Raw genomic sequence first — 221,624 nt, forward strand, 5'->3', positions numbered from 1 at the left:
GCTGGCGCCGCCGCTCAGTGCCTGGCGCAGGACAAAGAAGCCGTTGCGCGCCGCCTCGCTCAGCTCGGCATGGGTCCGGCTGCTGACGTCGCGCGAGAACATCAGCTTGAAGACGGCCGGGCGGCGCAACGCGAAGCGGATATAGGCCAGTGCCCGGGACCGCATCATCTCGCCGGGCGGGGCGTTGCCGGCCGCCTCCTGGCCATCGGCGGTGAGCTCGCGAAAGCCCTCGGCGGCCAGCGCCGCCAGGAGCGCGTCGCGATTTTCGAAGTGCTTGTAGGGCGCGTTATGCGACACGCCCAGGGCGCGCGCCAGTTCGCGCAGGCTGAGCGCCTCCGGACCCGACGTCGCCAGCACCCGGCCCGCCTCGCGCAACAGCGCGGCGCGCAGGTCGCCGTGATGATAGCGATCGGCAGTTTTCGGGCGGCCGCGCGAAGTTGGCATTGACAACATCTCGAAGTGGTTTATGTTGGCAATGACAACTTAACGGTTCGGCGCCGCGACGGCAACCGTGCGTGCCGGTCCGGGGAGAGCGCGATGACACTCGAGCCTGTCGCCGCCGCGCCGCTGGCGATCCAGGTCCATCTGGTCACGGTGCTCGCCGCCGCGGGGCTGGGTCTGTGGCTGTTGGCGCAACCCAAGGGCACGCCGGTTCACCGCATCACCGGCCGCGTTTGGATGGCGCTCATGGTGGTGGCTGCGCTGAGTTCGTTTCTCATTCCGGCGACACTGCTGCGTGTCGTCGGGCCGTTCGGCGCCATTCATGGCCTGTCGGTGCTGGTCCTGGTGATGGTGACGCTGGCGATCCGGGCGGCGCGCGCCGGCCGCATCCGTGCGCATCGCGGCTTTGTCATCGGCCTCTACGTCGGTGCGATCCTCGGCGCCGGAGGTGGCGCGCTGGTGCCCGGCCGCATGATCTCGCGCATCCTGGGCTACGCCTGATGGAAGGGGCAACGCCCAGCCGCACCGCCCTCGGCGCCGCCATGCTGCGCGCCCAGCACCAGGTGCTCGAGGGCGGCCGCATCTTCCGCGACCCTCTGGCGTTGCGCATCATCGGCGCCGACGCCGAATCACTGCGCGGCGAGGCAGACTCCGTCACGTCGGGCCTGCGCCGCTTCATCGCCGCGCGCTCGCGTTTCGCCAAGGACGCGCTGGCCGACGCGCGCACCCGTGGCACGACGCAGCTCGTGGTGCTGGGCGCCGGCCTCGACACCTGCGCCTATCGCACCGACGCGGCCGACCTGCGCATGTTTGAGGTCGATCATCCTGCGACGCAGGCCTGGAAGCGCAAGTTGCTCGCCGACGCCGGCATCGGGATTCCCGAGGCACTGACGTTCGTGCCCATCGATTTCGAGCGCGACTCGCTGGCGCGCAAGCTCCATGTCCGGCCGAGTTGAATCAACCCTGTCATCCCGAGCGCAGCGAGGAATCCAGGCAGCTTCCCTAGATCCCTCGCTGCGCTCGGGATGACAGGGTTGATACCGCATTCCTAGGCAGCGACACGAACCAGCAGGTTGGCGAGCGGGCTCGGCGCGGTGACCATCGCGTCGTGGCCGGTGGCCAGCTCCTCGACCTGCCAGCCCAGCCGCGAACGCGCCATCTGCAGGTATCGGCCGACCGATGCCATGGCCGGCCGCGTGCAGGCGACGTAGATGCAGCGCAGCCCGTTGCCCAGCGGGTTGGCCAGCCGCAGCGGCGTGGCGAAGGTGTTGGCGGGATGCGGCGTCAGGTTGCTCTCGACCCAGGCGCGCTCGCTGGCGTCGATCACGCCGAAGGCCGAGGCGGGCATCGGCGGCAGGGCTGCGGCGCGACCGGATTGCCTGGTCCCGCCCAGAGACTGGCCGTTCTCGACGATGACGGCGTCGAGGAAGACCAGTCGGCGCAGGCGATGCGGCACGCGGTCGGCGACGCCGCTGATCACCACCCCGGCGTAGCTGTGGCCGACCAGCACCGCGTTCTGCACGCGCCGGCGGTCGAGCAGGTCGACGACCTCGTCGATATGGGTGTCGAGCGTGATGTCGGCGCTGAGCTCGCCGGCGCGTTCGCCCATGCCGGCCAGGGTCGGCGCGATCACCTCGTGGCCGCGCGCTTCCAGGAGTGGCGTCAGCAGCTGCCAGCACCACGCGCCGTGCCAGGCGCCGTGGATCAGCACGAAGGTAACGGGTGCGTCCTGCGCGCGGGCCGGCATGGCGAGCGTTCCCGCCATCATCGCCGCCGTCCCCAGGAATGCTCGCCGTCGCATCGCCGATCTCCTCACGTTGTCCGCGCCCCGGTAGCGCGCCCCTGTGGCGGATCGATGTCACGAGTCGGTGACAGGACCGGGCATCCCGCATGGCGGACGGCCCGTAACGCCATGGGAACGACAAAGTTCCAGCAAGGCGAGGCGCGCGGTAGAACCGGCCGATCGAAAGGGAGACCGCCATGGGCTACGGCAAGCTGATCGAATACGCCGATGCATCACCGGAAGCGCGGGCGGTGATGGACGACATCAAGCGCGCCCGCAACGTGCCCGACGTCAACAACGCCTGGAAGGCGATGGCGCGCCACCCCGCGGTGATGAAGCGCTTCTGGCAGCGCGCGCAAACGACCATGGCGCCGGGCGCACTCGACGCATTGACCAAGGAGCTGATCTACCTCGCGGTCAGCGTCGCCAATGGCTGCCACTATTGCAGCGCCTCGCACAGCGCGCTGGCCAAGAAGAAGGGCGCCAGCGAGGAGCAGCTCGCCGAGCTGGTCGAGATCGTCGGCCTGGCGCTCGAGGGCAACAGCTACGCGACCTTCTACGGCCAGGAGGTCGATGAGGCGCTGAAGGAGTAGGGCTCAGCCGCTCAGCCGCGCGATGAAGGCGCGAATGCGCCGCGCGTTGACGCCGAGGTCGCTCAGCCCGTGGCGCGACTTCGAGCGGATGTCGACGCGACTGCCCGACGGGGCCGGCTTCACGCGGATGACGATGTCGTCCTGGAAGCCGAACCAGGGGGTCACCGCGATCGCCTCGATGCGTCCCTCGCGGGGTTCGACCGCGACGATGTTCCAGCCAAGATCGCGCGCGACCTGCTCGGCGCGCGCAAGCGCCTCGGCTGGCGACCGGGCCAGCAGCTGCGGGGCGATGTCCGGGTAGCCTGTCTTCTGCAGGCGTGCGACCTGATCGCCGCCGTGATCCGCCGCCGTGGTCGCACCGCTCCGCCGCGCCAGCAGGGCGACCAGGCGCGGCGGATCGCGCGTGTCGGTCGTCACGTCGTTGATCGGCGGCAGGCTCTGCGCCGCCAGCCGCCACGACAGCGGTACATAGGCGGCGGCGAGTCCCAGCCCGACGCCGAGCAGGGCGGACAGCACGCCAGGCTTGCCGCTGCCGCGCGGCGCGGCGAGCGAGGCCAGGACGCCGAGCACGATCGCCGCGACGGCGGCGATGGCGGCTATGACGATGACGCTGGCTGGCTCGACATGGGCGACGATGTCGGGTGCGAAGGCCTGGCCGGCGGTGGCGAGGCCCAGACCGATCAGACCCAGCAGCGCGCTCGCAGCCGCCAGTCGATGGCCGAAGTCGAAGATGGTGGCGACGATGCCGCGCCGCGGCCCGGCGGTGGGCAGCAGCAACGACACCGACAGGCCCAGCACAACGGCGCCGACGGCGACATAGGCGCCGATCGTCAGCACGCGCAGCACCATCACCAGGTCGATGTGGCCGTGGCGATAGGCCGGACCGACCAGCAGGATCGCCAGCGCCGAAAGCCAGCCCAGACCGAACGCCACGCGGGCGAGAAACAGCTTGCCCGGACTGGGGGCGCGGCGCAGCGGCATGGGCGAAGCCTAGCATATCGGCTGGAAGCCGCGCGCCGCTCTCTGTAGGGTCGCGCGCCATGACGAGCCCATCGCCGGCGCGCGGCCGCGCCACGCTCAGCGGCCTGGCGGCGATCCTGCTGTGGGCGGCGCTGGCGCTGCTCACCGTCTCGACCGGCACCATTCCGCCATTCCAGCTCGTCGCCATGACGTTTGCCGTCGGCGGCCTGGCCGGCCTCGCCTGGATCGCGCTGTCGGGACGCTCGCCGCTCGCCGCCTTCCGCTGGCCGCCACGCGTCTGGCTGCTCGGCGTCGCCGGTCTGTTCGGCTATCACCTGCTCTACTTCATCGCCCTGCGCCTGGCGCCGGCGGCCGAGGCCAACCTGATCAACTATCTCTGGCCGCTGCTGATCGTGCTGCTGGCCGCACCGGTGGCTGGCGAGCGCTTGCGCTGGTGGCACCTCGCCGGCGCGGCGCTGGGGCTGGCCGGCATCGTCGTGCTGGCGCTGGGTCGCGGCGATCTCGGCTTCGCTGGCGACCACTGGAAAGGCTATCTCGCGGCGCTGGGCTGTGCCTTCGCCTGGTCGCTCTATTCGACCATCAGCCGGCGCTTTGGCGACGTGCCGACCGATGCGGTTGCCGGCTTCTGCGTCGTCACCGCGCTGCTGGCACTGCCACTGCATCTGCTCTTCGAGACCACGGTGCCGCCATACGGCACGACGACATGGCTGGCGTTGGCCGCGCTGGGCCTCGGCCCGGTGGGCGCCGCCTTCTATCTCTGGGACATCGCGGTGAAGCGCGGCGACATCCGCGCGCTGGGCGCGCTCAGCTACCTCACGCCGATCCTCTCGACCCTGGCGCTGATCGTCGCCGGCCGCGCCCAGGCGAGCCCAACGCTGCTGCTGGCGGCAGCGCTCGTCGTCGCCGGCGCCGTAATGGCCGCGCGCGATCTTTGGAGCAGGAAGAGCTAGGCAGGCGGCTCCCAACCCGGTGGCGCGAGCTCGAAGCCGCTGAACTCGAAGGCGGGCGACACCGTGCAGCCGACCAGCGTCCAGTCGCCCAGCGTTTGCGCCGCCTGCCATGCGTGCGCCGGCACGATGCCCTGCGGCGACTGGCCGGCGGCGAAATCGGTGCCCAGCGTGATCGTGCGGCGCGGCGCATTCGGGTCGGCGATCGCCAGCGCAAGCGGTGCGCCGGCGTACCAATGCCAGATCTCGACGGCGTCGACGCGGTGCCAGTGCGAGCGTTCGCCCCGGCGCAGCAGGAAGAAGATCGCCGTCGTCGCGCCACGCGCCTCGCCGGGAGCGGGCGCCGCGCGGAAGGTCTCGCGGTAGTGGCCGCCCTCGGGATGCGGCTGCAGGCCCAGCGCGGCGATCAGCGTGTCGGCATCCACCGGGGTCAGCCCGGCGGCATCGTCGTCTTCATTGATGGACGCTGCGCGAACTTTGCGTACCAGGCCGCCAGCTTCCTGCGCCTGTCGCGCCAGCCGAGATCGGCGAAGCGAAAATCGAGATAGCCCAGCGCGCAGCCGAAGCTGATGTGGCCGATGGTCAACGCGCCCTTGAGCGAGCCGGCCTCCTTCTCCATCGCATCGAGCGCGCCGTTGATCTTGGCCATCTGTCCGGCCGACCACTCCGGCCAGCGCTTGTCCGCTGGGCGCAGGAAGTCCTCATAGCGTGCCAGCAGCGCGGCATCGAGCAGCCCGTCGCCCAGCGCCTGCTGGCGCAGCGCCGTCCAGCGCGCCTTGCCCTTGGCGGGGAACAGCTTCCTCTTGCGATGCTTGCTGTCCAGATACTCGCAGATTACGGGCGAATCATAGAGCGTCATCGCCCCATCGGTCAGCGCCGGGATCTTGGCCACCGGGTTGCGTGCCGAGACCTCGCTCGCCGGTGCGATCGGCGTCGTGGTAACCGTTACCGTCTCGATCTTGCCGTCGAGGCCGGTTTCCTTCGCCAGCACCAGCGCCTTGCGCACATAGGGTGACGACGGCGAATGCAGCAGCTTCATCTTGGCCACGATCGATCCTTTCCCCGGGGATGCGAACTGGTAGTCCGATACCATAGGGCCCGGCACCGGCACCGTCGCGATTTTCTCATCGGGGCGTGAGGGCCGGAGACGGCGACACGCCCGCGAGACGCCGGCGGTCGCAGGCGCTATACTGGCGGCATGTTCAACGACATTGTTGATCTGCGCGATTTCTACGGCGAGAGCCTGGGCCAGGTGACCCAGCGCCTGTTGCGCACGCGCCTGCGCGGGCTGTGGCCCGACGTGCGCGGCATGCGCGTCGCCGGGCTGGGCTACGCCGTGCCGTTCCTGCGCCCGTTCATCGACGAGGCCGAGCGCGTCTTCGCGCTGATGCCGGCGGCGCAGGGCGTGCTGCGCTGGCCGCGCGAGGGCGGCAACCTTGCCGCCCTGGTCGACGAGACCGACCTGCCGCTGGCCGACCGCTCGATCGACCGCATGGTGCTGGTGCACGCGCTGGAATGCGCCGAGCAGGTGCGCCCGTTCCTGCGCGAGGTCTGGCGCGTGATGGCCGATGGCGGCCGCCTGCTGGTGGTGGCGCCCAACCGCACCGGCCTGTGGTCGCAGCTCGAGCGCTCGCCCTTCTCCTTCGGCGAGCCGTACTCGGGCCGCCAGCTGGCCGCCCTGCTGCGCGCCAACATGTTCACGCCGATGCGCGAGTCGCGCGCGCTCTATCTGCCGCCGGTGCGCTCGCGCCTGCTGCTGCGCGCGGCGCCGACCATCGAGCGGTTGGGCGAGCGCCTGCTGGGCCGCTTCGCCGGTGTCACCATCGTCGAGGCCGGCAAGCAGATCTATGCCGCGACCGGCGCGCGCGAGCATCGCCCGGTGCTGGTCGCGCGTCCGCCGCTGAAGGTCGCCTATTCGCGCGACAGGCGCGATGCGACGCGCGATGGCGAGCCGACACCGTCCAGCACGTAATTCGGCGTTCCCGACCCCATGGCTCTCGACCCGCTGACCATAGCGTTGATCGGCTTTGGCGAGGCCGGCACTGCCATAGGGCGCGGCCTGGCCGAGAATTGGCGCGGGCTGCCGCGCCCCGGCGACAACCGCCCGCGCCGGCTGATCGCGATCGATACCGCGCTCGACGTGGATGAACGCGGCCGCAAGCTGGGCCACGAGGCGCGGCGCCTCGATATCGCGATCGAGCGGGCCTACACGGCGGCGCTGGGCGAGGCGGACTTGATCATCAGCGCGGTGCCGGGCGAGTTCGCGCTCGACGTCGCACGCTCGGCCGCGCCGCTGCTGAAGAAGGGCGCCTTCTACCTCGACCTCTGCACCGTCACCGGCGCCATGGCCGAGAGCGATCGCGCTGTCATCGAAGGTGCCGGCGCGCGCTATGTCGACATCGCCGTGATGGGCTCGTTCTTCGGCCGCGGCCAGAAGGCGCCGATGCTGCTCGCCGGTCCCGACGCGCCGCTCGCCGCCGGCTGGATGAACGCCAACGGCTTCGACGTGAAGGTGCTGAGCCCCAAGCCGGGCAGCGCTTCGGCGGTGAAGGTACTGCGCAGCGTGCTGATCAAGGGCGTCGAGGCGCTGGCTGTCGAGAGCTTCGTCGCGGCCCGGCGGCAGGGCCTGCTCGACGAGGTGATGGGCTGCCTGGGCGACGTCGATCACGAGGGCTTCGGCCAGTTCCTCGCACGCATGGTGGAGACCCACCTCGTTCACGCCGGACGACGCAGCGACGAGATGGTGCTGGTGGCGCAGATGCTGCGCGAGACCGGCGTGCCACCGCTGATGAGCGAGACGACCTACAGGGCGCTGCACCGAACCGTCGAGGCGGGCGCCGTCCCGGCCGACGGCAAGGTGCGCTCGCTGGAGGAGACGCTGGCGGTACTCTCCGACAAGGTCTTCGGCTGACCGTCATGACCGCGCCATGGTCGTTCCGTGCCGCCAGGCAGGCGGATTTCGAGCCGCTGCTCGGCTTGCGCCTGCGCGTGATGCGCCCGGCGCTCGAACGCATCGGCCGCTTCGACCCCGATCGCGCGCGACGGTATTTCGGCGAAGGCTTCGACCTGAACTGGATGCGCGCGATCCTCGTCGAAGGCGCGATAGCCGGCTGCGTCTGCTTCCGCCGCGAGGACGAGCACTGGGTGCTCGAATACTTCTATCTCGAGCCGCGCTACCACCGCACCGGCCTCGGCGGCTCCATCCTGCGCGCGCTGCTGGCCGAGGCTGACCGGTCAGGCCGAGTCGTGAAGCTCGAAGTCGTGAAAGGCAGCGAGTCGGCGCATCTGTACGAGCGCCACGGCTTCGCACGGTATGGCGAGGGCGAGTGGGATTTCTATTACGAACGCCCGCTGCCGCCGCCATTCGAGCGTGTGTGCGCGTTGCTTGACGCCGCCGGCGCGCGATACCGCCTGATCGAGCATGAGCCGGAAGGACGCTCCGAACTCATCAGCATCATTCGCGGCAACCGGCCGGAGCAGGCAGCCAAGGCGATGGTGCTCGACGTGCGTGGCGGTGGTGGCGGCAGGCGCCATGTGCTGGCGATCCTGCCCGGCAACCGCAAGCTCGATTTCGCCGCCGTGGCTGCACAATACGGCGCACGCAAATGCGGCTTCGCCTCGCCCGAGACGGCGCAGGCGATCACCGGCTGCATCATGGGCGCGGTGCCGCCCTTCGCGCTGCACGATTCGCTCAGCGTCGTGGTCGACCAGGCGCTGCTGTCGAACCAGACCCTGTTCTTCAACGCCGGTCGTCTTGATCGATCTATGGAACTCGAAACCGCCGAGTGGCTGCGTGTCGTCGCACCGAAAATTGCCGAGATCACTTCCTGACCGCTCCGCCCGCAATTCGCCCCTTCAGCAACGCCGCGCTCTTTCTCGACGTCTGCCCGCAGGGAGTTCTTCAACGCACGGCTGTGGGCGGCAGGGACAGCAGCTGCTCCTTTGGCGCCGCGAGCACCTCACTTGTCCTGAAGACGGCAGAGCCTTTCGCTGGCGACTCACCTTCGTCGGTCAAAGCGACGAAGGCCTGCAGCCACAGATGGCGTGTTGTGGCCAGCCGCTGTGAGCCGCGATACACACCGCGCGACATCGAGTTGAGCGACGCACGGATCTCGAACTGAGCCGCCTGGCGCTGCTGGGCTTGGCGCGCGGCGTAGCGCAGCACGCGATCGACCGTCGCGCGTATCGCGGCAGCGTCTTGGTCCGGAATCATGCCACCGCGATGGACGAGGGCCGCGACCTCGAAGCTCTTCGCTGAGTTGTCGACGTGGCCGACGGAATCGCCTGGCCATCCGTTCCACAAAGCCTCGTCCAGCGCGGCGTTGCCGGTGCGTTCACCGCAGGCAGCCAGAAATGCCATCAGCACGACGATGGCGATGGTGCGGAACTGCATTTTCCCCCAAGAACAACCCTGCTTGTTACCGTCTTCTTAGCAGGAACAGTCCCTGGCCGCCGAGCAAGTTTGCCAGCGGCAGCGGCAGGTTGGGCAGCGGCCGGCCGTGACGGCTGAGCGTCAGCGCCTTCTCGATGGTGACGCCCATGTCGGCGCACAGCGCGCGGAAATCGTCGATGCTGCAGAGGTGGATGTTGGGTGTGTCGTACCACTTGTACGGCAGGGCGTCGGTCTCCGGCATGCGGCCGCCGAAGACGAGGCGGGCGCGCACCTGCCAGTGGGCGAAGTTGGGAAACGACACGATGGCGTGCTTGCCGACGCGCAGCATCTGCTCGAGCACGCGGCGCGGCTCATGCGTCGCCTGCAGCGTCTGGCTGAGCACGACATAGTCGAAGGCGTTGTCAGGGTAGTGGGCGAGGTCGGTGTCGGCATCGCCCTGGATCACCGAAAGCCCGTTGGCGACGGCGGCGTTCACGCCGGCCTGGCTCAGCTCCATGCCGCGGCCGTCGACCTGCTTCTCGCGCTGCAGCCAGTCGAGCAGCGCGCCATCGCCGCAACCGACATCGAGCACCCGGGTGCCGGGTTCGATCATGTCGGCGATCAGCTGCAGATCGAGGCGGATCTTGCCGCGCTCCGCTGGGCTCATTTCAAACCACGCGCGTTGGCGGCGCCGCGCAGGAAGCCGTCGAGAGTGCGGAACATCTCGGGCTCGTCGAGCAGGAAGGCGTCGTGGCCCTTGTCGGTCTCGACCTCGACGAAGGAGACGTTGGCGGCCACGGCGTTGAGCGCCTTCACCACCTCGCGGTTCTCGTGCGTGGGAAACAGCCAGTCGCTGGTGAACGACATCACGCAGAAGCGCGTCCTGCTGCCGCGGAACGCCGTCGCCAGCGTGCCGCCGTACTCCGCCGCGAGATCGAAATAGTCCATCGCCCGGGTGATGTAGAGATAGGCGTTGGCGTCGAAGCGCTCGACGAACGACTTCCCTTGGTAGTGCAAATAGCTCTCGACCTGGAAGTCGGCGTCGAAGCTGTAGCCGAGCGAGGCGCGGTCCTGCAGGTTGCGGCCGAACTTGCGCTGCAGCGCCGACTCGCTGAGATAGGTGATGTGCGCGGTCATGCGCGCCACGGCCAGCCCGCGCGCCGGCACGGTGCCGTGCGCGCCGTAGTCGCCGCCATGCCAGCCCGGATCGGCCATGATCGCCTGGCGGCCGACCTCGTGGAAGGCGATGTTCTGCGCCGAATGCCGCGCCGCGGTGGCGATCGGCAGGGCGGCGAAGACGCGGTCCGGATAGGACGCGGCCCATTGCAGCACCTGCATGCCGCCCATCGAGCCGCCGACGACGCAGAACAGGCTCTCGATGCCGAGATGGTCGAGCAGCTGGGCCTGCGCGTTCACCATGTCGCGGATGGTGACCATCGGGAACGACAGGTTGTAGCGGCCGCCGGTCTTCGGGTTGATGTCGAGCGGGCCGGTGCTGCCCATGCAGCCGCCCAGCACGTTTGCGCAGATCACGAAATACTTCGCCGGATCGAGCGGCCGGCCCGGCCCGACCAGGCTCAGCCACCAGCCTTCCTTGCCGGTCACCGGGTTCGAATCGGCGACGAACTGGTCCATGGTCAGCGCATGGCAGATCAGCGCGGCGTTGCTGCGCTCGGCGTTGAGCGTGCCGTAGGTGCGGTAGGCGACGCGATGGCGCGTCAGCTCGACCCCGCAATCGAGCTTCAGCGGCCCCAGCCAGACGCTGTGCGAGGCGTCGAGCGCACGCCGCGCCGCCGGCGTCAGACCAGCAAGCGGGTCGCCGGACGCCTTATCGTTGGGATGGTGAACCGCGGTGTCCATCGGCAGAAGCTCGGGCGCCCATGGTGGCGCGACGAACGGCCACGGGCGCGGGGTGCCGTAGCTAGGGGAGGCCGATTTGGCCTGTCAATGTTTACTTTGCCTTTGGCCCATCGCCCGACTAAACCTAACGCCCTTCCGCCACGCCAACCACGCCATGGACGCTCCCAGCCTCGACGATTTGCGCGCCCAGATCGACGGCATCGATGAAGCCCTCCACGATCTGCTGATGCGCCGTGCCGAGCTGGTCGGCCGCATCGCCGCCGCCAAGGGCGGCAATGGCGGGCTTGCGCTGCGGCCGGGCCGCGAGGCCCAGGTTCTGCGCCGCCTGCTGGCGCGCCACGAGGGCCAGTTCCCGCGGCCCGCCCTGGTGCGTCTTTGGCGCGAGATCATGGGCGCCTTCACCTTCCTGCAGGGACCGGTGCGCGTTGCGGTCTGCCGGCCGGCCGACCAGGCCGGATTCTGGGATCTCGCGCGCGATCATTTCGGCGCCCAGATCCCGTTCCAGGCGCACGAGACCGCCGCCCAGGTGATCGCCGCCATGCGGCTCGACCCCAACGTCATCGGCGTCGTGCCGGCGCCAGTGCAGGACGAGCCGGCGCCGTGGTGGATCCGCCTGACCAGCGGCGAGGCGACCACCCCCAACATCGTGCAGCGCCTGCCCTTCGTCGCCATGCCCAACAGCCGCGGCCGCGACCTTGATTCCTTTGTGCTGGCGCGCATCGATGCCGAGGCCAGCGGCGAGGACCACGCGCTGCTCGCCATCGAATCGCCGGTCGAGATCAGCCGCAGCCGCCTGATCGGCGCGGTGACCAAGGCGGGCTTCCACGCCCCGACCTCGGTGATCGACGTCGAGCAGAGCGGCACGTGGTGGGATCTAGTCGAGGTGCCGACCTTCGTCTCCGACCACGATCCGCGACTGCCGGCGCTCAGCGCCGCGCTGGGTGGCGAGCCGGCGCGGGTCGTGGCGCTCGGCGCCTGGGCCGTGCCGCCCAAGATCTGAAACAGGCCCGAGATCCGAAGCAGGAAAGACCGATGACCATCCCGCAGCCGCGTCCCGGCATCATGGACATCGCGCCCTATGTCGGCGGCAAGGACACCGTCGAGGGCGTGGCCAAGGTCAGCAAGCTGTCGTCCAACGAGGGCGCGCTGGGCCCCAGCCCCAGGGCCATGGCGGCCTACGCCCGCGTCGCCGCCGAGCTGCATCGTTATCCCGACGGCGGCTCAGACAAGCTGCGGACCGCTATCGGCAAGCGCTACGGTCTGGATCCGGCGCGCATCGTCTGCGGCGCCGGGTCGGACGAGCTGCTGAACCTGCTGGTGCGCGCCTATTGCGGGCCGGGCGACGAGCTGATCCACAGCCGGCACGGCTTCCTGATGTACGCCATCAACGCACTGGGCGTCGGCGCCACGCCGGTCGCTGCCCCGGAGAAGGACTACCGCACCGACGTCGACGCCATGCTGGCGAAGGTGACGGACAGGACGCGCATCGTGGCGCTGGCCAATCCCAACAACCCGACCGGCAGCTACATCACCCGCGACGAGGTCAAGAAGCTGCATGCCGGCCTGCCGAAGACGACGCTGCTGATCATCGACGCGGCCTATGCCGAGTATGTCTCGCGCAACGACTACGACGCTGGCGTCGAGCTGGTCGATCGCAGCGAGAACGTGGTGATGACCCGCACCTTCTCGAAGATCTACGGGCTGGGCGGGTTGCGGCTGGGCTGGATGTACGGCCCGCCGCACCTGATCGACGTGATGGCCCGCCTGCGCCAGCCGTTCAACGTCAACCTCGCGGCGCAGGCCGCGGGCGTGGCGGCGCTGGAGGATGCCGAGCACACCGAGGCCAGCCGGCTGCACAACGACAAGTGGCTGCCGTGGCTGTCGAGCGAGCTCAACGGGCTCGGCCTGAAGGTGCTGCCCAGCGTCGGCAACTTCATCCTCGTGGGCTTCGGCTCGCCCGAGCGCGCGGCGGCCGCCAACGAGGCGATGATGAAGGACGGCCTGATCCCGCGCATGGTCGCGGGCTACGGCCTGCCCGAGTGCCTGCGCATCACCGTCGGCAACGAGGACGAGGTCAAGGCGGTGCGGGAGACGCTGGCGAAGTTCGTCGCGGCCAAGCGATGAGCGACGCGCCCAAGCCGCCACCCTTGTTCGACAAGCTGGCGCTGATCGGCATCGGCCTGATCGGTTCGTCGATCGCGTTGAGGGCGAAGCGCGACGGCCTGGTGCGCAGCGTCGTCGCCGCCACGCGCAGCCAGAAGACGGCCGACACCGCCAACCGCATCGGCGTGGTCGATCATTGCGGCACCGATCTCGCCGCGGCGGTCAAGGACGCCGATCTGGTCATCATCTGCACGCCGGTGGGCGCCTGCGGCGAGGCGATGAAGACCATCGCGCCGGCGATGACAAAAGGCGCCATCGTTTCCGAGGTCGGCTCGGTCAAGCAGGCGGTGATCCGCGACATGCGCCCGCATGTCCCCGCCGGCGTGCATTTCGTGCCGGCGCATCCCATCGCCGGTACCGAGCATTCCGGCCCCGAGGCCGGCTTCCCGACCCTGTTCGATGGACGCTGGTGCATCCTCACCCCGCTCGAGGGCGCTGACCAGGCCGCGGTCGACCGCTTGGCGGCGTTCTGGACTGCCTGCGGCAGCATGGTCGAGTTCATGGCGCCGGACTGGCACGACATGGTGCTGGGCATCGTCTCGCATCTGCCGCACCTGATCGCCTACACCATTGTCGGCACCGCCGACGACATGGCCGGCGAGCGCCGCTCGGAGGTCATCAAGTTCGCCGCCGGGGGCTTCCGCGACTTCACGCGCATTGCGGCTTCCGATCCGACGATGTGGCGCGACGTGTTCCTCAACAACCGCGAGGCGGTGCTGGAGATCCTCGGGCGCTTCCAGGAGGATCTCTTCTCCCTGCAGCGCGCCATCCGCTGGGGCGAGGGCGACAAGCTGTTCGAGCTCTTCACCCGCACCCGCGACATCCGCCGCGCGCTGATCGACATGAAGCAGGCCTGAGGGCCCGGGCCATGCCCGCGCTCGCCGCGCCGGCGATCTTCGTTCTGATCTGGAGCACCGGCTTTATCGTCGCGCGCGGTGCGCTGCCCTACGCCGAGACCGCGACCCTGCTGGCGATCCGCTATGCCGTGGCGGTCGTGCTGCTGGCGGCGCTGTCGGTGGCCATGCGCGCGTCCTGGCCGCGCGGCACGACGACCTGGCTGCACCTGATGGTCGTCGGTGTTCTGATCAATGTCGGCTACATCGGCGGCGTCTTCATGAGCATTGAGCGGCAGATGCCGGCCGGCGTCTCGGCGCTGCTGGTTTCGCTGCAGCCGCTGCTGACCGCGATCCTCGCCGGCCCGCTGCTGGGCGAAGCGGTGTCGCGCCGGCAATGGATCGGCCTGCTGTTGGGGCTCATCGGCGCGGCGCTGGTGATCTGGGAAAAGGCGCGCATCGGCGAAGCCACGGCGCTGTCGGTCGCACTGTCGGCAGCGGCGCTGTTCGGCATCACGCTGGGCACGCTCTATCAGAAACGCTTCCTGGCGACGATGGATCTGCGCACCGGCATGGTCGTGCAATATGGCTATGCTGCGATCGTCTTCGCCATCAGCGCGGTGCTGTTCGAGTCGATGACCGTGCGCTGGACGGCGGAGTTCCTGGGCGCCATGGTCTGGGCCGTGCTCGCGCTCAGCATCGGCGCCAACATGCTGCTGTTCTGGCTGATCCGCCGCGGCGCGGCCTCGAAGGTTGCGGCCCTGTTCTATCTCGTGCCGCCCTGCACGGCGCTGATCGCCCTGCCGCTGTTTGGCGAGACCTTCGGATTGGTGGCGCTGCTCGGCATGGGCATCACGGTGGCCGGCGTGGCGCTGGCGAGTCGGAGCTGACGATGGCGAGGTCGCGCTATCCGCACTCCAGCGTGGCGTCGATCGCGGCGCGGCCGGCCTGGGTCTTCGCCTACGGTTCGCTGATGTGGGATCCCGGCTTCGTGCCGCAGGAGACTCGCCCGGCGCGCCTGGCCGGCTGGCACCGTGCATTCTGCATCAAGTCCGAGCACTACCGCGGCACGCCCAAGGTGCCCGGCCTGATCCTCGGCCTGCTGCCCGGCGGCGCCTGCCGCGGCCTGGCGCATCGCCTGCCCGAGCGCGACTACGACGCTACCCGCCGCTATCTCTGGGATCGCGAGATCCTCAACGATGGCGTCTACTTCGAAACCATGCGGCCGCTGACGCTCGACGACGGCAGCATGGTCGAGGCGCTGCTCTACCTGGCCAACCGCGAGCACCCCAGCTATCTCGGCAAGCTGCCGCTCGCGCAGGCCGTGACCCTGGTGCGCCAGGGCGAGGGCGTCCGCGGCCGCTGCCTCGACTACGTCGCCAACACCGTCATGCATCTCGATCAGCTGGGCCTGCGCGAAAGCCATCTGCACGAGCTGCTGGAGGCGGCGCGGCAATGAGCGGACCGTGGTCGGTCGTGCGCGTCGACATGGCGCACTACCAGACACCGGAAAGTGAACGCGAGGTCGGCCGCTACGGCTCGCCCTGGACGGCGCGCGAGGCTGCGCGCGAGATCCTGCGCCGCTCGCTGATCGACCTGCGCGGCCAGTGCCAGTCCGATGCCGATCTGAGCCGGCTGTGGTGGATCTATGGCGAAGACGCGTTCGTGCATGGGCCGGACGGCACGTCGTGGCGCGCCAGCAACGAGCTCGACTCGATCATCGCCGCGCTGCCCAAGCGGTGGTGATCTCAGCGCAGGTCGAAGCCCCATTTCAGGCGATCGTCGTCCTCGAAGCGGAAGATGCTCTCGCCGGTGTAGTGCGCTTCGCCGGCGACCTCGACGATCACCGCCCGATGGCGGCCGGCACGGGTCTCCGACAGTGCCTTGGCGGTGAAGCGCGCGCCGGTGACGCTCTCGTAGGCACAGACGTCGCCGATCTTGCTCTGGCGCCGCGCCACCTGCACAGCGATGCGTGCGCTCACACCGCTGCCGGTGGGGCTGCGATCGACCTGGCGGCCGGCGAAGACGCAGATGTTGCGGCTGGCGCCCGGCCAGTCGCCGTCGTTCACCGCGCCGATGCCGCCGTCGGTGAGGATGGTGCCGTAGATGTAGGCGAGATCGGGGTCGTCGGGATGCTCCAGACGCAGCGTCTTCTTCGCCGCGTCGGCAATGGCTTCTCCCGCATCGACGATGTGGCGCAAGGCCGAGCCACGCACGTCCAGCCCGATCGTCGTGGCGTCAAGGATGGCGTAGAACGCGCCGCCATAGCCGATGTCGACATGCACCGGTCCCCAGGTCTGGGTCAGTACGATGGCATCGAGCTGGAAGGCGAAGGAGGGCACGCTGTCGAAGCGCACGCGGCCGGCCTTGCCGTTCCTGACCTCGACATGCGCCACGACCAGCCCGCACGGGCACTGCAGCCGTACCACAGTCTCCGGCTCGACTCGCGCGACGCGGCCAGTGTCGACGGCCCAGCGCGCCAGCGCGATCGTGGCGTGGCCGCACATGGTGCTGTAGCCCTCGCCGTGCAGGAACAGCACCGCGAGATCGGCCTCGGGATGATCCGGCTTCACCAGCAGCGCGCCGTACATGTCGGCATGCCCGCGCGGCTCGTGCATCAGCGCGCGCCGCAGATGATCGTGCTGCTCACGCGCCTCGCGCCGCTTGCCCAGCAGCGTGGGCGCGCTGAACTCCGGCCAGCCCTCCACGACGATGCGCGTCGGCTCACCGCCGGTGTGCATCTCGATGGTGCGAAGGATTCGCTCGTTCATGGACGGGGTTCGCGGCGCAGCTGCATGACCGAACTCTATCATCCGTGCTATCGGCAGATTGAATGCAATCGACAGGATGGTCTCGGGCGGGCTCGATTGCGAATCCGCGCGGCGGTTGCTATCTTTATCCACTTTTCTACCGATGAGGACAGACCGTGGGGGAGATGCTGCGGGGAGTTCTCTGCGCGGTTATGGTCGGTGGGTCCGCGGCCTTGGGACCCCCGGTTGCATCGGCACAGAGCTGCGAGGCCCGATGCCCTTCGGATCCTGGGCTCGAGCGCGACGCCTGCCTGACGCGGTGCCGCGTTCTCGGGCCGACGCTGAGCACTTCACCCAAACCGGGCCCCGTCACTCCGCCGGCGAGGATCGTCGAGCCGAAGCCGCTCGATCCGAACCGGCCTTGGCGGCCGCCGGCGGCGATCAGGTCACGGGACTAAGGCCATGACCGGCCGGAGATGGGCATGAGCGCGGTCTTCGACAGGATCCTTCTGTTTCTTTCCGTGACGTTGCAGGTCATGGCGCCGGCGCTCGTGCTCGCCGGCCTCATCGTCGCCGTGCTCGTGCTGCTCGCCATGGCCGCGCAGCGTCGCATTCGGCCGGCCCTGCCCGCCTTCGTGGTGTCATCGACCTTCACCGTGGCGCTGCTTGGTTTCGCCATCGGCTATGTGACCGGCAACAGCCGCGTCAGCGTCGTGGGCGAGTTCCTGCCCGCGTTCCTCACTCTCATCGGCGGAATTTTCGTCTATGTCTTGTCCAAGGACCAGCGGACCCCGGCCGGATTGGCGACCTCGATCGTCTTCGCGCTGGCCGTGTCGGTCCTGGTCTCAATCTACTGGGGTGCCGTGGAACGCGATGCGTCGGAGGCTGCGGCGGAGCTCGCCAAGCGGCAACGCGCCATCTCCGACGAGGAAGTGCGCTATCAATACGAGCTTGAGCGGGTTCGTCGAACCAAGGAGCTCATGGGCATCAGGGAGGCGTCTGCTCCATCGGAGAAGACGGCATGCCCTCAGAACTGCGAGCCAAAGAAGTGACCGGCAATCAGACCGGTACAGCTGAACCATACCGATCGATCAGCACACGGCCCAGCCGCTCGTTCTGGATCTCGGTGGTGCCGTCGGTGTAGCTGGCGATCTTCGCGCCGCTCATGTGGCGTGCCAGCGGGTAGTCGGCGCGGAGCCCATTGGCGCCCATCGCCTGGATGCAGTTGGCGATGTGCTGGATGGTCTTGTCGCCGGCGAACTTCTTGGCGTGCGCCGCGGCTTCCTGCGCGTCGCCTTTCGCATCGATGATGCGCGCGGCGCGGTAGGTCAGCGCGCGCATCGCCTCCAGATCGTTGGCGGCGTCGACCAGCTTCCAGCGCACGCCCTGCAGGTCCATGACATTGCCGCCGAACAGCGTGCGTTCGCTGCCGTACCTGGTGGCCACCGCGACCGACGATTCGAGCATGCCGCAGCACATGGCGGCGACGTAGGTGCGCGCGCCGTTGATGCCGGCGAGCGCCATCTTGAACGCCTCGCCCGGCCTGGCGGTCAGCGCTTCGTCGGGCGCGAGGTACTTCTCCAGCCGGAAGCCGGCGGCGCCGATGGCGTGGCCGCCATGCAGCTCGAACGGGGCCTCGCGATGGAAGCCCGGCTTGTCGGCCTCGACCATGAAGCCGGCGATGCCGCGCCAGCCCTTCGACGCATCGGTCTGGGCGTAGACCAGGGCCAGGCCACAGATCGCGGAGTTGGTGATCCAGGCCTTTGCGCCGTTGAGCTCCCAGCCGCCCTCGACCTTGGTCGCCGTGGTGCGGATGGCGGCGAAGTCGCTGCCGGCCCAGGGCTCGGTCAGGCCGGGCGAGCCGATCACCTCGCCCTTGAGCATGCGCGGCAGCAGGCGCTCGACCATCGACGGATGGGCATCCCGGGCGAACCGCGCCATCGAGTTGTGCACGTTGACCAGCGAGAAGGCGAAGGCGAAGTCGTGGCGCGCCACCTCCTCGCAGACCCGCATCTTGCAGGAAAATGAGAGCGCCTCGCCGCCGAAGCGCTTCTCCAGCTCGATCAGGTGCAGGCCCTCGGCGCAGGCCTGGCGGATCGCATCGGTGGGATGCCGGCGCTCGTACTCCCAGTCCTTTGCGTTGGGCGCCACCACGCGCTCGGCGAAGGACCGCGCTTTGGCGATCATCGCGCGCTCGGCGTCGGTCAGCCCCGCGTCGAACTCTTCGGTCAGTGTCATGCGGCTGACGCTAGCAGCGGCGTGCGCGGCGGGGCAAGGTAGGGGCGCGGCCACAGGGGAGGCTCTCGATGCGCGGAACGGTGTGGGCGCTGCTGGCGATGATGGCGCTGGCGAGCGGCGCCTCGGCGCAGGGGCTTGGTCCGCAGGGCGGCGAGATCGGCGCCCATCGCGAGCAGATCTGGCGGATACTCAGCGCTGATCCCGACCGGCCGATGCTGACCACCGTCTTTCGTCCGCCGGGCGAGCAGCGCCGGCCGCTGGCGGTCATCAACCACGGCTCGCCGGTCAGCGGCCGCAGCCAGATGCAGCGTCAGCGCTTCGCCGTTGCCTCGTCGTGGTTGGTGCGGCAGGGGTATGTCGTCGTGCTGCCCTTGCGTCGCGGCTACGGCGAGACGGGCGGGCGCTGGAACGAGAGCTATGGCTCGTGCGAGGTCGGCGCCTACTACGGCGCCGGCGTCGAGGCGGCGAAGGACGTCGACGCCGCCGTGCAATACATGCGCACGCAGCCCTTCGTGCTGCCGGATCGCACGTTGATCGTCGGCCAGTCGGCAGGTGGCTGGGCCACGGTCGCGTACTCGGCGCGCAACCCGGCCGGCGTGCCCGTCATGGTGAACTTCGCCGGCGGCCGAGGCGGGCGGCACCAGAACATCGCCAACAACAACTGCGCGCCGCGCAACCTGGTCGACGCCGCCGGCAGATTCGGTCGCACGGCGCGCGTGCCCACGCTGTGGATCTACACCCAGAACGACAGCTTCTTCGATCCGGAGCTCAGCCGGCGCATGGCCGACGCCTACAAGGCGGGTGGCGGCAATGCCGACTACCGCCTGTTGCCGGCCTTCGGCCGCGACGGCCACAGCCTGTTCGGCTCGACCGACGGCGTCGCCGTGTGGTCGCCCCTGGTGCAGAACTTCATCGCGCCACACCGCTGATCTGCATGATTTGAGGGCATGGTGCTGAATATGACGCCAGAGACGCGCCTGCAACGAGGGGACGGTGGCGTGGAAGTGCGCTTTGCGCGCCGCGCCGATGGTGCCCTTGCGTTGGCACACCTGTGGCAGTCCGACCCCTGTCGCGTGCTGTTTCCGCAGCCCGAGGCCGCTGAGCCGCCGCAGGCGGTGATCGTCACGACCTCGGGCGGCCTTACCGACGGCGATCGCGTGCGGCTCAAGGTCGAGGTCGAGGGCGGCATGGCGACCGCGACGACCCAGGCGGCGGAAAAGATCTATCGCGCGGCGCGGGCCGCCGAGCATCCGGCGCGGATCGAGAGCGCATTGCATGTCGGCTCCGGCGCGACGCTGGAGTGGCTGCCGCAGGAAACCATCGTGTTCGATGGCGCGCGTCTGCGCCGTCGGGTCGAGGCCGATCTCGCCGGAGATGCACGGCTGCTGGCTTGCGAAATGGTCGTGCTGGGCCGCGGCGCCAGCGGCGAGCGCTTCACACGCGGTGCGGTCTATGACGGCTGGCGACTGCGGCGCGGTGGAAAGCTGGTCTGGGCCGATGCTCTGGCGCTCGGTGGCGCGCCGCCCGACGTCGCGGGGTTCGGGGGGGTGACGGCGCTGGCGACCGGCATCTTCGCGGGACCGGATGCGGCGCGCTGGCTCGAGGCGTCGCGCGAGGTCGTGGAGAGCGGGGCTGCGCGAGCCGGCGCCACCGTCGTCAACGGCGTGCTGCTGGCGCGCTTTCTGGGCGAGCCGCTGGCGGTGCGGCGCGGGCTGATGGATTGGCTGGCGTTCATGCGGCAGGACGCGCTGGGCGGCCCTCGGCGGTTGCCTCGCGTATGGCATGTGTGATGCATTTGGGGCGGCGATGACGCAGGGGGAAACGCCGTGAACCTGACACCGCGCGAGAAGGACAAGCTGCTCGTGGCGATGGCCGCGATCGTCGCCCGCCGCCGCCTCGAACGCGGTATCAAGCTCAACCATCCCGAGGCCGTGGCGCTGATCACCGACTACGTCGTCGAGGGCGCGCGCGACGGGCGCAGCGTGGCCGAACTGATGCGCGACGGCGGCACCGTCATCACGCGCGATCAGGTCATGGACGGCATCGCCGACATGATCCACGAGATCCAGGTCGAGGCGACCTTCCCCGACGGCACCAAGCTGGTGACCGTGCACAACCCGATCCGCTGAAGGGCACCGCCATGAAACCGGGTGAGATCATCACGGCTGCCGGCGAGCACGTCCTCAACGAAGGTCGCGAAACCTTGACGCTGAGCGTGTCCAACGGCGGCGACCGGCCGGTGCAGGTCGGCAGCCACTATCATTTCTACGAGACCAACGAGGCGCTGAAGTTCGACCGCGAGAAGACGAAGGGCTTCCGGCTGAACATCGCTGCCGGTACGGCGGTGCGCTTCGAGCCCGGCCAGACACGCGAGGTCACGCTGGTCGCCCTCGGCGGTGACCGCGTGGTCTACGGCTTCAACGCCAGGGTCTCGGGTGCGCTGGCGCCGGCTTCGGCGTCGAGCGCTAGTGGCGGCAACTCGCCGGCACGGATCTCGCGCCAGGGCTACGCGCAGATGTTCGGCCCCACCGTGGGCGACAAGGTGCGGTTGGCCGACACCGACCTGATCATCGAGGTCGAGAAGGACCACACCATCCGCGGCGAGGAGGTGAAGTTCGGCGGCGGCAAGGTGATCCGCGACGGCATGGGCCAGAGCCAGCGCACCCGTACGGAGGGCGCCGTCGACACCGTGATCACCAACGCGCTGATCCTCGACCACTGGGGCGTCGTGAAGGCCGATATTGGCATCCGCGACGGCCGCATCGTCGGCATCGGCAAGGCGGGCAATCCCGACATCCAGCCCGGAATCGACATCGTCATCGGCCCGGGCACCGAGGCGATCGCCGGCGAGGGCCGCATCCTTACCGCCGGCGGCATCGACTGCCACATTCACTTCATCGCCCCGCAGCAGATCGAGGAGGCGCTGGCCAGCGGCGTCACCACCATGCTGGGCGGCGGCACCGGCCCGGCGCATGGCACGCTGGCGACGACGGTGACGCCGGGGCCGTGGCATCTCGGGCGCATGATGCAGGCGGCCGAGGGCTTCTCGATGAACCTCGGCTTCTTCGGCAAGGGCAATACCAGCCTGCCGGCGGGACTCGAAGAGCAGATCAGGGGCGGCGCCTGCGGCCTGAAGCTGCACGAGGATTGGGGCACGACGCCCGCGGCGATCGACAATTGCCTCGCCGTCGCCGACCGCTACGACGTGCAGGTCGCGATCCACACCGATACGCTCAACGAATCGGGCTTCGTCGAGACGACGCGCGCCGCCTTCAAGGGCCGCACCATCGCCACCTTCCATACCGAAGGCGCCGGCGGCGGCCATGCCCCTGATATCATCCGGCTGTGCGGCGAGGGCAACGTGCTGCCCTCGTCGACCAACCCGACCATGCCCTACACAGTCAATACCGTGGACGAGCATCTCGACATGCTGATGGTCTGCCACCATCTCGATCCGCGGATCCCCGAGGACGTCGCCTTCGCCGACAGCCGCATAAGGCGCGAGACCATCGCGGCCGAGGACATCCTGCACGACATGGGTGCCTTCAGCATGATGTCGTCGGACAGCCAGGCGATGGGCCGCGTCGGCGAGGTGGTGATCCGCACTTGGCAGACCGCCGACAAGATGTGCAAGCAACGGGGTCGGCTGGCAGAAGAGGCCGGCGACAACGACAATGCGCGCGCCAAGCGCTATGTCGCGAAGTACACGATCAATCCCGCCATCACGCACGGCATCAGCCGGCATGTCGGCTCGGTGGAGGTCGGCAAGCTCGCTGACCTTGTGCTGTGGTCGCCGGCCTTCTTCGGCGTGAAGCCGGACTTCGTGCTCAAGAGCGGCTCGATCGCCATGGCGCCGATGGGCGATCCCAACGCCTCGATCCCGACGCCGCAGCCGGTGCACTACCGGCCGATGTTCGCCGGCTTCGGCCGCAACCTCGTGGCCAGCTCGGTGATCTTCACCAGCGCGGCCGGCATCGCCGCCGATGTCGCCAGGCAATGGGGCCTGACGCGGCCGATGCTGGCGGTCGACAACACGCGCGGCGGCATCGGCAAGCGCTCGATGATCCACAATTCGGCGACACCCAGGATCGAGGTCGATCCCGAGACCTATGAGGTGCGCGCCGACGGCGAGCTGCTGACCTGCGAGCCGGCCACCGTGCTGGCTATGGCGCAGCGCTATTTCCTGTTCTGAGGCCGGCGATGTCGCTCGATCGCCGCATGATCCTGGCTGGCGGCGCGGCCGCGATGATGGGTGCAGGTCAGGCATCCGCCCAGGCGACCGCTGTCGAGCCGAGCGACGCAGAACGCGCGGCGATGAATGGCGTCGCCGAGGCAGCGATGCGCCAGTTCGCCATCCCCGGCCTGTCGATCGCAATCGCCGCCGGCGGCAAGCAGGTCTTCGCGCAGGGCTATGGCGATGCCGACAGAGAGGCCGGCGAGAAGGTGACGCCTGACAGCCTGTTCCGCATTGCCAGCGTCTCGAAGCCGATCACCGCGGTGGCGATCTTCACCCTGATCGAGCGCGGCAAGCTCAGCCTGACCGAGCGGGTCTTCGGGCGCGGCGCGGTGCTCGACGTCGTCTACGGCGACAGCTACCCGCGCCACGTCAACCAGATCACGGTCGAGCATCTGCTGACCCACACCTCCGGCGGCTGGCCCAACGACATCACCGACCCGATGTTCAGCCAGAAGGGCAAGGACCACAGGCAGCTGATCGCCTGGGTCCTTGCCAACCAGCCGCCGAAGCTGCCGCCGGGCAATTCCTACGCCTACTCGAATTTCGGCTACTGCGTGCTTGGCCGCATCGTCGAGAAGACCTCGGGTGAGAGCTACCAGGGCTTCGTGCGCAACCATGTGCTGAAGCGCTGCGGCATCAGCGGCATGCGCATCGCCGGCAACACGAAGGCCGATCGCGCACCCAACGAGGTCGCGTATCACGACGATCGCGACAGGCCCTACGAGATCGACGTTGCCCGCATGGACTCACACGGCGGCTGGATCGCAACGGCGAGCGACCTGGTGCGTTTCCTCACGCATGTCGACGGCTTTCCCACCGTGCCCGATATCCTGCGGCCCGCCACGATACGTCTGATGACCAGCACATCGTCCGTTCGCGCCGACTACGCGATGGGCTGGAGGGTCAACCGCAACAACAACTGGTGGCACACCGGCAGCCTCGCGGGCACCACGACGCTGATGGTACGCACCGCGCGCGGCCTGTGCTGGGCGGCGTTGACCAATGGCCGCAGCCGCGGCGCCGGCGACTACACCGAGGCGATCGATCGCATGATGTGGGACATCGTGCGCAAGGTCCCGGCGTGGAAGGCATAGGCATGCGCCGTGCCGCTAAGGTGATCCCGCGGGGCGCCTGGCCGCAGACCGAGCGCACCGATTGCGTCACGCTGATCTACGACGACCGCTATCGCCGGCGCCTGCGATTGCTGGGCGACGGCGGCACAGATTTCCTGCTCGACCTGCCGGAGCCGATGGTGCTGCGCGACGGCGACGGCCTGGCGCTCGACGACGGAGGCTTTGTGATGGTCAAGGCCGCCGACGAAGCCCTGATCGAGGTCCGGGCGAAGGATCCGGCGTTGTTCGTGCGCCTGGCCTGGCACCTGGGCAACCGCCACCTGCCGGCGCAGATCGAGGCCGACCGCATCCTGATCCGCGACGACCACGTGATTGTCGACATGCTCAAGGGACTGGGGGCCGAAGTGCGCGCGGTATCAGCGCCGTTCAATCCCGAAGGCGGCGCCTACGGCCAGCACAATCACGACCACCGCCACCCGCACGCCCACGGCGCGGGCGGACGCCACGGCCATGACTGAAGGCGCCGCGCTCTATCGCCTGCTGTCCTGGCTGTCGCCGGCTTATCCGATCGGCGCGTTCAGCTACAGCCATGGGCTGGAGTACGCAATCGAGGAGGGACTCGTGCGTGACCGCGAGTCGCTGCGCGACTGGATCGCCGGCGTCCTCGCGAACGGCGCGGGTCGCGTCGACGGCGCGCTGTTCGCGGCGGCGTGGCGCGCGGCGAGCGTCGGTGACGAGCCGGAGCTGGACTCGGTGGCCGAGCTGGCGGCGGCGTGGCGTGGGACATCGGAGATGGCGCTGGAGTCGCGTCAGCAGGGCGCATCCTTCGCCACCATCACGAGGATGGCCTGGCCGGATGCGCGGCTGGACGCGTTGCTGGCACGCCAGGGCGGCGAGATCGCGCTGCCGGTCGCCGTCGCGGTCGCCGCGGCGTGGCATGGCATCGCGCTTTCGGCGGCGTTGACCGGGTACCTGCATGCCTTTGCCGCCAACCTCGTCTCGGCGGCGGTGCGGGCTATTCCGCTGGGCCAGACCGACGGGCAATGCGCGTTGGCGGGTCTGGAGGCTGACGTTGCCGCAGCCTGTGCGCGCGCCATCGCCCAGCATCCGCTTGACGAGGTGGGCGGTGCGGCGCCTCTTGTCGACTGGTGCTCGATGCGCCATGAGACGCAGTACACGAGGTTGTTCAGGTCATGATCGGCAACGGACCCTTGCGCGTGGGCATCGGCGGCCCGGTGGGGTCGGGCAAGACGGCGCTGGTCGAGCGCCTGTGCAAGCGCATGCGCTCCGCCTACGATATCGCCGTGGTGACCAACGACATCTACACCAAGGAAGACGCGCAATTCCTGACCCGCGCCGGCGCGCTGCCGGCGGAGCGCATCGTCGGCGTCGAGACCGGCGGCTGCCCGCACACGGCGATCCGCGAGGATGCCTCGATCAACCTCGCCGCGGTCGCCGACATGGTCCGGCTGTTCCCGCGCATGGAGGTGATGTTCGTCGAGTCAGGCGGCGACAATCTCGCGGCGACCTTCTCGCCCGAGCTCGCCGACCTGACGATCTACGTCATCGACGTCTCGGCCGGCGACAAGATTCCGCGCAAGGGCGGGCCGGGCATCACGCGTTCCGACCTGCTGGTGATCAACAAGATCGACCTCGCGCCGCTGGTCGGTGCCAGCCTTGAGGTGATGGACCGCGACGCGCGCAAGATGCGCGGCGCGCGGCCCTTCGTGTTCTCGAATCTCAAGGAAGATCGCGGCGTCGCCGAGATCGCCGATTTCATCGTGCGCCAGGGTGGATTGCCCGTCCGACCCATGGGCACCTCTCAAGCAGCCTGAAGGATCCGACATGCGCTTCATCGCCCTCGCCGCCGCCTTGCTCGCCGTGACGGCATCCGCTGCCCACGCCCATACCGGCCATCCGCTGGACAGCGCCGGAGCGGGCGTGCTGCATCCGCTGACCGGTCTCGACCACCTGCTGGCGATGCTGGGCGTCGGAATCTGGGCCGCGCATATCGGCGCGACGGGTGAGCGCCGCGCCACGTGGCTGGTGCCTGCGCCCTTCGTCGTCGTCATGGTGCTGGGCGCGATCGTCGGGATGTCCGGTGCCAGCCTGCCGCTGGCCGAAGCCGGCATCATCGGCTCGGTGGTACTGCTCGGCCTGCTGATCGCCGCGACGCCGAGGATGCCGCTATGGGCGCCGATGGCCGTCATTGCCCTGTTCGCCTTCTGCCATGGCTTCGCGCATGGGGCGGAGATGCCGGCCTCGTCGTCAGCGCTCACATATGGCGCGGGCTTCGTCGCCGCGACAATCGGCCTGCACCTGGCAGGCATTGGTATCGGCCGGCTGGCGCGCCGCCTGTCGGGGGCGCTGGGCATGCGCGTGGTGGGCGGCGCGATGGCGCTGGCCGGGGTCGCGCTAGCCGCGACCTGAATCTTCGGCCGGCTGGAGACTGCGAATCATCCGCACGCGCTGGTGTACGCGGATCAGCCAGCCGATGCCCAGGCCGAGGGTGAAGCCCGAGAAGGCGAACGAGGCGGCGACCCACAGCGGATCGGCGCGCAGGCCGGGGACCAGGGCGTTCAGCACGCCCTGGGCGTATTGAACGGCAAAGATCGACAGGCCCAGCCCCAGCGAGAACCACGAGCCGGCGACACGGATCTCGCCGTCGGCCGGGCTCATGGACCGGCGGCTGGCACGGCCGACGCCCACGGCGCCGCCGACTGCGGCGACGAACGCCCAGGCGGCGATGGCGGGCAGGGGTGGGCCGTAGCGGATCAGGCCGAGCAGCGACAGAAAGAGCGAGACCAGCGGCAGGGCCGACATGCCGACCGGCGAGAGCCGGCGCGGACGCAGGTCGCGCAGGCCCAGCGTCGTCACGACGATGAGGATCAGCCAGACCCACCAGGGTGTATTCACGAGAATGCCGACAATGTAGCTCATGGGCGTCAACATGGCCGGCGGCAGCAACGGGCGCGACGACGGCTGCGCCGGTGATCTGGCTTTTTCGCCAGCGGACGGGAACAATCGTTTCGCGATGCGTCAACCGCACTATGTCCGCAGCCAGCGTGAAGACCTGCCGTGGATGCTGGGTATCAGCCTGGTGCTCGCCGTGATCGGCCCGTTCGGCACATTTGAGTCCATGTCGTTCGCACAGCGCCTGCCGTACTTCCTGGTTACGGGCGTCAGCATGTGGCTGCTGGTCGTCGGGCGGATCCGGCTGCTGCTGAGCCTGGAGGCGTTCGACCGCTGGCACACGGTGGCGCGCATGGCGCTGGCCGGCGCGCTGGCGGCAGTGCCGGGGGCGCTGATCGTCTATGCGCTTGAGGCCGCCCTGCGTGCGACACCGCCGCTGCGCGCCCTGCTCTGGCTGATCCCGAACCATGCGGTGCTGACGGTCTCGATCTCGGTCGTGATGGGACTGTTCATCCATCAGCGACTGCATCAGCAGGCTGACGTCGAACGCGCGAAGGTCGCCGGTCTGACGATTCCTGCGTCAGCGCCAGCGGTCGAGCTGCCGCCTGCCCATTTCTTCCGTCGCATCCCGCTGGTGCTGGGCCGCGATCTGCTGGCGCTGGAGATGGAGGACCACTAGCTGCGCATCCACACCGCCATCGGCAGCGACCTGATCCTGCTGCGCCTGCGCGACGCCGTCGCCGAGCTGCAGGTGCATCGCTCCTGGTGGGTGGCGCATGGCGCCGTGCAGGCGGCGAATCGCGATGGCCAGAAGCTCACCCTGATCCTGCGCAACGGACTGGAAGTGCCTGTCAGCAAGAGCCGGCGGGAGGTGGTCGGGGCTGCAGGCTGGCATTCCTAGGGGTAGAAATGGACTGGAGCGGGCCATGCGTCATGATGCGAGGACGTCACCCACTGTGGGGCCACGTTGCCGCGTCGACCATTGCAAACCATAGAAACCACAGCGAAACCGCTGGCCGCCGCCGCACGGCGACGGCGCCCATCGTTCATCGGGGTGTCACGCATCGGCGCCATGGCATGTCGGCGTTTGCCCAAGCCGGGCCGACGCGCTACCACGGGATCAATCTATGGAGGGTGCGATGACGGATCGCCATGGGGTCAACTGGACGAGACGCACGATTCTGGCCGCCGCCGCGGCGATGGCCTTGGCCGCGCCGGCGCAGGCGCAGGCGCAGCTTGAGGACAGGCTGGTGATTATCACGTCCTTTCCCAAGGACGTCACCGAGCCTTTCGCCAAGGCCTTCATGGCCGCCAATCCGGGGGTCAAGGTCGAGATCCTCAACCGCAACACGACGGCGGGCGTCGCCTATGTGCGTGAGACGCGGTCGAACCCGCCCGACGTCTTCTGGGCCTCGGCGCCGGATGCCTTCGAGGTGCTGAAGAAGGGCAAGCTGCTCGACGCCTACAAGCCGGCGGCGCCGGGCATCGCCGAGAAGGTCGGCACCTTCCCCATCAACGACCCCGAGGGCTTCTTCTTCGGCTTCGCCGCCTCGGGCTACGGCATCATGTACAACACGCGCTACGTGAAGGCGAACGAGCTGCCGCTGCCCAAGGAATGGGCCGACCTCAAGAAGCCGGTCTATTTCGGCCATGTCGGCATTTCCGCACCGTCGCGCTCGGGCACGACGCATCTCACCGTCGAGAACATCCTGCAGGCGCAGGGCTGGGAGACGGGCTGGGCGACGCTGCTGGAGATCGGCGGGAACCTGGTACAGGTTTCCGACCGCAGCTTCGGCGTGCCCGATGCGGTGAACTCCGGCCAGTACGGCCTGGGCATCGTCATCGACTTCTTCGGGCTCTCGGCCAAGGCCAGCGGCTTCCCGGTCGAGTTCGTCTATCCCGGCGAGACCGCGATCGTGCCGGCCAATGTCGGCATCATCGCCGGCGCCAAGAATCCCAAGGCCGCGCGCGCCTGGGTCGAGTTCCTGCTGTCCGACGCCGGGCAGAAGATCCTGCTCGAGCCGAAGATCAGCCGCCTGCCGGTGAAACCCGCGCTCTACGCCAGCGCGCCGGCCGGCTATCCGAACCCGTTCAAGGACGCCTCGCTGGGCTCGAAGGTCAGCTTCGACTCGCTGCTCTCGGAGGGCCGCTACGAGCTGGTGAACTCGCTCTACGACCGTCTGATCACCTTCCGGCTGAAGGAGCTGAACGCGGCGTGGAAGGCGATCCACACCGCCGAGGCGGCGCTGGCGAAGAAGGCCAATGCCGAGGGCTCGAAGCTGGTGACGGAGGCGCGCAAGCTGGCCTCGGCCGTGCCGATCAACGAGGCCGACGCAAACAACAAGGACATCGCCGGCGCCTTCCAGCGGGTGTCGAAGGACAAGAAGCCCGGCCAGCGCCAGGCCGAGTTCGAGGAGAAGTGGGACGCCCACGCCAAGACGAGCTATGCCGAGGCCAAGGCGCTCGCCGACAAGGCTGCGGCGCTCGCCAAGTAGGATCGCAGCATGGCAGCAGCACCGCCTTCCCCCGCTGACGGGGGAAGGTGCCCGAAGGGTGGATGGGGGTGGCCGTATGGCGGTCAGATGCGGCCGTTGAAGCTGTCGCACGAACTACCCCCATCCGGCGGGGAAGGTAGAGAACACCCCTCATGGTAGCGATCGGGGCGTCGCTGCCGGCACGTCGGGTGGGGTTGCTGAGACGCTGGAGCGTGTCGCCGGCGCAGCTTGCGTTGGCGGCATTGATCGCGGCGTTCCTCGTCGCATTCCTGATCGTGCCGGTATCGCGCGTCATGGTGGCGGCGTTCGAGGGGCCGACGGGCTTCACACTGGCGCATTTCGGCGACTTCTTCCGTACCAGCCTGTTCCTCGAATCGTTCCTCAACTCGCTCTATGTCGCGGTCGGCGCGGTGGTCCTGGCCTCGCTGCTGTCGGTGCCGTGCGCGTACTTCCTGGCGCGCTTCGACTTCCGCGGCGCCGGGCTGATCCAGGCGCTGGGCGTGGTGCCGCTGGTCATGCCGCCTTTCGTCGGCGCCGTGGCGATGCAGCTCATCTTCGGCCGCAACGGCACGGTGAACCTGCTGCTCAACGACTGGTTCGGCTTGCGCATCCCGTTCATGGAGGGGCTGAACGGGGTGATCTTCGTCGAGGCGCTGCACTACTTCCCATTCATCCTGCTGAACCTCTCGGCCTCGCTCGCCAACATCGATTCCTCGATGGAGGAATCGGCGCAGAACCTCGGCGCGCGCGGCTGGACCCTGTTCCGCCGCATCGTCTTTCCACTCGCCATGCCGGGCTATGTCGCCGGCGCGGCGCTGGTGTTCGTCAAGGTGTTCGACGATCTGGGCACACCGTTGCTGCTCAGCCAGACCAACCTGCTGGCGCCGCAGGCCTATCTGCGCATCACCTCGGTCGGGCTCAACGATCCGATGGGCTACGTGATATCGGCCATCCTCGTCGCGTTCTCGCTCATCGCGATGGCGGCGTCGGGGCTGGTGACCCGCGGGCGCGATTACGCCACGCAGCAGCGCGGCGGCGGCGGGCTGGCGCGGCGGCCACTCGCCGGCTGGCGCAAGACGGCGGCGTGGAGCTTCATCCTCCTGGTGGTCGTGCTGTCGCTGTCGCCGCATATCGGCATCCTGCTGCTGTCCTTCGCCACGGTGTGGTCGTTCAGCCCGCTGCCCGACGCCTTCACGATCAAGCACTACGTCACCGTGTTCGCCGACTCCGCGCACATGATGAGCAACACCCTGCTCTACTGCGGCCTGGCGGCCGGCATCGATGTCGTGCTCGGCGTCTCGATAGCCTATCTCGTGGCGCGCACGAAGCTGCCGGGGCGCCGGCTGCTCGACATGGTGGTCATGTCCTCGCTCGCGGTGCCCGGCCTGGTGATCGGCATCGGCTATCTGCGCACCTACTACGGCGTCGAGCTGCCGGGCGGCGTGCCGCTGGCGACATTCTGGGGAATGCTGGTGATCGGCTACGCGATCCGCCGCCTGCCGTATGCGCTGCGCGCCTGCGATGCGGCGCTGAAGCAGGTGCACGAATCGCTCGAGGAAGCGGCCGAGAATCTCGGCGCCGGCAAGCTCACCGCATTGCGGCGCATCGTCGTGCCGCTGATCACCGGCGGCGTGCTGGCGGGCTTCGTCACCAGCTTTGCGACGGCGGCTGTCGAGCTCAGCGAGACGCTGCTGCTGGTGACGCGCGACGTCGACGCGCCGATTTCCTACGGCATCTATGTCTACATGCAGTCGGCGGCGGGCCGCGGGCCGGGTGCGGCGCTGGGCGTGATCGCCGTGGTCGTGGTCGCGCTGGGCGCCTGGGCCTCGCACCGCATGGCCGAGCGCGAGCGCAGCAGGCGCGGTCGGGGAGGCGCCACATGAGCGGCACGTCAGGCGTCAGCGTCGAACACGTGACGTTCGGCTACGGCGGCACGCCGGTGCTCGACGACGTCTCGCTGGAGATCGAAGCCGGCGAGTTCTTCGCTTTCCTCGGTCCCTCGGGCTCCGGAAAGACGACCCTGCTGCGCCTGGTCGCCGGCTTCGGCACGCCGGGCGCGGGACGCATCCGCGTCGGCGCACGCGACATCACCGACCTGCCGCCGTGGTCGCGCAACGTCGGCATGGTGTTCCAGAACTACGCGCTGTGGCCGCACATGACGGTGGCCGAGAACGTCGCCTTCGGCCTGGAGATGCGCAAGGTCGGCCGCGCCGAGCGGGACAAACGCGTTGCCGAGGCGCTGGCGATGGTAGGGCTCGACAGGCTCGCCGCGCGCCGCCCGGCCCAGCTCTCGGGCGGCCAGCAGCAGCGCGTGGCGCTTGCGCGCACGCTGGTGATCCAGCCTGAGGTGCTGCTGCTCGACGAGCCGCTGAGCAATCTCGACGCCAAGCTGCGCGTGGAGATGCGCGCCGAGCTGGTGTCGTTGCAGCGCAAGACCGGGCTCACAACGATCTACGTCACGCACGACCAGGAGGAGGCGAACGCCACCGCCCATCGCATGGCGGTTCTCGATGGCGGCCGCATCCAGCAGATTGGCGCCCCGCTGGAGCTCTACGACCGGCCGGCCAACCGCTTCGTCGCCGGCTTCCTCGGCGCCGCCAACCTGCTGGAGGGCGAGGTCGCGGGCTCTAGCTTCCGCCATGCCAGCGGCCTGGTTTTCGATCTGGCCGATCGACTGCCGCAGGCGCGGCCGGTCCTGATGGTGCGGCCGCAGAACCTGACGCTCGCCGCCGCCCCCTCCGGAACCGGCGTCGTACGCCATCGCGAGCACCTGGGCGCCGTGCTGCGCTACGATGTCGAGGCCGCCGGCACACGGCTGGTGGCGGAGTGCCCTTATCGTGCCGGCGAGCCGGTCTTCGCCGAGGGCGATCGTGTCGCACTCGGCGTGCGGCCGGGGGGTGGCGTGCTGCTGCCGCCCTGATTCACAATATCCGCTATGCCCCGCCCGCAATCCCGCCCGAATCGTCGGCCAAACACGTGCCATCTCCGCGCGGCAGCCGGTTCCGGCCGCCCTGACCACCGATGACCGACGCCGATTTTCCTTCCGCGCTGCGTGCCGGGCACCGGCTGAACGAGTACCGGATCGACCGTGTGCTCGGGCAGGGCGGATTCGGCATCACCTATCTCGCCACCGATACCGTCCTGCACCGGGTGGTGGCGCTGAAGGAGTACCTGCCGAGCGAGTTCGCGGTGCGCACCCAGGGCGCCACCGTCTCGCCGCGCTCGCGCGGCCAGGCGGAATCCTATCGCTGGGGCCTGGACCGCTTTCTCGACGAGGCGCGCACCCTGGCGCGCTTCCGTCACCGCAGCATCGTGCCCGTGCTGCGATTCTTCGAGGCCAACGGCACCGGCTACATGGTGATGGAGCACGAGGCTGGGCGGCCCTTCGCCGAGCTGATCGCCGGCCCAGGACGACTGGAACCGGCGCGGGTGGTGACGGTGCTGTCCGGCCTGCTCGATGGGCTGGAGCTGGTACATGCCGCGGGCTTCCTGCATCGCGACATCAAGCCGGCCAACATCATCGTGCGCACCGATGGCTCGCCGGTGCTGATCGACTTCGGCGCCGCGCGCCAGGCCCTGCGCAGCAGCGATCGCACGCTGACCAGCATCGTCACGCCGCGCTACGCGCCGATCGAGCAATACGCCAGCGATGGCAAGCAGGGCCCCGCCACCGACATCTATGCATTGGCGGCGGTGATGCATCACGCGATTTCAGGTGCCGCGCCGCCTGAGGCGACGGCGCGCGTGCGCGACGATCCCTACAAGCCGCTGGTGCCCGATGGCCGCTACTCCCGGCGCTTCATCGCCGCGATCAACGCCGCGCTTTCGGTGTTTGCCGACAGCCGCCCGCGCACGATCCAGGCCTGGCGCGAGCTGCTGGAGCTCGAGGATGCGGTGCGCGTATCTGCGGTCGTGGCCGACGCCAGCGATCCGGAAGCGGCCCCCACGCGCGTGCTGGAGGAGTCGTCGCGTCGCGTCCCGGTTCGCCTGGCGGCGGTGCAGGCGGACGATCGGATCCGCCCGCCTGAGCCGGCGGTCACGCGTAGGCAGATTTTCTCGTGGCGTGGCCTGACGGGTGCGCTGGGCCTGATCGCGGCCGTTGTCGTCAGTGGCGTGTACGTCTGGCCGGCGCTGCGCGACGAGGGTCCGACGCAGGTCGCCACCGCGCCGCCGCCGACGACGGCCCCGATGCCGCCTCCACCGCCAGCGGCGGTGCCGCAGCCCGTGACGCCCCCGAAGGTCGAGCCAAAGTCCGCGCCGGCGCCTGCCGCGCGCGATTCGATCGACAAGGTTCTGCCGCCGGTCACGCAGGCGCCTGCCGGGCCCGCGCCGGTCGCACCCAGGGGCGTGACCCGCCAGAGCACGATTGATCTCTCCAGCGCCACGGCGACGCGGGCGAACGCCGCGGCGGAGCGCGCGGCGTTGGCTGGCCAGCGCGCGCGCGAGCGCGCGGGCGAGGCACGCATCCGCGCCGCCGAAGCGGCCAAGGCCGATCTGCCGGGCGCCGAGCGCGTCGAATTCCCCGATCGCTCGAAGTATGCCGGCACTGTCCGCGACGGTCGCCGCGAAGGGCTGGGCGTGGTCGTGCTGGCGGACGGCGAACGCCAGGCCGGCGAGTGGAAGGCCGATCGCCTCGACGGGCTGGCGACGGTGCGTTCAACCGACGGACGTGGCTACGAGGGCGAATGGTCGGCCGGCGCGCCGTCGGGCTTCGGGGTGTTCATCCTCAAGCCGGGAGAACGGCACGCCGGCGATGTTTCCGGCGGCAAGCCCGAGGGCTTCGGCGTGCGCAGCTATGAGCGCGGCGGCGTGCCGGTGACGCAATCCGGCGAATGGCGCGACGGCGCGCTGGTCGGCGTCGGCGTGGAGACTCTCGGTTCGGGCGAGCGCTACGAGGGCGAGTTCGCCGCCGGCCGGCGCCAGGGCATGGGCCTGCTGAGCCTGCCCGACGGCACGCGCTTTCATGGCCGGTTTGTCGGGGGTGAGCGCGACGGCTACGGTGTCGAGGTCGCGCCCAACGGTACCGTGACCGCGGGCCTGTGGCGCAAGGGCGTGCTGGAGCGAAAGGAAGACTGATCCGCCGATAGACGGAAACGGCGGACAGGCGTGCAAAGCGTATGGCGGAACTGATCGGTGCAATCCTGGCAATCGCCGCGGCGCTGGCGCTGGCGAGCCTGCTGCTGCCGGTCGCCGAGCGTTTCCGCGTGCCCCATACCGTCCTCCTGGCGGTCCTGGGCATCGCGCTGGGGATACTGGTGGATCGCTACGGGGGCCAGGCGCGCGCCTACGGCATTGTCGGCGAACTGGTCAACGGGCTGAGCAGCGTCACGGGCAGGGCCGAAGCGTTCCTCTACATCTTCCTGCCGCCGCTGCTGTTCACCGCCGGCCTGACCATCGATGTGCGCCGCCTGATCGACGATATCTGGGCGGTGATGCTGCTGGCGATCGTCGCGGTGTTCCTGTGCATCGTCGCCGTCGGCGGCCTGCTGCACCTCGCTACCGGGCTCGACATATTCCTGTGCCTGCTTCTGGGAGCGGTGGTTTCGACCACCGACCCGGCCGCGGTGATCGGCGTGCTGCGCGATGTCGGCGCACCGAGGCGGCTGTCGATCCTCGCCGAGGGCGAATCACTGTTCAACGACGCCGCTGCGATCACGGTCTTCGGCGTCCTGATCGCCATCCTGATCAATCGAGCGCTGCCCGACGCGTCCACGCCCGGCCTGGGCTTTCTGCGCGAGTTTCTGGGCGGCATCGCGCTGGGCTACGCGCTGGCGCGGTTGGCGATCCTGCTGCTGCTGCGGCTTGGGCATTCCAGCCTCGGCGTGACCTCGATCACCGTCGGCCTGGCCTACCTCGCCTATGTTCTGGGCGACCGGTACATCCACGTTTCCGGCGTCATCGCCGTGGTGGCGGCGGCATTGACCATGGCGGCACTGGGCCCGACGCGCCTGCAGCCGCGCACCTGGGAGTCGCTGCGCGAGACCTGGCACCAGCTCGAGTTCTGGGCCAACTCGCTGATCTTCCTGCTCGCCGCCACCGTGGCGGCGCAGGTACTCGACGATCTGCAGTGGCGCCATGTGCTGGCAGTGGCCGTGGTCTATGTCGCGGCCTTCGCCTCGCGCGCCTTCACGCTGTTCGGCCTGCTGCCGATGCTGGAGGCCACGGGGCGTTCGCAGCCTGTCAACAAGGGCTATCGCACCATCCTGTTCTGGGGCGGCTTGCGCGGCGCGGTGACGCTGGCGCTGGCGCTGGTGGCCTATGGCAACGGTCGGCTGCCGGCGGAGGTGCGCGAGTTCGTCGCCACTGTCGCCACCCTATTCGTGCTGCTGACGCTGTTCGTCAACGCACCGAGCCTGCGGCCGATGATGCGCTACTTCCGGCTCAACGAGCTGGACGAGACCGACAAGGCGCTGCGCGATCGCGTCCTCAAGGTCTCGCGCGAGAAGGTTGGCCGCGAGGTCGACGAGATCGCCGAGGCCTATGGCGCCGCGCCGCAGGCAGCGGCCGAACCGCAGGCCGAGACACCCTCCGCCACCTACGGGCCATGGTTGCCGGCCGACGTACGCGAGGCCTATGGGCTGCGCGTGCTGTGCGCGCGCGAACGCGAGCATTACCTGGCGCATTTCGAGCACCGCACGATCTCGCGCACCATCGCCACGCAGCTGATCACCAGCGTCGATCGACTGATCGACCGGGTGCGCACCGATGGCGTCCCGGGCTACGATCTCGCCCTGCAGCAGATCAACGCCGTCGGCTGGCGCTTCCGCGTGGCGCTGTCGATATACCAGCGCATCGGCTGGGAACGGCCCTTCGCCGAGCAGCTCGCTGATCGCTTCGAGACGCTGATGGCGACACGCGTCGTGCTTGGCGAGATGTGCGAGGATGATCGCGGCGATTTTGCCGCCCTGCTGGGCGAGGATGTCGCCTCGACCCTGATCGCCCGCGCCGAGCGGCGGGTCGAGGCGGTCGACCGCGCCTTGCGCGCCTTGTCGCTGCAGTACGGCGGCTATGCCGAGGTAGTGCGCGCCCAGCATATCGAACGCATCGCCATTCGCCTGGAAGGCCTGGAGTACGAACGGCACTGGGCGAACATGACCATCGGCCGCGAGGTCTACGACGATCTGCAGCGTGAGCTTGAGGAGCGCCGCACCAGCGCCATGCGCCGTGCGCCGCTGCGGATCAGCCGGGAGCTGGCGCAGATGATCTCGCGCGTGCCGATCTTCGCGCGGCTCAACGACGCCGCGGTACGAGAGGTCGGCAGCCGGCTGCGTCCGCGCGTCGCCCTGCCGGGCGAGAAAGTGGTCGAGAAGGGCCAGCAGGGCGATGCCATGTATTTCATCACCGCTGGCCATGCGGTCGTGAAGCTGGCGGTCGGCGACGTGGTGCTGCGCGACGGCGACTTCTTCGGCGAGATGGCCCTGCTGCAGAATCAGCCGCGCAACGCCGATGTCGTCGCCGATGGTTCGTGCCATTTGATGGAACTGTCGGCCACTGATTTTCGCCGCCTGCTCGATGCCAATCCCGATATCCGAAGCGAGATCGAAGGTGTCGCCGAGCGGCGGCGCAGCTCGAACGCGGCGCGTTCGTGACCAGACCAAGGCGTTGATTCTTTTGACAAATGAGACCTGGATAAACCTGTCGCCCCAGATTTCGAGGGTTGTTTCCGATTATTTCGGATGGTAGTGAGGAGTGTGTTGCATTCGTGCAACATCCCTCGAACGGCCGGCGGACCCCCTCATGCGAATGGCACGACTGGGCTTACTTGTGGCAATTGTGGCGCTCGCAGCGCCCGCAACCCTTCAAGCCCAGACGGCCAAAGAGCCTTCTGCCAAGGCAGCCGACAGACCGGCGTCCAAGGTCGCCGTCAAGCCACCCGGCAAGGCCGCCGCCGCCAAGCCGCCCGCCGCCGCGACCAAGCCCGCCGTCAAGCCGGCGGCGCAGACCGCCAAGGTCAACGTCGTGCGCGGACCCCAGCGGGTAACGGCCGCCAAGGCGCCAGCCAAGGTGAAGCCGCAGGGTGTTCCCGTCACCGCCAAAGCCTGGCGCCCGACCAGGACGACGACGCCGGCCAACGCCCAGCGCGCCGGTCGCTATGGCGCGGCCGTGCCGGCAGCGGCCGCCATGTCGCCCTATGCGCCGCCGATGGAAAAGCTGGCGCCGCCGCCGGACGATGGCGGCGCACGCACGCTGAGCCTGTTCAACATGAACACGCGGGAATCGATCACCTCGACCTATCGTCAGGGCGGCCGGTACATCCCGTCCGAGCTGCAGAAGCTCAGCACCTTCCTGGTCGACCACAAGAGCGGCGACGTGATCGCCATGGATCCCGAGCTCTTCGACATCCTCTGGCACCTGCAGCGCAGGCTGGGCGCCTCGAGCTTCGAGGTGCTGTCGGCCTATCGCTCGCCGCAGACCAACGCCGTGCTGGCACGCATGAGCCGCGGCGTGGCGCGCAACAGCCTGCACACCCAGGGACAGGCGATCGATGTCAAGGTTCCGGGCTTCTCGCCCTACCAGGTGCGTCAGGCGGCGCGCGAGCTGGGGCTGGGCGGCGTCGGCTACTACCCGCGCACCGGCTTCGTGCATGTCGACACCGGGTCGGTGCGCTACTGGTAGAGCCCAAGGCTCCCGAGACCAAACGGGCCGCATCAGCGGCCCGTTTGCATTTCAAGGAGAGCATCCGGGCTCAGCCGACGTGCGAGCGCAGCATCCAGGCCGCCTTGGCCATCTCTTCCTTGCGGTCGTTCATGAGGTCGCCAGTCTCCGTGTCGCCGGCTTCGTCGGCGAGGTCGCCGAGCTTGCGGCAGGCCTTCACCAGCGAATCGTTGTCGGCTGCCAGCTGCGCGCACATCTCCTGCCAGCTCTCACCGCCCCTGGCCTCTCTGAGCGAGGCCATCTTGGCGTAGATCGCGAAGCCGCCCGGCGCCGGGTAGCCCAGGGTGCGGATGCGCTCGGCGAGCTCGTCGACCGCCGCGTGCAGCGCCTCGTACTGGGTGCCGAAGAGCGTATGCAGGCCCTGGAAGTTCGGCCCGGTGACATTCCAGTGGAAGTTCTGGGTCTTCAGCGCCAGCAGGTAGTGGTCGGCCAGCACCTCGGCCAGATCGTCGGCGACCTTCCTGCGCACATTGGCGCCAAGGCCGAGGTCGACTTTGTCCGCCATTCCCGAACTCCTTTGTGTGACTATGGATCCAACTTGGCGTCATGTCCGATCGCCGTAGAGGAGGTAGGCATGCCGGGCTGGAAGGAGCACATCGAAATTTTCGAAGCCGACATCGTCACGCTCGATGTCGATGCCATCGTCAATGCCGCCAACTCCTCGTTGCTCGGCGGTGGCGGCGTCGATGGCGCGATCCATCGCGCCGCCGGGCCGGAGCTGGTGATGGAGTGCCGGATGCTCAACGGCTGCCGGACCGGCGAGGCCAAGATCACCAGGGGCTACCGCCTGAAGGCGCGTCACGTGATCCACACCGTCGGTCCGGTATGGAACGGCGGCAGTCATGGCGAGCCTGAGCTTCTGGCCGCCTGCTATCGCAACTCGCTGGCATTGGCCGAAAGCCACAGCCTGCGGTCGATTGCCTTCCCGGCGATCAGCACCGGCATCTATCGCTATCCTGCCGAGGAGGCGACGCGCATCGCCATCGAGGCTGTGCGCAACGGGCCCGAGATCGAGCGCGTGATCTTCTGCTGCTTCGGCCGGCCGATGTACGACCTCTATGTCAGGACACTGGAGGAGAGCGATTGATCACTGGCCGTAGCGCTGGTGATCGCCCGCCAGGTAGGCGGCTTCATCAGGGGTGTCGACGCGGCCCAGGGCGGCATTGCGATGCGGAAAGCGGCCGAAGCGCGTGACGGTGTCGCGATGGGCCACGGCCCAGATCAGCACCAGCGGCGGCCGTGGCCGCGCGAAAAGGCCGATCGAGCGGTGCTGGTCGCCCAGGGATTCGCTGTGCTCGAAGGGCAGGTAGAAGAACTTCCTGACATGGACGGGAAAGTGCCGGTCGTGGCGGCGCGCCAGCGCCCTGTGGGCGACGTGCCGTGCGTGCCTGTCGCCGGCGAAGGCGGCGCCGGAGCCGCGGCCGGTGTTGCGGGTGAACTGGTCGAGCAGCAGCACCAGCGCCAGGGCGCCGTCGGGCGTCTCGATCCAGTGGTCGAGGCGCCGTGCCTTGGCCTGCTCGATCTCGCGGCCGAAGCGGCGGCGGATCTCGGCGTCGAACTCGGGGCCGGAGACGAACCAGACGTCGCGGCTCCTGCCGTAGCGGGGATGGTTCCGGGGCATGCACCAGAAATTCAGGATGGCGGCGATACGCGGGTCGAGCATGTTGGCCTAGGATAGACGCGAGCAGCGTGTGGGGGAGCCCGATGGGCAAGGTCAGGAACGTCCTGTTTATCATGTGCGATCAGCTGCGCGCCGACCATCTGTCGTGTACCGGGCACCCGCATCTCGCCACGCCACATATCGACTCGCTGGCCGGGCGCGGCGTGCTGTTTGCGCGCGCCTATGTGCAGTCCGCCGTCTGCGGACCCTCGCGCATGTCGTTCTATACCGGCCGCTACGTGCAGAGCCACGGCGCCACCTGGAACCGCGTGCCGCTGTCGATCCGCGAGCGCACCATCGGCGACTATCTGCGGCCCGCCGGGCTGCGCGTGGCGCTCGCCGGCAAGACCCACGTCCTGCCCGACGTCGAGGGGCTGGAGCGCTACGGCATCGAGGGCGGCTCGGCGCTGGCGGCCCTGATGCGCACCGGCGGCTTCGAAGAGCTCGACCGCTACGACGGTCATTCCCCACCGGGGACGGAGAGCGGCTATCCCGCCTTCCTGCGCGCCCACGGCTACGTCGCCGACGATCCCTGGAACGAGTTCGTCATCGCCGCCGACGGACCAAGCGGCGAGAAGCTGTCGGGCTGGAACATGCGCAACGTGCGCCTGCCGGCGCGGGTCAGGGAGGAGCACTCCGAGACCGCCTACATGACCGACCAGGCGATCCGCTTTGTCGAGCGGCAAGGCGAGCAGCCCTGGTTCCTGCATCTCAGCTACGTCAAGCCGCACTGGCCCTACATGGCGCCGGCGCCCTACCACGCGCTCTATGGCCCGCAGCACTGCCTGCCGCCCAACCGAAGAGAGGCGGAGCTGGTCGACCAGCACCCCGTGCTCGCCGCCTATCGCCAGCACGAGGAATCGATCTCGTTCTCGCGTCCCGAGGCGGCGAGCACGGTGCGGCCGGCCTATATGGGCCTGATCAAGCAGATCGACGATCACCTCGGCCGGCTGTTCGCGGCGATGCGCAAGGCCGGGCGGATGGACGACACGCTGATCGTGTTCACCGCCGACCACGGCGACTTCCTCGGCGATCACTGGCTGGGCGAGAAGGAGATATTCTACGAGGAGGTGGTGCGGGTGCCGTTCATCGTCGTCGACCCTGACGCCGCCGCCGATGGCACGCGCGGCACGGTCGACAGGCGCTTCGTCGAGGCGGTCGACGTCGTGCCGACCTGTCTCGATGCGCTGGGCCTGCCGCCGCAGCGCCACCTGATCGAGGGCCGCTCGCTCCTGCCGCTGACCCGGGGAACGCCGGTGCCCGACGACCTGGCGTCAAGCAAGGCCCAGTCGCGCGACGATCGCACCGGCTGGCGCGACGCGGTGTTCTCCGAGCTCGACTATTCCTTCCGCGAGGCGCGGCGCATCCTGGGCCGCCACGTGCGCGACTGCCGCGCCTTCATGGTGCGGACGGACCGATGGAAATACGTGTGGTGGCTCGATTTCCCGCCGCAGCTCTTCGACCTCGAGACCGATCCGCGCGAGTTCGTCGATCTCGGCCGTGATCCGGGCCACGCCTCGGTGCGCGACGAGATGCAGGTCCGCCTGTTCGACTGGATGCGCGCGCGCAAGAGCCGCGTCACCGTCGACGATGGCTTTGTCGAGGCGCGGACTGCGGCACATAAGGCACACGGAATATTTTTCGGCGTGTGGTGATCAAACTTTGGTCGTGATTCGATGGCACGTGTGAGGGGAGCGGAGTAAGGTCCGCCCATTAACCTCCTGCCTGCCGGAGAGTCGCGTGTTGCGGCGTCGTCCGTTCATCCTCGTTGCCGGTGCCAGCCTTCTGGCCGCGGCGACAGGTGCGCGGGCGCAGGCCCCGGTCACCCGCAACCTGATGATCGGCGCCGGCCCGGTGGGCGGCACCTACTTTCCCGTCGCCAGCCTGATCGCCACCGCCATCAGCAATCCGCCCGGAGGACGGCCCTGCGACGCCGGCGGCAATTGCGGCGTGCCCGGCCTGATCGCCGAGGCCATCGCCACCCAGGGCTCGGTCGAGAACATCAAGCGCATGGCCGAGGGCACGCTCGATGCCGCCCTGGCCCAGGCCGACATCGCCGCCGCGGCGCTGGCCGGCGACGAGATGTTCGGCGGCAGGCCGGTCCCGGGGCTGCGCGCCGCCGCCAACCTGTTTCCCGAGACGGTGCATGTCGTGGTCCGCCGCGACCGCGATCTCGCCAGCATCGCCGATTTGCGCGGGCGCACGGTATCCCTGGGCGAGCCGGGATCCGGAACCCTGCCGCTGGCCCGCGCGCTGCTGAGCGCCTACGGGCTGGGCCGACGCGACATTGTCGCCGACTACGTCTCGCCCCAGGCCGCGAGCCATCGGCTGCGCGAGGGCACGATCGACGCCTTTGTCATGGTGGCCGGCCAGCCGGCGCCGCTGCTGGTCGGCCTGGCGCGGCAAGTCGAGATCGGCCTGCTTCCGGTCTCCTCGAGCGTCGCCCAGCGCCTGCGCCGCGAACGGCCCGGCCTGGTGACCCTGACCGTCCCGGCCGGCATGTACCAGGGCGTCGAGGCCTGCGACTCGGTTGCCGTGGGTTCGCAGCTGATGGTCTCCAACAGCCTCGACGAGGAGATCGTCTATGGCAGCCTGCGGGCGCTGTTCCACCCCTCGACGCGCAGCAGGCTCGACCGCGGCCATCCCGCCGCGGCGCTGATCACGCTGGAAACGGCGCTCGAGGGGCTGGCGGTGCCGCTGCACGCCGGCGCCGCGCGCTTCTACAAGGAGCGAGGCCTGCTGAAGGACTGACGGATCAGGTCGCAGCGGAGCCGCTCAGCGGAACTCGTATTGCTCGACCAGCCACGGCTCGTGCTTGGCCGCGTCGACCCATTCGGCCATCGCCGGGTGCTTCATCACATTGTCGCAATAGGTCTTCGCCTCGTCGTCGAGCGACACGGCGTAGGTGCGAAAGCGCGTCACGACGGGCGCGAACATCGCATCGGCAGCGGTGAACGGGCCGAACAGGAATCCGTCGTCGCGCGAAGCCGAGCCGGCGAAGCGCTTCCGGCAGTCGAGCCAGATCGCGACGATGCGTTGCACCTGCGTCATCACTTCGGGCGTGCGGCCGTGGCCGGGAAACGAGCCGCGGATGTTCATTGGCATCTCGCGGCGCAGATCGGGATAGCCCGAATGCATTTCCGCAGACACCGAGCGCGCGACCGCGCGCGCGGCCTGTGCTTCGGGCCACAGCCCGGCTGCGGGACTGAGTTCGTGCAGATACTCCGCGATCGACAGCGAATCCCAGATCGTCAGACCCTTGTGGATCAGTGCCGGCAACAGGCCCGAGGAGGAATAGCGTGCGATCTCAGCCTTGGTCTCCGGCGCGTAGAGACGAATCAACGTCTCGTCGAACTCGATGCCGGCGATCTTGCAGATCAGCCAGCCGCGCAGCGACCAAGAGGAGTAGTTTCTGTTGCCGAAGACGAGATTGAACTCGGCCATGTTGTCCTCATCCATCGTCGTCATACACGCACATCGGCGTTGCAAGCCACACCGATTCGCGACCATGCTGCGCGCTTCGCGCCGAGACTATAGCAGAAGCCGGGGGATCGGGTCGTGACGCTTCCGTTCATCGATCGCGCACCGGCGGCGGTTCCCGTGGCCGTCGTCGCACCGTCCGAATGGGCGGCATGGTTCAAGCGTCAGCCGGCCAAGGCGCGCACGTGGCTGCAGGCGTCGTCGATCGCCGGCAAGGCCGGCGAGTTCGCCATGGTGCCCGATGGCGACGGCAAGCCGTCGATGGCCGTCGTGGTGCGCTCGGCGAAGCCGACGATGTGGGACTATGGTGCGCTGGCCACGCGCCTGCCTCCGGGCGATTACGCGCTGGTCGGCGACAGCATGCCGATCTCGGTGACCGACTCGGCGATCGCCTTCGCGCTGGGCTCGTGGCGCTTCTCGCGCTATCGCAAGTCGACCAAGACGGGCCCGCGCCTGGTATGGCCGTCGAAATGCGATCGCGCCGAGGTCGAACGGGTCGCCGAGTCGATGTTCATGGCGCGCGACCTGATCACCACGCCGGCCAACGACATGGGCCCGGCGGAACTCGCATTGGCTGCGCGCGCATTGGCACGCAAGCACCGCGCGCGCTTTACCGTGACCGTGGGCAACGAGTTGCAACGGCGCAACTATCCGGTGATCCACGCCGTCGGCCGCGCCTCGACCCGCGCGCCGCGGCTCATCGACATCGTCTGGGGCCGGCCCAGCGCGCCCAAGGTGACCTTGATCGGCAAGGGCGTGTGCTTCGATTCCGGCGGCCTCGACCTGAAGCCCGCCGCCGGCATGCTCAACATGAAGAAGGACATGGGCGGCGCGGCGACAGTGCTGGCCGTGGCCTCGATGGTGATGGCCGCCAGGCTCAATGTGCGGCTGCGCGTGCTGATCCCGGCGGTCGAGAACAGCGTCTCGGGCAACGCCTTCCGGCCGATGGACATCATCACCTCGCGCAAGGGCACGACGGTGGAGATAGGCAACACCGACGCCGAGGGTCGCCTGGTGATGTGCGACGCGCTGACCGAGGCGGTGCGCGAGGAGCCGGCGCTGGTGGTCGACGTCGCCACGCTGACCGGCGCCGCGCGCGTGGCGCTGGGCCCCGAGCTGCCGGCGCTGTTCTGCAACGACGATGCCGTCGCCGAGGCGCTGCTGAAAAGCGGTCGCGAGCGCGAGGACCAGCTTTGGCGCATGCCGCTGTGGCGCGGCTATCGCCGCTTCCTCGACAGCAAGATCGCCGACATCAACAACGCCGGCCAGACGCCGTTCGGCGGCGCCATCACCGCGGCGCTGTTCCTGCAGGAATTCGTGCCCGACAACGTGCCGTGGATGCACATCGATACCATGGCCTGGAACCAGGGCCAGCCCGGCCGCCCCGAAGGCGGCGAGGCGATGGGCGCACGGGCGCTGTTCGCGATGCTGAAGGAGCGCTACCCGAAGCGGTGACTCTGCGTCGTCCTGAGCGCAGCGAAGGACCTCGCGGTGGTGCCCTTGCGCGCCATGCACGCATGTGACCGCGATACCGCAGGATCCTTCGCTGAGCTCAGGATGACGGCATTGCACGCCACGGCGCCGCGCGGCGCTCGGCGACTCGATCATTGCGCGTGCGCCACCACGTGGCGATCGCCGCCAGCTCGCCGGCCACGACTTCACGGAAGCCCAGCCACATCTGCCGTCGGCCGCGCAACGAGTGCGTGATGGCGGCGAGCAGGCCGGGCTGGGTGCGGGCGCCCCATAGGGTGTGGTTGAGCAGGATCGCCAAGGTGCGCGGCAACGGCAGGTATTCGAGATAGCCCAAGGTCGCGTTGTGCATCATGTCGCGCAGCGCGAGTCGGTCGATCTGGCCGCGGTCGTCGGAGTCGTGGCGTTGTGCGGGGAAGTGGTCGACGCCGATGGCGGGATCATAGATCAAGGTCCAGCCGGCGCGGCGGATGGCGCCGCCGAACAGGTATTCGTTGGCGACCTGCGCGCCCTGGCCGCGCAGGCGGCGGTCGAAGCGCAGGGAGCCGATGGCGGCACGGCGGAAGGCCATGCACACGCCCTTCAGCGACTCGACCTCGCGCGCCGGGCCGAAGCCGGCATTGTGGTTGCCGTAGGTGCGGCCGTACCAGGTGCTGATGCCGACGCGCGCTTGCGGCGGCCAGTCGTCGCGGCGCTCGCCCATGAAGATGTGGTCGCGCCCGCCGACGCCGCCGACGCGGGCATTGACGGTGAAATGGCCGACGATGCGTTCGAGCCAGTCGGGACGCGGCGCGGCGTCGTCGTCGGTCATCGCCACGATGTCGCCGGTCGCGGCCTCGAGACCGTCGTTCAGCGCGGCCACCACGCCGGGCAGGGCCACGACGCGCATGACCATCGGCAGCGTACCGGGGTCGTAGGCGGCGAGCATCGCCTCGGTGGTGCTGTCGATATCGCGGCGCACCACAACCACGCGCACCGGTGGCAGGGTCTGCCGCGTCAGGGCGTCGAGGCAGCGCCGCAGGTCATCCGGCCGCTTGTAGGTCGGCACGATGACCGTGGCGTCCATCTCAATAGCCGGCGGTCCGGTCGATGAGGTTGATCAAAGGCTGCCCGGCGCGCAGGCGGCGCACGTTGTCGGCGACGCTGGCGGCCGCGGTGCGCGGGTTGGTCGGCCCGGCGACGTGCGGCGTGACGCGCACCTTGGGGTGCGTCCAATAGGGATGGTCGGTCGGCAGCGGCTCGATATGGAAGACGTCGAGCGTCGCACCGGCAAGATGGCCGCTGTCGAGCGCCGCCAGCAGGTCGGCGTCCACGACATGGCCGCCGCGCGCCATGTTGATGAAGTAGGCGCCCCTGGGCATGCGCGCGAAGGCGCGCGCGTCGAGCATGTTGGCGGTCTGCGGCGTCATCGGCAGCACGTCGATCAGGATGTCGCTGCGCGCCAGCAGCGCGGGCAGGCCGTCCGCGCCATGCAGGCACTCGACGCCCTCGATCTTGCGTGGCGTGCGGCTCCAGCCGGCTGTGGGGAAGCCCAGCATGGCGAATTTGCGCGCGGTGTCGGCGCCGATCTCGCCCAGGCCGAGGATGCCGACGCGGCGCAGCGCGGTGTCGGTGTAGGGGATCTCCTCCCAGACCTTGCGGCGTTGCAGCTCCATGTAGGCGTCGATGTCGCGGTGATGGCGCAGCGCCCAATAGATCGCATACTCGCTCATCTGCCCGACCAGGCCGGAATCGATGATGCGCACGATCGGCACGTTCCTCGGCAGGGCGGGGTCGATCAGCAGGTGATCGACGCCCATGCCGAGCGAGACGATCAGCTTCAGCCTGGGCAGCGCCGCGAGCGCGCCGGGCGGTGGCTTCCAGGCGAGCGCGATCTCGATGTCGCCGGGATCGCCGTGCTGCCCCCAGGGCCGCATGTCGATGGTCTCACCCAGCGCCTCGCCCAGCCGCGTGCGCCAGCCTTGCCAGTCGCCCCCGCCCTGCGCGGCGACCACGTAACAGAACGCATTGCTCATGTGGCGACAGCACCCTCGGCGGCGCCGATCGGTTCGAGGTTGAAGGCGGCTTCCATCAGGGCTTTGGTGTAGGGCGTCCGAGGGTCCTCGAAAATCTGCCGTGCCGAACCGCGCTCAACGACCAGGCCGTTACGCATGACGATCACCTCGTCGGCCAGTGCCCGTACCACCTTCAGGTCGTGACTGATGAACATGTAGGCCAGCTTGTGGCGCGCCTGCAGAAAGCGCAGGAGGTCGACGATCTGCGCCTGCACGCTCATGTCGAGCGCCGAGGTCGGCTCGTCGAGGACGACGAACTTTGGCTTCAGCACCATGGCGCGGGCGATGGCGATGCGCTGGCGCTGGCCGCCGGAGAATTCGTGCGGGTAGCGGTCGCGCATTCCGGGGTCGAGGCCGACCTCGCTCAGCACCGAGTCGACCAGATCGCGCCGCTCCTGGGCGTCGCGGGCGATGCCGTGCACGTCCAGGCCTTCGCCGACGATCTGCTCGACCGACATGCGCGGGCTGAGCGAGCCGTAGGGGTCCTGGAAGACGATCTGCATCTCCCTGCGCAGCGGCCGCAAGTCGCGCGCCGGCAGGTCGCGCAGGTCTCGGCCGTCGAAGCGGATCGCACCCTGGCTCTGCTCCAGCCGCAGCAAGGCGAGGCCGAGCGTCGTCTTGCCCGAGCCGCTCTCGCCGACGATGCCCACGGTGTGGCCGCTGCGCAGCTCCAGCGAAACGCCGTCGACCGCCTTGATGTGGCCGACGGTGCGGCGAAACACGCCGCGCTTGATCGGAAAATGCACCTTCACGTCGTCGGCAGCCATCACCACGGGCGCGGAGGGATCGCGCTCGCCCGGCTTGCCCTTGGGTTCGGCCGACAGCAGGTGCTTGGTGTAGGTGTGCGAGGGCGTGTCGAAGACCTCCTCGACCGGACCATGCTCAACGATCCGGCCGTCGTTCATCACGCAGACCCGGTCGGCCATCTTGCGCACGATGCCGAGGTCATGGGTGATGAACAGCAGCGCCATGCCGTAGCGCTTCTGCAGCGTCTTCAGCAGCGTCAGGATCTGCGCCTGGATGGTGACGTCGAGCGCCGTGGTCGGCTCGTCGGCGATCAGCAGGTCGGGCTCGTTGGCGAGCGCCATGGCGATCATCACGCGCTGGCGCTGGCCGCCGGAGAGCTGGTGCGGGAACGCATCCAGGCGACGCGCCGCCTCGGGGATGCCAACCTGGTGCAGCAGCTCCAGGGTGCGCTTGCGCGCGGCGGACTTGGTCAGGCCCTTGTGCAGCAGCAACGACTCGCTCACCTGCCGCTCGATGGTGTGCAGCGGGTTGAGCGAGGTCATCGGCTCCTGGAAGATCATGGCGATGCGATCGCCGCGCACGCGGCGCAAGGTCTCGCCCGTGGTGCCGATCATCTCCTCGCCGGCGAAGCGGATGCTGCCCGAGGGATGGCGCGCCGGCGGGTAGGGCAGCAGCTGCAGGATCGACAGTGCCGTCACCGATTTGCCCGAGCCCGATTCGCCCACCAGGGCCACGGTCTCGCCGCGGGAGATGCTGAAGGAGACGTTGCGCACCGCGTGCACGGCGCCCGGCCCCTGGCCGAAATCGACCGACAGGTCGTCGATCACCAGCAGGGGGGCGGCGGACGGGGAGGGAGGCGGCGTGGACATCAGGAGGGCAGCTTACGCGGATCGAAGGCGTCGCGCACCGCCTCGCCGATGAAGACCAGCAGGCTGAGCGCGACGGCGATGATCATGAAGCCGATGAAGGCCAGTCGGGGGGTGTTCAGGTTGTTCTTGCCCTGCAGCAGCAGCTCGCCGAGCGAGGCCGAGCCGGGCGGCAGGCCGAAGCCCAAGAAATCCAGCGCGGTCAGCGTCGTCACCGAGCCGGCCAGCATGAAGGGCAGGAAGGTCAGGGAGGAGACCATGGCGTTGGGCAGGATATGGCGGAACATCAGCCTGGTGTTGGACACGCCCAGCGCCCGGGCGGCGCGGACATAGTCGAAGTTGCGGCCGCGCAGGAACTCGGCGCGCACCAGCCCGACCAATCCCATCCAGCCGAACAGCAGCATGATGCCCAGCAGGTTCCAGAAGCCGGGCTGGATGAAGCTCGCCAGGATGATCAGCAGGTAGAGCGTGGGCATGCTCGACCAGATCTCGAGGAAGCGCTGGAAGAAGAGGTCGGTGAGCCCACCGAAATAGCCCTGCACCGCGCCGGCGGCGATGCCGATGGTCGAGCCCAGGATGGTCAGCAGAAAGCCGAACAGGACCGAGATGCGAAAGCCATAGATCAGCCGGGCGACCATGTCGCGCGCCTGGTCGTCGGTGCCCAGCGGGTTCTGCCAGGTCGGCGGCGAAGGCGCCGGTACGGCGAGGTTGGTGACCAGCGTGTCGTAGCTGAAGCGCACCGGCGGCCACAGCATCCAGCCTTTCTCCTCGATCAGCGGGCCGACGCCGTTGGCGTCGTACTTGGCGTCGACCGGCAGGTCGCCGCCGAAGGTCGCTTCGGGATAGTTCTTGAACACCGGGAAGTAGAAGCCGCCGTCATAGTGGACCAGGATCGGCCGGTCGTTGGCGATGAACTCGGCGAACAGGCTCAGCACGAAGGCGATGCCGAAGATCACCAGCGACCAGTAGCCGCGCCTGTTGGCACGGAAGTTCGCCAGCCGACGGCGCATCAAAGGCGTGATCTTCATCAAGCCCCGCGCGTGTCGAAATCGATGCGCGGATCGACGACGACGTACATCAGGTCACCGATCAGCCCCATGATCAGGCCGAGCAGGCCGAAGACCCAGAGCGTGCCGAACATCACCGGGTAGTCGCGGTTGAGCGCGGCGTTGAAGCCGAGATAGCCCAGCCCGTCGAGCGAGAAGATGACCTCGACCAGCAGCGAGCCTGTGAAGAGCACGGACAGGAAGGCCGAAGGGAACCCCGCCACCACGATCAGCATGGCGTTGCGGAAGACGTGGCCGTAGAGCACGCGCCGCTCGCTCAAGCCCTTGGCGCGCGCGGTCTGGACGTACTGCTTGCCGATCTCCTCGATGAAGGAGTTCTTGGTCAGCATCGAGAGCGTGGCGAAGCTGCCGATGACCATCGCCAGGATGGGTAGCGTCACGTGCCAGAAATAGTCGACGATCTTGGCCGGCCACGACAGCTCGTCCCAGTTGTCCGAGACCAGGCCGCGCAGCGGGAAGATCTGCCAGAAGCTGCCGCCGGCGAACAGCACGACCAGCAGCAGGGCGAAGAGGAAGCTGGGAACGGCGTAGCCGACGACCACGACGGCCGAGCTCGCCACGTCGAAGCGCGAGCCGTCGCGCACCGCCTTGGCGATGCCGAGCGGAATCGAGATCAAGTAGACCAGCAGGGTGGTCCACAGGCCGAGCGTGACCGACACCGGCATCTTGGAGATCACCAGGTCGGCGACGCGGGTGTTGCTCTGGAAGCTCTCGCCGAGATCGAAGACGATGTAGTCGCGCAGCATCAGCACGAAGCGCTCGAGGATCGGCTTGTCGAAGCCGTACTGCTTCTTGATGCGCTCCAGCAGCTCCGGCGGGATGCCGCGCGCGCCGCGCGAGCCGCCGGGTTCGGTGGCGCTCTGGCCCGTGTCGCGCGTCTCGCCGCCGCTGCCGGTGAAGCGCGTGGTGGCGTCGACGTCGCGGCCCTGGATCTTGGCGATCGCCTGGTCGACTGGACCGCCCGGCGCCGCCTGGATGATGAAGAAGTTGATGGTGATGATGCCGAGCAGCGTCGGCACCATCAGCAGCAGGCGGCGCAGGATATAGGCGGTCACGGGTGGGTTGCCCGGAAGCTGTCATCCCGAGCGCAGCGAGGGATCTTTCCAAGACGCAAAGATCCCTCGCTGCGCCCGGGATGACAGGAGATCGAACCTGCTCGCATGTCGTCTATGTCTTGCGCTCGGGCGCGCGCTGCGAGAGCGTGCGTTCCTTCTCGGCGTCGATCCACCAGGTCGTCCAGCCGCGCGGATAGTATTTCGCCAGCTTCTCCGGCCGGCCGAACTTGTCCCAGTAGGCCACCCACCAGGTGGTCGAGTAGTACTGAGGCACGAAGAACTGGTTCCACAGCAGCACGCGATCGAGCGCGCGACTGCGGATGACCAGGCTCTTGCGGTCGGGCGCCGAGACGACCAGCTCGATCAGCTTGTCGACCGCCGGATCCTTGATGCCCAGCGTGTTGCGGCTGCCCACCGTGTCGGCCGCCTTGCTGCCCCAGTACTCGCGCTGCTCGTTGCCCGGCGACAGGGAGTTGGCGAACAGCTCGATGGTGGCCTCGAAGTCGAACGACTCCATGCGCTTCTGGTATTGCACCGGATCGACCGTGCGCAGCCGCACCTCGACGCCCACGCGCTCGCACCATTGCTTGAAGGGCAGCGCAAATCGCTCCAGGCGAGGCTCGCCCAGCAGCAGCTCGAAGCTCAGTGGCTGGCCGCTCTTGAGGTTGGTCATCTTGCCGTTGCGGATCTCCCAACCGGCTTCCTTCAGGAGCGCAATGGCGCGGCGGGCGCCCTCGCGATTGTTGCCGGAGCCGTCCGTGACCGGCAGCTTGTACTCCTTGGTGAAAACCTCCGGCGGGATCTGGCCGCGCAGCGGCTCGAGAATCTCCAGCTCCTCCTTGGAGGGCAGGCCGGTCGCCGCCAGCTCGGAGTTGAAGAAGTAGCTGTTGATGCGGGTCAGCAGGCCGTAGCTCAGCGTCTTGTTGAACCACTCGAAGTCGATCAGATGGATGAACGCCTCGCGGAAGCGGCGGTCGCGGAACTGCTCCCTGCGCAGGTTGAAGATCACGCCCTGCATCGGCAGCGTGTTCGAATGCGGCATGGTGACCATCTTCACCGCGCCATTCTTGACCGCCGGGAAGTCGTAGGCCGTGGCCCACAGCCGCGAGGTGTGCTCGTCGCGATAGTCGATCTGGCCGGCCTTGAAGGCCTCGAACGCCACCTGCTCGTCGCGATAGTAGTCGTAGCGCACGACGTCGAAGTTGTGCCGCCCCTTGTTGAGCCACAGCTCGCGACCCCAGTAGTCCTCGACACGGCGCGCGCTGATGAAGCGGCCGGCCTCCAGCGACTCGATGCGATAGGGGCCGCTGCCCAGCGGGATCTCGAGGCTGGTCCTGTCGAATTCGCGGGTCGCCCACCAGTGGCTGGGCAGCACCGGCAGCTGGCCGATGATATTGGGCAGCTCGTGGTTGTCACCACCGCCGAAGGTGAACTTCACGCGCTGCTCGTCGAGCTTCTCGGCTTTCTTCACGTCCTGCCAGTAGACGGCATATTGCGGCGCGCCCTTCTCCTTGAGGATGTTGAAGGAGAAGACGACGTCGTCCGGCGTCACCGGCTTGCCGTCGTGCCAGCGCGCCTGCGCGCGCAGCTTGAAGACTGCCCAGGCACGGTCGGCTGGCACCTCGATGGTCTCGGCCAGCAGGCCGTAGCCGGTCGAGGCCTCGTCGTTGTTGGAGCCCAGCAGGGTCTCGTAGATCAGCCCGACCGCGGCACCCGCGGTGCCCTTGAGGATGAACGGATTGAGCGAATCGAAGGTGCCGCGGCCGGCCAGCCTGATGGTGCCGCCCTTGGGCGCGTCGGGATTGACATAGGCGAGGTGCTTGGCGTCCGGCGGCGTCTCCGGCTGGCCGTGGATGGCGATACCGTGCGCGATGACGGTCTTGCCTTCGCCCTGTGCCCGGGCGATCGAGGGTCCCATGAGATGGGGCAGGGCGGCCGTGGTCGCCAACCCAAGCACCACCGATCGTCGTTCGACGCCGCGCCTGATCATGCCGTTGGCCTCCGTCTGACCCGATGCCGAAGCTAGGACGTCCTTCGTGGCAAACCAAGGGCCACGGTGCTCACGATGCGGTTAAGGTCGCGGCAGTCAGCCGGCCAGGGATTCCAGGGCCAGGGCGTGCACGCGCGCGTCGCCGGCGGCGACGATGGTGCCGTCCGAATCGAGGTCGAGCGGCCTGCCGGCCCAGTCGGTGCAGACCCCGCCGGCGCCCTCGATCACCGGGCCGAGCGCGGCGTAGTCGTACTGTTTGAGCGAGGCCTCGACGACCAGGTCGACATGGCCCGCGGCGCACAGCCCGTAGGCGTAGCAATCGCCGCCCCAGCGCAGGTTCTTGACCTTCTGTGCCAGCCTGAGGTGCCGCGGCGCCAGCAAGTCGGTAAACATCGCCGGCGCGGTCGAATAGAGATAGGCGCTTTCCAGGCTGGCGCAGGGCCGCGTGGCGATGGGCTGGCCGTTGAGCGTGCTGCGGGCGCCGGCATGGCCCAGCCAGCGCTCGCGCAGGATCGGCTGGTCGATGATACCCAGCACCGGCCGGCCGCGACGGCACAGCCCGATCAGGGTGCCGAAGATCGGCAGGCCGGTGATGAAGGCGCGGGTGCCGTCGACGGGGTCGAGCACCCAGACCCACTCGGCGTCGGCGCGCACCGTGCCGTACTCCTCGCCCAGGATGCCGTGGCCCGGCACCTCGGCCTCGAGGATGGCGCGCATGCGCTCCTCGGCCTGGCGGTCGGCGATGGTCACCGGCGAGGCGTCTTCCTTGTCGTCGATGTCGACGCGGGTGCGGAAATGGCGCGCGATCACCGGCCCCGCCGCGTCGGCCAGCCGCTCGGCGAGCGCGACGTAAGAGGCGGGAACGGACGAAACCATAGGATGGCGGGTGTCTGTCCTACTTCAGCGACTTCAGGTACGCGATGACGTCGGCGCGTTCCTTGTCGTTGCTCAGGCCGGCGAAGGCCATCTTGGTCTGCCTGATATAGGTCGCCGGCTTCCACAGGAACTCGTTGAGGGTCGCGTCGTCCCACTCGCCGCCCTTGGCCTGCATGTTGGCCGAATAGGCGAAGCCGGCGAGATGGGCCTTCTTGCCGCCGTGGATGCCGAACAGGTTGGGGCCGACCTTGTTGGCGCCGCCCTTGTCCGGGGTGTGGCAGGTCAGGCACTTGCGGTCGAAGGCGATCTTGCCGGCCGCGGCGTCGCCGTTCGGCGGCAGCGCCGGCACCGGGACGGGCGCCGCGCCGGGCTTGGCCTCGACGGCTGCTTCCTGCACGGCGATATGCGGCTTCTCGGGAAAGCTCGGATGGACCAGCGCGCCGGCGACCTTGCCGATGACCATGGCGCCCAGGCTGGCGGCCAGTACCGCGCCGGCGATCTTGTTGAACTCAAGCGACATCGCGCGTGCCCAATCCGTGCTCTTCAGTGGCAATTCGTGCCCCGCAGGGCATCTACCACACCCCCGGTGACGGCTGTAGTATCGAATCGCTGCGGCCGCGCCCGACGCGGCCTAAGGTCGCAACATCCTCATTTCGCTCGGCAAATGACGTTCAGCCGCAACCCCATCGTCGTGGTACCGGCGCGGCTCGGCGCCGGTCGCCTGCCCGGCAAGCCGCTGCTCGATATCGCGGGCGAGCCGCTGATCGTCCATGTCTGGCGCCGCGCCACGGAGGCCGGCATCGGCCCGGTCGTGGTTGCGGCCGCGGAAGCCGAAATCGTCGCCATCATCGAGGAAGCGGGTGGACTGGCAGTGTCGACGCACCCCGACCTGCCGACCGGCTCCGACCGCGTCGCAGCGGCGCTCGCCGCCATTGACCCGGGCCGGCGGCACGATGTCGTGGTGAACCTGCAGGGTGACCTGCCGACGATCGCGCCGGCAACCGTCGCGGCCGCGCTGGAGCCGCTGGCCGATTCCGGTGTGGACATGGCGACGGTGGGTGGGCCGATGCCGCCCGCCGCGCTCGACGACCCGCACATTGTCAAGGTGACGCTCGACCGGGCGGGCCGGGCGCTCGATTTCAGCCGGCGGCGCCCCGCCGGTCCAGCGCTGCGCCACATCGGGATCTATGCCTTCCAGCGCGCCGCGCTCGAACGCTTCGCCGCGCTGCCGCGCGGCATGCGCGAGCTGGACGAGAGCCTGGAGCAGCTGCGGGCGATGGAGCACGGCATGCGCATTGGCGTGCGCATTGTCGACGACGTGGCGCCGGCGGTGGATACGGCGGAAGGCCTCGCGGCCGTCCGCCGGTTGTTGCTCAGCCGGCGTACTTCCGGCAGCTCTCGAGGGCCGGCATCTGGCCGCTGACGCGCAGTGTGACGATGATGCTCTTCGTTCGGTCCTTGCCGCCGCACTGCTCCCAGATGATCTCCATCGCCTGCTGGGAGTAGGTCAGCTTGCCGCCCTCGAGGAATCCCGGTCCGATGCAGCCCTCGAAATGCGACGGCATCGAGCCCTTGTGGATCAGGATGTTGCGCTGCTGGGGGTCGGCCTGGGCGGTCTTGCCCAGCCACGGGTTGACGACGAGGCCGTGCGTGCCGTTGGTGTGGGCTTCGTCGTACATCGAGGACATCGGGTAGTCGCCCGGCTTCATGTGGACGTAGCCATGCATCCGCTCGATGGTGTCGAAGGCATAGCCGCCGACCCACAGCGTGCCGACCAGCCCGTACGCGGTCTTGCTGGTCCTGATCTCCTTGCCGGTCCTCTTGTCCTTGGTGATCGCGGTGTAGAGGTTCTCGACATACTCATCGCCGCGCTCGTAACGGATGACAGTCGCTGCACACATGCCCCATCTCCCCTGATGAAGATGCGGGCAATGGTGCGGCGGCGGGCGATCTAGCGCTGTTCCCTGCGCAACAGGCCTGCTAATTCAGCTTCGCCCATCTGTCTCGACCGGATTGCCATCATGGCCGCGCGCCGCAAGACCTCCGCCCGTTCCGACGCTCCCACCAACACCATCGCCTTCCAGGGCGAGTTCGGCGCCAATTCCGACATGGCCTGCCGTGCGGCGTTTCCCTACATGGGCACGCTGCCCTGCCGCACCTTCGAGGACGCGGTCCAGGCGGTGCATGCGCGCAAGGCCGACCTGGCGATGATCCCGATCGAGAACTCGATCGCCGGCCGTGTCGCGGACCTGCACAGCCTGCTGCCCAATGCCGGCCTGTGGATCGTCGGCGAGCATTTCCAGCGCGTCGAGCACTGCCTGGTGGCGGTCAAGGGCGCGACGCTCAAGACGGTCAAGGTGGCGCGCAGCCACGTGCAGGCGCTGGCGCAATGCCGCGGCTTCCTGAAGCGCCAGCGCATCGCGCCGGAAGTCCATGCCGACACCGCCGGCGCCGCCAAGGACATCGCCAGGCTCGGCGACCCCAAGGTCGCGGCGATCGCTTCCTCTCTGGCGGCGAGGATATACGGCCTGCAGGTGCTCAAGCGCAGCATCGAGGACGCCAATCACAACACCACGCGCATGCTGATCTTCTCGCGCGAGGCCAACGACACCGACTGGCGCGTCGGCGGGCCCTATCTCACCGCCTTCGTCTTCGAGGTGAGGAGCCGGCCGGCGGCGCTCTACAAGGCGCTGGGCGGTTTCGCCACCAACGGTGTCAACATCACCAAGCTGGAGAGCTACCTCTCGGGCGCGGCATTCGAGCAGGCGCAGTTCTACGCCGAGATCGAGGGCCACAAGGACCATCCCTCGGTGCAGTTGGCCCTGGAGGAGCTGGGGTTTTTCTCCGAGATGCGACTGCTCGGCACGTTTCCGGCACATCCCTTCCGCCGCAAGGGATGGGAGGCGCCGACCCGCACCGGGACATGAAGGAAAATCGTGCCCGCATCGCCATGGCGAGGCGGTCCTGCCTATTTCAATCGCGATTGTCCTCCCCCATATAGGCGCAAAGTCGCCAGTCCATGGCGATCCTCCCCGGGGGCTTCGTCTTGATCCCGATCGTTCGTACGGCGCTGCTTGTGCCGATTGTTTCGGCACTGATCACTGGTGCGATGGCGCAGCAGGCACCGCCGGCGCCGCCCGTCACCGTGGCGAAACCCGTGGTGAAGGACATCGTCGAGTGGGACGAGTTCACCGGCCGCTTCGACGCGGTCGGCGCCGTCGAGGTGCGCGCGCGGGTCGGCGGCTACCTCGAGTCGGTGCACTTCAAGGACGGCGCGCTGGTCAAGGAAGGCGACGTGCTGTTCGTCATCGACCGCCGCGGCTTCAAGGCGGCCCTCGACCAGGCCGAGGCGACGCTGGTCGCCACGCAGACGCGCTTCGATCTCGCCCGGCTCGAGCTGGAGCGCGCCGAGCGGCTGGTGAAAAGCGGCGCCGGCACCGAGCAGGCGCTCGACCAGCGCCGCCAGCAGTTCCTCGCCGCGCAGGCCGACCTCGCCGGCGCCAAGGCCGCGCTGGAGCAGGCGCGGCTGAACTACGAGTACTCGGAGATCCGCGCGCCGATCAGCGGGCGCATCTCGCGCAAGCTGGTGAGCGAAGGCAACCTGGTGAACGCCAACACCACGATGCTGACCAGCATCGTGACGGTCGATCCGATCGACTTCTATTTCGATGTCGATGAGCGCTCGTTCCTCGCCTATTCGCGCATGGCCAAGCGCGGTGCCACCGGCGAGAGCATGGGCGCCGAGGTGTTCCTCGCCACCAGCGACGAGAAGGAGCTGAAGCGCAAGGGCACGATCGACTTCCTCGACAACCGCCTCGATCCCGCCAGCGGCACGATGCGGCTGCGCGCCAAGGTGCCGAATCCCGACGGCTTCCTCACGCCCGGCATGTTCGGGCGCATCGCCATCCAGGGCTCGCCCTCCTACCAGGGCATCCTGCTGCCCGACGAGGCGATCGCCAGCGACCAGACGCGGCGCATCGTCTACGCCGTCGACAAGGACGGCAATGTCACGCCCAAGGTGGTGCGGCCAGGGCCGCGCATCGACGGCTATCGCGTGATCCGCGAGGGACTGACCGGCGAGGAGATGATCGTCGTCGACGGGCTGATGCGCGTGCGTCCGGGCGTGAAGGTCACGCCCAAGCCGACGACCCTGCTGCCCACGCGCGCCGCGCCCTAGACGGACAGAGTTGTCATGCGTTTCGCCCGCTTCTTCGTCGACCGGCCGATCTTCGCGACCGTGCTGTCGGTGCTGATCACGCTGGTCGGCGCCATCGCCTATCTCAACCTGCCGGTGGCGCAGTATCCCGAGATCGCCCCGCCGACCATCGTGGTGCGCGCCACCTATCCCGGCGCCGACGCCGAGACGGTGGCCGCCACCGTGGCGGCGCCGCTCGAGGAGCAGATCAACGGCGTCGAGGGCATGCTCTACATGTCCTCGTACTCCAGCGCCGACGGGGCGATGTCGCTCACCATCACCTTCCGGCTGGGCACCGACCTGAACGCCGCGCAGGTGCTGGTGCAGAACCGGGTCAGCACGGCGATGCCGCGCCTGCCGACGCCCGTCGTGCAGCTCGGCGTGACGACCAACAAGTCGTCGCCTGACTTCATGATGGTGGTGCATCTGGTGTCGCCGGACGACAGCTACGACCAGCTCTATGTCTCCAACTACGCCCGCAACCGGGTGCGCGACCAGCTGCTGCGCCTCGACGGCGTCGGCGACATCATCATCTTCGGCGAGCGTCTCTACAGCCTGCGCATCTGGCTCGACCCCGACAAGCTCGCCGCCTACGGCCTGACGCCCAGCGACGTGGTCGCCGCGGTGCGCGAGCAGAACGTGCAGGTCTCGGGCGGCTCCTTGGGCGCGCAGCCCGCGCCCAAGGACAACGCCTTCCAGCTCACGGTGACGACGCAGGGTCGCTTCGAGGATCCGCGCGAGTTCCGCCAGATCATCGTGCGCTCGCGCGAGGGCCGCATCGTGCGCCTGCAGGACGTGGCGCGCGTCGAGCTGGGCGCCCAGGACTACGCGACGGGCTCCTACCTGAACGGCAAGCCTGCCGTCGCCATCGCGGTGTTCCAGCGGCCGAACACGAATGCGCTCGCCGGCGCGCGCAACGTCATCGACCAGATGGAGCGGTTGAAGCGCGATTTCCCGAAGGGCATCGAGTACCGCATCGTCTACAACCCGACCGACTACATCCAGGCCTCGGTCGACGCCGTCTATCGCACGCTGGTCGAGGCGACCATCCTCGTGATGCTGGTGGTCATCGTCTTCCTGCAGTCCTGGCGCACCGCGATCATTCCCATCCTCGCCATACCGATCTCGCTGATCGGCACCTGCGCGGTGATGGCGGCGCTGGGCTATTCGCTCAACAATCTCACCCTGTTCGGCCTGGTGCTGGCGATCGGCATCGTCGTCGACGACGCCATCGTCGTGGTCGAGAACATCGAGCGCAACATCGCGGGCGGCATGTCGCCGCGCGAGGCGGCGCACCGCACCATGGACGAGGTCGGCACGGCGGTGATCTCCATCGCCCTGGTGCTGTCGGCGGTGTTCATCCCGACGGCGTTCATCCCCGGCATCACGGGTGCCTTCTACCGCCAGTTCGCGCTTACCATCGCCGTGTCGACGGTGATCTCGGCCTTCGTCTCGCTGACCTTGTCGCCGGCGCTGGCGGCGCTGCTGCTGAAGCCGCACGAGCCGCATCACCGCATCCGCAACCCGCTCACCCGCGCCCTGCGCTGGGCGGCCGACCGCTTCAACGGCGGCTTCGACCGGATGGCGCGCGGCTATGCCGGCGCGGTGGGCTTCGTGGCGCGGCGCAAGCTGATCTCGCTGGCGGTCTACGGCGCGCTGATCGGCGTGACCTGGTGGGTGTTCGGCCGCGTGCCCACCGGCTTCATCCCGCCGCAGGACCAGGGCTACATCATCGTGGTGATCCAGCTGCCCGACGGCGCTTCGCTGTCGCGCACACAGGTTGCCACTCAGAAGGTCTCCGACATCGTGCGCGCCGTTCCCGGCGTCGCCAACACGGTGGAGATCACCGGGCTGAACGGCGCCACCTTCTCCAGCGCCTCCAACAGCGGCGTGGTCTTCGCCACCCTCAAGCCGTTCTCGGAACGCCAGGGCGCGGCGCTGTCGTCCGGCGCCATCATCGGCCAGGTGATGCAGCGCATCGGCGGCGTCGAGGAGGCGTTCATCATCGCCGTGCCGCCGCCGCCGGTGCGCGGCCTGGGCAGCCAGGGCGGCTTCAAGATCCAGCTGCAGGATCGCGACGGCGCCGACATCCGCCGCGTGCTGGCCTCGGCCTATGCCATGATGGGCGCGGCGCAGCAGGCGCCCGGGCTGATGGGCGTGTTCACCACCTTCTCGGCCAACACGCCGCAGGTCTATCTCGAGATCGACCGCACCAAGGCGCAGATGCTCAACGTGCCGATCGGCGCGATCTTCGAGGCCCTGCAGAACAATCTCGGCTCGGCCTACGTCAACGACTTCAACGCCTTCGGCCGCGTCTACCAGGTGCGCGTCTCGGCCGACGAGCGCTTCCGCGTCGAGCGCGACCGCATCTCCCGCCTGCGCGTGCGCTCGGCCGACGGCGCGCTGGTGCCGCTGGGCACGCTGGTCGAGATCAAGGACGTGGCCGGCCCGTCGCTTGTGCAGCGCTACAACATGTACACTTCGGTGCCGCTGCAGGGCAGCGCCGCGCCCGGTGTCGCGACCGGCACGGCGCTCGACACCATGGAAGGCCTGTCCCGGAGCATGCTGCCGCCGGGCATCGGCTTCGAATGGACCGAGCTCGCCTACCAGGAGCGCACCACCGGCAACACGGCGATCTTCATCTTCGCGCTGTCGGTGGTCTTCGTCTTCCTCGTGCTGGCTGCGCAGTACGAGAGCTGGGCGCTGCCGCTGGCGATCGTGCTGATCGTGCCGATGAGCGTGATGTCGGCCCTGCTGGGCGTCATGGCGCGCGGCATGGACAACAACGTGCTGACCCAGATCGGCCTCGTCGTGCTGATCGGCCTGGCGGCCAAGAACGCCATCCTGATCGTCGAGTTCGCCCGCCAGGCGGAGGAGAACGACGGGCTCGACCCGGTCGCCGCCGTCGTACACGCCTGCCGCCTGCGCCTGCGGCCGATCCTGATGACCGCCTTCGCCTTCATCCTGGGCGTCGTGCCGCTGGCCTTCGCCACCGGCGCCGGCTCGGAGATGCGCCAGGCGCTGGGCACAGCCGTGATGTTCGGCATGCTCGGCGTGACGTTCTTCGGCCTGTTCCTGACGCCGGTGTTCTACGTCTCGCTGCGCTGGCTGGTGCTGAAGCTGCGGCCCAGGCCGACGCGGCCGCCGGCCGAGTCGCTGCCGCCGGCTTGAAACTAGGCCGGGGCGCGCCCCTCCAGTGGCGCGTCTTGTCGATCGTCCTCCGCGCCACTGGAGTGGCGCGCCGCCAGCCCTACTCCGCCGCCTTGGCCACCGGCTGGGGCTTGAAGGGCAGGATGCTGGCGGCGCGGTGGTAGGGCATCGGCAGCGGCGGCGGCTCGGCGCCCAGCGCCCTGGCCGCGTTCCAGCCCCAGCGCGGATCGACCAGAAACGCGCGCGCATGGGCGGTGCAGTCGGCGGCGCCCGAGGCGACGATCTGCTCGGCCTGTTCCGGTTCGGTGATCACGCCCACCGCCCAGGTGGCGATGCCGGCCTCCCTGCGGATGCGCGCCGAGAACGGCACGTGATAGCCCGGCGTCACCGTGATCTTCGCATTGGGGATCGTGCCGCCCGAGCTGACGTCGATGAAGTCGCAGCCCAGTGCCTTCAGCTCGCGCGCGGTCTGGATCGTGTCCTCGATGGTCATGCCGCCTTCGACCCAGTCGATCGCCGACAGCCGCACGCCCAGTGCGCGCTCGCGTGGCCACGCCCGGCGCACCGCCTCGAAGACCTCGAGCGGGAAGCGCCGGCGCTTGTCCATGGAGCCACCGTATTCGTCGTCGCGGTGATTGGTGAGCGGCGAGAGGAACTGGTGCAGGAAATAGCCGTGCGCGCCGTGCAGTTCGAGCACCTCGAAGCCCAGCCGCGCCGCGCGCTCGGTGGCGGCGACGAACTCGGCCTTCACGCGCTCCATGCCGACGCGGTCCAGCGCCACCGGCGTGTGCCATTTCGCCGTCGGCAGCTGCGAGGGCACGCCGCCCTGGAAGCCGACACCTGGCCCCGTGGCGTCGAAGGCGATCGCCGAGGCCGAGACCGTGCTCCACGGTGTATCCGGCGCATCGGCGGCGGTCAGCGGGCCACCGCCTTTCCATGGCCGCTGCGCCGAGGCCTTGCGGCCGGCATGGGCGATCTGGATCGCGAGCTTCGTCGTCGGCATCCACGCCCGGCACCAGTCGACGACGCGCTTCAACGCCGCCTCATTGGCGTCGCTGTAGAGGCCGAGGCAGCCATGGGTGATGCGGCCGTGCGCCGAGACATGCGTCGCCTCCACGCACATCAGGCCGGCGCCGCTGCTGGCCAGCGCGCCGTAATGCGCGAGGTGCCAGTCGATCGCCGAGCCCTCGACGGCGGAGTACTGGCACATCGGCGACACGACGATGCGGTTGGGCAGCTCGACATCGCCGCCCAGGCGGAAGGGCGTGAACAATTGGGCCATGTCCGCAATCTCCCGGGAGTGTGATCCCTCTGTCATCCCGAGCGAAGCGAGGGATCTAGGCTATCCGAGATCCCTCGCTGCGCTCGGGATGACAGTCATTAGCCGTTGGGGCCGGGCCCGGCCTCGTGGCCGAGCCAGTTCTCGATCAGCCGGCGGGCGATGGAATCGCGCCGCGGCATGAAGAAGGAGCCGTCCTTGGGCAGGTTCTCCTCGCGCAGCTCCTCGCGGTGGAACCAGCGCGCGGTGTCGAGCTCCTCCTTGTTGACCTCGAACTCCATGCTCGGGGCCTCGGCGTGGAAGCCGATCATCACCGAGGCCGGGAAGGGCCAGGGCTGCGAGGAGTGGTAGGTCACGGCGCTTACCTTGACCTTCACTTCCTCGTAGATCTCGCGTGCCACGGCGTCCTCGAAGCTTTCGCCCGGCTCGACGAAGCCGGCGAGCGTCGAATGCATGCCCTTCGGGAAATGCCGGCTGCGGCCGAGCATGCAGTGATCGCCGTGATGCACCAGCATGATCACGGCTGGATCAGTCCGGGGAAAATGCTGCGCCTTGCACGACTCCGCCGTGCAGACGCGCTCGTGGCCGGCCTTGGCCACCCGCGTGGGCGCGCCGCAGACGCCGCAGAACTTGTGCCGCCGGTGCCAGTAGGTCATGCCGCGGGCATAGGCCAGCAGCGAGCCCTCGCGGGCGAACAGCAACGGACCGACCTGGCGCAGGTCCATGAACTCGCCCAGCCCGTCGACCGGCATGTCGAAGCCGGTGACGTCGAGCGCGAAATAGGCCTCGCCCTCGACCAGGCCGAGGAAGATCGGATGCGAGCCGCCGCGGATGATGGCGCGCGCCATCATGCCCTGGATGAACACGGCCGCCGGCTGGCCGCGCTTGTCGACCAGGTTGCGCTCGTTGTCGACGGGGATGAACTTGGTCTTCGACGCGACCAGCAGATCCTCGATGTCGTCGTCGATCTCTCGGCGATGCGAGGCGCGGTCGATCTCGGCGCTCGAATAGGGATTGCGGCGCATCGGCCCCTTTTCCGCTGTCCTGGTCTCGGTTCGGGCCGGACAATGGCACCCCGTACGGCGCGCTTCAACCAGCGCCGCCATGCTAGGATGGCGGACGCCCATTGCAGGAGAGGCTTGGTGGCAAGGATCCGTGCCCTCGCGTGGCTGAGCCTGGCTTGGCTGCTACTGGCCGGCGTCGCGTTGGCGCAGACCCATCCGACGCTCAAGGACGCCAGGCTGCCGCCGCTGCTGCCGCTGGCGCTGGTCGCCGGCACCGACGGCGATGCGCGCACCAACTTCCAGGTGTCGCCCGATGGCAGGTGGCTGGCGTGGTCGCAGCGCCTGGGCGGGCGTCCGCAGATCCACGTGCGGCCCATGGCCGGCGGCGATCCCATCGTGCTGCGCACGCCGAGCGGCTCCGCGAATTTCCGCTGGCTGCCCGACAGCCGCCGGCTGCGCTACGCCCTTGATGCCGGCGGCAACGAGAACAGCCAGATCTGGGTCGTCGACCTGCAGAATCCCGGCGCCCCGCCGAAGAACGTCACGCCCTGGATCGGCACGGCTAATTTCGTCTCGGCCACCCGCCTCGACGGCGACGAGGTGCTGCTGTTCAGCAACCGCCGCGATCGGAGCGTCTTCGATGCCTATCGCCTGCCGCTGAACGGCGACCTGACGCCGGTGCTGCACGAGCGCAATCCGGGCAACGTCGATCGCGCCTATTTCGACCGCAAGGCGCGGCTGGTGGCGCGCAGCCTGCGCCCGGGCGCCGACGGCAAGCGCGCCTTCGAGTTCTGCCCCGGTGCCGCCACGACCTGCGCGCGCGTCTTCGACATGGAGTGGGACGAGCAGATCTTCGTGCCCGACATCGCCGCCGGCGAGGAGGAGGTCTGGGCGCTGTCCAACCGTGGCCGCGACCGCCGGGCGGTGGTGCGGCTGAACCTCAGGACCGGGGCGGAGACGGTGATGCACGCCGACCCCAAGGTCGATGTCGACAGCTTCTGGTTCAATACCGAGACGCGCGAGCCGGCGCTGGCCATCCACTGGCCGGACCGCCAGCGACTGCATGGCTTCGGCGCCGGCCTCGGCCCCGATCTCGCGGCGATCGGCGGTGAGGGCGGCGCCGATGTGGTCACGATCCACAGTTTCGACAACGCCATGCGCTGGTTCGCGCTCGGCGTGCAGAGCCGGGGCAGCGCCACGCGCACGCTGCTGTACGACGCGCAGAACAAGGAGCGAATCCTGCTCGCTGCGGGGCAGTGGGACGCGTACCGAGAGTCGCTGTCACCTGTGACGCCGGTCGAGTTCAAGGCCCGCGACGGGCTCAGCATCAACGGCTACCTCACCCTGCCGGCCGGCGCGCCCGGCAGGAACCTGCCGGCTGTGGTGCTGGTGCATGGCGGGCCGTGGCTGCGCGACTACGGCACGCTCGGCACCATGCCGCAGTTCCTCGCCAATCGCGGCTACGCCGTGCTGCAGCTGAACTACCGCGGCTCGAGCGGCTACGGTCGCGCCCATCTGCGCGCCGGCATTGGCGAACTCGGCGGCAGGATGCAGGACGACATCGACGACGGCGTGAAGTGGCTGATTGCCCAGGGCATCGCCGATCGGGCGAAGATCGCGCTGATGGGCGGCTCCTACGGCGGCTACGCGACCTTCGTTGGCATGACGCGCACGCCAACGCAATTCGCCGCCGGCGTCGCCAATGTCGGCATCAGCGACCTGCCGGCCTTCATCGACCTGGTGCCGGCCTACTGGGACCGCAGCCGCTGGAACCGCTTTCTCGGCCCGTCCGACACCGAGGAGGGCCGCGCCGCCATGTGGCAGCGCTCGCCGCTGGCGCACGTGCACCGGCTCGAGCGGCCGATGCTGATCACCCACGGCGCCAACGACGTGCGCGTGCGCAAGGACCAGAGCGAGCGCTTCTACGGCGCGGCGCGCGCGCTCGGCAAGCCGGTCGAGTTCCACCTGTTCGAGAACGAGGGCCACAGCCTCTATCGCGCCGAGAGCCGGCTGATCTACTACGCCAAGGTCGAGACGTTCCTGGCCAAGCACCTGGGCGGCCGCGTCACCGAGGTGAAGGCGCCGCCGCGGCCCGCGCCCGCCCCGGGCAAGTCGCCCGACCCGGCACCGACCGTCGGCAAGCCCGAAGGCACCACGCCCAGCCAGCCCCGGGCGCCCCGCGGCTAGTCCTGGACCTGTGGCAAACCGGCCGGATTCGGCCCTTGCGATCAGGCGCCCGAGTCCTGATATAACCGCCTCGGGAGGCCGGCGTGGACGCAGTCTTCGCCAACCCGGTCAGGTCCGGAAGGAAGCAGCCGTAACGAATTCGCTGCGGGTCGTGTCCGGTCTCCCACCCGGCCCTTGCCGACGAGGCGGGGCACACGCCGCGAGGCGCCCCCGACCATGGCCGACGCCCCGCTCGATACCCCTGCGCCCGGATCCGACGACGACACCCATTACCGGGTGCTGGCGCGCAAATACCGTCCCACCGATTTCTCCACCCTGGTCGGCCAGGAAGCGATGGTGCGCACCCTGCGCAACGCGCTCGACGCCGGTCGGCTGGCGCACGCCTTCATGCTCACTGGCGTGCGCGGGGTGGGCAAGACGACCACCGCGCGCATCGTCGCCAAGGCGCTGAACTGCGTCGGCCCCGACGGCACGGGCGGGCCGACCATGGATCCGTGCGGCGTCTGCGGCAATTGCGTGGCGATCACCGAGGACCGCCATGTCGACGTCATCGAGATGGACGCCGCCAGCCGCACCGGCATCAACGACATCCGCGAGCTGATCGAGGGCGTGCGCTACCGCCCGGTGGCGGCGCGCTACAAGGTCTACATCATCGACGAGGTCCACATGCTGTCGACGGCGGCCTTCAACGGCCTGCTGAAGACGCTCGAGGAGCCGCCGCCGCACGTGAAGTTCGTCTTCGCCACCACCGAGATCCGCAAGGTGCCGGTGACGGTGCTGTCGCGCTGCCAGCGCTTCGACCTGCGCCGCGTGCCGGTCGAGCTGCTGAGCGCGCATTTCGCGCGCGTCGCCGAAAGCGAGAAGGTCGAGATCGTCCCCGAGGCGCTGCGCCTGATCGCCGCCGCCGCCGACGGCTCGGTGCGCGATGGCCTGAGCCTGCTCGACCAGGCCATTGCCCATGGCGGCGGCGTGGTCGACGCGGCGCAGGTACGCGACATGCTGGGCCTGGCCGATCGCGGCCTGGTCTTCGAGCTGTTCGACCAGACGATGCGCGGCGACGCGCCGGGCGCGCTGAAGACCCTGGGCGACATGTACGATGCGGGCGCCGATCCCGTCGTCGTGCTGCAGGACATGCTCGAGCTGGCGCACTGGCTGACGCGGCTGAAGGTCGTGCCGGAGTCGGCGGAAGGTGCGCCCGAGCTGGAGCGCACGCGCGGCCGCGACATGGCCGGCAAGCTCGGCATGGCGCACCTGACGCGCGCCTGGCAGATGCTGCTGAAGGGCCTGCAGGAGACGCAGCACGCGCATTCGCCGATCCGCGCCGCCGAGATGGCGCTGATCCGGCTATGCTACGCCGCCGATTTGCCGACGCCGGCCGATGCGATCAAGACGCTGCAGGATGGCGGTGGCGCACCGCCGCCGCGGCCTTCGGCGCCGGGGCCGGGCAATGGCGGCGGCACGGTCGCCAGCGCCGCGTCGTCACGCGGTGCACCATCAGGGACATCATCCGGTGGTCCGGTCGCGCGCCTGGCGGTGACCAATGCGGTGGTCGCGCGGGTCGAGCTCGAGGGCGAAGCGGTGGCGGCCGCGCCCAAGCCGCAGCCCCGGGACTTCGCCGAGGTCGTGGCGTTGTTCGAGAGCAAGCGCGAGGCGCGGCTGGCACTGGCGCTCAGCACCGACGTGCATCCCGTGCGCTGCGAGCCGGGTCGGCTGGAGTTCCGGCCGACCGACCGGGCGCCGGTCGATCTCGCGCCCAAGGTGGCCGAGGCGCTGGCGCGCTGGACCGGCCAGCGCTGGCTGGTGTCGGTGTCGGGCGAGGCCGGCGAGCCGACGCTGGCGAGCCGCCGCGCCGCCGCCGTCGACGCGCGCCGCCAGCGCGCGCTGGAGCATCCGCTGGTGCGGGCGGCGCTGGCGATGTTCCCCGGCGCGACGCTGCAGGAAGTGCGCGGTCCCGACGACGAGCCTGCGCCTGCGGCCATGCCGCAGCCGGTGCGCAGCGACGCGGCGGAAGCCGGCGAGCCGCCGCTGTTCGAGCCCGGCGAACTGTCCTATGACGACCTCGATATCCCCGAAGGCGATCTGTAGAGGCGCACCATGTTCGGCCAACTGAAGGATCTCGGCGCCCTGATGAAGCAGGCGCAGGAGATGCAGCAGAAGATGGCGGAGATGCAGGCCAAGCTCGCCGCCATGGAGCTCACCGGCCGCTCCGGCGGCGGCCTGGTGAAGGTGACCATCGACGGCAAGGGCGAGACCAGGCGCGTCGAGATCGACGGCTCGCTGCTGGTGCCGGCCGAGAAGGGCGTGCTCGAGGATCTGCTGGTGGCGGCGATCAACGACGCGCGCGGCAAGGTCGAGGCCGAGGCGCAGCAGCAGATGCAGGCGATCACCGGCGGCCTGCCCCTGCCGCCAGGCTTCAAGCTCGGATGACGCCGCATTCGATCCCACCTTCCCCCTCCGGGGGAAGGTAGAAACCAGGTCCATAATGACCGGCCCCGAGATCGACCGGCTGATCCAGCTGCTCGCCAAGCTGCCCGGTCTTGGCCCGCGCTCGGCGCGGCGCGCGGCGCTGCACATGCTGAAGAAGCGCGAGGCGCTGATGACGCCGCTGGCGCAGGCGATCGGCCGCGCCGCCGAGGCGATCCGCGCCTGCTCGGTGTGCGGCAATCTCGACACCACCGATCCCTGCGCCGTGTGCGCCGATTCGCGTCGCGACGCCACGCTGATCTGCGTCGTCGAGGACGTCGCCGATCTGTGGGCGCTGGAGCGCGGCCGCGTCTTCACCGGCGCCTACCACGTTCTGGGCGGCACGCTCTCGGCGCTCGACGGCGTCGGGCCCGAGGACCTCAACATCGCCGGCCTGATGCGTCGCGCCCGCAACGGCATCGTGCGCGAGGTGATCCTCGCCACCAATGCCACGGTCGACGGCCAGACCACGGCGCACTACCTCGCCGACCGGCTGGCCGGCATCGAGGGCGTCAAGGTCTCGCGGCTCGCGCACGGCGTGCCGGTGGGCGGCGAGCTCGACTATCTCGACGAGGGCACCTTGGCGGCCGCGCTCAAGGCGCGCCGGGCGATGTAGCCGTGGATACGCTCGCCACCCTGGCGCTCGCGCTCGGCGGCAGCTGGGCCAGCGGCATCAACATGTACCTCGCGGCGCTGACCATCGGCATCGCCGGACGCGTCGGCGCGGTGCGCCTGCCCGAGAGCCTGCAGGCGCTGGAATCGCCCTGGATCCTGGCGCTGGCCGGCGTGCTCTACGCCATCAACTTCTTCGCCGACAAGATCCCGGCGGTCGAGACGGTCAACGACTTCATCCACACCTTCCTGCGCATCCCCGCCGGCGCCGTGCTGGCCGGCGCCGCGGTGGGCGACGCCGATCCGGCGATCATCGCGGCGGCGGCACTGGTCGGCGGCACACTGGCCTTCGGCAGCCACGCCACCAAGACCAGTACCCGCGTCGCCGCCACCGGCACGGTGCCGGGCAGCGGCATCGGTCTGTCCATCCTCGAGGACATCGCCGTGGTCGGCGGCCTGTGGCTGGCGATCAAGAATGCCGTGGTCTTCCTGATCCTGCTGGCCATCGTCGTGGCGCTGATGATCTGGCTGCTGCCCCGGATCTTCCGCCTGTTCATGTCGGTGGTGCGACGGGTAACCGGCAGGCGACGGCTCGACAGCGGCCGGCCAACCGGCTAGAGCGGGCGCCCATGACCATAGCCGCCACCGCCGAGCAGCCCGCCGCCTGGCTGTTCGACCTCGACAACACGCTCTATCCGGCGCGCTGCGATCTGTTCGCGCAGACCGACCGGCGCATCGGCGAGTTCATCTCCAGGCTGCTCGACGTGCACTTCGACGAGGCCAAGCGCATCCAGAAGGATTACTGGAAGACGCACGGCACCTCGCTGCGCGGGCTGATGACGCTGCACAACGTCGACCCGGTGCCGTATCTCGACTACGTGCACGACATCGACTACGCGCCGGTCGACGCCAGCCCGCGCCTCGACGACGCGCTCAAGCAGCTCACCGGCCGCAAGATCGTCTTCACCAACGGCACGGTGCGCCATGCCGAGCGCGTGCTGGAGCGGCTGGGCGTGGCGCATCATTTCGAGGGCATCTACGACATCGTCGCCGCCGACTACGTGCCCAAGCCGGAGATGGTGGTCTATCGCGACATCGTCGGCAGGTACGGCGTCGATCCGGCGCGCGCCGTCATGCTCGACGACATCGCCGTGAACCTCAAGCCGGCGCATGCGCTGGGCATGCGCACGGTGTGGATCCGCACGCCCGAGAGCACGCAGCGCGCCCAGGGGCTGGCGCTCGACTGGATTCATCACCAGACCGAAGACCTCGTGGACTGGCTGCACGACTATCTCGACGGGCGCGGCTGATGAAGCTTCTGATCCTCGGCGCCGGCGCGGTCGGCGGCTATTTCGGCGGGCGCCTGCATCAGGCCGGCGCCGACGTCACCTTCCTGGTGCGGCCGGCGCGCGCCGAGCTTCTGCGCGTCAATGGGCTGAAGATCGTCAGCCCCAAGGGCGACGCCACCTTGCAGGTCAAGGTCGTGTCCGACGCCACGCAGGGCGGGCCCTACGACCTGGCGATGCTCTCGTGCAAGGCCTATGACCTCGATTCGGCGATCGAGACGCTGGCGCCGGCCATCGGCCCCGAGACCGCGATCGTGCCGCTGCTCAATGGCATGAAGCATCTCGACATGCTCGATCAGCGCTTCGGCGCCGAGAAGGTTCTGGGCGGCGTGGCGCGCATCAGCTCGACTCTCGGCGCCGACGGCAGCGTCGTGCACATGGTACCGCTGGCCGCCGTGCTGACCGGCGAGCGCGAGAAGGGCGCAGCGGCACGGCCGGCGCTGCAGGATCTGGCGGCGGCGATCGGCAATTCGGGTTTCGACGGCGGCATCCAGTCCGACATCGTGCAGGACATGTGGGACAAGTGGGTGATGCTGTGCGCGCTGGCGGCGATGACCGGCTCGCTGCGCGGCGCCGTGTGCGACATCCTCGAGACCGACGAGGGCGCCGATCTCATGCTCGAGGCGATCGAGGAGTGCCGCCTGGTGGCGCGCGCCGCCGGCCGCGAGCCGGGCGGCAGCGCCATGGACAACATCCGCACCTACCTGACGACGCGCGGCTCGAAATTCGCCGCCTCGATGCTGCGCGACCTCGAGGGTGGCTTCCGCGTCGAGGCCGATCATGTCATCGGCGACATGATCGCGCGTGCGCACTCGGCCGGCGTCGCCGTGCCCGTGCTGCGCCAGGCCTATGTCCACATGCAGGCCTACGAGCAACGCCAGAAGCGCGAAGCGACGGCGACCTGATCCGCGATCGAAAGGGGGAACACCATGAGTGCCGCACAGCTGCAGTCAACCATCGACGCCGCCTGGGAGGCGCGCGACGGCATCAACAGCAAGACCAAAGGCGAGGTGCGCGACGCCGTCGAGGCGGCGATCGCCGGCCTCGACGACGGCAGCTTCCGCACCGCCGAGAAGTTCAAGGGCGAGTGGGTGGTGAACCAGTGGCTGAAGAAGGCAGTGCTGCTGTCGTTCCGGCTCTACGACAGCGTGCCGATGGACGGCGGCGCGGTGTTCCCCGGCATGGGCGGCGCGCCGTGGTTCGACAAGGTGCCGCTGAAGACCACCGGCTGGGACGCGGCACGCTTCGCCCACGCGGGCTTCCGCGCCGTGCCCGGCTCGATCGCGCGCCGCGGCTCGTATATCGCGAAGAACGTCGTGCTGATGCCGTCCTTCGTCAACCTCGGCGCCTATGTCGACGAGGGCACCATGGTCGACACCTGGGCCACCGTCGGCTCCTGCGCGCAGATCGGCAGGAACTGCCACCTGTCCGGCGGCGTCGGCATCGGCGGCGTGCTCGAGCCGCTGCAGGCCAACCCGGTGATCATCGAGGACAATTGCTTCATCGGCGCGCGCTCGGAGGTCGTCGAGGGCGTGATCGTCGAGACCGGCTCGGTGCTGTCGATGGGCGTCTTCATCTCGGCCACGACCAAGATCGTCGACCGCGAGAGCGGCCAGATCCATGTCGGGCGCGTGCCGGCCTATTCGGTGGTGGTCCCGGGCAACATCAGCCGCGGGCCCAACCAGCCCTCGACCTACTGCGCGGTGATCATGAAGACGGTCGACGAGCGCACCCGCTCGAAGACCTCGATCAACGAGCTGCTGCGCGACTAGGGAGACGCGCACACCTGTCATCCCGAGCGCAGCGAGGGATCTATACGTCTTGCCTGGATCGCTGCGCTCGGGATGACAGCGTGGCGCTAACGCCGGTACCAGACGCCGAGGAGGAAGCCGATCTGCTTGCGGCGGTTTTCGCCCATCTGGGCCTGCACCTCGGTCAGGTCGACGCCCCTGCTGTCCATCCAGCGGTCGATCAGCCGCCGGGCGACCGAGCCGACCGCCAGGAAGGTGCCGAAGTAGATGATGGCCACCGCGAGCGCATCCATGGCTGGAGCATAGCGCCGGGGTTGCCCGGCGGCGAGGGCGGGTCTAAGCACGGGCATCTGCCGCAGGACACCCCATGCCCGACACCAGTGTCAGCCCCGCGCTGGCCAACGAAGCCCTCGACGTCGTCGAACTGACCCGCGATCTGATCCGCTGCCAGAGCGTGACGCCGGCCGAGGGCGGCGCGCTGCAGCTGCTGGAGCGCACCCTGGCGCCGCGCGGCTTCTCCTGCGAGCGCATGGATTTCAGCCAGGAAGGCACGCCCGACGTCGCCAACCTCTACGCCCGCGTCGGCACCGGCGGCCGGCATTTCTGCTTCGCCGGCCACACCGACGTCGTGCCGGCCGGCGATCTCTCGGCCTGGACGGTGGGCCCGTTCGGCGCCGAGCTCGCCCAGGGCGTGCTGTTCGGCCGCGGCGCGGTCGACATGAAGGGCGCCGTCGCCGCCTTCTGCGTCGCCGCCAGCGAGTTCCTGGCCGCGCGCGGCCGCGACTTCGGCGGCTCGATCAGCCTCTTGATCACTGGCGACGAGGAGGGCCCGGCGATCAACGGCACGGTGAAGATGCTGAAGACGCTGGCGGCGCGCGGCGAGACCATCGACGCCTGCGTCGTCGGCGAGCCGAGCTCGGCGGAGCGTTTCGGCGACATGATGAAGATCGGCCGCCGCGGCAGCGTCAATGTCGACCTGATCGTGCGCGGCACGCAGGGCCACGTGGCCTATCCGCACCTGATCGACAACCCGATCCATCGCCTGTCGAAGCTGATCGAGGCGCTGCTCGCCACGCCGATCGACAAAGGCAGCACGCATTTCCAGCCGACCTCGCTGCAATGGACCAATGTCGATGTCGGCAACAGCGCCGACAACGTCGCCCCCGGCAGCCTGCGCGCGCGCTTCAACAGCCGCTTCAACGACCTGTGGACCTCGCAGACGCTGATCGCCGAGTTCCGCCGGCGCCTCGACGCGGCCAACGCCGCGGTCGGCGGTGCCGGCGGCTACGAGATGAAGGCGCGCGTATCGGGCGAGTCGTTCTACACCGCGCCCGGCGAGCTCTCCGCGCTGATCGCCGACGCCGTGCGCGAGGTCACCGGGCTGGAGGCCGAGCTGTCGACCACCGGCGGCACCTCGGACGCGCGCTTCATCCGCGCCTACGCACCGGTGGTCGAGTTCGGCCTGGTCGGCCAGACCCTGCACAAGGTCGACGAGCGCAGCACCGTGGCCGACCTGCAGGCGCTGGCCAGGGTCTACCGCCTCATGCTCGATCGCTACTTCGCGTGAGCACCGACGATCCGGTCGAAGCCGGCCGCAAGCTCTTCGCCGCGTCCTGCGAGTTCATCGCCGGCGCCGCGTCGATCGAATCGATGCCCGGCATCGGCGCGCCGGAGATCGCCTTCGCCGGGCGCTCCAATGTCGGCAAGTCGAGCCTGGTCAACGCCCTGACCGGCCGCCGCACCCTGGCGCGCGTCTCCTCCAAGCCCGGCCATACGCGGCAGCTCAATTTCTTCGACCTCGGCGGACGGCTGTGGCTGGTCGATTTGCCGGGCTACGGCTTCGCCCAGGTCTCGAAATCGATGAAGGACGCGTGGAAGGATCTCGCCACCGCCTATCTGCGCGGCCGTCCCACGCTCAAGCGCGTCTGCCTGCTGATCGATTCGCGCCACGGCGTGAAGAAGGCCGACGAGGAGACGATGACCAATTTCGACAAGGCGGCCATCGTCTACCAGCTGGTGCTGACCAAGGTCGACGAGATCCCCGCGGTGAAGATCCCCGCCGCGCTTGAGGCGGCGGCCCGGGCGGCGGCGAAGCATGTCGGCGCCCATCCCGTGCCGATGGCGACCAGCAGCGAGACCGGCTACGGCATCGCCGAACTCAGGGCGGAGCTCGCCGCCGTCGCGGCGCGCTGAGCGCCGCACCGGGCGTCTCGAAGTCCTGCCACCGGTCGCCCAGCAGGAAGCGCGGGCCGGCCCCGGCGCGCGCCGCGCGGTCGTCGCGGTTGTAGAGGGCGCAGGAGCCCAGCGACAGGCAGCCGCAGCCGATGCAGCCGTCGAGCAGGTCGCGGGTGCGCTCCAGCAGGCGGATGCGGCCCTCCAGCGTCTCGCGGATGTGCCGGCTCATGGCCTGCCAGTCCTTGCGCGTGGGCGCACGACCCTCGGGCAGGGCGGCGAGCGCGCGCTCGATCTCGGCGAGGCCGAGCCCCAGGCGCTGGGCGATCAGGGCGAAGGACAGGCGCCTGATGTCGGCGCGCGCGAAGCGCCGCTGGTTGCCGCCGGTGCGCGCGGCGCGCACCAGGCCGCGCTGCTCGTAGAAGCGGATGGCGGAGACGCTGAGCCCGGTGCGGCGGGCGAGCTGGCCGATGGTGAGCAGGACGGGCGGCGCCACGCGGGCCTCCAGAAGAGCTTGACCTCAAGTTAGCTTGAGGTTGCAGGATCGGGCAAGCCGTTTGATCCCGAACGAGGAAGGAGGCCGGCGCCATGCCTGGTCCGCGCATCGAGCACGTCAACATCACCGTCAGCGACCCCGACCGCACCGCGCGCCTGATGGGCGCGCTGTTCGGCTGGCACGTGCGCTGGAGCGGCCCGGCGCGCGACGGCGGCCGCACCGTCCATGTCGGCGACGAGCGGCAGTACATCGCGCTCTACACCGGCCGCGACACGCGCTACACGGCGGAGAATTTCGCCAAGGGCCGGCCGCTCAACCATGTCGGCGTCGAGGTCGACGATCTCGGCGCCGTCGAGGCGCGCGTCACGGCGGCCGGCCTCGCGCCGTTCGGCCACGATTCCTACGATCCCGGCCGGCGCTTCTATTTCCTCGATCCCGACGGCATCGAATACGAGGTGGTGAGCTACGCCTGAGGCCGCTCACGCCGCGTCGTGGAAGATCACGCCCAGCGTCATCCGCTCGCCCGACGTGATCGTGCTGACGCCGTGGCGCATGGCGGTGCGGTACCAGCCCCGGCTGCCCTTCACCGGCCGGCGATCGACGGCGAAGATCACCGCATCGCCCTGGCCGAGGCGCACGACATGGGCGCGCGATTGCAGGCGCGGGCGGTTCTCGACCAGCACGAAGTCGCCGCCGTCGAACTCCTCGTCCGGCCGGTTGAGCAGGACCGTCATCTGCAGCGGGAAGACGAGGTCGCCGTAGAGGTCGCGGTGCAGGGCGTTCCAGTCGCCGGCGCCGTATTTCAGCAGCAGCGGCGTCGGCCGCGTCTGGCCGGCATCGTGGCAGCGCCTCAGCCAGGCGGCCAGGGCATCGGGATAGGTGTCGGGCTCGCCGACGGCGCGGCACCAGCGATTGGCGATGCCGGCCAGTGGCGGATAGAACGTCTCGCGCAAGAGCGTGACGATCGCCGGCAGCGGCCGGGCAAAATACCGGTACTCGCCCATGCCGAAGCCGTGGCGCGCCATGACCACGCGGCTGCGGAAGCCCGACTCCGCGCCGTACAGCGCCCGCAGGCCCGCGCACTCGGCGGCATCGAGCAGGCCGGGCACGACGGCGTGCCCGAGCGTGTCGAGATCATGGCCGATCGCCTGCCAATCGAGCGAGCGGATGCGACGTTGGGCGGGTGTCGTGCGTTCAGTCATGGTCGCAAGGTAGGGCGCCCACCCGCGCGCCGCTATCCGCGCTCGCGCCGCGCATTGAGCGCCGGCGCGTGGGCCGTCGGTGGTTTGCGACGCCTGGCGGATTGCGCTAGTGTTGCCGGACGCAGCAACCAAGCCCTCTCCCCGCCGGGGAGAGGGCTTTGTGCAACGAGGGCAGGGTGATGGCCGACGCTGGGCAACAGCCGGAGAACAAGGAACAACGGCGTCTCATCCGCATGGCGGAGACGATCTCCAAGGCGCTGCCCAACATGCGACGTCACTCGGGCGCGACCTTCGTGGTGAAGTATGGCGGCCACGCCATGACCGACCCCAAGCTGGGCGACCTGTTCGCGCGCGACGTCGTGCTGATGAAGCAGGTCGGCATGCAGCCGATCGTGGTCCATGGCGGCGGGCCGCAGATCAACCGGATGCTCCAGCGCGTCGGCATCAAGAGCGAGTTCGTCAACGGGCTGCGCGTCACCGACGCGGCGACCATGGAGATCGTCGAGATGGTGCTGGCCGGCTCCATCAACAAGGCGATCGTCGCCGACATCAACGAATGCGGCGGCATCGCCGTCGGCATCTGCGGCAAGGACGGCAACCTGATCCTGGCCCGCAAGGTCACCGAGATGCGCAACCCCACGACCGGCGAGCTGCTCAAGGTCGACCTGCAGCAGGTCGGCGAGCCTGCCAGGATCAACGTCATGGTGCTCGAGCAGCTGGCACGCGCCAACGTCATCCCCGTGGTGGCGCCGATCGGCTTCGGCGTCGACGACGAGCTGACCTACAACATCAACGCCGACACCTCGGCCGGCGCGATCGCCGGGGCGATGAAGGCCAAGCGCCTGCTGTTCCTGACCGACGTGCCCGGCGTGCTCGACAAGCAGGGCAACGTGATCGGCGACATGACGGTCGAGCAGGCGCGCGCCCTGATCGCCGACGGCACGATCTCCGGCGGCATGATCCCCAAGGTCGAGAACTGCATCGACGCGGTGAACGCCGGCGTCGAGGCGGCGGTGATCATGGATGGCCGCGTGCCGCACGCGCTCCTGCTGGAGCTCTTCACCGAGGCCGGCGCCGGCACCATGGTGAAGCGCAAGTAGCCGCGGCTGGCGGGCGCCTTGACGGCGCGCGGCCGTGGCCATACCTAGGGCATCCAGACCCCTTTTGTTCCCGTACCGAAGCCATGGCCATCCTGTCCATCATCACCGCGCCCGACCCGAGGCTGAAGCAGCTCTCGGCCCCCGTGGCCGAGGTCGACGCCGAGATCCGCCAGCTGATGGACGACATGCTGGAGACCATGCATGCGGCGCCCGGCATCGGCCTGGCGGCGCCGCAGGTCGGCGTGCTCAAGCGGGTGATCGTGCTGGAGATCGACCGGGAAGAGACCAAGGTCGGCCCGCTGTTCATGGCCAACCCCGAGATCGTCGACGCCTCCGACGACGATGCGATCTACAACGAGGGCTGCCTGTCGGTGCCCGAGCACTACGCCGACGTCACGCGGCCGGCCGAGGTGACGGTGCGCTACCTCGACCGCGACGGCACGCGGCAGGAGCTGAAATGCGAGGGGCTGCTGTCGACCTGCGTGCAGCACGAGATCGACCACCTCGACGGCATCCTGTTCATCGACAAGATCTCCGCGCTCAAGCGCAACATCATCCTGCGCAAGCTGGTCAAGGAACGTAAGGACCGCGAGCACGCGCTCTGATCTTACCTTCCTCCAGAGGGGGAAGGTGGCGCGCAGCGCCGGAAGGGGGATGTCGAAGACGGACTCCTGCGTTCGTCTTCGACATCCCCCTTCCGCCCTTCGGGCACCTTCCCCCTCCGGGGGAAGGTAAGGCATAAGCCAGCGCATGAAGCTCGGATTCCTCGGCACATCGGCTTTCGCGGTCCCGGCGCTCGACGCGCTGATCGCCGCCGGCCACGACATCGTCGCCGTCTATACCCGCGCGCCGAAACCCGCCGGCCGCGGCCATCGCGAGCAGCGCACGCCGGTGCACGAGGTCGCTGCGCGCGCCGGCATCGCCGTGCGCACGCCGCGCACCCTGCGCAGCGATGAGGAGGCGGCGGCCTTCCGCGCGCTCGACCTCGATGCCGCGGTCGTCGTCTCCTACGGCCACATCCTGCCCAGGGCCTTCCTCGAGGCGCCGGTGCTGGGCTGCCTCAACATCCACGGCTCGCTGCTGCCGCGCTGGCGCGGTGCGGCGCCGATCCATCGCGCCATCCTCGCCGGCGACGAGGAGTCGGGCGTCACCATCATCCGCATGGACGAGGGCCTCGACACCGGCCCGATGCTGCTGGCCGAGAGCGTGCCGATCCGCGCCGACACCACGGCGAGCGCGCTGCACGATGAGCTGGCGGCGCTGGGCGCGCGGCTGATCGTCTCGGCGCTCGACGGGCTGGTCGGCGGCAGCCTGCAGGCCGTGGCGCAGCCCGAGGAGGGCGTCACCTACGCCCACAAGCTGGGCCGCGAGGAAGGCGCGCTCGACTGGCGGCGGCCTGCCGCCGAGCTCGAGCGCCAGGTGCGCGCCTTCGAGCCCTGGCCCGGCGCCCATTTCGACGCGCCGGCGCCGGGCGGCGGCGTCGAGCGCATCAAGCTGCGCGGCGCGACGCTTGCCCTGGCGTCGGGCACGCCCGGCCGCGTCAGCATCGCGCGCGACGGCGTGCCGGTGGTCGCCTGCGGCGTCGGCGGCCTGCGGCTCCTGTCGCTGCAACGCCCGGGCAAGGCGGCGGTCGACGGCGCCGCCTTCGCGCGCGGCTTCCCGCTCGACGGCGTCACCCTGCCCCCGACCGCCACCCCGCTCGCCGCGCCGGCAAGATGATGGAAGTTCCAACACTACCTTCCCCCGGAGGGGGAAGGTGGCGCGCAGCGCCGGATGGGGGATGTCGAAGCCGGACTCATGCGTTCGTCTTCGACATCCCCCTTCCGCCCTTCGGGCACCTTCCCCCTCCGGGGGAAGGTAGTGAGCGCCGGCAATGACGCGCTACCGCCTGACCATCGAGTATGACGGCGGCGGCTTCGTCGGCTGGCAGCGTCAGGACAACGGGCTGTCGGTGCAGCAGGCGCTGGAGGATGCCGTGTTCGGCTTCTGCGCCGAGCGCGTTCATGTCCATGGCGCCGGCCGCACCGATGCCGGCGTGCATGCCACGGGCCAGGTGGCGCATGTCGACATCGTCAGGCCGACCACGCCGGATACCGTGCGCGATGCGCTCAACGCGCATCTGCGGCCGGCGGCCGTCTCGGTGCTCGCCGCCGAGATCGTCGACGATGCCTTCCACGCGCGCTTCTCGGCGACCGGGCGGCGCTACCTCTATCGCATCGTCAACCGGCGCGCGAAGCTGGCGCTCGATGCCGGCCGCGCCTGGCACGTCGGCGCGCTGCTCGACGCCGAGGCGATGCGCGCGGCGGCGCAACGCCTGCTCGGCCGCCACGACTTCACCAGCTTCCGCAGCGCCGCCTGCCAGGCGCGCTCGCCGGTCAAGACGCTGGACCGCCTGGACGTCGCGCGCATGGGCGAGGAGATCCGCCTCGACATCGCCGCGCGCTCCTTCCTGCACAACCAGGTGCGCATCATGACCGGCACCCTGAAGCTGGTCGGCGAGGGCAAGTGGAGCGCCGACGACGTCGCCGCGGCTCTCGCTGCATGCGATCGCACCAAAGGCGGGCCGACGGCGCCGCCGGACGGCCTGTATCTCGCCGAGGTGCGCTACGACGCTGCCTCAGGCGCCGCCGGGCAGCCGGCCGATGACGCCGTTGACGACGAGCTCTAGGGTGATGGACAGCATCAGGTTCAGTGCTGCCAGGGCGATCGCCGGACCGGCGCCCAGCGCCAGTGTCTGGCGCAGGATGCGCGTCAGCCAGTAGATGACGAAGCCCATCAGGACCAGGCCCAGCGCATTGCCCAGCCACGACGACGCCATCTCGCCGATCGTCAGCCGCAGGGTCGACATGATGGTCACCGGCACGTTGAACCAGTTGATCGCCACGACCGCGCCGATATAGCGCTCGCGCCAGCCGGCGATGCGGGCGATCTCGAGCAGGACGACGGGGAATGCGGTCCATTCGATGACGTAGCGCAGCGCCTCGACCAGGATGATCGTGTTGTCCGACGCCACGGTCTGCATGCCGGCGTAGACGATCAGCAGGCACAGGACGTGCAGCGGCGCGATCAGCGCGGCGACGCGGAACGAGCGCCAGAAGCCCTCGATCGTGCGGTCGAGCGTGTAGAGGCCGCCGCCGTCGCCCCACATCAGCCGCCAGACGCCGGACACGCCATGGGCGATCTCGGCGCGGCTCAGCATGGCGGAGAAACTCGACGGGGCAGGCACATCGGACGGCACCATAGGGCACCGTGCGCGAGGCCGCGACTGGCTACTGCATCAGGGCGATGCCGGGATTGGTCGAGCGGCAGATCGAGACGTGATCGGCGGCCAGCGACGGCCCGCGCGGCAGCACCAGGCCGGCCTCCGCCATCTTGTGCGCGAAGGCGGCGAGATGGGCGGCGGCGATGCGTGCGGCGGCGCGCGGCAGCGGGTCCATCAGTACCGCGCAGGCGATCTCGTCTCGGTCGCGCTGGATCGCCGCCACGGCGTCGAGCACCAGGTCCTCGTCCGGGCTGACATAGGGGCAATTCATGCAGCGCACGTCGAGCGGGCGGCGCGTGCCGGCGACCAGCGCCTCCATGAAGTCGCAGAACGGAGTCAGCCCGTCGCCGATATCGGCGTGATGGAAGCCGCGGCCCAACGTCTGCGGGCGCGCCTCGCCCTCGCCGCGCCGCAGCCGCCACTCGCGCAGCGCCCAGACGACGAAGCGCTCCGCCAGCCGCAGGCCATCCAGGGTGCGCGCCTCGACCGGACAATCATGCGACATGGCGACATCCTCCGAACGCCGGACAACGGGCTCGCGGACCATAATGCTAGTGAGAATGAGTCGCAATGAAGTTCGAATAGCTCGCCAAAACCGTTGGGCGACACGGATAAGGGCGCAGATCGTTGCGATGCAGCATAAGTCCAATTAGTCTTTGATAACAGTCCTCTAACCCACAATCATGCAGCATCGGAACCATGCGGGACCATGGCGATTCGACAACCGTAGGGGTGGAAATAGGCGAATGCACTTTTGTGGGTTCTAATCGGCGCCAGCTTTCCAACTGGAGTCCGTCCCATGGCCCGTGACCGCCTGATCCCCGTCGATTTCTGGACCCGCGAGGCGGTCATCGACTGCCAGCCGATGACCCGCCTGCTGCTCATCGGCCTGTGGAACTTCGCCGACGATTTCGGCGTGCAGCCGCTCAAGCCGCGCACCATCCGCCTGCAGGTGTTTCCCGGCGACGCGATCGACAACGACGCGCTGGGCGCGATGATCGAGGAATTGCGGGCGCGGGGGCTGGTCGACGTCTACGAGGTCGACGGCGCGGCCTACGTGGCGGTCGTCGACTGGGCGCAGTCCCAGCGCGTCGGCAGGCGCGCCCGACGCCGCTATCCGCCCGCCGGCGGCTGGGAGGCGACGGTGCCGGGCCCCGGCGAGACGGGCGAGGCACACGCTGCCGCCACGCCGGCCGCGGTCGTCGACGAACCGCCGGCGGCTGCCGCAGCTACCCTTGGGCTGCCGTCTTCCCCACAGCCATCCGCATCCCTTGGACCTCGCGGGGAGAAGGAAGGCTCGCCTGCCGAATCCACCGCGAGCGCCGCGGCGATGGCGTATCCGCGCACACCCGATGGCCGGGTGCACGCGGCGGATCTCTAGGGATTGGTCCTGGAGCGGCGTGCCGTCGATCGAAACCGCCTGTCATCCCGAGCGTAGCGAGGGATCCAGGGATCTACCGGCCTCGCTTCGCTACAGGGGCCGCGGACGGCCCCGAGAATGACAGGCGCACCCCTAACGCTTGTCGGGCGGCTTGCCGCTGGCCGGCGCCGGCATCTTGGCGCCGAAGACGATCGGCACGCCCAGCCGACGCATGATGGCGTACTGCTGCACCATCGAGAGCGTGTTGTTCCACGCCCAGTAGATCACCAGGCCGGCGGCGAAGGGCGCCAGCATGAAGGTGAACATGATCGGCAGGAACTGGAAGATGCGCGCCTGCATCGGGTCGGCAGGCTGCGGGTTCATCATCTGCTGCAGGTACATCGTGAGGCCCATGATGATGGGCCAGATGCCGATGTCGAAGATGCTGAGGAGCTCCGGCACCTGCCAGCTGAACAGGCCGAAGCCCTTCAGCACGGTGAGCGGGTCGGGCGCGGCAAGGTCCTGGATCCAGCCGAAGAACGGCTGATGGCGCATCTCGATGGTGGTGTAGAGCACCTTGTAGAGCGCGAAGAACACCGGGATCTGCAGCAGCACGGGCACGCAGCCCGCCGCGGGATTGACCTTCTCCTTCTTGTAAAGCGCCATCAGCTCCTGGTTCATCTTCATCTTGTCTTCGCCGAAGCGCGCCCGCAGCTTCTCCATTTCGGGCTGCAGCTTCTTCATCTTGGTCATCGACTCGTAGGATTTGTTGGCGAGCGGGAAGAACAGAACCTTCACGATCACCGTCAGCACCATGATGGCGACGCCGAAATTGCCGATCAGGCCGAAGATCTTGTGGAGCAGCCAGAACAGCGGCTTGGTGAAGAACCAGAACCAGCCCCAGTCGATCGACAGGTCGAAGCGGGCGATGCCCAGCCGCTCGGTGTATTCGTTGATCGTGTGCACGATCTTGGCGCCGGCGAAGAGCCGTGCCGTGGTTTCCCTGGTCGTGCCCGGATCGATGATGATCAGCGGCGCGGTGAAGTCGGCCTGGTAGCGCTTCAGCGCCGGATCGTTGACCTTGAAGATGCGCGCCGTGACCCTGGCCTTCTGGTCGGGAATCAGGGTCGCCATCCAGTACTTGTCGGTGAAGCCCAGCCAGCCGCCGGTGGTCGACAGGCTCTGCGCGTTCTTGCCGTCCTTGAAGTCGCTCCAGTCGAATTCCTTGAGCTTCTCCTCGAAGACCCCGTAGGGGCCCTCGTGCAGCAGGTAGATGCCCTCGGTCCTGGGTTCGCCATGGCGCGTGACCAGGCCATAGGGTGCCAGCTCGACCGCGGCGCTGCCCTTGTTCTCGATCGACTGGGTGATCGTGAACATGAAGTTGGCGTCGAGCTCGATCTTCTGGCGGAAGACCAGTCCCTCGCCATTGTCCCAGGCGAGCGTCACCGGCTGGCCCGGCTCGAGCTTCTCGCGATCGGCGGTCCACAGCGTGTCGGGGCCCGGCACCTTGGCCGTGCCGCCGGGCTTCAGCGCCCAGCCGAACTCGGCGTAGTAGGCGTCGAGCGCACCCTCGGGCGACAGCACCGGCACCATGCCGCTGCGGGTATCGATCGTGACGCGGTGCTTCACCAGACGCACGTCGTCGATGCGCCCGCCCTTGAGCGCGATCGAGCCGTCGAGCTCGGGGGTGCGGAAGGTCACGCGCGGCGAGCGGGCGAGCGCGGCGGGACGGTCGAGATGCGTGGCCGGCGCCGATGTCGCGGTCGGCGCCGGTGCGCCGGGCGCCTGCGGGCTCGGTCCCGCCTGCGGCGGCGTCGAGCCGGGCGCGGGCTGGCCCTTGCGCTCGCGATCGATCTGGTCCTGCCGCGCCTGCTGCTGCTGGCGGACCTGCTCGGGCGAGGGCGCGACCATGTACTGCCAGCCCAGGATGATCGCGACCGAAAGCGCGATGGCGATGACGAGGTTCTTTTGATCCATCGGACTCGACCGTCAGAAATCGATCGCGCGCGAGGCGCGCGGGAGCGTCGAAGCGAGCGGCTTGGCTGGCGCCGGCACGGGGTCGTATCCCGCACCGCCCCAGGGATGGCAACGGCTCAGCCGTCGCAGGGCCATCACACTGCCGCGTGCCGCACCGTGCGTCGCCAGCGCCTCGATGGCGTAGCGTGAACAGGAGGGCTCGAAGCGGCAGGCGCCGCGGAAGAAATAGGCCAGGGTGGCCTGGTACAGCCGCACCAGAGCAATCAATAGCAAGGCGGCACCGCGGCCGATCATGCCGCCTTCTCCTGCAGCCGGCGCAGCGCGCCTTTCAGGTCGCGCGCCATCGCGGCGTAGTCGCGCTCGAGCGTGCCGTGGCGGCCGATCAGCACGAAGTCGAAGCCGGGGGTGGCCAGCGGCGCCAGCACCTCACGCGCCAGCGCGCGCAGGCGGCGGCGGGCGCGGTTGCGCGCCACGGCGTTGCCGACCTTCTTGCTGGCGGTGAAGCCGACGCGGGGAACCCGCAGGCCGGCCGGCCCGTCGGGCAGCGCGGCCATCTGCAGGATGAAGCCCGGCGTGACCTGCTTGCGGCCGGCGGCCTGCACGCGCAGGAAGTCGCGGCGCGCCGGCAGGCGCGCGATGCGGCCCGGGGAGGGGGTGGGAGCGGCCGTCATCGGGCGGCCGTGGTGCGGGATGCCCTGGCGCGGCCGGGTCAGGCCGACAGACGCGCGCGGCCCTTGGCCCGACGGTTGGACAGCACCTTGCGGCCGCCGACCGTGGCCATGCGGCTGCGGAAGCCGTGACGGCGTTTGCGCACCAGTTTGCTCGGCTGGTAGGTACGTTTCACGGTGAAGACTCCCTAAGCAACGGATTTCGTTGCGAAAAACGACGACCGCCGGCGCTCCTGCGCGGGCGGTCGAATACGGCGGATGGCTATACGGGCAAGCCCGGCCCGAGTCAACCAAACCGGCCGTTGACGGGCCGCGGCCAATGGTGTTGAAGCACGCACCGCCGCCGGGCAGCCGTCCGGCGGCTCCGTACTTTTGGCAGGCGCGGCACCCCTGGAGGCCGGCCTGCGGAAGGCCCGCCGGGGCTGTCCCGGTGGGTGTCTATCCTAGGAGAAAGCGGACAATGTCCGACATGCTGACCATCCCCGCGAAGAAGCGGGACCGGGCCGGTAAGGGGGGCGCCCGGGCCTCGCGTCGCGAGGGTTTGATTCCGGCCGTGATCTACGGCGACAAGCAGCCCCCGCTGCCGATCTCGGTGGAGCCCAAGCAGCTCGAGCGCGTCATGCACGGCGAGGGCTTCTTCAACCACCGCATCCTGGTCGAGGTCGACGGCACCAAGCACGACGTGCTGCCGCGCGACGTGCAGCTCGATCCGGTCACCGACCGGCCGATCCACTTCGACTTCCTGCGCGTGGGCGCCAACTCGGTGATCACCGTGCAGGTGCCGGTGCACTTCCGCAACGAAGGCGCCTCGCCCGGCATCAAGCGCGGCGGCGTGCTCAACATCATCCTGCACGAGATCGCCGTGCGCACCCGCGCCGACCAGATCCCGCAGTTCTTCGATGTCGACCTCACCGGCCTGGAGATCGGCGGCACGGTGCACCTCAGCCAGCTCAACCTGCCCGAGGGCGTGCGCGTGCTGAGCCGCGAGAAGGACGCCACGATCGCCTCGATCGCGCCGCCGACCGTGGGCCGCGAGGCCGAGCCGACGGCCGCTGCCGCCGCCGCGACGGCCGCCGCGCCGGCCGCCGGTGCCGCTGCGACGACCGCGGCGCCCGCCGCGGGTGCCAAGGCGACGCCGGGCAAGGCCGCACCCGCGGCCGCCAAGAAGTAAGGCGGCCGCCGCGCCGCGGCATCCATGCTGCTTCTGGTCGGGCTCGGCAATCCCGGGCCGAAATACCAGGCGCATCGTCACAATGTCGGATTCATGGTGGTGGACGAGCTCGTCCGCCGCCATGGCTTCGGCCCGTGGCGCAGGCGCTTCCAGGGCGAGGTCGCCGAGGGCACGCTCGGCGGCGAGCGCGCGCTGGTGCTCAAGCCGATGACCTACATGAACGATTCGGGCCTGTCGGTCGGCGAGGCGGCGCGCTACCACCGCATCGACATGGGCAACGTCGTGGTCTTCCACGACGAGCTCGACCTGGCGCCGGGCAAGGTCAGGGTGAAGACCGGCGGCGGCGCCGGCGGCCACAACGGCATCCGCGATCTCGACCAGCATTTCGGCAAGGACTATCGCCGGGTGCGCATCGGCATCGGCCATCCCGGCCACAAGGACCTCGTGCACGGCTATGTGCTGAGCGACTTCAGCAAGGCCGAGCGCGAGGACTGGGTGCCCAGGGTGATCGACGCCATCGTCGCCGAGGCGCCGCTGCTGGTGAGCGGCGCCAAGGTCGACGACGAGAAGTTCATGAGCCGCGTGGCGTTCCTGGTGAGCCCGCCGCCGGCCAGGCCGGCGAAGGAAGCCCCGCCTTCGCCCTGAGCACGCTCAGGTCCCTGGCGGCGAGATCGGGGCTTTCACTCTGCGCTCGATGCGCCGGCGCAGCTCGGCAACCATGTCCTTCAGCACGGGGTGCTTGCCGAGATACGCCTCGAGCGGCCGGCGCGGCGTGTCGTCGAGCACGGCGCGTGCGTCGCCGAAGTCGCCGGCCTGGCGCAGGAGCTCCGCCAGCAGGATCTGGCGATAGAGCCAGCTCTCGTCGCGATCGCTCTGCGCGGCCTGCCAGGCGCGCAGCCGGGCGGCGGCGGCGCGCAGGTAGGGGGCGTGCTTGTCGACGCGCAGTTCGGCATCCCACGCCGCCTCGCGCAGCAGGCCGACGATCACCGGCTGCGCCTCGCCCATGCGCTCGGCGATCCAGGCGGCGAGGAAGTGCCTGGTCTCGCCGGCGCGGACGCGGCGGTACGCCTCGGTCGCGACCAGCGCCCGGGCCCTGGCGATGTAGTCGGCGTCGAGCTTCTCGACGTCGCGATAGAGCACGAAGCCGTTGCCCGGGCAGGCGGGGTACGGATAGGGCACGGCGATCGGGCCGATGAGCTTTCCGTCGAGGCGGGCGCCGAAGGAGGTGCCGGACATCGGCGTCAGCGACTTGAACTTCTGGCCGTCGATCGGGCAGGTGTACTCGACCATGCGATCGGTGCGCGCCGATGCGCCGGAGCCGAGGCCGGCAAGCGGCAGGGCGAGCGCGCAGGCGAGCAACGCCGGTGCCGCGAGGCGATGCGACATCGCGACCTCGAAGGAAGAAGACGTGCGTGGGGAGACGGCAACTCGACTGCCGCGATGATCGCAGGGCCGTTGGGCGGCAATGTGGCGATTGACCCGGGCCGGCGCATTGGCTACGTCGCGCCACCGTCTTTCAATCCGGATCTCCCCCACCCATGGGTTTCAACTGTGGAATCGTCGGCCTGCCCAATGTCGGCAAGTCGACGTTGTTCAACGCGCTGACAGCGACGCAGGCGGCACAGGCCGCGAACTATCCGTTCTGCACCATCGAACCGAATATCGGCCGCGTCTCGGTGCCCGATGCGCGGCTCGAGACGCTGACGCGCGTCGCCGGCTCGGCCAAGATCGTGCCGACGCAGCTGGAGTTCGTCGACATCGCCGGGCTGGTGAAGGGCGCCAGCCGGGGCGAGGGGCTGGGCAACCAGTTCCTCGGCAATATCCGCGAGGTCGACGCCATCGCCCAGGTGCTGCGCTGCTTCGAGGACGGCGACGTCACGCACGTCTCGGGCAGCGTCGATCCGGTGCGCGACGCGGAGATCATCGAGACCGAGCTGATGCTGGCCGACCTCGACAGCCTCGAGAAGCGCCTGCCCAACCTGCAGAAGAAGGCCAAGAGCGGCGACAAGGATGCCGGCGCCGAGGCCGCCATCATGGAGCGCATCGTGGCGGCGCTGCGCGACGGCAGGCCGGCGCGCACCGTCGAGCTCTCCAACGAGGAGCAGCCGGTGGTCAGGCGCATGCAGCTGCTGACCGCCAAGCCGCAGATGTTCGTGCTCAACGTCGAGGAGGGTTCGGCCGCGACGGGCAACGCGATCAGCGAGAAGGCGATCGCCTATGCCACATCCGTGGGCTCGCCCTACGTCATCATCTCGGCGGCGATCGAGGCCGAGGTGGCGCAGCTGCCGGAAGGCGAGCAGCGCGACTTCCTCGAATCGCTGGGACTGCACGACACCGGGCTCAATCGCGTGATCGCCGCCGGCTACGGCCTGCTCGACCTGGTGACCTTCTTCACCGTCGGGCCGAAGGAGGCGCATGCCTGGACGGTGCGGCGCGGCAGCAAGGCGCCGCAGGCGGCCGGCGCCATCCACACCGATTTCGAGAAGGGCTTCATCCGCGCCGAGACGATCTCCTACGACGACTTCGTCGCGTCGGGCGGCGAGCAGGGCGCCAAGGATGCCGGCAGGATGCGCCTGGAAGGCAAGGACTACGTCGTCGCCGACGGCGACATCTTCCACTTCCGCTTCAACGTCTGACCACTCTGTCATCCCGGGCGCAGCGAGGGATTCCGGCTCACCCTGGATCCCTCGCTGCGCTCGGGATGACAGGTGTGGTGTCAGGCCGCCGAGGTTGTCGGTACGAGCCGCACGTCGATATAGACGCGGCCGTCCTCGAGCCGGACCGGATAGCGTCGCACGCTGCCCTTGTCGGCGCCCTTGGCCTCGCCGTCCTCCAGGCCGATCACCCAGTTGTGCAGCGGGCAGGTGACCTGGCGGTCGTGCACGATGCCTTCGCTCAATGGCCCGCCCTTGTGCGGGCAGCGATTGTCCAGCGCGAAGACTTCGCCGGTCGCCGTCCGGAAGATGGCGATCTGGCCGTGCTGCGTGTGCGCCACGCGGCAGCCGCGCGCGGGGATGCTGTCGACCGGGCAGATGTCGATCCACATGCGTTCGATCATCGTCATTCGGCGGCCCGGATGCGCAGGTCGGCGACGGGCGTGAACTCATGCGCGTCCTTGCCGGCGGCGCGCTCGGCCCAGGGATCGCGCTGCGCGAATTGCTGCGACAGCGCGAAGCGCGCGTACAGCGCCCTGCGCCGCTCGACGTCGTCCATGATCTGCTGGCGGATGGTCTCGACGCCGACGCGCTTGGCCCATTTGTAGATGCGCTCGAGATAGCGGCCCTGCTCGCGATAGAGCTGGGTGAGCGCGGCAATCACCTCGATCGCCTCTTCCTCGGTGGCGACGTGACCCAGCAGCTCGGTGCCCTTGATGTCGAGCCCGGCGGCGCCGGCGAAATGGATGTCGTAGCCCGATTCGATGCAGATCACGCCGATGTCCTTGCAGGTCGCCTCGGCGCAGTTGCGCGGGCAGCCGGAGACGGCGAGCTTGACCTTGGCCGGCGTCCACGAGCCCCACAGGAACTTCTCGACCTTGATGCCCAGCCCGGTCGAATCCTGCGTGCCGAAGCGGCACCACTCGGAGCCGACGCAGGTCTTCACCGTGCGCAGGCCCTTGGCATAGGCATGGCCCGAGACCAGGCCGGCGGCGTTGAGGTCGGCCCACACCGCCGGCAGGTCTTCCTTCTTCACGCCCAGCATGTCGATGCGCTGGCCGCCGGTGACCTTGACCGTGGGGATGCCGAACTTGTCGACCACGTCGGCGATGGCGCGCAGTTCCTTGGCGCTGGTGGTGCCGCCCCACATGCGCGGCACCACCGAGTAGGTGCCGTCCTTCTGGATGTTGGCGTGCACGCGCTCGTTGATGAAGCGCGACTGGCTGTCGTCGACGTATTCGCCGGGCCAGGTGCACAGCAGGTAGTAGTTCAGCGCCGGCCGGCACTTGGCGCAGCCGCACGAGGTCTTCCACTCCAGCTCCTGCATCAGCTGCGGGATCGACTTCAGCGCCTTGGCCACGATCAGGCGGCGCACGTCGTCGTGGCCCAGGTCGGTGCACGGGCACATCGGCTGCACGGCCGCCGGGTTGTAGGCATCGCCGAGCTGCGCCTTCAGCAGCTGCTCGACCAGCCCGGTGCACGAGCCGCACGAGGCCGAGGCCTTGGTGTGCGCGCGCACGTCGTCGAGGCTCTTGAGGCCCAGGCCGGCGATGGCGCCGGTGATCTTTCCCTTGCACACGCCGTTGCAGCCGCAGATCTCCGCGTCGTCGGGCAGGGCGGCGACGGCCGCGGCCGGATCGAGCGGGATGCCGCCGGCGTAGTTCTGGCCGAAGATCAGCCGCTCGCGCATGTCCGAGACATCGGTGCCGCGCCTGAGCATGTCGAAGAACCACGGCCCGTCGGACGTGTCGCCGTACATCACCGCGCCGATGATGCGGTTGTCCTTCAGCACCAGCCGACGATAAAGGCCGCGCGTGGCGTCGCGCAGGACGATCTCCTCGCGGTCCTTGGCCTCGGCGAAGTCGCCGGCCGAGTAGAGGCTGATGCCGGTGACCTTCAGCTTGGTCGCCGTCGCGCTCGACTTGAAGCGCGCTTCGGCGTCGCCGGCGAGCTGGGCGGCGGCAGTGTTGGCCATCTCGTAGAGCGGCGCCACCAGGCCGAAGACCTGGCCGTCGGCCTCGGCGCATTCGCCCAGCGCGAAGATCTCGGGGTCGCTGGTGCGCATGCCGGCGTCGACCACGATGCCGCGATTGACCGTCAGGCCCGCGTCCTTGGCGAGCTGCGCATTGGGGCGGATGCCCACCGCCATGACCACCAGCTCGGCCGGCAGGCGCGTGCCGTTGTCGAGCTCGACCGCCTCGACGCGGTTGGTGCCGAGGATCGCCCTGGTGTTGGCCCGCGTGATCACCTTGATGCCGCGTGCCTCGATCGCGCGCTGCAGCAGGTGGCCGGCGGCGGGATCGAGCTGGCGTTCCATCAGGGTCGGCATCAGGTGCAGGACGGTGACGTCCATGCCCTGCTCCTTCAGCCCGGCCGCCGCCTCGAGCCCGAGCAGGCCGCCGCCGACGACCACGGCGTTGCCGCGCGACCTGGCCGCCAGCAGCATCGCCTCGACGTCGTCGAGATCGCGGTAGGTCAGCACGCCCGGCAGGTCGTGGCCGGGCACGGGAATGATGATCGGGTTGGAGCCGGTGGCGATGATCAGCCGGTCGTAGGCCATCGTCACCGGCGGCGGCGCCGGATGCGAATCGGTGCGCGCGCGCACGAACTCGGCGGTGACGGTGCGCGCGGCGCGGTCGATCGACGTGACCTTGGCGCCCTTGTAGAGCGTGATGCCGTGCTTGACGTACCAGCCGTCGCCGTGGATCACGATCTCCTCGAACGACTTGTCGCCCGACAGCACGGGCGACAGCATGATGCGGTCGTAGTTCACCCGCGGTTCGGCGTTGAAGATCGTGATGTCGTAGGCGTCGGGCGCGGTCTCCAGCAGGCGCTCGAGCGCGCGCCCCGGTGCCATGCCGTTGCCGACGACGACCAGTCTCTGCTTCGCGGGAGATGCCATCTTCTCGCCTGCTCGAATGCCATCCGACACTGCCGCCCGGGGATCGGGTGCGAGGTCGCGACTGAATGGCCCGTCGTTGGGCGAAGCATGAGGGCGGACCGCCGTTGGCCCGCGTTCGAGCCTTCGCGGTCGCAAAAAGCGCGCCAGTCCACGAACGCCCGGCCGCCGCGAAACGGTGGACAACGTGTCGCGGGGTGCTGCCGATAAATGAGCCAGTCAGCCCGGATTCAGCCCAGATTCTGGGCGGGATGCGGGCTTGCTATGAGCCGATCGGACCGCCGTCCTTTTTCGTGATGGCGATCACCGACGGGCGCGGCGGCATGCCCTCCTTGAAGTCGGGCCAGCGCGTCGAGGGCTTGTCGAAGGTCGAACCGGGATCCTCGCCGGGATGCTGGATGGCGAGGAACAGGGTGCGATCGTCGGGCGTCAGCACCGGCCCGCAGACCTCGGCGCCGGTGGGCGCCCGGTAGAACAGCCGGGTGAGCGCGCGGCCATAGCCCTGGGTATCGGCGATCCAGACCCCGTCGGCGATGCCGGCGGCGGCCGGCCCGCCATCGGTGGCGATGTAGATCCGGCCCTTGCTGTCGAAGGCGCAATTGTCCGGGCAGGACAGCCAGCCGTTCTCCGAGATCGCGCGGTGGTAGCGCGTGCCGCCGTCGATGCCGGGCTTGCCGGCGGCGAGGAAGATCGTCCAGGTGCCTTCGGTCGCGCCGTGGTCGCCGTCCTTGGGCGTGATCTCGATGATGTGGCCATGGCTGTTGTTGGCGCGCGGATTGGCGCGATCGACGCGGTTGGCCGGACGCCGGCTGTTGTTGGTCAGGATGACGTAGACCTTGCCGTTCACCGGGTTGGTCTCGATGTCCTCGGGCCGGTCCATCGGCGTCGCCTTCAGGAGGTCGGCCGCCTTGCGGGCGTTGATCACCACGTCGGCCTGGCTGTCGAAGCCGTTGGCCGACGTCAGCGGTCCCTGACCGTGCACCAGCGGCAGCCAGGTGATCTTTCCGTCGTCGTCGAAGCGCGCGGCGAACAGCGTGCCCTCGTCGAGCAGGTCGCGATTGGCGGCGCGATCCCGCGGGTTCCAGGGCTTCGAGGTCACGAACCTGTAGACATACTCGAAGCGCTCGTCGTCGCCGCTGTAGAAGACGACGCGGCCATCCTTGGCGACGACATGCGTGGCACCCTCGTGCTTGAAGCGGCCCATCGCCGTGCGCTTCACCGGAATCGAGTTGCGGTCGTAGGGGTCGATCTCGACGATCCAGCCGAAGCGGTTCGACTCGTTGGGTTCCTTCGACACGTCGAAGCGGTCGAAATATTTCGCCCAGTTGTAGGCGCTGGCGGCGCGGATGCCGTAGCGCTTGTGGAGATCGCTGTTCGGCGACGTGTCCTGGGCACCGCCGAAATAGAAGTTGAAGTTCTCCTCGGTGGCGAGCCAGGTGCCCCACGGCGTCTCGCCGCCGGCGCACTGGTTGAGCATGCCGGCCACCGTCGCGCCGATCGGATCGACCGACGTCCTGAGCCTGTCGTGGCCGGCGGCGGGCCCGGAGATGCGCATCAGCGTCGTGGCGGTGATGCGCCTGGCGTGCTGGCTGTTCTCGACCACCTTCCAGGCGCCGCCCTCGCGGGCGATCTCGATGATCGAGCCGCCATGCGCGGCGATCTCGACCTCGCACTGCGCCTTGCTCGATTTGAGCCGGGAAGCACGGCCTTCACCCATGCCGGCAAACATCAGGTTGGTGTTGGTGTACTCGTGGTGCACGCACATCAGGAAGCGGTCGCTGCCCTTGCTCTCGCGCGGCAGCGGGTGCAGGCCGATGAAGTCGCAGTTGTAGCCGAACTGCTTCTCCTGGGCGGGACCGGCAAGCTTGCCGATCTCGAAGGGCGGCGAGTCCGGCAGCACCGGATCGCCCCAGCGGATCAGCACCCGTGCCTCGTATCCGTCGGGCACGTGATGCGTATGGTCCATGCCTATCGCCAGCTCGCGGAAGGTGAGCGTCGAGGGCCCGGCGGCCTGCGCGGCGACGCCGCCCAGCGCCGTCGCCGCGCCGGCGGCGGCAAGCCCGCGAAGGGTCTCGCGCCGGCCCAGCCGGCGGCTGATCAGCTCGCCGATCGACGGCTCGGTCGAGGTGTTGACGCCGATGTCTTCGGATTCGTCGATGCGGACCGGCTCGCTCATGTCGCTCGCTCCCCTCGCGCCGCCTGTTCGTCGCGTGCGATGTCCTCGCACGGCGGCATGACCGCAGCGTGACGGGTCCGGGCGGCGTCGTCGAGTGCCGGATGTCGTCGCCGCCCTCCTGGTCCTTCTCCTACCTTCCCCCGCCAGCGGGGGAAGGTATGAAGTACGCCATATGCGACCGCGATGATCAGGCGACGTCGTAGCGGTCGAGATCCATGACCTTGGCCCAGGCCTTGACGAAGTCGCGCACGAACTTCGCCTGCGCTTCATCGCAGCCATAGACCTCGACGAGGGCCCTGAGCTCGGAGTTGGAACCGAAGACCAGGTCGACGCGTGTGGCCGTCCACTTCAGGTCTCCGGTCGCACGATCGCGTCCTTCGAACACGCCCGCCGAGTCCGGCGCCGGCTTCCAGGCCGTGCCCATGTCGAGCAGGTTGACGAAGAAGTCGTTGGTGAGCGTCTGCGGCCGCGTGGTGAAGACGCCGTGCCGCGAGGCGCCGACATTCACGTTCAGCACCCGCAGGCCGCCGACGAGAACGGTCATCTCGGGCACGCTCAGCGTCAGCAGCTGCGCCTTGTCGACCAGCAGCACCTCGGCAGGCGCGGCGACGCCGGCCTTGAGGTAGTTGCGGAAGCCGTCGGCGACGGGTTCGAGCACCGCGAAGGATTCGACGTCGGTCTGCTCCTGCGAGGCGTCGGTGCGGCCCGGCGTGAACGGGACGGTCACGTCATGGCCGGCCTTCTTCGCCGCCTGCTCGATCGCGGCCGAGCCGCCCAGCACGATCAGATCGGCGAGCGAGACCTTCTTGCCGCCGCTCTGCGCAGCGTTGAAGTCCTTCTGGATGCCCTCGAGGACCTTCAGCACCTTCGCCAGCTGGGCCGGCTGATTGGCCGCCCAATCCTTCTGCGGCGCCAGCCGGATGCGCGCGCCATTGGCGCCGCCGCGCTTGTCCGAGCCGCGGAAGCTCGATGCCGACGCCCAGGCGGTCGACACCAGCTCGGAGACCGACAGACCCGACGCAAGGATCGTGGCCTTGAGCGCGGTGATATCGGACGCGTCGATCGGCTTGTGATCGACGGCGGGCACGGGATCCTGCCACAGCAGTTCCTCGGCCGGGACCTCCGGTCCCAGGTAGCGCGAGCGCGGACCCATGTCGCGATGCGTGAGCTTGAACCAGGCGCGCGCGAAGGCATCGGCGAAGGCCGCCGGGTCCTTGTGGAACCGTCGCGCGATCGGCTCGTAGATCGGATCCATGCGCAGCGCCAGGTCGGCGGTCGTCATGATCGGCGCGTGCCGCTTCGTGGCATCGTGCGCATCGGGCACGAGAGTCTTGGCGGCGGGGTTCGACGGCACCCACTGAAAGGCGCCGGCCGGGCTCTTCACCAGGTTCCAGTCGTAGCCGAACAGCATGTCGAAGTAGCTGCTGTCCCACCTGGTCGGCGTCGGCGTCCAGGCGCCTTCGATGCCGCTGGTGATCGCATGGACGGCCTTGCCGCTTTCGAAGCGGCTGGCCCAGCCGAGACCCATGTCCTCGATGGGGCCGCCTTCGGGCTCGAGGCCGACGAGCTTGGCGTCGCCCGCGCCGTGGCACTTGCCGAAAGTGTGGCCACCGGCGACCAGGGCGACAGTCTCCTCGTCGTCCATCGCCATGCGTGCGAAGGTTTCGCGGATGTCACGGCCGGACGCCACCGCGTCGGGCATGCCGTTGGGGCCTTCCGGGTTGACGTAGATCAGGCCCATCTGCACGGCGGCCAGCGGATTCTCGAGGCTGCGATCGCCCGAGTAGCGCTTGTCGCCAAGCCACTCGGCCTCCGCGCCCCAGTAGACGTCCTGGTCGGGCTCCCACATGTCCTCGCGGCCGCCGCCGAAGCCGAAGGTCTTGAAGCCCATCGACTCCAGCGCGCAGTTGCCGGCCAGGATCATCAGGTCGGCCCAGGAGATCGCGTTGCCGTACTTGCACTTGATCGGCCACAGCAGGCGGCGCGCCTTGTCGAGATTGGCGTTGTCGGGCCAGCTGTTGAGCGGCGCGAAACGCTGCATGCCCCGGCCGCCGCCGCCGCGGCCGTCGGAGATGCGGTAGGTGCCGGCGCTGTGCCAGGCCATGCGGATGAACAGCGGACCGTAGTGGCCGTAATCGGCCGGCCACCAGTCCTGCGAATTGGTCATCAGGTCGTAGAGGTCCTGCTTCAGCGCCTTGAAGTCGAGCTTCCCGAACGCCTCGGCGTAGTCGAACTCCGGATCCATCGGATCGGAGAGGGACGAGTGTTGGCGCAGGACGCCGAGGTCGAGCTGGTTGGGCCACCAGTCGCGGTTCGACCTGCCTGATCTGGGCTGGCCTGATCCGTGCGGGCCCGTGCCGTGCATGACCGGACACTTGCCGGCAGTCTTCGCGCTATCTCCGTCCATATCCCGTCTCCCGTACGTGGGTTGAGTGGTGAATTGGCTCGCAGACGAGGATCACAGCGACGCTGATCGACGACCGATTTCATCACCGGTATGCGATCAGGTCCATGACACCTCGGAACGATCGCCGGAGCTCGGCAATGATCCGCGTCAGGCCGCGGCGGCAAGGGTTGCGCCGGCGATCGCCGCCTCGCCGTCGAGCGTGGCGGCGATGGCGTGCACGGTAGCGGCGATGCGCACCGCGGCCTGGATCTGCTCGGTGCTCAGGCCCGCCTTGCGCAGCTCGTGCTCGTGCGCCTCCAGGCACATGCCGCAGCCGTTGATCGCCGAGACCGCGAGCGACCACAGCTCGAAATCGGCCTTCTCGACGCCGGGCCTGGCCATCGCGTTCATACGCAGCTTGGCGGGCAGGCTCTTGTAGTCGCCGCCCACGAGATGGACGAAGCGATAGTAGATGTTGTTCATGCCCATGATCGTCGCGGCGACCTTCGCGCCGTTGAGCGCCTCGGGCGAAAGAAGCGGGCCGAACTCCGCCAGCACGGCGCGGCTGACCTCGGCGTTGCGCGACGCCAGCGCCGAGGCGACGAAGGTGCCGGCGCGCTGCTGCGGCGTCAGCGACGCCTCGCCCGCCAGCGACGAGAGGTTCAGCTTCATGTCGCGCGCGTATTCGGGCAGCGCGTTCTTCAGGGCTTCGAGGGACATGGGGAACTCCTTGAGGTGATGCATGGCCGCTGGGTCTACCTTCCCCCGGAGGGGGAAATTGCCCGAAGGGCGGAAGGGGGATGTCGAAGACGGACACCCGATGTGTTGAGGCATCCCCCATCCGGCGCTGCGCGCCACCTTCCCCCTCCGGGGGAAGGTAAGGGCTACGCGGCGGGGCGCAGGACGTCCTCGCCCTTCTGCCAGTTGCAGGGGCAGAGCTCGTCGGTCTGCAGCGCGTCGAGCACGCGCAGCACCTCCTGCGGGTTGCGGCCGACGCTGAGGTCGTTGACGGAGACGAAGCGGATCACGCCCTCGGGATCGACGATGAAGGTGGCGCGCAGGGCGACGCCCTCCGCCTTGTCGAGGATGCCGAAGGCGGCCGACAGCTCGCGCTTGATGTCGGCCAGCATCGGGAAAGGCAGGGCCTTGAGGTCGGCGTGGTTCTGGCGCCAGGCGAGGTGAACGAACTCGCTGTCGGTGCTGATGCCGTAGATCACCGCGTCGCGGTCGTTGAAGTCGCCGTTGAGCTTGCCGAAGGCGGCGATCTCGGTCGGGCAGACGAAGGTGAAGTCCTTCGGCCAGAAGAAGATCACGCGCCACTTGCCGGCATCGCTGCGGTCGGAAACCTGGGTGAAGGCCTTGGCCGGATCGGTCGAGACCACGGCCTTGAGGTCGAAGGCGGGCAGCTTGTCGCCGATGGTGAGCATGGGATGGATGTCCTCCTGGTTGGAAAATCGGTGCCGTTCCTGGCGACACCGATGTAGACAATCCCGCTCGTTCGTACTAATTGATAAGAGTCATTCTTAATATCGATTTTCTCGATGATAGATCTGCCCAGCCCGCGCCAGCTGCGCTACCTCGTGGCCATCGCCGATGCCGGCGGCTTTGGCCGCGCCGCGCAGCGCTGCAACGTCACCCAGTCGACGCTCAGCGCCGGCATCAAGGAGCTCGAGGCGACGCTCGGTGCCACCCTGGTCGAGCGCAGCCGCAAGGGCTTGAGCTTCACGCCGGTGGGCGAGGTCGTGCTGGAGCGCGCGCGCCGCCTGCTGGCCGAGGCCGAGGACCTGGTCGAGCTCGCCAGGGGCAGCGGCGAGCCGCTGGTCGGCCCGCTGCGCGTGGGCGTGATCCCGACCGTGGCGCCCTATCTGCTGCCGAAGCTGCTGCCGCGGCTGCGCCGGCGATTTCCCAGGCTGCAGCCCTTCCTGGTCGAGGAGCGCACCGCCGCGCTGGTCGAGCAGCTCGAGGGCGGCGCGGTCGATGTCGCGCTGCTGGCCTTTCCCTATGACCTGCCGCGGCTCGCCGCTTTCGACTGCTTCGAGGACCGCTTCGTCTTCGCGGCGCCCAAGGACCATCCGCTGCTGGCGGCGCGCACCGTCAACCTCGCCGACCTCTCGGGCGAGACGGTGCTGCTGCTCGCAGAAGGTCACTGCCTGCGCGAGCACGCGCTGTCGGTCTGCCGCTTCGATGCGCGCGACCAGGCGCGGGCGGTCGAGGCCACCAGCCTTTCGACTCTGATCCAGATGGTCGATTCGGGATTGGGCGTCACCTTGCTGCCCAGGCTCGCGGTCGATGCGGGCGCGCTGCGCGGCACGCGCATCGAGACGCGGCCGGTGGCCGATCGCGATGCGCTCAGGCGCATCGGCCTCGCCTGGCGGCCGAGCTCGGCGCGCGCCGCGCATTACCGCCTGCTGGGCGAGGCGATCCGCGACGTGGTCGCGAAGTAGTCAGCCGGGCATCCTGTCATGCCGAGCGCAGCGAGGGATCCAGGCTTGGACGCATAGATCCCTCGCTGCGCTCGGCATGACAGCGAGGATCAGTCGCGCGCGTCGGCGGCCTTGCGCATGAGCTCGCCGATCGCGGCGTTGCCCGTACCGCCCAGTGCCAGCAGCGCCTCGGCGGCGCCGCGCTGATCGGCCGGGGTGCGGTTCTGGCCGATCTTGGATTTCGCCTCGAAGCGCGCCACCGGCATGGTGAAGGCGACAATGCCTTTCACCATGCCCAGCGCCTTGCCCGGCGTCATCTTGTCGATGGTCCACGGCCTGGGCAGTGCCGCCTCGAAGAAGGCCGAGAGCTTGACCACGACATCGAGCGCAGCATTGTCGTCGGTGACGATGACGGGCGTGCCGTGCGCGTGCACCGCCTGGTAGTTCCAGGTCGGCACCATGTCGGCCGATGTGTACCAGTTGGGCGAGATATAGGCGTTGGCGCCACCGAAGATCGCGATGGTCGGCGCCTTGCCGAACAGTCTCCAGTGCGGGTTGGGGCGCGCGACATGGCCGACCAGATGGCCGTTGGCGCTGCCGTCCTCAACATGGATCAGCGGCAGGTGGGTGACGTAGGGCACGCCGTCCTCGCCGGTGCTGACCAGGGCCGCGAAGGGATGCGCGCGGATGATGCCACGGATGGCGGCGGCGTCGGTCAGGTCGAACAGCGGCGGGGCATACATGCGCGGGCCTCCTTTCAGGCGGGGCGCTCTCTAGGGCCGCTCGCCGGCGGCGGCAAGGCTCGCTCCGCCCTGCGGGACAAGATAATTGTGCCGCAACCCGCGCGCGCTCTACTGTCGATGCGTGATCCGAGAGGAGGAGGCAAGCATGGGTGAATCGATCGCGCTGAAGCCGGCCGACGGCGCGGCGGTGGGCGGCTATCTGGCGAAGCCCGCGGGCACGCCGAAGGGCCACGTCATCGTCGTGATGGAGATCTTCGGCGTCAACAATCACATCCGCAACGTCGTCGACCGCCTGGCCGCCGACGGTTACGTCGCGCTGGCGCCGCAGTTCTTCGATCGGCTGGGGCCGAAGATCGAGCTCGGCTACACGCCCGAGACCATCCAGCAGGGCATCAAGCACGTCACCGCGCTGGGCTTCGACAAGGCGCTGGCCGACGTGCAGGCCGGCGTCGATGCGCTGAAGGCCGGCGGTGCGAAGAAGGTCGGCATCACCGGCTTCTGCTGGGGCGGCACGATCACCTGGCTGAGCGCCTGCCGGCTGAACATGGACGCGGCGGTCGGCTATTACGGCGGCGGCATCCACGGCGCGCGCGGCGAGACGCCCAAATGCCCGACCATGCTGCATTTCGGCGACAAGGACGCGCATATCCCGATGACGCACGTCAACGAGGTGCGCCAGCTGCATCCCGGCGTCATCGTCTACGACTACCCGGCCGACCACGGCTTCCACTGCGACGAGCGCGCCAGCTTCGACGCCACCGCCTCCAAGCTCGCCTACGGCCGCACGCTGGAGTTCTTCGCCAAGCACCTGGCGTAGCGAGGACGCACGCCGGCGCTCCCAAAGACATGAAAAGGCCGCCCGGTTGGGCGGCCTTTGATGCTGGAAGACCAAAGACGCTCAATGCGCGTCGGCCCAGACCTTGCGCTTCACGGCGTAGAACAGGCCGGAGAGGATCAGCAGGAAGAGGACCGCCTTCACGCCGGTCCGCTTGCGCTCCTCCATCTTGGGCTCCGAGGCCCAGGCGAGGAAATGCACGAGGTCCTTGGCGAGCTGCGGCAGGTCGTTCTTGATGCCGTCCTTGGTGGCTTCCTCGTTGTAGGTGATCTGCTCGTCGTTGAGCGGCTTCACCATGGCGATCTGGTGGCCAGGGAAGAACCTGTTGAACTGCATGTTGGGCTGCAGCTTGAAGTCGGCCGGCAGCCCCATCTCCTTCTTCTGCGCGTCGGTCAGCTTGTCGAACTCCTCGTAGCCCTGCAGCAGGGAGTAGAGATAGCGCGCGCCGTCGATCCGCGCCTTGACGATCAGGCTGAGGTCGGGCGGATAGGCGCCGTTGTTGGCGGCGCGCGCCGCGGCCTCGTTGGCGAACGGCGCCTTGAACCGGTCGGCCGGCCGACCCGGACGCTCGACCATCTCGCCGACGTCGTTGAGGTCGCGGATCTGCACGTCGGCGGCGATCGCCTTGACCGCCGCCTCCGAAAGGCCGATGTCCTGCAGGTTGCGGTAGGCGACCAGCGACAGCGAATGGCACGCCGCGCAGACGTCCTTGTAGACCTGGAAGCCGCGCTGCACGGCCTTGTAGTCGTAGGTGCCGAACGGCCCCTCGAAGCTGAACTTGGTGTCGAGCAGCTTGACCTTCGGGCTTTCGGCGAAGGCCGGGGCGCTCAGCGCGGCGAGGGCCACGGCGACCGTGGCGAGAAGCGTACGCATCTTTCGGCCCCCTAGCTCGCGCTCTTCTTCAGCACCGATTCGGCGATGCTGTTGGGCAACGGCAACGGTCTCTCCAGCTTGCCGAGCACGGGCAGCAGGACCAGGAAGTGGAAGAAGTAGTACAGCGTCGCCACGCGCGAGAGCGGCACGAAGTAGCCCTCCGGCGGATTGGCGCCGCAATAGCCGAGCACGATGCAGTCGACCACCAGCACCCAGAAGAACCACTTGTAGACCGGGCGGAATCGCGCCGAGCGCACGCGCGCGGTGTCGAGCCAGGGCAGGAGGAACAGCACGCCGATGGCGCCGAACATCGCCACCACGCCGCCCAGCTTGTCGGGGATGGCGCGCAGGATGGCGTAGAACGGCAGGAAGTACCATTCCGGCACGATGTGCGGCGGCGTCACCAGCGGGTTGGCCTTGATGTAGTTGTCCGGCTCGCCGAAGAAATCCGGCGCGAAGAACACGAAGACCGCGAAGATGGTCAGGAACACGACCAGCGCGAAGCCGTCCTTGGTGACGTAGTAGGGGCTGAACGGCAGCGTGTCCTGCGGGCCCTTCGGATCGATGCCGATCGGGTTGTTCGAGCCGGCCACGTGCATCGCCGCGATGTGCAGGACGACCACGGCGACGATCACGAACGGCAGCAGGTAGTGCAGCGAGAAGAAGCGGTTCAGCGTCGGGTTGTCGACCGAGAAGCCGCCCCACAGGAAGGTGACGATGTCCGGACCGATCACCGGGATGGCCGAGAACAGGTTGGTGATGACGGTGGCGCCCCAGAAGCTCATCTGGCCCCACGGCAGCACGTAGCCCATGAACGCCGTGGCCATCATCAGCAGCAGGATGACGACGCCCAGGATCCACAAGAGTTCGCGCGGGTTCTTGTACGAGCCGTAGTACATGCCGCGGAAGATGTGGATGAAGACGGCGATGAAGAAGAACGACGCGCCGTTCATGTGCAGGTATTGCACCAGCCAGCCGTGGTTCACGTCGCGATGGATGCGCTGCACCGAATCGTGCGCGAAGTCGACATGCGGCGTGTAGTTCATCGCCAGCACGATGCCGGTGACGATCATGATGATCAGCATGACCATCGCGATGCCGCCGAAGCTCCACCAGTAATTGAAGTTCCGCGGCGTCGGGAAGACGCCGTACTCGTGGTGCATGAAGGTGAAGATCGGCAGCCGCCTGTCGATCCAGCGGACGATGCCGTTGCTGAAAGCCGGGGGGCCGCCCTGCGTCGAGGCCATGACTCTGTTCCCTTCCCGCTCAGCCGATCTTCAGGACGTCGCCGTCGAGGAAGCTGTACTCCGGCACCTCGAGGTTCTTCGGCGCGGGTCCCTTGCGGATGCGTCCCGACGTGTCGTAGTGCGAGCCGTGGCAGGGGCAGAACCAGCCGCCGTACTCGCCGCGCTCGGAGCCGACCTGCTGGCCGCCCGGCACGCAGCCCAGATGCGTGCAGACGCCGACCAGCACCAGCCACTCCGCCTTGTCCTTCTTGACACGCTTGGCGTCGGGCTCGGGATCGGGCAGCGCCGCCTTGTCGTCGGCCTGCGCCTTGGCGATCTCCTCCGGCGTGCGGCGGCGGATGAAGACCGGCTTGCCGCGCCACTTCACGGTGATGCTCTGGCCGACCTCGATGCCCTGGAGCGACAGCTCGATCGAGGCCAGCGCCAGGGTATCGGCGGCGGGGTTCAGGTTGTTGATCAGCGGCCAGGTCGCGGCGATCGCGCCGACCGCGCCCGTCGCCGCCGTGGCGACATAGAGAAAGTCACGGCGCGTCACGGCTTCGCCATGCCCGGCGTGCCCGCCGAGCGACGCGGTCTTGTTGGATGTCGCCATCGAAAACGCCCCCAGAGACGGGCGATTGGCTCGCCCGGAAAACGCGGCACAATGAAGCGGAAAGCCCCTAGCGGTTCAAGGCTTTAATGCCCGTTCCAGCATGCGGCTTCCATTCTCTGTGACAGGATGACGCACAATTCATCCGGCGGCGCGAGGATAGGAGGACGCGAACCACCGGGCCAAGGTGCCGCGTTGTCGCTGCGGCACCGCCGCGAGCCTTCATCTTTCGACCTGCGATGCGCCTCGCCCTCTACCAGCCCGACATCGCCCAGAACGCCGGCACCATCCTGCGGCTGGCCGCCTGCTTCGGCGTCGCCGTCGACGTCATCGAGCCGTGCGGCTTCGCCTTCGACGAGCGCCGCTTCCGTCGCGCCGGCATGGACTATCTCGATCGCGTCGATCTGCGCCGCCACAGCTCGTGGGCGGCCTTCGCGCTCGAGCCGCGGCCGGGCCGGCTGGTGCTGCTGACGACGCGCGCCGATGTCGCCCACACCGCCTTCGCCTTTCATGCCGACGACACGCTGATGGTCGGCCAGGAGGGCGCCGGCGTTCCCGAGGAGATCCACGGCGCCGCCGACGCGCGCGTCCGCGTGCCGATGGCCGCCGGCATGCGCTCGCTCAATGTCGCGCTCGCGGCCGCCGTGGTATTGGGCGAGGCATTGCGACAGACCGACGGCTTCCCGCATCCGACATGACGACAGCCAGCAGCCAGCCCGAACGCTCGCCCACGGCCACGCCCTCGCCGCTGGGCGACGACATCGAGCATCGCAAGGCGGCGGCGCGCGCCTGGTTCGAGCGGCTGCGCGATCGCATCTGCGCGGCCTTCGAGAGGATCGAGGACGAGCTCGCCGGCACGCATCGCGAGCTGCCGCCGGGCCGCTTCGAGCGCAAGACCTGGCAGCGCGCGGCCGAAGAAGGCGAGGCCGATCGCGGCGGCGGCGTGATGTCGGTGATGCGCGGGCGTGTGTTCGAGAAGGTCGGCGTCAACGTCTCCACCGTGCACGGCGAGTTCTCGAGCGACTTCCGCCAGCAGATCCCCGGCGCCTCCGGCGATCCGCGCTTCTGGGCCTCGGGCATATCGCTGGTGGCGCACATGCGCTCGCCGCGCGTGCCGGCGGTGCACATGAACACGCGCTTCATCGTCACCACCCGCGCCTGGTTCGGCGGCGGCGCCGACCTCACGCCGATGACGCCCACCGAGCAGGACACGCAGGCCTTCCACGGGGCGCTGCGCGTGGCCTGCGATCGCTTCGATGCGTCGTACTACGAGCGCTACAGGCGGTGGTGCGACGAGTACTTCTATCTGCCGCATCGCGGCGAGCCGCGCGGTGTCGGCGGCATCTTCTACGACTATCTCGACAGCGGCGACCGCGATCGCGACTTCGCCTTCACGCGCGCCGTCGGCGAGACTTTCCTCGACGTCTATCCCCGCATCGTTCGCGCGCACATGGACGAGCCCTGGACGGAAGCGGAGCGCGAGCACCAGCTGCGCCGCCGCGGGCGCTACGTCGAGTTCAACCTGCTCTACGACCGCGGCACCAGGTTCGGCCTGATGACCGGCGGCAATGTCGAGGCGATCCTCATGTCGCTGCCGCCGGAGGTCCACTGGTGAGCCGCCACGCGAGCACAGGTGGCAGCAGCAACTGCGTCAGCGGCAGGATCGCCCAGATCGGTCCCTCGAGCAGGCGGTAGCGATCGATCAGGGTGGGCAGGGATTCGTCGAACGTCAGCCGTCCATAGGCGGCGTCGAGCAGCACGGTGGAGCTCGCCCACAGCACGCCGGCGACGATGCCCGCCGTCAGCGCCTGCGGCCCCCGCGTGCGGCGCGCGTGGATCAGCGCCAGCAGCCCGATATAGGGCAGGGGCACCAGCGTCTTGTAGGTGAGCGCCATGCGCGGTCCGAGCAGGGCGGCGATCAGCGTGTCGCCCAGCGCGTGGTTGGCGAGCAGCGCGACGGCCTGCGCCACGAACAGCGCGAAGATCAACCCGGGCCGGATCATCGTGCCGCGATCAGGCGCGCCAGCTCGGCGAGGCAGGCCTGGCGATCCGGCACGAAGTCGCGGGCGACCCACCAGGCCTCGACCGCGTCGATCAGCACGCCGACGTCGGGACCGGACCGGACGCCGGCGCGGATCACGTCGGCGCCGCCGATCGGCAGTTCCGGCACCGGCCAGTCGCGCGCCAGCCGATGTGCGGCCATGAGCTGCGCGTCGCTTGCCGCGCCGCGATCGAGCAGCAGCCGGTCGATGTAGAGCGCGCCGCCCAGCCGGTAGACCTGCTTGCGCACGATCGCCGCGTCGGTCGCGTCGATGACCGGCAAGGCCGCCAGCATCACCTGCAGGCGCACGCCCTGCTGCGTCGACAGCTTCAGGCGCTTGCCGAAGGCCGCCGCATCGGTGGCGGGATCGAGCAGGGCGGCCAGCCGGCGCAGGCCGTCGCCGGCGCCGACCAGGCGCTCGTTGGCGATCAGCGCCCGCAGCCGCGCCGTGCCCTGGTATTGCGGCAGCCAGTGATCGAAGGCGCCACACGTCGCCATTGCCTCGACGACATCGGCCGGATCGTCGGCGGCGAGCAGCCTCAGCAGCTCGGCGCGCACGCGCTCCGCCGACAGCCCGCGCAGCTTGCCGGCGTGGCGCCGGCAGGCGGCGAGGCCGTCGGGATCGAGCGGCGGCCTGCCGTACCAGGCATGGAAGCGGAAGAAGCGCATCACCCGCAGCACGTCCTCGGTGATCCGGGTGTCGGGATCGCCGACAAAGCGCACGCGATGCCTGGCGAGATCGTCGCGGCCGCCGAAATAGTCCCACAGCACACCCGACGCGTCGCAGGACATCGCGTTGATGGTGAAGTCGCGGCGCGCGGCATCCTCGCGCCAGTCGTCGGTGAAGGCGACGACGGCGCGGCGTCCGTCGGTCTCGACGTCGCGGCGCAGGGTCGTGATCTCGTAGGGGTGACGATCGACCACCGCCGTGACCGTTCCGTGCGCGATGCCGGTCGGCGCGACCTTGATCCCCGCCGCCCGCAGCGCGGCCGTCACATCCGTCGGTGGCCTGTCGACCGCGATGTCGAGATCGCCGGGCGCCATGCCCAGCAGCGCATTGCGCACGCAGCCGCCGACGAAGCGCGCGCCGATGCCGGCGGCCGACAGCGCCGAAAGCAGGCGCGTCGTCGGCGCGTCGGTCATCCAGGGCTGCGGCGGGAGGCGATCGTGGGACGGCACTAGCGTGTCGGCCCCAACAGGCCGCCCGGCGCGGAGGCATCGGTGAAGAAGTTGACGTAGAGCACGGCGATGATCACCAGGATCAGGCCGGCGATCGCCAGGTTGGTCCAGGGCAGCGCCTGCCATTCGGGCAGCGTGCCGGCGAGCTTGCGCTCGCGCTTGATCTTCACCAGCCATGCCCAGAGGAAGAACGCGACGGTCGGCGCGATCAGCAGCCCGATGACGCTGAGCACGACGCGCATGGGGCGTCAGCCCTCTTCAGCCAGGATGTGATAGAGATTCTTGATCATCCCCGCCGTCGCTCCCCAGACATAGCGCTCGCCGTAGGGCATGGCATAGTAGCGCCGTTCGCGGCCCTGCCAGGTGCGCGAATGGACGTGGTGATTGGCGGGATCGAGGAAGAAATCCAGCGGCACCTCGAAGACGTCGGCGACCTCGCGCGGATCGGGCTTGAGCGTGAAAGCCGGCCGCACGAAGCCGATGATCGGCGTCACGGCGTAGCCGGTGCGCGTCACGTAGGTGTCGATCGGCCCGACCACCTCGACGAAGCTGCGGTCGATGCCGACCTCCTCCTCGGTCTCGCGCAGCGCGGTGACCACGAGGCTGGTGTCCTCGGCCTGCCTGCGGCCGCCGGGGAAGGCGATCTGGCCGGCGTGGCTCGGCATGTCCTCGGTACGCTGGGTCAGCAGCACGCTCAGCACGCTGTCGCGGTCGACCAGAGGCACGAGAACCGCGGCGGCGCGCAGCTGGGTGGGCGGCTGGTCGAGATCGTTGAGCGCGAAGTCGCTGCCGACATAGGGCGGCGGCACCAGCGCGCCCGACGCGATGGCGTCCTGCCGCGCCGTCAGCTTCTGCACAATCTCCTCGCGCGTCATGCCTTGGCCTCGCCATATTCCAACGCTTGCGTCACCATGTCCGCGCGAACGTTATTTGCCCTGCGGCGGCCGCTCTGGAATGCTGCCGCCGCAACCCTTGGGAGTTCATCCTTTGCCCCCCGATCTGCCCCCGCCCCTCACCGCGGCCGCTCCGACGGCGGCTGAGGCCGATGCCGTCCTGCAATCCATCGAAGTGCTGGGTGGCCAGCTGCGGCGCGTCCGCGAGGGCGTCGGCCGGATCATTTATGGTCAAACGGAAGTCGTCGATCAAACCCTGATCTCGCTGCTGTCCGGCGGCCATCTGCTGCTGGTCGGCCTGCCCGGCCTGGCCAAGACCAAGCTGGTCGACACCCTGGGCGTGGTGCTGGGACTGGATGCGCGGCGCGTGCAGTTCACGCCCGACCTCATGCCGGCCGACATCCTGGGCTCCGAGGTGCTGGAGGAGGACGACAGCGGTCGCCGCTCGTTCCGCTTCATCCCCGGCCCGGTCTTCGCCCAGTTGCTGATGGCCGACGAGATCAACCGCGCCAGCCCGCGCACCCAGTCGGCGCTGCTGCAGTCGATGCAGGAGTATCACGTCTCCGTGGGCGGCAAGCGGCACGACCTGCCCAGGCCGTTCCACGTGCTCGCCACGCAGAACCCGCTGGAGCAGGAGGGCACCTATCCGCTGCCCGAAGCCCAGCTCGACCGGTTCCTGCTTCAGGTCGACGTCAGCTATCCCGACGAGGCCGCCGAGCGGCAGATGATGATCGTCACCACCAGCTCCGCCCAGCCCACGCCGGCGGCAGTGCTGACGGCCGACGACCTGATGGCCGCCCAGGCGCTGATCCGCCGCGTGCCGATGGGCGACAGCGTGGTCGATGCCATCCTGCGCCTGGTGCGCGCCGGCCGCCCGTCCAGCACCGACATCGAGGAGGTGCGCAAGCACGTCCACTGGGGGCCCGGTCCGCGCGCCAGCCAGGCACTGATGCTGGCCTGCCGCGCCCGCGCCGCCCTTCAGGGCCGCCTGGCACCCTCGGTCGACGATGTCGTTGCACTGGCACCGCCGGTTCTGCGCCATCGCATGGCGGTGAATTTCACCGCCCGGGCCGAGGGAATCAGCGTCGACGACATCATCCGCCGGCTGGTGGCGAAGCTGGCATAAGGAACCCATCTCCCCTCCGATGGTCCGTCCTGACGATCCGATCGCGCTGCGCCAGGCGAACGTCCTGGCCGGTGCGCTGCCGCCCCTTCTGGTGGCGGCGCAGCGCGTCGCCTCGACCGTTCTGCAGGGCGTGCACGGCCGCCGTCGTGTCGGGCAGGGCGACGCCTTCTGGCAGTTTCGCCAGTATCGCCCTGGTGACTCGATCAACCGGATCGACTGGCGCCAGACCGCCAAGGGCCGCGCCGTCTATGTCCGCGAGACCGAATGGGAGGCCGCCGCCAGCGTCTGGCTGTGGCGCGACGGCTCGCCGTCGATGGCCTTCACCTCCGGCCATGGCGTGCCGATGAAGCGCGAGCGCGCGGAGGTCATCCTGCTGGCGCTGGCCACGCTGCTGGTCGATGCGGGCGAGCGCGTGGCGCTGCTCGGCGGCGACCGGCCGATAACCGGCCATGCCGCCCCGCGCCGCCTGGCCGGGGGACTTGCCACCGACGCCATGGTGCGCCCGCACGACAGCCTGCCGCCCTTGCTGCCGCTGCCCTCGCACGGCCATCTCGTGATGATAGGCGATCTGCTCGACCCGTTGCCGAAGATCGAGGAGATCGTGCGCAGCTACGCCAGCCAGGGTGTGCGCGGCCATCTGCTGCAGGTGCTCGATCCCGCCGAGGAGGACCTGCCCTATGACGGCCATGTCCGCTTCTCCGGCCTCGAGCGGGAGGGCGACCACCTGATCCGCCGCGTCGAGGCGGTGCGTGAGGCCTATGGCGGCCGCCTGCGCGCGCAGAAGGATGGCCTGGCGCAGATCGCCTCGTCGGTCGGCTGGACGTGGCGGGCGCATCGCACCGACCGGCCGCCGGAGACGGCGCTGCTGTCGCTCTACATCGCCATGGCAGATCTCGGGGTGCGCCCCGTACGGTGGGGTGCCTGATGCTGGCCCTGGGCACACTCGCGTTTGCCACGCCTTGGATGCTGGCGCTGCTGCTGTCGCTGCCGGTGATCTACTTCCTGCTGCGCCTGATGCCGCCGGCACCGAAGCTGATCCGCTTCCCGGCGATCCGCCTGCTGCTCGGCCTTGAGCCGGAGGAGCAGACCCCGGTGCGCCTGCCGTGGTGGCTGCTGCTGCTGCGCCTGCTGCTGGTGACCCTGCTGATCCTGGCCCTGGCCCGGCCGCTGCTCAATCCGCAATCCGACCTGCCCGGCAGTGGTCCGCTGGTGCTGGCGATCGACGATGGCTGGGCCGCCGCGCCCAACTGGTCGATCATGCAGCGCCACGCCGAGCGCTTGACCGAACGCGCCGAGCGCGCCAAGCGTCCGGTCGTGATCCTCACCACGGCGCCGGCGGCGCTCGACGAGGCGCAGCCGCAGCGCGGCCTGTTGCGACCCGACGAGGCCCGCGCCGTGCTGCGCGCGCTCAAGCCCAAGCCGTGGCCGGTCGATCGCGCCGTGGCGGCCAACGAGATCGGCCGGGTCACCATCCCGCGGCCTGCGCATGTCGTGTGGTTGAGCGATGGGCTGGAGGCGCCCGACACGGCGCGTTACGGCGAGCGCCTGGCCGCCCTGGGCACGCTCGAGGTCGTGATGCCGGCCGGGCCGCGCGCGCCGATGGTGCTGGTTCCGCCGGCGATGGCCGGCCGCGAGCTGCGAATCGAGGCGCGTCGCCCCTCGGGCGATGGCCCCCGGCGCATCGCCGTGCAGGGTGTCGACGATCGCGGCGCGCTGCTGGCGCGCGGCTTCATCGATTTCGCACCGACCGCGACCGAGGCGACGGGCACGCTCAACGTGCCGACCGAGATCCGCAATCGCATCATCCGCCTCGACATCGAGGGCAACACCAGCGCCGGCGCCACGGCGCTGCTCGACGAGCGCTATCGCCGGCGGCCAGTGGGCATTCTCGGCGAAAGGCAGACCGCCAGCGGCCAGCCGCTGCTGCAGGAGGTGTTCTTCCTCGAGCGCGCGCTGGAGCCCTATGCCCAGCTCACCATCGGCGACGCGGCCACGATCCTCAACCGCCAGACCGCGATCCTGCTGGTGCCCGACGGCGCCTCGCCGGGGCCGGCGGAGCGCGACAATGTCGTCGAGTGGATGATGAAGGGCGGCGTGGTCGTGCGTTTCGCCGGCCCGCGCCTGGCGTCGGCGAGCGACGACGACCTCGTGCCGGTGAAGCTGCGGCTGGGCGATCGCGCGCTGGGCGGCGTGATGAGCTGGGGTTCGCCGGCCTCGATCGCGGAGTTCGCGCCGGGCAGCCCGTTCTATGGCCTGCGCGTGCCCGAGGATGCGCGCATCACGCAGCAGGTTCTGGCCGAGCCTGGTCCCGACGTATCGGACAAGACCTGGGCGCGGCTGGCCGACGGCACACCGCTGGTCACCGCCGAGAAGCGCGGCGAGGGCTGGCTGGTGCTGATCCACACGACCGCCAACACCAGCTGGAGCAACATCGCGATCTCCGGCCTGTTCGTCGACATGCTGCAGCGTCTCGTCGCGCTGAGCCGCGGCGTCGCCGGCGACGCCGGCGGGCAGACGGCACTCAAGCCCTGGAAGACGCTGGACGGCTTCGCGCGCCTGGTGCAGCCGCCGCTGGGCACGCTGCCACTGCCGCTCGACGCGGCCAGCACGATGGTGCCGCGCCCGCAGACGCCGCCGGGTCTGTACGGCGACGAGTCTTCCCAGGTCGCCTTCAACCTCGGCAACCGCGTGCCGGCGCCGGCGCCGATCGCCAGCCTGCCGTCGGGGGCGACGACCGACACGCTGACTGAAGCCGGCGAGACCGATCTCACCAGGTGGTTCCTGACCGTGGCGCTTTGCCTGCTGCTTCTCGACCTGCTGATCTCGCTGTGGCTGCGCGGCATGCTGCCCAGCGCCCGCGGCCTGCGGCGACGCGCGACGCCCGCGGTGCTGCTGCCCGCCGCGCTTGCGATCGGCCTTGCGGCGGTGCCCGACCGCACCGCGCAGGCCGCCTCGGAGCTCGATGAGTTGCTGCTGGTGCAATCGATGCCCGGGCCGGGACGCCAGCCGCCGCCGCGCTCGACGCGCGACGCGGCTGCCGATCCCGCCGACGAGATGGTGCTGCGCGCGACCCTGGAAACGCGCCTCGCCTACATCGTCACAGGCAATGCGGAGGTCGACAACATTTCGCGCGCCGGCCTCGAGGGGCTCGGCGAGATCCTGCGGGCGCGCACCTCGGTCGAGCCGGGCGAGCCGATCGCCGTCGACGTCGAGAAGGACGAGTTGCGCCTCTTCCCGCTGCTCTACTGGCCGGTGACCCAGGAACAGGCCACGCCGTCGCCGAAAGCCATGGCGGCGATCGACCGCCACCTGAAGACCGGCGGCATCATCTTCTTCGACACCCGCGACCAGCACATCACCCTGGGTCGCGGCGGCCTCAACAACGACCTGAAGCGCCTGCTGCGCGGCATCGACGTGCCGCCGCTGGTGGCGATGCCTCACGAGCATGTGCTGACCAAGGCGTTTTACCTGCTGTCCGACACGCCGGGCCGCTGGTCGGGTGGGCGGCTGTGGATCGAGGCCGGCGGCGGGCGCATCAACGACGGCGTGGCGACGATCATCATCGGCGCCAACGACTTCGCCGGCGCCTGGGCGGTCGACCGCGCCGGCCGCGGCACCCTGCCGGTGGCGCCCGGCGGCGAGGCGCAGCGCGAGCTGGCCTTCCGCTTCGGCGTCAACCTGGTGATGTACGCGCTGACCGGCAACTACAAGGACGACAGCGTCCACATGAATGACATCATGCAGCGGTTGCGCCGATGAACACGACGATCTCGGCCATCGCCCTCGATCCCCTGCTGCCGTGGGGCGTGCTGTTCGCCTTCGCCGCCGTGGCGGTCGGCATGGCGTTGCTCGGCGGATTCAAGCGCGCGCGTGGCCTGATCCTGCGCCTGGCAGCGATCTTCACCATCCTCGGCGCGCTCGCCAATCCCTCGCTGGTCGAGGAGGAGCGCAAGCCGGTCGACGACATCGCGTTGGTGTTGACCGACGACAGCGACAGCCAGGGCATCGGCGAGCGACGCCAGCAGGCGGCGCTCGCGCGCGCGGCCATGGTGCGCAAGATCGCCGGCCTGGGCGGCGTCGAGGTGCGCGAGGCGGTGCTGCCGCCATCCAGCCTGCAGCTGGGCAGCCAGGGACTGGGCGGCACGCGGCTGATCGGCGCGCTGCGCAACGCGCTGGCCGATATCCCGCGCGAGCGGCTCTCGGCGGTGGTGCTGGTGACCGACGGCCAGGTGCACGACGTGCCGCAGCAGCTCGCCGCCGATCTCACCGGCGCGCCGGTGCACGTGCTGCTGACCGGCAAGAAGGACGAGGCCGACCGGCTGCTGGTGGTCGAGCAGGCGCCGCGCTTCGGCGTGGTCGGCCGCAACGTCACCATGAAGCTGCGCGTGGTCGACACCGCGCCCGACGCGCGCGGGCCGATCCCGCTCACGGTGAAGATCGGCGACGACGCGCCGATGCGGCTCAACGCGCCCCTGGGCCGTGCCTTCGAGGTCGAGATCCCGGTCGGCAATCCGGGCCCCAACGTCATCCAGGTCGAGGTGCCGCCGGGTACGCGCGAGCTGACGCTGGACAACAACCGGGCGCTGTTCGTGGTCAACGGCGTGCGCGATCGCCTGCGCGTGCTGCTGGTCTCGGGCGAGCCCTATCCCGGCGAGCGGGCCTGGCGCAACCTGCTGAAGGGCGATCCCGCCGTCGACGTCATCCACTTCACCATCCTGCGCACGCCGTCCAAGGACGACTTCACGCCGACCCGCGAGCTCTCGCTGATCCAGTTCCCGATGAAGGAGCTGTTCGACCTGAAGCTGCGCGAGTTCGACCTGATCATCTTCGATCGCTACGAGACCGGCAACCTGATCACCCGCGAGTACTTCCGCAACATCGCGCAGTACGTGCAGAACGGCGGCGCGCTGCTGGTCTCGGTCGGGCCGGTCTACGCCACGCCGCGCACGCTGCATCGCACGCCGCTGGGCGCCGTGCTGCCGGCGGCGCCGCTGGGCGAGGTCATCGAGCGCGGCTTCAAGCCGACCATGACCACGCTGGGCGACCGTCATCCGGTGACCGCCGATCTCAGCGGCGCGGGCAAGCCGGCGCCGATGGGCGTGGCCAACGCGCAGCGCGAGGATCCGAGCTGGGGCCGCTGGTTCCGCCACATCGCCACCCGCGCCGAGCGCGGCCATACCCTGATGGCCGGCGCCGACAACCGGCCGCTGATCGTGCTCGACCGCGCCGGCGAGGGCCGCGTGGCGCAGATCCTGTCGGATCACCTTTGGCTGTGGAACCGCGGCGTCGACGGCGGCGGCCCGCAGGCCGAGCTGGTGCGCCGCATCGCGCACTGGCTGATGAAGGAGCCCGACCTCGAGGAGGAGGCGCTGCGCGCCACCGTGCAGGGCGCGCGCATCGAGCTGCGCCGCCAGACCATGGCCGAGACCTTCCGCCCGGTGACCATGACCGGTCCCGACGGCCGGACACAGACCTTCACCCTCAATCCTGTGGCGCCGGGCCGCGCCATCGCCGGCATCGGCGTCGACAAGCCCGGCGTCTACCGCTTCGACGACGGCGAGAAGAGCGCCGTGGCCGCGGTCGGCAACCCCGATCCACTGGAATTCGCCGACGTGCGCGCCACGACCGAGAAGCTCAAGCCGCTGGTCGAGGCATCGGGCGGCGCGATGATCTGGCTCAGCGAGACCGCCAATCCCGACGTGCGCGCCGTGTCGCCCGGCCGTTCGATGGGCGGCTCGGACTGGATCGGCATCCGCCGCAGCGGCGGCTACACCGTCACCGGCGTCGACCGCTACCCGCTGCTGCCGGGCATCGCCATCGCGCTGCTGTTCCTGTTCGCGATCGGCTTCGCCTGGTGGCGCGAGGGCAAGTAGCGCCCGCCTCCGCCGCTCCTTCGCACCTTGCGTCGCGGCCGGCGAAGGCGTCATAGTCGGCGCACGTCCGGCGATCGGGCAATCCACCCGGCGCCGGCGTTCGAAGTCTCACACCATGGTCAAGCTCAATCGGATCGTCACCCGCACCGGTGACGACGGTCGCACGTCGCTGGGCGACGGTGCGATCGCGCACAAGGCCGATGCGCGCGTCCAGGCGATCGGCGATGTCGACGAGGCCAATGCCTGCCTCGGCGTCGCGCGGATCGACGCGCCGGCCGGCCTGTCCGCCGACCTGCTGCACATCCAGAACGACCTGTTCGATCTCGGCGCCGACATCGCCGCGATCGAGCGCGACGGGCTGAAGGTCGAGCGCCTGCGCGTCGCCGAGGCGCAGGTGGAATGGTTGGAGGCGCGCATCGAGGCGGTGAACGCCGACCTGCCGCCGCTCGACAGCTTCGTGCTGCCCGGCGGCGATCCCGTCAGCGCGCACCTGCATCTGGCGCGCACGGTGGTGCGGAGGGCCGAGCGCTCGTTGAACGCGGTGGCCTTTGGCGCACCGGTGAATCCCGTGGCGCTGCGCTACCTGAACCGACTGTCGGATCTGCTGTTCGTACTGGCCCGCGACCGGGCGCGCGCATCAGGCGTCGAGACGCCGTGGCGGCCCGGACTGCATGGTGAGCGCGACGTCGAGACCGGGCCCGGCATCGCGCAGCGTGAGTGAGAAGCCGTGCAGGTTGGCGATGGCCTTGACCATCGCCAGCCCCAGCCCGCTGCCTGGCGTCGAGCGGCTGCGGTCGAGACGATAGAAGCGGTCCAGCACCTTGTCGTGCTCGTCGGCCGGGATGCCCGGGCCGTCATCGATGACGTGCATCGCGGTATGGTGCAGGACGAGGCGGATCGTGGTGCCCTCGGGCGTGTGATGCAGGGCGTTCTCGATCAGGTTCGAGGCCATCAGGCTCAGCATCTGCTGGTCGCCGGTGACGCTGACGCCATCCTCGATCTCGAGCCGCAGCTTGTGGCCGGTCTCCTCGGCAGAGGCGACATAGGCCTCGCCGACGCCGCGCAGCACCGCCGACAGGTCGACCGGCGCGAAGGCGCCGCGGCGCACGCCGGCCTCGATCTGCGCGATGCGCAGAAGGGCGGAGAAGGTTTCGAGCAGCGTGTCGGCCTCGGCGATCGCCGCGTCGGTCGCGGCGGCATAGGCCTCGGTCGTGGTGGCGCGGTCGCGGGCTTCCTCGAGATGCTGGCGCAGGCGGCCCAGCGGCGTGCGCAGATCGTGGGCGATGTCGCTTGAGACCTGGCGCAGGCCGATCATCAGGCCCTGCACGCGGTCGAGCATGGCGTTGAGGTTGACGACGAGCTGGTCGATCTCGTCGTTGGTGCCGCGCGCGGGTATGCGCGCGGCGAGGTCGCCCTCCATGATGGCGCGGCTGGTGCGGCTGATCTGGTCGATGCGGCGCAGGAAGTTCACCGCCAGCGCGGCGCCGCCGGCGATCGCCAGCAGCAGGGTCAGCCCGCCGGCCCAGGCGAAGGCGCGGATGATGGCGCGCTGCATGTCACGCACGCGGGCCGTGTCCTGCGCCACGACGAGGAAGGCGCCGTCGCGCAGGCGCAGGCCGAAGCCGGTGAGCTCGATGTCCTTGATCTGGCGATTGGCGGTCTCCCGGTCGGGCTCGTCGGCATCGCGGCGCAGGTCGATCACGCCCTCGCGCGGCACCATGCCCGGCAGGTTGCCGACGATGACCTCCCGGTTGGGCGCCTGCAGCAGATAGTAGATCGGCCCACGGCTGCGAAAGCTCATGCGCCTCAGGATCTCCGGAGCCAGGCCGCGCAGCCCGGCGCGCGTGTGGATCCCGGACAGCTGCAGCGCCTCGGTGCGCAGCACGGCCGTCATGTCGGCCTGCAGCGCGGCGGTGGCAATCCAGTACACGGCGCCGAACAGTACGCCGGCCGAGACCATGAACAGGCCGGCATAGGCGAGCGTGAGCCGGAAGGCGGCGGTGCGCGCGATCCTAATGAGGCGGCCGAATGACATAGCCCGCGCCGCGGATGGTGTGCAGCAGCGGCGCTTCGAAGCCCCTGTCGATCTTCGAGCGCAGCCGGCTGATATGGGTCTCGACGATGTTGGTGCGCGGGTCGAAGTGGAAGTCCCAGACTTTCTCCAGGAGCATGGTGCGCGTCACCACCTGCTCCGCATGCCGCATCAGGTACTCGAGCAGCTTGAACTCCTGCGCCTGCAGTTCGATGCGCTGCCCGGCGCGCGTGACGAGCCGCGCCAGCAGGTCCATCTCGAGGTCGCCGACACGCAGCGACGTCGCCTGCGCGATCGGCGGCCGGCGGCCGAGCGCAGCGACGCGTGCCGCCAGCTCGGCCAGGGCGAAGGGCTTCACCAGATAGTCGTCGGCCCCGGCCTCCAGTCCCTCGACGCGATCGTCGACGCCGCCCAGTGTGGTGAGGAACAGGGCCGGGGTACGCACCCCCGCGTCGCGCGCGGCCTTGATCATCGACAGCCCGTCGAGCTCGGGCAGCATGCGGTCGACGACCATGACGTCGTAGGGCTCGTGGGTTGCGAAGCGCAGCCCGTCCTTGCCGGTCCCGGCGTGGTCGACCGCGTGGCCGCGCTCGCGCAGGCCACGGGCGATGAACGCCGCGGTCTCGGAATCGTCCTCCACCAGCAGGATCCTCATGCCTAGCACATGACCCGGCGGGGCGCCGTTGCCAAGCCTGCCAACTATACAAAGTTTCAATCTGGCGGCCGCGCTATCGCCTTGGGGCCGGGCCATATCGGCGCCGTTCCCATTCAGGAGGATGGCCCCTTGTCCCTCTTCAAATCCCGCCTCGCCGCCGTGCTGGCGCTGTCGACCGCGCTCACCGCGCCGGCTCTCGTTGCCCCGCATCTCTTCAATGCCGCCCCGGCGATCGCCGGCGAAACCACCGTGCGCGACTTCTCCGATCTCGCCGAGAAGGTGACGCCGGCGGTGGTCAATGTCGCCGTGACCGGGACCAACCAGGCGGTCGACGACGGCGATCGCGTGCCGTCCTCGCCGATGGAGCAGTTCCGCCGCCGCTTCCAGGAGCAGCAGCGTCCGGGCCGTCCGCAGGCGCCGCCGATGCAGCGCAGGCAGGGTGTCGGCACGGGTTTCATCATCGACGCTTCCGGCCTGATCGTGACCAACAACCACGTCGCCGGCCGCGCTTCCTCGATCGTCGTCACCCTGGCGGACGGGCGGAAGTTTCCGGCCAAGCTGCTGGGCGCCGACGACAAGACCGACCTGGCGCTCTTGAAGATCGAGAGCAAGGAACCGCTGCCCTTCGTCAGCTTCGGCGACGCCGGCAAGATCCGCGTCGGCCAGCCGGTCATGGCGGTCGGCAACCCGTTCGGTCTCGGCGGCACCGTGACCACCGGCATCGTCTCGGCGCGCGGCCGCGACATCCGGTCGGGTCCGTTCGACGACTACATCCAGACCGACGCGGCGATCAACAAGGGCAACTCCGGTGGCCCGCTGTTCGACATGGACGGCAAGGTGATCGGCATCAACACCGCGATCTTCTCGCCGACGGGCGGCAGTATCGGCCTGGGCTTCGCCATTCCCTCGAGCCTAGCCGAGCCGGTGATCGCCCAGCTCAAGGAGCACGGCAAGGTCGCGCGCGGCCAGCTCGGCGTGCAGATCCAGCCGGTGACCCAGGACATCGCCGACAGCCTGTCCTTGAAATCCACTGACGGCGCACTGGTCGCCGGCGTGATGCCCGACTCGGCGGCGCTGAAGGCCGGCCTGAAGGACGGCGACATCATTCGCAGCGTCGACGGCAAGGACGTGAAGACCCTGCGGGATCTGACGCGCATGATCGCGGCGGTCGCACCGGGCTCCTCGGTCAGCCTGGGCGTGTGGCGCGACGGCAAGGACATCACCGTCAAGGCCAGGCTCGACGGCCAGGCACCGGCCACGGTGAAGGCCGACCGATCGGGATCGGCCGACAAGGCCGACCCTGCCGCCTACGGCGTGTCGCTGGGCGAGCTGTCGCCCCAGGCGCGCCAGCAGCTCGATCTCGCGTCCTCGATCAAGGGCGCGCTGATCCTCGAGGTGCAGCCCGGCAGCCCGGCCGAGGAGCGCGGATTGCAGCCAGGCGACGTCATCGTGCAGATCGGCCGCGACGCGATCGACGGCACGGACGACGCCATCGCCAAGCTGCGCGCGGCGAAGGACAGCAAGAAGCCCGCGCTGCTGAAGATCTGGCGTGACGGCGCGGCGCGCTACGTCGCCGTGCGCGCCGCCTGAGGCGTCTCAGCCTCGTGTCGACGGGCCGCCGCGGCTCAGCCGGGCGGCCCAGTCTTCGGCCCAGGCGTGCAGCGGCAGCAGCGCCTTCAACAGGCCGCGACCGGCCTCCGTCAGGCGATAGCCGCCGCCCTCGACCGTCTCGACGACGCCGGCCTCGCGCAATTCGGCCAGGCGCGTGTTCAGCACCGACGGGCTGGGATTGCCGCACAGCTCGCGCAGGGCACGGAAGGTGGGCTGACGGCTCTCGCGCAACTCCCAGATCACCCGCTGCGCCCAGCGGCGACCCAGCAGGTCGAACAGCGCCATGATCGGCCGGCCGGTGGTCGAGCCGCGGACGGGTTGGCCGGGTCTGGGTGTCTTCGCCATGCTACGAAATCGGTAGCATAGCCGTGCCGAACAGGCTATACCATCCACTTGCTACGATTTCAGTAGCAAGTGGATGGAGGCCACCGTGACCCCGCGTATCCCGCCGCTCAGCGCGCCATACCCGGCAGAAATCCAGGCTGCGTTCGACCGCATCATGCCGCCCAGGATCGATCCGCTGGTGCTGTTCCGCACGCTCGCCTCGGTGCCGCGCATCTGGGAGAAGTTCCGTGCCGGTTCGCTGCTCGACAAGGGGCCGCTCGACCTGCGCCAGCGCGAGATCGTCATTGATCGCGTCTGCGCGCGCTGCGGCTGCGCCTACGAATGGGGTGTGCACGTCAGCTTCTTCGCCCAGCGCGTCGAGCTCGGCGAGGCGCAGATCGAGGCGCTCGCCACCGACAGCGCCGATGCCCCGATATGGAGCGAGGAAGAGCGGCTGCTGATTCGCGCCGTCGACGCGCTGCACGACACGATCGACCTTCCCGACGCGCTGTGGGACGCGCTGGCGGCCAGGTTAAGCCACGAGCAGATCCTCGAGGTGATCGCGCTCTGCGGCTTCTATCGCACCGTCGCCTATTACTGCCGCGCGTTGCGCCTGCCGACGGAAGCGTATGGCGCAGCGCTGCCCCGCGCGGCGTGAGGGGCAAGCGTTACGGGTTGGAAACTTGACGCGTGGCGTGGCAGGGCCATTTGTGGGGCCAACAGAGCATCAACCCCACAAGGGGAGGGACAGATGATCGAGCTACGCCCGTTCAAGAACCTCGGCAAATCGGACCATGGCTGGCTGAAGGCCAATTTTCACTTCAGCTTCGCCGGCTACCAGAATCGCAACCGCATGCACTGGGGCGCGCTGCGCGTGTGGAACAACGACCGCATCGCCGCCGGCACCGGCTTCGACCCGCATCCGCATCGCGACATGGAGATCGTGACCTACGTCATGAAGGGCGCGATCACCCACCAGGACAGCGTCGGCAACCAGGGTCGCACCGAGGCCGGCCAGATCCAGGTGATGAGCGCCGGCACCGGCATCACGCACGCGGAGTACAACCGCGAGCCCGAGGAGACCGAGCTGTTCCAGATCTGGCTGCTGCCCAACAAGCAGGGCGTGAAGCCGCGCTGGGAGACGCGCGATTTCCCCGCCGGCGCGCGTGATGGCAAGCTGGTGCCGCTGGCCTCGGGCTTCGTCAGCCACGAGGGCCAGGGCGCGATCCCGCTCTACGCCGACGGCGCGCTCTACGCCGCGACGATCAAGAGCGGCGACAAGGTCAGCCACACGCTCGACGGAAGGCCGGCCTATCTCGTGCCGGCGAAGGGCGCGGTGAAGGTCAACGGCGTCGCGGTCAACGCGCGCGACGGCTTGGCGATCGAGGACGTCGAGGCGATCACGATCGAGGCGACGGACGACGCCGAGATCGTCCTGGTCGAGACCGCGCCGCTGCACTGATCGCAGTCGCAGGGCCGAAGCGACGGGCCGCCCCAGGGCGGCCCGTTGTGTTTCCGGCGCGCGGAACGCTGGGCTGGCGCCTCGGGCGCGAGGCCGTAGGATGCGCCCGACTCAATGGAGGGGCGCGATGGCCTACAAGGGATTCGACCTGACGGGGAAGGTGGCGCTGGTCACCGGCGGCAACGGCGGCATCGGCTTCGGCATGGCCGACGCGATGGCCGAGGCCGGCGCCGACATCTGCATCTGGGGCACCAACAAGGCCAAGAACGACGCTGCCCTCGAGAAGCTCAAGCGCCATGGCAAGCGCGTGCACGCGCAGCTGGTCGATGTCGGCGACGAGAAGGCGGTCGAGGCGGGCTTCGCCGAGACCATCGAGACGCTGGGCCACGTCGACAATTGCGTCGCCAATGCCGGTGTCTCGGGCCGCGGGCAGGGCGCGATCCTGCAGATGACGACCGACGAATGGCGCCGCGTGATGCGCGTCAACCTCGACGGCGTGTTCTTCACCTTCCGCACGGCGGCGAAGCACATGGCCGAGCGCGGCAAGGGCGGCTCGCTGGTGGCGATGTCGAGCACCGCGGCGATCGAGGGCGCGGCGCGCAGCAGCCACTACGGCGCCAGCAAGGGCGGCGTCTGCGCCTTCGTGCGCGCGCTGGCGGTCGAGCTGGCGCGCTACAATATCAGCGTCAACTCGGTCCTGCCGGGCTGGATCGAGACGGCGATGACCGCCAACGCGTTCAGCAACGAGAAGTTCGCCGGCAACGTCAAGCCGCGCATCCCGCAGCGTCGCTGGGGCGTGGAACAGGACTTCGGACCGATCGCCGTCTATCTCGCCTCCGACGCCGCGCGCTACACCACCGGTCGCGACTTCGTCATCGACGGTGGCTACACGCTGTTCTGAGTCACGAAGGCAATGGGAGGGAGGGCCCCATGATCTACGAGATGCGCACCTACACGATGCATGCCGGCCAGATGCCGGCCTACCTGAAGGCGGCCGAAACCATCGGCCGGCCGGCGCGCGGCGACAATTACGGCATGAACCACGGCTACTGGACCAGCGAGTTCGGTCAGGTGAATCAGATCTGGCACCTGTGGTCCTATCCCAGCCTCGACGAGCGCGATCGTCTGCGGGCGGAGCTGCAGAAGAATCCGAAGTGGACCGGCGAGTACGTGCCGGCGATCCGCGAGCTGATCATCCGTCAGGACCTGCAGATCTGGAACGCGGTGGTCGACTACAAGCAGCCCGCCGGCGAGGGCAACGTCTACGAGCTGCGCACCTATCGCACGCATCTCGGCCAGGCGCGGCCCTGGGCCAACCTGATGAAGGAGTATCTCCCGACGCGCGAGAAGTATTCGCCGATCCACGGGCTGTGGGTCGGCGAGTTCCCGCAGCCCAACGCGGTGTCCCACATGTGGGTCTACAAGGACCTCGCGGCCCGCACCGCCGCGCGCGCCGGTGCAACGAAGGATCCGAAATGGCAGGAGTTCCTCGGCAAGGGCGCGCCGATGCTGGCGGAGATGCAGTCGGTGCTGCTGCTGCCGACCAACTATTCTAAGTCGAAGTGAAGTATCTCCAATGTGGATCGGATCGGCGCTGACGGGAGCGCCGATCGGGCCTACAGGGGAAGGGTCGTGATCGGTCGGAATCGACCGACGGAGGGCCCGAGCACCGATGTCTGCCTTCGCCCCGTCCACCTACGCAGGCGGCTTGATCCTCGCCACGAGGCGGCCGCCGGTGCTGACCATCGTCCTGAACTCGGCCGAGACCCGCAATGCCTTCAGCCGCGAAGGCGCCCAGGGTCTCACCGCCGCGCTGCGTGCGGCCGAGGCCGACCCCGAGATCCGCGCCGTGGTGATCACCGGCAGCGGCGGCAATTTCTGCTCCGGCGCCGATCTCTCCGATCTGGCGGCCGCCACCGACTACTATCCCTGGGCCGGCGAAGGCGGGCCGCTGCACAGGCGGCCGTCCAAGCCGACCATCGCCGCCATCGAGGGCTATGCCAGCGCCGAAGGCCTGGGCTTGGCCCTGCTGTGCGATGTCCGGGTCGTCGACGAAACCGCGACCTTCGGCGTCTTTGCCCGCCGCTTGGGCGTGACGGGCGATGGCACGGCAGCACGCCTGCCGGGTGTCGTCGGCATCAGCCAGGCGATGGATATCCTGCTTACCGGCCGTGCGATCGGCTGCGACCGGGCCATGGCGATCGGTCTCGCGACCCGCAAGGTCGCCAACGGCATGACGCGCGCCGCGGCCGAGAAGATCGCGCAGGACATCGCGTCCTTTGCACCGATGTCGATCGCCGCCGACCGGCAGACCGCCTATGCCGCCGAGGATGGCGACGTCGCCGGCGCGCTCAGGCTCGAGGTCGAGACCTCGCAGGTCGTCTTCCATGAAGAGGGCCGGCCCGGCGTGACCGAGCTGGTGGGCGTCGCGCGGCCAGCCTCGGAGCTGCTCGCCGCGTAGGGCGGGGTGTCGTTCCAGCTATGTTCGGATCAGGCTGAAATCTGGCTTGGCGCGCCCAGGAAGATTCGAACTCCCAACCTTCTGATCCGTAGTCAGATGCTCTATCCAGTTGAGCTATGGGCGCCTGCGGCCAAGCCGTACGGCCCGCGTCAGCGGGTCGAGGCGCGGTAGGTAGCCAAATCATCGAGCCGGCGCAAGCGAATCCGCCCATGCCGCGATCCATGTCGCGATGGCGTCTGATCCCGGCCATGTGGATCACTCGAAGAACCCCATATTGCATTACGGCAACACATTGAAAACTCGGGCTTTTGTAAGGGCACTCCATGCTTGTCGAAAGGTGGGGGTTTCAGTAGCATCCGCGTACTGCTATTGGGGCTGGTGCCTTGGTGGCGCGTCGTTCGCTTGGCTGCGGACTGGCCGTCGGGTGCCCAATGATAACGGTTCGGACCAGGGTACGTGACACCGATGGCGAAATGGACCACGTGCGCCGTTTGTCTCTTCGCGGCGCTGGCCCTCGGGGCATGCAGCGATCTGTTCGGGGGGCCTGGAGCACCTGCGTCTTCCGGGACGGCAACCGGAGGTGCGACCGTCAATGCGCGGGTCCAGCAGCTGCGAGCCGACCAGAATGCTGTCGCATCGGGTGTTCAGGCCCAGGCCAATCAGCTTCAGGCCCTGCGTGGGTCCATCGGTGGCGAGGCGCGCGGCTACGATAGCGCCGTCACCGAGATTTCGTCGCGTCTGTCGACGGGGACGACGCCGGGCAATCCCGAGCTGGTCAGCCGCTGGAATCAGGCCCAGTCGCATCTGGACAGGATCACAGGCGATATCGGTGGCCTGAACTCGCTCGCCTCTCAGGTCACGACCCAGGCGTCGGTAGCCGGTCATCTGCTCGACACCATTCGCTCGACCTACAATGTCGGAGGTGCGGTCGACGAGGACCACCGGCAGTTGCGCCAGATCGAGGCCGAAGCCAACCAAACCATGCAGGCAATCGACCGCCTGATTGGCGACCTCAACGGTGAGATTTCGCGGCAGAATGCCTTCCTCGCCGCAGAACGCGCCAACCTTGCCGGCCTGAGCTACGGCGTGAGCGCCGGACGCCTGCGCGGCGCCCCTGTCGCGACCGGCGGTCCGCGCCCCTATCCGGGTCGTCGCAACTGAGCATCCCTGGATCGGTGGTCCTCGCGCTCGCGGGATCGTGAGCGCGGCGCGCATCCATGGACGCCGCGAACGCATAGACTCCGGACACGTTGGTGCAGGAGGCGACCATGCGCAGCGCTTTGGGGCTTCTGATCGGCGCTTGGCTGCTGCTCGCTGCGCCGGCGCTCGCCGCCGATCCACCGGACGAATCCGACCGCGCACAGATCCGCGATGTCATCGGCCGCCAGCTCGAGGCCTTCAGGCGCGACGACGGCGAGACGGCGTTTTCCTTCGCCGCCCCGGGCATCCGGAGCATCTTCGGCACGGTCGACAATTTCATGTCAATGGTGAGCAACGGTTACCAGCCGGTGCATCGCTGGCAGCGCTTCGCCTTCCGCGACATCCGCCTGGTCGAGGACTGGGTGATCCAGAAGGTCCATATCGATGCCCAGGACGGATCGTCGGTGACCGCCTTCTATGTCATGGAAAAGCAGCCTGACGGCACGTGGCGCATCGCCGGCTGCTCGCTCGGCGCGCCGGAAGAGCACTCGACCTGAGCCCACTCATCTGAGCGTCGCCGCATAGGCGCCGTGCAGCGGGGCGCATGGACGGCGTTGCCGCCTGCCCATACGGTGCGCCGCCTCCCATGCCCGACCGCTCCGCCCATACCCGCGCGTTGGCCCTGCTCGCGCTCCTGACTCTCGTCTGGGGCACGAACTGGCCGCTCTTCGCCATTGCGCTGCGCGACTTCTCGATCTGGGCCTTCCGCGTCATCGTCGTGATCATCGCCGGCGTGGCGCTGTTCGCCGTGGCGCGCCTGCGCGGCGAGCAATTGCGCGTGCCGCGCCATCTGTGGGCGCCGCTGGCGCTGGCGTCGTTCTTCAACATCGCGGTCTGGAACATCCTCACCGCGGCGGCGGTGCGCTATATCCCCTCGGGACAGGCGGCGGTGCTGGCCTACACCATGCCGCTGTGGTTCGCTCTGGTCTCGCCGCTCTTCCTGCGCGAGCGCCTGGGCGGGCGCATCCTGGTCGCGCTCGCCTTCGGCGCGGCGTCGGTGGCGCTGCTGGCGGTGCCCAACCTGCGCGTCTACGCCGACGCACCGCTGGGCATCCTCTGCGGCGTCGGTGCCGGCCTGTGCTGGGCGCTGGGCACGCTGGTGCAGAAGCGCACTGACTGGTCCGGCATGGGCCTGTCGCTGACGGCGTGGCAGATCGCGCTGTCGCTGCCGCCGATCCTGGTGGCCTCGGCCTTCTTCGCCGACTGGGTGTGGAGCGTGCCGTCGTGGACCAGCCTGCTGACCACGATCTACATCGCGCTGATCCCGATGTGCGTCGGCACCGCCACGTGGTTCGCGATCGTCGGCCTGCTGCCGGCCAATGTCGCGGCGCTGTCCTCGATCATCGTGCCGATTGTCGCCATGGTGAGCGGTCGGCTGGTGCTCGACGAGCCGCTCGGCGCGACGCAGATCGGCGCGCTTGGCTGCAGCGTGATCGCGCTCGCGCTGGCACTCTTCAAGCCGGCCGAGGCGGTGCGCCGCGCATGAGCGCGCGCGAGCCCGCGGCGCCGACGCATCGCGCGGATGCCGCCACCGGCCTGGTGCTGCTGCTCGGCGTCCTATGGGGCTCGTCGTGGCCGATGTTCAACGTCGTGCTGCGCGAGCTCTCGGTGTGGACGTTCCGCGGCCTCGCCGTGCTGGGCGCGGGCCTGCTGTTGCTGGCGTTCGCACGGCTGCGCGGCATCGCACCGGGCGTGCCGCGCGCCAGCTGGCCAGCCCTGCTGGGCGCGTCGTTCGGCACCATCTCGGTCTGGTACGTCGCCGCGACGGCCAGCGTGCTGTTCATCCCCTCGGGCCAGGCCTCGATCCTCGGCTACACCATGCCGCTATGGGCGGCGCTGATCGCGGTGCTGGCGTTCGGCGAGCGGCCGACGCCGCGCCTGCTGCTGGCGCTGGCATTCGGCGCCGCCACCGTCGCGCTGCTGGCGGTTCCCAACCTGCGCGCGCTGGCCGACGCGCCCACCGGCATTGCCTGCGCGCTGATTGCCGCCATCGGCTGGGCGGCCGGTACGCTGATCCAGAAGCGGGCCGACTGGCGCGGCATTCATCCGCTCAGCCTGACCGCGTGGCAGATGATCGTGGGCTCCGTGCCGATCTTGTTCGGTGCCGCCATCTTCGCCGACTGGCAGCCCTTCATGCCGTCATGGCCGGTGCTGCTGGCGGCCATCCATCTCGCCATCGTGCCCACGGCGCTGGGCACTCTGGTGTGGTTCCGCATCGTGCATCTGCTGCCCGCCAACACGGCGGCGATCTCGACCATCATCGTGCCGGTGATCGCCATGGCCGGCGGCGCCTGGGCGCATGGCGAGCCGCTGGGCCCCTGGCAGCTGGGCGCGCTGGGCTGCTGCGTCGCGGCCCTGGCGCTGACCCTGCTGAAACCCTCCGCCAGGCGGGGTTAATCGCGTCTTGCCAGTTGCAAACGTCGCCCGGCCGGCGACACTCCCGTCATCAACTCGCCCGGAGGGACATATGACCGACCATCTGAAATTCTACATCGACGGAGCATGGGTCGATCCCGTGAAGCCGAACGCGATCGACGTGATCAATCCGGCGACCGAAGAGCCCTGCGCGCGCATCAGCCTTGGCAGCGAAGCCGATGTCGACAAGGCGGTGGCGGCGGCCAAGGCGGCCTTCCCCGCCTTCTCGCGCACGACCAAGGAAGAGCGCATCGCGCTGCTTGAGAAGATCCTCGAGGTCTACAAGACCCGCTACGACGACATCGCCAAGGCGATCTCGATGGAGATGGGCGCGCCGATCACGCTGGCCACCAAGGCGCAGGCCGCCACCGGCGTCGGCCATCTGATGCAGATGATCAAGACGCTGAAGGAGTTCGAGTTCGAAAGCGTCAAGGGCACGACGCTTATTGCGCATGAAGCCATCGGAGTCTGTGCCTTCATCACGCCGTGGAACTGGCCGATCAACCAGATCGTCTGCAAGGTCGGCCCGGCGCTCGCCGCCGGCTGCACCATGGTGCTCAAGCCCAGCGAGATCGCGCCGCTCAACGCCATCATCTGGGCCGAGATCATGCACGCCGCCGGCGTGCCCAAGGGCGTGTTCAACCTGGTGAACGGCGACGGCCCGACCGTCGGCCAGGCGCTGTCGAAGCACCCCGACGTCGACATGGTCTCGTTCACCGGCTCGACCCGGGCGGGCGTGCTGGTCGCCAAGGCCGCGGCCGACACCGTCAAGCGCGTGCACCAGGAGCTCGGCGGCAAGTCGGCCAACATCATCCTGCCGGACGCCGACCTGAAGAAGGCGGTGACCTCGGGCGTGGTCAGCATGATGCGCAACAGCGGACAGTCGTGCAACGCGCCGACCCGCATGTTCGTGCAGGCCAGGCAGCACGACGAGGCGGTCGCGGTGGCGAAGTCGGTGGCGGAGTCGCTGAAGGTCGGCGACCCCAAGGCCGAGGACACCACCTTGGGGCCGGTGGTCAGCGAGACGCAGTTCAACAAGATCCAGAAGCTGATCGAGGCCGGCATCGCCGAGGGCGCCACCGTCGCCACCGGCGGCCCGGGCCGTCCCGAGGGCTTCAACCGCGGCTACTACGTGCGGCCGACGATCTTCGGCAACGTCAAGAACAGCATGACCATCGCGCGCGAGGAGATCTTCGGGCCGGTGCTGTCGATCCTGCCCTACGAGAGCGAGGAGCAGGCGATCAAGGACGCCAACGACACGGTCTACGGGCTGGCCGCCTATGTGCAGGGCAGCGATCCCAAGAAGGTGCGCGCGGTGGCCTCGCAGCTGCGCGCCGGCAACGTGCATCTCAACGGCACGCCGATGGACATGACGGCGCCGTTCGGCGGCTACAAGCAGAGCGGCAACGGCCGCGAATACGCCGCCTGGGGTCTCGAGGAATTCCTCGAGGTCAAGGCGGTGATGGGCGTCCAGGCCGCCTGACCTTCAGCCCGACAGGATGCGGCGCGCGGCCTCGGGGTCGCGCGCCGCTTTCGTTTCGTCTACGCCTTGCCCATACCGGGCGCGAAGTCGATGAAGCCGGTGACGGCGCTGAGCCGCCCGTCGTCGACGGTGCAGAAGTCGGTGCCGCCGATCACCGAGCTGCCATCCGGTCCGCACTCCCAGGAGAAGCGCACGCGGTCGGCGACGGCCTCCACCGGCTTACTGAGCCGGAAGCGGAAGCCCGGGAACTTCGCCTGGACGCCGGCGATCATGTCGTCGATGCCGCCGCGGCCCGCGCCGCTCATCATCGGATCGACATAGGTGGCGCGCTCGGTCCAGGCGCGGTCGATCAGCGCGCGGCGCCTGCCGGCGTCGGTCTCGTTCCAGCAGGCGATGTAGTCGTCGATCAGCCTGGTCGTATCGGTCATGGCGACCCTCCTTGGTTGCGACGACCGACATATCGTCCATGCCCCGCGCGGCGTCGATTACGTGCGGCGTAAAGGATAGGATGATGCGATGACGACGGGAGGAAACGCATCATGGCGGGCATGCTCGAAGGCAAGACGGCATTGATCACCGGCGCGGGACGCGGCATCGGCCGCGCCGCGGCACTGCTCTTCGCCGCCGAAGGCGCGCGGGTCGCCGTCGCCGACCAGATTGCCGACGGCGCGGCCGAGACCGTGGCGCTGATCAACAAGGCCGGCGGCCAGGCGCTGGCGATCACTGCCGACGTCACGAAGCCGGCCGATGTCGCCGGCATGGTTGGCGCCGCGGTCTCGGCTTTCGGACGTCTCGACTGCGCCTTCAACAACGCCGGAATCGCCGGCTATCAGGTCGGCGGCGCCGGCAGGAAGACGGCGGAATGGCCCGAGGATGCCTTCGATCGCATGATCGCGGTCAACCTCAAGGGCGTGTGGCTGTGCATGCGCGCCGAGCTGGAACAGATGGCGAAGCAGGGCGGCGGCGCGATCGTCAACACCGCCTCGATCGCCGGACTGTTCGGCATTCCGACCTCGTCGGCCTATGTCGCATCCAAGCACGGTGTGGTCGGCCTGACGCGCACCGCGGCGCTGGAATATGCCGAGAACGGCATCCGCGTGAACGCGGTGTGCCCGGGTTTCATCGAAACCGACATGACCAGGGACACGATGGCGCGGCGCGGGGCGCAGATCATGGCCGGCATCCCGCTCAAGCGCATGGGCGTGCCGCAGGACATCGCCGAGATGGTGTGCTGGCTGTGTTCGGATCGTGCCGCCTACGTCACAGGTTCGACACATACGGTCGACGGCGCCTACACGACGGCATGAAGGCAACTCCCGGCGGTACTTTGCGTTGGATTGCAAGGTCGCCGAAGGAGGATGCCATGCGGACCCTTTCCCGGCTGGCCGTCGCTTGCGTGGCGGCAGCCCTGATGGCTATCGGACTTGCCGCCCGCGCCGAGACCTCGAAGGCCGATGCGTTTGCCAGGACCGCCGCCGAGGCGATCAGCTTCCAGGCCCAGGCGGCACGGCTGGCCGGCAGCGTATCGACGAACACCGAGGTGAAGGCCTTCGCGGTCACGATGCTGGCCGACTATTCGGCGGCGATCACCAAGTTCAAGCAGGCGGCGGCCGACACGGCAGTGAAGGAAGCGCCCGAGGAGCTTCAGGGCAAGCTCAAGGACATGATCGACAAGCTCAAGATGGCGCCGACGGCCAGCTTCGATTCGCTGTTCGTTGACACGCAGGTCGCCATGCATCGCGACATGCTGGTGCTGTTCAGCGACTATGCCGGCTCGGGCGAGAACCCTGCGCTGAAGAAGTTCGCCGCCGACTTCCTCCTCTCCCTGCAGGACCATCAGATCCGGCTGGAGAAGCTGTCCAAGGCGCTACCGCGGCCGGCGTAGTCTCCCGAGAAGACGCCTACGCCCGCCGCGGCGTGTTCAGGTTCACCGTGACGTTCTTGCGCTGGGTGAAGCTGTCGAGCATGCCCTCGAGCGAGAACTCGCGGCCGATGCCGCTCTGCTTGTAGCCGCCATAGGAATGGCCGGGCGACTGGCCCAGCCCCTGGTTGACCTGCACCCAGCCCGACTCGATCGCATGCGCCGTGCGCAGGGCGGTGCCGATGTCGTGCGTCCAGACATAGGCGGCGAGACCGTAGTGGCTGTCATTGGCCATGCGGATCACCTCGGCCTCGTCGGTCCAGCGGATCGCCACCAGCACCGGCCCGAAGATCTCCTCGCGCGCCAGCCGCCAGTCGTTGGACTGGTCGGCGAAGATCGTCGGGATGGCGAAGTAGCCCTCGCTCAACGGCCCGCTCTTGGGCGGCAGGCCGCCCATCACCAGCCTGGCGTCGGCGCGGCTCAGCCCTTCCTCGACATACTTGCAGACCTTGGTGAACTGCTTGTTGTTGATGATGGTGCCGATGTCACTCGCCTCGTCGAGCGGATCGCCGAGCTTCAGCGCCGAAGTCTTGGCCTTCAGCTTGGCGAGGAACGAATCGAAGATGTCGGCGTGCAGGAAGAGCCGCGAGCCCGCCGTGCAGGACTGGCTCTGCCGCGTGAAGCGCATGGCGGCAATGATGCCCTCGACTACCCAGTCCTCGTCGGCGTCGGGATAGACGATCGACGGGCTCTTGCCGCCCAGCTCCAGCGACACCGGCACGATGCGTTCGGCGGCGGCGCGCATGATCACCTTGCCGACCTCGGTGGAACCGGTGAACGACAGCTTGCGGATCGCCGGATGGTTGGCGAGCGGCCCGCCGACCTCGGGGCCGTAGCCGGTCAGCACGTTGAGCACGCCCGGCGGCAGGAACTCCTGGCAGATCTCGGCCATCAGCAGCACGCCCAGCGGCGCGTCCTCGGCCGCCTTCAGCACCAGCGCGTTGCCGGCGCACAGCGCCGGCGCGATCTTCAGCGCACCCAGCAGCACCGGCGCGTTCCACGGGATGATCGCGCCGACGACGCCCAGAGGCTCGCGCCTCGTGTAGGACAGCACGTGTTCGCCCAGCGGGATGGTCTCGCCCTTGAGCTCGCCGGCCAGCCCGCCGAAATAGCGGAAGATGTCGGCCGCGCCGCGCGCTTCGCCGCGCGCCTGGGTCCGCAGCGCGTTGCCGGTCTCCAGCGAGATGATGCGCGCCATCTCCTCGACGCGCGCCTCGAAGGCCTCGGCGATCTTCAGCAGGAGCCTGCCGCGCTCGCGCGGCACCACCTTTGCCCAGGCCGGCTGGGCCTTCCGCGCCGCCGCCACCGCGCGGTCGACGTCGGCGGAAGCGGCGCGCGGTACCTCGGCGATCGGCGCGCGCCTGGCCGGATTCTCGACGCTGAAGCGCTGGCCGGAGGCGGCCTCCACCCACTGGCCGTCGATCAGCATGCCCTTGGTTCGCGGCGCGATGACGGCGTGCGGCTGCGACTGGGGGGCCATGGTCGACATGGGTGATTCCTTTCCGATGCTGAACGCGTGGCCCGCAGATTGGTCCGCCGATCGCGCATGGACAAGATGCAACGAGGCGGATTCGTCACGAACCGTCCCGTCCGAAGGCCCAGGGGCCTCGTGGGCTAGAGGTAGCCCTTCATGCGGATGCGTTCGATCTCCGCCGGCGTCGGCCGGTAGGGATCGCCTCGGGGATCGAAGCGCTGCCAGCCGCCGGCCCGGTACTCGCCGCCGCGGATCTCGGGGTCGATCGGCTCGTGCCGGGCGAAGATCGCGCGCACGCGCTCGGCGTCCTCGTCGGCGACGCGGGCGCTGACCAGCGTGCCGCCGCGGCGCACCGCCTCGGTGTAGACTTGTGCGTAGTCCTCGGACTCGCCGGCGCCGACCAGGATGTCGACCAGGCCGCCGATGGCCACGCCACCTGCGGCGCCGGCCATCGCGCCCACCGCCGCCGCCGCGGCCCATCCGGCCGCGACCACCGGACCGAGGCCCGGAATGGCAAGCAGACCCAGCCCGGCCAGCAGGCCCGCGCCGCCGCCGGCGACCACGCCGACGCCCGCGCCGGCCTCGGCGCCGGTGGTATCGGTCGCGTCGTCCAGCGCCTTGCTGACATGTCGGTTGGCGACAAGGGTGATGTCCTTGTGCGAGATGCCGTTGGCCTCGAGCTCCTCGACCACGTCCTTGGCCTGGCCGTAGCTGTCGTAGACATGGCTGATGGTCTTCATGGGACGGACTCCTGGCATGCGTGGATTCAGCCTCGGGATCCAACGGCGCCCGAGCGGGGCGGGTTGCCGGTGCCGCGCGGGGAATCTCGGTCGCCGGCCGGGCGCGCCACGACGCGCGCGAGGGCCTGCGCCGCTTCGAGCGTCGACTGGCCCCGCTTGGCGAGGCGGCGCAACCGCCCGGCCTCGAAAGCGGAGACGATGGCGTCGTGCACGTAGCTGGTGCGGCACACCGTCGGGGTATTGGCCAGTTCGCCGGCGATGGTCGTGACTGCCGCGCGTATCTGCGCGCGCCGGCCGCTTGCGCTGTCGGCCGGGACCGTGGCCGCCAGCGCCTTCAGGGCCGTCGTCGAGGCGAGCAGGGTACGGAAATCCTTCAGCGTGACCGGCCGTCCGGCGACCTCGCGCAGGAAGCGGTTGACGTCCGCGGCGCGTACTGGCCGCACGTCACCGTCCTCGCTGCGATACTGGAACAGGCGACGGCCGGGCAGCGCGACCAGCCGCCTTACGGCCGCCATGAAGCGCCGGTCGCGCAGATCCTTGCTGACGATCGCGCCGCCCTTGGCCTTGAACCGCAGCGTGCACAACCCTCTGCCGAGCGTCAGGTTCGACTTCAGCAGTGTCGTCGCGCCGCGCGTGCCGCGTTCGCGGGCGTAGGTCTCGCCGCCGGCGCGCATCGCGGTGAGCGTCACCAGGCGCACGACCGCCGCGGAGGCGAAGCCCAGGTCGCAGTCGACCGAGGACAGGCCGCGCGACACGGCGCGGCGGATCGACGGCAGCGACCTGGCCAGCGACGCCAGACGGCGCGCCTTCAGTGCCTCGCGCACCTCGTTCCAGAGCGGGTGATAGCGATACTGCAGGCGGCCGGCCGCATCCTCGCCGATCGCCTGAAGGTGCGCGCCGGGATCGGCCGACAGCCGGACGTTGTCATAGGCCGGCGGCACCGCCAGCGACTTCAGCCGCCGGATCTCGACGGCATCGCGGATGACCGCGCCGCTCGCGTCGACGTATCGAAAGCCTCTGCCGAAGCGCCGCCGCCGTACCGCGAGCGACGTCGGTCGCACGATCCTGAGCCCTTTCTCGCGGGCGAGTTTCATCACGAGAGCGCGTTGTGCCTTGTTCATCGCGTCACGAAACGCCGTCGGGGAACGGCCGTTCCGGGAGGGGCGTTGTCAGGGATGAGCGCCTTCATCCGGAAGCACCACCATGCCCGACCCCAAACGCCCCGGCCCGACGCCGATCGAGCGCCCGCCGAACCCGGATCCCGACCGTGAGCGCCGGGCGCCCGGCGGCGACCACCCCGGCGATGCGCCGATCGAGGTGCCGCCGCGCGATCCCGATCCCAACCGCGACGAGCCCTCGCCAAGGCTGATCGGCCCCGAGGACGAGGATCGCAAGGTCCGCACCGACAAGGGCGAGAAGCGTCCCTTCGGCGTGATGCCATAGACTCTGCTAGGCTCGCACCATGCCGGGGAGGGCATGGGCATGAGTCGCTTGTTTGGGGAGATGCGCCAGGTCGGCATCGTCGTGCGCGACGTCGAGGCGGCGATGAAGCACTGGATCGAAGTCTGCGGCGTGGGACCGTGGTTCTACGCCGAGAGACTGTCGATCACCGACTTCCACTATCGCGGCATGCGCTACGACGACATCCACTTCTCGATCGCGCTGGCGAACTCCGGCGACGTGCAGCTCGAGCTGATCCAGCAGCGCTGCGACACGCCCACGATGTACCGCGACTTCCTCGCCGCCGGTCACGAGGGCATGCAGCACTGGTCGAGCTGGCCGGAGGATTACGACGCGAAGCTGAACCGGGCGCTGGCCAACGGCTACACGGTAGGTCAGCAGGGCGACAGCGCCCGCGGCCGCTTCGTCTATCTGTGGAACGAGGGTCACCCCGGCACGGTGATCGAGATGGCCCACATGACGCCGACGCGCCAACGCGTGTTCGACGCCGTGCGCGACGCGGCGAGAAACTGGGACGGCAGCGATCCGATCCGGCGGGCGTGGCCGAGTTGAGTCTGGGTGCGCCGTGGGCAGATGGCGGGGCCGCGGATGGGCTTCATCCATTGTTCTTCTCGAACGAGGTGCCCGAACGTGGCTGACCCACGCGTTGCCGATACGCAAGGATGGCTCTACTCGGATCTCACGTAGCAAGCGACGCTAGCGCAAACTGTTGGAGGAGCGCCTATGGGACCGAAGCTGGTCGACTACCTTACCTACGAGCCCGAGGAGTCCGGCATCCTCTGGATCAAGTTCAATCGAGCGGACCGGCTGAACGCGCTGATCGGCTCGTCGGAGGAGAACGGCACCGTCGCCAAGGTCGGCGAGTACATGCGCGCCGGCGACGACGATCCGAAGATCCGCGTGATCGTGCTGACGGGTGTGGGCCGCGTGTTCTGCGCCGGCGCCGATCTGCGGGGCAAGGCGTCGAAGGAGGTGACCGGCGAGGACTTCCTCGGCAACCGCGGCGCGCACGAGGGCATCGACGCCTCGCGCCAGCATTTCTTCCACGGCTTCACCAAGCTGCATCGCGACATCTCGCTGATCCGCAAGCCGACCATCGCCATGATCAACGGGCCGGCGGTGGGCTCGGGCATGGACATGGCGCTGCATTGCGACATCCGCGTCGGCTGCGAGAAGACGCGTTTCGTCGCCTATCACAATGCCGGGCAGATCATCGAGAATGGCGGCAGCTACTACCTGCCCAAGATGGTGGGCCTGGGGCGCGCGCTGGAGTTCGCCTATACCGGCGAGCTTGACGGCGAGCGCGCCTACCAGTGGGGCATGCTCAACCACCTGGTGCCGTCGGAGAAGCTCGAGGAGACCACGCGGGCGCTGTGCGAGCGCATGATGAACGTGCCGCCCCTGGTGCAGTGGATCGGCAAGCGCATCATGCGCACCGCCGTCGACACCACGATGGAGAACACGATGGTGCTGACGTCGAATGCCGGCAGCATCCTCAACGCCTCGGAGGACGCCAAGGAGGCGCGCCGCGCCTTCATCGAGAAGCGCAAGCCGATGTACAAGGGCGCGTGAGGCCGCTTCCCGTCGGTCGGGCTATCGCGTGCAGCGTCGGGCGGCATCCCTTGCCGCCACGATATGCCGGCCGCGCTGATCGGCGCGCTCCTCGAAGGCCACGGTCGTGCCGCCGCCGTCGAGCAGGCTGATGAAAAAGCTGGCGACCGGCGTCCCCATCCTCTGGCTGCCGTGCGTGTACAGATGCACTTCGGCCCGGTTTGTCGGCGGCGGCCGCACGACGGGCACCGCGGCCAGGCGCGGCTGCATCTGCTTCATCAGGCAGTTGGCGATGACGTCGTAGGACGAGCCGGCCGCCGTCGCCAGCAGCGTCTGCTGGGCGAGGGCGGCCCCTGGCGCGAGGCCGAGCAAGGTCAGGACGACAAGGCGGGGACGCATGGCGACCTCCACAGGTTTATCTGCGGGGGAACTGCACAGATCGCCCGACGGTTCCCTTCAGGCCCAGTCGGCGCAAAATAATTCGGCTGGAGACTGGCGACAACGCGATCCAGAATCCCTCTGTCATCCATCCCGAGCGGAGCGACGGATCTTGGAATCGTTGTAAAAGATTCCGCGCTACGCTCGGGATGACATGTGAGCTCGATTTGCCGCTCGCCGGTTCAGCTCTGGATCGGGAAGACGCCGACGAGCTTGTATTGTCCATTCGCGACCGCCTGATAGAGCTGGAAGTGGAACTCCCAGGCCGTGCCGATGCGGAATCCGAAGACCGTCGCGTTGAGCGAGATGCCGCCGCCCAGCCGGCGGTAGAGTGCCGGCTCGAACATCTTGATCGCGGCGCTGTTGACCGGCACGCCGTGCTCGTTCCAGGTCTGGTTGCGCTGCCCGGCAGTCTGGCCGCCCTGGTTGGCGTGCGAGACCCGGCGCGAGCCATCCGCGGCGGCCGGACCGATGCCGAACGTGCAGCCGTTGAGCGTGATGGTGAAGCAGAAATTGGCCGCGCCGGCGCCGGCGAGCGGGACCGAGTGCACGCCGCCGGCGGTGTAGTTGCAGACATAGGCGCGCACCGAATCGTTGACGCCGGTGCCGTTGGAACGAATGGCGAAGACGTCGATCGGCTTGCCCGACGGATTGACAGCGATCGGCGCCTTCATCTGGCCATTGATGATCGCCTGTCCAGCGGCGCCGATCGACACCCATGCCTCGCCGTTGGCCGCCGCCACGTTCTGCATCAACCCGCCGATCAGCAGGTTGTCGTTGAGCCAGGGCAGGATCAGCGCGGGATTGGCCTGCAGGTTGGCGAAGTTGGGCAGCGGCATCGGGCACTCCTGTTGCCTGGCAGATATCCTACTGGCACTGCACCGTCATCCCACGCGCATCAACCGCAGTCGCGGATCGAGCAGATCGCGCAGCCCGTCGCCCACCATGTTCAGGCCCAGCACGGTGAGCGCGATGGCGAGGCCCGGGTAGATCGCCAGGCCGGGCGCATCGTAGAGATAGGTCTGCGCATCATAGAGCATGCGGCCCCAGGACGGCACCGGCGGCTGCGCGCCCAGGCCGAGATAGGAGAGGCCGGCCTCGGCGAGGATGGCGACGGCGAACTGGATGGTCGCCTGCACGATCAGCACGCTGGCGATGTTTGGGATCACGTGGCGGATGGTGATGCCCAGCGGTCCCAGGCCCAGCGCCTTGGCCGCGCGCACGAAGTCGCGGCCCCACATGGTGAGCGCCGCGCCGCGGGTGACGCGGGCGAAGACCGGGATGTTGAAGATGCCGATGGCGAGGATGGCATTGGTGGCGCTGGCGCCGAACACCGAGGTGATCAGGATCGCCAGAAGCACGGCGGGAAAGGCGAAGACCAGGTCGCTGAAGCGCGACAGGATCTCGTCGACCCAGCCGCGCCGCGCCGCGGCCCAGGCGCCCAGCATCACGCCCAACGACATGCCGATGGAGACGGCGATCAGGCCGACGGTGATCGAGGTCTGGGCGCCCACCATGATGCGCGAAAGCACGTCGCGGCCACGATGGTCGGTGCCCAGCGGCCACACGTCCGACGGCGGGCGCAGCTTCAGCGCCATCTTCAGATCGTCGTAGGGATGCGGCGTCCAGAACAGCGAAACCAGCGCCATGGCGATCGTGATCGACACCAGCGTGGCGCCGATCAGGAAGCCTGGGTGGCGGCGGGCGCGTCGCCAGAAGCCGCTCATGCGTTGACCTTGGGACGCGGGTCGAGCACGGCGTAGAGCGCGTCGACGGCGAGGTTGACCAGCAGCACGCAGCCGGTGAGCAGGATGACGATGTTCTTGATCACGATCAGGTCGCGGTTGTCGATCGAGTCGAGCACCAGCTTGCCGATGCCCGGCAGGTAGAAGACCGACTCGACGATGATCGCGCCGGCGATCAGGAAGCCGGCAAGCAGGCCGCCGACGGTGACGATCGGAATCAGTGCGTTGCGCAGCGCATGGCGCAGCAGCACGAGCCGCTCCGGCACGCCCTTGGCGCGCGCGGTGCGCACGTAGTCCTCGCGCAGCGTGTCGAGCATCGAGGAGCGCGTGATGCGCGAGAGGATGGCGATCTCGCCGAGGCTCAGCGCCAGGGCCGGCAGCACCAGCGCGTGCAGCGAGCCCAGCGGATCGGCGCGCCAGCCGGGGAAGCCGCCGGCCGGGAACCAGCGCAGCGTGACGGCGAAGAGCAGCGCCAGCAGGATGCCGAACCAGAAATTGGGGATCGAGATGCCGAGCTGGCCGAAGCCCATCACCATCCAGTCGGCCGGTCGTCCGCGGCGCGACGCGGCGAAGACGCCCAGCGGTATCGCGACCAGGCTCGCCCAGGTCAGCGCCATCAGGCCGAGCGGCAGGGTCACGACGAGGCGGTCGGTGATCAGCTTGGCCACCGGCGTGCCGTAGGCGTGGCTGTTGCCCAGCTCGAACACCGCGAGGCCGGCGATCCAGGTCAGGTAGCGCTCCAGTGGCGGACGGTCGAAGCCGAACTTCGCGCGCAGCGCCGCCAGGGTGTCCGGCCGCACCTCGGTGCCCAGCATCACCTCGGCCGGATCGCCCGGCAGGATCTCGAGCACGACGAAGATGACAATGCTGGCCAGCGCCAGCGTGATCGCCGCCGCCGCCGCGCGCCGCGCGAGGAAGTCGAACATCGGGCTATGTCCGCTCCCCGACTGCGCGGGGAGAGGGAAGAAGACCTGGCTTCACTTCCAGTAGACCACCGACAGGTCGGTCGCGGGCGTGGGCGCGTTCTCCCACAGGCCTACGAGATTCTTGTGCCACACGCCGATCTTGCCGAGCTGGTATAGGAAGCCGTTGACCGCGTCGTCGGCGAGAATCTTCTGCGCCTTCTGCAGCAGTGGCACGCGCTTGGCCGGATCGGCCTCGCGCACCACGGCCTTCCAGTTGTCGCGGAACGGCTGCGAGTTGTACCCCCAGTAGTAGCCTTCGCGCGCGTAGCGATCGAGGTCGTTGGCCTCGGTATGGGCGACGATGGTGAAGTCGTAGTTCTTCTCGCGGAACACCTCGGCCAGCCACTGCGGCCATTGCAGCTGGGTGATCGACAGCTTGATGCCGATCTTGGCCAGCTGCGCCACGATGATCTCGCCCGAGCGCTGGGCATAGCCGACCGGCGGCAGCTTGAGGCTGGCGCTGAAGCCGCCGGCATGGCCGGCCTCGGCCAGCAGCTTCTTGGCCTTGTCAAGGTCGAGCGGGTAGGTCTTCGTCAGGTCGACATAGGCCGGGTTGTACGGCGGGAAGTGCGAGCCGATCGGCGTGGCAAAGCCGTTCTCGCCGGCCACCAGCTCGGCGCGGTCGATGGCGTGCGCGATGGCCTGGCGGACCTTGAGATCGCTCATCGGCTTGCGCGCATTGTTGGTGGCGAGGATGGTCTCGCCCTCGGTCGAGCCGATGACGACGGCGAAACGGCCGTCGGCGCGCACGCGGTTGACCAGCTCGGGCGCCTGGAAGCCCGGGAAGGTGTCGACATCGCCGGCGAGCAGCGCGTTGACCTGCGCCGCCGGGTCCTTGATCGTCTTGAACACCACGGTGTTGAGCCTGATCGAGGCGGCGTCGCGATAGCCCGGCCACTTCGCCAGCGTGATCGAGTCGCCCTCCTTGCGCTCCTTGAACATGAACGGACCGGTGCCCACCGGCTTGGTGCCGTTGGTCGCGGCGCTCTTGCGGCCCATGATGCCGGCGTCGCCCAGCGCCACGCTGTAGAGGAAGAAGGCGTCGGGATTCTTGAGCTTCACCCTCACCGTGGTGGCGTCGGGTGCCTCGACCGCGGCGATGACCTGGTACAGCGACTTGGCGGGCGCCGTGGCGTCCTTGGCGGAGAGCCGCTCGAGGGTGAACTTCACGTCGGCCGAGTCGCAGGGCTCGCCGTCGTGGTACTTGAGCCCCGGCCTCAGCTTGAAGACGTACTCGGTGCCGTCGGACGACACGGTGTGGGAACTGGCCAGCCCCGGTCCGACGCCGCCCTTGTCGTCGATGCGCATCAGGCTTTCGTAGATGTTGAGATAGGTGACCGAACGGATCGCGGCGGCGGCGTTGAGGTTGGGATCGAGCACCGGCGGCTCGAGCGACATGCCGATGACGACGGCACCTTCCTTCGCACGCGCCGACGCCTGCGCACCGGCTTTGCCGGCGAGCATCGCCGCGGCACTGGCACCGCCCATGAGGCCGGCGAAGCGGCGGCGCGTCACGATTGTCATGTTTCCCTCCATCGATGCGCCGCGACCATAGCAATCCGGCGCGCGGCCGTCAGCGGCCGTAGGTGTCTTTCCATCCCGGCATTCCGCCCAGTGTTCCGGCGCTGTAGACGCCGCGCGCCACGGCCCGGGCCAGGCAATCGGCCGCCAGGGTGCCGATCTCGGCCCGCGCGATCGGATCATCGGCGACGGTCACGCGGCCCGTGGCCATGGCGAACACGGCGTCGCCGTCGGCCGGCGTATGCACCGGGCGCAGCGCGCGCGCCAGGCCGTCCTGGGCCATGATCGCCAGGCGCTGGCACCACGCCTTGTCGAGGCGCGCGTTGGTCGCGACCACGGCGATGGTGGTGTTGGCCAGCGGCTGCGCAGCCAGCGCCGCGTCGTGGTCGAGCAGCTGGCGGGTATGCGAGACGGCGAGGTTCAGCCCCCGGGGCGGCGGCGGCAGGCCGCCGAACTCGCCGTCCTGCTCCAGCGCCCAGGCCCAGAAATGCGGCAGCTCGCCCATGGTGGCGAAGCCGACGGCATTGACGGCTACGATGGCACCGACCTGCAGCCCGCTCGCCGGATCGACCGCCGAGGCGCTGCCCAGTCCGCCCTTGAGGTGGCCGCAGCGTGCGCCCAGCCCGGCCCCGGCATTGCCCAGGACGAAGGTCTTGGCGGCGCCGTCGGCGGCGCGATAGCCCAGCTCGCGATAGGGCGGCCAGTCCCAGTCCTTACTGCCGCCATTGAGCAGGTCGAACAGGATCGCACCCGGCGTGATCGGCACGGAAGTGCCGCCGACTGGCGTGCCGCGGCCGCGCTCGCGCAGCCATTTCATCACGCCGTCGCCCGCGGACAGCCCGAAGGCCGAGCCACCGGAGAGGAACACCGCGTCGATCGCCTGCACCCGGCAGGTCGGATCGAGCAGGTCGGTGTCGCGTGTGCCCGGCGCCCCGCCGCGCACATCGACCGAGGCGGCGCAGGCCTGCTCGGCCAGCACCACCGTCGTGCCGCTGCGCACAGCGGCATCCTCAGCGTTGCCGACGAGTATGCCGTCGACGTCGGTGATCAGGTTGCTCGGGCCGGGGCGGATCATCGCCGGACGCTAGCCGCTGGCGCCGTGAGCGTCCATGGCGCAGGCTGCGGCGATGATCGACAAGACCGTTACCCGCGCCATCCTCGCTCTCGCGCTGCTGACCACCTGGCCCGTCGCTGCGCGCGAGCCCGGCACCACGGCCAAGACGCATATGATCGCGGCGGCCAATCCGATGGCCGTCGAAGCCGGGCTGGAGACGCTGCGCAGAGGCGGCTCGGCGGTCGACGCGGCGATTGCCGTGCAGATGGTGCTGGGCGTGGTCGAGCCGCAGGCCTCGGGCATTGGCGGCGGCGGCTTTCTGCTGCACTACGATGCGCGCTCGCGGCGCGTCACCGCGTGGGACGGCCGCGAAACGGCGCCGTCGGCCGCGACCGAGACACTGTTCCTCGACATCTACGACAAGCCGCTGCCCTTCCCGCTGGCGGTGGCGTCAGGCCTGTCGATCGGTGTTCCGGGCACGGTTCGCATGCTGGAAGAGGTCCATCGCCGGCACGGCAAGCTGCCCTGGCGCGACCTGTTCGCGCCGGCGATTAAGCTGGCCGCCGACGGCTTCCCGGCGCCGCCGCGCCTGGGACGGGCGTTGGCGGGCGAGCGTGTGTTGCAGAACGACGCGCAAGCGCGTGCCGTTTATTTCAACGACGATGGCTCGCCGAAGAAGATCGGCGACACGATCCGCAATCCCGCGCTGGCCGAGACCATGCGGCTGATCGCCGAGGGCGGCGCCGAGGTGTTGCACAGCGGCCCGCTGGCCGACGCGATCGTCGCGGCGGTGGCGCGCGAGCCGCGGCCCGGCCGCATGAGCGCGGCGGACCTCGCCGGCTACCGTGCCCTGCAGCGCGCGCCGCTGTGCCGGGCGCTCAGGGACTGGATCATCTGCGGCATGGGCCCGCCATCGTCGGGTCCGCTCGCCATCCTGCAGACGCTGCCGCTGCTCGACCGCGCGCCGGTTCCGGGCAGTGCGGCCGGCGATGCGCATCGCATCGCCGAAGCGAGCCGCCTGGCCTTCGCCGATCGCGAGCGTTATGTCGGCGATCCGGGCTTCGTGCCGGTGCCGGTCGATGGCCTGCTCGACGGCGCCTATCTCGCGCGGCGCGGCGGCGCGCTGAGCGACGAGCGCATCATGCCGCGCGTGTCGCCCGGCCAGCCGCCTGGCGCGCCGCTGCCGGGGCCGGCGGCCGCGCCGGCCAAGCCCGAGGGCGGCACCAGCCACATGTCGATCGTCGATCGCGAGGGCAACGCGGTGTCGTTCACCACGACGATCGAGACCGCGTTCGGCGCGCGGCGCATGGTCGGCGGCTTCCTGCTCAACAACGAGCTGACCGATTTCGCCTCGGTACCCAAGGTCAACGACCGGCCGGTGGCCAACCGTGTGCAGCCCGGCAAGCGGCCGCGCTCCTCGATGTCGCCGCTGATCGTCACCGACCGCGACGGCCGCTTCGTGCTGGCGATCGGCTCGGCCGGCGGCTCGCGCATCATCGGCGACGTGCTGCAGGCGACCTGGGGCGCCCTGCTGCGCGACCTGCCCCTGCAGGAGGCGATCGCCGCACGGCGCGTGCTCAATCGCGGCGGCGCCACCGAGATCGAGGGCCGCGCGAACGATGCGCAAGCGCGGCAGCTGGGCGAGGCGTTGAAGGCGCTGGGCCACACCGTCGATGTGGCGCCGCATCAGGGTGGCCTGCACGGCGTGCGCGCCCGCCGTGCCGCCGACGGCAGCCTGCTGGGCTACGAGGGTGGCGCCGACCCCAGGCGCGACGGTGTGGCGCGGGGCGATTGACGTTTCGCCTTTATTGCAGCGTCAGGCGTGCTAGGGGAGGGCCGCGTTCGCGGAGCTCCGTCCCATGGCCAAGTACCCCAGTGTGATCCTGCGCGCCGGCGAGGACCGGCGGCTGCGGCACGGCCATCCCTGGGCGTTCTCCAACGAAGTGCTGATGAACCCCGAGACCAAGGCGATCAAGCCGGGCTCGCCGGTGATCCTGCGTGCCGCCGGCGGCGACGCCCTGGGTGTCGGCACCTTCAACCCGCACTCGCTGATCGCCGCGCGCCTGTTCAGCCGCGACGCCGAGGCGCAGATCGACCAGGCGCTGATCGAGGCGCGCCTCGCCGCCGCGCTGGCGTTGCGCACGCGGCTCTACGCCGGCGTGCCGCACTACCGCCTTGTCCATGCCGAGGCCGATGGCCTGCCCGGGCTGATCGTCGACCGCTACGGCGACGTCGTCGTGGCGCAGCTCAACACCGCGGGCTGGGAGGCGCTGACCGATGCGCTGGTCGCCGCCCTCGATTCCGTGCTGGCGCCCTCGGCGATCCTGCTGAAGAACGATTCGCCGACGCGGGCCTTCGAGGGCCTGCCGCTGGAGACCAGGCTCGCCAAAGGCGAGATCGCCGGGCCGATCGACGTGATGGAGAACGGCGCGCGCTTCGCCTGCGACCCGGCCGGCGGTCAGAAAACCGGCTGGTTCTTCGACCAGCGCGACAACCGCGCCATGGTCGCGCGCTTCGCCCAGGGCGCGCGCGTGCTCGATGCCTATGCCTATGCCGGCGGCTTCGGCGTGCTGGCCGCCGTCGAGGGCGCGGCGCAGGTCATCCTGATCGACAGCTCGGCGCATGCGCTGGAGCTGGCGCGCCAGGCGGCGGCGGCGAACCAGGTCGATTCACGGGTCGAGGCGCGCAAGGCCGACGTGTTCGACGAGCTCGACCGTCTGGCCTCGAAGGGCGAGCGTTTCGACATCGTCGTCGCCGATCCGCCGGCCTTCGTGAAGAGCCGCAAGGACATCAAGGCCGGCGCGCAGGGCTATCGCAAGCTGGCGCGGCAAGCCGCCACCCTCGTGGCACCCCAGGGCCTGCTGTTCATCGCCTCGTGCTCGCACCTGATGGCGCCCACCGACTTCGCCGAGCAGGTCAGGCGTGGCCTGCACGATGCCAGGCGCGAGGCGCGCATCCTGCGTTCGACGGGCGCCGGCATGGACCACCCCGTGCACCCGGGTCTGCCCGAGACGGCCTATCTCAAGGGCCTGCTGCTGCAGGTCGGCTGATGGCGCTCGCATGCCTTTGACCGGCACGCGCGCCTGGCTGATCGTCTGGGGTGTCGCCGTCGCGCAGCTGGTGTCCTGGGGCACGCAGTTCTACGCCTTCGCGCTCTACGTCGTGCCGATGGAGCGGGATCTCGGCTGGTCGCGCGCCGAGCTCAACGCGGCGCTGTCGATCGGATTGCTGGTCGCCGGCCTCGTCGCGGTGCCCGTCGGCAGCTGGATCGATCGCGTCGGCGGGCGCGCGCTGATGACCGGTGGCTCGCTGCTCGGAGCGCTGCTGCTGGCGCTGTGGCCGCTCGCCGGTTCGCTGTGGCTGTTCTACGCGCTGTGGGCGGTGCTGGGGCTGGCGATGGCCGCGACGCTCTACGATCCGGCCTTCGCCGTGATGACCCGCACCTTCCCGCAGGACTATCGCCGCGCCATCACCGCGGTGACGCTGGTCGGCGGTCTCGCCAGCACGGCCTTCATCCCGCTGACCCAGTTCCTGATCGAACGGCTGGGCTGGCAGCATTCGCTCTACGTGCTGGCGGCGTTCAATGTGCTGTGTGCGGCGATCCATGGCAGCCTGATCCCGCGCGCCACGCCGCCGGCGCACCGTGCCGACATGGCCGATGACGGCACCGGCCTGCGCGCGGCGCTCGGCCGGCCCTCCTTCTGGGCGCTGACCCTGGCCTTCACGCTCAACGCGCTCACCTTCACGGCGCTGATCTTCCATCTCGTGCCGCTGCTCAGCGACCGCGGGTTGGGCATGGAGCTGATCGTCGCCGGCTTCACCCTGATCGGGCCGATGCAGGTGGCCGGCCGAATCCTGCTGGTGACCTTCGGGCGGCGCCTGTCGATGGGCGGCGTCGGCTCGCTGGTGATCCTCGCCTACCCGGTCGCGATCGTGATCCTGATGCTGCCGCCCGGCGCCCTGACGGTGTTCAGCTTCGCGACCATCTACGGCTTGGCCAACGGCACCTTGACCATCATCCGCGGCGTCATCGTCGCCGACTACTACGGCCAGCGCGCCTATGGCGCGATCAACGGCGCGATCACCATGCCGACCAGCATCGCCCGCGCCGCGGCGCCCTTCCTGGCGGCGCTGATCTGGCAGGCGGCGGGCGGCTACGCGCCGGTGCTGTGGGCGCTGTTCGTTGTGGCGCTGGTCTCGGCCGTGTGCTTCTGGCTCGCCGTGACGCTCGAGCGCCGCCGCGTCAGGCCCCCCGGCGCGGGATCGTGAAGCGGAAGGTCGCGCCTGCCGCGCCGTTGGCCACCAGCATGATGTCGCCGCCGTGGGCCAGCACGAGGTCGCGCACGATGGTCAGGCCCAGTCCCGAGCCGCCCGGTCGGCCGCCGCGCGCGAAAGGCTGGAACAGGCGGGCCTGGAGGTCCTCGGGGACGCCCGGCCCGTCATCGATGACGTCCACCGCGATCGCCGCCGGCTCTTCGCTGGCGCGAACGACGACGCATTGCGCACCGGCATCGAAGGCGTTGCGTCCGAGGTTGAACAGGATGCGGAACAGCAGCGCCCGGTCGGCCTCGACCAGGCGCTCGTGCTCGACCTCGACGCGCCAGTCGTGCGCGGCGTTGGGATCGCTGCGCTCGGCCTGCTCGATCAGGGCGACGCCGACCTCTTCGGCCACGTCGGCGAGATCGACCCGGGCCAGCTTGGGCACCGGGCGGTCGCGCGCGTAGTCGAGCGTGTCGCCGCACAGCCGCACCGCGCGGTCGATCGAGCCCAGCATCATCGGCGCGACCTCGCGCACCTTGGGATCCTCGCTGCGCGCCAGCCGGTCCGAGACCAGCTGGGCCGTCGCCAGCATGTTGCGCAGATCATGGTTGATCTTGCTCATCGCCGTGCCGAGCTCGGCCAGCCGCGTCTTCTGGCGAAGCGCCGCGCGCAGCTCGCGCTGCAGGCTGTCGAACTCGCGGTCGACGACGCCGATCTCGTCCTGCCGCGGCTTGGGCTCGCGGGCCGTCGCCTCGTCCTCGGGCGCCTGGCGGAACGCCGTCATGTCGCGCACCACGCCCTGCAGCGGGCGCACGATCAGCCAGCGCAGGCCGAGATAGAGGAGAATAGCCGTGAAGACGGCGATCAGGATCGACAGTATCAGGATGCGCTGCGCGTAGGCGTACATCTGCAGCCGCATCGGCAGCTCATCGACCATGATATAGACGCGCGCGTTGGGCATGCGCAGCGAGCGGCCGCCGACGCGGATCTCGTAGCTGCCCGAACGGACCATCGCCTCCAGCGCGTCCCAGATCAGCTCCATGACCATGGCGTCGGCGATCTCGAAGGTTTGTCGCGGCCTGGGCGGCATTTGCGGGATCAGCGCGCGCTTGGGCTTGCCCGGCTCGATCAGGACGACGCCGTCGACGCGCGCATGGTCGAGCAGCATGCGGGTGAGCCGGTCGTCGATCATGTTGTCGGGCGTGGCGTCGAGCGCCAGCGTCGCCAGCGCGCCGGTCTCGATCAGGCTCTCGAGATAGTTGAGACGGAAGCGCGCGATCGAAGGCAGGAAGATCGCGACCTCCGCCGTCATGACGGCGATCACCACCAGCGCCAGGATGCGCGGCGACAGTCCGAAGCTCCAGCGCCGCCTCGCCGCCCTCGGGACAGCCGGCGCGGGCGATGTCTCTACGCGCGACATGCGCGGCAACCTACCGGATGCCGCGCCTCCTGCCCAGCGCGCGGGCCTCAGGCGGCCTGTCGCAGGTCCCTGTCCCGGAGGTAGTCGACGAGAACGCGGCCGGCGGGCAGCGTCAGGTCGGCGACGAAGTGCCGTCCGCCAACGACACGGCGCACCGGCAGGTCGGCCACCGGCGCGTTGACGTGCGGCACCAGGTCGAGGCGCGCCGCACCGGTCCACGAACCCTTCACCCTGACGCCGGTCAGCTCGATGCCGCGATGGCGAGCTTCGGATGGGCGTACCTTCTGGGAGAACTCGGATTTCGCGGCCGGCGGCGATCAGCGGGTCGTCGTCGAGATACATCTGGGCGACGAAGTTGCAGGGGCGCCCATTGAACGCGCAGGGCCGCTCTCGTAGATCGCGATCACGTGCTCGCGATCGACGAGCCGGCAAGGCAGACGGGGATGGCTCGGGCCGGCCACCGACATCGATGGCGCGGCGAGGATCTGCCGGCGATTCATCGGTCGGAGATCCTGAGTCAGAGAAACTTGGACTTGATGTCGACCGTGGAGCGCTCGCCGATGGCGTCGAAGTGGCGCTCCAGCCAGGCACCGGCGACCTCGCGTCCGATCGCCCTGAGATGCAGCAGGAAGTCCCACTGCGCGTTGAGCTTGCTCGAGACGCCGAGGCCCTTCATGTGCTCCTCGGCTTCGATCCAGTGCACGTTCATGCGTTTGTAGTGCTCGCCGTCGAGCCGGCCCTGGTCGATCAGGTCGGTGACGAAGGCCACCGCGCGCATCTCGCGCATCAGGCTGGAGTTGAAGCTGACCTCGTTCAGCCGGTTCATGATCGCCGCCGCCGTGGTGGGCACCTCATCGCAGGTCAGCGGGTTGACCTGCACGATCACCACGTCGCGCGACTCCGCCCCGTAGATCAGCGGAAACAGGGCCGGGTTGCCCATGTAGCCGCCATCCCAGTACGGCTCGCCGTCGATGGTCACGGCCTGGAACATGAAGGGCAGGCAGGCCGAGGCGAGCAGCACGTCGGGCGTGACCTGGCCGCTTTCGAAGACGCGCACCTTGCCGCTCTTCACGTTGGTGGCGGAGATGAACAGGCGCACGGCACGGCAGTTCTCGAGCCGCTCGAAATCGACCGACTTCACCAGCACGTCGCGCAGCGGATTGAGGTTCGCCGGATTCAATTGATACGGCGAGAGCATGCGGCTCATCAGGTCGAAGACCATGAAGGTCGGCGAATGGTCGAGGTTCCAGCTGCGCGCCATCCGATCGAACGGCGTGGGCTGCAGTGGGCTGAAGCGCGCCGCCTCGCTGATATTTCGCCAGAACGCCTCCAGCGCGCGCTTGGCCTCGGCACGACCGCCGCGGCCCATGCCGTCGGCGAAGACCGCGGCGTTCATCGCGCCGGCCGAGGTGCCGCTGATCGCCTCGACCTCGACACGTTCGTCCTCGAGCAGCCGGTCGAGCACGCCCCAGGCATAGGCGCCGTGCGCGCCGCCACCCTGCAGGGCGAGGCTGATGCGCTTGACGTTGTCGCGCGCGCCGATCGGCCGTAGGCCGAGCTCAGGTCCGTCCATGCCCGCCTCCCTCAGTGCGCGGTCCAGCCGCCGTCCATGGGCAGCGCCACGCCGGTCAGGGAGCCGGCCTGGTCGCTGCACAGGAACACCGCCAGCGCGGCAAGCTCGGCGACCTCGACGAACTTCTTGTTGGGCTGCTGCTTCAGCAGGATGTCGGTAATCACCTTGTCGCGCGAGATGCCGTGAGATCTGGCCTGGTCGTCGATCTGCTTCTCGACCAGCGGCGTGCGCACGTAGCCGGGGCAGATCGCGTTGCAGGTGATGCCGTCCTCGGCGGTCTCCAGCGCCACGACCTTGGTCAGGCCGTAAACCCCGTGCTTGGCGGCGACATAGGCGGACTTGTAGGGCGAGCCCACCAGCGCGTGCGCCGAGGCGACGTTGATGACCCGGCCCCAGCCCTTCCGGCGCATCCCGGGCACCGCCAGCCGCGTGGCGTGGAACGCCGAGGACAGGTTGATGGCGAGGATGGCGTCCCACTTCTCCGGCGGGAACTCCTCGACCGGCGCGACGTGCTGGATGCCGGCGTTGTTCACCAGGATATCGACGGCACCGAAGGTGTCGACCGTCTGGCGGATCATGTTCTCGATCGCCCCCGCCTTGCTCATGTCGGCCGGCGAGTAGACGACCCGGGCACCGGTGCGCTGCGCGAGATCGCAGCGCGTGCGCTCGATCTCCATGGCATCGCCGAAGCCGTTGAGCACGATATTGGCGCCGGTCTGCGCCAGGGCCTCGGCGATGCCGAGCCCTATGCCGCTGGTCGAGCCGGTGACGATGGCGGTCTTGCCGTTGAGCATTGTCCTGATCCCTGCACGAGCGCCCCCGCCGTGTGTGTCGGACAATGCTTGTTGAAACCGGCGAATTGAAATGCCTGATGGCTTGCGATTCGATGCACCGCGCGATCAGCGCGCAAGTCGGCGCAACGCGTCGAGCAGTTCCTTGGGATCGGGCCAGCGCGACGGATCGACGTCGGCGAAGGCGAAGACGACGCGGCCGGACGGCTCGACGACGTACACCGCCGGCACTGGCAGGCGCCACTTGCTGTCGCCGTGCATCGCCGGCAGCGAGCGCTTGCGGGCACGATGGATGCGGATGTGATCGGGCGACAGCTCGTATGCGACGCCGCAGAGTCGGGCGTAGGCGTTGGCGGGATCGCTGAGCAGGGGGAAGTCCAGCGCGCGGCTCTTCGCCGTCGCGGCGAGGTGCTCCGGCCGCTCGGGCGAGATGCCGATCGCCGTGGCGCCCAGCGCCGCGATGCGCGGGCTCGCGTCGTTGAGCGCCGCCATGGTGATCTCGCAATAGGGGCACCAGCCACCCCGGAAGAATGCGAGCACCAGTGGCCCACGATCGAGCAGGTCCATCGAGCGCCAGGTCTTGCCGGCGCAGTCGACCAGCTCGAAGTCCGGCAGCATGTCGCCGACGCCCAGGCTCTCGTCGGTCAGCCGCAGCATGCGCAGGCGGTCGAGCTCCTCTTCGAAGGCCTGGCGCGCGAAATCGTCGATCGCGGCCATGTGGCGGTCGCGCAGGGCTTCGAGCGTGCGGGCGAGGTCCATTTCATGAACCTGACGGGAGACGGGCGCGAAGGGAAATAGCCGCTGGCTTGTCTTACGATAGCCGCGACGTATCGTGATCGCAGGTAGACAGGACGCATCCAGGCATCGGGGAAGCCAATCCATGGAGATGCACCAGATCCGCTACTTCCTGGCGGTGTGCGAGGCGCTGAACTTCACGCGCGCGGCTGAACGCTGCAACGTGTCGCAGCCCTCCCTGACGCGCGCCATCAAGGGTCTGGAGGACGAGCTGGGCGGGCCGCTGTTCCGCCGCGAGCGCAACAACACGCATCTCACCGGCCTGGGCGAGATGATGCGCCCGCACCTGGCGCAGGTGCTGACCGAGACCGACACGGCCAAGGAGCGCGCTCGCAGCTTCGCCAAGGCCGAGGACACCGAGCTGCGCGTCGGTCTGATGTGCACCATCGGCCCCGGTCGGCTGCTGCCCTTCCTTCAGGCTTTCCGCGACCGCCATCCGCGCATCAACCTGGCGATCAGCGACGGCAATGGAGCGACCATCGAGGAGAACCTGGTCAAGGGTGGCTACGACGTGGCGATCTACGGGCTGCCCGGCGGCGTCGACGAGCGCTTCCACTCGCGCCGTCTCTACGACGAGCGTTTCGTCATCGGCGTCGCACCGGGCCATGCCTTCGAGCGCCAGAACGCGGTGCGCCTGGTCGATCTCGACAAGCAGACCTATGTCTGTCGCAGCGAGTGCGAGTTCGACGGCTATGTCGGAGAGCTGTTCGGCCAGGCGGGCATCGGCGTCTCGACGGTGTTCCGCAGCGATCGCGACGACTGGGTGCAGGCCATGGCACTGACCGGGCTTGGCTTCACGTACATCCCCGAGCATTCGGTGACGCTCTCGGGCTTGTGCATCCGCCCGCTGGTCGAGCCCGAGATCACGCGACAGATCCAGATCGTCACCGTGCGCGGCCGGCCACACGTGCCGGCGGTCGGCGCCTTCGTCAACGAGGCGCTGCGCTTTCCCTGGTCGAGCGGCGGCGCGACGCCATTGCCGGCGGGAGCCTAGTGCCAGATCCGAGGGTATCGCGCGCGCGGCGCGGGCCGCGCGTAGTTGTTGGCGAGCAGCGCGATGATGAAGACGCTGAGCACACCGGCGGCGACCGGGCTCAGCAGGAAGAGCCAGTCGGCATCCTCCGCGAAGATCGGCCGGCGAATGGATGGTGCGGGTGACCATCATGATCATCAGCGCCGTCGCCACTGCCGCCACCATCCACATATCCTTCGGCCAACCGCTCAGTTGCCAGAGCCTGAGGAATGCCAGCCCGGTGACCGCGGCTACGAGATGCCCGCCCAGCAGGCTGCGCGGCTGGGCCATGTCGGTGTCCCCCATGCCGAAGACGACGACGCAGGAGCCGCCGAGCGACGCCATCAGCCAGGAATGCTCGGTCAGGCCGAGAAGCAACACGCAGGCGGTCAGCGCGACGGCGGCGCCGAACCAAGCGGCAACGAATCTCATGGCATCCTGATATCGCAAGCGGCGCGCCGGTCGAACCTCGAGGTGCGGCTCTGCAGCGAGACCCGGTGATCACTCCGAGTTCTTGCCGGTGATCAGCCGCGCGCCGGACTGAAAGGTGACGTAGGACCACATCCAGTCGGCCAGCACGGTGAAGCGATTGCGAAAGCCGATCAGGAAGAAGATGTGCACCAGACCCCACAGCACCCAGGCGACGAAGCCGGTGAGCTGCAGCCGCTCGCTGAACTTGGCGATCGCCGCGCCGCGGCCGATGGTGGCCATGGTGCCGGAATCGCGATAGCGGAACGGTCCGGCCGGCGTCCTGCCGGCGAGGCGCGCGCGCAACAGGCGGGCGATGTACTCACCCTGCTGCTTGGCGACGGGCGCGAGACCCGGATAGGGTTTGCCGCCCGCGTCGCAGGACAGCGCCGTGTCGCCGATGGCGAAGATCTCGGGATGGCCCGGCACGGACAGGTCGGACAGCACCTTCAGCCGTCCGGCGCGGTCGGCCTCGGCCGCGAGCCACTTCGCGGCCGGCGAGGCGGCGACGCCGGCCGCCCACATGATCGTCGCGGCCGGAATGCGCTCGTCGCCGACGACGACCCCCTCGGCGTCGCAGGCGGTGACCGGCATGCCGAGCATGACCTCGACGCCGAGCTTGCCGAGCGCGCGTGCCGCCCAGGCCGACAGCTTCTCCGGGAAGGCCGCGAGCACGCTGGGGCCGGCCTCGACCAGTACGATGCGTGCCTGGCGCGGATCGATGGTGCGGAAGTCGCGGGCCAGCGCGCGGCGCGCCAGCTCGGCGATGGCGCCGGCCATCTCGACGCCTGTGGGGCCGGCGCCGATCACCACGAAGTTCAGCAGGCGGCGGCGCTTCTCCGGATCGGCCTCGGTCTCGGCCTGCTCGAAGGCGGTGAGGATGCGTCGGCGAATCTCGGTGGCGTCATCGATCTTCTTCAAGCCGGGCGCAAACTGCTCCCACTCGTCGCGGCCGAAGTAGGAATGGCGCGCGCCGGTGGCCAGCACGAGGTAGTCGTAGGGCAGCTCGCGCTCCTCGAGGCGCACGAGCCGGCGTGCGGTATCGACGCCGGTGGCGCGGCCCATGACCACGCGCACGTTGGCGGCGTCCGCGACGATGGCGCGGATCGGGGTGGCGATCTGCGCTGGCGACAGGCCGGCCGTGGCGACCTGATACAGCAGCGGCTGGAACAGGTGGTAGTTGCGCCGGTCGACCAGCGTGACGTCGGCGTCGGCCCCGCTCAGCGCCTTGGCGGCGGCCAGGCCGCCGAAGCCGGCGCCCACGATGACGATACGCGGGCGGCGTGGTGGCGCGGTCTGGCCCGCCGCGTCGGCGGCGTGGGGCGTCTGGTCGAACATGGCGCGCTCCTGAGGCTCAGGCGCGGCCGAAGAGGTGGCGGGCGATGGGGGCATCGAGCGAGAGTGTGCCCGGACCGCGCGAAATGATGAAGCCCAGCAGCGATGCCCACATCAGATGCTCGGCCCAGTTCTCGGGATAGACCAGGAACTGGATGACCATCGTCATGGCGAACAGGGCGGCCGCGCCCAGGCGGGCGAACAGGCCCAGCACGATCAGCACCGGGCAGATCAGCTCGGCCGCGGTGCCGAGATAGGCGGCGAGCGAGGGCGGCAGCAAAGGCAACGCGTATTCGTCGCGGAACAGACCCAGCGTGCTCTCCCAGCTCTGGACCTTCACCAGGCCTGACTTGAAGAACACCGCGCCGATCGAGACGCGGAACAGCAGGCTGAAGACCGATTGCGGCAACCGACCCAGGATGGCGCGCGTGGCAGCGAGGCGCGAGATCAAGGAGGTACGCGACGGCTGCGACAGGGCGAGCGTGTTCATGGTCGGCATCCTCGACGTTGGGTGGTTCGGACGCGGCGGCGACGTCGATGCGTTCGGGTGCGTCGACCCGGCGGTGGCGGGGGTCTCGTTCCCGCCGGGTGGAGCGTCGCGCCGCGTCCGATCTCGGTGGGTCAGCCCTTCTTCACCGTCGGCGAGCCGCCGACGATCCTGGCGCAGGTGCCGGCGGGAACGCTGATCCAGGCGTCGGCCTGGGCGTCCTTCTTTGAGGTGCCGGCGCAGGACGAGGTCGCGGTCTGGCAGTCGTTCTTGCCGGCCTTGGCGATGCCGTAGCACTTCTCGCTCTTGGCATCCTGCGCGCTGGCAGTGCCGGCGACGGCAATCGCGGCGATCAGCGCGCCGGCGATGATGGCGGTGGTCTTCACGGATAGTCTCCTCAGGTTCGGTTCGCTTCCGCGGTCATGCGGAGTGACGCGAACCTGCCTGAGGCGAGGCGAGAGCTGAAATATCGGCTCCCTATGGCCTCGATGCGTCGATGCTATGAGCTTACGGCAAGCGCCGCAGCAGCCTGACGAGCCAGCGCGTGCGCGGCGAGAACAATGCGTCCGTGAAGAACGCGCCGGCCGCGCGCTTGCTCGCTTCGCCCAGCGTCGGATAGGGCACGACCATCTGCGCCATGGTGCCGAGCTTCAATCGCCGGGCCATCGCCAGGCACCAGACATGAATCAGCTCACCGGCGCGCGGCGCCACGATGCCCGCGCCCAGCACGCGGCCGCGCCTGTCGGTGACGATCTTCACCAGGCCTGACGTCTCACGTTCCGTCTGCGCGCGATCGTTCTCGCGCAACGGCCAGCGGACCGCGCGCACGCCCTCGCCATGACGCTCCCGCGCCTGGGCCTCCGTCAGGCCGACCTGCGCGATCTCGGGGTCGGTGTACGTCGTCCACGGCAACGCGGCGGCGTGAACGTTCACCGGCAGGCGGAACAGCGCGTTGCGGATCACCAGCGAGCCGTGCAAGCCCGCCATATGCGTGAAGGGATGCAGGCCGTTGACGTCGCCGATCGCGTAGACGCGGCGATTGCCTGTGCGTAGCCGCTTGTCGACCGTGATGCCGCGCTTGGTGAAGGCGACGCCGGCCTTGTCGAGATCGAGATCCTCGACATTCGGCGCGCGGCCGGCCGCGACCAGCAGATGCGACGCCTCGATGCGCTCGCCACCATCGAGCTCGATCGCGACGCCGCTGTCCGCGCCTGATACGCCCGTGATCTTCACCTTGTCGCGCAGGAGCACGCCTTCGGCCTTCAGCCGCGCCGTGACGACCGCTGCGAGGTCCGGATCGTCCTTGCCGAGGATCGTGGCGGCCTCCAGCACGGTAACGCGCGCGCCCAGCCGGCGATGCGCCTGCGCCATCTCCATGCCGATCGGGCCGCCGCCGACGATGACGAGATGTCCGGGCCGCTGACGATTGGCGAATACCGACTCGTTGGTGAGATAGGGCACCGTATCGAGACCGGGAATCGGCGGCGCCGTCGGCCGCGAGCCTGTTGCGATGACGAATCGGCGCGCGCGAATGCTTTCGCCATTGGCTTCGACGGTGTCGGGCGATACGAAGCGCGCGGTGGTGCGCAGCACGCGTACGCCGAGTTTCTCGAAGCGTTCGACCGAATCGTTGGGCGCGATGGCGGCGATCACACCGCGCACGTGATCCATGGTGGCGGCGAAGTCGACCGACGGCTCGACCGGTGCGATGCCGAAGCGGCCGGCATCGCGCATCGCCTGCGCCGCGTGCCCGGCGGCGATCAGCGCCTTGGACGGCACGCAGCCGTAGTTCAGGCAGTCGCCGCCCATCTCGCCGCGTTCGACCAGGATCACGCTTGCGCCGAGTTGCGCGGCGCCGGCGGCCACGGTGAGCCCGGCCGATCCGCCACCGATGACGCAGAGGTCGCAATCGTGGGCCATCATGCCTTCCCGCCCCGGCTCCTGAACCGGCTCCACACCACGGGCACCAGGGACAGCACGGCGAGTCCGGCGAGTGGCAGGTAGAGATTCGGATCGCGCAGCATGTCGAGGTCCGGCGTGCGGCCCTTGTCGAAGACCTTGTCCAAACCTGCGCCGATGCTGGCATAGACCGCAGTGCCGGGAATGATGCCGAGGAACGTCGTCGCGGCGAAAGTGCGTGTCGGTACGCGGAAGAAGGCCGGCACGATGTTGAGCAGCCAGAACGGGAAGACCGGCACAAAGCGCAGGAACAGGAGGTAGGAGAAGGCGTGGCGCGTGAGCCCGTGCTCCATGCGCGCGAAGCGTTCGCCGGCGCGTTTGCGCAGCACGTCGGCAAGGGCGCCGCGCGCGGCGAGGAAGACGACAGTGGCACCGATCGTGGCGGCGGTCACCGAGAGCGCGGTGCCGGCCACGATGCCGAACAGGAAGCCGCCCAGCAGCGTGCCGAGCGCACCGATCGGCAGCGAGAAGGCGATGATCAGCACATAGCCGACGAAGTAGACCGCCATCGCCAGCAGTCGGTGGTCGGCTACCCAGCCGACCATCTCGATGCGGTGCTTGCGCATCGTCTCGAACGAGACATAGCGGTGCAGGCCGAAGGCGAAGTAGGCGATGACGCCGGCGACGATCACCGCGACCGGCAGGTAGCGCCGCCAGCGCGGGACGTCGGAAGGCCCCTCCTGTCGCGCCGACTTGTCCATGCCGCCAAGCTGGCACGCTCGCCGGACCCCTGCGACTCAATTCGCTGCACGGCAGGGTGAGCGTGGATATCGGCTCAGTTGAACAGGCTGGAGACCGAGCGCTCGTCGGAGATGCGCTGGATGGCCTCGGCCATCAGGGGCGCGATCGCCAGCTGGCGGATGTTGGTCGAGCCCTTGACCGCCTCGGTCGCCTGGATGGTGTCGGTGATCACCATCTCGGTGATCGGCGAGGCGGCGACACGCGCCACGGCGCCGCCCGACAGCACGCCATGCGTGACATAGGCGTGGACCGCCTCGGCGCCGGCCTCCTTCAGGGCTACCGCGGCGTTGCACAGGGTGCCGGCCGAATCGACGATGTCGTCGACCAGGATGCAGGTGCGGCCCTGGACCTCGCCGATGATGTTCATGACCTCCGACACGCCGGCGCGCTCGCGGCGCTTGTCGATGATCGCGAGGTCGGCATCGACCCGGCTGGCCAGCGCGCGGGCGCGCACCACGCCGCCTACATCGGGAGAGACCATCATCAGCCGCTCGCCCTTGCCGTTGAAGCGGCGCTGGATGTCATCGGAGAAGATCGGGCCGGCGAACAAATTGTCGAGCGGGATGTCGAAGAAGCCCTGGATCTGCCCGGCGTGCAGTTCCATGGTCAGCACGCGGTTGGCGCCGGCCTCGGTGATCAGGTTGGCCACCAGCTTGGCGGAGATTGGCGTGCGCGGCCCCGATTTGCGGTCCTGTCGCGCGTAGCCATAATAGGGCACCACCGCCGTGATGCGCCGCGCCGAGGAGCGCCTGAGCGCGTCGATGGCGATCAGGAGCTCCATCAGATGGTCGTTGGTCGGATATGAAGTCGACTGGATGACGAACATGTCCTCGCCGCGGACGTTCTCGAGGATCTCGACGAAGACCTCCATGTCGGCAAAGCGGCGGATATTGGCCCTGACCAGCGGCAGGTCGAGTCGTGCGGCGATCGCCTCGGCCAGCGGCCGATTGCTGTTGCCGGTCAGAATCTTCATCGACGCGATCCCCGCCCAGGCGCTCCGCCAGCGCGCAAAGCCTTACAAATAAAGGAAAATCCCCCGTTTGCGGGCGGCACCATAAACAGCTTTGCGCGGCCTGTAAACCGCGCGGCCTGGGGCAATCTCACGCGGCGGCAACGATCTCGATCTCGACCAGCCAGTGGGGCCTCAGCGTCTGCACGACGATGGCCGTCGTCGGGATGCGGCGTCCGCCGAGCGCGCGCAGGCGGGCGCTCTGGTTGGCCTCGGCATAGCTTGCATCTCGCAGATAGCTGGTCAGCCGCACGATGTTGTCCACCGTCATGCCGGCCTCGGCGAGGATGCGGCGAAGATTGGCCCAGACCAGGCTGAGCTGCTCGTCGAGCCCTCCCGGCGCGTGGCCATCTCTGCCGAGGCCCATCGTGCCGCTGACGAACAGGAAGCGTCGGATGTCTCTTACCTCGATGGCGTGCACATAGTCCGATGTCGTCGGATAGATGCCGTCGGCGGGATTGATCGACGTCGTTTGCATGATGAAACTCCTTCTGCCAAATGCTCTATCAGCGATACAAACCGCAACAAAAGCGGAGTTCCACCGAATGATACGAGTTTCAGAAGATGTTCCGCCGAAGGTATCGACGAGCCGGCATGTCGACAGCTTCGACCGAAAGATCCTCGCCGCGCTGACCGAGGATGCGCGGCTGACTTACGCCGAGATCGGCCAGCGCGCCGGCTTGTCGGCGCCCGCCGTCCACGAGCGGGTCAAGCGCCTGCGCACCTCGGGCGTGCTCGCGGGCACGACGACCCGCATCGACGGTGCGGCCATCGGCAAGCCGTTCCTCGCCTTTGTGCATGTCGATGCTGATGGCTGGGGCAAGAGCCAGCGCATGATGCAGCTGCGGCGCTTCCCCGAGGTCGAGGAGATGCACTCGGTGGCCGGCGACACCTCGGTGATCATGAAGGTGCGCACCGCGAGTGCGCAGGCGATGGAGCATTTTCTCGCCCAGCTGCACATCCTGCCGGGCGTGCGCGCGACGCGCAGCTTCGTCGTGCTGTCGACCTACCTGGAGCGGTCCGTGCAGGCCGAGGTCACGGCGCCGTGGCCGGCGATTCCGCCGCCGCCCGAATGAGGATCAGCGCGGCGCCGCGCCGCCGGCGCGATTGATGAGCTGAAGAACGCCCTCGCTGGCGGCGAGCGCGATGACATGGGCGACGCCGCCCCACTGGCCGTTGAGCGCGCCGGCCTTGATGGTGTTGGCCTGCTCGAGGTCGCCGAGCTGCTCGCCGCCGGGGCCCTTCACGATCCAGCGGATCACGATGCGCTGGGCGCCCTCTGCCGGCGGGCTGATCTCGACCGAGCCCATCACCGTCATCGTGGTGGCGTCGGCCGTGTCGACCAGCACGACCTGGCTCTCACCCAGAGCACGCCGCATGCCGGCGGTCAGCGCCCGATTGCCGTCGCCCGGCGCGCCGGTGACCGTGAGCACGCGCACGCGCGGGAACTTCACCGCCGCCGATGGTGGAGGTGTCGCGACGGTCGGCGGGCCGCCCGGCGTGGGCGGCAGCGCGGCCGATGCCGGTGTCGCGGTGCCTGGCGCGGCGCCGGAGAGCGGCACCTCGGTCGGCGGCAGCACGGTGGTCTGCGCGCCGACAGGCGCGTTCGCCGGATCGGCACGGCCAATCATGTCGGCGACGCGATAGGCACCGCGCGATGCGACGCGCGAGATCAGGCGATCGCCGCCGTCGAGCCACTCGTCCGGCCGGGCACTTGTCACCTGCTCGTGCCGACCAATCAGGCCGCCCTTGGCATCGCGCACCGTCCAGACCCAGGAGACGCGCAGCTCATCGTTGACCAGCTTCGGTTGCGCATCGACCTCGATCGTGCGCGGGCCGCCGTTGCCGTTGGCCGCCGCGACGATGCCCTGCTGGCGCAGCGCCAGCACGATGGCGACTGGCAGGCGTTCGGCCATCGCTTCGGTGACCCCTTTGGGCGGCAGCACGACGAACTCCACGGTCTCAAGCTGCGGCTGGGTACGCGGGTCGGCGAGATTCTGGCCTTGACCTTCCCTGCCATCCGGCCTGAATGGCCGGGGAGTTTCGCCGCAAGCGCTCAACCCCACAAGGCACGTAAGCAGCCCGATCCAGAGCAGGCTGCTAGATCGCGACACAGGTCACCAGCAGGCCCAGCACGCAGAGCACGGCGAAGATCACCAGGTAGGGCATGGTCTCAGTCGACCAGCATGATCGCCGACAGGCCGCGGCCGTAGTCCTTAACGCCCTGCAGCGTGTTGCGGCGATAGCTGAAGAACTGCCGCTCGTTGCCCAGCGTGTCGTGGCCGCTGTCTTCGACGGAGGCGATGCCCAGCAGTCGCAATCGGCGCAGCAAATAGCCCGGCAGGTCGAACATGTAGTGCCCGGCGCGGCGCGAGGCGGAGAAGAACGCGGCGTTGGTGTCGTCCTGGGCGATGAACGGCGCCGGGAACTCTGGGCCGACCTCGTAGGATTCGCGCGCGATACAGGGGCCAATTGCGGCGTGCACGCGCACGCGCTGCGCGCCCAGTCTCTCCATCGCCATCAATGTCGTCTCGACGACGCCGGCAAGCGCACCCTTCCAGCCGGCATGCGCCGCGCCGATCACGCCGGCCGAGGCATCGGCCATCAGCACCGGTGCGCAATCCGCCGCCATGATGCCCAGCGCCACGCCGGGCCTGTCCGTCACCATCGCATCAGCCTTGGGCGCGCCGGGCGAGGTCCACAGCTTCCTGTCGTCGACCGTCAGCACGGTCGTCGAATGGATTTGGTGCACGGTCAGCAGGCGCTCCGGCGCCAGGCCCAATCGGCCGGCGGCGCGGGCGCGGTTCTCCGCGACATTGGCGGGATCGTCGGTCGAGCCGTAACCGCAGTTGAGCGAGGCGTAGATGCCCTGGCTGACGCCGCCTTCGCGCGTGAAGAAGGCGTGCCGTACATGCGGCAGGCGGGCGAGACTGGGGAGCGTCAGCACGGGGCAATCGCCGTTCGTCGCGGAGAGAGGGCGGCGAGCCGGGTCAAATGAAGCCGGCCGCCGGGGGCAGCGCCGGATCACGCAACGCGATCGCGCGGAACAGGGTGCCCATTTGACCGGGGTCGATCAAGCGTCGCATCGCCACGCCGATCGCCTCCGCCTGTGCCGGCGTCGCCATCTGACGCAGCAGCGCAGCACGGGTCTCGATGCCCAGGTCGCGCAGGAGATCGCCCTGAGTCGTCGGGCCATCGGTTGAGGCTCCCGCCTGCAAGGCCGCGCGGCGAACGGCGCTGAAATCGACATGGGCTGTCAAATCGGCCTCGCCGATGGCCTCAAACACGCCCATCGGCCTGTGCGCGCGCAGCGCCTGCAACGTGTCGCCGTTGGTGTCGGAATCGTAACCGTAGTCGATGAACAGCGCGGCGCCGCGGTCGGCCACGATCCGGCGCGCAACGTCGGATGTCAGGGACGTGACGGCCGGCGAGAGCTCGGCGATCGAGCCGAAGCGGTCGATCGCGCGCACCGAGTCGGGCAGCAGCGCGGCCAGCGGCGACTTGCCGGGCGCGGCGGCAAAGGCGAATTCCGTGCTGCCGCGTACCAGCCCGACCATGCGTTCGGCCCAGCCCCATGGTTGACGCACGAGCTGGCGGATCGGCAACGCGTCGAGGAACTCGTTGGCGAGCAGCAGCAGCGGTGCGCCCGATGGCACATCCGCGAAGCGCTCGTGCCAGTGCGGCGTGAAGTCGGCCAGGGCGTCGCGCTGCAACTCGCGCAGGCCGGCGTGGATCTCGACGAGGTGCAGATCGAGCGCGTCGTGAAAGCCGGGCACGGCGCGGGTGGCGCGCAAGGCGTCGCGAAGCAGCGTACCGCGTCCGGGACCGAGCTCGACCAGGCGGACGCGCCGGGGTGAGCCCAGCACCAGCCAGCGCTCGGCGAGCCAGGCGCCCAGCAGCTCGCCGAACATCTGGCTGACGTCGGGTGCCGTGACGAAGTCGCCGCCGCTGCCCAGCGGCTGGCCGCGGCGGTAGTAGCCCAGCGCCGGGTGGTTCAGCGCCTCGTTCATGAACTCGGCGACGGTGATCGGACCGGCGAGCGCGATACGCCGGCGCAGGATGTCGGCGAGCGTCGCCATGGATCAGGTGGGAAGCGGCGGCCGGCGCTGCGCGCGCATGATCAGCCAGAGGCCGAACGCCACCAGCGGCAGCGACAGGATCATGCCCATGGTCAGCCAGTTGCCGGCGAGGTAGCCGAGATGCGCATCGGGCTCGCGCCACAGCTCGCCGACGATACGCGCCAGGCCATAACCGGCCCAGAAGACGCCGCAGATGAAGCCGGGCCGCCGTCGCATGCCGTAGGCGCGCCACAGCATCAGGGTGATCGCGAACAGGATCAGGCCCTCGAGGCAGGCCTGGTAGAGCTGGCTGGGATGGCGCGGCACCAGCAGCGGATCGCGCGGGAAGACCATCGCCCACGACACATCGGTCGGCCGGCCCCACAGCTCGCCGTTGATGAAATTGGCCATGCGGCCAAAGAACAGGCCCTGCGGCGCCACGATGCCGATGACATCGGCGAAGGCGAACAGGTCGGTCTTCTGCTTGCGGGCGTAGAAGATGATGGCCAGGGTCACGCCGAGCAGGCCACCGTGGAAGGACATGCCGCCTTCCCAGACGGTGAGAATCTTCAGCGGATTGGCGAGGTAGAAGCCCGGCTTGTAGAACAGCACGTAGCCCAGCCGGCCGCCCAGGATCACGCCGAGCGCCGCCCAGAACAGGAAGTCGTCGAGCGCCTTGGCGCTCATCACGCGCGGGCTCTGCTCGACGATGCGTCGTGCCATCAGCCAGGCGATGACGAGGCCGGCGATATAGGCCAGCGCGTACCAGCGGATGGCAAGCGGGCCGATGGCGATCGCGATGGGATCGATGTCGGGATAGGGAATGACCGCAGGCAGCATGGGCGCGGGTGTAGCGGCCGGAACAGCCGCTGTCACGCGAGGCGTTGCCGCGTCAGAAGCGGCGGAACCAGCCGATGCCCGTGCCCACGGTCAGGCGGTCGCCGACGCCGAGGATCTCCTGCTTCACGCCGAGATCGGCGAAGAGCTGACCGTCGGCGATCTTGAACAGCCGCCGTGTCAGGCCGGCCGCCAGCATGGTGTCGACCGATGCGCGCGCGCCGCCGCCGGCGCGCGGCACGAATGTGGCAAGCAGCGCGAGGTCCCAGCCGCCGAAGACGACCGTGCCCCCGACGGTGAGGAAGTCGAAGCGCGTCTGCCGACCGGGTCGGCGCAGGCGCACCCACTCGGCCATGGTGTCGAAGGTCACGCCGGGTGCCACCTCGCCACGCCAGCGCAGCGATGCCGAGGCGCGCCATTCATCGCCGCCGCCGTCGACGCCAGCCGCCTGGCGGCCGAAGCTCAGGCCGTAGGTCAGGCCGGCGACACCGAAGGCGTCGCGCCCCGTCATGCCGACCAGGAGGTTGTCGGGCCTGCCGGTGTTGCCGAGGCCACCGTCGCCGACGACGCGGGACTGCGGGCGCAGCGTCGTCGGAGCGTTGGGCATGGGCTGGTTGAGCACGCCGCGGGTCAAGGGCGTGACGTCCTGGGTGAAGAGATCGATCGACAGGACGTGCCGGCCCAGGGCCCTGTCGTCGGCGAAGGTCCATTCGGCGCGCACGCCGATGCGCTCGGCGAGGCGGTAGGCGTCGCTGTAATCGTGGCCGAACAGGCCGGCCGGCCGAAAATGGGCCAGGCTGAAGGCGGGCTCGTACTTGCCGGCGATGACGCGGAAGCTGTCGCCATGCCAGGACAGGTACATGCGCTCGATGAACGCCGCCTCGGTCTCGAAATAGAAGCTGCCGGGCGGATTGCGCACCGGCTTCATGCTGGCCATGACGTCGAAGGACAGCGGTGCGTTGGGCTCGCGCACCGTCACGGCGAGGACGGCCTTGGCATAGGCGATGATGCGATTGTTGGGCGTCGTGTGACGCGCGCGTTCGGTGTCGACCTCGAGATGCCAGCCGACGAAGCCGCTCAGCCAGTCCTTTGGCGTGGTCGCCCGCGGTGGCGTGGTGTCGGCGCGAGCGGGGCAAGCCGCGCTGAACGCCAGCGACAATGCGAGGACCAGGGCGCGCATGACGAGGTCACCATCGATCCGCCGTGCCTCACGGGGCGGGACGATCGAAGGAGCGGTTGAAGACAACCGCACCATTGGCTTTGGCGAATTCCTCCGTGCAGATCGCGCCGGTCCGCCCTCTCAGGCGAGGATAGGCGGCCTCGAGCTTCTCCAGCGACGTGTTTTGCTTCACCCGCACGTGGCGGACACAGACAGCGCCGTCGGGTGACCAGCCGGCCTCGAAATGCTGCGCCGCATCCATGTCGGCCCTTTGAACGCCGATGTAGTCGTAGATGTCGATCGACTGGCCGTCGAGCGTATGGGCCTTGCCGTCGCCGCCATAGTCGGCACGCACCATGCGCATGCAGGCGTTGTAGGCGTCGCGCATCGGCCGGCCGTCGGCCGTGGTCTGCCACGGCTTGTAGCCGAAGCGGATGCACTTGCCCTGGGCCCCCGACGTGCAGGTGATCTCGAAGCGATCCGGCGCGGATGGCGCAAGGCGACCATCGGGCGTGACGGTGCCGGCGACCGGGAAGCCCTGCCTGCGACCATCCGGGCCGGCGGTGCACAGCGAACCCCAGCTGCCGTCGGATTGCTGCACCGAGAAGGTGTGCAGCCAGGTCGCCTCGGCGTCGCGCAGGTCGACGGCCTTTTCGTCGGGATCGCGCTCGACCGAGTCGATGCGTACGCGTGCCGTGCCGCCGCCTATGGCGAGCGTCAAGGTCGCGCCCACGAGCTGACTGGAACTCAGCGTGCGGCCATCCGACAGCGTCACCTTGAAGCGCGTGCCCTCGACGGCGACGTGCCTGAGCGACGGCGCCGTCTGGGCGTGCGACGCGGCTGCAGCGCTGACCGACAGCGCCGCCGCCAGCATTGCCCTGCGCAATCCCACCATGACGGACATCCCCCCGATCATCTTGCGGCAACTCTACGGAGCGCCGGTCACGCCTCGGTATCGCGGCGGACGGTTTTGTGTTTCGTGTGTAACGCGAATCGCGAGCCTAGCGGTGGGGATCGCTTGTCGCGAGATACTCGCAGACATAGCGCCTGACGCCGTTCTCGAGCGGCGTGAAGGGGGCCGTGAAGCCCGCGGCGCGCAGGCGCTCGACGCGTGCCTCGGTGAAGTACTGATAGCGTGCACGGATCGCCTCGGGGGCGTCGATCCAGTCGATCGCGACGGGCCGGCCCATCGCCGCGAAGACGGCGAGTGCGAGGTCGAGGAAGCTGCGCGCCCGCCCGGTGCCGATGTTGAACAGCCCCGACACGCGCGGCTGGCGCCAGAGCGTGAGGACGGCATCGACGCAGTCCTCGAGCCAGACGAAGTCGCGCAGCTGGCCGCCATCGGCGTAGTCGGGATGGTGCGAGCGGAACAGGCGCGCGCGCCCGGCGTCGCGCACCTGTTCGAACAGCGTCAGCGCGACGCTGCGCTGGCCGCCCTTGTGGTACTCGTTGGGGCCGTAGACGTTGAAGAACTTCAGCCCGGCCCACGATGGCGGCGCCGGTTCGCCGGCCGACACCATGCGCAGCACTTCGAGATCGAATCGGTGCTTGCTGGCGCCGTAAGGGTTGAGTGGCTCCAGCCGGCGCAGAACCTGGCCGTCGAAGGCATCGTCGAAGCCCTGTGTGCCGTCGCCGTACGTCGCCGCCGACGAGGCATACAGGAAGGGGATTCCGCGCCCGGCGCAGAAGCGCCACAGCCTCAGTGGCAATTCCACGTTGATCCGCTGGAGCAGGTCGAGGTCGGTCTCGGTGGTCGAGCTGATGGCGCCGAGATGGAACAGCGCCTCGATGTGGGCGCCATCGCGGGCGAGGAAATCGTCGAACGCCTCGGGCGGCACGATGGCCGCGAGGTTGCGGCGCTTGGCGAGGTTGAGCCGCTTGGCATCGTGGTCGAGGCGATCGACGACGGCGACGTCGGACACGCCGGCGCGCTCCAGCGCCGCGACCAGACAGGAGCCGATGAAGCCCGCGCCACCCGTGACCACGATCATGCGCGCGTTATAGCGCGGCCGCGGCGCTGGCGCGCGAGGCCTCTGCCGCCTATATCGCAGGGACCGCCGCGGAGGACGCCATGCAGACGCGCAATCCCATTCTCGACGATCTGGCCAAGGTTGCGGCGGGCGCAGCAGGTGCCCTCAGTGGCGTGCGCGACGAGGTCGAGGCGCGAATCCGCGACCAGCTGGCCAGGATCCTCGACGGCATGAACCTGCCCAATCGCGAGGAGTTCGATGTCGTGCGCGCCATGGCGGTGGCGGCGCGCGAGGAGAATGAGGCGCTCAAGGCACGGGTCGCCGCCCTCGAGGCGCGCCTCGCCAAGCTCGAGTCGACGGGCGGCTGAGCGCTGCTGGCGCAGCTTTGGATTAAAATCGTGGAATCCACACGATGGATTCTTGCGCCCGGAGTCCTGACGTGGCAGGCTAGGGATAGTGGGCGCTCAGAACTCGCCCACAAGATTTGGAAACGCACCGGATGTCGTAGTGGTTTGTGCCTGCCGTCCAGCCCTTCCGGGGGCGAGGCGGGTGCGCGTTGGATTCGCGGGGTAGGCGATGGCGCTGATGCAACGGGAGCATAGCGAGCGACGGGCGCCCAATCCGCTTGAATTGGTCGAGCGGGTCGTGACGGAGAACGAGTGGCCGTACGACCGGACGAGCGATCAGGAGATTGCCGTCGAGGTCGCCGGCCGCTGGTGCGACTACCGCATGTTCTTCGCTTGGCGCGAGGACGTCAGCGCGCTGCACTTCACCTGTGCTTTCGATGCGCGCATTCCCAGCGAGAAGCACCGCGACGTGCACGGGCTGCTGGCGCAGATCAACGAGAAGCTGTGGCTCGGCCACTTCGACCTGTGGTCGGAGGAAGGGCTACCGATGTTCCGCCACTCGATCCTGCTGCGCGGCACGCGCGGGCTGACGGTCGAGCAGCTCGAGGACCTCATGGAGGTCGCGATCGGCGAGAGCGAACGTTTCTATCCCGCCTTCCAGTACGTCGTCTGGGCCGGCAAGTCGCCCAGCGAAGCCTTGGCCGCCTCGATCCTCGAGACGGTCGGGCAAGCGTGAGTTCAGTTCCGACGCCCCCTCAGGACAACCAAGAGAACCAAAGAGGCGTCGCGCCGCGCCGGTCCCAGCCCTCTCCCCGGGGCCGGCGCGGTTGAACTCCCGCCTGGCGCCGTCGGGGAATTGGCTTGTATATCGGCGGCGAACATGCCTATTGGCCGGACGTTCGACCTCTTGGCCGGATTCGGCTCGCGGCGCGCCTTCAGGCGTGCCTAGCGTTGGGACTTCCAGGCGATCGAGCCTGCGCGTTGCGACCGGAGTCGAACGCGTCCCGTGCCTACCGCAGAGGAAACACCCATGGCCAAGGGTACCGTCAAGTTCTTCAATCAGACCAAAGGCTACGGCTTCATCCAGCCGACCGATGGCTCCAAGGACGTCTTCGTCCATATCTCCGCCGTGCAGCGCGCCGGTCTCGACGGTCTGAGCGAGGGGCAGACGGTCTCGTTCGATGTCTCGATGGAGCGCGGCAAGCCGGCCGCGACGAACTTGAAGGCCGAGTAGGCCACCCCATATCAGCCGCCTTACCAGCGAGGACAGATGGCGAAGGAAGATCTCATCGAATTCCAGGGCACGATCGCCGAGGCGCTGCCCGACGGTCGTTTCCGCGTAACCTTGGAGTCGGGGTCGGAGATCATCGCCTACACCGCCGGCCGCATGAAGAAGAACCGCATCCGCGCGCTCGCCGGCGATCGCGTCACGGTGGAGATGACGCCCTACGACCTGACCAAGGGCCGCGTCATCTATCGCCACAAGGACGAGAAGCCGGGTTCGCTCGGTGTCGCGCCGCGTCGGCGCAATTTCGTGCGCCGCTAGGCACGCGCCGCCTTCGTATCGACAGGCGCCGCGATCGACACCCGGCAGGGATGTCGTTCGCAGGCGATTTCGATCTCCCACCTGCCGGCCTTCAGCCAGGCGGCGTCGACCCCGCCTTCGTGGCTGGCATAGCCCAGTCCGACGCTGCGCCCGACGGTATGCCCGAACGTCCCGGACGCCACGATGCCGGCGCGCTCGCCGTCGCGCCAGATCGGCTCGTCGTGCAGGAGCAGAGGCGCGGCATCGTCGAGGACCAGCGATATCAGCCGACGCTTGAGCCGCCGGCCCCGCGCCGGCAGCAGCGCGTCGCGGCCGATGAAGCCGCCGGGCTTGTCCCAGGCGACGGCGAAGCCTAGTCCCGCCTCCAGTGGCGACGTCTCGTCGGTGATGTCGTGACCGAAATGGCGATAGCCGCATTCCAGCCGAAGCGAGTTCATTGCGTGGTAGCCGGCAAGCTTCAGGCCGAAGCGCTCACCCTCCTCGAGCACTGCGTCGAATACGCCCGCCGCGAACTCGGCCGGGATGTAGAGTTCCCAGCCCAGCGATCCGACATAGGTCAGGCGCGAGGCCCGCACGCGCGCGAAGGCGACATCGATGTCGCGCGAGGTCATGAAGGGGAAGCCCTTGACGCTGAAATCCTCATCCTGCGACAGCGCCGCCATCAGCTCGCGCGAGCGCGGGCCCATCAGTCCCAGAACGACATGGCCCGACGTGATGTCCGCGACGGTGCAGCGCGATCCCGCGGGGATATGCCGGCGCAGCCACACCAGGTCGCGCGTCTGGCACGCAGCCGAGGTGACGACGAGAAACTCGCCGGCCGACAGCCGCGTCACCGTGACGTCGGCCTCGATGCCGCCACGCTCGTTGAGCCATTGCGTGTAGACGACGCGACCCGGCGCAACGGCGATGTCGTTGGCGCAGATGCGGTTGAGCACAATCTCGGCGTCGATGCCCTGCACCAGGAACTTGCCGAACGAGGTCTGATCGAACAGCGCCACGCGTTCGCGCGCCGCGCGGTGCTCTTCGCTCGACGGCCCGAACCAGTTTTGCCTGCCGTAGCTGTATTCGTACTCGGGCACCTTGTCCGGCGGCGCGAACCAGTTGGCGCGCTCCCAGCCCGCGGTCTCGCCGAAGCAGGCGCCCATCACCGCCAGCCGGTCGTGCAGCGGCGAACGCCGCGCGCCGCGCGCGGTCTCGACCTGGCGATAGGGCCAGTGCATGGCGTAGAGCAGGCCCAGCGTTTCCACCGTGCGCTCGCGCAGATAAGCGCGGTTGCGCTGGAACGGCATCACGCGGCGGATGTCGACGTCCCACAAGTCCATCGGCGGATGGCCGTCGACGATCCAGTCCGCCAGCACCTTGCCGGCGCCGCCCGAGGACTGGATGCCGATAGAGTTGAATCCCGAGGCGACGAAGAAGCCTGGCAGCTCCGGCGCCTCTCCCAGCAGGTAGCGGTCGTCGGGCGTGAAGCTCTCCGGCCCGTTGAAAAAGGTGCGGATGCCGGCCTCGCCGAAGCGCGGCACGCGATGCGCCGCCTTCTCGAGCTGCGGCGCGATGTGGTCCATGTCGACCGGCAGTGTACCAAAGGCGAAGCCGTCGGGCGCGGCGCGATGGTCCCACGGCCGCGACACCGGCTCGAACCAGCCCACCAGCAGCTTGCCGGCGTCCTCCTTGAAGTAGTTGGCGCCATCGGGATCGCGCAGCACGGGCGTATCTGGCGACAGGCCGGCGATGGGCTCGGTGACGACGTAGAAGTGCTCGGCCGCGTGCAGCGGCACGGCGACGCCGGCCATCTCGCCGATCTGGTGACCCCATAGGCCGGCGCAGTTCACGACGATCTCCGAGGCGATGTCGCCTTGCGCGGTGCGCACGCCCGAGGCGCGGCCGTTCTTCTTCAGGATGCCGGTGACGGTGACGCCCTCATGGATGCGCGCGCCGCCGGTGCGGGCGCCGCGCGCCAAAGCCATGGCGGTATCGACCGGGTTGGTCTGGCCGTCCTTGGGGATGAACAGGCCGCCGACAACGTCGTCGACATTGAGCAGCGGCCAACGATCGCGCGCCTCACCGGGCGTCAGCAGATGCGCGTCGAGCCCGAAGTGACGCGCCATCGAGGCCCCGCGCCGCAGCTCCTCCCAACGGCCCTCGGTGGCGGCTATGGCGAGCGAGCCGCGCTGCTTGAAGCCGGTGGCGACGCCGGTTTCCAGCTCAAGCAGCGAGAACAGCTCGGCGGTGTACTTCGCCAGCTTCGTGAGATTGTGCGTGGCGCGCAGCTGGCCGACGAGGCCGGCGGCGTGCCACGTCGTGCCGCTGGTGAGCTTCTGGCGCTCCAGCAGCACGACGTCGTGCCAGCCATGCTTGGTCAGGTGGTACGCAACGCTCAGACCGACGATGCCGCCGCCGATGATGATGACCTGCGCGCCCGTCGGCAGCGCGGCACCGTTGCTCATGCCAGCCTCACAACGAACGATATACCGCGCTCTCGTAGTCGCGGAACATTCCGATCACCCTGGGATCGAAGAACGGCAGGGTCTGCGTGGCGAAGACGCCGCCGATCTTCTTCACCGGATCGGCCCAAAAGAAGGTGTTGGCGAGACCCGCCCAGGCGAGGCTGCCGGGCGAGCGGCCTTGCGGCGTGGTCGCGGTGTTGATCAGGAAGCTCAGGCCCCACTTGCACTGGATGCCCGGGAAGAAGTCGGCGTCGGCGGAATAGGGTGCCGCCGCCGTCTTCAGTGCCACCACGTTGATGTCGCCGATGTTGTTGCGCGCCATCTCGGCGAAGGTCTTCTTGCTGACCAGCGGCGCGCCGTCGTTGAGCAGGCAGTGCACGAACTTCAGGTAGTCCTGCACTGTGCCATAGAGGCCGCCGCCGCCCATGTGGAACTCGGGCTCCTGCGGGATCTCGAACGGCATGGCGGCGAGCTTACCGTCCTCGCCGCGCGCATGCATGCCTGACAGCCGGCTGCGCTGATCGTCGTTGAGCTTGAACGAGGTCGAGGCCATGCCCAGCGGCTCGAAGACATTCTTGCGCAGGTACGCGTCGAGCTTCTCGCCGCTGGCCGCCTCAATCGCCTTGCCGACCCAGTCGATGTTGATGCCGTAATCCCAGCGCGTGCCGGGATCGAATGTCAGCGGCGTGGAAAGCGCGGCGTTCTGGCAGGAGATGATGCCGGGGATGCCGGCGGCCTCCATGTGCTTGCCCAGATCGGCATTCCAGATGTCGTAGGAGAAGCCGGCGGTGTGCGTCAGCAGCTGGCGCAGGGTGATCGCGCCCTTCGCCGGGCGCAGCTTCGGCTTTCCGGCGGAGTCGAAGCCCTCGAAGACCTGCGGGTTGGCGAGTTGCGGGAGGAGCTTGCCGATCGGCTCGTCGAGCGAGAGCTTGCCGCGCTCGACCAGCTGCATCGCCGCCATCGCCGTGATCGCCTTGGTCATCGAGGCGATCCACACCACGGTGTCCGGCGTCATCGAGGCCGGCTTGCCGATCTCGCGCACGCCGAAGGCGCCCTCGTAGATCGTTCCCGAATCGGTGGTGGCGGCGGCCGCAACTCCGGCGGCGGCGCCGCTGTCGATGCCCTGTCTCAGAACGTCGTCGATATCCGGCATGGCGTTGTCCTCCACCGGGATCTTGAGCCCCGGAAGAGCGAGCCTACGCCGGACTTCACGTCAAAGGGAGTCGTAGACCGCCTTCTCGAACGCCTTGAACGCCTTGACCGACCTCGTGTCGCAAAACGGCAATATCTGTGTGCCCCAGACACCGGCGACGCGCCTCGTCGGGTCGACCCAGAAAAAGAGGTTGCCAAGCCCGGCCCAGGCCAGGCTGCCGGCGGCGCGGCCTTCCGGCGTGGTGCGCGTATTGATCGAGAAGCTCAGCCCCCATTTCTGCGGGATGTCGGGGAAGAGGTTGGCGTCGAGCGACATCGCCGGCACGAAGCTCTTGAGAGTCTCGACGAAGATGTCGCCCATGTTGTTGCGCGCCATCTCGGCGAAGGTCTCGGGCTTGACCAGGCCGCCGCCGTTGGCCAGTAGTGCGCGCACGAAGGTGAGGTAGTCGGGAACGGTGCCGAACAGCCCGCCGCCACCGCCGAGGAACTCCGGCTCCTCCGAGCGCACCAGCGCCATGGTTTGCAGCTTGCCGTCGGGCTGGCGCGCGTGCGGCGTGGCGCGGCGTGCCTGCTGGTCGGGGCGCAGGCGGAAGCTGGTGTCCTTCATGCCCAGCGGCGCGAAGACGTGATCTTGGAAATAAGCCTCGAGGTCCTTGCCGCTCGCCGCCTCGACGGCACGGCCGACCCAGTCGATCGAGATGCTGTACTGCCAGCGCGTGCCGGGATCGAAGGTCAGCGGCGCGTTCAGCGCTTCGAGCTTGCCGGTTGGCAGGCCGGGCAGGCCGGTGACTTGCATGTACTTCTGGATATCGCCGTTCCAGTTCTCGTAGCCGAAGCCTGCGGTGTGGGTGAGCAACTGGCGCAGGGTGATCGGGGACTTGGCAGGCCGCAGGATCGGCTTGCCGGCGGCGTCGAAGCCGTCGAGCACCTGTGGCCTGGCGAGCTGCGGCAGGAGGTCGGCGATCGGCCCGTCGAGCACAAGCTTGCCGCGCTCGACAAGCTGCATCGCCGCCACTGATGTGATCGCCTTGGTCATCGAGAACAGGCGCATCACGGTGTCGGGCGTCATCGGCTGCGCGTCGCCCAGCGCGCGTACGCCGTGCGCACCCTGGTAGATCACGCCCGTGTCGGTCGCTGCCGCGGCGACGATGCCATGCACCTCGCCGCTGCCCACCGCGTCGGCCAGCGCCCTGTCGATCCTGTCCGCCATGAAACCGCTCCCTCGTGACGCGGGCGAGCCTACGTCACGGTGCGGCAGTGGGCATAGGGGTTACATCGCGCTCTGCAGGTAGTTCTGGATGCCGACCTTGTCGATCAGCTCGAGCTGGGTCTCGAGCCAGTCGATGTGCTCCTCGGTCTCGTCGAGGATCTCGCGCAGCAGGTGGCGCGAAACGTAGTCGGGCGCGGTCTCGCAATCGGCGATCGCCGCGACGAGATCGGCGCGGCCCTGGCGCTCCATCGCCAGGTCCGCCTTCAGGCCTTCCGGCACATTCTCGCCGATGCCCAGGCGTCCGAGGTCCTGCAGATTGGGCAGGCCTTCGAGCACGAGGATGCGCTCGATGAGCTTGTCGGCGTGCTTCATCTCGCCGATCGACTCCTCGTACTCCGTCTTGCCCAGCGATTCAAAGCCCCAGTTCTTCCACATGCGCGCATGCAGGAAATACTGGTTGATCGCGGTCAGCTCGTTGCGCAGCACCTTGTTGAGGTGCTGGATGATCTTGGCATCGCCCTTCATGGCCGCCTCCGACTCGTGGGGGTTCGCGAGTCGTTATAACGCCGCGGCGGGCCGAATCGTTGATTTATAGTTGCGAGTGATAACGGAGATCACTCCGCGGCGATGGCGATCGGCTCGTTATCGCAGCGGTGCGCGCGCAGGAGGTCGGCAATCGTACAGATGCACTTGCCGCATTGTGGCCGCGTGCCGCAGGCCCGGTAGACCTCGCCGACGGTCTCACAACCATTGGCGACCACTTCACGGACGCGGCCCTCGTTGAGAGCGTTGCAGATGCATACGTACACGGTGGACGTCCACTCCTGATCAGCAGGTGGACCTTGCCGAATATGCGAGTAAGTCGCAACAGCGAAATGGTCACATCTGGATTGGTTGGAATCGGGTTAGGTTTCCGAGGGTTAGGCGAGGAGCGGACGGTCATGCGGGTAGGTGTCGAGGTCGGCGGCACGTTCACGGATCTGGTGGCCGTGGCCGGCGGCAGGGTGGTGGTCACCAAGGTGCCCAGCACGCCGCGCAGCCCGGATGTCGGCGCGCTCGACGCCCTGCGCGCCTCCGGCCTGGCCATCGCCGGCATCGAGGATCTCGGCCACGGCTCGACAGTCGCCACCAACGCCGTGCTCGAGCGCAAGGGCGCCAAGGTCGCGTTCGTCGCGACCGCGGGGTTCCGCGACATGCTGTTCCTGCAGCGCCACGACCGCCGCAACATCTACGACCTCGCCTACCGCAAGCCGCAGCCGCCGGTGCATCGAGCCGATTGCTTCGAGGCCGTCGAGCGCATGGCGGCCGACGGCAGCGTGATGACGCAGCTCGACGAACGCGCGGTGCGCGAGCAGCTGGTGCCGGCGCTGAAAGCCGGCGGTCACGCGGCGGTAGCGATCTGCCTGCTCAACGCCTACGCCAACCCCGCGCACGAGCTGAAGCTCGCCGAGCTCCTGCGCGCCGCGCTGCCCGGCGTTCTGGTGCAGTGCTCGCACGAAGTCGTGCGCGAGTTCCGCGAGTTCGAGCGTGCCTCGACCACGGTGCTGTCGGCCTATGTGCAGCCGGTGATCGACGGCTATCTGCAGCGCTTCGAGAACACGCTGCAGGGCGACGGCTTCAAGGGCCGCTTCACGGTGATGCAGTCCAATGGCGGCCGATTGCCGGCCGATGCCATGCGCCGCAGCGCCATCACCGCGCTGTACTCGGGCCCGGCCGCCGGCGTGGTCGGCGCGTTGCGCCAGGTGGCGCGCTCGGGCTTCGGCAACCTCGTGACCTTCGACATGGGCGGCACCAGCACCGATGTCTGCCTGGTCGAGAACGGACGACCGGCGCTGGCCTCGGAGACCGAGATCGACGGCCTGCCGATCCGCACGCCGGTGCTCGACATCGTCTCGGTCGGCGCCGGCGGCGGCAGCATCGCCTGGGTCGACGATGGCGGCATGCTGCGCGTAGGCCCGCAGAGCGCCGGCGCGGATCCCGGCCCGGCCTGCTACGGCAAGGGCGGCACGCAGCCGACGACTACCGACGCGCATGTCGTGATCGGCACCATCCGGCCAGGCTCGTTCCTGGGCGGCCGCATGACCCTGGAGGCGGTGGCCGCACGCGAGGCCTTCGAGCCATTGGCCGCTCGATTCGAGATGTCGGTCGAGGACGCGGCCGCCAGCGCCCTGCGCCTGGCCAACGCCAACATCATGCGCGCCATCCAGCTGGTCTCGACCGAACGCGGCCGCGATCCGCGCGACTACGTCCTGGTACCCTTCGGCGGCGCCGGCCCGCTGCACGCGGCGAAAGTGGCCGAGGATCTCGGCATCGACACCATCGTCGTGCCGCCGAATCCCGGCGTGATCTCCGCCTACGGTCTCCTGGCGTCGGACTTCACCAAGTTCGACAGCATCACGCGCAAGATGCGGCTCGACGACACGGCGGCGAAGGACGCCACGGCACGCTTCGCCGAGATGCGCGCGCGGCTGGCGGCGCAGTTCGACGGCATGGGGCTGAAGGGCGAGCTCGCCTTCACCCATACGCTGGAGATGCGCTTCGTCGGCCAGGCCTTCGAGGTGCCGGTCGAGGTGCCGGAGGATCGCGTCGCTTCGCTCGATGCCGCCTATCTCGCGGAGCGCTTCGGCGAGGCGCATCACCGCATGTTCCTGCACGGCGCCAATCTCGACCGCGCGGTCGAGATCGTCTCGCTGCGCGTGGGCGCCACCCTGCCGATCGAATCCCTGCCCAGGCTGGAGCGCGAGCGCGCCGCGCCGCGCTCGCCCGAGCAGGCGCGCATCCACGATGGCGGCGCCTGGATCGTATGCGCCCGCCATGCCGCCGAGGCGATTCCGGAGGGCCAGGCGATCGCCGGCCCGGCCGTGATCGAGGGCTATACCGCCACGACCTATGTGCCGCCGGGCTGGACGGCGAGCATCGATGCGGCGGACAATATGGTGCTGCGACGGGTTTGACTGGGAGCGCCGGCGTCCCGCCGGCATCTTGTGCTCCCAACGAGGAGTTTGATCCGATGAGCGTGAATCCGATCGACTATGCCGTGATCAGCCAGGCGCTGATCGCGGCGGCGCGCGAGATGGGCGCCAAGCTGATCCGCTCGGCCTACTCGACCATCCTGCGCGAGGCGCGTGACGGCTCGGCCGGCCTGATGGATCGCCACGGCAACACGGTGGCGCAGGCCGAGCTGATCCCGATGCAGCTCGGGCCGATCGGCATGACGCTCCGCGCCTGCCTCAAGCGCCACCCGATCGAGACGCTCAAGGAAGGCGACTTCCTGATCAACAACGATCCGTTCGAGGGCGGTCAGCACATCCCCGACGTCTTCATCTTCACGCCGATCTTCGTCGATGGGCAAGTCGTGGGCTTCGGAGCCTCGGTGGCGCATCACCTCGATCTTGGCGGTGGCGCGCCGGGGCTCAACATCCACGCCTCCGACGTCTACCAGGAAGGCCTGCGCATCCCGCCCTCGCGCTACAGCTACATCACCGACTGGAACGGCGGCGCCTTCGAGCGCCTGGTCACCGCCAATGTGCGCGTGCCCGATCTCACCATCGGCGACTTCAACGCCCAGTTCGCTGCCAACGCCATCGGTGTTGGCCGCGTGCGTGAGCTCTGCGCGCGCTACGGCGCCGAGGCGGTGATGGAGGTGATGCGCGAGATGCAGGATTACTCGGAGCGCCGCGTGCGTGCCGCGATCGCCCAGGCGCCCAAGGGCGTTTATTACGGCGAGGACGCGGTCGACGACGACGGACTTTCCGATGAGCCGCTCGCCATCAAGACCAAGGTCACGATCTCCGACGACGGCGTCGAGGTTGACTTCGAAGGCACCTGTGCGCAGGTCAAGCGCAACCTCAACTGCCCATACTCCTCGACGCTCTCGGCGGTGCTCTCCTGCGTGAAGTCGGTGCTGACCAGCCCCGACATTCCCTACAACGAGGGCATGGCGCGGCCGATCTCGGTGAAGGTGCCCTATGGCAGCCTGATGAACCCGCGCCCGCCGGCGCCGGTACGCGCGCGCATGGTGCCGGCCTTCCGCGCCTACAACGCGGTGATGAAGGCGCTGGCCCAGGCGCTGCCCGACCGCGTGATCGCCTGTGGCTACGACACGACGACGGCGTTCTGCCTCTCGCGCCTGGGCGAGAAGGGCTACAGCGTCTATCTGGAAATCTTCGGCGGCGGCTATGGTGGCTCGAAGGAGGCCGACGGCTGCGATGCGGTCGACGGTCCGCTCAGCAACTGCAGCAACGCGCCGGTCGAATCACTCGACCTCGACTATGACTTTTTCCGCGTCGCGGCTTACGCGCTCGATCCTGACTCCTTCGGCATGGGCGCACGCCGCGGCGGCGCCGGCTTCGGCCGCCGCTACGAGATCACGCAGGACGACGTGCAACTCGCGATCTACTCCGACCGCTTCCGCCGCCCGCCCGAGGGCCTGTTCGGCGGCGAGCCCGGCAAGATGGGTTACTGCCGCGTCCACCGCGTCGACGGCACGACCGAGGAGCTGCGCTCGAAGGCCGCCGTCGACCTGAAGAAGGGCGACGTGGTCGACATCTTCGTCGGTGGCGGCGGTGGCTACGGCGATCCACGCGACCGCCCCGCCGCCATGCTCGACCGCGACCTCGCCGACGGCATGCTCAGCCGCGATCCCAGGGCGCGGAAGCTGGCGGCGGAGTAGCAGTCGCCCCTTCAAGGGAAACCAGCCATGCCCGTACGCGTGATCGGCATGATCGGCGTGACGCCGCCGGGAGGCAGCGCGTCGTTGCATGTGATCAAGGGTGGCATCTCGCCGGCCTATCTGCGCGATTTCGCCAGGGCACATGACGATGCGGGCTTCGATCTGGCGCTGGTCGGCTATACCGCCTCGTCGGCCGAAGGCTTCCTCGTGGCCCAGCATGCCGCCGCGTTCACGAAGCGGCTTGGCTTCCTGATCGCGCATCGGCCGGGCTTCGTTGCGCCGACGCTCGCGGCCCGCAAGATCGCGACGTTCGACTGTCTCTGCCAGGGGCGGCTGGCGATCCACATCATCGCCGGCGCCAGCGACGCGGAGCAGCATGGTGACGGCGACTTCGCGACCAAGGAGCAGCGCTACCGGCGTGCCAGCGAGTATATCCAGGTGATGAAGCTCGCCTGGACCAAAGAGGAGCGCTTCGACTATTTCGGCAAGTTCTATCGAGTGCGCGGTGCGCGCTCCGATATCCGGCCGCTGCAGAAGCCGCATCCACAGCTGTTCTTCGGCGGATCGTCGGAAGGCGCCCTGGTGATGGGTGCGCGGCATTGCGATGTGTTTGCGATGTTCGGCGAGCCGCTGGCGCCGACGAAGCAGCGCATCGCCGAGTTTCGCGTGCGGGCGGCGCGGCATGGTCGATCTCCTGCGTTCAACATGTCGTTCCGGCCGATCATCGCTGGAACCGAGGGCGCGGCGTGGGACAAGGCACGCAAGTACCTCGCGGCGATCCAGTCGCAGAGCGATCCATCGGGGCTCGGTGGCTCGAGAAAGTCGCCGCTCGATCAGTCGGCGCGGCGCATCCTCGATTTCGCGGCCGAAGGCGAGATCCATGACGAGCGGCTGTGGATGCCGATCGCCGAAGCCAGCGGCGCGGTGGGCAACACCACCTGCCTGGTCGGAACGCCCGAGCAGGTAAGTAACGCACTCCTGGAATACTATCGGCTGGGCGTGCACTCATTCCTGATTCGCGGCTTCGATCCATACAACGATGCGATCGAGTTCGGTCGCGAGCTGATCCCAAGATTGCGAGCAGGAGCTCTGGAACTCGACAAGGCGGTGGCGGCCTGAGAGAGTCCGGCCCGCACGACAACCCCTGGAGGGAAATTCCCATGAAGCTCTATTTCGCCCCCGGCGCCTGCTCGATCGGCATCCATGTGCTGATGGAGGAGATCGGCAAGCCGTTCGAGCGCCACAAGATGAATTTCGCCGAGCGCGAGCAGTACGGCGACGCCTTCGTGAAGAAGAATCCCAAGTCGAAGGTGCCGACCCTCGAGAAGGATGACGGCTCGGTGCTCACCGAGTTCCCCGCCATCGCGACGTATCTGGCGATGAGCAACCCCGACAAGAAGCTGCTGCCCGCGAGCGCCGACGACATGGCCAAAGCGCTGGAGGTGATGGACTACTGCGTTGCCACGCTGCACATGCAGGGCTTCTCGCGCATGTTCAGGCCCGAGAATTACGCGCCGACCAAGGACGATCACGACGCGGTCAAGGCGCGCGGCAAGGAGATCTATGAGAAGGGCCTGGCGCTGCTCAACGAGAAGATGGCCGGCAAGGACTACGTGCTGGGCAGCCAGTTCTCGATCGCCGACGCGGCGCTCTTCTACATCGAGTTCTGGGCCGGCCGCGTGAAGATCCCGCTGCCCGCCAACCTGCAGGCACATTTCGATCGCATGAAGGCGCGTCCCGCCGTGCAGCGCACTTTCGCGGCCGAGGGCCTGCCGGCCTGATTTGACTGTGGGCGACGCGCGCTACTTGAAGCGCGCGTCGCGCCACGCCAGGGCGGCCTTGACGCCCTGTTCCTTGCGAATGCGTGCGAACTCGCGCTTTTCCGGGCTCGAGCCGGCGTTGAGCAGCACGTCCATGTCGAGCGCCGCATCCATCGCCCGCGAGAATCCCATCGCTTCGTACTGCGCATTGACCGCGCGCTTGGTGAAGCGGACCGAGCGCTCGGCCGCCTTCGACATCGTGCGCGCGATGCTCATGCCCTTGTCGAAGGCCTGATCGGCGGGCACGACGTGGTTGACGATGCCCATGCGCAGGGCGTCGGCGGCATCGATGCGATCGTCACCGGTCAGCAGCAGCTCCTTGGCCTGCTTGGGTCCGGTGATCCACGGCAGCAGCATGGCGACGATGCCGGTGCCGAAGCGCACTTCCGGCTCGCCGAAGCGCGTGCCTTCGGCGGCGACGGTGACGTCGCAGGCCAGCATCAGCTCGAAAGCTCCGGCCAGGCAATAGCCGTGGACGACGGCGATCGTCGGCTTGGCGCTGTGCCAGAACTGCATGATGAAGTCGAACTGGAGCTTCATCTGCATCTCCCAGTCCGACACGTCCTCCATCACGCGTTCCGCCGAGGCCTTCAGATCGAAGCCGGCGGAGAAGGCGCGGCCGGCACCGCGCACGACGATGACGCGCGTCGACTCGGCCGCGTTGAGCGCGGCGACGGCGTCAAGCGTCTCGCGCATCAGCTCGTTGTTGAAGGCGTTGAGGATGGCGGGGCGGTTGAAGGTCAGAACCGCGACCGCCCCGTCATGCTCGACGGTGATGTGGCTGTAGCTCACGCGCCGGCGCGCTGCGCCCCGCGCACCAGCCGGCCCGGTCGTGCGCCGGTGTCGACGCCCTCGCGGCGCACCACGGCGCCGGAGACGATGGTCGCGACATAGCCTTCGGCCCGCTGCATCAGGCGGCGGCCGCCGGTCGGCAGGTCGTAGGCGACTTCGGGCGCGCGCAAGGTCAGGCGATCGAAGTCGATAACGTTGATGTCGGCCTTGTAGCCGGGCGCGATCACGCCGCGGTCGTGCAGGCCGACGGCGGCGGCGGTCTCGCGCGCCTGGCGCGAGATCACCGTCTCGATCGGCAGCCTGGCGCCGCGCTTGCGGTCGCGCGCCCAGTGGGTGAGCAGGAAAGTCGGCGTGCTGGCGTCGCAGATGATGCCGACATGCGCGCCGCCATCGCCCAGGCCGGGCAGCGTGTCGCGATGCGTCAGCATCTCGTGGGTGGTGTCGAGATTGCCGGAGACGTAGTTCAGCAGCGGCACGTACAGCATGCCGCTGCCCTCGCGCTCCAGCAGCACGTCGTAGGCGATCTCCTCGGCCCGCTTTCCGGTGCGGCGCGCGATGCCGGCGAGGCTCTGCTCCGGCGCCTGCTCGTAATCCGGCGGATCGCCCAACACGAAGATCTTGTCGAAGTTGGCGATCCGCTCCAGCACGTCGCGGTGGTTCTTCGGTTCCTCTGACAGGATCGCCGCCCGCACTTCGGGCTTGCGCATCTCCGCCACGCGCTGCTTGAGCGGCAGGTGGGCGATCCTCCTGTAGGTCGGATGGGTGAAGAACGGGTTGCGGCTAAGCTCCAGCCCCAGCATTAGGCCGATGGCACGGCCGCAGACCTGCGCCTTCACCGGCAGGCCGTCGCTCGACGCACGCTCGATCAGGCCCAGCGTTTCGCGCCAGCGATCGGGCGCGCGATCGTTCTGCGCCAGCGAGATCGACAGCGGCCGGCCCGACTTCTCCATGATGCGCCGCAGCATGGCGAACTCGGCCTCGACGTCGCGCAGGTCCGAGACGATCTGCATCACCCCCGTGCCGGCATCCTTCATGCCCATGGCGATCGCGGTGAGCTCGGACTCCTCGGCGGTGAGCGTCGGGATGTGACGGCCATCGCTGGCGCGGTGGTTGATGGTGCGCGACGTGCCGAAGCCCAGCGCGCCCTGCCGCATCGCCTCGGCGCTCAGCCGGCGCATCTCGGCGCAATCGGCGTCGGTGGCCGGCTCGCGATCGACGCCGCGCTCGCCCATGACGTAGACGCGCAGCGCTGCGTGCGGCAGCTGGGTGGCGATGTCGGCGTCGTACCGGCGCGCATCAAGCGCGTCGAGGTAGTCGCCGAAGCTTTCCCAATTCCATGGCAGGCCGGCGCTCAGCACCGGCTCGGGAATGTCTTCGACGCCTTCCATCAGCTTGATCAGCAGGCCGTGATCGTCCTTGCGCACCGGCGCGAAGCCGACGCCGCAGTTGCCCATCAGCACCGTGGTGACACCGAGCTGCGAGGACGGCGTGACCTCGCCGCTCCAGGTCACCTGGCCGTCGTAGTGGGTGTGGATGTCGACCAGTCCGGGCGTCACCATCTGGCCCCTGGCGTCGATTTCCTCCGCGCCGCGCGCGGCGATCCTGCGCTCGACGGCGACGATTCTGCCGTCCTCGATCGCGACATCAGCCTCGAAGGGCTTGGCGCCCGTGCCGTCGACGATTGTGCCGTTGCGGATGATCAGGCTGGGGCCGCTCGCCATGGGTTCCTCCGGGCTTGTGAACAGCAGCTTACCTGTGGCGGCAGGCCTTGCCGACCCGCCGTTTTCGCGGGGCGGCTTTGTCCGGCTACGGCGTGTTAATCCGGTCCAGCGGGTAGACCGGTCGGCGCACATTGCGGAAATCGAGCATGGAATAGTCAGAGGTGCAGACGCCGACGCCGGCGCATTCAACCTCGCCGCCGATGATCGGCCGGAAGGCGGCACGCCAGTGCACGCGGCTCTTCAGCACCAGGTACTTCTTCGATGTCGGGTCGATGCCGACCGAGCGGAAGCACTCCAGGTCGTTGGGCTCCTGGTGACGCGAGATCACCACTATCTCGACCTTGCCGGTGTCGAGCACGACCGTGGAGCCCATGTCCATCAGCACGCCCTTCGACATCGGTCCCCTGTTGCGGTACTGGCCGTTGCTGATCAGCTTCACTACGCCGGTGACCGTGCGCGACTCGCCCTTGCGCTTGATCGAGGGCAGGTCGTACTTGCCGCCAAGCTTGATGGTGACCCTGGCGCCGATGCCTGCCTTGATCATCTCCTGCACCGCCTGCGGATCGTGGATGGCGAAGACCGCGACATTGTCGAGGCCGGCATCGAGCACGCCGCCCAGCACCGCCATGGTGTCCATGGTGCCGCCCGAGGCCGAGTTGTCGTAGTGGTCGAGCAGCACGATGGGCTTGCCCTGGCCCGACATCGACTTGCCGCGCGCCAGCGATTCGTTGAGCGGCTCGATCCTGTAGACGAAGGCCTCGCGGTTCTTCCAGGCGTGGTCGAGCAGCTCGTCGCGGAAGCCCTCGGCCTTCATCCTGTCGGCATCGGCGACGATCACCGAGGAGAGGCCGGCCAGGCTGATGTCGGCATGCGGGAAGCCGACGAACAGGCTGGCGGCCAGCGCACCCTCGCTCTCCATCGCGCGGCAGCGCTGCTGCAGCCACTTATTGGGCTCGTCATCGCTGCCCTGGCGCATGACGTGCGGCAGCATCGGCTTGTTGCCCCAGGCCATCACCGGGCGTGCCTTGCCCTCGAGCATGGCGAGGATCGGCTTTCCGGCTCGGATACCGGTCTCGTAGAGATCGATGTGCGGATAGGTCTGGTAGCCGGCGATCACGTCGCAATTCTCGACCATAGCCGGGTAGAGGTTGGTGTGCATGTCGAGGGACACGCCGATTGGTGTGTTCGGCGCCAGCTTGCGCACGCGCCTGAGCAGCTCGCCTTCGCCGTCCTCGAGGCTCTGGGTCACCATCGCGCCGTGCAGGTCGAGCAGGATGGCGTCGCAGCCCTTGGCTACGGCATCGCAGATGCGCTCGCTCATGTACTCGAAGGCTTCGTCCTCGACCGCACCGCTGGGTGGCGCGCCGGCGGCGATCGGCGTGACGAGCTCCGCGCCGATGCCCTCGGCCAGCTCGATGAAGGCGCCCATGCCGGTGCCGGTGTTCCTGAACGCCTCGTAGGCATCCTTGCCCTCCGGCGGCAGCGGTCGGCCGCGCGCGAAGCGGCCGATCGGCGTCGGCACCGGCGAGAAGGTGTTGGTCTCGTGCTTCATCTGCGCGATGACGATACGCATGGCTGCTCCCTCGCTATGCGCTGAACAGAACAGGCCGGCGGTCGGCATACAAGCCCCTTGATCACGTCACCTCACCAGGCGGTGAAGACGAAATCCGTCCCCAACGGGCACCGCGTCTAACCGGCGTGCGGCAAGCGTCCGCTGGAGGGGATCGCATGACCATCAAGGCTTCACTGGCCCGTTTCACGGGCGCTTCTCTGCTGGCGCTGATGACCGGCATCGCATCGGCGCAGGCCGGTACCGTCGTCGGGCTGACCGCCGACGGCAAGCTGGTCACCATCGACACCGCGGCCATGACCGCCTCGGCGCCGATGGCGGTCAGCGGCGACAGGCTCGTCGGCATCGACGTGCGCCCGGCCGACGGCAAGCTCTACGGCGTGTCGATCAACGGCCAGATCGTCACCGTCGATCCGAAGACCGGGGCCACGACCAAGGTCAGCATGATCTCCGAGAAGGTGACGATGGGCGATCGACCGGTGGTCGACTTCAACCCGGCCGCCGACCGTCTGCGCGTGATCGCGGCCGGTGGTGTGAGCCTGCGCATCAATGTCGAGACCGGCGCGACAATCGTCGACAAGCCGCTGAGCTTCGATCCAGCCGATGCCAATGCGTCGAGGAAGCCTGCCGTGGTAGCGGGTGCCTACACCAACGCGTTGAATGGCGCGAAGGCAACCGATCTCTTTCACATCGATGGCGGCACCGGCGCGTGGGTGCTGCAGAGCCCACCCAACGACGGCATCCTCAAGACCCGTGGCGCGATTGGCGTCGCCAACCTCGCCGACGCCGTGGTCGACATCGCCACCGAGGGCGAGAAGAACACTGCCTGGATGATCGCCGGCGGCACGCTCTACACGATCGATATCGCGAGCGGAAAGGCGACCTCGGTCGGTGCGATCAAGGGCATCAGCGGCAAGCTGATCGACATCGCGGTCTGGCAGTGAAGCCTTTTTGGGACCGGCGGCGAGTCGTCCCCGGTCCCGATCAGGGCAACGGCACCAGCTCGACCTCGACGCCATAGGTGTGGTGGCCGCCGCCGAGGATGATGCCACGCACCGGGCTGACATCGCCGAAGTCCCGGCCCCAGGCGACGATCACGTGCTCGTCATGAGCGACCAGATCGTTGGTGGGGTCGAGATGCACCCAGCCGGCCTCAGGTCCGCACCACACGGCCACCCAGGCGTGGCTGGCATCGGCGCCCCGCAGCTCGGCCTGCCCGGGATCGCGATGGGTGCGAATATAGCCCGAGACATAGGCGGCCGGCAGCCCCAGCGACCGCAGGGCGGCGATCTGCACGTGGGCGAAATCCTGGCAGACGCCGACGCGGCGGGCGAAGACCTCGGCCAGCGGCGTGGAGATATCGGTGGCGCCGGGCGTGTAGACGAAGTCGGCACGGATACGGCGCGTCAGATCGCGCGCACCCTCCAGGATCGTCGCGCCCTCGGGAAATGAGGGGCGCGCATAGGCGAGCGCCGCATCGTCCGGCACGACCAGCGGCGAGGCATGCACGAATTCTTCCGGCTCGATCTGCGAGGGGAACGGCGCGGCGAAGGCCTCGCGCATCGCCTGCCATGACGGCGTGGCTTCGGCTGCCGGCGGCGCCGGCAGCGACACATCGACATCGGCGCACATCTCGACCACCAGCTCCTCGTGCGCCGTGTCGATGCGGAAGCTGTCGACCGTGTTGCCGAAATGATCGACGTGCATGGCGCGCTCGTCGGCCGCCGGTTCGACGGCGACATCGCACTGCGTGACGGTCTGTCCGGGCAATGTGCGCGGGCGCAGATGCGCGAGATGCTGCGCCAGGTCGACGGGGCTGGAATAGCGATAGGTCGTGCGATGCGAGACGCGGTAGCGCATGGCCTACTCCGCCGGGGCGCCGAGCCGCCGCGCTGTCGGCACCAGCGAGAAGTGCGTGCGCGTCAGCTCGTCGGACAGGCGCGTGAAGATGTCGACGGTGTCGCCGAGCGTGTCGCGCAGGCGGGTTAGCGCCAGCCCTTGATGTCGCCAGGCCCGCTCGTCGGTCTGGAACAGCCCGACCACCGCGCGCATGTCGGCAAGCAACGCGGTGTCGTCGAAGGCGACACGCGAACCCGTGGTGCGCGCCAGCACGTCGAGATGGCGGTCGATGGCGTGGACCTGGAAGGCGAGCGAGCGCGGGTTGCTCTCGTCGAGCAGGGTCAGGTCGAGCGTCGGCGCCGGCTCGAGCGCGCCGAGATAGCGGCCGCGATAGGTGATGGTGGAATCGCAGAGCTCCAGCGCCAGCCGCATCGCCGATTCCCAGATCACCGGCGTCTGGGTGAAGGCGAAATGCGCGCCGCTGCAGACATAGTAGGCGCGCTCCAGCCGGCGGCCGAGATCGAGAAAGCGCCAGCCGGCACCGCGCGTCATGTTCTCCTGCGACAGGCCGGCGACGGTGGCAACCATGCGGATGGTGTCGTCGAGCAGCGCCAGCAGCACGTCGACGTTGCCGGTGGATGTCTCCAGCCGTCGCGACATCGCGCCCAGCAGCGTGTCGAGCGTCGCGCTCATGTCGGCCGACAGGCGATCGCGCAGGGTCATCACCAGACGGCTGATGGCGCGCAGCGCCGCGCCGAAGGCGCGCTCGTCGCCGGCGAAGCGGGTCAGCGCGCGCAACAAGGCCGCACTGTCGGGCGGCGACATCGCGTCCTGGGCCGAGATCAGGCGCGCCTCGGCCGAGGCCAGCGCCAGCAGGCGCACCTCGACGAGGTCGCGCGGCCCCAGCGGCTGTCGGGCGAGGCGTGAGAGGGCGCCGCGGATCAGGCGCGCGGCGTTGTCCAGACGCTCGGTGTAGCGGCCGAGCCAGAAGAGATTGTCGGCGACCCTGCTCTGCACGTCGCCGCCGCGCTGGATCGGCACGCCGCGGAAGCGCGCCGTCGACGGGATCACGACCTCGGAGTCGTCCTCGGCCAGCACCCAGACGTCGCGCAGCCGGCCATCGATGCGGCCCAGCCGCGAGAGCGGCGAGGCCGGCGCCGTGCGTCCCAGCCCGCCCGGCATGGCGCGAAACCCGTCGCCATCGGCGACAAGATACACGCGCATGACGACCGGGTCGGGCCGCAATCCCTCGGGCGACCAGGACGGGGCGACCGAAGCGGTTACCGGCCGCTGCGCGACATAGGCCCAGGGCTGCCGGTTGATCTGCGCCATGAGCGCCGTGCGGCGATCGCCCGGCAGCTCGCGCACGGTTATCGGCTCGCGATCGGCACCCGTCAGGCTGCGAATGACCATCGAATCGAAACGCGCCAGCACCTCACGCCGCGCCGGCTCCTCGCCCAGCCACCAGACGTCGAGCGCCGGCAGCGCGAGCTCCTCGCCCAGCACGAGCGGCGCCAGCGTCGGCAGGAAGGGCGACAACGCCGCCGATTCCGCCAGCATGCTGCCCAGCGCGTTGGCGATGGCGACGGTGCCGGTACGTTCGGCGCCGGCCAGGCCGCTGACGCCCAACGTCGAGTCGGCGCGCAGCTCCAGCGGATCGCACCAGGCACCGTCGAGACGGCGCAGCAAGACGTCGACCGGCTTGAGACCTTCCAGGGTCTTCAGCGACACGCCGTCGGCACGCACCGTGAGATCGCCGCCTTCGACCAGGGAAATGCCCAGTGTGCGCGCGAGGAAGACCTGCTCGAAATATGTATGGGCAAACGCGCCCGAGGTCAGCAGCGCCACGCGCGGATTGTCGCCGCCCGACGGCGCGCAATCGCGCAGCGCCGCCTGCCAGTGGTCGAAGAACGGCGCGATCTCGCACACCGGGATCGAGCGGAAGGCCTCGGGCAGCGCACGCGCCATGGCGCGGCGCAGGAACAGCGCATAGCCCGCGCCGGTCGGCGCGCCGGTGTAGTCCGCCAGCACGGACCACGAGCCGTCGGCGCCGCGCACCACGTCGGCGGCGTAGTGGACGAGCCGGCGCCTCGGGCCTCCGCCGTCCATGCGACGGCAGGGCCGCATGAAGCGCGGATCGGCGTGCAGCAGGACGGGCGGCAGCCGGTGCTCGGCGAGCAGGCGCTGGGGGCCGTAGACGTCGGCGAGGATCGCGTCGAGCAGACGGGCGCGCTGGATCAGGCCCGCCGACAGCGTCTCCCATTCCAGCGGCGTGATGATCAGCGGCAGCGGCTCGAAGGTCCATTCGGTGGCGGAGCCGTCGGGCGCCACCGCCCGTGTGCCGCCGCCTTCCGCCAGCTGACGCCGCGCGCGCTCGACGCGGTCGCGCAGCGCCTCCTCGGGCAGCGCGCGCATCGTGCCGAGCAGGCCCTGCCAGTGGTAGCGGATCTGATGACGGCCGGTGACCAGCTCGTCATAGGGAGCCGGCGCAGCCGAATGACCCGAAAGGCGCAGCGATTCCATCGCTTCGGGTGAGGCTTTCCTAGAGGGGACCGGAGCCTGACACAGAGCCCGCCGACGGTCTACCGCCGCGGACCTTGCCTCACGCTCGCCGCAGATCGAGTGTCAGCGGATGGTCGGGGTTGTCGAGGCGCCGGGGTGGCTTCATGTTGCCCTGGCTGTGACCCATCGGGGCGTAGCGGGCACGGCGGCGCGCCTCGGCCTCGTTGGCGTTGACCGGGAAGCGGTCGTAGCTGCGCCCGCCGGGATGCGAGACGTGGTAGGTGCAGCCGCCGATCGAGCGGCCGCTCCACGCATCGTGGATGTCGAACACCAGCGGTGTGTGCACGCCGATGGTCGGGTGCAATGCGTTGGGCGGCTGCCAGGCGCGGAAGCGCACCCCGGCGACGAACTCGCCGGGCACGCCGGTCGCGCGCATCGGCACGGCGTAGCCGTTGCAGACGATGGAGTGGCGCGCGTCGTTGAGGCCCTGTGCCTTGACCTGCAGGCGCTCGAGCGAGGAGTCGACATAGCGCGCCGTGCCGCCGGCGCCGGCTTCCTCGCCCAGCACATGCCAGGGCTCGAGCGCATGGCGCAGCTCCAGCTCGATGCCGCGTTGCGCGATGCCGCCGATCTCGGGGAAACGGAACTCGAAGTGCGGCAGGAACCAGTCGGCGCAGACGCCGATGCAGTCTAGCCTGAGATCCTCGACGACATCGGTGAAGTCCTGCCAGACAAAGTGCGGCAGCATGAAATCGTCGTGCAGGCGCGTGCCCCAGCGCGCCAGCGGGCGGTCGTACGGCTTGTCCCAGAAATGCGCCAGCAGGCCGCGCAATAGAAGCTGTTGAGCCACGCTCATGCGCTGATGCGGCGGCATCTCGAAGGCGCGCAGCTCCAGGAGGCCGCGCCGGCCGCCGGCGCCGTCGGGTGAGTACAGCTTGTCGATGCAGAACTCTGAACGGTGTGTGTTGCCGGTGCCGTCGACCAGGATGTTGCGGAACAGCCGATCGACCAGCCAGGGCGGCGCCTCGCGGCCGGCGGCAACCTGCCTGAAGGCGATCTCGAGCTCGAAGAGCTGGTCGTTGCGCGCCTCGTCGACGCGCGGATGCTGGCTGGTCGGGCCGATGAACAGGCCGGAAAACAGGTAGCTGAGCGAGGGATGATTGTGCCAGTAGCCGACCAGGCTCTTGAGCAGGTCGGGCCGGCGCAGCAGCGGCGAGTCGGCGGGCGTGACGCCGCCAACGACGATGTGGTTGCCGCCGCCGGTGCCGCTGTGGCGGCCATCGAGCATGAATTTCTGCGCGCCCAAGCGCGTCGCGCGCGCTTCCTCGTAGACAATCTCGGTCTTCTCGACCAGCTCGCGCCAGCCCAGCGAGGGATGGATATTGACCTCGATCACGCCGGGATCGGGCGTCACCGTGAAGTGGTTGAGCCGCGGATCGAAGGGCGGCGCGTAGCCCTCGACGAACACCGGCGTGTCGAGCTCTTCGGCGGTATCCTCGACCGCGGCGACAAGCTCGAGATAGTCCTCGGCGGTCTCGGTCGGCGGCATGAAGACGAACAGATGGCCGTCGCGCGGCTCGAAGGCTATCGCGGTACGCACCAGCCAGCTCGCCGACATGCCCTTGCCCGGCATCGTGTCGAGCGGCGCCGGGTTGCCCGTGGGGCGGCCATTGCCGGCCGCCGCCCCGGCGCGGTCCATCGGCCGCGCGCTCGCGCTCTGCATCATGACTGTCGCGACGCGGCGCATGGTGTCCAGCGGCGGCAACGGCTCGCGCGGCATGGTGGGGTCGGTATCATAGAACTGTGCGCGCTCGCCCGGCGCGGTCCACGGCAGCGAGTCAAGCGGCAGGCGCAAGCCGATCGGCGAATCGCCGGGCACGAGGTACATTTTCTCCGGCCGCACGAACCACGGCCCGCTGCGCCAGCGCGCCCCGTTGCCGTAGACGCGCTGGATCGGCAGCACATGGCCGATCACGCTCTCGAGCCCCTGCTCGAAGATGCGTGCCAGCCGCGCCCGCTCCATCTCGTCGTCGAGCCGCGAGTCGGCGGGATCGACGTTCACTGGCAGCCGGCGCTCGCGCCAGAGGTAGTACCAGGTGTCCTCGAAGGCCGGCAGAAGGTAGCCGGGATCGATCTGTAGCCGCTCGGCGAGGGCGCGGCCGAAGCGGCCGGCGAGTTCCTCGGTGGCGCCGATCGGCTTCTCCTCATGCGCGATCAGGCGCGGTTCGCGCCAGACCGGCTCGCCATCGCGTCGCCAGTGGCAGCCCAGCGCCCAGCGCGGCAATTGCTCGCCCGGATACCATTTGCCCTGGCCATAGTGCAGCAACGGCCCCTTGGCGAATCGCGACGCGAGGCGGCGGAACAGCCGGCCGGCGAGACGGCGCTTGTCGGGACCCAGGGCCGCCGTGTTCCACTCGACGCCATCCATGTCGTCGATCGACACGAAGGTCGGCTCGCCGCCCATCGACAGGCGCATGTCGGCACGATGCAGCCGGCCGTCGATCGCCTCGCCCAGCGCCACGATCTGGCGCCAGGTCTCGTCCTCGTATGGCTTGGTGGTGCGCGGCGTCTCGCGCACGCGCGTTACCGCCATGTCGAAGGTGAAGTCGACCTCGGCCTGCTCGACCATGCCCTCGATCGGCGCGGCGCTTTGCGGCTCGGGCGTGCAGGCAAGCGGGATGTGGCCTTCGCCGGCCATCAGGCCGGAGGTCGGATCCAGTCCGATCCAGCCGGCGCCAGGCAGATAGACCTCGCACCAGGCATGCAGGTCGGTGAAGTCGTGCGTCGGTCCCTCGGGTCCGTCGAGCGGCTTCTCGTCGGGCATCAGCTGGATCAGGTAGCCCGAGACAAAGCGCGCGGCGAAACCCAGATGGCGCAGGATGTTGACCAGCAGCCAGCCGGTGTCGCGGCAGGAGCCCTTCGCCAGACCGAGCGTCTGCTCGAAAGTCTGCACGCCGGGCTCCATACGGATGACATAGCCGACCTCGCTCTGCAGGCGCTGGTTCAGGCGCACCAGGAAATCGACCGTGCGTGGATTGCCGCCGCGATCGACCCTGGTCAGCCAGGCCGCGAGCAGCGGGCCGGGCGGTGCGGTCTTTCGGAAGGGCGCGAGGTCCTCCGAAAGCTCGGCGTCGTAGGCGAAGGGATAGTGCTCGGCGTCAGGCTCGAGGAAAAAGTCGAACGGATTGACCACCGCCATGTCGGCCACGAGATCGACGCTGACCGCGAAGCGGTCGGTCCTTTCGGGAAACACCAGGCGTGCCAGCCAGTTGCCCTGCGGATCCTGCTGCCAGTTGATGAAGTGCTCCGCCGGCTCGATCTTCAGGGAATAGGACAGGATCGGCGTCCGGCAATGCGCCGCCGGCCGCAGTCGCACCACCTGCGGACCGACGGCGATGGTGCGGTCGTAGCGGTATGTGGTGCGATGATGCAGGGCGACGTGGATACTCATCGGTCCGACTCTGCTTGCGGCGAGGCTGGCCCGGCCAGCCGGCGCAGCCCTGTATGGCCAGATCAGAAAATAAGCAAGAAGCGCACCACCCTCTGCCGCCTTCGTCCAGCCCTATCGGCCGATCTCCCCGGCCACCCGTCGCAGCTCGCCGGCAAGCGAGCCCAGCCCGTCCTGGCAGCCGGCGCGGTCGCCGGTACGGCCCGCCTGTTCGAGGGCGGTCACGATCTCGGCCAGCCGCCGCGCGCCGATCGCCAGGGCCGACCCCTTCAGCCGATGCGCCGTCGCCGCCAGCGCCGGCAGATTGCCCGCGCTCAATGACGCGCCGATGTCGCGCTCTGCCTGGCGCGCGTCGCGCAGGAAATCCTGCAGCAGTTCGGCGACCGCGTCGGGGTCGTCGCCCAGCCACGCGCGCAGCGTCAATTCGTTGATCGCGGGCGTCTCGGTGGCGTCCGCCATCTCGTCGTCGTCCTGGCCGATCGGCAACCAGCGCGACAGCGCCGCGCGCAGCCGCTCGAAGGTCACCGGCTTGGCGAGATAGGCGTCCATGCCGGCGGCGAGGCAGCGTTCTTCCTCGCCGCGCATGGCGTTGGCGGTGACGGCGATCAGCGGCGTGTGGCGCGCCTCGGTCGCTGCCGCACCTTCCTCCCGGCGGATCGTGCCCGCCAGCTCGTAGCCGTCCATGCGTGGCATGTGGATGTCGGCGAGCACGGCGGCATAGGCGGCCATGCGCCACATCGAAAGTGCTTCGATCCCATCGGCTGCTGTGTCGGCGGCGATGCCCAGGAGCCCGAGCTGCTTGACCAGCACCTTGCGGTTCACGGGATGGTCGTCGACCACCAGCACCCGGCCGGCAAGCGCAGCCGGCTGCGTCCGTCGCGCGCGCACCGCCAGCGGCGCGATGGCGCGCAGCGGAGAGTCGTCCGGCGCAGCGCGCAGCACCAGCGTCACGCGGAAGGTGGTGCCGGCCCCGGGCTTGCTGTCGACCGAGACGTCGCCACCCATCAGCTGTGCCAGGCGGCGCACGATCGACAGGCCAAGCCCGGTGCCGCCGTAGCGGCGCGTGGTCGAGCTGTCGGCCTGGGCGAAGGGTTCGAACAGCCGCGCGAGCAGCGCTTCGTCCATGCCGATGCCGCTGTCGGCGACCGACAGCAGAACGCGAATGCGGCCGTCGCCCAACGGCGCGGTCGATGCCGCGATGCGCACAAAGCCGCGCTCGGTGAACTTCACCGCGTTGCCCACGAGGTTGAGCAGGATCTGGCGCACGCGCACCGGATCGCCCTCCAGCGCGTCGGACGAGCCGGGGTCGATGTCGGTCGAGAGCGGCAGGCTCTTGTCGATCGCCTGCGGGCGAACCGCCGCCATGGCGCCCTCGATCACGCCGGAGAGGGAGAACGCCGTCGATTCCAGCTCCAGCCGCCCGGCCTCGATCTTCGAGAAGTCCAGCACGTCGTCGATGATGCGCAGCAGGGCCTGAGCCGACTCGCGCATCGTCTCGACGGTCGACTGCTGCTCATCGTCGATGCCCTGGCGCTCGAGGATCTCCATCATGCCCAGCACGCCGTTCATCGGTGTGCGGATCTCGTGGCTCATGGTCGCGAGGAAGGTGCTCTTGGCCTGGTTGGCCGTCTCGGCCTCGTCGCGCGCCTGCTCGAGCTCGGCTTCGCGGCGCTTGAGCTCGGAGATGTCGGTGTAAATGCCGGCCAGCCCGCCTTCGCGCGTGCGCCGCTCGCCAATGACGATCCAGCGGCCATTGGGCTGGCGTGTCTCCATCGGCGCGCCGGGGTTGCCGCGCATGGCCATGCGCGTCTCGACCCAGTCCTCGACGCTCTTGCTGCCGGTCGAGACCGCGCCGCGGATCGCACCCTGGGTCAGCATCTCGCGCACATGCACGCCGGGAACGGTGATGTCGGCGATCTCGGCGTAGTACTCGAGGAAGCGCTGGTTGGTCAGCACCAGGCGATCCTCGGCGTCGAACAGGACGAAGCCGTTGGGCAGCGCCTCGATGGCGTCGACGAGTCGCGTGCGGGCGTTGGCGGCGTCGCGGCCGGCTGCCTCCGCCGCGTCGCGCGCCTGCTCCAGCTCGCGCTGGCGGCGCTTCTGCTCGGAGATGTCGGCGTAGACCGAAACCAGGCCACCGCTCGCGGTCCGCCTGTCGATCACCTGCAGCGAGAGGTCGCCGCGCAGGCGATGCTCGCGTGGCGCCGTGCGGGGATTGGCGCGCATCCGCAGGGTCGCGGCGAGGAAGGCGTCGCGATCCTCGGGCGCGTCGACGAACAGCCCGGCGTCGAAGCCCGCGGCGAGGATCTCGGCGAAACGCAGGCCCGGCTCGACCTTCAGCGGGACACCGCCGTAGTAGCGCCGGTAGCCGTCGTTGCAGACGATCAGCCGGTCCTCCTCGTCCCACAGCGCGAAGCCGTCTGGCGTCGAGTCGATGGCGTCCTGCAGCAGGGCGCGGGCCGCAGTGGCCTCGCGACCGGCGGCCTCGGCGGCCGCCAGCGCGCGCTCGAGGTCGCGCTGGCGTCGGCGTTCCTGCGACACGTCGGTGATCAGGATGACCGCGCGCCCATCCTCGCCCCGGCGCATCAGCACGCGCGCCCATTGCTGCGGACCATAGGGGATGAGGGTGAGCTCGCCGGCGCGCAAGGCGGCCATCGTCGCGACGGTCCATTCGGCGGCCCTTCCCGGCGGGGCGGCGCCGACCAGGCCGGCATGCGCGACCGCGTCCGCCAGCTTCGTGCCCGGCGTGACGATCTCGGGCATGCCGCGCATGAAGCCGCGATAGGCCTCGTTGCACAGCAGCAGGCGCTCGTCCGTGTCGAGGAAGGCGATGCCGTCGGCCATGCTTTCCATGGCCGAAACCAGCCGCCGGCGCGCTTCGGTGGCCTCGTCGCGTGCCCGGGCCAGCGCCTCCTCGTGCCGCTTGGCCTCGGTCGTGTCGACATAGGTACACAGGAAGCTGCCATCCGCCAGGACGGTCGAGTTGAAGTCGATGTGCCGGCCGCTCGGCATCTGCCGCTGGTAGTGCAGTCCCCCAGCCTGCTGCATGAGCCGGAAGAAGGTGGCGGTACGCTCCTCGAAATCGCTGCCGGGGAAGTCGCCGCGCTCCCACAGCGCGCGCATGGAATCGACATAGGATCGGCCTTCGCTGCCGAATTCCGCCGGCAGGTCGAGCAACTCCGTGAACCGCGCGTTCGACAGGCGGATGCGGCGGTCCGCGCCGACCAGGGCTGAGCCGACCGGCATGGTCTCGATGATCGTCCGCGCCGTCGACAGCGCGTCCTCGGCGTCGGCGCGCGCGCGCGCCAGCGCCTCCTGCTGGCGCCTGCTCTCAGTGATGTCGACATAGCTGCCAAGCACCCCGCCATCGGCCAGCGCCGTGAAGCGGAACTCGACATGCCGTCCGCTGGGCATCCGCCGTTCGTAGCGCAGATCGCGCTCGTCGCGGATGCGGGTGAAGAACTCGCGGACGCGGTCGTCGAACGGGGCGTCGCCGGGGAAGTCGCCGCGCCGCCAAATGTGGCGCATGGCATCGACGTAGGGCCGGCCCTCGGCGCCCAGCTCGTCGGGCAGCTCAAGCAGCTCAGTCAGGCGGCGATTGGACAGGCGGATGCGGTTGTCGGCGCTGATCAGCGCGGCGCCGATCGGCATGGTCTCGATGATGGTGCGCGCGGTCGACAGCGCGCCCTCGGCGTCGGCCCGCGCGCGCGCCAGCTCGCGCTCGCGCGCCTTGGCTTCGGTCAGGTCGGTGACCAGTGTGACGACGCCGCCGTCGCGCGTCGGGTGCTTGGAGATGCGGATCCAGCGCTCGTCCGCAGTCGCCATCTCGCGGTCGCCGAAGGAACTGCGGTGGTGGGCGGCCATCTCGGCGATCCACGCTTCGCCGCGGTCGCGGTGCTCGGGGCGCACTCTGCCGCGCCGCTGCATCTCGCGCAGCAGATCCTCGTAGCGCCCGCCGATCTTCAGCAGGCCGGGGGTGTTGCCGAAGAAGCGTTCGTAAGGGTCGTTGAAGACGATGAGGCGAGCCTCGTCGTCGTGCAGCGAGAATCCCGACGGCAGGGCGCGGATGGCGTCCTCCAGCCGGTTGCGCGCCTGCTCGGCCTCGGCCTGGGTGCGCTTGAGCTCGGTGATGTCGCGATAGGTCGCGACGATCTCGCCATTGGGCAGTGGCCGCGAGGTGTACTCGACGAAGCGCCCGGATCGCGTCCAGCGGCCATACGTGAAGTGGCCGATCGAGCGACGCCGCTCGAGCCAGCCGCGCACGTCGGCCTCGACATCCTCGATGTCACCGAAATCGCCGCGTTCGACCTGGAAGCGCTGGATGTCGGCGCTGGCGGCGCCGAGATGGGCGACTTCCTTCGGCAGATCCAGCAGGTCGCGGACCTTCTGGTTGTCGATCGCCCAGCGCAGCTCGCGGTCGAACAGCATGACGCCGTCGCTCATGTTCTCGATCACGACCTGCAGCCGCTCCAGCGCCTGCGCGGTCTCGGCGCGCGCGCGTTCGGCCTCTTCCTTGGCGGCCGCCAGCTCGTCCTCGTGCCGTTTCAGGTCGGTGATGTCGCGATGCGTCATCACGATGCTGCCGTCGGGCAGGGGATGGTAGCGGTAGTCGAGCCAGCGCCCGGTCACCGTCCGTCCCATGCGGTCCGCCTCGCCGCGCCAGAAGCGCTCGATCAGGCGGTCCACGGACGCCTCGGGATCCTTCAGCGGGCCGTAATCGCCGCGCCGGGCCTGGTAGAGGAAGATGTCGCGGATCGTCGGCAGCTTGGCGAGGGTTTCCTCGTCGACCTGGTAGACGTCGCGGATGGCGCGGTTGGTGTAGCGACAGCGGCCCGCGCGGTCGATCAGGATGACGCCGTCGTCCATCGCATCGAGCACGGTGCGCATGACGTTCTGCGCCGTCTCGGCTGCGAGCCGCGAGGCCTCGGCCTCCTCCTTGGCGGCGGCCAGCTCGGCCTCGCGCTCCTTGAGCCGCGTGATGTCGCGGTGCATCGACAGCACGCCGCCGTCCGGCAGCTGCTTGAAGCGCAGTTCGACGGTCCGACCGGTCACCGTAGGACGCTGGATGACCGCCGCCGGGTCGTGCAGGACGGCCGCACGGCGGTCGATCTCGGCATCACGGTCGGCGGCCGGGCCGAACTCGCCGCGGTCGAAGCGCCAGGCGATCATGTCGCGCGCCGTGGCCGTGCGCGCATAGACGCCCTCGGGGATGTCGTGCAACCGGCGGATCGCGGCGTTGCCGAAGATCCGCCGGTCGGCTGAGTCATAGAGCTCGACGCCGTCGTCGAGATTGTCGAGCACCGTGTTCAGCGTACGCCGGCCGCGCTTGAGCTCATCCTGCAGGTCGGCGTTGTGCGCCAGCGCCGCGCGCAGCTCGGCCTCGACCGTGTATCGTTCGCGCAGACGACGGTGGACGCCGCGCGTCCACAGCGCCAGCGCGACGAGATAGGCGAGGGAGCCGACACCCAGCCCGCGCGCGATGGCATCGTCCTGGAACGCCAGACCGATCGCTTGCGGCAGCAGCGCCGGAACGAAGAATCCGAGCGCCGTCGGCAGATGCAGCGCCCGCGCATAGGCGGCGTTCACCGTCATCACGCCCAGCGCCACCAGCGGCAGCACCCAGACGAAGCTCGGCACCGTGCCCAAGAGGACGAGAGTCTGCGCGGTCCACCCCAGCCCGATGCCGATGGAGATCACCACATAGACCCGCAGCCAGGCCTCCAGGCGATCGTCGGCGGGCTTTCGCCGGACATAAAGGAAGTGGAAGCCGTAGCGGATGGCGGCCATCGTGCCGTAGGCGATCGCCAGCACGAGCGCGCGCGGCGGTGGCACCGAGTTCCAGATCGAGACCATGACGATCAGCCAGATGGCATCGACGCCATAGGGTGAGGACACCATTGAATCGAGCAGCGTTCGGCGCATCGCCGTATCGATGGAATGCGCCGCCGCGGGCGAAGCGGCTGAGACGGGCGTCGTCATGGGTTCCTCTGACCGGACCGGCCAGCCTCGCACCCCTCTGTCACGCCCATGTCTCGCGCCGAGGGGACGATTGTAACGTCTGTAACGCGATGGAGGCGGCGGCACCGGGGGAGGGGGCGGCTGCCGGCCGCACGCCAGGCCGTTGCCTCCGGGGTGTTGCATGCGCGACGGCATGCGCTTTGGCCGTGCGCACGGAACCATGGCGTACAACCGCCCGGTGGTGCTACTGATTCCGGCTCGCATGAGTCCGCCCGCGCCTTGCAGGCTGGCGCTCAGCCAAGGGGGGAGTGGGCGTGGCCGCGGAAGACCGACCGCATCTGATCGTTGTCGAGGACGACGGCACGCAGCGTCGCCTGCTGCTCCAGTACCTGGAGAAGCAGGGCTTCCGCGTCACCGGGGTCGACGGCGGTACCGGTCTGCGTCGCACCGTCGAACGCGAGGTGGTGGCCCTGGTGCTGCTCGATGTCGGCCTGCCCGGCGAGGATGGGCTGACGCTGGCGCGCTGGCTGCGCTCGCGCGATCCGCATGTCGGCATCGTCATGGTCACCGCCGCCGGCGACACCGTCGACCGCGTGGTCGGCCTGGAGACCGGCGCCGACGACTACATCGCCAAGCCCTACGAACCGCGCGAGCTGTTGGCGCGCGTGCGCAGCGTGCTGCGCCGCGCGCCGCGTGCGGCAGCGCGGCCGGTCAACGACGGCAAGCGCGTGCGCATGGGCCGCTGCGAACTCGATCTCGATTCGCGCGCTCTGGTCGATACCGCCAGCGGCGAGTCCGAGACCCTGGCGGCCAGCGAGTTCGACCTGCTCAAGCTTTTCGTCGACAATCCCAACCGGCCGCTGGCGCGCGACTGGCTGCTGGAAAGCACAGCGCATCGCGGGCTCGAGGCCTTCGATCGCGCCATGGACCAGCGCATCCTGCGCCTGCGCAAGAAGATCGAGATCGATCCGGCCCATCCCGAGACCATCCGCACGGTGCGCGGCGTCGGCTACATGTTCGTGCCGCCGAGGGACTGATGTATGGTCGCTCCGGCAGGAACTGGAGGGAACCATGGCGGGCGGAAAGCTGCTGCTGGTGGGATGCGGCAAGATGGGCGGCGCGATGCTCGAGGGCTGGCTGGAGCGCGGCCTCAAGCCCGCTGATCTCGCGGTGATCGAGCCGGTCGAGGCCATCCAGCCGAAGATCGCCGGCGCCTCGATTGTCGGTTCGATTGACGCCCTGCCGGCCTCCTTTGCCCCCGACCTCGTGGTCCTGGCGGTGAAGCCGCAGACCATGGATGTCGCGTTGCCCGGGCTGCGCCGATTCGCCGACGCCGGTGCCACCTTCCTGTCGATCGCCGCCGGCAAGACGCTCGCCTATTTCCGTCGCCATCTCGGCGACAATGCGAAGCTGGTGCGCGCCATGCCGAACACGCCGGCGGCGGTGCGGCGCGGGGTGACCGTGTGCGTCGCCGGCTCCGGTGTCGGCCAAGCCGAACGCGCACGCTGCCAGGATCTGCTGTCGGCGGTGGGCAGTGTCGACTGGGTCGACGACGAGGGCCTGATGGACGCGGTGACCGCCGTCTCGGGCAGCGGCCCGGCCTATGTCTTCCTGCTCGCCGAGGCGATGGCGGCGGCCGGCGTGAAGGCCGGGTTGCCGGCCGAGCTGGCGACCCGGCTGGCGCGTGGAACCGTGTCGGGTTCGGGCGAGCTGCTGGCGCGCTCCGACGACAGCGCCGCACAATTGCGCGTCAACGTCACCAGCCCGGGCGGCACGACCGCCGAGGCATTGAAGGTGCTGATGGCCGGCGACGCGATCCAGCCGCTGTTCGACCGCGCCATCGACGCCGCGACCCGACGCAGCCGGGAGCTCGCCGGCTGATGTCGGAGCAGCGCGCCGCCATCGTCGCCACCGCGCTGAGGCTGATCGCCGCGCACGGCTGGCGCGACGTCACCTTGCGCGCCATCGCGACCGAGGCGGCGGTGCCTTTCGCCGAGCTCTACGCGATCTTCCCGACCAAGGCGGCGATCGTTGGCGCCTTCCTGGCCGAAATCGATCGCCAGGTGCTCGCGGGTGTCGAGGCGGTGCCCGACCCCGACGAGACCGTCCGCGATCGCCTGTTCGACACCATGATGCGCCGCTACGATGCGCTCAGGCCGCACCGCGACACAATCGCCGCCCTGGCCGAGGGGCTGGCGCGCGATCCGTTGGCGGCGCTCGCCCTGCGACCGGCACTGATGCGCTCTATGGCCGTCGTCCTGGAGGCATCCGGCCTGACGGCCGAGGGTTTCGTTGGTGCGTTGCGGCAAAAGTCGCTGGCTGCCTTGCACGCTTCCGTCCTGCGGACGTGGCTGCACGATGACAGCGCCGATCTCGGCAAGACCATGGTGGCGCTGGATTCGCGCCTGAAGGGGCTCGAGGGCTGGGCACAACGCCTTGATAGATTTGGCAAAAGCATCCCACGGCGACGTCGGCGACAGAGCCCGGAACCGCCTGCGGCCGAGGCCGAGCCGACAGGCACCTGACCGCAAGCGTTGATGGCCGCGTATTGTGCGGTGCACAAAATCACCTTGACGCAACACGCCCCAAGGCCTTACATGGTCATCGTGTTGCAGCGCACAAAACTGCAACCATGATCAATTAGACCTCGATGGCGGCGTCTCCCGGTTGCGCCCTCGGAGTCAGGCACGAGGAGACCCCGATGGCTGCTCGCAAAGCTTCCGCCAGGGGCGCCAGCGCCGCCAAGCCCACCGTGACCGCGGCCGCCGCGACGGCCCCCGCAATGGAGAGACCGATGACGCAGACCTTCAAGTTCCCCTTCGCCGATGTCGACTTCACCAAGGTGTGGGGCGAGTTCAAGATGCCGACCGCCGCCGATTTCAAGTTCCCGGCCGCGTTCAACGTCGAGGCCCTCGCCGAGGCGCAGCGCAAGAACATCGCCGTCATCACCACGGCCAACCAGGCCGCCTTCGAGGCGTTCAAGGCGCTGGCCGAGCGCCAGGCCGACATGGTCAAGGCGATGACCGAGGAGTTCAGCAAGTCGGCCAGCGAGATCATGGCCGCCGCCTCCTTCGAGGAGAAGGCCGCCAAGCAGGCCGACGCCGCCAAGAAGACCTACGAGACGGCGATCGCCAATCTGCGCGAGCTGTCGGAGATGGTCGCCAAGAGCAACGCGCAGACGCTCGATGCCGTCAACGCCCGCGTCGCCGAGGTGATCGAAGAGATCAAGGCGATGATCGCCAAGAAGAACTAGGCGCTTTCAGCATTTGGAAATCGTCGGGCCGGCAGCTCCTCCTCCCCCGTTTGCCGGTTCGACTGAGGGCCGCTCCCTTGGAGCGGCCCTTTTCGCGTCTTCAGGCTATGCTGCTGCCATGACAGAGACCATCGCCTGGGCCGATTTCGAGAAGGTCGACATCCGTGTCGGCACCATCATCGAGGCGCGCCCTTTCGAAGGCGCGCGCAAGCCCGCCATCCAGCTGGTGATCGATTTCGGCGCCGAGCTGGGCACACGCAAATGCTCCGCCCAGCTCACGGTGCATTACACGCCCGAGGCGCTGGTCGGCCGCCAGGTGGCCGCTGTCGTGAACTTCCCGCCGCGCCAGATCGGCAAGTTCATGTCGCAGGTGCTGACGCTGGGCTTTCCCGACGAGTCCGGCGGCGTGGTGCTGATCGCGCCCGACAAATCCGTGCCCAACGGCGGCAAGCTGTTTTAGAGCTCATCGGTCAACCCGAGCGGAGCGAGGGATCAAGGGACGCGCTTCAGAGGCCGCGTGCCTTCAGCTCGCGCGCAATGTGGGCGACGAAGGCCCTGACCTTCGCCGGCACCTGGCGGTTGGACGGGAACACGGCATAGATGCCCCGCTCCGGCGTGGTCCAGTCGGCCAGCACCGGCACCAGGCGGCCGGCGGCGATGTCGTCGCCGACCGCCCAGTTCGGCAAGGGCGCAAGACCGAGACCGGCACGCGCGCCCGTCAGCAGAGATTCGCCCGTGTCGCACAGCAGGCGCGGCACGACATCGATTCGCCGGGTCTCGCCGTTCCGGCTGAGCGTCCACAGGCGGCCCCATTCCAACGGTGAGAATCCGAGGCAGGCATGCCTGGTGATGTCCTCGGGAGCGCGCGGTGCGCCGCGCTCGGCGAGGTAGGCGGGCGCGGCGCAGATGGTGACGCGCGACGAGGCCATGCGCCGCGCGATCACCGCGGGCTCCAGCGAACCTGCGATGCGGATCGACAGATCGAGCTCTTCCCCGACGAGATTGGCCGGACGCGCCGATTCGATCAGCTCGACCGACAGCGACGGATGGCGCCGCAGGAACGCGGCCAGCGCCGGCACCAGGAAGACCCGTGCGAACATCTCCGGCGCGCCGACGCGCAGCCTTCCGGCGGGATCGCGGCTGAGCGCCTGCGCTTCGCGGCGCGCGGCGTCGGCCTCCTCGATGGTGCGCTTGCTCCGCGCATAGAAGGCGCGCCCGGCCTCGGTGACGCCGACCCGGCGCGTCGTACGCTGAAGAAGGCGTACGCCCAGCATCTCCTCGAGCTCGCGCACCTTCTCGCTCGCCGAGGAGCGCGACAGGCGCAGGGCGGCCGCGGCGCGCGTGAAGCTCGCCTCGTCGACCACGCGCACGAAGACGCGCATGACGTCGAGCAGATCCATAGTAGAGTTTGTTCGCATTTTCCGAACAATCTGTCCATCACCGGCCGGCTACCTGTCGCGGCCGATCGGACTTACCTCTGCGAAACCTCGAGGAGGAGTTCGACATGTCTCAGCAGATCGCCGTCGTCGGCCCGAAGGAAGGACAGCACCTCAACGTCCTGGGTGCGCACATGCTGGTGAAGAGTGCCGGTGCGTTCTTCGTCGCCGACCATCCGATGCCCGCCGGCTACGCCGTTCCGCCGCACGTCCACGAGGATGACGACGAGGCGTTCTTCGTCATCGAGGGCGCCCTGACCCTCGACACCGATGAAGGTCCGAGCGTTGCCGAAGCGGGCTCGTTCATCCACCTGCCGGCCGGGGTGCGTCACGGCTTCCGCAACGAGACTGACGGTGTCACGCGGCTGCTGGTGCTGGGTGCCGCGCAGTCCAAGCTGGCGCCGATGTTCAAGGATCTCGATCGGCTGACCGAGCGCGGCGGCTTCGCGGCCGAGGACATCGGCGCGGTCTGCGCCGCGCACGGCGTCACGATCGGCTAGCCCGGGAGTCTGCCTGGGATCGCTACACCGGCACCCTGATCCGCGCGCGCAGGCCGCCCAGTGGCGAGTCCTCGAGATGGACGTCGCCGCCGTGGCTGCGCGCCACGTCGCGCGCGATGGTCAGGCCCAGACCGACGCCGCCGGTGCGCGGGTTGCGCGAGCCGTCCAGCCGGTGGAAGGGTCGGAACATCTCCTCGCGCCGCCCCGGCGGGATGCCCGGCCCGTCATCGTCGACGATCACCTCGACCGCCGCCTTGCGGCGCACCAGAGCCACCTGGACCCGCCTGCCGTGGCGCTGGGCGTTGGACACGAGATTGCCGATGGCGCGCTTCATCGCCAGTGGACGCACCCTGGCGCGAGGTTCGCCGTCGGACGCAGTCGAGACGCCGGCGCCGGCGCGGCGGGCGCCCTCGACGACATCGGCGATGAGGTGCGACAGGTCGGTCTCGACCGCCTGCTCGTCGCCCTCGCCGCGGGCGAAGGCGAGATAGCCCTCGACCATGCGCTCCATATCGGCGACATCGGCCTCGAGCTCGCGCTTCTCCGGCAGGTCGTCGAGCATGGCGAGGCTGAGCTTCATGCGGGTGAGCGGCGTGCGCAGATCGTGGCTGACGCCGGCCAGCATCTCGGTGCGCTGCTGGATCTGGCGACCCAGGCGATCGCGCATGGTGAGGAAGGCGCTGGCGGTCTGACGCGCCTCGATCGAGCCCTCTGGACGGAAGTCCGGCACCTCGCGTCCCTTGCCCAGCGCCTCGGCGATCATGCCGATCTTCATCACCGGCCTGAGCTCGCGGCGCACGAAGAGGATGGCCAGGCCGAACAGAATCAGGCTCATACCGGCGATCAGCACGACGAACAGCCAGCTTGTGCGCGTCCACAGGCGGCTGAGCGGCGCCACCATCCGCAGCGTGCCATCGGGCAGCTGGACGGCGATGATGACCTTCTTCTCCTGCGAGTCGGCGTCGATGGCGTAGGGACGCTGCAGATAGAGATCGAGCATGCCGGCGAGCTCGCGCTGCATGATGCTGAACGTCGGTGGCCCGGGCCATGGCGCGAGCTTCTCGCCCTTGGTGAATGTCATGGCGCCGCGGAAGTCGGTCTCGGCGCGTTCCAGCAGCCAGTGGACGCGCGGATCGTCGGGGCCGAATTGCTCGTGCGCGGCGATCACCAGGTTGATGTCGCCGACCAGCGATCGGGCCATGCGCCTCGTCACATTGTCCCACAGGATTTCGTAGAACAGAAAGGTGACGAAGATCTGCAGCGCCAGCGTCGGCACCATGATGGCGAGCGTGGCGCGGCCGAACAGGGTACGCGGCACCAAGGTGCCGACGGCCTGTCGCGGGCGCAGGTCGCGCAGGTAGTGCAGCGCGCGCACGAGGGCGTTGCGCAGCGTCGCCAGCGGGCGTGCGACGCCGGCCCGGCCCAGGTCGCCGATGCTCATCGCCGCTCTCCGCTGTCACGTCCTGCGGTCATTCGCCCACCAACCGGTAGCCCGCGCCGCGCGCCGTCAGCAGGTAGCGCGGAAAGCGCGGATCGGGCTCGATCTTGCGCCGAAGCCGGGTGACATGCACGTCGATCGTGCGCGCGTTGACGTCGCCCCCCAACTCGCGCGCCAGTGCCTCACGGTCGACCGGATCGCCGCCGCGGGTGGCCAGCGCGCGCAGCAGCACGACCTCGGCCTCGGTCAGGCGGATGCGCTCGCCGTCCTCGCGCAGCAGCTCGCCGCGCCCCAAGTCGAACTGCATGTCGCCCAGCGCCACCTTCTCGGCCGGCGGCGGCGTGCGCTGCAGCGCCACGCGCCGCAGCAGGGCCTGCAGGCGCAGCAGCAGCTCGCGCGGCTCGAAGGGCTTGGCGAGGTAGTCGTCGACGCCGCTTTCCAGCCCGGCGATGCGGTCGCGCGGCTCGTTCATCGCCGTCAGCATCAGGATCGGCAAGGCACGGTCCTTGGTGCGCAGGGTCGTGGCGAAGTCGATGCCGCTCTCGCCCGGCATCATGACATCGAGCACCATCAGGTCGAACTGCATCGCCGCCATGCTGTGGCGCGCCTCGGCCGCGTCGGCCGCGAGCGTGACGCGAAAGCCGTTGCGCGAGAGATAGCCGCGCAACAGCTCGCGCAGACGCTGGTCGTCGTCGACCACGAGGATGTGCGGTTCGTCCATGCCTTCTAGCGGCGCACGCCGATGTGCCGCTCGATCTCCGGTCGCTGCTCGCGGTCGAGCATGCCCAGCATGACGCGGCGGAAGCCAGCCATGGCGTCGGCGCCGGCCTCGCCGAAGGCGCGCGCGAAGCGCGCCCGCTGGCGGCCGGTCAGCTCGCGCTCGAGCTCCTCGCCCTTGGCGGTCAGCGCCAGCAGGCGCTGGCGGCGATCGTTGCGGCCGGTGTCCTGCGAGACGTAGCCGCCGTCGATCAGCTCGCGCAGCACGCGCGACAGCGACTGCTTGGTGATCTTCAGGATACGCAGCAGGCCGCCGACGGTGATGCCGGGGTTGCGGCCGATGAAATAGATCGCGCGATGATGGGCGCGGCCGAAACCGACGGCCACCAGCATCTGGTCGGCCTCGCCGGTGAAATCGCGGTAGGCGAAGAACAGCAACTCGATGCTCTGGCGCAGGTCGTCGTCGCGCACGAAGGGCGGGATGGGAGGGGGCGCTGGACGTGCGTCGGACATTCTCAGCCTGATGATCGACAGGGATTGTGGCGATCCTAGGCGATAGGACCGATGCGGGAAAGGCCCGAAACGGGATTTGTCATGGTTGCTGTCGTGGATCCATATAAGTCAATATTATTGACATAGTCTGTATCACTGACATTATGGTTCAAAGTTGCTCCTGGACCCTTCCAAACGGAATGACTGGGACAATTCCAGAGGGAGAATTGTCATGACCGAGACGATGGATGACCGTGACGGCTGGATCTGGCTGAACGGTGGGCTGGTGCCGTGGCGCGAGGCGCGGGCTCATGCACTGACGCATGCGCTGCACTACGGCTCCTCGGTCTTCGAGGGTGAGCGCATCTACGGCGGCCGGGTTTTCCGGCTGGCTGCGCACAGCGCGCGCCTGCTGCGCTCGGCACGGCTGGTCGACCTGGAGATCCCCTGGACCCGCCGGCAGATCGACGAGGCTACACGCGCGGTGGTCAGGGCCAACGGGCTGAGCGAGGGCTACGTGCGGCCGATCGCCTGGCGCGGCTCGGAGGCGCTGGGCGTCTCGGGGATCGGCACGGCGACCCATCTCGCCATCGCGCCCTGGGCCTGGCCGAACTATTTCAGCGGTGAGGCGCGGCTTCTCGGCGTGCGCCTGCGCATGGCCCGGTTTCGCCGGCCGGCGCCGGAAAGCGCGCCGGGCGAGAGCAAATGCGGCGGGCTCTACGTGATCTGCACCCTGGAGAAGGATCGCGCCATCGCCGCCGGCTTCGACGACGCGCTGATGCTGGACTGGAAAGGGCGCATCGCCGAGGCCACCGGCGCCAACATCTTCTTGTCGATCGACGGCAGGCTGGTGACGCCAACGCCCGACAACTTCCTCGACGGCATCACGCGCCGCGCCGTGATCGGTGTCGCCCGCGCGCGCGGGCTGGAGGTCGAAGAGCGTGAAGTGTGGCCCGAGGATCTGGCGCGCGCCACCGACGTCTTCCTCACCGGCTCGGCCTCCGAGATCACGCCGGTGCGCGAGATCGAGGGCCGGCACTACCAGGTCGGGCCGCTGGCGAGGACGCTGATCGACGACTTCGCCGCGCTGGTGCTGCGCGACGATTGCGAGGGCTTCGGCGAGAACGACCACCTCGTCGACGAAGCGATGGAACGCGCCGCGTGAGCGGCGCGATCTCCGCGCGCGTGGCGAGATGGCGCGAGGCCTGGCACAGCGGCGACGCCGCGCAGGTCGCGGCGCTCTACGCCGCCGACGGCAGGCATGACAGCGCCAGGGTTGCGGTAGCGATGCCCGAGCTCGGCGGCCGTACTTCGCTCGAGGGTCGCGACGAGGTGCTCGCCTACGCGCGCAGGGCATTCGCGCGCGCGGGTTGGCTGCGCTTCGAGTTCCTCAACGTCGTCGAATGCGAGAGCCTGTTGGCGTTGGAGTACCTGCGCAGGTCGGGCATCGACGCCACGGCGCATCGCGTTGCCGAGATCCTCGAATGGGACGGTGAATTGCTGAGGGCGGTGCGGGTCTACCATCCGTGAGCGCGCTTTAGCGCTCCCACTTCTTCGCTGCCTGGTCATCGCCCTCGTGCGCGCCGACCCATTGCTCGCCGCCGGGCGTGTCCTCGACCTTCCAGAACGGGGCCTTGGTCTTGAGCCAGTCGATCAGGAAGTGGCAGGCCTCGAACGCCGCCTCGCGGTGCGGCGAGGCGACGGCCACCAGCACGATGCGGTCGCCGGGCTCGAGGCGGCCGTGGCGATGGATGATCAGCGAGGCCTCCAGCGGCCAGCGTCTGTTCGCCTCGGCCTCGATCTCCTCGAGCGCCGTCTCGGTCATGCCGGGATAGTGCTCGAGCGTCATCGCGTCGATCGCGTCTCGATGATAGCCCTCGCGCACGTGCAGGTCGCGCACCAGGCCGACGAAGCTGGTGATGGCGCCGACGCGCCGGTTGCCGGCGGCGAGACCGGCGAGCTCGGCGCCGACGTCGAAATCCTCGCGTTGGACACGGACGGTCATCTCGCACCGACTACGAAAGCACTGTCATCTTCGGCGTCGCGGACGGCCCCGAGGATGACAGTGGGCAGGGCATGATCAGCCACCCGTGAAGGGCGGGAAGAAGGCGACTTCGCCGGCGCCCGCGATCGGCGTGGCGAAGGTCGCGACCTTTTTGTCGATCGCCGCCCCGAACACCTTGGCCTCGGCGAAGGCATCGGCATGGCGGGCGCTCTGCGCGGACAGCCAGGTCACCAGATCCTGCACCGTCGCGACCTCGGGCGGCGGCGTGACGTCCTCCTCGGACAGGCCGACCTTCTGCCGCAGCCAGGCGAAATACTTCACCTTCATCGCGTCCTCACGCCGCCGAGTCGGCGGGCTTGCCGGCGACCTTGGGTTTCGCCTCGCGCGGCGGCGGTGGTTCGGTCTCGGTCATGTGCGCCAGCCCGGAGCGCAGATAGTCGTAGCCGGTGATCAAGGTCAGGCCGGCGGCGGCCCACAGCAGCACGAGGCCGGCGGTCATCGTCCACGAGGGCCCGGCATCGCCGACCAGCAGGACGCTCAGCGCCACCATCTGGATCGCGGTCTTCCACTTCGCCAGCTTGCTCACCGGCATGCCGACGCGCAGCTCGGCCAGGAATTCGCGCAGGCCCGACACCAGTACCTCGCGGCACAGGATGATCAGCGCAGCCAGGATGTGCACGCCGCGCAGCGTGTCGAAGCCGCACAGCATCATCAGCACGGCGGCGACCAGCAGCTTGTCGGCGATCGGGTCGAGGAAGCGACCGAGCTTGGAGATCTGCTGCCAGCGCCTGGCCAGCCAGCCGTCGAAATAGTCGGTGATGCTGGCCAGCGCGAACAGGAACGCCGCCACCCAACGCGCGCCGTCGTAGCCGATCCAGCCGTCGAGCCAGAAGCAGCCGATGATCACCGGGATCGCGGCGATGCGCGAGAGCGTGAGGACGTTGGGCAGGTTGAAGGGCATGGCGCGTACCGCGGCGACTCTATCCGCCGCCCCTGAAATGATCATGAACTTTCTTGGCCATCGTCCTGGAAACGCCCGGCGCCGCCTCCAGATCCCCCAGCGACGCCGCCGCGACGGCTCGTGCCGAACCGAAATGGTGCAGCAGCGCGCGCTTGCGCGCCGCACCGATGCCGGCAATCTCGTCGAGAGCCGATCGGGTCAGCCCGGCCGAACGCCGGGCGCGATGTGTGCCGATGGCGAAGCGATGCGCCTCGTCGCGCAGGCGCTGCAGGAAGTACAGCACCGGATCGCGCGGCTGCAGGGAAAATGGCGGCTTGTCGGGCTGGAAGAAGCGTTCGCGCCCGGCATCGCGGTCCGGCCCCTTGGCGATCGACACCAGCGCCACGTCGGTGACGCCCAGTTCAGCGAACACCCCCTGCGCCTGGGTGAGCTGGCCGGCGCCGCCGTCGATCAGTACGAGGTCGGGCCAATTGCCGCCTTCCCGGTTCGGGTCCTCCTTCAGCGCGCGCTGGAAGCGCCGCGTCAGCACTTCGCGCATCATGCCGTAATCGTCACCGGCGCTGATCGCGCCGTCCTGCGGGCCGCCGGCCTCGTTGGCGGCGTCCTGCTGCGCCGGCGCCAGCGCGGTGCGGATGTTGAACTTGCGGTAGGCATTCCTGATGAAGCCCTCCGGTCCCGCGACGATCATCGCGCCGATCGCGTCGCTGCCCTGGATGTGACTATTGTCGTAAACCTCGATGCGCGACGGCGGCGCCTCGAGCCCGAAGACGCGCGCCACGCCCTCCAGCAGCTTGCGCTGCGAGCTGCCCTCGGCCAGGCGGCGGCCCAGCGCCTCGCGCGCATTGGTCAGCGCGTGGTCCATCAGCTCGCGCCGCGTGCCTCGCTTGGGGCAGACGATCTCGACCTTGCGCTCGCCGGCAGCGATCGACAGCGCGCCGGCCAGCAGCTCGGCCTCAGGCAGCTCGTGGCTCACCAGGATTTCGCTGGGCGGCGGGCGGCCGTCGTAGAACTGGCCGATGAAGCTCTCCAGCACCTCGGGCACCGACAGCTCGCGGCCGTGCATTGGGAAATAGGCGCGGTTGCCGAGGTTCTGGCCGGCGCGCACGAAGAAGACCTGCACGCCGATCTGGCCTTCCTGCTCGTAGGCGGCAAAGACGTCGGCTTCGTCGATGCCAGAGATCTCGATGGTCTGGTGCGCCTGGATCGCGGTCAGCGCGCGGATGCGGTCGCGGAACACCGCGGCCTTCTCGAAATCGAGGGCCGTGGCGGCCTCTTCCATGCGCCGCGACAGCGTCTCCTGCACCTGCCGCGTGCGCCCGGAGAGGAAGTCACGCACCTCGCCGACCAGGGTCTCGTACTCCTCCGGCGTGATGCGACCGACGCAGGGCGCGACGCAGCGCTTGATCTGGTGCTGCAGGCAGGGCCGCGTGCGGGAGGCGAAGATCGAGTCCGAGCACGAGCGCAGCGGAAAGGCGCGCTGCAGGGTATAGAGCGTGTGCGTCACGGCGCCGGCCGAGGCGAAGGGGCCGAAATACTCGTCGTGCTGGTTGCGCGCGCCGCGGTGCTTGGCCAGCTGCGGCCAGGGATGGTCGCGGCGGATGACGATGTAGGGGAACGACTTGTCGTCGCGCAGCAGCACGTTGAAGCGCGGCCGGAAGCGCTTGATCAGATTGTTCTCGAGCAGCAGCGCCTCGGCCTCGCTGCCGGTGACGACGAACTCCATCGTCGCCGTTGAGGAGACCATGCGCATCAGCCGGGTCGAGAGCCGCGTCGGTTGGGTGTAGCTGCCCACGCGGCTCTTCAGTGAGCGCGCCTTGCCGACGTAGAGCACCTCGCCCTTGCGATCGACCATGCGGTAGACGCCGGGCTTGCGCGGCAGCGTCTTGACGTAGCCGGCGATGGTCGCCGTGCCGGCCGCCAGCGAGCCCTCCGCCGGCGCCGTCGTCTCTAGTCCGACGTCGACCATCTCCTCGACAGCCGGGTCCGCCGTCGCCTCCGGCGACGACGTGTCAGCCCCGGGTGGGGGTGGGATCAGCGGATCGGGCATCGGCGAACGGAAGTGGACATGAGGTGGATATATTGGCGACTGGGCGTTCCGAAAGTAGCGTCATGGGGCGTCGAACGGTCCTGCCTGCGTTGTGGACAAGCCTGTTGATGGTTTTTCATCGTCGATGTGCGACGCAGCAATTAGGTCAGAAGGGCTGACTCCTGCGGCCGACCTCAGAGCGCTGGACGCCCGCTTCAAATCATTGAATTGTCTGGGTGATTCATGAAGTATGATTCGCCACTGAACATGAAATTACAACCGGCCGGATGAGAATGCGTTGGCACCCAATGGCAGCACGCGCTGTGCATGACTGTGACCTGACCGCGGGTCACGCATCCTTGAGGGGCGCCCGGCGGCCGAATCCGCGAAGATCGAGGGCGATGACGAAGCGCTTCAACCTGTGGTTCCACGGCTTGGCGCTGTGCGCGGGTCTGGCCGCCGGCGGGGCGGGCGCCGAGACGGTGTCCGCGCCGGTGGTCACGCCGCATGTCCGTGCGCAGCTGGTGGCACTGGATCGGGTCGATGACCGGCGAATCTCGCTCGGCCTGCGCATGAGCGTGACACCGGGCTGGCACACCTACTGGCGCAACCCCGGCGATTCCGGCGAGCCGCCGACGCTGCGCCTGTCGCAGCCCGATGGCGCCACGACGGCGATCGTCGGCTGGCCGGCGCCGGAGCGCATCGATATCGCCGGCATCGTCTCCTATGGCCACCACGGCGATGTGCTCTTCGTCGCCAATGCCAACCTGCCGTCGGGTGCGACCGAGATCGAGGCCGAGGCGACCTGGCTGGTGTGCGAGAAGGTCTGCGTGCCGGAGTCCGGAAAGTTCCGGCTCGACCTGAGCGCGGTCGAACCACCCGGCAGCGCGACCGTGGCCCTGAAGCCGGTGCTGCCGCCCGCGGTCGAGGCCACGCTGGCGCGCACCGGCGACAAGCTGCGCCTGAACTTCGACGTCGCCAGGCTCGGCGGTACGCCGGTGGCGGCGTACTTCTTTCCCTACCAGAACGATGTCGTCGATCACTCCGCGAAGCAGCGCTTTCGCATCGACGAGGGAGCGCTGTCGATCGCACTCGCGCCGTTCGACCCGCGCGCCAGGACACCACTGGAACTCTCCGGCCTGCTCGAGATCGAGATCGCCGCCGACGGCGGACGACAGACGCGACGCTTTGAGGTGCTGGCCCGCTTCGGGGGCTGAGACCGGCGTCGTGTCCGCACGCGTTCCCTGCTCCATTCGCAACAGGAGTTTCGCATGACTTCCGCACCGATCCTCACCCGTCGCACCTCCCTGATCCTCGCCGGCGGCGCGCTGCTCTTGCCGAGTGCGGTCTCGGCAAAGCCGGTCGTCGCCCAGCCGGCGCCGGTCTTCACCGGCCTCGACAGCAATGGCAGGAAGCAGTCCCTCGCCGATTACCGGGGCAAGACCGTGGTCCTGGAATGGACGAACCACGAGTGCCCGTATGTCGGCAAGCACTACCGCTCGTCCAACATGCAGGCGATCCAGAAGGATGTCGTGAAGGCAGGCGGTGTCTGGCTGTCCATCATCTCCTCGGAGCCGGGCTCGCAGGGCTTCGTCAGCCCGGCCAAGGCCAACGATCTGACCAGGAGCCGCGACGCCTCGCCGACCGCCGTGATCCTCGATCCCGACGGCGTCATCGGCCGCGCCTACGACGCGCGCGTGACACCGCACATGTTCATCATCGATGCCAGGGGCACCCTGGTCTACATGGGTGGCATCGACAGCATCCGCTCGACCGGTGTAGACGACGTGCCCAAGGCCAAGCCGTACGTGCGTGACGCGCTGAAGGAGCTGGCCGCCGGCAAGCCGATCACGACGCCGGTGACCAACGCTTACGGCTGCACCATCAAGTTCAAGCCGACGGCGTAGCGCGCCAGTCCGATGCCGCATGACGGGATCGTCGGTCCGCACCATCACCACGACGATGCGGACCACGATCGTCACCACCAGCATCACGGCCACCCCCATCGCACCACGCGCCGCGCCCTGATCGGCGCCGCCGCGTCGGGATTGGTGGTGGGCCTGTCGCCGCGCGTCAGCCGCGCCCGGATCGTCGAGCGCATGACGCACACGGCGCAGGCGCTGGTCGCCGCCTCCGACGAGCGCCAGCGCCGCGTCCTGGTGCTGCCCTTCGATGCCCAGCGCGAGGATTGGCACTACATTCCGCGCCGTCGTGCCGGCCTGCCCTTCGGCACCATGAGCGCCGCGGTCAGCGCCGCGGCGATGGCCCTGTTGCAGGCCGGGCTGGGCGAAACCGGCATGCGCCGTGTCGAGGGTACGCGCCGGCTGGAGGCGATCCTGCGCGAGCGACAGGGCGACTGGCGCGACCCCGACAACTACGCCGTGGCGATCTGGGGCGTGCCGGGCACGGTGCCCTGGGGCTGGCGCCTCGAGGGCCATCACCTGTCGCTGAACTTCACCGTGCTCGGCCCCGATCGCGTTGCCGTCACGCCGGCCTTCTGGGGCGCCAACCCGGCGCGCGCGAATGACGGCTTCCGACTGATGGGTGCGGTCGAGGATGCGGGGCGAGGCCTGATCCGCGCGCTGCCCGACGCCCTGCGGCGCGAGGCGCTGATCGCCGAGCGCGCCTTCGGCGACATCGTTGCCGGTCCCGGTCGGGCGCGCGACATCGGCACGCCGCGCGGGCTGCCGTTCGCGCGCATGGGCGCGGCCGATCGCGAGGCCGCGATGCGCATCGCCTCCGGCTTCCTCGAGGCGCTGTCGCCCGATCTTGCGGCGCTGCAGACCCGCCGCCTGCGCGAAGGCGGCATCGATGAGCTGCGCTTTGCCTGGGCTGGGCCGATCGCCGACGGCCAGCCGTACTACTTCCGCCTGCACGGGCCAGTGACCCTGATCGAGCTCGACAACACCCAGAACAATGCCAACCATGTGCATTCGGTATGGCGTGACCTCGCCGCCGATTTCGGCCGCGACATGCTGGCCGACCACTACAGGCGACAGCACCGGTAGATCCACATGTTCCAGAAGATGAAGGCGATGATGGGCATGGGCAGCCCGATCTCTGCCGGTACCACGGTCACGCCCGTCGAGGCGCATCGCCGGCAGATTGCTGGCACCTTGCTGATCGACGTGCGCCATGGGCCGGAACGGGCACAGGTCGGCGCACCTGTCGGCGCCGCCTGGATCGACTGGACCGGCGACGCCCAAGCCTTTCTTGCCGCGACCAGGGCGCTGACTGGCGGCGACACGGGCCGGCCGATCGCGCTGATCTGCAGGTCGGGCATCCGCTCCGGCCAGGCGCAGGCGGTGCTGCAGGGCGCGGGCTATGCCGACGTGGTCAACGTCGTGGGCGGCTTCGACGCCGGCCCGCAGAACTGGCGCGCCAGTGGCCTGCCGGAAGAGCGGGTCTGATTTCCTCGCCCGTCCCTTTGCGGCAGCGCAACTTTCAATGGTTTGCCATGGTCGACGCAGCGCGACCGCGCCGTGGTAGGCGGGTCGGCTTTCTATGGTTTGCCATGGTCGACGCGGCTCGATCGCCCCGTGGCCGGCTGGTCGGGCTTCTATGGATTGCCATGGTCTACGTGGGGTGTTCGAACCGTGGCAGGCAGGTCGAGGACTCATCGATGGGCCGAGGGGCTAGAATCTTGTCCTCCGCGATGATTCCACGGACCGGCAGTACCGGCTATTTCCACCCCTACGAATGTCGGAACACCTCGGACCGGGAACAGGTGGGCTGGCGGCCTGCCGTGGTACAAGCCCGACGGCAGGCCGCTCCCGGGTTGTTACTGGTTGAGCTTTGTCCAGTTCAACTTGGCGCGCGCGAGCATGCCGGGGATGTCGGCTTCCCAGGTGCGCTGGATGTCGGCGTTGAAGTTCATATAGAGCTTGCCGTCGACGACCTTCCAGCCGTTGACCGGGTCGACGTCGAACAGCTTGCCCTGGGCCACGCCCCATGAGCAGAAGCCGCCGAACTGCGGCGCGTACTTCTCCGGATTGGCCTTGAACGTCGCGAGGTGCTGGGCGGTGGCGAAACGCCAGGTCACGCCGTTCCACAGCTGCTCGTGCTCGGCCTTGCCCAACGTCGGCTTGCCGACGGTCTGGTAGGCGACGACATCGTAGCCCTTGGCGCCCAGCCCGGCGTAGAGGCTGTTGTGCGTGCCGCCGGTGCGCTCGATGGCCTGCGCCGCCGCCAGCGGCAGCGCCACGGCGAGCCCGGCGAGCACGGCGCGGCGGGCGAAAGTCGCGATTGTCATGCGGATCCCCTCCTCGAAACGTCGATCGGAATATACCGAACGATCGGTACAATACGAGCTGGAGCGGTTGTCGCAACCCGCATCGCTTCACGTCGTCGTGGGCGGCGCGTGAGGTTGACAGCCCGACACGTGGCCGCCTAATGGACCGACTGGTCCAACAGCGACGGAACGAGGCGATGCCCGCTGCCCTGATGCCGCGCGAAGAGGTGGTTCGCCGCCTGCTGGAAGTGTTCCGCAGCCACGGCTTCGACGGCGCCTCGCTGGCGCAGCTGTCGAAGGCCAGCGGGCTGGGGAAATCGAGCCTCTACCACTACTTTCCGGGCGGCAAGGAGGACATGGCGCGGGCCGTGCTCGAGGAGGTCGAGCGCTGGATGGCCGCGAACGTGCTGGCGCCACTTGCCGCGCCGGGCACCCCGGCGCGTCGCCTGGCGCGCATGGCGAGGTCGCTCGACGAACTCTACGACTGCGGCCGCGCCGCCTGCCTGCTGGGCAACATGCTGGTGGGCGAGGCTCGGCACCTGTTCCGCCAACCGATCAAGGCCGCCTTTGGTGCCTGGGTCGCGGCCCTTGCGGCGGTGGCCCGCGATGCCGGCATGGGCGCGGCGCCGGCGCGGCTATGGGCCGAGGAGACGGTGCTGTCGATCGAGGGCGCGCTGGTGCTGGCGCGCGGGCTCGACGATCCCGAGCCCTTCCGCCGGGTGCTGCGCCGGCTGCCGGGCACGCTGGCGCGATCGTGAAGCGCGCTTGATCTCAATGTGAAGCGCATCGGCGCACGGGCCGATGCACCATGCCGCCGCCAATCGAGCGGGGAGGGACCATGCTGTCGCGGCGGAGCGTGCTGATCGGCTCGGGCATCGCCCTGCTGTCGCCCTGGGCCACCAGCGCCACCCCCGCGGATCTTGCGGCGACGCTGCGGGCCGGCGGCCTCAACATCTACTTCCGCCACAGCCTGACGCTGCGGCAGGGCCAGCCCGACGACGATCTCTCGAGTTGCGAGCGCCAGCGCAATCTCACAGACGCCGGCCGGCAGCTGGCCAGCCGTATCGGCGCGGCGTTTCGCGCGCTCGCGATCCCGGTCGGCGCGGTGCGCTCCAGCCCCTACTGCCGTTGTGTCGATACCGCGCGGCTGGCCTTTGGCCGCGTCGAGGTCGTGCCGTGGCTGGAGACCGATGGCGACGAGTCGGGCGAGCCGGAACGCGCCAGGCTGGTGCGGCTGCGCGATGCGCTGGCGGCGGCGCCGGCGCGTGGAGTCAACGACATCTTCGTCGGCCATGGCAACAACCTCGGCGGCCTGGCCAAGCTGCACGGCTACCCGGCGCTGCCGATCGCGGAGGCCGAGTCTGTGGTGTTCCGCCCGGGCACGTCGCCGGCTTCGGTGCTGGCGCGGCGCACCGGCCCGCAATGGGTCGAGCTGGCCGGCGATTGAGCCTCGCGCGTCAGAACAGGCCGGCCTCGAGGCCGGCGGCCACCGCCATGCCGAGTTCCTCGACCTGCGCCACGAAACCCTCCTGCCAGGCGCCCCGTAGCACCAGCGGCTCCTGCACCGACTTCCAGCGCAGACCCGTGGTGATGCTCTCGATGGCGCGGCGCGTGCCGGTGCCGTCCTGGCCGGCGCGGATGTAGCAGGCGAAGGGCAGCGCGTCGGTCTTCTCGAGGCAGGGGTAGTAGCTGCGATCGAAGAAGTCCTTCAGCGCGCCGCTCATGTAGCCGAGGTTCTCGGTGGTGCCGAGGATCACCGCCCGCGCCGCCAGCACGTCGTCCGGGCCCGCCGACAGCGGCGCCTTCACCACCACCTCGACACCGCCGATATCCGGATGCCGGGCGCCGCGCGCGCAGGCCTCGCGCAGCGCCTCGGTGTTGGGCGAGGGAGCGTGGGCGACGATCAGCAGGCGCTTCACGCCGGACGCGGACGGATGGCGGCGGCGACTTTCACGTCGAGCTCGTAGGTGTCGTCGAAGAACGTCGACGGCTTCTCGGTGAAGAATCGCCCCTCGACGCGATCGGCGGTGATGCTCACGCCCTCGCTCTTGATGCTGCCCGACACCGATAGCGGGCTGCGCTTGAGACCGGGATGAGCGACCTCGGTGCCGACCAGCCGCACATCCGGCCGCGTCAGCGAAAACGTCAACGCGGCGCCGAGCTTGCCGAAGCCGGCATCGAACCAAGGCCGCTTCGAGGCGCTCTGGTCCTTCTCGGTCAGCACGATGATGATCGTCTCCTTGCCGCTGAACGGATCGCGCGGCCAGGCGCTGGCGAAGGCGAGCTTGGCCTCCTTGCCGTTGCCGACGAAGCGGCCGGAGACCGTGTCGGCGGCAAAGCCGCGGGCAGGCAGCAGCACCAGTCCCGCCGTGGCGAGCACGAACGAACGACGAATCATGATATCTCCCCCAATTCCTTGAGCCGATAGAATACGGCCGCATTCTTCCAGAAGAAACACGCCTGGTCGTCGGCGGAGAAGTCCTCGATCATGCGCCGCACGGCGCGCACCAGCGTATCGTACTCGACGCGCAGGCCGGCGACCGGGAAATTGCTGGCGAACAGGCAGCGCTCGATGCCGAAGATGGCGATGGCGTCGCGCACGATGCGGCGGTTGGCGGCGTAGTCCCAGGGCTGATCGCGCAGGCCGAACTCCGAGACTTTGAGATGCACGTTGGGGCAGCGCGCGATCGCCTCCATCGCCTTGCGCCAAGCCGTAAGGCCTTCCTCGCTGCGGTCCCACGGAAAGCCGGTGTGGTTGAGCACGATCGGCGTTTTCGGGAATTGCTGCGCGACGTCGGCCGCTTCGAGGAGGTGCCACATCGGCACGCGCAGATCCCACGACAGGCCGTACTTCTCCAGCAGCGCGAATCCCTTGAGCCACGCCGGATCCTGCATCGTGCCCTCGACACGATCGGGCTTCCGGTCAGGCGTCAGCGAGGTCACCGGCTTGGACCGGATGCCGCGTACCATCGGAAAGCTCGCCTGCCGGGCGATGATCTCCTCTGAATTTGGTCGATGGAACCAGGCATGCCCGACGATCGCGCCGGGCAGGCCCGCGTTTGTCTTCGCGAGGTCGCTCAGCCATTGCGTCTCGCCGACCTGGTCGTCGCGATCCCACTCGGCCTCGCAATGCACGGTCATCAGCACGTTGTGATTCGCCGCGTCGCGCCGATAGTCCTCGGGCATGTAGTCGCGCTTCAGCGGGCTGTAGTCGCCGAGGAAGAAATGCGGCTCGACCGGGCCGCTGAGCCATGGATGGCGGCCGCGCGAGAGGTCCCAGAGATGATGATGCGCGTCGATCAGCGTGACCGCTGACGGATCGTCGTTCCAGTGGCCGTGGATGGTTTGCATGTATGACTTGTAACCCCTCGCCCCGCTTGCGGGGAGAGGGAGGGGCCCGTCGCGCGTAGCGCGATGGGAGGGTGAGGGGTTCGTGCGACTCGCTGCGGCCGCGGTCAGGTGATTTCCAGCCCCTCACCCCGACCCTCTCCCCGCAGGCGGGGAGAGGGAGATCAGAGAACGCCCAGCATCCTGCCGACCAGCGGGTGACGCACGACGTCGGCCTGCGTGAGCCGCACGACGGCGACGTCGTCGACCGCCTCGAGGCGGCGGGCGATGTCGTTCAGGCCGGAGAGCTCGGGCAGCAGGTCGGTCTGGTCGGGATCGCCGGTCAGCACCATGGTCGAGTGCCAGCCCAGCCGCGTCAGCAGCATCTTGAGCTGGCCGTAGGTGCAGTTCTGCGCCTCGTCGATCAGCACGAAGGCGTTGTTGAGCGTCCTGCCGCGCATGAACGCCACCGGCGCGATCTCGATCGTGCCGTCGTCGAGCGCGGCGCGCAGGCGCTTGGGACCCATGCGGTCGTTGAGCGCGTCGTAGAGCGGGCGCAGGTAGGGATCGAGCTTCTCGCGCATGTTGCCCGGCAGGTAGCCGAGATTCTCGCCGGCCTCGACCGCGGGCCGCGACAGCACGATGCGCGCGATCCGCCCGTCCTCCAGCGCCTCGACCGCCGCGGTGATGGCGAGATAGGTCTTGCCGGTGCCGGCCGGCCCCAGCGCCAGGGTCAGCGCCTGCCTGCCGATCGCCTCCATCAGGAGGCGCTGGTTATCGCTGCGCGGGCGGACCTTCCGAAGGTAACGCTGGTCGCGATCGGCGTCGTTGGCCGCCCCCTGTCGGTCGGCGTCGAACACCAGCGTGTGGATGCGGGCGGTTTCGACGGTCTCGGTGCGGGCACGACGGGTGGCGCGCTTGGCCATGGTCTACTCCGGGAGCGACAGAGAGGCGAAAGCCCGCCCGAAAACACAAACGCCCCCGCGAGCGGGGGCGTTGGCGATCGGACGGACGGGAAGGAACGAAGGCAGGTCGCAGACTGGGGTAAGGCCGATCCCCGCTACGGCCCGACACGGCGGCCGCTCGTTGCTCGGTGCCTGTACCCACGCAAGGACCCTGAGGGGAATCCGGGCCTCCTTCGTTACATGGAAACCCTAACATCGCCCCTGCAACGAATCACTGATTTTGTGGGTCGTTACAGAAAATTCACACAAGCTATTGAATTTAGGCCCAGAACGGTCCGAGACGCGTGCCGTCAGGCGCGACCCGAGAGATGCGACATCATCCCGGGGTCGATGCCCAGGCGGTCATCGACCTTGGCCAGGGCGCGGCCCCACTTGGCCTGCAGGTCGTCGCCGAAGACCAGGTCGAGATCGGTTGGCACGACCAGCCAGGCATTGTCGATCAGCTCGCGGTCGAGCTGGCCCGGCCCCCAGCCGCTGTGGCCCAGGGTCAGCAGAGCCTGCTTCGGGCCGGTGCCGGCCGACAGGTCGCGCATGATGTCGAGCGAGCCGGTGATGCCCATCTGGCCGTCGGCCAGGCTGAGCGTCTCCTCGCGCTTGTAGTCGCCGGAATGCAGCACGAAACCGCGCTGGACCTCGACCGGGCCGCCCAGGATCACTGGCCGGGCCTCGGCCCCGGGCGCCGGCGAGATGTCGAGCTGCTTGTAGAGGTCGGCCTCGGTCATGTCCTCGACGGTGCGGTTGACGACCAGGCCCAGCGCGCCGTCGGCGTCGTGGCGGCACATGTAGATCACGGTGCGGCGGAACCGCTCGTCAGGCATGGCCGGCGTGGCCACCAGCAGGTAACCGGTGATGTAGCCCGAGTCGGAGGGGCCGGAGGGGGTCGTCTGGGTTGGCATGGTGCAACGCTCCCGCCATCGCATCGCGGCCGCATGCGCGCCGTGCGACCGGAGAGCGCGACACGCGCTTGTGACTGCCAGCGAGCGCCAAGGCCGCGTATCCGGACACTGGTCGGCAGGCACCGACCGCTCGCATACTATATCGGAAGACGATGCGCCTTCGCCAAGACATAGCCGCGCCTGTCCCCGTGAATTCGGTGGACGCCCTTTCTCCCCGAGCGGGGGAAAGTGCAGCGACGCTCGCGCGACTGGTTCTCGCTCTCGCACTGTTGATGTCCGTCCTCGGTGCCGGCGCTCCCGCCCGTGCCGCCGGCTCCGACTGGGTGAAGACAGAGCAGACCGAGCTGCGGCTGGTCTCGGCGGTCGACGCGGTGGGCGATTCGCGAACCGTGACGCTCGGCCTGCATTTCCGCATGAAGCCGGGCTGGAAGATCTACTGGCGCTCGCCCGGCGACGCAGGCTACCCGCCCTCGATCGACTGGAAAGGCTCGGCCAATCTGGAAAAGGCCAGCCTGCTGTGGCCGGCGCCCTACCGCTTCGATGTCTCCGGCCTGACCACCCTGGGCTACAAGGACGAGGTCGTGCTGCCGCTCGCCGCCACCCTGGTCAAGGCGGGCGACGCGCTCTCGCTGCGCGCCTCGGTCGACTACCTCACCTGCGACGACGTCTGCATTCCCTACACCGCGAAGCTGGAGCTCGACCTGCCGGCGGGGGCGGGCTCGCCGTCGGCGGAAGCGCCGATGATCGGTGACTTCCTCGCGCGCCAGCCCGCGACCACGGGCTTGAGCATCGAGCGGGCGAGCCTGCGCGACGTGCCGAGGAAGGATGGCAAGCCGGGCGAGGCCATCGTCGAGGCTACCGTCAGCGCGCGGGGCGAGCGCGCCTTCGTCAAGCCCGACATCGTCGCCGAGCACGCCGCCATCGCCGTTTCCGACCCGCCGCGGGTCAGGCTCGACGATGGCGGCCGGCGCGCGGTGTTCACCTTCACGCTGGCCGGCGACAAGCTCACCGCGGCGAGCCTCGCGGGACAGAAGCTGGTGCTGACCGTGCTCGACGCGCCGCTGGCGGTCGAGGTCGAGGCGATCGCCTCGCTCGGCGCGCCGCCGCCGACGTCGTCGGCCTTCGGCGAGCTCGCGGCGATGCTGCTGGTGGCGCTGCTCGGCGGCCTGATCCTCAACGTCATGCCCTGCGTCCTGCCGGTGCTGTCGCTGAAGGTGATCGGCGCGGTGAGCCATGGCGGCCAGGCCTCATCGCGCGTGCGCGCCGGCTTCCTTGCCTCGTCGGCCGGCATCCTCGTCTCGTTCCTGGTGCTGGCCGGCGGCGCGGTCGCGCTCAAGGCCGCCGGCGCCACGGTCGGCTGGGGCATCCAGTTCCAGCAGCCGGTGTTCCTCGCCTTCATCATCGCGGTGGTGCTGCTCTTCGCGCTCAACCTCGCGGGCCTGTTCGATATCGCCTTGCCGGCATGGCTCGCCGGCGCGGCGGTGGCGGGCGAGCAACGCGCGGCGCGCTCCGAGCTCTCGGGTCATTTCGCGTCGGGCGCCTTCGCGGCCCTGCTGGCGACGCCGTGCTCGGCGCCCTTTGTCGGCACGGCGCTGACCTTTGCGCTCTCGCGCGGATCGCTGGAGACGGTGGCGATCTTCACGGCGCTGGGACTGGGTCTCGCCGCGCCGTTCCTGCTGGTGGCGGCGTTCCCCAAGCTCGCGACACGATTGCCCAAGCCCGGCGCGTGGATGCTGTGGGTGAAGCGCGTCATGGCGCTGGCCCTGTTCGCGACGGCGGTGTGGCTGTTCACCGTGCTGGGCGGCGCGGCGGGCTGGAACGCGGTCGCGGCGGTGGCCGCGATCCTGGCGGTGATGGCGCTCGCCATCGGCCTGCGCCGGCGACTCGGCGGCTTCGCGGTGCCTGTGGCCATCGCCGCCGCGGCGCTCGCCATGGCGGCGCCGCTGGTGGTGCAGGCGCCGGCGCCGGCCTCGGCGGCGGTGGCCTCCGGTCGCTGGCTGCCGCTCGATCCGGCGCGCGATATCCGGGCGCAGATCGAGGAGCGGCTGGCCGGCGGCAGGATCGTGATCGTCGACGTCACCGCCGACTGGTGCCTCACCTGCCAGGTCAACAAGAAGCTGGTGCTCGACGCCGCCGATGTCGCCGCGAGGCTCGACCGCGACGGCGTGCTGGCGGTGCGCGCCGACTGGACCCGGCCCTCGCCGGCGATCGCGGCCTATCTCAAGGCCAATCAGCGCTTCGGCATCCCGTTCAACATCGTCTACGGCCCGGGCGCGCCGCAGGGCGTTCCGCTGCCCGAGTTGTTGAGCGTCGATCTCGTGATGGGCGCCCTCGACAAGGCCGGGCGCAAGTAGACAAGATCGCCTCCGATCTGGGAGGCGACTTGCATGCTCAGTCGCGAGGACAACGACATCCTGACGCTCACCGGCCCGGGCACGGCGATGGGCGACTATTTCCGGCGCTACTGGATTCCCTTCGCGCTGGCGTGCGAGCTGCCCGAGCGCGACGGCCCGCCGGTGCGCGTCGAGATCCTGGGCGAGAAGCTGCTGGCGTTTCGCGACAGCGAGGGCCGCGTCGGCCTGATCGAGGGCAGGTGCCCGCATCGCGGCGCCGATCTGTACTGGGGCCGCAACGAGGCATGCGGCATCCGCTGCGTCTTCCACGGCTTCAAGTTCGACGTCGAGGGCAACTGCGTCGACATGCCGATCATGGTCGAGACCGAGGCGCTGCGCGCGCGGGCGAGGATCCTCGCCTATCCGACGCTCGAGCGCGGCGGGCTGCTGTGGGCCTACATGGGTCCGGCCGAGCTGAGGCCGGCGCCGCCCGATCTCGAGTTCACGCTGGTGCCCGAAGGCCACGCCTACGTCTCGAAGAAGCTGCAGGAGTGCAACTGGGCGCAGGCGGTCGAGGGCGCGCTCGACACCGCGCATTTCTCGTTCCTGCACAACGTCATCACCACCGATGAGGCCGAAGCGAAGAAGCTGATGCGCGGGGCGGCGATCTCCCAGCAATCGGTGGCCAACGACCGCATCCGCTGGGTGCGCGACGATCGCATGCCGCGCTTCACCCTGCTGCCGCACGATGCCGGCATGACCATCGGCGCATCGCGCCGGACCGACGACAGCGACCTCTACTGGCGCATCGCGCAGTTCCTGCTGCCCAACCACGCGCTGGTGCCGAGCTCGTTCCCGGGCGAGGTCTATCACGGCCAATGCTGGGTGCCGATCGGCGACACGCATTGCTGGATCTACACCTACACCTGGCATCCCGACCGGCCGCTCAGCGATGCGGAGATCGAAGGCTACCGGACGGGCCACTCGATCCATGCCGAGGTCGACGAGAACTTCGTGCCGCTGCGCCATCGCGGCAACGAGTACCTGATCGACCGGCAGGAGCAGAAGAGCAAGACCTATACCGGCATCAAGGGCGTGTCCGAGCAGGATTCCTGCATCCAGGACAGCCAGGGCTTCATCGCCGATCGTCAGCGCGAATTGCTCGGGCCGACCGATATCGGCGTCGTGCGCTTCCGGCAGATGATGCTGCAGGGCGCCAAGGGGCTGCGCGAGGGCCGCGAGCCGGATGCCGCCGGCAAGCCTGCCGCCTATCGTGTTCGCGGCGGCGGCTGGGTCGCGTCGGGCGGCAAGGGGCTGGAAGAGGTGATGGTCGAGCGCTTCGGCCATCCGCGGGGACTGGTCGAGGCAACCGGCCGGCAGGCGGCGGAGTAGGGTGGCACGGATGGACAAATCCCGCGCGCGACCCTAGGTAGGGGATGGCCGTCCGGTCGTGGCGGCTGCTGTTCCGTCAAGGAGACAACATCAATGGTCAAGGTCGGCGACAAGGTGCCGAGCGCGACGTTGAGGTATCTGGGGCCGGAAGGGCCCAAGACGATCTCGACCGACGAGCTCTTCGCATCGGGCAAGAAAGTGGTGGCCTTCGCGCTTCCCGGCGCGTTCACTCCCACCTGAAGCGCCAAGCATGTGCCAGGTTTTCTGGCCAACCACGACGCGCTGAAGGGTAAAGGTATCGACACGATCGCCTGCATTTCCGTCAACGACGCCTTCGTCATGGGCGCCTGGGCCAAGAGCACGGGCACCGGCGAGAAGGTGATGATGCTGGGCGACGGCAATGGCGAGTTCACTGAGAAGATGGGGCTGACGCTCGACGCCACCCGCAACGGCCTGGGCAAGCGTTCGCAGCGCTACGCCATGGTGGTCGAGGACGGCGTCATCAAGCAGCTCCATGTCGAGGCGCCGGGCGCCTTCGAGGTCTCGAGCGCCGAGGCTGTTCTCAAGGGTCTCTGAACGGGGTGGCATCGGCCCTCGCCGCCCCGATAAGATGGAGCGGTGAGGGCCGATGTGCTCCGAGGAGAGACCGAGATGATCAAGGTAGGCGACCGCATTCCGACGGCGACGCTGCGCGAGAAGACCGCCGAGGGCGTCAAGCCCGTCACCACGGACGAGCTGTTCAAGGGCAGGAAGGTGGCGCTGTTCGCGCTGCCCGGCGCCTTTACGCCGACATGCTCGGCCAAGCACGTGCCGAGCTTCGTCAACAACGCCGACGCGCTGAAGGCCAAGGGCATCAGCGACATCGTCTGCGTCTCGGTCAACGACGCCTTCGTCATGGAGGCCTGGGGCAAGGACCAGAAGGCCGAGGGCAAGGTGCGCATGCTGGCCGACGGCAATGGCGAGTTCTCCGAGGCGCTCGGGCTGACCTTCGACGCCTCCGGCTTCGGCATGGGCAAGCGCTCGCAGCGCTACGCCATGGTGGTCGATGACGGCGTGGTCAAGGCGCTGAACGTCGAGAAGCCCGGTGCCTTCGAGGTGTCGAGCGGCGACGCGGTGCTCAAGGCGCTCTGAGCTCCACGACGATGACAGGAGAGCAGGGGCGGCCGGCAACGAGCCGCCCCTGTCGCTTGTGATGGACCGAATCGCCGACCTGCCGTGCTGGCGCGGCCGCATCGAGATCGCGCCGCTCGCCGGCGGCATGACCAACAGCAATTTCCTGGTGACCGATTCCGGCCGGCGCTACGTCGTGC

Annotated in this window: 221 protein-coding genes, 1 tRNA gene, 1 other RNA gene and 3 pseudogenes (2 of these 226 cut by a window edge); 117 read left to right on the top strand and 109 right to left on the bottom strand. The window is 69.0% G+C overall.

All coding sequences use genetic code 11. The features are described 5' to 3' along the window. Window positions 1-444, bottom strand: the 5' portion of a protein-coding gene (locus KF889_01950; GenBank protein ID MBX3498179.1) for a WHG domain-containing protein. Its footprint begins 168 nt before the window's first position; 444 of the gene's 612 nt are visible here — the first part of the coding sequence; it begins with the start codon at window positions 442-444; the stop codon falls past the left edge of the window. A gap of 93 nt (window positions 445-537) precedes the next feature. Here KF889_01950 and KF889_01955 point away from each other — a divergent pair, with 93 nt between their 5' ends. Then, window positions 538-942, top strand: coding sequence for a DUF2306 domain-containing protein (locus tag KF889_01955; protein MBX3498180.1), 405 nt, complete (start codon window positions 538-540; stop codon window positions 940-942). Further along, on the top strand, window positions 942-1,397 hold the full coding sequence (locus tag KF889_01960; GenBank protein ID MBX3498181.1) for a class I SAM-dependent methyltransferase: 456 nt from the start codon (window positions 942-944) through the stop codon (window positions 1,395-1,397). Before KF889_01955 ends, KF889_01960 begins: the two co-directional genes overlap by 1 nt. Window positions 1,398-1,489: 92 nt before the next feature. On the opposite strand, the gene KF889_01965 is transcribed toward KF889_01960, so the two are convergent. Continuing rightward, a complete protein-coding gene (locus tag KF889_01965) occupies window positions 1,490-2,242 on the bottom strand; it encodes an alpha/beta fold hydrolase (GenBank protein ID MBX3498182.1) in 753 nt (250 codons plus the stop codon). A gap of 179 nt (window positions 2,243-2,421) precedes the next feature. Between KF889_01965 and KF889_01970 the strand changes: the two genes are divergently transcribed. Further along, window positions 2,422-2,817 (top strand): carboxymuconolactone decarboxylase family protein, encoded by a 396-nt coding sequence (locus tag KF889_01970; GenBank protein MBX3498183.1) that lies wholly within the window; start codon window positions 2,422-2,424, stop codon window positions 2,815-2,817. A 3-nt stretch (window positions 2,818-2,820) separates the two neighbouring features. On the opposite strand, the gene KF889_01975 is transcribed toward KF889_01970, so the two are convergent. Then, window positions 2,821-3,798, bottom strand: a complete 978-nt coding sequence (locus KF889_01975; GenBank protein MBX3498184.1) for a DUF1499 domain-containing protein — start codon at window positions 3,796-3,798, stop codon at window positions 2,821-2,823. Between the two features lie 59 nt (window positions 3,799-3,857). Between KF889_01975 and KF889_01980 the strand changes: the two genes are divergently transcribed. Continuing rightward, entirely contained in the window at window positions 3,858-4,748 is an 891-nt protein-coding gene (locus KF889_01980) for an EamA family transporter (protein ID MBX3498185.1), read from the top strand. Here KF889_01980 and KF889_01985 read toward each other — a convergent pair. Then, window positions 4,745-5,179, bottom strand: a complete 435-nt coding sequence (locus tag KF889_01985) for a cupin domain-containing protein (GenBank protein MBX3498186.1) — start codon at window positions 5,177-5,179, stop codon at window positions 4,745-4,747. The genes KF889_01980 and KF889_01985 overlap by 4 nt on opposite strands. Continuing rightward, window positions 5,176-5,784, bottom strand: coding sequence for a glutathione S-transferase (locus KF889_01990; protein ID MBX3498187.1), 609 nt, complete (start codon window positions 5,782-5,784; stop codon window positions 5,176-5,178). The genes KF889_01985 and KF889_01990 overlap by 4 nt, the downstream gene beginning before the upstream one ends. Before the next feature lie 159 nt (window positions 5,785-5,943). Between KF889_01990 and KF889_01995 the strand changes: the two genes are divergently transcribed. The 3 genes from KF889_01995 to KF889_02005 are packed head-to-tail and all read left to right on the top strand — an operon-like array spanning window position 5,944 to window position 8,576. Continuing rightward, a complete protein-coding gene (locus KF889_01995) occupies window positions 5,944-6,717 on the top strand; it encodes a methyltransferase domain-containing protein (protein MBX3498188.1) in 774 nt (257 codons plus the stop codon). 18 nt (window positions 6,718-6,735) lie between these two features. After that, a complete protein-coding gene (locus KF889_02000) occupies window positions 6,736-7,656 on the top strand; it encodes an NAD(P)-dependent oxidoreductase (GenBank protein ID MBX3498189.1) in 921 nt (306 codons plus the stop codon). 5 nt (window positions 7,657-7,661) lie between these two features. Then, window positions 7,662-8,576 carry a GNAT family N-acetyltransferase gene (locus tag KF889_02005; protein MBX3498190.1) on the top strand — a complete coding sequence of 305 codons (915 nt, stop codon included), beginning with the start codon at window positions 7,662-7,664 and terminating at the stop codon, window positions 8,574-8,576. Between the two features lie 70 nt (window positions 8,577-8,646). Here KF889_02005 and KF889_02010 read toward each other — a convergent pair whose 3' ends face one another. Genes KF889_02010 through KF889_02020 form a run of 3 tightly spaced genes read right to left on the bottom strand, consistent with a single transcriptional unit; the run spans window position 8,647 to window position 10,977 of the window. Next, window positions 8,647-9,138 (bottom strand): hypothetical protein, encoded by a 492-nt coding sequence (locus tag KF889_02010; protein ID MBX3498191.1) that lies wholly within the window; start codon window positions 9,136-9,138, stop codon window positions 8,647-8,649. A 25-nt stretch (window positions 9,139-9,163) separates the two neighbouring features. Further along, window positions 9,164-9,784 carry a methionine biosynthesis protein MetW gene (metW, locus tag KF889_02015; GenBank protein ID MBX3498192.1) on the bottom strand — a complete coding sequence of 207 codons (621 nt, stop codon included), beginning with the start codon at window positions 9,782-9,784 and terminating at the stop codon, window positions 9,164-9,166. Further along, window positions 9,781-10,977, bottom strand: coding sequence for a homoserine O-acetyltransferase (locus KF889_02020; protein MBX3498193.1), 1,197 nt, complete (start codon window positions 10,975-10,977; stop codon window positions 9,781-9,783). The genes metW and KF889_02020 overlap by 4 nt, the downstream gene beginning before the upstream one ends. A 154-nt stretch (window positions 10,978-11,131) precedes the next feature. Here KF889_02020 and KF889_02025 point away from each other — a divergent pair, with 154 nt between their 5' ends. The 6 genes from KF889_02025 to KF889_02050 are packed head-to-tail and all read left to right on the top strand — an operon-like array spanning window position 11,132 to window position 15,719. Continuing rightward, window positions 11,132-11,977: a chorismate mutase gene (locus KF889_02025; GenBank protein ID MBX3498194.1), complete on the top strand. Its 846-nt coding sequence runs from the start codon at window positions 11,132-11,134 to the stop codon at window positions 11,975-11,977. 32 nt (window positions 11,978-12,009) lie between these two features. Further along, a complete protein-coding gene (locus KF889_02030; GenBank protein ID MBX3498195.1) occupies window positions 12,010-13,101 on the top strand; it encodes a histidinol-phosphate transaminase in 1,092 nt (363 codons plus the stop codon). Beyond that, window positions 13,098-13,997 carry a prephenate/arogenate dehydrogenase family protein gene (locus KF889_02035; protein MBX3498196.1) on the top strand — a complete coding sequence of 300 codons (900 nt, stop codon included), beginning with the start codon at window positions 13,098-13,100 and terminating at the stop codon, window positions 13,995-13,997. Before KF889_02030 ends, KF889_02035 begins: the two co-directional genes overlap by 4 nt. 11 nt (window positions 13,998-14,008) lie before the next feature. Continuing rightward, the gene (locus KF889_02040) at window positions 14,009-14,863 is read left to right on the top strand and encodes a DMT family transporter (GenBank protein MBX3498197.1); all 855 of its coding nucleotides are present in this window, start codon (window positions 14,009-14,011) and stop codon (window positions 14,861-14,863) included. A 2-nt stretch (window positions 14,864-14,865) separates the two neighbouring features. Beyond that, window positions 14,866-15,432 (top strand): gamma-glutamylcyclotransferase, encoded by a 567-nt coding sequence (locus KF889_02045; protein ID MBX3498198.1) that lies wholly within the window; start codon window positions 14,866-14,868, stop codon window positions 15,430-15,432. Further along, window positions 15,429-15,719: a hypothetical protein gene (locus tag KF889_02050; protein ID MBX3498199.1), complete on the top strand. Its 291-nt coding sequence runs from the start codon at window positions 15,429-15,431 to the stop codon at window positions 15,717-15,719. Before KF889_02045 ends, KF889_02050 begins: the two co-directional genes overlap by 4 nt. A gap of 2 nt (window positions 15,720-15,721) precedes the next feature. Here KF889_02050 and KF889_02055 read toward each other — a convergent pair whose 3' ends face one another. Further along, on the bottom strand, window positions 15,722-16,714 hold the full coding sequence (locus KF889_02055) for a proline racemase family protein (GenBank protein MBX3498200.1): 993 nt from the start codon (window positions 16,712-16,714) through the stop codon (window positions 15,722-15,724). Between the two features lie 491 nt (window positions 16,715-17,205). Here KF889_02055 and KF889_02060 point away from each other — a divergent pair, with 491 nt between their 5' ends. Further along, window positions 17,206-17,775, top strand: coding sequence for a hypothetical protein (locus tag KF889_02060; protein ID MBX3498201.1), 570 nt, complete (start codon window positions 17,206-17,208; stop codon window positions 17,773-17,775). A 7-nt stretch (window positions 17,776-17,782) separates the two neighbouring features. On the opposite strand, the gene KF889_02065 is transcribed toward KF889_02060, so the two are convergent. After that, complete coding sequence (locus KF889_02065) at window positions 17,783-18,961, bottom strand: acyl-CoA dehydrogenase family protein (GenBank protein MBX3498202.1); 1,179 nt, start codon at window positions 18,959-18,961, stop codon at window positions 17,783-17,785. 68 nt (window positions 18,962-19,029) lie between these two features. Between KF889_02065 and KF889_02070 the strand changes: the two genes are divergently transcribed. The 9 genes from KF889_02070 to KF889_02110 are packed head-to-tail and all read left to right on the top strand — an operon-like array spanning window position 19,030 to window position 26,701. Then, window positions 19,030-19,890, top strand: coding sequence for a prolyl oligopeptidase family serine peptidase (locus tag KF889_02070; protein MBX3498203.1), 861 nt, complete (start codon window positions 19,030-19,032; stop codon window positions 19,888-19,890). A gap of 18 nt (window positions 19,891-19,908) precedes the next feature. Further along, a complete protein-coding gene (locus tag KF889_02075; protein MBX3498204.1) occupies window positions 19,909-20,751 on the top strand; it encodes an urease accessory protein UreD in 843 nt (280 codons plus the stop codon). Between the two features lie 36 nt (window positions 20,752-20,787). Then, window positions 20,788-21,090: an urease subunit gamma gene (locus KF889_02080; GenBank protein MBX3498205.1), complete on the top strand. Its 303-nt coding sequence runs from the start codon at window positions 20,788-20,790 to the stop codon at window positions 21,088-21,090. An 11-nt stretch (window positions 21,091-21,101) separates the two neighbouring features. Beyond that, window positions 21,102-23,153: an urease subunit alpha gene (gene ureC, locus KF889_02085; protein ID MBX3498206.1), complete on the top strand. Its 2,052-nt coding sequence runs from the start codon at window positions 21,102-21,104 to the stop codon at window positions 23,151-23,153. A gap of 8 nt (window positions 23,154-23,161) precedes the next feature. After that, entirely contained in the window at window positions 23,162-24,292 is a 1,131-nt protein-coding gene (locus KF889_02090) for a beta-lactamase family protein (protein MBX3498207.1), read from the top strand. A 2-nt stretch (window positions 24,293-24,294) separates the two neighbouring features. Further along, complete coding sequence (gene ureE, locus KF889_02095; GenBank protein MBX3498208.1) at window positions 24,295-24,789, top strand: urease accessory protein UreE; 495 nt, start codon at window positions 24,295-24,297, stop codon at window positions 24,787-24,789. Next, window positions 24,782-25,468: an urease accessory protein UreF gene (locus KF889_02100; protein ID MBX3498209.1), complete on the top strand. Its 687-nt coding sequence runs from the start codon at window positions 24,782-24,784 to the stop codon at window positions 25,466-25,468. Before ureE ends, KF889_02100 begins: the two co-directional genes overlap by 8 nt. Further along, complete coding sequence (gene ureG, locus KF889_02105; protein MBX3498210.1) at window positions 25,465-26,106, top strand: urease accessory protein UreG; 642 nt, start codon at window positions 25,465-25,467, stop codon at window positions 26,104-26,106. Before KF889_02100 ends, ureG begins: the two co-directional genes overlap by 4 nt. 10 nt (window positions 26,107-26,116) lie before the next feature. Beyond that, window positions 26,117-26,701 (top strand): HupE/UreJ family protein, encoded by a 585-nt coding sequence (locus tag KF889_02110; GenBank protein ID MBX3498211.1) that lies wholly within the window; start codon window positions 26,117-26,119, stop codon window positions 26,699-26,701. Here the strand turns inward: KF889_02110 and KF889_02115 are convergent. After that, window positions 26,687-27,211 carry a hypothetical protein gene (locus tag KF889_02115; protein MBX3498212.1) on the bottom strand — a complete coding sequence of 175 codons (525 nt, stop codon included), beginning with the start codon at window positions 27,209-27,211 and terminating at the stop codon, window positions 26,687-26,689. The two genes, KF889_02110 and KF889_02115, sit on opposite strands and share 15 nt — an antisense overlap. On the opposite strand from KF889_02115, the gene KF889_02120 reads away from it, so the two are divergent. From KF889_02120 to KF889_02155, 8 genes are all read left to right on the top strand, one after another. Further along, a complete protein-coding gene (locus KF889_02120; protein MBX3498213.1) occupies window positions 27,210-27,863 on the top strand; it encodes a hypothetical protein in 654 nt (217 codons plus the stop codon). The two genes, KF889_02115 and KF889_02120, sit on opposite strands and share 2 nt — an antisense overlap. Then, window positions 27,864-28,085, top strand: coding sequence for a LytTR family transcriptional regulator DNA-binding domain-containing protein (locus tag KF889_02125; protein ID MBX3498214.1), 222 nt, complete (start codon window positions 27,864-27,866; stop codon window positions 28,083-28,085). It begins immediately after the preceding gene. 238 nt (window positions 28,086-28,323) lie between these two features. Beyond that, the gene (locus KF889_02130) at window positions 28,324-29,679 is read left to right on the top strand and encodes an extracellular solute-binding protein (protein ID MBX3498215.1); all 1,356 of its coding nucleotides are present in this window, start codon (window positions 28,324-28,326) and stop codon (window positions 29,677-29,679) included. Between the two features lie 152 nt (window positions 29,680-29,831). Beyond that, window positions 29,832-31,562: an iron ABC transporter permease gene (locus tag KF889_02135; GenBank protein ID MBX3498216.1), complete on the top strand. Its 1,731-nt coding sequence runs from the start codon at window positions 29,832-29,834 to the stop codon at window positions 31,560-31,562. Next, window positions 31,559-32,599 carry an ABC transporter ATP-binding protein gene (locus KF889_02140; GenBank protein ID MBX3498217.1) on the top strand — a complete coding sequence of 347 codons (1,041 nt, stop codon included), beginning with the start codon at window positions 31,559-31,561 and terminating at the stop codon, window positions 32,597-32,599. Before KF889_02135 ends, KF889_02140 begins: the two co-directional genes overlap by 4 nt. A 101-nt stretch (window positions 32,600-32,700) precedes the next feature. Beyond that, window positions 32,701-34,755 (top strand): protein kinase, encoded by a 2,055-nt coding sequence (locus tag KF889_02145; GenBank protein MBX3498218.1) that lies wholly within the window; start codon window positions 32,701-32,703, stop codon window positions 34,753-34,755. Between the two features lie 41 nt (window positions 34,756-34,796). After that, complete coding sequence (locus KF889_02150) at window positions 34,797-37,268, top strand: cation:proton antiporter (protein ID MBX3498219.1); 2,472 nt, start codon at window positions 34,797-34,799, stop codon at window positions 37,266-37,268. A gap of 553 nt (window positions 37,269-37,821) precedes the next feature. Further along, window positions 37,822-38,295 (top strand): DUF882 domain-containing protein, encoded by a 474-nt coding sequence (locus KF889_02155; GenBank protein ID MBX3498220.1) that lies wholly within the window; start codon window positions 37,822-37,824, stop codon window positions 38,293-38,295. Window positions 38,296-38,365: 70 nt separating this feature from the next. Here the strand turns inward: KF889_02155 and KF889_02160 are convergent, their stop codons facing one another. Beyond that, a complete protein-coding gene (locus KF889_02160; protein ID MBX3498221.1) occupies window positions 38,366-38,839 on the bottom strand; it encodes a DNA starvation/stationary phase protection protein in 474 nt (157 codons plus the stop codon). A gap of 69 nt (window positions 38,840-38,908) precedes the next feature. Here KF889_02160 and KF889_02165 point away from each other — a divergent pair, with 69 nt between their 5' ends. Beyond that, window positions 38,909-39,421: an O-acetyl-ADP-ribose deacetylase gene (locus KF889_02165; protein MBX3498222.1), complete on the top strand. Its 513-nt coding sequence runs from the start codon at window positions 38,909-38,911 to the stop codon at window positions 39,419-39,421. Here KF889_02165 and KF889_02170 read toward each other — a convergent pair whose 3' ends face one another. Beyond that, window positions 39,422-39,997 (bottom strand): DUF924 domain-containing protein, encoded by a 576-nt coding sequence (locus KF889_02170; protein ID MBX3498223.1) that lies wholly within the window; start codon window positions 39,995-39,997, stop codon window positions 39,422-39,424. Window positions 39,998-40,038: 41 nt separating this feature from the next. Here KF889_02170 and KF889_02175 point away from each other — a divergent pair, with 41 nt between their 5' ends. Together KF889_02175 and KF889_02180 are read left to right on the top strand one after the other, a co-directional pair. Continuing rightward, window positions 40,039-41,649: an alkaline phosphatase family protein gene (locus KF889_02175; protein ID MBX3498224.1), complete on the top strand. Its 1,611-nt coding sequence runs from the start codon at window positions 40,039-40,041 to the stop codon at window positions 41,647-41,649. 85 nt (window positions 41,650-41,734) lie between these two features. Further along, the gene (locus KF889_02180; protein ID MBX3498225.1) at window positions 41,735-42,745 is read left to right on the top strand and encodes a TAXI family TRAP transporter solute-binding subunit; all 1,011 of its coding nucleotides are present in this window, start codon (window positions 41,735-41,737) and stop codon (window positions 42,743-42,745) included. Window positions 42,746-42,769: 24 nt separating this feature from the next. Here KF889_02180 and KF889_02185 read toward each other — a convergent pair whose 3' ends face one another. Beyond that, window positions 42,770-43,438 (bottom strand): glutathione S-transferase family protein, encoded by a 669-nt coding sequence (locus KF889_02185; GenBank protein ID MBX3498226.1) that lies wholly within the window; start codon window positions 43,436-43,438, stop codon window positions 42,770-42,772. A gap of 267 nt (window positions 43,439-43,705) precedes the next feature. Here KF889_02185 and KF889_02190 point away from each other — a divergent pair, with 267 nt between their 5' ends. Continuing rightward, window positions 43,706-44,929 carry a leucyl aminopeptidase family protein gene (locus KF889_02190; GenBank protein ID MBX3498227.1) on the top strand — a complete coding sequence of 408 codons (1,224 nt, stop codon included), beginning with the start codon at window positions 43,706-43,708 and terminating at the stop codon, window positions 44,927-44,929. A gap of 97 nt (window positions 44,930-45,026) precedes the next feature. Here the strand turns inward: KF889_02190 and KF889_02195 are convergent, their stop codons facing one another. From KF889_02195 to KF889_02230, 8 genes are all read right to left on the bottom strand, one after another. After that, window positions 45,027-46,010, bottom strand: a complete 984-nt coding sequence (locus KF889_02195) for a glycosyltransferase family 2 protein (protein ID MBX3498228.1) — start codon at window positions 46,008-46,010, stop codon at window positions 45,027-45,029. Between the two features lies 1 nt (window position 46,011). After that, window positions 46,012-46,959, bottom strand: coding sequence for a glyoxylate/hydroxypyruvate reductase A (locus tag KF889_02200; GenBank protein MBX3498229.1), 948 nt, complete (start codon window positions 46,957-46,959; stop codon window positions 46,012-46,014). Further along, a complete protein-coding gene (locus KF889_02205; protein MBX3498230.1) occupies window positions 46,956-48,614 on the bottom strand; it encodes an ABC transporter ATP-binding protein in 1,659 nt (552 codons plus the stop codon). Before KF889_02205 ends, KF889_02200 begins: the two co-directional genes overlap by 4 nt. Then, on the bottom strand, window positions 48,614-49,639 hold the full coding sequence (locus KF889_02210) for an ABC transporter permease (GenBank protein MBX3498231.1): 1,026 nt from the start codon (window positions 49,637-49,639) through the stop codon (window positions 48,614-48,616). The genes KF889_02205 and KF889_02210 overlap by 1 nt, the downstream gene beginning before the upstream one ends. Further along, entirely contained in the window at window positions 49,639-50,733 is a 1,095-nt protein-coding gene (gene yejB, locus KF889_02215; protein ID MBX3498232.1) for a microcin C ABC transporter permease YejB, read from the bottom strand. Before yejB ends, KF889_02210 begins: the two co-directional genes overlap by 1 nt. Window positions 50,734-50,845: 112 nt before the next feature. Further along, the gene (locus KF889_02220; GenBank protein ID MBX3498233.1) at window positions 50,846-52,723 is read right to left on the bottom strand and encodes an ABC transporter substrate-binding protein; all 1,878 of its coding nucleotides are present in this window, start codon (window positions 52,721-52,723) and stop codon (window positions 50,846-50,848) included. Between the two features lie 96 nt (window positions 52,724-52,819). Further along, entirely contained in the window at window positions 52,820-53,599 is a 780-nt protein-coding gene (gene hisN, locus KF889_02225) for a histidinol-phosphatase (GenBank protein MBX3498234.1), read from the bottom strand. A gap of 19 nt (window positions 53,600-53,618) precedes the next feature. Next, window positions 53,619-54,119 carry a c-type cytochrome gene (locus KF889_02230; GenBank protein MBX3498235.1) on the bottom strand — a complete coding sequence of 167 codons (501 nt, stop codon included), beginning with the start codon at window positions 54,117-54,119 and terminating at the stop codon, window positions 53,619-53,621. Window positions 54,120-54,263: 144 nt separating this feature from the next. On the opposite strand from KF889_02230, the gene KF889_02235 reads away from it, so the two are divergent. After that, window positions 54,264-55,022, top strand: coding sequence for a 3-deoxy-manno-octulosonate cytidylyltransferase (locus KF889_02235; GenBank protein ID MBX3498236.1), 759 nt, complete (start codon window positions 54,264-54,266; stop codon window positions 55,020-55,022). Here the strand turns inward: KF889_02235 and KF889_02240 are convergent. After that, window positions 54,973-55,500, bottom strand: a complete 528-nt coding sequence (locus KF889_02240) for a hypothetical protein (GenBank protein ID MBX3498237.1) — start codon at window positions 55,498-55,500, stop codon at window positions 54,973-54,975. The two genes, KF889_02235 and KF889_02240, sit on opposite strands and share 50 nt — an antisense overlap. Window positions 55,501-55,620: 120 nt before the next feature. Here KF889_02240 and KF889_02245 point away from each other — a divergent pair, with 120 nt between their 5' ends. The 3 genes from KF889_02245 to KF889_02255 all read left to right on the top strand — a co-directional run bounded on the left by KF889_02245 (window position 55,621) and on the right by KF889_02255 (window position 60,965). Beyond that, window positions 55,621-56,526, top strand: coding sequence for a prephenate dehydratase (locus KF889_02245; GenBank protein MBX3498238.1), 906 nt, complete (start codon window positions 55,621-55,623; stop codon window positions 56,524-56,526). A gap of 92 nt (window positions 56,527-56,618) precedes the next feature. Continuing rightward, window positions 56,619-57,776, top strand: a complete 1,158-nt coding sequence (locus KF889_02250; GenBank protein MBX3498239.1) for an efflux RND transporter periplasmic adaptor subunit — start codon at window positions 56,619-56,621, stop codon at window positions 57,774-57,776. 15 nt (window positions 57,777-57,791) lie between these two features. After that, a complete protein-coding gene (locus KF889_02255; protein MBX3498240.1) occupies window positions 57,792-60,965 on the top strand; it encodes an efflux RND transporter permease subunit in 3,174 nt (1,057 codons plus the stop codon). 79 nt (window positions 60,966-61,044) lie between these two features. On the opposite strand, the gene KF889_02260 is transcribed toward KF889_02255, so the two are convergent. Both KF889_02260 and nudC read right to left on the bottom strand, forming a co-directional pair. Further along, a complete protein-coding gene (locus tag KF889_02260; protein ID MBX3498241.1) occupies window positions 61,045-62,226 on the bottom strand; it encodes an NADH:flavin oxidoreductase/NADH oxidase in 1,182 nt (393 codons plus the stop codon). Window positions 62,227-62,324: 98 nt separating this feature from the next. Continuing rightward, window positions 62,325-63,248, bottom strand: coding sequence for an NAD(+) diphosphatase (gene nudC / locus KF889_02265; GenBank protein ID MBX3498242.1), 924 nt, complete (start codon window positions 63,246-63,248; stop codon window positions 62,325-62,327). 117 nt (window positions 63,249-63,365) lie between these two features. On the opposite strand from nudC, the gene KF889_02270 reads away from it, so the two are divergent. The 9 genes from KF889_02270 to dapD all read left to right on the top strand — a co-directional run bounded on the left by KF889_02270 (window position 63,366) and on the right by dapD (window position 71,607). After that, window positions 63,366-65,414, top strand: coding sequence for a S9 family peptidase (locus KF889_02270; protein MBX3498243.1), 2,049 nt, complete (start codon window positions 63,366-63,368; stop codon window positions 65,412-65,414). Between the two features lie 71 nt (window positions 65,415-65,485). Further along, window positions 65,486-65,583: signal recognition particle sRNA small type (ffs, locus tag KF889_02275), an RNA gene on the top strand. A gap of 47 nt (window positions 65,584-65,630) precedes the next feature. After that, the gene (locus tag KF889_02280; protein ID MBX3498244.1) at window positions 65,631-67,499 is read left to right on the top strand and encodes a DNA polymerase III subunit gamma/tau; all 1,869 of its coding nucleotides are present in this window, start codon (window positions 65,631-65,633) and stop codon (window positions 67,497-67,499) included. Window positions 67,500-67,520: 21 nt separating this feature from the next. Continuing rightward, window positions 67,521-67,841, top strand: coding sequence for a YbaB/EbfC family nucleoid-associated protein (locus tag KF889_02285; GenBank protein ID MBX3498245.1), 321 nt, complete (start codon window positions 67,521-67,523; stop codon window positions 67,839-67,841). A gap of 55 nt (window positions 67,842-67,896) precedes the next feature. Next, window positions 67,897-68,493 carry a recombination mediator RecR gene (gene recR / locus KF889_02290; protein ID MBX3498246.1) on the top strand — a complete coding sequence of 199 codons (597 nt, stop codon included), beginning with the start codon at window positions 67,897-67,899 and terminating at the stop codon, window positions 68,491-68,493. A gap of 2 nt (window positions 68,494-68,495) precedes the next feature. Then, window positions 68,496-69,107, top strand: a complete 612-nt coding sequence (locus tag KF889_02295) for a DUF4126 domain-containing protein (GenBank protein MBX3498247.1) — start codon at window positions 68,496-68,498, stop codon at window positions 69,105-69,107. 11 nt (window positions 69,108-69,118) lie between these two features. Next, window positions 69,119-69,799 carry a pyrimidine 5'-nucleotidase gene (locus tag KF889_02300; protein MBX3498248.1) on the top strand — a complete coding sequence of 227 codons (681 nt, stop codon included), beginning with the start codon at window positions 69,119-69,121 and terminating at the stop codon, window positions 69,797-69,799. Then, entirely contained in the window at window positions 69,799-70,740 is a 942-nt protein-coding gene (gene panE, locus KF889_02305; protein MBX3498249.1) for a 2-dehydropantoate 2-reductase, read from the top strand. Before KF889_02300 ends, panE begins: the two co-directional genes overlap by 1 nt. A gap of 24 nt (window positions 70,741-70,764) precedes the next feature. Further along, window positions 70,765-71,607, top strand: a complete 843-nt coding sequence (gene dapD / locus KF889_02310; protein ID MBX3498250.1) for a 2,3,4,5-tetrahydropyridine-2,6-dicarboxylate N-succinyltransferase — start codon at window positions 70,765-70,767, stop codon at window positions 71,605-71,607. Window positions 71,608-71,693: 86 nt separating this feature from the next. On the opposite strand, the gene KF889_02315 is transcribed toward dapD, so the two are convergent. Then, complete coding sequence (locus tag KF889_02315; GenBank protein MBX3498251.1) at window positions 71,694-71,864, bottom strand: hypothetical protein; 171 nt, start codon at window positions 71,862-71,864, stop codon at window positions 71,694-71,696. Window positions 71,865-71,953: 89 nt separating this feature from the next. On the opposite strand from KF889_02315, the gene dapE reads away from it, so the two are divergent. Together dapE and yihA are read left to right on the top strand one after the other, a co-directional pair. After that, entirely contained in the window at window positions 71,954-73,153 is a 1,200-nt protein-coding gene (dapE, locus tag KF889_02320) for a succinyl-diaminopimelate desuccinylase (protein ID MBX3498252.1), read from the top strand. Continuing rightward, window positions 73,150-73,779 (top strand): ribosome biogenesis GTP-binding protein YihA/YsxC, encoded by a 630-nt coding sequence (yihA, locus tag KF889_02325; GenBank protein ID MBX3498253.1) that lies wholly within the window; start codon window positions 73,150-73,152, stop codon window positions 73,777-73,779. Before dapE ends, yihA begins: the two co-directional genes overlap by 4 nt. Here yihA and soxR read toward each other — a convergent pair. Next, the gene (gene soxR, locus KF889_02330) at window positions 73,745-74,254 is read right to left on the bottom strand and encodes a redox-sensitive transcriptional activator SoxR (GenBank protein MBX3498254.1); all 510 of its coding nucleotides are present in this window, start codon (window positions 74,252-74,254) and stop codon (window positions 73,745-73,747) included. The two genes, yihA and soxR, sit on opposite strands and share 35 nt — an antisense overlap. Window positions 74,255-74,346: 92 nt before the next feature. On the opposite strand from soxR, the gene KF889_02335 reads away from it, so the two are divergent. Beyond that, the gene (locus KF889_02335; protein MBX3498255.1) at window positions 74,347-74,727 is read left to right on the top strand and encodes a VOC family protein; all 381 of its coding nucleotides are present in this window, start codon (window positions 74,347-74,349) and stop codon (window positions 74,725-74,727) included. Window positions 74,728-74,733: 6 nt separating this feature from the next. Here KF889_02335 and KF889_02340 read toward each other — a convergent pair whose 3' ends face one another. After that, window positions 74,734-75,456, bottom strand: a complete 723-nt coding sequence (locus KF889_02340; GenBank protein MBX3498256.1) for a 2OG-Fe(II) oxygenase — start codon at window positions 75,454-75,456, stop codon at window positions 74,734-74,736. A gap of 179 nt (window positions 75,457-75,635) precedes the next feature. Here KF889_02340 and argB point away from each other — a divergent pair, with 179 nt between their 5' ends. From argB to truA, 4 genes are all read left to right on the top strand, one after another. Beyond that, window positions 75,636-76,556, top strand: coding sequence for an acetylglutamate kinase (gene argB / locus KF889_02345; GenBank protein ID MBX3498257.1), 921 nt, complete (start codon window positions 75,636-75,638; stop codon window positions 76,554-76,556). 83 nt (window positions 76,557-76,639) lie between these two features. Next, entirely contained in the window at window positions 76,640-77,161 is a 522-nt protein-coding gene (gene def, locus KF889_02350; GenBank protein MBX3498258.1) for a peptide deformylase, read from the top strand. A 145-nt stretch (window positions 77,162-77,306) separates the two neighbouring features. Continuing rightward, window positions 77,307-78,275 carry a methionyl-tRNA formyltransferase gene (gene fmt, locus KF889_02355; protein MBX3498259.1) on the top strand — a complete coding sequence of 323 codons (969 nt, stop codon included), beginning with the start codon at window positions 77,307-77,309 and terminating at the stop codon, window positions 78,273-78,275. A gap of 154 nt (window positions 78,276-78,429) precedes the next feature. Next, entirely contained in the window at window positions 78,430-79,224 is a 795-nt protein-coding gene (truA, locus tag KF889_02360) for a tRNA pseudouridine(38-40) synthase TruA (GenBank protein ID MBX3498260.1), read from the top strand. Here the strand turns inward: truA and KF889_02365 are convergent. Next, entirely contained in the window at window positions 79,174-79,755 is a 582-nt protein-coding gene (locus KF889_02365; protein ID MBX3498261.1) for a hypothetical protein, read from the bottom strand. The two genes, truA and KF889_02365, sit on opposite strands and share 51 nt — an antisense overlap. 70 nt (window positions 79,756-79,825) lie before the next feature. After that, window positions 79,826-80,323 (bottom strand): hypothetical protein, encoded by a 498-nt coding sequence (locus KF889_02370; GenBank protein ID MBX3498262.1) that lies wholly within the window; start codon window positions 80,321-80,323, stop codon window positions 79,826-79,828. Window positions 80,324-80,617: 294 nt separating this feature from the next. Between KF889_02370 and KF889_02375 the strand changes: the two genes are divergently transcribed. Then, on the top strand, window positions 80,618-81,199 hold the full coding sequence (locus KF889_02375; protein ID MBX3498263.1) for a hypothetical protein: 582 nt from the start codon (window positions 80,618-80,620) through the stop codon (window positions 81,197-81,199). A gap of 132 nt (window positions 81,200-81,331) precedes the next feature. On the opposite strand, the gene yidC is transcribed toward KF889_02375, so the two are convergent. Genes yidC through rpmH form a run of 4 tightly spaced genes read right to left on the bottom strand, consistent with a single transcriptional unit; the run spans window position 81,332 to window position 83,999 of the window. Beyond that, window positions 81,332-83,155 (bottom strand): membrane protein insertase YidC, encoded by a 1,824-nt coding sequence (yidC, locus tag KF889_02380; GenBank protein MBX3498264.1) that lies wholly within the window; start codon window positions 83,153-83,155, stop codon window positions 81,332-81,334. Window positions 83,156-83,167: 12 nt separating this feature from the next. Beyond that, window positions 83,168-83,449: a membrane protein insertion efficiency factor YidD gene (gene yidD / locus KF889_02385; GenBank protein MBX3498265.1), complete on the bottom strand. Its 282-nt coding sequence runs from the start codon at window positions 83,447-83,449 to the stop codon at window positions 83,168-83,170. Continuing rightward, entirely contained in the window at window positions 83,446-83,826 is a 381-nt protein-coding gene (gene rnpA, locus KF889_02390; GenBank protein MBX3498266.1) for a ribonuclease P protein component, read from the bottom strand. Before rnpA ends, yidD begins: the two co-directional genes overlap by 4 nt. Window positions 83,827-83,864: 38 nt before the next feature. After that, the gene (rpmH, locus tag KF889_02395) at window positions 83,865-83,999 is read right to left on the bottom strand and encodes a 50S ribosomal protein L34 (protein ID MBX3498267.1); all 135 of its coding nucleotides are present in this window, start codon (window positions 83,997-83,999) and stop codon (window positions 83,865-83,867) included. Window positions 84,000-84,283: 284 nt separating this feature from the next. Between rpmH and KF889_02400 the strand changes: the two genes are divergently transcribed. Further along, complete coding sequence (locus tag KF889_02400; GenBank protein MBX3498268.1) at window positions 84,284-84,994, top strand: 50S ribosomal protein L25/general stress protein Ctc; 711 nt, start codon at window positions 84,284-84,286, stop codon at window positions 84,992-84,994. Between the two features lie 24 nt (window positions 84,995-85,018). After that, the gene (gene pth / locus KF889_02405; GenBank protein ID MBX3498269.1) at window positions 85,019-85,639 is read left to right on the top strand and encodes an aminoacyl-tRNA hydrolase; all 621 of its coding nucleotides are present in this window, start codon (window positions 85,019-85,021) and stop codon (window positions 85,637-85,639) included. A 6-nt stretch (window positions 85,640-85,645) separates the two neighbouring features. Here pth and KF889_02410 read toward each other — a convergent pair whose 3' ends face one another. Beyond that, window positions 85,646-86,380, bottom strand: a complete 735-nt coding sequence (locus KF889_02410) for a hypothetical protein (GenBank protein ID MBX3498270.1) — start codon at window positions 86,378-86,380, stop codon at window positions 85,646-85,648. A 152-nt stretch (window positions 86,381-86,532) separates the two neighbouring features. On the opposite strand from KF889_02410, the gene ychF reads away from it, so the two are divergent. Beyond that, window positions 86,533-87,630, top strand: a complete 1,098-nt coding sequence (ychF, locus tag KF889_02415; protein ID MBX3498271.1) for a redox-regulated ATPase YchF — start codon at window positions 86,533-86,535, stop codon at window positions 87,628-87,630. An 80-nt stretch (window positions 87,631-87,710) separates the two neighbouring features. Here ychF and nirD read toward each other — a convergent pair whose 3' ends face one another. The 6 genes from nirD to KF889_02445 all read right to left on the bottom strand — a co-directional run bounded on the left by nirD (window position 87,711) and on the right by KF889_02445 (window position 96,536). Then, complete coding sequence (gene nirD, locus KF889_02420; protein ID MBX3498272.1) at window positions 87,711-88,052, bottom strand: nitrite reductase small subunit NirD; 342 nt, start codon at window positions 88,050-88,052, stop codon at window positions 87,711-87,713. A gap of 2 nt (window positions 88,053-88,054) precedes the next feature. Further along, on the bottom strand, window positions 88,055-90,550 hold the full coding sequence (gene nirB / locus KF889_02425; GenBank protein MBX3498273.1) for a nitrite reductase large subunit NirB: 2,496 nt from the start codon (window positions 90,548-90,550) through the stop codon (window positions 88,055-88,057). Between the two features lie 259 nt (window positions 90,551-90,809). Beyond that, on the bottom strand, window positions 90,810-92,723 hold the full coding sequence (locus tag KF889_02430; GenBank protein MBX3498274.1) for a PhoX family phosphatase: 1,914 nt from the start codon (window positions 92,721-92,723) through the stop codon (window positions 90,810-90,812). A 187-nt stretch (window positions 92,724-92,910) separates the two neighbouring features. Next, window positions 92,911-95,130 carry a catalase/peroxidase HPI gene (katG, locus tag KF889_02435; GenBank protein MBX3498275.1) on the bottom strand — a complete coding sequence of 740 codons (2,220 nt, stop codon included), beginning with the start codon at window positions 95,128-95,130 and terminating at the stop codon, window positions 92,911-92,913. Between the two features lie 147 nt (window positions 95,131-95,277). Further along, a complete protein-coding gene (locus KF889_02440) occupies window positions 95,278-95,829 on the bottom strand; it encodes a carboxymuconolactone decarboxylase family protein (protein ID MBX3498276.1) in 552 nt (183 codons plus the stop codon). Between the two features lie 164 nt (window positions 95,830-95,993). Then, window positions 95,994-96,536, bottom strand: a complete 543-nt coding sequence (locus KF889_02445; GenBank protein ID MBX3498277.1) for a peroxiredoxin — start codon at window positions 96,534-96,536, stop codon at window positions 95,994-95,996. Window positions 96,537-96,650: 114 nt separating this feature from the next. On the opposite strand from KF889_02445, the gene KF889_02450 reads away from it, so the two are divergent. Continuing rightward, the gene (locus KF889_02450; GenBank protein ID MBX3498278.1) at window positions 96,651-97,553 is read left to right on the top strand and encodes a hydrogen peroxide-inducible genes activator; all 903 of its coding nucleotides are present in this window, start codon (window positions 96,651-96,653) and stop codon (window positions 97,551-97,553) included. Between the two features lie 89 nt (window positions 97,554-97,642). Here the strand turns inward: KF889_02450 and KF889_02455 are convergent, their stop codons facing one another. Next, a complete protein-coding gene (locus KF889_02455) occupies window positions 97,643-98,275 on the bottom strand; it encodes an FMN-binding negative transcriptional regulator (protein ID MBX3498279.1) in 633 nt (210 codons plus the stop codon). A gap of 145 nt (window positions 98,276-98,420) precedes the next feature. Here KF889_02455 and KF889_02460 point away from each other — a divergent pair, with 145 nt between their 5' ends. Beyond that, window positions 98,421-99,092 (top strand): dienelactone hydrolase family protein, encoded by a 672-nt coding sequence (locus KF889_02460; GenBank protein ID MBX3498280.1) that lies wholly within the window; start codon window positions 98,421-98,423, stop codon window positions 99,090-99,092. Between the two features lie 81 nt (window positions 99,093-99,173). Here KF889_02460 and KF889_02465 read toward each other — a convergent pair whose 3' ends face one another. Genes KF889_02465 through petA form a run of 3 tightly spaced genes read right to left on the bottom strand, consistent with a single transcriptional unit; the run spans window position 99,174 to window position 101,822 of the window. Beyond that, the gene (locus tag KF889_02465) at window positions 99,174-99,983 is read right to left on the bottom strand and encodes a cytochrome c1 (protein ID MBX3498281.1); all 810 of its coding nucleotides are present in this window, start codon (window positions 99,981-99,983) and stop codon (window positions 99,174-99,176) included. Window positions 99,984-99,994: 11 nt separating this feature from the next. After that, window positions 99,995-101,230 (bottom strand): cytochrome b N-terminal domain-containing protein, encoded by a 1,236-nt coding sequence (locus KF889_02470; protein MBX3498282.1) that lies wholly within the window; start codon window positions 101,228-101,230, stop codon window positions 99,995-99,997. Window positions 101,231-101,249: 19 nt separating this feature from the next. Further along, the gene (gene petA / locus KF889_02475; protein ID MBX3498283.1) at window positions 101,250-101,822 is read right to left on the bottom strand and encodes a ubiquinol-cytochrome c reductase iron-sulfur subunit; all 573 of its coding nucleotides are present in this window, start codon (window positions 101,820-101,822) and stop codon (window positions 101,250-101,252) included. A 236-nt stretch (window positions 101,823-102,058) separates the two neighbouring features. Here petA and KF889_02480 point away from each other — a divergent pair, with 236 nt between their 5' ends. Together KF889_02480 and hemF are read left to right on the top strand one after the other, a co-directional pair. Further along, window positions 102,059-102,517: a tRNA (cytidine(34)-2'-O)-methyltransferase gene (locus tag KF889_02480; protein MBX3498284.1), complete on the top strand. Its 459-nt coding sequence runs from the start codon at window positions 102,059-102,061 to the stop codon at window positions 102,515-102,517. Continuing rightward, window positions 102,514-103,434, top strand: coding sequence for an oxygen-dependent coproporphyrinogen oxidase (gene hemF, locus KF889_02485; protein MBX3498285.1), 921 nt, complete (start codon window positions 102,514-102,516; stop codon window positions 103,432-103,434). Before KF889_02480 ends, hemF begins: the two co-directional genes overlap by 4 nt. Here the strand turns inward: hemF and KF889_02490 are convergent. Genes KF889_02490 through KF889_02505 form a run of 4 tightly spaced genes read right to left on the bottom strand, consistent with a single transcriptional unit; the run spans window position 103,403 to window position 105,914 of the window. Further along, entirely contained in the window at window positions 103,403-103,822 is a 420-nt protein-coding gene (locus KF889_02490; protein MBX3498286.1) for a hypothetical protein, read from the bottom strand. The genes hemF and KF889_02490 overlap by 32 nt on opposite strands. After that, on the bottom strand, window positions 103,819-105,003 hold the full coding sequence (locus tag KF889_02495; GenBank protein ID MBX3498287.1) for a CCA tRNA nucleotidyltransferase: 1,185 nt from the start codon (window positions 105,001-105,003) through the stop codon (window positions 103,819-103,821). Before KF889_02495 ends, KF889_02490 begins: the two co-directional genes overlap by 4 nt. Before the next feature lie 35 nt (window positions 105,004-105,038). Next, window positions 105,039-105,281 (bottom strand): hypothetical protein, encoded by a 243-nt coding sequence (locus KF889_02500; protein MBX3498288.1) that lies wholly within the window; start codon window positions 105,279-105,281, stop codon window positions 105,039-105,041. A gap of 6 nt (window positions 105,282-105,287) precedes the next feature. Continuing rightward, window positions 105,288-105,914: a CoA pyrophosphatase gene (locus tag KF889_02505; protein ID MBX3498289.1), complete on the bottom strand. Its 627-nt coding sequence runs from the start codon at window positions 105,912-105,914 to the stop codon at window positions 105,288-105,290. Window positions 105,915-105,993: 79 nt separating this feature from the next. Here KF889_02505 and KF889_02510 point away from each other — a divergent pair, with 79 nt between their 5' ends. The 5 genes from KF889_02510 to KF889_02530 all read left to right on the top strand — a co-directional run bounded on the left by KF889_02510 (window position 105,994) and on the right by KF889_02530 (window position 113,652). Beyond that, window positions 105,994-107,058: a MoxR family ATPase gene (locus KF889_02510; GenBank protein ID MBX3498290.1), complete on the top strand. Its 1,065-nt coding sequence runs from the start codon at window positions 105,994-105,996 to the stop codon at window positions 107,056-107,058. Window positions 107,059-107,077: 19 nt separating this feature from the next. Continuing rightward, window positions 107,078-107,983 (top strand): DUF58 domain-containing protein, encoded by a 906-nt coding sequence (locus KF889_02515; protein MBX3498291.1) that lies wholly within the window; start codon window positions 107,078-107,080, stop codon window positions 107,981-107,983. Continuing rightward, on the top strand, window positions 107,983-110,817 hold the full coding sequence (locus KF889_02520) for a DUF4159 domain-containing protein (GenBank protein ID MBX3498292.1): 2,835 nt from the start codon (window positions 107,983-107,985) through the stop codon (window positions 110,815-110,817). The genes KF889_02515 and KF889_02520 overlap by 1 nt, the downstream gene beginning before the upstream one ends. Continuing rightward, window positions 110,814-112,931 carry a hypothetical protein gene (locus KF889_02525; protein ID MBX3498293.1) on the top strand — a complete coding sequence of 706 codons (2,118 nt, stop codon included), beginning with the start codon at window positions 110,814-110,816 and terminating at the stop codon, window positions 112,929-112,931. The genes KF889_02520 and KF889_02525 overlap by 4 nt, the downstream gene beginning before the upstream one ends. A 115-nt stretch (window positions 112,932-113,046) precedes the next feature. Continuing rightward, window positions 113,047-113,652, top strand: a complete 606-nt coding sequence (locus KF889_02530) for a cob(I)yrinic acid a,c-diamide adenosyltransferase (protein ID MBX3498294.1) — start codon at window positions 113,047-113,049, stop codon at window positions 113,650-113,652. Here the strand turns inward: KF889_02530 and KF889_02535 are convergent. Together KF889_02535 and KF889_02540 are read right to left on the bottom strand one after the other, a co-directional pair. Continuing rightward, entirely contained in the window at window positions 113,569-114,966 is a 1,398-nt protein-coding gene (locus KF889_02535) for a HAMP domain-containing protein (protein MBX3498295.1), read from the bottom strand. The genes KF889_02530 and KF889_02535 overlap by 84 nt on opposite strands. Then, window positions 114,944-115,618 carry a response regulator transcription factor gene (locus KF889_02540; protein MBX3498296.1) on the bottom strand — a complete coding sequence of 225 codons (675 nt, stop codon included), beginning with the start codon at window positions 115,616-115,618 and terminating at the stop codon, window positions 114,944-114,946. Before KF889_02540 ends, KF889_02535 begins: the two co-directional genes overlap by 23 nt. 129 nt (window positions 115,619-115,747) lie before the next feature. Here KF889_02540 and KF889_02545 point away from each other — a divergent pair, with 129 nt between their 5' ends. After that, window positions 115,748-117,208, top strand: coding sequence for a DegQ family serine endoprotease (locus KF889_02545; GenBank protein MBX3498297.1), 1,461 nt, complete (start codon window positions 115,748-115,750; stop codon window positions 117,206-117,208). A 6-nt stretch (window positions 117,209-117,214) separates the two neighbouring features. Here KF889_02545 and KF889_02550 read toward each other — a convergent pair whose 3' ends face one another. Beyond that, window positions 117,215-117,574: a helix-turn-helix transcriptional regulator gene (locus KF889_02550; GenBank protein MBX3498298.1), complete on the bottom strand. Its 360-nt coding sequence runs from the start codon at window positions 117,572-117,574 to the stop codon at window positions 117,215-117,217. A 73-nt stretch (window positions 117,575-117,647) separates the two neighbouring features. Here KF889_02550 and KF889_02555 point away from each other — a divergent pair, with 73 nt between their 5' ends. The 5 genes from KF889_02555 to KF889_02575 all read left to right on the top strand — a co-directional run bounded on the left by KF889_02555 (window position 117,648) and on the right by KF889_02575 (window position 121,476). Beyond that, window positions 117,648-118,211 (top strand): carboxymuconolactone decarboxylase family protein, encoded by a 564-nt coding sequence (locus KF889_02555; GenBank protein MBX3498299.1) that lies wholly within the window; start codon window positions 117,648-117,650, stop codon window positions 118,209-118,211. Between the two features lie 93 nt (window positions 118,212-118,304). Beyond that, window positions 118,305-119,015 carry a pirin family protein gene (locus KF889_02560; GenBank protein ID MBX3498300.1) on the top strand — a complete coding sequence of 237 codons (711 nt, stop codon included), beginning with the start codon at window positions 118,305-118,307 and terminating at the stop codon, window positions 119,013-119,015. Between the two features lie 127 nt (window positions 119,016-119,142). After that, the gene (locus KF889_02565; protein ID MBX3498301.1) at window positions 119,143-119,916 is read left to right on the top strand and encodes an SDR family oxidoreductase; all 774 of its coding nucleotides are present in this window, start codon (window positions 119,143-119,145) and stop codon (window positions 119,914-119,916) included. Window positions 119,917-119,945: 29 nt separating this feature from the next. Beyond that, window positions 119,946-120,581 (top strand): NIPSNAP family protein, encoded by a 636-nt coding sequence (locus KF889_02570; GenBank protein MBX3498302.1) that lies wholly within the window; start codon window positions 119,946-119,948, stop codon window positions 120,579-120,581. Between the two features lie 106 nt (window positions 120,582-120,687). Continuing rightward, entirely contained in the window at window positions 120,688-121,476 is a 789-nt protein-coding gene (locus KF889_02575) for an enoyl-CoA hydratase/isomerase family protein (protein ID MBX3498303.1), read from the top strand. A 47-nt stretch (window positions 121,477-121,523) separates the two neighbouring features. Here KF889_02575 and KF889_02580 read toward each other — a convergent pair. Beyond that, window positions 121,524-121,600, bottom strand: a tRNA-Arg gene (locus KF889_02580). A gap of 341 nt (window positions 121,601-121,941) precedes the next feature. Between KF889_02580 and KF889_02585 the strand changes: the two genes are divergently transcribed. From KF889_02585 to KF889_02605, 5 genes are all read left to right on the top strand, one after another. After that, entirely contained in the window at window positions 121,942-122,637 is a 696-nt protein-coding gene (locus tag KF889_02585) for a hypothetical protein (GenBank protein ID MBX3498304.1), read from the top strand. 107 nt (window positions 122,638-122,744) lie between these two features. Beyond that, complete coding sequence (locus KF889_02590) at window positions 122,745-123,173, top strand: DUF4864 domain-containing protein (GenBank protein ID MBX3498305.1); 429 nt, start codon at window positions 122,745-122,747, stop codon at window positions 123,171-123,173. An 89-nt stretch (window positions 123,174-123,262) separates the two neighbouring features. After that, on the top strand, window positions 123,263-124,162 hold the full coding sequence (locus KF889_02595; GenBank protein MBX3498306.1) for a DMT family transporter: 900 nt from the start codon (window positions 123,263-123,265) through the stop codon (window positions 124,160-124,162). After that, window positions 124,159-125,073 (top strand): DMT family transporter, encoded by a 915-nt coding sequence (locus KF889_02600; protein ID MBX3498307.1) that lies wholly within the window; start codon window positions 124,159-124,161, stop codon window positions 125,071-125,073. Before KF889_02595 ends, KF889_02600 begins: the two co-directional genes overlap by 4 nt. A 70-nt stretch (window positions 125,074-125,143) precedes the next feature. Then, the gene (locus tag KF889_02605; protein ID MBX3498308.1) at window positions 125,144-126,574 is read left to right on the top strand and encodes an aldehyde dehydrogenase family protein; all 1,431 of its coding nucleotides are present in this window, start codon (window positions 125,144-125,146) and stop codon (window positions 126,572-126,574) included. Between the two features lie 59 nt (window positions 126,575-126,633). Here the strand turns inward: KF889_02605 and KF889_02610 are convergent, their stop codons facing one another. Beyond that, window positions 126,634-127,002, bottom strand: a complete 369-nt coding sequence (locus KF889_02610) for a nuclear transport factor 2 family protein (protein MBX3498309.1) — start codon at window positions 127,000-127,002, stop codon at window positions 126,634-126,636. A 111-nt stretch (window positions 127,003-127,113) separates the two neighbouring features. Between KF889_02610 and KF889_02615 the strand changes: the two genes are divergently transcribed. Both KF889_02615 and KF889_02620 read left to right on the top strand, forming a co-directional pair. Further along, on the top strand, window positions 127,114-127,881 hold the full coding sequence (locus KF889_02615; GenBank protein MBX3498310.1) for a glucose 1-dehydrogenase: 768 nt from the start codon (window positions 127,114-127,116) through the stop codon (window positions 127,879-127,881). 56 nt (window positions 127,882-127,937) lie between these two features. Further along, on the top strand, window positions 127,938-128,459 hold the full coding sequence (locus KF889_02620) for a DUF4142 domain-containing protein (protein ID MBX3498311.1): 522 nt from the start codon (window positions 127,938-127,940) through the stop codon (window positions 128,457-128,459). 16 nt (window positions 128,460-128,475) lie between these two features. Here the strand turns inward: KF889_02620 and KF889_02625 are convergent, their stop codons facing one another. From KF889_02625 to KF889_02635, 3 genes are all read right to left on the bottom strand, one after another. Next, window positions 128,476-129,984 carry an aldehyde dehydrogenase family protein gene (locus KF889_02625; GenBank protein MBX3498312.1) on the bottom strand — a complete coding sequence of 503 codons (1,509 nt, stop codon included), beginning with the start codon at window positions 129,982-129,984 and terminating at the stop codon, window positions 128,476-128,478. A gap of 125 nt (window positions 129,985-130,109) precedes the next feature. After that, the gene (locus tag KF889_02630; protein ID MBX3498313.1) at window positions 130,110-130,709 is read right to left on the bottom strand and encodes a hypothetical protein; all 600 of its coding nucleotides are present in this window, start codon (window positions 130,707-130,709) and stop codon (window positions 130,110-130,112) included. Window positions 130,710-130,735: 26 nt separating this feature from the next. Continuing rightward, window positions 130,736-131,803 carry a DNA topoisomerase IB gene (locus KF889_02635; protein ID MBX3498314.1) on the bottom strand — a complete coding sequence of 356 codons (1,068 nt, stop codon included), beginning with the start codon at window positions 131,801-131,803 and terminating at the stop codon, window positions 130,736-130,738. 109 nt (window positions 131,804-131,912) lie between these two features. Here KF889_02635 and KF889_02640 point away from each other — a divergent pair, with 109 nt between their 5' ends. The 3 genes from KF889_02640 to KF889_02650 all read left to right on the top strand — a co-directional run bounded on the left by KF889_02640 (window position 131,913) and on the right by KF889_02650 (window position 133,742). Further along, window positions 131,913-132,152, top strand: coding sequence for a hypothetical protein (locus KF889_02640; GenBank protein MBX3498315.1), 240 nt, complete (start codon window positions 131,913-131,915; stop codon window positions 132,150-132,152). Window positions 132,153-132,191: 39 nt separating this feature from the next. Next, window positions 132,192-132,722 carry a VOC family protein gene (locus tag KF889_02645; GenBank protein ID MBX3498316.1) on the top strand — a complete coding sequence of 177 codons (531 nt, stop codon included), beginning with the start codon at window positions 132,192-132,194 and terminating at the stop codon, window positions 132,720-132,722. A gap of 171 nt (window positions 132,723-132,893) precedes the next feature. After that, a complete protein-coding gene (locus KF889_02650) occupies window positions 132,894-133,742 on the top strand; it encodes an enoyl-CoA hydratase/isomerase family protein (GenBank protein ID MBX3498317.1) in 849 nt (282 codons plus the stop codon). Between the two features lie 21 nt (window positions 133,743-133,763). On the opposite strand, the gene KF889_02655 is transcribed toward KF889_02650, so the two are convergent. From KF889_02655 to KF889_02680, 6 genes are all read right to left on the bottom strand, one after another. Next, on the bottom strand, window positions 133,764-134,120 hold the full coding sequence (locus KF889_02655; GenBank protein MBX3498318.1) for a hypothetical protein: 357 nt from the start codon (window positions 134,118-134,120) through the stop codon (window positions 133,764-133,766). A 221-nt stretch (window positions 134,121-134,341) separates the two neighbouring features. Beyond that, window positions 134,342-134,998 carry a hypothetical protein gene (locus KF889_02660; GenBank protein MBX3498319.1) on the bottom strand — a complete coding sequence of 219 codons (657 nt, stop codon included), beginning with the start codon at window positions 134,996-134,998 and terminating at the stop codon, window positions 134,342-134,344. A gap of 45 nt (window positions 134,999-135,043) precedes the next feature. Next, window positions 135,044-135,886, bottom strand: coding sequence for an ABC transporter permease (locus KF889_02665; GenBank protein ID MBX3498320.1), 843 nt, complete (start codon window positions 135,884-135,886; stop codon window positions 135,044-135,046). Beyond that, window positions 135,883-136,830, bottom strand: coding sequence for an ABC transporter permease (locus KF889_02670; protein ID MBX3498321.1), 948 nt, complete (start codon window positions 136,828-136,830; stop codon window positions 135,883-135,885). The genes KF889_02665 and KF889_02670 overlap by 4 nt, the downstream gene beginning before the upstream one ends. Window positions 136,831-136,881: 51 nt before the next feature. After that, a complete protein-coding gene (locus KF889_02675; protein ID MBX3498322.1) occupies window positions 136,882-138,393 on the bottom strand; it encodes an ABC transporter substrate-binding protein in 1,512 nt (503 codons plus the stop codon). Window positions 138,394-138,442: 49 nt separating this feature from the next. Further along, window positions 138,443-139,465 (bottom strand): P1 family peptidase, encoded by a 1,023-nt coding sequence (locus tag KF889_02680; protein ID MBX3498323.1) that lies wholly within the window; start codon window positions 139,463-139,465, stop codon window positions 138,443-138,445. 52 nt (window positions 139,466-139,517) lie between these two features. On the opposite strand from KF889_02680, the gene ggt reads away from it, so the two are divergent. The 3 genes from ggt (at window position 139,518) to KF889_02695 (ending at window position 143,713) form a co-directional block, all read left to right on the top strand. Then, window positions 139,518-141,239, top strand: coding sequence for a gamma-glutamyltransferase (ggt, locus tag KF889_02685; protein ID MBX3498324.1), 1,722 nt, complete (start codon window positions 139,518-139,520; stop codon window positions 141,237-141,239). A gap of 64 nt (window positions 141,240-141,303) precedes the next feature. Beyond that, on the top strand, window positions 141,304-142,494 hold the full coding sequence (locus KF889_02690; GenBank protein ID MBX3498325.1) for a class I SAM-dependent rRNA methyltransferase: 1,191 nt from the start codon (window positions 141,304-141,306) through the stop codon (window positions 142,492-142,494). 10 nt (window positions 142,495-142,504) lie between these two features. Continuing rightward, entirely contained in the window at window positions 142,505-143,713 is a 1,209-nt protein-coding gene (locus KF889_02695; GenBank protein ID MBX3498326.1) for an MFS transporter, read from the top strand. On the opposite strand, the gene KF889_02700 is transcribed toward KF889_02695, so the two are convergent. The 5 genes and pseudogenes from KF889_02700 to KF889_02720 form a co-directional block, all read right to left on the bottom strand. Further along, entirely contained in the window at window positions 143,688-145,124 is a 1,437-nt protein-coding gene (locus KF889_02700) for a HAMP domain-containing histidine kinase (protein MBX3498327.1), read from the bottom strand. The genes KF889_02695 and KF889_02700 overlap by 26 nt on opposite strands. A gap of 47 nt (window positions 145,125-145,171) precedes the next feature. After that, window positions 145,172-145,624, bottom strand: a pseudogene (locus tag KF889_02705) (acetoacetate decarboxylase family protein). A 17-nt stretch (window positions 145,625-145,641) separates the two neighbouring features. Beyond that, window positions 145,642-146,697, bottom strand: coding sequence for a patatin-like phospholipase family protein (locus KF889_02710; protein ID MBX3498328.1), 1,056 nt, complete (start codon window positions 146,695-146,697; stop codon window positions 145,642-145,644). An 11-nt stretch (window positions 146,698-146,708) separates the two neighbouring features. Continuing rightward, window positions 146,709-147,491, bottom strand: coding sequence for a 3-hydroxybutyrate dehydrogenase (locus KF889_02715; GenBank protein ID MBX3498329.1), 783 nt, complete (start codon window positions 147,489-147,491; stop codon window positions 146,709-146,711). A 105-nt stretch (window positions 147,492-147,596) separates the two neighbouring features. Then, window positions 147,597-148,247, bottom strand: coding sequence for an AhpC/TSA family protein (locus KF889_02720; GenBank protein MBX3498330.1), 651 nt, complete (start codon window positions 148,245-148,247; stop codon window positions 147,597-147,599). 121 nt (window positions 148,248-148,368) lie between these two features. Here KF889_02720 and KF889_02725 point away from each other — a divergent pair, with 121 nt between their 5' ends. Further along, on the top strand, window positions 148,369-149,277 hold the full coding sequence (locus KF889_02725) for a LysR family transcriptional regulator (GenBank protein MBX3498331.1): 909 nt from the start codon (window positions 148,369-148,371) through the stop codon (window positions 149,275-149,277). 138 nt (window positions 149,278-149,415) lie between these two features. Here KF889_02725 and KF889_02730 read toward each other — a convergent pair. The 8 genes and pseudogenes from KF889_02730 to KF889_02765 all read right to left on the bottom strand — a co-directional run bounded on the left by KF889_02730 (window position 149,416) and on the right by KF889_02765 (window position 155,772). Then, window positions 149,416-149,727: pseudogene (locus KF889_02730) on the bottom strand (HPP family protein). A 69-nt stretch (window positions 149,728-149,796) separates the two neighbouring features. After that, window positions 149,797-151,101, bottom strand: a complete 1,305-nt coding sequence (locus KF889_02735) for an NAD(P)/FAD-dependent oxidoreductase (protein MBX3498332.1) — start codon at window positions 151,099-151,101, stop codon at window positions 149,797-149,799. Between the two features lie 16 nt (window positions 151,102-151,117). Then, on the bottom strand, window positions 151,118-151,588 hold the full coding sequence (locus tag KF889_02740) for a DoxX family protein (protein ID MBX3498333.1): 471 nt from the start codon (window positions 151,586-151,588) through the stop codon (window positions 151,118-151,120). A 131-nt stretch (window positions 151,589-151,719) separates the two neighbouring features. Next, a complete protein-coding gene (locus KF889_02745; GenBank protein MBX3498334.1) occupies window positions 151,720-151,971 on the bottom strand; it encodes a DUF2282 domain-containing protein in 252 nt (83 codons plus the stop codon). 121 nt (window positions 151,972-152,092) lie between these two features. After that, window positions 152,093-153,505, bottom strand: coding sequence for an FAD-dependent oxidoreductase (locus tag KF889_02750; GenBank protein ID MBX3498335.1), 1,413 nt, complete (start codon window positions 153,503-153,505; stop codon window positions 152,093-152,095). Beyond that, window positions 153,505-154,245 carry a TVP38/TMEM64 family protein gene (locus KF889_02755; GenBank protein MBX3498336.1) on the bottom strand — a complete coding sequence of 247 codons (741 nt, stop codon included), beginning with the start codon at window positions 154,243-154,245 and terminating at the stop codon, window positions 153,505-153,507. Before KF889_02755 ends, KF889_02750 begins: the two co-directional genes overlap by 1 nt. Window positions 154,246-154,319: 74 nt before the next feature. Then, window positions 154,320-155,258 (bottom strand): ribose-phosphate pyrophosphokinase, encoded by a 939-nt coding sequence (locus tag KF889_02760; GenBank protein ID MBX3498337.1) that lies wholly within the window; start codon window positions 155,256-155,258, stop codon window positions 154,320-154,322. Window positions 155,259-155,385: 127 nt separating this feature from the next. Continuing rightward, window positions 155,386-155,772, bottom strand: a complete 387-nt coding sequence (locus KF889_02765; protein ID MBX3498338.1) for a RidA family protein — start codon at window positions 155,770-155,772, stop codon at window positions 155,386-155,388. Between the two features lie 67 nt (window positions 155,773-155,839). Here KF889_02765 and KF889_02770 point away from each other — a divergent pair, with 67 nt between their 5' ends. Beyond that, a complete protein-coding gene (locus tag KF889_02770; protein ID MBX3498339.1) occupies window positions 155,840-156,370 on the top strand; it encodes an Lrp/AsnC family transcriptional regulator in 531 nt (176 codons plus the stop codon). A gap of 3 nt (window positions 156,371-156,373) precedes the next feature. On the opposite strand, the gene KF889_02775 is transcribed toward KF889_02770, so the two are convergent. From KF889_02775 to rfaD, 7 genes are all read right to left on the bottom strand, one after another. Further along, window positions 156,374-157,240 carry a hypothetical protein gene (locus KF889_02775; protein MBX3498340.1) on the bottom strand — a complete coding sequence of 289 codons (867 nt, stop codon included), beginning with the start codon at window positions 157,238-157,240 and terminating at the stop codon, window positions 156,374-156,376. Window positions 157,241-157,467: 227 nt separating this feature from the next. Further along, on the bottom strand, window positions 157,468-158,241 hold the full coding sequence (pgeF, locus tag KF889_02780; GenBank protein MBX3498341.1) for a peptidoglycan editing factor PgeF: 774 nt from the start codon (window positions 158,239-158,241) through the stop codon (window positions 157,468-157,470). Window positions 158,242-158,284: 43 nt separating this feature from the next. Continuing rightward, window positions 158,285-159,373 (bottom strand): SAM-dependent methyltransferase, encoded by a 1,089-nt coding sequence (locus tag KF889_02785; GenBank protein ID MBX3498342.1) that lies wholly within the window; start codon window positions 159,371-159,373, stop codon window positions 158,285-158,287. A gap of 3 nt (window positions 159,374-159,376) precedes the next feature. Further along, a complete protein-coding gene (gene lgt / locus KF889_02790; protein ID MBX3498343.1) occupies window positions 159,377-160,192 on the bottom strand; it encodes a prolipoprotein diacylglyceryl transferase in 816 nt (271 codons plus the stop codon). Between the two features lie 52 nt (window positions 160,193-160,244). After that, the gene (locus KF889_02795) at window positions 160,245-161,369 is read right to left on the bottom strand and encodes a hypothetical protein (protein ID MBX3498344.1); all 1,125 of its coding nucleotides are present in this window, start codon (window positions 161,367-161,369) and stop codon (window positions 160,245-160,247) included. Window positions 161,370-161,397: 28 nt separating this feature from the next. Beyond that, complete coding sequence (locus KF889_02800) at window positions 161,398-162,243, bottom strand: hypothetical protein (GenBank protein ID MBX3498345.1); 846 nt, start codon at window positions 162,241-162,243, stop codon at window positions 161,398-161,400. 106 nt (window positions 162,244-162,349) lie between these two features. Further along, on the bottom strand, window positions 162,350-163,339 hold the full coding sequence (gene rfaD, locus KF889_02805) for an ADP-glyceromanno-heptose 6-epimerase (GenBank protein ID MBX3498346.1): 990 nt from the start codon (window positions 163,337-163,339) through the stop codon (window positions 162,350-162,352). 80 nt (window positions 163,340-163,419) lie between these two features. Here rfaD and KF889_02810 point away from each other — a divergent pair, with 80 nt between their 5' ends. The 4 genes from KF889_02810 (at window position 163,420) to infA (ending at window position 165,211) form a co-directional block, all read left to right on the top strand. After that, window positions 163,420-163,686, top strand: a complete 267-nt coding sequence (locus KF889_02810; protein MBX3498347.1) for an accessory factor UbiK family protein — start codon at window positions 163,420-163,422, stop codon at window positions 163,684-163,686. A 208-nt stretch (window positions 163,687-163,894) separates the two neighbouring features. Beyond that, on the top strand, window positions 163,895-164,401 hold the full coding sequence (locus KF889_02815) for a YbjN domain-containing protein (protein ID MBX3498348.1): 507 nt from the start codon (window positions 163,895-163,897) through the stop codon (window positions 164,399-164,401). Between the two features lie 294 nt (window positions 164,402-164,695). Beyond that, window positions 164,696-164,899: a cold-shock protein gene (locus tag KF889_02820; GenBank protein ID MBX3498349.1), complete on the top strand. Its 204-nt coding sequence runs from the start codon at window positions 164,696-164,698 to the stop codon at window positions 164,897-164,899. A gap of 36 nt (window positions 164,900-164,935) precedes the next feature. After that, window positions 164,936-165,211, top strand: a complete 276-nt coding sequence (infA, locus tag KF889_02825; GenBank protein ID MBX3498350.1) for a translation initiation factor IF-1 — start codon at window positions 164,936-164,938, stop codon at window positions 165,209-165,211. Here the strand turns inward: infA and KF889_02830 are convergent. From KF889_02830 to KF889_02850, 5 genes are all read right to left on the bottom strand, one after another. Next, the gene (locus tag KF889_02830) at window positions 165,208-167,658 is read right to left on the bottom strand and encodes a GcvT family protein (GenBank protein ID MBX3498351.1); all 2,451 of its coding nucleotides are present in this window, start codon (window positions 167,656-167,658) and stop codon (window positions 165,208-165,210) included. The two genes, infA and KF889_02830, sit on opposite strands and share 4 nt — an antisense overlap. A 7-nt stretch (window positions 167,659-167,665) precedes the next feature. Then, on the bottom strand, window positions 167,666-168,811 hold the full coding sequence (locus KF889_02835) for a beta-lactamase family protein (protein MBX3498352.1): 1,146 nt from the start codon (window positions 168,809-168,811) through the stop codon (window positions 167,666-167,668). 60 nt (window positions 168,812-168,871) lie between these two features. After that, window positions 168,872-170,020, bottom strand: a complete 1,149-nt coding sequence (locus tag KF889_02840) for a beta-lactamase family protein (GenBank protein MBX3498353.1) — start codon at window positions 170,018-170,020, stop codon at window positions 168,872-168,874. Between the two features lie 60 nt (window positions 170,021-170,080). After that, complete coding sequence (gene bfr / locus KF889_02845) at window positions 170,081-170,545, bottom strand: bacterioferritin (GenBank protein ID MBX3498354.1); 465 nt, start codon at window positions 170,543-170,545, stop codon at window positions 170,081-170,083. Between the two features lie 89 nt (window positions 170,546-170,634). Beyond that, window positions 170,635-170,829 carry a (2Fe-2S)-binding protein gene (locus KF889_02850; GenBank protein MBX3498355.1) on the bottom strand — a complete coding sequence of 65 codons (195 nt, stop codon included), beginning with the start codon at window positions 170,827-170,829 and terminating at the stop codon, window positions 170,635-170,637. A 132-nt stretch (window positions 170,830-170,961) separates the two neighbouring features. Between KF889_02850 and KF889_02855 the strand changes: the two genes are divergently transcribed. Genes KF889_02855 through KF889_02870 form a run of 4 tightly spaced genes read left to right on the top strand, consistent with a single transcriptional unit; the run spans window position 170,962 to window position 176,473 of the window. After that, on the top strand, window positions 170,962-172,974 hold the full coding sequence (locus tag KF889_02855) for a hydantoinase/oxoprolinase family protein (GenBank protein MBX3498356.1): 2,013 nt from the start codon (window positions 170,962-170,964) through the stop codon (window positions 172,972-172,974). 56 nt (window positions 172,975-173,030) lie between these two features. Further along, a complete protein-coding gene (locus KF889_02860; protein ID MBX3498357.1) occupies window positions 173,031-174,692 on the top strand; it encodes a hydantoinase B/oxoprolinase family protein in 1,662 nt (553 codons plus the stop codon). Window positions 174,693-174,719: 27 nt separating this feature from the next. Then, window positions 174,720-175,811, top strand: a complete 1,092-nt coding sequence (locus KF889_02865) for an LLM class flavin-dependent oxidoreductase (GenBank protein ID MBX3498358.1) — start codon at window positions 174,720-174,722, stop codon at window positions 175,809-175,811. A 41-nt stretch (window positions 175,812-175,852) separates the two neighbouring features. After that, window positions 175,853-176,473 carry a glutathione S-transferase C-terminal domain-containing protein gene (locus tag KF889_02870; GenBank protein ID MBX3498359.1) on the top strand — a complete coding sequence of 207 codons (621 nt, stop codon included), beginning with the start codon at window positions 175,853-175,855 and terminating at the stop codon, window positions 176,471-176,473. A gap of 21 nt (window positions 176,474-176,494) precedes the next feature. Here the strand turns inward: KF889_02870 and KF889_02875 are convergent, their stop codons facing one another. From KF889_02875 to KF889_02885, 3 genes are all read right to left on the bottom strand, one after another. Beyond that, window positions 176,495-177,304, bottom strand: a complete 810-nt coding sequence (locus KF889_02875; GenBank protein ID MBX3498360.1) for an enoyl-CoA hydratase/isomerase family protein — start codon at window positions 177,302-177,304, stop codon at window positions 176,495-176,497. Then, complete coding sequence (locus tag KF889_02880; protein MBX3498361.1) at window positions 177,301-179,025, bottom strand: amidohydrolase family protein; 1,725 nt, start codon at window positions 179,023-179,025, stop codon at window positions 177,301-177,303. The genes KF889_02875 and KF889_02880 overlap by 4 nt, the downstream gene beginning before the upstream one ends. Window positions 179,026-179,110: 85 nt before the next feature. Further along, the gene (locus KF889_02885; protein MBX3498362.1) at window positions 179,111-180,598 is read right to left on the bottom strand and encodes a M81 family metallopeptidase; all 1,488 of its coding nucleotides are present in this window, start codon (window positions 180,596-180,598) and stop codon (window positions 179,111-179,113) included. Window positions 180,599-180,753: 155 nt separating this feature from the next. Here KF889_02885 and KF889_02890 point away from each other — a divergent pair, with 155 nt between their 5' ends. Beyond that, window positions 180,754-181,539, top strand: coding sequence for a DUF4394 domain-containing protein (locus tag KF889_02890; GenBank protein ID MBX3498363.1), 786 nt, complete (start codon window positions 180,754-180,756; stop codon window positions 181,537-181,539). Between the two features lie 40 nt (window positions 181,540-181,579). Here the strand turns inward: KF889_02890 and KF889_02895 are convergent, their stop codons facing one another. From KF889_02895 to KF889_02910, 4 genes are all read right to left on the bottom strand, one after another. Next, window positions 181,580-182,455, bottom strand: a complete 876-nt coding sequence (locus tag KF889_02895; GenBank protein ID MBX3498364.1) for a transglutaminase family protein — start codon at window positions 182,453-182,455, stop codon at window positions 181,580-181,582. A 3-nt stretch (window positions 182,456-182,458) separates the two neighbouring features. Further along, complete coding sequence (locus tag KF889_02900; protein ID MBX3498365.1) at window positions 182,459-184,957, bottom strand: circularly permuted type 2 ATP-grasp protein; 2,499 nt, start codon at window positions 184,955-184,957, stop codon at window positions 182,459-182,461. Between the two features lie 79 nt (window positions 184,958-185,036). Then, a complete protein-coding gene (locus tag KF889_02905) occupies window positions 185,037-188,387 on the bottom strand; it encodes a transglutaminase family protein (GenBank protein MBX3498366.1) in 3,351 nt (1,116 codons plus the stop codon). Window positions 188,388-188,498: 111 nt separating this feature from the next. After that, window positions 188,499-194,363 carry a PAS-domain containing protein gene (locus KF889_02910; protein MBX3498367.1) on the bottom strand — a complete coding sequence of 1,955 codons (5,865 nt, stop codon included), beginning with the start codon at window positions 194,361-194,363 and terminating at the stop codon, window positions 188,499-188,501. Between the two features lie 293 nt (window positions 194,364-194,656). On the opposite strand from KF889_02910, the gene KF889_02915 reads away from it, so the two are divergent. From KF889_02915 to KF889_02935, 5 genes are all read left to right on the top strand, one after another. After that, window positions 194,657-195,379 (top strand): response regulator, encoded by a 723-nt coding sequence (locus tag KF889_02915; GenBank protein ID MBX3498368.1) that lies wholly within the window; start codon window positions 194,657-194,659, stop codon window positions 195,377-195,379. A 34-nt stretch (window positions 195,380-195,413) separates the two neighbouring features. Further along, the gene (locus tag KF889_02920; protein MBX3498369.1) at window positions 195,414-196,223 is read left to right on the top strand and encodes a pyrroline-5-carboxylate reductase; all 810 of its coding nucleotides are present in this window, start codon (window positions 195,414-195,416) and stop codon (window positions 196,221-196,223) included. Beyond that, window positions 196,223-196,867 carry a TetR/AcrR family transcriptional regulator gene (locus tag KF889_02925; GenBank protein ID MBX3498370.1) on the top strand — a complete coding sequence of 215 codons (645 nt, stop codon included), beginning with the start codon at window positions 196,223-196,225 and terminating at the stop codon, window positions 196,865-196,867. Before KF889_02920 ends, KF889_02925 begins: the two co-directional genes overlap by 1 nt. Window positions 196,868-197,136: 269 nt before the next feature. After that, window positions 197,137-197,595 (top strand): phasin family protein, encoded by a 459-nt coding sequence (locus KF889_02930; GenBank protein ID MBX3498371.1) that lies wholly within the window; start codon window positions 197,137-197,139, stop codon window positions 197,593-197,595. Between the two features lie 118 nt (window positions 197,596-197,713). Beyond that, complete coding sequence (locus KF889_02935) at window positions 197,714-198,055, top strand: tRNA-binding protein (GenBank protein ID MBX3498372.1); 342 nt, start codon at window positions 197,714-197,716, stop codon at window positions 198,053-198,055. Window positions 198,056-198,101: 46 nt separating this feature from the next. On the opposite strand, the gene KF889_02940 is transcribed toward KF889_02935, so the two are convergent. After that, a complete protein-coding gene (locus KF889_02940) occupies window positions 198,102-198,995 on the bottom strand; it encodes a LysR family transcriptional regulator (GenBank protein MBX3498373.1) in 894 nt (297 codons plus the stop codon). A gap of 104 nt (window positions 198,996-199,099) precedes the next feature. Between KF889_02940 and KF889_02945 the strand changes: the two genes are divergently transcribed. Then, the gene (locus KF889_02945) at window positions 199,100-199,531 is read left to right on the top strand and encodes a cupin domain-containing protein (protein ID MBX3498374.1); all 432 of its coding nucleotides are present in this window, start codon (window positions 199,100-199,102) and stop codon (window positions 199,529-199,531) included. Window positions 199,532-199,553: 22 nt separating this feature from the next. On the opposite strand, the gene KF889_02950 is transcribed toward KF889_02945, so the two are convergent. The 3 genes from KF889_02950 to KF889_02960 are packed head-to-tail and all read right to left on the bottom strand — an operon-like array spanning window position 199,554 to window position 202,199. After that, complete coding sequence (locus KF889_02950; GenBank protein MBX3498375.1) at window positions 199,554-200,972, bottom strand: two-component sensor histidine kinase; 1,419 nt, start codon at window positions 200,970-200,972, stop codon at window positions 199,554-199,556. Between the two features lie 28 nt (window positions 200,973-201,000). Then, window positions 201,001-201,690: a response regulator transcription factor gene (locus KF889_02955; GenBank protein MBX3498376.1), complete on the bottom strand. Its 690-nt coding sequence runs from the start codon at window positions 201,688-201,690 to the stop codon at window positions 201,001-201,003. Between the two features lie 5 nt (window positions 201,691-201,695). Next, on the bottom strand, window positions 201,696-202,199 hold the full coding sequence (locus KF889_02960) for a MarR family transcriptional regulator (GenBank protein ID MBX3498377.1): 504 nt from the start codon (window positions 202,197-202,199) through the stop codon (window positions 201,696-201,698). Window positions 202,200-202,410: 211 nt separating this feature from the next. Between KF889_02960 and KF889_02965 the strand changes: the two genes are divergently transcribed. Together KF889_02965 and KF889_02970 are read left to right on the top strand one after the other, a co-directional pair. Then, window positions 202,411-203,343, top strand: a complete 933-nt coding sequence (locus tag KF889_02965; protein MBX3498378.1) for a branched-chain amino acid aminotransferase — start codon at window positions 202,411-202,413, stop codon at window positions 203,341-203,343. Beyond that, a complete protein-coding gene (locus KF889_02970) occupies window positions 203,340-203,708 on the top strand; it encodes a nuclear transport factor 2 family protein (protein MBX3498379.1) in 369 nt (122 codons plus the stop codon). Before KF889_02965 ends, KF889_02970 begins: the two co-directional genes overlap by 4 nt. Before the next feature lie 7 nt (window positions 203,709-203,715). Here KF889_02970 and KF889_02975 read toward each other — a convergent pair whose 3' ends face one another. The 4 genes from KF889_02975 to uvrC all read right to left on the bottom strand — a co-directional run bounded on the left by KF889_02975 (window position 203,716) and on the right by uvrC (window position 207,110). Then, window positions 203,716-204,183: a molybdenum cofactor biosynthesis protein MoaE gene (locus KF889_02975; GenBank protein MBX3498380.1), complete on the bottom strand. Its 468-nt coding sequence runs from the start codon at window positions 204,181-204,183 to the stop codon at window positions 203,716-203,718. Window positions 204,184-204,258: 75 nt separating this feature from the next. After that, on the bottom strand, window positions 204,259-204,510 hold the full coding sequence (locus KF889_02980; protein MBX3498381.1) for a MoaD/ThiS family protein: 252 nt from the start codon (window positions 204,508-204,510) through the stop codon (window positions 204,259-204,261). A 7-nt stretch (window positions 204,511-204,517) separates the two neighbouring features. Then, the gene (pgsA, locus tag KF889_02985) at window positions 204,518-205,144 is read right to left on the bottom strand and encodes a CDP-diacylglycerol--glycerol-3-phosphate 3-phosphatidyltransferase (protein MBX3498382.1); all 627 of its coding nucleotides are present in this window, start codon (window positions 205,142-205,144) and stop codon (window positions 204,518-204,520) included. A gap of 19 nt (window positions 205,145-205,163) precedes the next feature. After that, on the bottom strand, window positions 205,164-207,110 hold the full coding sequence (gene uvrC, locus KF889_02990) for an excinuclease ABC subunit UvrC (GenBank protein ID MBX3498383.1): 1,947 nt from the start codon (window positions 207,108-207,110) through the stop codon (window positions 205,164-205,166). Window positions 207,111-207,571: 461 nt separating this feature from the next. On the opposite strand from uvrC, the gene KF889_02995 reads away from it, so the two are divergent. Genes KF889_02995 through KF889_03010 form a run of 4 tightly spaced genes read left to right on the top strand, consistent with a single transcriptional unit; the run spans window position 207,572 to window position 210,580 of the window. Beyond that, window positions 207,572-208,387, top strand: coding sequence for a hypothetical protein (locus KF889_02995; GenBank protein ID MBX3498384.1), 816 nt, complete (start codon window positions 207,572-207,574; stop codon window positions 208,385-208,387). Window positions 208,388-208,441: 54 nt separating this feature from the next. Continuing rightward, window positions 208,442-209,077, top strand: a complete 636-nt coding sequence (locus KF889_03000; GenBank protein ID MBX3498385.1) for a redoxin domain-containing protein — start codon at window positions 208,442-208,444, stop codon at window positions 209,075-209,077. 12 nt (window positions 209,078-209,089) lie between these two features. Further along, the gene (locus tag KF889_03005; GenBank protein ID MBX3498386.1) at window positions 209,090-210,178 is read left to right on the top strand and encodes a DUF3500 domain-containing protein; all 1,089 of its coding nucleotides are present in this window, start codon (window positions 209,090-209,092) and stop codon (window positions 210,176-210,178) included. Window positions 210,179-210,184: 6 nt separating this feature from the next. After that, window positions 210,185-210,580, top strand: coding sequence for a rhodanese-like domain-containing protein (locus KF889_03010; protein MBX3498387.1), 396 nt, complete (start codon window positions 210,185-210,187; stop codon window positions 210,578-210,580). A 371-nt stretch (window positions 210,581-210,951) separates the two neighbouring features. Here KF889_03010 and KF889_03015 read toward each other — a convergent pair whose 3' ends face one another. Continuing rightward, on the bottom strand, window positions 210,952-211,422 hold the full coding sequence (locus KF889_03015) for a YHS domain protein (protein MBX3498388.1): 471 nt from the start codon (window positions 211,420-211,422) through the stop codon (window positions 210,952-210,954). A 176-nt stretch (window positions 211,423-211,598) separates the two neighbouring features. Between KF889_03015 and KF889_03020 the strand changes: the two genes are divergently transcribed. Both KF889_03020 and KF889_03025 read left to right on the top strand, forming a co-directional pair. Further along, complete coding sequence (locus KF889_03020; protein MBX3498389.1) at window positions 211,599-212,159, top strand: TetR/AcrR family transcriptional regulator; 561 nt, start codon at window positions 211,599-211,601, stop codon at window positions 212,157-212,159. 80 nt (window positions 212,160-212,239) lie between these two features. After that, window positions 212,240-212,848, top strand: coding sequence for a histidine phosphatase family protein (locus tag KF889_03025; GenBank protein ID MBX3498390.1), 609 nt, complete (start codon window positions 212,240-212,242; stop codon window positions 212,846-212,848). A 10-nt stretch (window positions 212,849-212,858) separates the two neighbouring features. Here KF889_03025 and KF889_03030 read toward each other — a convergent pair whose 3' ends face one another. From KF889_03030 to KF889_03050, 5 genes are all read right to left on the bottom strand, one after another. Then, window positions 212,859-213,320, bottom strand: a complete 462-nt coding sequence (locus tag KF889_03030; protein ID MBX3498391.1) for a flavodoxin family protein — start codon at window positions 213,318-213,320, stop codon at window positions 212,859-212,861. Continuing rightward, the gene (locus KF889_03035; GenBank protein MBX3498392.1) at window positions 213,317-213,799 is read right to left on the bottom strand and encodes a hypothetical protein; all 483 of its coding nucleotides are present in this window, start codon (window positions 213,797-213,799) and stop codon (window positions 213,317-213,319) included. Before KF889_03035 ends, KF889_03030 begins: the two co-directional genes overlap by 4 nt. Beyond that, window positions 213,796-214,752, bottom strand: coding sequence for an amidohydrolase family protein (locus tag KF889_03040; GenBank protein MBX3498393.1), 957 nt, complete (start codon window positions 214,750-214,752; stop codon window positions 213,796-213,798). Before KF889_03040 ends, KF889_03035 begins: the two co-directional genes overlap by 4 nt. A 161-nt stretch (window positions 214,753-214,913) precedes the next feature. After that, window positions 214,914-215,654, bottom strand: coding sequence for a PhoH family protein (locus KF889_03045; GenBank protein ID MBX3498394.1), 741 nt, complete (start codon window positions 215,652-215,654; stop codon window positions 214,914-214,916). 329 nt (window positions 215,655-215,983) lie between these two features. Then, window positions 215,984-216,589, bottom strand: a complete 606-nt coding sequence (locus KF889_03050; protein MBX3498395.1) for a YqgE/AlgH family protein — start codon at window positions 216,587-216,589, stop codon at window positions 215,984-215,986. 152 nt (window positions 216,590-216,741) lie between these two features. On the opposite strand from KF889_03050, the gene KF889_03055 reads away from it, so the two are divergent. From KF889_03055 to KF889_03075, 5 genes and pseudogenes are all read left to right on the top strand, one after another. Beyond that, window positions 216,742-218,943: a thioredoxin family protein gene (locus KF889_03055; protein MBX3498396.1), complete on the top strand. Its 2,202-nt coding sequence runs from the start codon at window positions 216,742-216,744 to the stop codon at window positions 218,941-218,943. A 33-nt stretch (window positions 218,944-218,976) separates the two neighbouring features. Next, window positions 218,977-220,314, top strand: coding sequence for a Rieske 2Fe-2S domain-containing protein (locus tag KF889_03060; GenBank protein ID MBX3498397.1), 1,338 nt, complete (start codon window positions 218,977-218,979; stop codon window positions 220,312-220,314). A 93-nt stretch (window positions 220,315-220,407) separates the two neighbouring features. Further along, window positions 220,408-220,890 (top strand): annotated as a pseudogene (locus KF889_03065) (peroxiredoxin). A 75-nt stretch (window positions 220,891-220,965) separates the two neighbouring features. Next, window positions 220,966-221,445, top strand: a complete 480-nt coding sequence (locus KF889_03070) for a peroxiredoxin (GenBank protein MBX3498398.1) — start codon at window positions 220,966-220,968, stop codon at window positions 221,443-221,445. A gap of 61 nt (window positions 221,446-221,506) precedes the next feature. Next, a protein-coding gene (locus tag KF889_03075) for a phosphotransferase family protein (protein MBX3498399.1) crosses the window boundary here: on the top strand, window positions 221,507-221,624 show its start. 746 nt of this gene lie beyond the right edge of the window; the window shows 118 of its 864 coding nt (coding positions 1-118); it begins with the start codon at window positions 221,507-221,509; its stop codon lies beyond the right edge, outside the window.

The sequence above is a fragment of the Alphaproteobacteria bacterium genome (assembly GCA_019635875.1).
Lineage (GTDB): Bacteria > Pseudomonadota > Alphaproteobacteria > Reyranellales > Reyranellaceae > JAFAZJ01.

Excerpts from the sequence above, each read along its gene's own strand:
- KF889_01955 (MBX3498180.1), top strand. The coding sequence starts at position 538 with ATGACACTCGAGCCTGTCGCCGCCGCGCCGCTGGCGATCCAGGTCCAT.
- KF889_01960 (MBX3498181.1), top strand. The coding sequence starts at position 942 with ATGGAAGGGGCAACGCCCAGCCGCACCGCCCTCGGCGCCGCCATGCTG.
- KF889_01965 (MBX3498182.1), bottom strand. The coding sequence starts at position 2,242 with ATGCGACGGCGAGCATTCCTGGGGACGGCGGCGATGATGGCGGGAACG.
- KF889_01970 (MBX3498183.1), top strand. The coding sequence starts at position 2,422 with ATGGGCTACGGCAAGCTGATCGAATACGCCGATGCATCACCGGAAGCG.
- KF889_01975 (MBX3498184.1), bottom strand. The coding sequence starts at position 3,798 with ATGCCGCTGCGCCGCGCCCCCAGTCCGGGCAAGCTGTTTCTCGCCCGC.
- KF889_01980 (MBX3498185.1), top strand. The coding sequence starts at position 3,858 with ATGACGAGCCCATCGCCGGCGCGCGGCCGCGCCACGCTCAGCGGCCTG.
- KF889_01990 (MBX3498187.1), bottom strand. The coding sequence starts at position 5,784 with ATGAAGCTGCTGCATTCGCCGTCGTCACCCTATGTGCGCAAGGCGCTG.
- KF889_01995 (MBX3498188.1), top strand. The coding sequence starts at position 5,944 with ATGTTCAACGACATTGTTGATCTGCGCGATTTCTACGGCGAGAGCCTG.
- KF889_02000 (MBX3498189.1), top strand. The coding sequence starts at position 6,736 with ATGGCTCTCGACCCGCTGACCATAGCGTTGATCGGCTTTGGCGAGGCC.
- KF889_02005 (MBX3498190.1), top strand. The coding sequence starts at position 7,662 with ATGACCGCGCCATGGTCGTTCCGTGCCGCCAGGCAGGCGGATTTCGAG.
- KF889_02010 (MBX3498191.1), bottom strand. The coding sequence starts at position 9,138 with ATGCAGTTCCGCACCATCGCCATCGTCGTGCTGATGGCATTTCTGGCT.
- metW (MBX3498192.1), bottom strand. The coding sequence starts at position 9,784 with ATGAGCCCAGCGGAGCGCGGCAAGATCCGCCTCGATCTGCAGCTGATC.
- KF889_02020 (MBX3498193.1), bottom strand. The coding sequence starts at position 10,977 with ATGGACACCGCGGTTCACCATCCCAACGATAAGGCGTCCGGCGACCCG.
- KF889_02025 (MBX3498194.1), top strand. The coding sequence starts at position 11,132 with ATGGACGCTCCCAGCCTCGACGATTTGCGCGCCCAGATCGACGGCATC.
- KF889_02030 (MBX3498195.1), top strand. The coding sequence starts at position 12,010 with ATGACCATCCCGCAGCCGCGTCCCGGCATCATGGACATCGCGCCCTAT.
- KF889_02035 (MBX3498196.1), top strand. The coding sequence starts at position 13,098 with ATGAGCGACGCGCCCAAGCCGCCACCCTTGTTCGACAAGCTGGCGCTG.
- KF889_02040 (MBX3498197.1), top strand. The coding sequence starts at position 14,009 with ATGCCCGCGCTCGCCGCGCCGGCGATCTTCGTTCTGATCTGGAGCACC.
- KF889_02045 (MBX3498198.1), top strand. The coding sequence starts at position 14,866 with ATGGCGAGGTCGCGCTATCCGCACTCCAGCGTGGCGTCGATCGCGGCG.
- KF889_02050 (MBX3498199.1), top strand. The coding sequence starts at position 15,429 with ATGAGCGGACCGTGGTCGGTCGTGCGCGTCGACATGGCGCACTACCAG.
- KF889_02055 (MBX3498200.1), bottom strand. The coding sequence starts at position 16,714 with ATGCACACCGGCGGTGAGCCGACGCGCATCGTCGTGGAGGGCTGGCCG.
- KF889_02060 (MBX3498201.1), top strand. The coding sequence starts at position 17,206 with ATGAGCGCGGTCTTCGACAGGATCCTTCTGTTTCTTTCCGTGACGTTG.
- KF889_02065 (MBX3498202.1), bottom strand. The coding sequence starts at position 18,961 with ATGACACTGACCGAAGAGTTCGACGCGGGGCTGACCGACGCCGAGCGC.
- KF889_02070 (MBX3498203.1), top strand. The coding sequence starts at position 19,030 with ATGCGCGGAACGGTGTGGGCGCTGCTGGCGATGATGGCGCTGGCGAGC.
- KF889_02075 (MBX3498204.1), top strand. The coding sequence starts at position 19,909 with ATGGTGCTGAATATGACGCCAGAGACGCGCCTGCAACGAGGGGACGGT.
- ureC (MBX3498206.1), top strand. The coding sequence starts at position 21,102 with ATGAAACCGGGTGAGATCATCACGGCTGCCGGCGAGCACGTCCTCAAC.
- KF889_02090 (MBX3498207.1), top strand. The coding sequence starts at position 23,162 with ATGTCGCTCGATCGCCGCATGATCCTGGCTGGCGGCGCGGCCGCGATG.
- ureE (MBX3498208.1), top strand. The coding sequence starts at position 24,295 with ATGCGCCGTGCCGCTAAGGTGATCCCGCGGGGCGCCTGGCCGCAGACC.
- KF889_02100 (MBX3498209.1), top strand. The coding sequence starts at position 24,782 with ATGACTGAAGGCGCCGCGCTCTATCGCCTGCTGTCCTGGCTGTCGCCG.
- ureG (MBX3498210.1), top strand. The coding sequence starts at position 25,465 with ATGATCGGCAACGGACCCTTGCGCGTGGGCATCGGCGGCCCGGTGGGG.
- KF889_02110 (MBX3498211.1), top strand. The coding sequence starts at position 26,117 with ATGCGCTTCATCGCCCTCGCCGCCGCCTTGCTCGCCGTGACGGCATCC.
- KF889_02120 (MBX3498213.1), top strand. The coding sequence starts at position 27,210 with ATGGGCGTCAACATGGCCGGCGGCAGCAACGGGCGCGACGACGGCTGC.
- KF889_02115 (MBX3498212.1), bottom strand. The coding sequence starts at position 27,211 with ATGAGCTACATTGTCGGCATTCTCGTGAATACACCCTGGTGGGTCTGG.
- KF889_02130 (MBX3498215.1), top strand. The coding sequence starts at position 28,324 with ATGACGGATCGCCATGGGGTCAACTGGACGAGACGCACGATTCTGGCC.
- KF889_02135 (MBX3498216.1), top strand. The coding sequence starts at position 29,832 with ATGGTAGCGATCGGGGCGTCGCTGCCGGCACGTCGGGTGGGGTTGCTG.
- KF889_02140 (MBX3498217.1), top strand. The coding sequence starts at position 31,559 with ATGAGCGGCACGTCAGGCGTCAGCGTCGAACACGTGACGTTCGGCTAC.
- KF889_02145 (MBX3498218.1), top strand. The coding sequence starts at position 32,701 with ATGACCGACGCCGATTTTCCTTCCGCGCTGCGTGCCGGGCACCGGCTG.
- KF889_02150 (MBX3498219.1), top strand. The coding sequence starts at position 34,797 with ATGGCGGAACTGATCGGTGCAATCCTGGCAATCGCCGCGGCGCTGGCG.
- KF889_02155 (MBX3498220.1), top strand. The coding sequence starts at position 37,822 with ATGGAAAAGCTGGCGCCGCCGCCGGACGATGGCGGCGCACGCACGCTG.
- KF889_02160 (MBX3498221.1), bottom strand. The coding sequence starts at position 38,839 with ATGGCGGACAAAGTCGACCTCGGCCTTGGCGCCAATGTGCGCAGGAAG.
- KF889_02165 (MBX3498222.1), top strand. The coding sequence starts at position 38,909 with ATGCCGGGCTGGAAGGAGCACATCGAAATTTTCGAAGCCGACATCGTC.
- KF889_02170 (MBX3498223.1), bottom strand. The coding sequence starts at position 39,997 with ATGCTCGACCCGCGTATCGCCGCCATCCTGAATTTCTGGTGCATGCCC.
- KF889_02175 (MBX3498224.1), top strand. The coding sequence starts at position 40,039 with ATGGGCAAGGTCAGGAACGTCCTGTTTATCATGTGCGATCAGCTGCGC.
- KF889_02185 (MBX3498226.1), bottom strand. The coding sequence starts at position 43,438 with ATGGCCGAGTTCAATCTCGTCTTCGGCAACAGAAACTACTCCTCTTGG.
- KF889_02190 (MBX3498227.1), top strand. The coding sequence starts at position 43,706 with ATGGTGCCCGATGGCGACGGCAAGCCGTCGATGGCCGTCGTGGTGCGC.
- KF889_02195 (MBX3498228.1), bottom strand. The coding sequence starts at position 46,010 with ATGGACGCCACGGTCATCGTGCCGACCTACAAGCGGCCGGATGACCTG.
- KF889_02200 (MBX3498229.1), bottom strand. The coding sequence starts at position 46,959 with ATGAGCAATGCGTTCTGTTACGTGGTCGCCGCGCAGGGCGGGGGCGAC.
- KF889_02205 (MBX3498230.1), bottom strand. The coding sequence starts at position 48,614 with ATGTCCACGCCGCCTCCCTCCCCGTCCGCCGCCCCCCTGCTGGTGATC.
- KF889_02210 (MBX3498231.1), bottom strand. The coding sequence starts at position 49,639 with ATGAAGATCACGCCTTTGATGCGCCGTCGGCTGGCGAACTTCCGTGCC.
- KF889_02220 (MBX3498233.1), bottom strand. The coding sequence starts at position 52,723 with ATGATCAGGCGCGGCGTCGAACGACGATCGGTGGTGCTTGGGTTGGCG.
- hisN (MBX3498234.1), bottom strand. The coding sequence starts at position 53,599 with ATGGTTTCGTCCGTTCCCGCCTCTTACGTCGCGCTCGCCGAGCGGCTG.
- KF889_02230 (MBX3498235.1), bottom strand. The coding sequence starts at position 54,119 with ATGTCGCTTGAGTTCAACAAGATCGCCGGCGCGGTACTGGCCGCCAGC.
- KF889_02235 (MBX3498236.1), top strand. The coding sequence starts at position 54,264 with ATGACGTTCAGCCGCAACCCCATCGTCGTGGTACCGGCGCGGCTCGGC.
- KF889_02240 (MBX3498237.1), bottom strand. The coding sequence starts at position 55,500 with ATGTGTGCAGCGACTGTCATCCGTTACGAGCGCGGCGATGAGTATGTC.
- KF889_02245 (MBX3498238.1), top strand. The coding sequence starts at position 55,621 with ATGGCCGCGCGCCGCAAGACCTCCGCCCGTTCCGACGCTCCCACCAAC.
- KF889_02250 (MBX3498239.1), top strand. The coding sequence starts at position 56,619 with ATGGCGATCCTCCCCGGGGGCTTCGTCTTGATCCCGATCGTTCGTACG.
- KF889_02255 (MBX3498240.1), top strand. The coding sequence starts at position 57,792 with ATGCGTTTCGCCCGCTTCTTCGTCGACCGGCCGATCTTCGCGACCGTG.
- KF889_02260 (MBX3498241.1), bottom strand. The coding sequence starts at position 62,226 with ATGGCCCAATTGTTCACGCCCTTCCGCCTGGGCGGCGATGTCGAGCTG.
- nudC (MBX3498242.1), bottom strand. The coding sequence starts at position 63,248 with ATGCGCCGCAATCCCTATTCGAGCGCCGAGATCGACCGCGCCTCGCAT.
- KF889_02280 (MBX3498244.1), top strand. The coding sequence starts at position 65,631 with ATGGCCGACGCCCCGCTCGATACCCCTGCGCCCGGATCCGACGACGAC.
- recR (MBX3498246.1), top strand. The coding sequence starts at position 67,897 with ATGACCGGCCCCGAGATCGACCGGCTGATCCAGCTGCTCGCCAAGCTG.
- KF889_02300 (MBX3498248.1), top strand. The coding sequence starts at position 69,119 with ATGACCATAGCCGCCACCGCCGAGCAGCCCGCCGCCTGGCTGTTCGAC.
- panE (MBX3498249.1), top strand. The coding sequence starts at position 69,799 with ATGAAGCTTCTGATCCTCGGCGCCGGCGCGGTCGGCGGCTATTTCGGC.
- dapD (MBX3498250.1), top strand. The coding sequence starts at position 70,765 with ATGAGTGCCGCACAGCTGCAGTCAACCATCGACGCCGCCTGGGAGGCG.
- dapE (MBX3498252.1), top strand. The coding sequence starts at position 71,954 with ATGCCCGACACCAGTGTCAGCCCCGCGCTGGCCAACGAAGCCCTCGAC.
- KF889_02335 (MBX3498255.1), top strand. The coding sequence starts at position 74,347 with ATGCCTGGTCCGCGCATCGAGCACGTCAACATCACCGTCAGCGACCCC.
- KF889_02340 (MBX3498256.1), bottom strand. The coding sequence starts at position 75,456 with ATGACTGAACGCACGACACCCGCCCAACGTCGCATCCGCTCGCTCGAT.
- argB (MBX3498257.1), top strand. The coding sequence starts at position 75,636 with ATGGCCGACGCTGGGCAACAGCCGGAGAACAAGGAACAACGGCGTCTC.
- def (MBX3498258.1), top strand. The coding sequence starts at position 76,640 with ATGGCCATCCTGTCCATCATCACCGCGCCCGACCCGAGGCTGAAGCAG.
- fmt (MBX3498259.1), top strand. The coding sequence starts at position 77,307 with ATGAAGCTCGGATTCCTCGGCACATCGGCTTTCGCGGTCCCGGCGCTC.
- truA (MBX3498260.1), top strand. The coding sequence starts at position 78,430 with ATGACGCGCTACCGCCTGACCATCGAGTATGACGGCGGCGGCTTCGTC.
- KF889_02365 (MBX3498261.1), bottom strand. The coding sequence starts at position 79,755 with ATGCTGAGCCGCGCCGAGATCGCCCATGGCGTGTCCGGCGTCTGGCGG.
- KF889_02370 (MBX3498262.1), bottom strand. The coding sequence starts at position 80,323 with ATGTCGCATGATTGTCCGGTCGAGGCGCGCACCCTGGATGGCCTGCGG.
- KF889_02375 (MBX3498263.1), top strand. The coding sequence starts at position 80,618 with ATGGCCCGTGACCGCCTGATCCCCGTCGATTTCTGGACCCGCGAGGCG.
- yidC (MBX3498264.1), bottom strand. The coding sequence starts at position 83,155 with ATGGATCAAAAGAACCTCGTCATCGCCATCGCGCTTTCGGTCGCGATC.
- yidD (MBX3498265.1), bottom strand. The coding sequence starts at position 83,449 with ATGATCGGCCGCGGTGCCGCCTTGCTATTGATTGCTCTGGTGCGGCTG.
- rnpA (MBX3498266.1), bottom strand. The coding sequence starts at position 83,826 with ATGACGGCCGCTCCCACCCCCTCCCCGGGCCGCATCGCGCGCCTGCCG.
- KF889_02400 (MBX3498268.1), top strand. The coding sequence starts at position 84,284 with ATGTCCGACATGCTGACCATCCCCGCGAAGAAGCGGGACCGGGCCGGT.
- pth (MBX3498269.1), top strand. The coding sequence starts at position 85,019 with ATGCTGCTTCTGGTCGGGCTCGGCAATCCCGGGCCGAAATACCAGGCG.
- KF889_02410 (MBX3498270.1), bottom strand. The coding sequence starts at position 86,380 with ATGTCGCATCGCCTCGCGGCACCGGCGTTGCTCGCCTGCGCGCTCGCC.
- ychF (MBX3498271.1), top strand. The coding sequence starts at position 86,533 with ATGGGTTTCAACTGTGGAATCGTCGGCCTGCCCAATGTCGGCAAGTCG.
- nirD (MBX3498272.1), bottom strand. The coding sequence starts at position 88,052 with ATGATCGAACGCATGTGGATCGACATCTGCCCGGTCGACAGCATCCCC.
- nirB (MBX3498273.1), bottom strand. The coding sequence starts at position 90,550 with ATGGCATCTCCCGCGAAGCAGAGACTGGTCGTCGTCGGCAACGGCATG.
- KF889_02430 (MBX3498274.1), bottom strand. The coding sequence starts at position 92,723 with ATGAGCGAGCCGGTCCGCATCGACGAATCCGAAGACATCGGCGTCAAC.
- katG (MBX3498275.1), bottom strand. The coding sequence starts at position 95,130 with ATGGACGGAGATAGCGCGAAGACTGCCGGCAAGTGTCCGGTCATGCAC.
- KF889_02440 (MBX3498276.1), bottom strand. The coding sequence starts at position 95,829 with ATGTCCCTCGAAGCCCTGAAGAACGCGCTGCCCGAATACGCGCGCGAC.
- KF889_02445 (MBX3498277.1), bottom strand. The coding sequence starts at position 96,536 with ATGCTCACCATCGGCGACAAGCTGCCCGCCTTCGACCTCAAGGCCGTG.
- KF889_02450 (MBX3498278.1), top strand. The coding sequence starts at position 96,651 with ATGATAGATCTGCCCAGCCCGCGCCAGCTGCGCTACCTCGTGGCCATC.
- KF889_02455 (MBX3498279.1), bottom strand. The coding sequence starts at position 98,275 with ATGTATGCCCCGCCGCTGTTCGACCTGACCGACGCCGCCGCCATCCGT.
- KF889_02460 (MBX3498280.1), top strand. The coding sequence starts at position 98,421 with ATGGGTGAATCGATCGCGCTGAAGCCGGCCGACGGCGCGGCGGTGGGC.
- KF889_02465 (MBX3498281.1), bottom strand. The coding sequence starts at position 99,983 with ATGCGTACGCTTCTCGCCACGGTCGCCGTGGCCCTCGCCGCGCTGAGC.
- KF889_02470 (MBX3498282.1), bottom strand. The coding sequence starts at position 101,230 with ATGGCCTCGACGCAGGGCGGCCCCCCGGCTTTCAGCAACGGCATCGTC.
- petA (MBX3498283.1), bottom strand. The coding sequence starts at position 101,822 with ATGGCGACATCCAACAAGACCGCGTCGCTCGGCGGGCACGCCGGGCAT.
- KF889_02480 (MBX3498284.1), top strand. The coding sequence starts at position 102,059 with ATGCGCCTCGCCCTCTACCAGCCCGACATCGCCCAGAACGCCGGCACC.
- hemF (MBX3498285.1), top strand. The coding sequence starts at position 102,514 with ATGACGACAGCCAGCAGCCAGCCCGAACGCTCGCCCACGGCCACGCCC.
- KF889_02490 (MBX3498286.1), bottom strand. The coding sequence starts at position 103,822 with ATGATCCGGCCCGGGTTGATCTTCGCGCTGTTCGTGGCGCAGGCCGTC.
- KF889_02495 (MBX3498287.1), bottom strand. The coding sequence starts at position 105,003 with ATGACCGACGCGCCGACGACGCGCCTGCTTTCGGCGCTGTCGGCCGCC.
- KF889_02500 (MBX3498288.1), bottom strand. The coding sequence starts at position 105,281 with ATGCGCGTCGTGCTCAGCGTCATCGGGCTGCTGATCGCGCCGACCGTC.
- KF889_02505 (MBX3498289.1), bottom strand. The coding sequence starts at position 105,914 with ATGACGCGCGAGGAGATTGTGCAGAAGCTGACGGCGCGGCAGGACGCC.
- KF889_02510 (MBX3498290.1), top strand. The coding sequence starts at position 105,994 with ATGCTGCCGCCGCAACCCTTGGGAGTTCATCCTTTGCCCCCCGATCTG.
- KF889_02515 (MBX3498291.1), top strand. The coding sequence starts at position 107,078 with ATGGTCCGTCCTGACGATCCGATCGCGCTGCGCCAGGCGAACGTCCTG.
- KF889_02520 (MBX3498292.1), top strand. The coding sequence starts at position 107,983 with ATGCTGGCCCTGGGCACACTCGCGTTTGCCACGCCTTGGATGCTGGCG.
- KF889_02525 (MBX3498293.1), top strand. The coding sequence starts at position 110,814 with ATGAACACGACGATCTCGGCCATCGCCCTCGATCCCCTGCTGCCGTGG.
- KF889_02530 (MBX3498294.1), top strand. The coding sequence starts at position 113,047 with ATGGTCAAGCTCAATCGGATCGTCACCCGCACCGGTGACGACGGTCGC.
- KF889_02535 (MBX3498295.1), bottom strand. The coding sequence starts at position 114,966 with ATGTCATTCGGCCGCCTCATTAGGATCGCGCGCACCGCCGCCTTCCGG.
- KF889_02540 (MBX3498296.1), bottom strand. The coding sequence starts at position 115,618 with ATGAGGATCCTGCTGGTGGAGGACGATTCCGAGACCGCGGCGTTCATC.
- KF889_02550 (MBX3498298.1), bottom strand. The coding sequence starts at position 117,574 with ATGGCGAAGACACCCAGACCCGGCCAACCCGTCCGCGGCTCGACCACC.
- KF889_02555 (MBX3498299.1), top strand. The coding sequence starts at position 117,648 with ATGGAGGCCACCGTGACCCCGCGTATCCCGCCGCTCAGCGCGCCATAC.
- KF889_02560 (MBX3498300.1), top strand. The coding sequence starts at position 118,305 with ATGATCGAGCTACGCCCGTTCAAGAACCTCGGCAAATCGGACCATGGC.
- KF889_02565 (MBX3498301.1), top strand. The coding sequence starts at position 119,143 with ATGGCCTACAAGGGATTCGACCTGACGGGGAAGGTGGCGCTGGTCACC.
- KF889_02570 (MBX3498302.1), top strand. The coding sequence starts at position 119,946 with ATGATCTACGAGATGCGCACCTACACGATGCATGCCGGCCAGATGCCG.
- KF889_02575 (MBX3498303.1), top strand. The coding sequence starts at position 120,688 with ATGTCTGCCTTCGCCCCGTCCACCTACGCAGGCGGCTTGATCCTCGCC.
- KF889_02585 (MBX3498304.1), top strand. The coding sequence starts at position 121,942 with ATGGCGAAATGGACCACGTGCGCCGTTTGTCTCTTCGCGGCGCTGGCC.
- KF889_02590 (MBX3498305.1), top strand. The coding sequence starts at position 122,745 with ATGCGCAGCGCTTTGGGGCTTCTGATCGGCGCTTGGCTGCTGCTCGCT.
- KF889_02595 (MBX3498306.1), top strand. The coding sequence starts at position 123,263 with ATGCCCGACCGCTCCGCCCATACCCGCGCGTTGGCCCTGCTCGCGCTC.
- KF889_02600 (MBX3498307.1), top strand. The coding sequence starts at position 124,159 with ATGAGCGCGCGCGAGCCCGCGGCGCCGACGCATCGCGCGGATGCCGCC.
- KF889_02605 (MBX3498308.1), top strand. The coding sequence starts at position 125,144 with ATGACCGACCATCTGAAATTCTACATCGACGGAGCATGGGTCGATCCC.
- KF889_02610 (MBX3498309.1), bottom strand. The coding sequence starts at position 127,002 with ATGACCGATACGACCAGGCTGATCGACGACTACATCGCCTGCTGGAAC.
- KF889_02615 (MBX3498310.1), top strand. The coding sequence starts at position 127,114 with ATGGCGGGCATGCTCGAAGGCAAGACGGCATTGATCACCGGCGCGGGA.
- KF889_02620 (MBX3498311.1), top strand. The coding sequence starts at position 127,938 with ATGCGGACCCTTTCCCGGCTGGCCGTCGCTTGCGTGGCGGCAGCCCTG.
- KF889_02625 (MBX3498312.1), bottom strand. The coding sequence starts at position 129,984 with ATGTCGACCATGGCCCCCCAGTCGCAGCCGCACGCCGTCATCGCGCCG.
- KF889_02630 (MBX3498313.1), bottom strand. The coding sequence starts at position 130,709 with ATGAAGACCATCAGCCATGTCTACGACAGCTACGGCCAGGCCAAGGAC.
- KF889_02635 (MBX3498314.1), bottom strand. The coding sequence starts at position 131,803 with ATGAAACTCGCCCGCGAGAAAGGGCTCAGGATCGTGCGACCGACGTCG.
- KF889_02640 (MBX3498315.1), top strand. The coding sequence starts at position 131,913 with ATGCCCGACCCCAAACGCCCCGGCCCGACGCCGATCGAGCGCCCGCCG.
- KF889_02645 (MBX3498316.1), top strand. The coding sequence starts at position 132,192 with ATGAGTCGCTTGTTTGGGGAGATGCGCCAGGTCGGCATCGTCGTGCGC.
- KF889_02650 (MBX3498317.1), top strand. The coding sequence starts at position 132,894 with ATGGGACCGAAGCTGGTCGACTACCTTACCTACGAGCCCGAGGAGTCC.
- KF889_02655 (MBX3498318.1), bottom strand. The coding sequence starts at position 134,120 with ATGCGTCCCCGCCTTGTCGTCCTGACCTTGCTCGGCCTCGCGCCAGGG.
- KF889_02660 (MBX3498319.1), bottom strand. The coding sequence starts at position 134,998 with ATGCCGCTGCCCAACTTCGCCAACCTGCAGGCCAATCCCGCGCTGATC.
- KF889_02665 (MBX3498320.1), bottom strand. The coding sequence starts at position 135,886 with ATGAGCGGCTTCTGGCGACGCGCCCGCCGCCACCCAGGCTTCCTGATC.
- KF889_02670 (MBX3498321.1), bottom strand. The coding sequence starts at position 136,830 with ATGTTCGACTTCCTCGCGCGGCGCGCGGCGGCGGCGGCGATCACGCTG.
- KF889_02675 (MBX3498322.1), bottom strand. The coding sequence starts at position 138,393 with ATGACAATCGTGACGCGCCGCCGCTTCGCCGGCCTCATGGGCGGTGCC.
- KF889_02680 (MBX3498323.1), bottom strand. The coding sequence starts at position 139,465 with ATGATCCGCCCCGGCCCGAGCAACCTGATCACCGACGTCGACGGCATA.
- ggt (MBX3498324.1), top strand. The coding sequence starts at position 139,518 with ATGATCGACAAGACCGTTACCCGCGCCATCCTCGCTCTCGCGCTGCTG.
- KF889_02690 (MBX3498325.1), top strand. The coding sequence starts at position 141,304 with ATGGCCAAGTACCCCAGTGTGATCCTGCGCGCCGGCGAGGACCGGCGG.
- KF889_02695 (MBX3498326.1), top strand. The coding sequence starts at position 142,505 with ATGCCTTTGACCGGCACGCGCGCCTGGCTGATCGTCTGGGGTGTCGCC.
- KF889_02700 (MBX3498327.1), bottom strand. The coding sequence starts at position 145,124 with ATGTCGCGCGTAGAGACATCGCCCGCGCCGGCTGTCCCGAGGGCGGCG.
- KF889_02710 (MBX3498328.1), bottom strand. The coding sequence starts at position 146,697 with ATGGACGGACCTGAGCTCGGCCTACGGCCGATCGGCGCGCGCGACAAC.
- KF889_02715 (MBX3498329.1), bottom strand. The coding sequence starts at position 147,491 with ATGCTCAACGGCAAGACCGCCATCGTCACCGGCTCGACCAGCGGCATA.
- KF889_02720 (MBX3498330.1), bottom strand. The coding sequence starts at position 148,247 with ATGGACCTCGCCCGCACGCTCGAAGCCCTGCGCGACCGCCACATGGCC.
- KF889_02725 (MBX3498331.1), top strand. The coding sequence starts at position 148,369 with ATGGAGATGCACCAGATCCGCTACTTCCTGGCGGTGTGCGAGGCGCTG.
- KF889_02735 (MBX3498332.1), bottom strand. The coding sequence starts at position 151,101 with ATGTTCGACCAGACGCCCCACGCCGCCGACGCGGCGGGCCAGACCGCG.
- KF889_02740 (MBX3498333.1), bottom strand. The coding sequence starts at position 151,588 with ATGAACACGCTCGCCCTGTCGCAGCCGTCGCGTACCTCCTTGATCTCG.
- KF889_02750 (MBX3498335.1), bottom strand. The coding sequence starts at position 153,505 with ATGGCCCACGATTGCGACCTCTGCGTCATCGGTGGCGGATCGGCCGGG.
- KF889_02755 (MBX3498336.1), bottom strand. The coding sequence starts at position 154,245 with ATGGACAAGTCGGCGCGACAGGAGGGGCCTTCCGACGTCCCGCGCTGG.
- KF889_02760 (MBX3498337.1), bottom strand. The coding sequence starts at position 155,258 with ATGAAGATTCTGACCGGCAACAGCAATCGGCCGCTGGCCGAGGCGATC.
- KF889_02765 (MBX3498338.1), bottom strand. The coding sequence starts at position 155,772 with ATGCAAACGACGTCGATCAATCCCGCCGACGGCATCTATCCGACGACA.
- KF889_02770 (MBX3498339.1), top strand. The coding sequence starts at position 155,840 with ATGATACGAGTTTCAGAAGATGTTCCGCCGAAGGTATCGACGAGCCGG.
- KF889_02785 (MBX3498342.1), bottom strand. The coding sequence starts at position 159,373 with ATGGCGACGCTCGCCGACATCCTGCGCCGGCGTATCGCGCTCGCCGGT.
- lgt (MBX3498343.1), bottom strand. The coding sequence starts at position 160,192 with ATGCTGCCTGCGGTCATTCCCTATCCCGACATCGATCCCATCGCGATC.
- KF889_02795 (MBX3498344.1), bottom strand. The coding sequence starts at position 161,369 with ATGCGCGCCCTGGTCCTCGCATTGTCGCTGGCGTTCAGCGCGGCTTGC.
- KF889_02800 (MBX3498345.1), bottom strand. The coding sequence starts at position 162,243 with ATGGTGGGATTGCGCAGGGCAATGCTGGCGGCGGCGCTGTCGGTCAGC.
- rfaD (MBX3498346.1), bottom strand. The coding sequence starts at position 163,339 with ATGATCGTGGTCACGGGTGGCGCGGGCTTCATCGGCTCCTGTCTGGTC.
- KF889_02810 (MBX3498347.1), top strand. The coding sequence starts at position 163,420 with ATGCAGACGCGCAATCCCATTCTCGACGATCTGGCCAAGGTTGCGGCG.
- KF889_02815 (MBX3498348.1), top strand. The coding sequence starts at position 163,895 with ATGGCGCTGATGCAACGGGAGCATAGCGAGCGACGGGCGCCCAATCCG.
- KF889_02820 (MBX3498349.1), top strand. The coding sequence starts at position 164,696 with ATGGCCAAGGGTACCGTCAAGTTCTTCAATCAGACCAAAGGCTACGGC.
- infA (MBX3498350.1), top strand. The coding sequence starts at position 164,936 with ATGGCGAAGGAAGATCTCATCGAATTCCAGGGCACGATCGCCGAGGCG.
- KF889_02830 (MBX3498351.1), bottom strand. The coding sequence starts at position 167,658 with ATGAGCAACGGTGCCGCGCTGCCGACGGGCGCGCAGGTCATCATCATC.
- KF889_02835 (MBX3498352.1), bottom strand. The coding sequence starts at position 168,811 with ATGCCGGATATCGACGACGTTCTGAGACAGGGCATCGACAGCGGCGCC.
- KF889_02840 (MBX3498353.1), bottom strand. The coding sequence starts at position 170,020 with ATGGCGGACAGGATCGACAGGGCGCTGGCCGACGCGGTGGGCAGCGGC.
- bfr (MBX3498354.1), bottom strand. The coding sequence starts at position 170,545 with ATGAAGGGCGATGCCAAGATCATCCAGCACCTCAACAAGGTGCTGCGC.
- KF889_02855 (MBX3498356.1), top strand. The coding sequence starts at position 170,962 with ATGCGGGTAGGTGTCGAGGTCGGCGGCACGTTCACGGATCTGGTGGCC.
- KF889_02860 (MBX3498357.1), top strand. The coding sequence starts at position 173,031 with ATGAGCGTGAATCCGATCGACTATGCCGTGATCAGCCAGGCGCTGATC.
- KF889_02865 (MBX3498358.1), top strand. The coding sequence starts at position 174,720 with ATGCCCGTACGCGTGATCGGCATGATCGGCGTGACGCCGCCGGGAGGC.
- KF889_02870 (MBX3498359.1), top strand. The coding sequence starts at position 175,853 with ATGAAGCTCTATTTCGCCCCCGGCGCCTGCTCGATCGGCATCCATGTG.
- KF889_02880 (MBX3498361.1), bottom strand. The coding sequence starts at position 179,025 with ATGGCGAGCGGCCCCAGCCTGATCATCCGCAACGGCACAATCGTCGAC.
- KF889_02885 (MBX3498362.1), bottom strand. The coding sequence starts at position 180,598 with ATGCGTATCGTCATCGCGCAGATGAAGCACGAGACCAACACCTTCTCG.
- KF889_02890 (MBX3498363.1), top strand. The coding sequence starts at position 180,754 with ATGACCATCAAGGCTTCACTGGCCCGTTTCACGGGCGCTTCTCTGCTG.
- KF889_02895 (MBX3498364.1), bottom strand. The coding sequence starts at position 182,455 with ATGCGCTACCGCGTCTCGCATCGCACGACCTATCGCTATTCCAGCCCC.
- KF889_02900 (MBX3498365.1), bottom strand. The coding sequence starts at position 184,957 with ATGGAATCGCTGCGCCTTTCGGGTCATTCGGCTGCGCCGGCTCCCTAT.
- KF889_02905 (MBX3498366.1), bottom strand. The coding sequence starts at position 188,387 with ATGAGTATCCACGTCGCCCTGCATCATCGCACCACATACCGCTACGAC.
- KF889_02910 (MBX3498367.1), bottom strand. The coding sequence starts at position 194,363 with ATGACGACGCCCGTCTCAGCCGCTTCGCCCGCGGCGGCGCATTCCATC.
- KF889_02920 (MBX3498369.1), top strand. The coding sequence starts at position 195,414 with ATGGCGGGCGGAAAGCTGCTGCTGGTGGGATGCGGCAAGATGGGCGGC.
- KF889_02925 (MBX3498370.1), top strand. The coding sequence starts at position 196,223 with ATGTCGGAGCAGCGCGCCGCCATCGTCGCCACCGCGCTGAGGCTGATC.
- KF889_02930 (MBX3498371.1), top strand. The coding sequence starts at position 197,137 with ATGACGCAGACCTTCAAGTTCCCCTTCGCCGATGTCGACTTCACCAAG.
- KF889_02935 (MBX3498372.1), top strand. The coding sequence starts at position 197,714 with ATGACAGAGACCATCGCCTGGGCCGATTTCGAGAAGGTCGACATCCGT.
- KF889_02940 (MBX3498373.1), bottom strand. The coding sequence starts at position 198,995 with ATGGATCTGCTCGACGTCATGCGCGTCTTCGTGCGCGTGGTCGACGAG.
- KF889_02945 (MBX3498374.1), top strand. The coding sequence starts at position 199,100 with ATGTCTCAGCAGATCGCCGTCGTCGGCCCGAAGGAAGGACAGCACCTC.
- KF889_02950 (MBX3498375.1), bottom strand. The coding sequence starts at position 200,972 with ATGAGCATCGGCGACCTGGGCCGGGCCGGCGTCGCACGCCCGCTGGCG.
- KF889_02955 (MBX3498376.1), bottom strand. The coding sequence starts at position 201,690 with ATGGACGAACCGCACATCCTCGTGGTCGACGACGACCAGCGTCTGCGC.
- KF889_02960 (MBX3498377.1), bottom strand. The coding sequence starts at position 202,199 with ATGTCCGACGCACGTCCAGCGCCCCCTCCCATCCCGCCCTTCGTGCGC.
- KF889_02965 (MBX3498378.1), top strand. The coding sequence starts at position 202,411 with ATGACCGAGACGATGGATGACCGTGACGGCTGGATCTGGCTGAACGGT.
- KF889_02975 (MBX3498380.1), bottom strand. The coding sequence starts at position 204,183 with ATGACCGTCCGTGTCCAACGCGAGGATTTCGACGTCGGCGCCGAGCTC.
- KF889_02980 (MBX3498381.1), bottom strand. The coding sequence starts at position 204,510 with ATGAAGGTGAAGTATTTCGCCTGGCTGCGGCAGAAGGTCGGCCTGTCC.
- pgsA (MBX3498382.1), bottom strand. The coding sequence starts at position 205,144 with ATGCCCTTCAACCTGCCCAACGTCCTCACGCTCTCGCGCATCGCCGCG.
- uvrC (MBX3498383.1), bottom strand. The coding sequence starts at position 207,110 with ATGGTCGACGTCGGACTAGAGACGACGGCGCCGGCGGAGGGCTCGCTG.
- KF889_02995 (MBX3498384.1), top strand. The coding sequence starts at position 207,572 with ATGACGAAGCGCTTCAACCTGTGGTTCCACGGCTTGGCGCTGTGCGCG.
- KF889_03000 (MBX3498385.1), top strand. The coding sequence starts at position 208,442 with ATGACTTCCGCACCGATCCTCACCCGTCGCACCTCCCTGATCCTCGCC.
- KF889_03005 (MBX3498386.1), top strand. The coding sequence starts at position 209,090 with ATGCCGCATGACGGGATCGTCGGTCCGCACCATCACCACGACGATGCG.
- KF889_03010 (MBX3498387.1), top strand. The coding sequence starts at position 210,185 with ATGTTCCAGAAGATGAAGGCGATGATGGGCATGGGCAGCCCGATCTCT.
- KF889_03015 (MBX3498388.1), bottom strand. The coding sequence starts at position 211,422 with ATGACAATCGCGACTTTCGCCCGCCGCGCCGTGCTCGCCGGGCTCGCC.
- KF889_03020 (MBX3498389.1), top strand. The coding sequence starts at position 211,599 with ATGCCCGCTGCCCTGATGCCGCGCGAAGAGGTGGTTCGCCGCCTGCTG.
- KF889_03025 (MBX3498390.1), top strand. The coding sequence starts at position 212,240 with ATGCTGTCGCGGCGGAGCGTGCTGATCGGCTCGGGCATCGCCCTGCTG.
- KF889_03035 (MBX3498392.1), bottom strand. The coding sequence starts at position 213,799 with ATGATTCGTCGTTCGTTCGTGCTCGCCACGGCGGGACTGGTGCTGCTG.
- KF889_03040 (MBX3498393.1), bottom strand. The coding sequence starts at position 214,752 with ATGCAAACCATCCACGGCCACTGGAACGACGATCCGTCAGCGGTCACG.
- KF889_03045 (MBX3498394.1), bottom strand. The coding sequence starts at position 215,654 with ATGGCCAAGCGCGCCACCCGTCGTGCCCGCACCGAGACCGTCGAAACC.
- KF889_03050 (MBX3498395.1), bottom strand. The coding sequence starts at position 216,589 with ATGCCAACCCAGACGACCCCCTCCGGCCCCTCCGACTCGGGCTACATC.
- KF889_03055 (MBX3498396.1), top strand. The coding sequence starts at position 216,742 with ATGCGCCTTCGCCAAGACATAGCCGCGCCTGTCCCCGTGAATTCGGTG.
- KF889_03060 (MBX3498397.1), top strand. The coding sequence starts at position 218,977 with ATGCTCAGTCGCGAGGACAACGACATCCTGACGCTCACCGGCCCGGGC.
- KF889_03070 (MBX3498398.1), top strand. The coding sequence starts at position 220,966 with ATGATCAAGGTAGGCGACCGCATTCCGACGGCGACGCTGCGCGAGAAG.